General features: G+C 61.2%; 218 protein-coding genes and 1 riboswitch (1 of these 219 only partly in view). Of the genes, 123 read left to right on the forward strand and 95 right to left on the reverse strand.

The features are described 5' to 3' along the window. The first annotated feature begins 229 nt into the window (after positions 1-229). Complete coding sequence (gene yghX / locus ACR0NJ_RS10535; RefSeq protein ID WP_480817338.1) at positions 230-1135, forward strand: YghX family hydrolase; 906 nt, start codon at positions 230-232, stop codon at positions 1133-1135. A gap of 65 nt (positions 1136-1200) precedes the next feature. Here the strand turns inward: yghX and rpe are convergent, their stop codons facing one another. Together rpe and phnF are read right to left on the reverse strand one after the other, a co-directional pair. After that, entirely contained in the window at positions 1201-1890 is a 690-nt protein-coding gene (gene rpe / locus ACR0NJ_RS10540; RefSeq protein ID WP_480817085.1) for a ribulose-phosphate 3-epimerase, read from the reverse strand. 117 nt (positions 1891-2007) lie between these two features. After that, positions 2008-2718 carry a phosphonate metabolism transcriptional regulator PhnF gene (gene phnF / locus ACR0NJ_RS10545; protein ID WP_480817086.1) on the reverse strand — a complete coding sequence of 237 codons (711 nt, stop codon included), beginning with the start codon at positions 2716-2718 and terminating at the stop codon, positions 2008-2010. Between the two features lie 103 nt (positions 2719-2821). On the opposite strand from phnF, the gene phnG reads away from it, so the two are divergent. The 10 genes from phnG to phnN are packed head-to-tail and all read left to right on the forward strand — an operon-like array spanning position 2822 to position 9099. Further along, positions 2822-3280, forward strand: a complete 459-nt coding sequence (gene phnG, locus ACR0NJ_RS10550; RefSeq protein WP_480817087.1) for a phosphonate C-P lyase system protein PhnG — start codon at positions 2822-2824, stop codon at positions 3278-3280. Further along, positions 3280-3855 carry a phosphonate C-P lyase system protein PhnH gene (gene phnH, locus ACR0NJ_RS10555; protein WP_480817088.1) on the forward strand — a complete coding sequence of 192 codons (576 nt, stop codon included), beginning with the start codon at positions 3280-3282 and terminating at the stop codon, positions 3853-3855. Before phnG ends, phnH begins: the two co-directional genes overlap by 1 nt. Before the next feature lie 3 nt (positions 3856-3858). Next, the gene (locus ACR0NJ_RS10560) at positions 3859-4950 is read left to right on the forward strand and encodes a carbon-phosphorus lyase complex subunit (protein ID WP_480817089.1); all 1092 of its coding nucleotides are present in this window, start codon (positions 3859-3861) and stop codon (positions 4948-4950) included. Further along, complete coding sequence (locus ACR0NJ_RS10565; RefSeq protein ID WP_480817090.1) at positions 4947-5543, forward strand: HAD family hydrolase; 597 nt, start codon at positions 4947-4949, stop codon at positions 5541-5543. Before ACR0NJ_RS10560 ends, ACR0NJ_RS10565 begins: the two co-directional genes overlap by 4 nt. After that, a complete protein-coding gene (locus ACR0NJ_RS10570) occupies positions 5540-5809 on the forward strand; it encodes a hypothetical protein (RefSeq protein WP_480817091.1) in 270 nt (89 codons plus the stop codon). Before ACR0NJ_RS10565 ends, ACR0NJ_RS10570 begins: the two co-directional genes overlap by 4 nt. Next, positions 5806-6666 carry an alpha-D-ribose 1-methylphosphonate 5-phosphate C-P-lyase PhnJ gene (locus tag ACR0NJ_RS10575; RefSeq protein WP_480817092.1) on the forward strand — a complete coding sequence of 287 codons (861 nt, stop codon included), beginning with the start codon at positions 5806-5808 and terminating at the stop codon, positions 6664-6666. The genes ACR0NJ_RS10570 and ACR0NJ_RS10575 overlap by 4 nt, the downstream gene beginning before the upstream one ends. Further along, a complete protein-coding gene (locus ACR0NJ_RS10580) occupies positions 6663-7067 on the forward strand; it encodes a VOC family protein (protein ID WP_480817093.1) in 405 nt (134 codons plus the stop codon). The genes ACR0NJ_RS10575 and ACR0NJ_RS10580 overlap by 4 nt, the downstream gene beginning before the upstream one ends. 6 nt (positions 7068-7073) lie before the next feature. Then, positions 7074-7844 (forward strand): phosphonate C-P lyase system protein PhnK, encoded by a 771-nt coding sequence (gene phnK, locus ACR0NJ_RS10585; RefSeq protein ID WP_480817094.1) that lies wholly within the window; start codon positions 7074-7076, stop codon positions 7842-7844. Between the two features lie 26 nt (positions 7845-7870). After that, positions 7871-8554, forward strand: coding sequence for a phosphonate C-P lyase system protein PhnL (phnL, locus tag ACR0NJ_RS10590; RefSeq protein WP_480817095.1), 684 nt, complete (start codon positions 7871-7873; stop codon positions 8552-8554). Next, positions 8551-9099 (forward strand): phosphonate metabolism protein/1,5-bisphosphokinase (PRPP-forming) PhnN, encoded by a 549-nt coding sequence (gene phnN / locus ACR0NJ_RS10595; RefSeq protein ID WP_480817096.1) that lies wholly within the window; start codon positions 8551-8553, stop codon positions 9097-9099. Before phnL ends, phnN begins: the two co-directional genes overlap by 4 nt. Here the strand turns inward: phnN and ACR0NJ_RS10600 are convergent. After that, entirely contained in the window at positions 9081-9764 is a 684-nt protein-coding gene (locus ACR0NJ_RS10600) for a DUF1045 domain-containing protein (protein WP_480817097.1), read from the reverse strand. The genes phnN and ACR0NJ_RS10600 overlap by 19 nt on opposite strands. Positions 9765-9813: 49 nt before the next feature. Here ACR0NJ_RS10600 and ACR0NJ_RS10605 point away from each other — a divergent pair, with 49 nt between their 5' ends. Then, entirely contained in the window at positions 9814-10956 is a 1143-nt protein-coding gene (locus ACR0NJ_RS10605) for an alpha-D-ribose 1-methylphosphonate 5-triphosphate diphosphatase (RefSeq protein WP_480817098.1), read from the forward strand. Here the strand turns inward: ACR0NJ_RS10605 and ACR0NJ_RS10610 are convergent, their stop codons facing one another. Genes ACR0NJ_RS10610 through ACR0NJ_RS10640 form a run of 7 tightly spaced genes read right to left on the reverse strand, consistent with a single transcriptional unit; the run spans position 10957 to position 17448 of the window. Beyond that, positions 10957-11433, reverse strand: a complete 477-nt coding sequence (locus tag ACR0NJ_RS10610) for a class I SAM-dependent methyltransferase (RefSeq protein WP_480817099.1) — start codon at positions 11431-11433, stop codon at positions 10957-10959. Further along, complete coding sequence (locus ACR0NJ_RS10615) at positions 11430-12200, reverse strand: polysaccharide deacetylase family protein (protein WP_480817100.1); 771 nt, start codon at positions 12198-12200, stop codon at positions 11430-11432. Before ACR0NJ_RS10615 ends, ACR0NJ_RS10610 begins: the two co-directional genes overlap by 4 nt. Next, positions 12197-13339 (reverse strand): glycosyltransferase family protein, encoded by a 1143-nt coding sequence (locus ACR0NJ_RS10620; protein ID WP_480817101.1) that lies wholly within the window; start codon positions 13337-13339, stop codon positions 12197-12199. The genes ACR0NJ_RS10615 and ACR0NJ_RS10620 overlap by 4 nt, the downstream gene beginning before the upstream one ends. Continuing rightward, a complete protein-coding gene (locus ACR0NJ_RS10625; RefSeq protein WP_480817102.1) occupies positions 13336-13920 on the reverse strand; it encodes a histidine phosphatase family protein in 585 nt (194 codons plus the stop codon). The genes ACR0NJ_RS10620 and ACR0NJ_RS10625 overlap by 4 nt, the downstream gene beginning before the upstream one ends. Further along, positions 13917-14990 (reverse strand): glycosyltransferase family 4 protein, encoded by a 1074-nt coding sequence (locus tag ACR0NJ_RS10630; RefSeq protein ID WP_480817103.1) that lies wholly within the window; start codon positions 14988-14990, stop codon positions 13917-13919. Before ACR0NJ_RS10630 ends, ACR0NJ_RS10625 begins: the two co-directional genes overlap by 4 nt. Further along, positions 14990-16237, reverse strand: a complete 1248-nt coding sequence (locus ACR0NJ_RS10635; RefSeq protein ID WP_480817104.1) for a glycosyltransferase family 4 protein — start codon at positions 16235-16237, stop codon at positions 14990-14992. The genes ACR0NJ_RS10630 and ACR0NJ_RS10635 overlap by 1 nt, the downstream gene beginning before the upstream one ends. Then, positions 16234-17448 (reverse strand): glycosyltransferase family protein, encoded by a 1215-nt coding sequence (locus ACR0NJ_RS10640; RefSeq protein WP_480817105.1) that lies wholly within the window; start codon positions 17446-17448, stop codon positions 16234-16236. The genes ACR0NJ_RS10635 and ACR0NJ_RS10640 overlap by 4 nt, the downstream gene beginning before the upstream one ends. A 387-nt stretch (positions 17449-17835) precedes the next feature. Between ACR0NJ_RS10640 and ACR0NJ_RS10645 the strand changes: the two genes are divergently transcribed. After that, positions 17836-20211 (forward strand): mechanosensitive ion channel domain-containing protein, encoded by a 2376-nt coding sequence (locus ACR0NJ_RS10645; protein WP_480817106.1) that lies wholly within the window; start codon positions 17836-17838, stop codon positions 20209-20211. Between the two features lie 97 nt (positions 20212-20308). Here the strand turns inward: ACR0NJ_RS10645 and ACR0NJ_RS10650 are convergent, their stop codons facing one another. From ACR0NJ_RS10650 to ACR0NJ_RS10670, 5 genes are read right to left on the reverse strand one after another with little or no spacing between them, the layout of a single operon-like run. Continuing rightward, positions 20309-21652 (reverse strand): CoA transferase, encoded by a 1344-nt coding sequence (locus ACR0NJ_RS10650; protein ID WP_480817107.1) that lies wholly within the window; start codon positions 21650-21652, stop codon positions 20309-20311. Next, positions 21649-22803, reverse strand: coding sequence for an ABC transporter permease (locus ACR0NJ_RS10655; protein ID WP_480817108.1), 1155 nt, complete (start codon positions 22801-22803; stop codon positions 21649-21651). The genes ACR0NJ_RS10650 and ACR0NJ_RS10655 overlap by 4 nt, the downstream gene beginning before the upstream one ends. Further along, entirely contained in the window at positions 22800-23828 is a 1029-nt protein-coding gene (locus tag ACR0NJ_RS10660) for an ABC transporter permease (protein ID WP_480817109.1), read from the reverse strand. The genes ACR0NJ_RS10655 and ACR0NJ_RS10660 overlap by 4 nt, the downstream gene beginning before the upstream one ends. A gap of 13 nt (positions 23829-23841) precedes the next feature. Next, a complete protein-coding gene (locus tag ACR0NJ_RS10665) occupies positions 23842-25752 on the reverse strand; it encodes an ABC transporter substrate-binding protein (RefSeq protein WP_480817110.1) in 1911 nt (636 codons plus the stop codon). Then, entirely contained in the window at positions 25745-27517 is a 1773-nt protein-coding gene (locus ACR0NJ_RS10670; protein ID WP_480817111.1) for an ABC transporter ATP-binding protein, read from the reverse strand. The genes ACR0NJ_RS10665 and ACR0NJ_RS10670 overlap by 8 nt, the downstream gene beginning before the upstream one ends. A gap of 231 nt (positions 27518-27748) precedes the next feature. Here ACR0NJ_RS10670 and ACR0NJ_RS10675 point away from each other — a divergent pair, with 231 nt between their 5' ends. The 7 genes from ACR0NJ_RS10675 to ACR0NJ_RS10705 all read left to right on the forward strand — a co-directional run bounded on the left by ACR0NJ_RS10675 (position 27749) and on the right by ACR0NJ_RS10705 (position 35709). Further along, the gene (locus ACR0NJ_RS10675; protein WP_480817112.1) at positions 27749-28246 is read left to right on the forward strand and encodes a class I SAM-dependent methyltransferase; all 498 of its coding nucleotides are present in this window, start codon (positions 27749-27751) and stop codon (positions 28244-28246) included. 11 nt (positions 28247-28257) lie between these two features. Further along, positions 28258-28887 carry a glutathione S-transferase family protein gene (locus ACR0NJ_RS10680; protein ID WP_480817113.1) on the forward strand — a complete coding sequence of 210 codons (630 nt, stop codon included), beginning with the start codon at positions 28258-28260 and terminating at the stop codon, positions 28885-28887. A 111-nt stretch (positions 28888-28998) separates the two neighbouring features. Then, a complete protein-coding gene (locus tag ACR0NJ_RS10685) occupies positions 28999-31401 on the forward strand; it encodes a GcvT family protein (RefSeq protein WP_480817114.1) in 2403 nt (800 codons plus the stop codon). A gap of 2 nt (positions 31402-31403) precedes the next feature. Beyond that, positions 31404-32948 carry a trimethylamine methyltransferase family protein gene (locus ACR0NJ_RS10690; protein ID WP_480817115.1) on the forward strand — a complete coding sequence of 515 codons (1545 nt, stop codon included), beginning with the start codon at positions 31404-31406 and terminating at the stop codon, positions 32946-32948. After that, positions 32949-33623 carry a TetR/AcrR family transcriptional regulator gene (locus ACR0NJ_RS10695; RefSeq protein WP_480817116.1) on the forward strand — a complete coding sequence of 225 codons (675 nt, stop codon included), beginning with the start codon at positions 32949-32951 and terminating at the stop codon, positions 33621-33623. After that, positions 33620-34924, forward strand: coding sequence for an NAD(P)/FAD-dependent oxidoreductase (locus tag ACR0NJ_RS10700; protein WP_480817117.1), 1305 nt, complete (start codon positions 33620-33622; stop codon positions 34922-34924). The genes ACR0NJ_RS10695 and ACR0NJ_RS10700 overlap by 4 nt, the downstream gene beginning before the upstream one ends. Before the next feature lie 53 nt (positions 34925-34977). Continuing rightward, the gene (locus ACR0NJ_RS10705) at positions 34978-35709 is read left to right on the forward strand and encodes a hypothetical protein (protein WP_480817118.1); all 732 of its coding nucleotides are present in this window, start codon (positions 34978-34980) and stop codon (positions 35707-35709) included. A gap of 13 nt (positions 35710-35722) precedes the next feature. Here ACR0NJ_RS10705 and ACR0NJ_RS10710 read toward each other — a convergent pair whose 3' ends face one another. After that, positions 35723-36118: a DUF3307 domain-containing protein gene (locus ACR0NJ_RS10710; RefSeq protein WP_480817119.1), complete on the reverse strand. Its 396-nt coding sequence runs from the start codon at positions 36116-36118 to the stop codon at positions 35723-35725. A 207-nt stretch (positions 36119-36325) separates the two neighbouring features. Here ACR0NJ_RS10710 and ACR0NJ_RS10715 point away from each other — a divergent pair, with 207 nt between their 5' ends. Beyond that, the gene (locus ACR0NJ_RS10715) at positions 36326-39322 is read left to right on the forward strand and encodes a cyclic nucleotide-binding domain-containing protein (protein ID WP_480817339.1); all 2997 of its coding nucleotides are present in this window, start codon (positions 36326-36328) and stop codon (positions 39320-39322) included. 73 nt (positions 39323-39395) lie between these two features. Here ACR0NJ_RS10715 and ACR0NJ_RS10720 read toward each other — a convergent pair whose 3' ends face one another. The 8 genes from ACR0NJ_RS10720 to ACR0NJ_RS10755 form a co-directional block, all read right to left on the reverse strand. Continuing rightward, positions 39396-40628: a mandelate racemase/muconate lactonizing enzyme family protein gene (locus ACR0NJ_RS10720; RefSeq protein WP_480817120.1), complete on the reverse strand. Its 1233-nt coding sequence runs from the start codon at positions 40626-40628 to the stop codon at positions 39396-39398. A 23-nt stretch (positions 40629-40651) separates the two neighbouring features. Continuing rightward, positions 40652-41746, reverse strand: coding sequence for a Zn-dependent alcohol dehydrogenase (locus tag ACR0NJ_RS10725; protein ID WP_480817121.1), 1095 nt, complete (start codon positions 41744-41746; stop codon positions 40652-40654). Between the two features lie 82 nt (positions 41747-41828). After that, complete coding sequence (locus tag ACR0NJ_RS10730) at positions 41829-43028, reverse strand: TCR/Tet family MFS transporter (RefSeq protein WP_480817122.1); 1200 nt, start codon at positions 43026-43028, stop codon at positions 41829-41831. Positions 43029-43119: 91 nt separating this feature from the next. Then, on the reverse strand, positions 43120-43833 hold the full coding sequence (locus tag ACR0NJ_RS10735) for an alpha/beta fold hydrolase (protein ID WP_480817123.1): 714 nt from the start codon (positions 43831-43833) through the stop codon (positions 43120-43122). A 12-nt stretch (positions 43834-43845) separates the two neighbouring features. Further along, a complete protein-coding gene (gene pcaD, locus ACR0NJ_RS10740) occupies positions 43846-44634 on the reverse strand; it encodes a 3-oxoadipate enol-lactonase (RefSeq protein WP_480817124.1) in 789 nt (262 codons plus the stop codon). Positions 44635-44686: 52 nt separating this feature from the next. Then, the gene (locus tag ACR0NJ_RS10745) at positions 44687-45661 is read right to left on the reverse strand and encodes a threonine ammonia-lyase (protein WP_480817125.1); all 975 of its coding nucleotides are present in this window, start codon (positions 45659-45661) and stop codon (positions 44687-44689) included. Further along, positions 45658-46485, reverse strand: a complete 828-nt coding sequence (locus ACR0NJ_RS10750) for an alpha/beta fold hydrolase (protein ID WP_480817126.1) — start codon at positions 46483-46485, stop codon at positions 45658-45660. The genes ACR0NJ_RS10745 and ACR0NJ_RS10750 overlap by 4 nt, the downstream gene beginning before the upstream one ends. After that, entirely contained in the window at positions 46485-47171 is a 687-nt protein-coding gene (locus ACR0NJ_RS10755; protein WP_480817127.1) for a haloacid dehalogenase type II, read from the reverse strand. Before ACR0NJ_RS10755 ends, ACR0NJ_RS10750 begins: the two co-directional genes overlap by 1 nt. 127 nt (positions 47172-47298) lie before the next feature. On the opposite strand from ACR0NJ_RS10755, the gene ACR0NJ_RS10760 reads away from it, so the two are divergent. Next, a complete protein-coding gene (locus ACR0NJ_RS10760; RefSeq protein WP_480817128.1) occupies positions 47299-47727 on the forward strand; it encodes an FKBP-type peptidyl-prolyl cis-trans isomerase in 429 nt (142 codons plus the stop codon). Between the two features lie 33 nt (positions 47728-47760). Here ACR0NJ_RS10760 and ACR0NJ_RS10765 read toward each other — a convergent pair whose 3' ends face one another. Genes ACR0NJ_RS10765 through fabA form a run of 4 tightly spaced genes read right to left on the reverse strand, consistent with a single transcriptional unit; the run spans position 47761 to position 50568 of the window. Next, a complete protein-coding gene (locus ACR0NJ_RS10765; RefSeq protein WP_480817129.1) occupies positions 47761-47940 on the reverse strand; it encodes a hypothetical protein in 180 nt (59 codons plus the stop codon). Between the two features lie 59 nt (positions 47941-47999). Further along, on the reverse strand, positions 48000-48791 hold the full coding sequence (locus ACR0NJ_RS10770) for an enoyl-ACP reductase FabI (RefSeq protein WP_480817130.1): 792 nt from the start codon (positions 48789-48791) through the stop codon (positions 48000-48002). 5 nt (positions 48792-48796) lie between these two features. Next, a complete protein-coding gene (fabB, locus tag ACR0NJ_RS10775; RefSeq protein WP_480817131.1) occupies positions 48797-50026 on the reverse strand; it encodes a beta-ketoacyl-ACP synthase I in 1230 nt (409 codons plus the stop codon). A gap of 32 nt (positions 50027-50058) precedes the next feature. Beyond that, positions 50059-50568: a bifunctional 3-hydroxydecanoyl-ACP dehydratase/trans-2-decenoyl-ACP isomerase gene (gene fabA / locus ACR0NJ_RS10780; RefSeq protein ID WP_480817132.1), complete on the reverse strand. Its 510-nt coding sequence runs from the start codon at positions 50566-50568 to the stop codon at positions 50059-50061. 188 nt (positions 50569-50756) lie between these two features. Between fabA and irrA the strand changes: the two genes are divergently transcribed. Continuing rightward, complete coding sequence (gene irrA, locus ACR0NJ_RS10785) at positions 50757-51176, forward strand: iron response transcriptional regulator IrrA (protein WP_480817133.1); 420 nt, start codon at positions 50757-50759, stop codon at positions 51174-51176. Here the strand turns inward: irrA and ACR0NJ_RS10790 are convergent. Further along, positions 51151-52074 carry a LysR family transcriptional regulator gene (locus ACR0NJ_RS10790; RefSeq protein WP_480817134.1) on the reverse strand — a complete coding sequence of 308 codons (924 nt, stop codon included), beginning with the start codon at positions 52072-52074 and terminating at the stop codon, positions 51151-51153. The two genes, irrA and ACR0NJ_RS10790, sit on opposite strands and share 26 nt — an antisense overlap. 86 nt (positions 52075-52160) lie before the next feature. Here ACR0NJ_RS10790 and ACR0NJ_RS10795 point away from each other — a divergent pair, with 86 nt between their 5' ends. Beyond that, the gene (locus tag ACR0NJ_RS10795) at positions 52161-52958 is read left to right on the forward strand and encodes a phytanoyl-CoA dioxygenase family protein (protein ID WP_480817135.1); all 798 of its coding nucleotides are present in this window, start codon (positions 52161-52163) and stop codon (positions 52956-52958) included. A 72-nt stretch (positions 52959-53030) separates the two neighbouring features. Here ACR0NJ_RS10795 and ACR0NJ_RS10800 read toward each other — a convergent pair whose 3' ends face one another. Further along, complete coding sequence (locus tag ACR0NJ_RS10800; RefSeq protein WP_480817136.1) at positions 53031-53894, reverse strand: hypothetical protein; 864 nt, start codon at positions 53892-53894, stop codon at positions 53031-53033. A 122-nt stretch (positions 53895-54016) separates the two neighbouring features. On the opposite strand from ACR0NJ_RS10800, the gene miaB reads away from it, so the two are divergent. The 10 genes from miaB to ACR0NJ_RS10850 all read left to right on the forward strand — a co-directional run bounded on the left by miaB (position 54017) and on the right by ACR0NJ_RS10850 (position 64545). Then, entirely contained in the window at positions 54017-55336 is a 1320-nt protein-coding gene (miaB, locus tag ACR0NJ_RS10805; RefSeq protein ID WP_480817137.1) for a tRNA (N6-isopentenyl adenosine(37)-C2)-methylthiotransferase MiaB, read from the forward strand. A 179-nt stretch (positions 55337-55515) separates the two neighbouring features. Then, the gene (locus tag ACR0NJ_RS10810) at positions 55516-56280 is read left to right on the forward strand and encodes an outer membrane protein (protein ID WP_480817138.1); all 765 of its coding nucleotides are present in this window, start codon (positions 55516-55518) and stop codon (positions 56278-56280) included. A gap of 138 nt (positions 56281-56418) precedes the next feature. Next, positions 56419-57441 (forward strand): PhoH family protein, encoded by a 1023-nt coding sequence (locus ACR0NJ_RS10815; protein ID WP_480817139.1) that lies wholly within the window; start codon positions 56419-56421, stop codon positions 57439-57441. 36 nt (positions 57442-57477) lie between these two features. Next, the gene (gene ybeY, locus ACR0NJ_RS10820) at positions 57478-57972 is read left to right on the forward strand and encodes an rRNA maturation RNase YbeY (protein ID WP_480817140.1); all 495 of its coding nucleotides are present in this window, start codon (positions 57478-57480) and stop codon (positions 57970-57972) included. A gap of 36 nt (positions 57973-58008) precedes the next feature. After that, positions 58009-58896: a hemolysin family protein gene (locus ACR0NJ_RS10825; RefSeq protein ID WP_480817141.1), complete on the forward strand. Its 888-nt coding sequence runs from the start codon at positions 58009-58011 to the stop codon at positions 58894-58896. After that, complete coding sequence (gene lnt / locus ACR0NJ_RS10830; RefSeq protein ID WP_480817142.1) at positions 58893-60392, forward strand: apolipoprotein N-acyltransferase; 1500 nt, start codon at positions 58893-58895, stop codon at positions 60390-60392. Before ACR0NJ_RS10825 ends, lnt begins: the two co-directional genes overlap by 4 nt. A gap of 47 nt (positions 60393-60439) precedes the next feature. Beyond that, a riboswitch (SAM-SAH riboswitch) is annotated at positions 60440-60488 on the forward strand. 5 nt (positions 60489-60493) lie between these two features. Beyond that, a complete protein-coding gene (gene metK, locus ACR0NJ_RS10835; protein ID WP_480817143.1) occupies positions 60494-61675 on the forward strand; it encodes a methionine adenosyltransferase in 1182 nt (393 codons plus the stop codon). 130 nt (positions 61676-61805) lie between these two features. Next, positions 61806-62516: a tRNA (guanosine(46)-N7)-methyltransferase TrmB gene (gene trmB, locus ACR0NJ_RS10840; RefSeq protein ID WP_480817144.1), complete on the forward strand. Its 711-nt coding sequence runs from the start codon at positions 61806-61808 to the stop codon at positions 62514-62516. Positions 62517-62584: 68 nt separating this feature from the next. After that, positions 62585-63931, forward strand: a complete 1347-nt coding sequence (aroA, locus tag ACR0NJ_RS10845; RefSeq protein ID WP_480817145.1) for a 3-phosphoshikimate 1-carboxyvinyltransferase — start codon at positions 62585-62587, stop codon at positions 63929-63931. After that, complete coding sequence (locus ACR0NJ_RS10850) at positions 63928-64545, forward strand: (d)CMP kinase (protein WP_480817146.1); 618 nt, start codon at positions 63928-63930, stop codon at positions 64543-64545. The genes aroA and ACR0NJ_RS10850 overlap by 4 nt, the downstream gene beginning before the upstream one ends. Positions 64546-64569: 24 nt before the next feature. On the opposite strand, the gene ACR0NJ_RS10855 is transcribed toward ACR0NJ_RS10850, so the two are convergent. Beyond that, the gene (locus ACR0NJ_RS10855; RefSeq protein ID WP_480817147.1) at positions 64570-65049 is read right to left on the reverse strand and encodes a YHS domain-containing (seleno)protein; all 480 of its coding nucleotides are present in this window, start codon (positions 65047-65049) and stop codon (positions 64570-64572) included. A gap of 217 nt (positions 65050-65266) precedes the next feature. Here ACR0NJ_RS10855 and ACR0NJ_RS10860 point away from each other — a divergent pair, with 217 nt between their 5' ends. Next, on the forward strand, positions 65267-65791 hold the full coding sequence (locus ACR0NJ_RS10860) for a hypothetical protein (RefSeq protein ID WP_480817148.1): 525 nt from the start codon (positions 65267-65269) through the stop codon (positions 65789-65791). A 218-nt stretch (positions 65792-66009) separates the two neighbouring features. Continuing rightward, a complete protein-coding gene (locus ACR0NJ_RS10865; protein WP_480817149.1) occupies positions 66010-67695 on the forward strand; it encodes a tryptophan halogenase family protein in 1686 nt (561 codons plus the stop codon). Positions 67696-67776: 81 nt separating this feature from the next. On the opposite strand, the gene ACR0NJ_RS10870 is transcribed toward ACR0NJ_RS10865, so the two are convergent. Next, a complete protein-coding gene (locus tag ACR0NJ_RS10870; protein ID WP_480817150.1) occupies positions 67777-69336 on the reverse strand; it encodes an AMP-binding protein in 1560 nt (519 codons plus the stop codon). Positions 69337-69582: 246 nt separating this feature from the next. On the opposite strand from ACR0NJ_RS10870, the gene ACR0NJ_RS10875 reads away from it, so the two are divergent. The 8 genes from ACR0NJ_RS10875 to ACR0NJ_RS10910 all read left to right on the forward strand — a co-directional run bounded on the left by ACR0NJ_RS10875 (position 69583) and on the right by ACR0NJ_RS10910 (position 77190). Further along, positions 69583-69855 (forward strand): DUF6525 family protein, encoded by a 273-nt coding sequence (locus ACR0NJ_RS10875; RefSeq protein ID WP_480817151.1) that lies wholly within the window; start codon positions 69583-69585, stop codon positions 69853-69855. Between the two features lie 257 nt (positions 69856-70112). Beyond that, on the forward strand, positions 70113-71789 hold the full coding sequence (rpsA, locus tag ACR0NJ_RS10880) for a 30S ribosomal protein S1 (protein WP_480817152.1): 1677 nt from the start codon (positions 70113-70115) through the stop codon (positions 71787-71789). Between the two features lie 269 nt (positions 71790-72058). Continuing rightward, complete coding sequence (gene ihfB, locus ACR0NJ_RS10885; protein ID WP_050603110.1) at positions 72059-72343, forward strand: integration host factor subunit beta; 285 nt, start codon at positions 72059-72061, stop codon at positions 72341-72343. Between the two features lie 7 nt (positions 72344-72350). Continuing rightward, a complete protein-coding gene (locus ACR0NJ_RS10890; protein ID WP_480817153.1) occupies positions 72351-72701 on the forward strand; it encodes a lipopolysaccharide assembly protein LapA domain-containing protein in 351 nt (116 codons plus the stop codon). Between the two features lie 9 nt (positions 72702-72710). Next, positions 72711-73352 (forward strand): phosphoribosylanthranilate isomerase, encoded by a 642-nt coding sequence (locus tag ACR0NJ_RS10895; protein WP_480817154.1) that lies wholly within the window; start codon positions 72711-72713, stop codon positions 73350-73352. A 45-nt stretch (positions 73353-73397) separates the two neighbouring features. Beyond that, the gene (locus tag ACR0NJ_RS10900; RefSeq protein WP_480817155.1) at positions 73398-73733 is read left to right on the forward strand and encodes a hypothetical protein; all 336 of its coding nucleotides are present in this window, start codon (positions 73398-73400) and stop codon (positions 73731-73733) included. A gap of 67 nt (positions 73734-73800) precedes the next feature. Next, on the forward strand, positions 73801-75048 hold the full coding sequence (trpB, locus tag ACR0NJ_RS10905; protein ID WP_480817156.1) for a tryptophan synthase subunit beta: 1248 nt from the start codon (positions 73801-73803) through the stop codon (positions 75046-75048). Positions 75049-75537: 489 nt separating this feature from the next. Beyond that, positions 75538-77190, forward strand: a complete 1653-nt coding sequence (locus ACR0NJ_RS10910) for an autotransporter domain-containing protein (RefSeq protein WP_480817157.1) — start codon at positions 75538-75540, stop codon at positions 77188-77190. Between the two features lie 11 nt (positions 77191-77201). Here the strand turns inward: ACR0NJ_RS10910 and ACR0NJ_RS10915 are convergent, their stop codons facing one another. The 7 genes from ACR0NJ_RS10915 to ACR0NJ_RS10945 form a co-directional block, all read right to left on the reverse strand. Next, positions 77202-77576, reverse strand: coding sequence for a DUF2237 family protein (locus ACR0NJ_RS10915; protein WP_480817158.1), 375 nt, complete (start codon positions 77574-77576; stop codon positions 77202-77204). 9 nt (positions 77577-77585) lie between these two features. Then, complete coding sequence (locus ACR0NJ_RS10920) at positions 77586-78749, reverse strand: serine hydrolase domain-containing protein (RefSeq protein ID WP_480817159.1); 1164 nt, start codon at positions 78747-78749, stop codon at positions 77586-77588. A 78-nt stretch (positions 78750-78827) separates the two neighbouring features. Continuing rightward, positions 78828-79508, reverse strand: a complete 681-nt coding sequence (pth, locus tag ACR0NJ_RS10925; protein ID WP_480817160.1) for an aminoacyl-tRNA hydrolase — start codon at positions 79506-79508, stop codon at positions 78828-78830. 127 nt (positions 79509-79635) lie between these two features. Beyond that, complete coding sequence (locus tag ACR0NJ_RS10930; RefSeq protein WP_480817161.1) at positions 79636-80295, reverse strand: 50S ribosomal protein L25/general stress protein Ctc; 660 nt, start codon at positions 80293-80295, stop codon at positions 79636-79638. A 245-nt stretch (positions 80296-80540) separates the two neighbouring features. After that, positions 80541-81707: an alpha-hydroxy acid oxidase gene (locus ACR0NJ_RS10935; RefSeq protein ID WP_480817162.1), complete on the reverse strand. Its 1167-nt coding sequence runs from the start codon at positions 81705-81707 to the stop codon at positions 80541-80543. Between the two features lie 16 nt (positions 81708-81723). After that, positions 81724-82515 carry a tryptophan synthase subunit alpha gene (gene trpA, locus ACR0NJ_RS10940; RefSeq protein WP_480817163.1) on the reverse strand — a complete coding sequence of 264 codons (792 nt, stop codon included), beginning with the start codon at positions 82513-82515 and terminating at the stop codon, positions 81724-81726. 78 nt (positions 82516-82593) lie between these two features. Next, complete coding sequence (locus tag ACR0NJ_RS10945; protein WP_480817164.1) at positions 82594-83079, reverse strand: acyloxyacyl hydrolase; 486 nt, start codon at positions 83077-83079, stop codon at positions 82594-82596. A gap of 194 nt (positions 83080-83273) precedes the next feature. On the opposite strand from ACR0NJ_RS10945, the gene ychF reads away from it, so the two are divergent. Beyond that, positions 83274-84371, forward strand: a complete 1098-nt coding sequence (gene ychF, locus ACR0NJ_RS10950) for a redox-regulated ATPase YchF (RefSeq protein ID WP_480817165.1) — start codon at positions 83274-83276, stop codon at positions 84369-84371. 93 nt (positions 84372-84464) lie between these two features. Here ychF and ACR0NJ_RS10955 read toward each other — a convergent pair whose 3' ends face one another. Beyond that, the gene (locus ACR0NJ_RS10955) at positions 84465-84695 is read right to left on the reverse strand and encodes a tautomerase family protein (RefSeq protein ID WP_480817166.1); all 231 of its coding nucleotides are present in this window, start codon (positions 84693-84695) and stop codon (positions 84465-84467) included. Positions 84696-84840: 145 nt separating this feature from the next. After that, positions 84841-85113, reverse strand: coding sequence for a DUF3303 domain-containing protein (locus ACR0NJ_RS10960; protein WP_480817167.1), 273 nt, complete (start codon positions 85111-85113; stop codon positions 84841-84843). Positions 85114-85362: 249 nt separating this feature from the next. On the opposite strand from ACR0NJ_RS10960, the gene ACR0NJ_RS10965 reads away from it, so the two are divergent. From ACR0NJ_RS10965 to ACR0NJ_RS10985, 5 genes are all read left to right on the forward strand, one after another. Then, entirely contained in the window at positions 85363-86244 is an 882-nt protein-coding gene (locus ACR0NJ_RS10965; RefSeq protein WP_480817168.1) for a LysR family transcriptional regulator, read from the forward strand. Positions 86245-86329: 85 nt separating this feature from the next. Next, positions 86330-88033: an NAD(P)H-dependent oxidoreductase subunit E gene (locus ACR0NJ_RS10970; RefSeq protein ID WP_480817169.1), complete on the forward strand. Its 1704-nt coding sequence runs from the start codon at positions 86330-86332 to the stop codon at positions 88031-88033. Between the two features lie 14 nt (positions 88034-88047). Further along, on the forward strand, positions 88048-90831 hold the full coding sequence (gene fdhF, locus ACR0NJ_RS10975; protein WP_480817170.1) for a formate dehydrogenase subunit alpha: 2784 nt from the start codon (positions 88048-88050) through the stop codon (positions 90829-90831). 116 nt (positions 90832-90947) lie between these two features. Next, positions 90948-91736 (forward strand): cyclase family protein, encoded by a 789-nt coding sequence (locus ACR0NJ_RS10980; RefSeq protein ID WP_480817171.1) that lies wholly within the window; start codon positions 90948-90950, stop codon positions 91734-91736. Between the two features lie 4 nt (positions 91737-91740). After that, positions 91741-92262 (forward strand): thioesterase family protein, encoded by a 522-nt coding sequence (locus ACR0NJ_RS10985; RefSeq protein ID WP_480817172.1) that lies wholly within the window; start codon positions 91741-91743, stop codon positions 92260-92262. Here ACR0NJ_RS10985 and ACR0NJ_RS10990 read toward each other — a convergent pair. The 3 genes from ACR0NJ_RS10990 to ACR0NJ_RS11000 all read right to left on the reverse strand — a co-directional run bounded on the left by ACR0NJ_RS10990 (position 92256) and on the right by ACR0NJ_RS11000 (position 99510). Continuing rightward, on the reverse strand, positions 92256-96344 hold the full coding sequence (locus tag ACR0NJ_RS10990) for a translocation/assembly module TamB domain-containing protein (protein ID WP_480817173.1): 4089 nt from the start codon (positions 96342-96344) through the stop codon (positions 92256-92258). The two genes, ACR0NJ_RS10985 and ACR0NJ_RS10990, sit on opposite strands and share 7 nt — an antisense overlap. Next, entirely contained in the window at positions 96341-98146 is a 1806-nt protein-coding gene (locus ACR0NJ_RS10995) for an autotransporter assembly complex protein TamA (RefSeq protein ID WP_480817174.1), read from the reverse strand. Before ACR0NJ_RS10995 ends, ACR0NJ_RS10990 begins: the two co-directional genes overlap by 4 nt. Before the next feature lie 140 nt (positions 98147-98286). Next, positions 98287-99510 (reverse strand): urate hydroxylase PuuD, encoded by a 1224-nt coding sequence (locus tag ACR0NJ_RS11000; protein WP_480817175.1) that lies wholly within the window; start codon positions 99508-99510, stop codon positions 98287-98289. Positions 99511-99607: 97 nt separating this feature from the next. Here ACR0NJ_RS11000 and ACR0NJ_RS11005 point away from each other — a divergent pair, with 97 nt between their 5' ends. Continuing rightward, positions 99608-100522 carry a LysR family transcriptional regulator gene (locus ACR0NJ_RS11005; RefSeq protein ID WP_480817176.1) on the forward strand — a complete coding sequence of 305 codons (915 nt, stop codon included), beginning with the start codon at positions 99608-99610 and terminating at the stop codon, positions 100520-100522. 3 nt (positions 100523-100525) lie between these two features. On the opposite strand, the gene uraH is transcribed toward ACR0NJ_RS11005, so the two are convergent. Next, positions 100526-100882: a hydroxyisourate hydrolase gene (gene uraH / locus ACR0NJ_RS11010; protein ID WP_480817177.1), complete on the reverse strand. Its 357-nt coding sequence runs from the start codon at positions 100880-100882 to the stop codon at positions 100526-100528. A 163-nt stretch (positions 100883-101045) separates the two neighbouring features. Between uraH and puuE the strand changes: the two genes are divergently transcribed. Both puuE and ACR0NJ_RS11020 read left to right on the forward strand, forming a co-directional pair. Next, positions 101046-102464 (forward strand): allantoinase PuuE, encoded by a 1419-nt coding sequence (gene puuE, locus ACR0NJ_RS11015; RefSeq protein ID WP_480817178.1) that lies wholly within the window; start codon positions 101046-101048, stop codon positions 102462-102464. Then, complete coding sequence (locus ACR0NJ_RS11020; RefSeq protein WP_480817179.1) at positions 102461-102949, forward strand: ureidoglycolate lyase; 489 nt, start codon at positions 102461-102463, stop codon at positions 102947-102949. The genes puuE and ACR0NJ_RS11020 overlap by 4 nt, the downstream gene beginning before the upstream one ends. Positions 102950-103049: 100 nt before the next feature. Here the strand turns inward: ACR0NJ_RS11020 and ACR0NJ_RS11025 are convergent, their stop codons facing one another. The 3 genes from ACR0NJ_RS11025 to ACR0NJ_RS11035 form a co-directional block, all read right to left on the reverse strand. Continuing rightward, a complete protein-coding gene (locus ACR0NJ_RS11025) occupies positions 103050-104036 on the reverse strand; it encodes a type I glyceraldehyde-3-phosphate dehydrogenase (protein ID WP_480817180.1) in 987 nt (328 codons plus the stop codon). A gap of 54 nt (positions 104037-104090) precedes the next feature. Next, on the reverse strand, positions 104091-104414 hold the full coding sequence (locus tag ACR0NJ_RS11030; protein ID WP_480817181.1) for a hypothetical protein: 324 nt from the start codon (positions 104412-104414) through the stop codon (positions 104091-104093). A gap of 111 nt (positions 104415-104525) precedes the next feature. After that, a complete protein-coding gene (locus ACR0NJ_RS11035; protein WP_480817182.1) occupies positions 104526-105359 on the reverse strand; it encodes a bifunctional allantoicase/(S)-ureidoglycine aminohydrolase in 834 nt (277 codons plus the stop codon). Between the two features lie 177 nt (positions 105360-105536). Here ACR0NJ_RS11035 and ACR0NJ_RS11040 point away from each other — a divergent pair, with 177 nt between their 5' ends. Continuing rightward, complete coding sequence (locus ACR0NJ_RS11040) at positions 105537-105893, forward strand: hypothetical protein (protein ID WP_480817183.1); 357 nt, start codon at positions 105537-105539, stop codon at positions 105891-105893. 10 nt (positions 105894-105903) lie between these two features. Here ACR0NJ_RS11040 and ACR0NJ_RS11045 read toward each other — a convergent pair whose 3' ends face one another. Beyond that, positions 105904-106839 (reverse strand): 2-hydroxyacid dehydrogenase, encoded by a 936-nt coding sequence (locus tag ACR0NJ_RS11045; RefSeq protein WP_480817184.1) that lies wholly within the window; start codon positions 106837-106839, stop codon positions 105904-105906. Positions 106840-106980: 141 nt separating this feature from the next. Between ACR0NJ_RS11045 and ACR0NJ_RS11050 the strand changes: the two genes are divergently transcribed. The 3 genes from ACR0NJ_RS11050 (at position 106981) to ACR0NJ_RS11060 (ending at position 109408) form a co-directional block, all read left to right on the forward strand. Next, complete coding sequence (locus ACR0NJ_RS11050) at positions 106981-107781, forward strand: thioesterase family protein (RefSeq protein ID WP_480817185.1); 801 nt, start codon at positions 106981-106983, stop codon at positions 107779-107781. A gap of 74 nt (positions 107782-107855) precedes the next feature. After that, positions 107856-108503, forward strand: coding sequence for a DUF1007 family protein (locus ACR0NJ_RS11055; RefSeq protein WP_480817186.1), 648 nt, complete (start codon positions 107856-107858; stop codon positions 108501-108503). Then, positions 108488-109408 (forward strand): nickel/cobalt transporter, encoded by a 921-nt coding sequence (locus ACR0NJ_RS11060; protein WP_480817187.1) that lies wholly within the window; start codon positions 108488-108490, stop codon positions 109406-109408. Before ACR0NJ_RS11055 ends, ACR0NJ_RS11060 begins: the two co-directional genes overlap by 16 nt. A 1-nt stretch (position 109409) precedes the next feature. On the opposite strand, the gene truA is transcribed toward ACR0NJ_RS11060, so the two are convergent. Next, positions 109410-110177 carry a tRNA pseudouridine(38-40) synthase TruA gene (gene truA, locus ACR0NJ_RS11065; protein WP_480817188.1) on the reverse strand — a complete coding sequence of 256 codons (768 nt, stop codon included), beginning with the start codon at positions 110175-110177 and terminating at the stop codon, positions 109410-109412. A gap of 107 nt (positions 110178-110284) precedes the next feature. Between truA and ACR0NJ_RS11070 the strand changes: the two genes are divergently transcribed. The 6 genes from ACR0NJ_RS11070 to ileS all read left to right on the forward strand — a co-directional run bounded on the left by ACR0NJ_RS11070 (position 110285) and on the right by ileS (position 119888). Continuing rightward, complete coding sequence (locus ACR0NJ_RS11070) at positions 110285-111700, forward strand: YcjX family GTP-binding protein (protein ID WP_480817189.1); 1416 nt, start codon at positions 110285-110287, stop codon at positions 111698-111700. Next, positions 111697-112152, forward strand: coding sequence for an N-acetyltransferase family protein (locus ACR0NJ_RS11075; protein WP_480817190.1), 456 nt, complete (start codon positions 111697-111699; stop codon positions 112150-112152). The genes ACR0NJ_RS11070 and ACR0NJ_RS11075 overlap by 4 nt, the downstream gene beginning before the upstream one ends. Further along, positions 112145-113134: a YcjF family protein gene (locus ACR0NJ_RS11080; protein ID WP_480817191.1), complete on the forward strand. Its 990-nt coding sequence runs from the start codon at positions 112145-112147 to the stop codon at positions 113132-113134. The genes ACR0NJ_RS11075 and ACR0NJ_RS11080 overlap by 8 nt, the downstream gene beginning before the upstream one ends. 59 nt (positions 113135-113193) lie before the next feature. Further along, the gene (locus ACR0NJ_RS11085; RefSeq protein WP_480817192.1) at positions 113194-113904 is read left to right on the forward strand and encodes a VIT1/CCC1 transporter family protein; all 711 of its coding nucleotides are present in this window, start codon (positions 113194-113196) and stop codon (positions 113902-113904) included. Between the two features lie 206 nt (positions 113905-114110). Next, the gene (locus ACR0NJ_RS11090) at positions 114111-116813 is read left to right on the forward strand and encodes a DUF2339 domain-containing protein (RefSeq protein ID WP_480817193.1); all 2703 of its coding nucleotides are present in this window, start codon (positions 114111-114113) and stop codon (positions 116811-116813) included. A gap of 165 nt (positions 116814-116978) precedes the next feature. Beyond that, the gene (gene ileS / locus ACR0NJ_RS11095) at positions 116979-119888 is read left to right on the forward strand and encodes an isoleucine--tRNA ligase (protein WP_480817194.1); all 2910 of its coding nucleotides are present in this window, start codon (positions 116979-116981) and stop codon (positions 119886-119888) included. A gap of 30 nt (positions 119889-119918) precedes the next feature. Here ileS and ACR0NJ_RS11100 read toward each other — a convergent pair whose 3' ends face one another. Further along, entirely contained in the window at positions 119919-121901 is a 1983-nt protein-coding gene (locus ACR0NJ_RS11100) for an alpha/beta hydrolase family protein (protein ID WP_480817195.1), read from the reverse strand. Positions 121902-122014: 113 nt separating this feature from the next. On the opposite strand from ACR0NJ_RS11100, the gene ACR0NJ_RS11105 reads away from it, so the two are divergent. Together ACR0NJ_RS11105 and ACR0NJ_RS11110 are read left to right on the forward strand one after the other, a co-directional pair. Continuing rightward, on the forward strand, positions 122015-122470 hold the full coding sequence (locus ACR0NJ_RS11105; RefSeq protein WP_480817196.1) for a methylated-DNA--[protein]-cysteine S-methyltransferase: 456 nt from the start codon (positions 122015-122017) through the stop codon (positions 122468-122470). Positions 122471-122546: 76 nt separating this feature from the next. Further along, the gene (locus tag ACR0NJ_RS11110) at positions 122547-123014 is read left to right on the forward strand and encodes a hypothetical protein (protein WP_480817197.1); all 468 of its coding nucleotides are present in this window, start codon (positions 122547-122549) and stop codon (positions 123012-123014) included. Between the two features lie 10 nt (positions 123015-123024). Here ACR0NJ_RS11110 and ACR0NJ_RS11115 read toward each other — a convergent pair whose 3' ends face one another. From ACR0NJ_RS11115 to fsa, 4 genes are all read right to left on the reverse strand, one after another. Beyond that, entirely contained in the window at positions 123025-123717 is a 693-nt protein-coding gene (locus ACR0NJ_RS11115) for a CDP-alcohol phosphatidyltransferase family protein (RefSeq protein ID WP_480817198.1), read from the reverse strand. A gap of 65 nt (positions 123718-123782) precedes the next feature. Then, the gene (locus ACR0NJ_RS11120) at positions 123783-124703 is read right to left on the reverse strand and encodes a tyrosine recombinase XerC (protein WP_480817199.1); all 921 of its coding nucleotides are present in this window, start codon (positions 124701-124703) and stop codon (positions 123783-123785) included. Next, positions 124700-125407: a DUF484 family protein gene (locus tag ACR0NJ_RS11125; RefSeq protein ID WP_480817200.1), complete on the reverse strand. Its 708-nt coding sequence runs from the start codon at positions 125405-125407 to the stop codon at positions 124700-124702. Before ACR0NJ_RS11125 ends, ACR0NJ_RS11120 begins: the two co-directional genes overlap by 4 nt. 194 nt (positions 125408-125601) lie before the next feature. Beyond that, positions 125602-126255 (reverse strand): fructose-6-phosphate aldolase, encoded by a 654-nt coding sequence (gene fsa, locus ACR0NJ_RS11130; RefSeq protein ID WP_170404077.1) that lies wholly within the window; start codon positions 126253-126255, stop codon positions 125602-125604. A gap of 88 nt (positions 126256-126343) precedes the next feature. Here fsa and ACR0NJ_RS11135 point away from each other — a divergent pair, with 88 nt between their 5' ends. The 4 genes from ACR0NJ_RS11135 to ACR0NJ_RS11150 all read left to right on the forward strand — a co-directional run bounded on the left by ACR0NJ_RS11135 (position 126344) and on the right by ACR0NJ_RS11150 (position 131243). After that, positions 126344-128539, forward strand: a complete 2196-nt coding sequence (locus ACR0NJ_RS11135; RefSeq protein WP_480817201.1) for a primosomal protein N' — start codon at positions 126344-126346, stop codon at positions 128537-128539. 80 nt (positions 128540-128619) lie between these two features. Then, a complete protein-coding gene (locus tag ACR0NJ_RS11140; protein ID WP_480817202.1) occupies positions 128620-129852 on the forward strand; it encodes an MFS transporter in 1233 nt (410 codons plus the stop codon). Positions 129853-129918: 66 nt separating this feature from the next. Beyond that, positions 129919-130797: a 50S ribosomal protein L11 methyltransferase gene (locus ACR0NJ_RS11145; protein WP_480817203.1), complete on the forward strand. Its 879-nt coding sequence runs from the start codon at positions 129919-129921 to the stop codon at positions 130795-130797. Positions 130798-130898: 101 nt separating this feature from the next. Then, positions 130899-131243 carry a hypothetical protein gene (locus tag ACR0NJ_RS11150; protein WP_480817204.1) on the forward strand — a complete coding sequence of 115 codons (345 nt, stop codon included), beginning with the start codon at positions 130899-130901 and terminating at the stop codon, positions 131241-131243. Between the two features lie 103 nt (positions 131244-131346). Here ACR0NJ_RS11150 and ACR0NJ_RS11155 read toward each other — a convergent pair whose 3' ends face one another. After that, entirely contained in the window at positions 131347-131562 is a 216-nt protein-coding gene (locus tag ACR0NJ_RS11155; RefSeq protein ID WP_480817205.1) for a DUF1127 domain-containing protein, read from the reverse strand. Positions 131563-131894: 332 nt separating this feature from the next. Between ACR0NJ_RS11155 and ruvC the strand changes: the two genes are divergently transcribed. From ruvC to ACR0NJ_RS11245, 18 genes are all read left to right on the forward strand, one after another. Beyond that, the gene (ruvC, locus tag ACR0NJ_RS11160; RefSeq protein ID WP_480817206.1) at positions 131895-132392 is read left to right on the forward strand and encodes a crossover junction endodeoxyribonuclease RuvC; all 498 of its coding nucleotides are present in this window, start codon (positions 131895-131897) and stop codon (positions 132390-132392) included. Next, positions 132389-133063 carry a Holliday junction branch migration protein RuvA gene (ruvA, locus tag ACR0NJ_RS11165; RefSeq protein WP_480817207.1) on the forward strand — a complete coding sequence of 225 codons (675 nt, stop codon included), beginning with the start codon at positions 132389-132391 and terminating at the stop codon, positions 133061-133063. The genes ruvC and ruvA overlap by 4 nt, the downstream gene beginning before the upstream one ends. Positions 133064-133067: 4 nt before the next feature. Next, on the forward strand, positions 133068-134087 hold the full coding sequence (ruvB, locus tag ACR0NJ_RS11170; RefSeq protein ID WP_480817208.1) for a Holliday junction branch migration DNA helicase RuvB: 1020 nt from the start codon (positions 133068-133070) through the stop codon (positions 134085-134087). 64 nt (positions 134088-134151) lie between these two features. Beyond that, positions 134152-134775 (forward strand): hypothetical protein, encoded by a 624-nt coding sequence (locus ACR0NJ_RS11175; RefSeq protein ID WP_480817209.1) that lies wholly within the window; start codon positions 134152-134154, stop codon positions 134773-134775. After that, positions 134772-135155 (forward strand): tol-pal system-associated acyl-CoA thioesterase, encoded by a 384-nt coding sequence (gene ybgC / locus ACR0NJ_RS11180; protein WP_480817210.1) that lies wholly within the window; start codon positions 134772-134774, stop codon positions 135153-135155. The genes ACR0NJ_RS11175 and ybgC overlap by 4 nt, the downstream gene beginning before the upstream one ends. A 109-nt stretch (positions 135156-135264) precedes the next feature. Then, positions 135265-135960, forward strand: coding sequence for a protein TolQ (tolQ, locus tag ACR0NJ_RS11185; RefSeq protein WP_480817211.1), 696 nt, complete (start codon positions 135265-135267; stop codon positions 135958-135960). Between the two features lie 3 nt (positions 135961-135963). After that, the gene (tolR, locus tag ACR0NJ_RS11190; protein WP_480817212.1) at positions 135964-136434 is read left to right on the forward strand and encodes a protein TolR; all 471 of its coding nucleotides are present in this window, start codon (positions 135964-135966) and stop codon (positions 136432-136434) included. Between the two features lie 15 nt (positions 136435-136449). Continuing rightward, positions 136450-137562 (forward strand): energy transducer TonB, encoded by a 1113-nt coding sequence (locus ACR0NJ_RS11195; protein ID WP_480817213.1) that lies wholly within the window; start codon positions 136450-136452, stop codon positions 137560-137562. Further along, on the forward strand, positions 137559-138878 hold the full coding sequence (gene tolB, locus ACR0NJ_RS11200) for a Tol-Pal system beta propeller repeat protein TolB (RefSeq protein WP_480817214.1): 1320 nt from the start codon (positions 137559-137561) through the stop codon (positions 138876-138878). The genes ACR0NJ_RS11195 and tolB overlap by 4 nt, the downstream gene beginning before the upstream one ends. A gap of 84 nt (positions 138879-138962) precedes the next feature. Beyond that, positions 138963-139469 (forward strand): peptidoglycan-associated lipoprotein Pal, encoded by a 507-nt coding sequence (gene pal, locus ACR0NJ_RS11205; RefSeq protein ID WP_480817215.1) that lies wholly within the window; start codon positions 138963-138965, stop codon positions 139467-139469. Between the two features lie 4 nt (positions 139470-139473). After that, positions 139474-140298, forward strand: a complete 825-nt coding sequence (gene ybgF / locus ACR0NJ_RS11210; protein ID WP_480817216.1) for a tol-pal system protein YbgF — start codon at positions 139474-139476, stop codon at positions 140296-140298. Next, positions 140289-141548, forward strand: a complete 1260-nt coding sequence (gene tilS / locus ACR0NJ_RS11215) for a tRNA lysidine(34) synthetase TilS (protein WP_480817217.1) — start codon at positions 140289-140291, stop codon at positions 141546-141548. The genes ybgF and tilS overlap by 10 nt, the downstream gene beginning before the upstream one ends. Positions 141549-141623: 75 nt before the next feature. Continuing rightward, a complete protein-coding gene (ftsH, locus tag ACR0NJ_RS11220) occupies positions 141624-143540 on the forward strand; it encodes an ATP-dependent zinc metalloprotease FtsH (protein WP_480817218.1) in 1917 nt (638 codons plus the stop codon). A 93-nt stretch (positions 143541-143633) separates the two neighbouring features. After that, positions 143634-144209: an MOSC domain-containing protein gene (locus ACR0NJ_RS11225; protein WP_480817219.1), complete on the forward strand. Its 576-nt coding sequence runs from the start codon at positions 143634-143636 to the stop codon at positions 144207-144209. Positions 144210-144395: 186 nt separating this feature from the next. Then, positions 144396-146072 (forward strand): formate--tetrahydrofolate ligase, encoded by a 1677-nt coding sequence (locus ACR0NJ_RS11230; RefSeq protein ID WP_480817220.1) that lies wholly within the window; start codon positions 144396-144398, stop codon positions 146070-146072. 57 nt (positions 146073-146129) lie between these two features. Further along, the gene (locus tag ACR0NJ_RS11235; protein ID WP_480817221.1) at positions 146130-146435 is read left to right on the forward strand and encodes a chorismate mutase; all 306 of its coding nucleotides are present in this window, start codon (positions 146130-146132) and stop codon (positions 146433-146435) included. A gap of 52 nt (positions 146436-146487) precedes the next feature. Then, on the forward strand, positions 146488-147378 hold the full coding sequence (folD, locus tag ACR0NJ_RS11240; protein ID WP_480817222.1) for a bifunctional methylenetetrahydrofolate dehydrogenase/methenyltetrahydrofolate cyclohydrolase FolD: 891 nt from the start codon (positions 146488-146490) through the stop codon (positions 147376-147378). Between the two features lie 206 nt (positions 147379-147584). Next, positions 147585-148325, forward strand: coding sequence for a LytTR family DNA-binding domain-containing protein (locus ACR0NJ_RS11245; RefSeq protein ID WP_480817223.1), 741 nt, complete (start codon positions 147585-147587; stop codon positions 148323-148325). Positions 148326-148327: 2 nt separating this feature from the next. Here the strand turns inward: ACR0NJ_RS11245 and pdeM are convergent, their stop codons facing one another. From pdeM to ACR0NJ_RS11320, 15 genes are all read right to left on the reverse strand, one after another. Further along, the gene (gene pdeM / locus ACR0NJ_RS11250) at positions 148328-148990 is read right to left on the reverse strand and encodes a ligase-associated DNA damage response endonuclease PdeM (RefSeq protein WP_480817340.1); all 663 of its coding nucleotides are present in this window, start codon (positions 148988-148990) and stop codon (positions 148328-148330) included. A 41-nt stretch (positions 148991-149031) separates the two neighbouring features. Next, complete coding sequence (locus ACR0NJ_RS11255; protein WP_480817224.1) at positions 149032-151443, reverse strand: ligase-associated DNA damage response DEXH box helicase; 2412 nt, start codon at positions 151441-151443, stop codon at positions 149032-149034. A gap of 40 nt (positions 151444-151483) precedes the next feature. Then, a complete protein-coding gene (locus ACR0NJ_RS11260; RefSeq protein ID WP_480817225.1) occupies positions 151484-152791 on the reverse strand; it encodes an ATPase in 1308 nt (435 codons plus the stop codon). Between the two features lie 116 nt (positions 152792-152907). Continuing rightward, on the reverse strand, positions 152908-153453 hold the full coding sequence (locus tag ACR0NJ_RS11265) for a prepilin peptidase (RefSeq protein ID WP_480817226.1): 546 nt from the start codon (positions 153451-153453) through the stop codon (positions 152908-152910). Positions 153454-153456: 3 nt separating this feature from the next. After that, positions 153457-154308, reverse strand: coding sequence for a tetratricopeptide repeat protein (locus tag ACR0NJ_RS11270; protein ID WP_480817227.1), 852 nt, complete (start codon positions 154306-154308; stop codon positions 153457-153459). A gap of 29 nt (positions 154309-154337) precedes the next feature. Further along, positions 154338-154862, reverse strand: a complete 525-nt coding sequence (locus ACR0NJ_RS11275) for a tetratricopeptide repeat protein (protein ID WP_480817341.1) — start codon at positions 154860-154862, stop codon at positions 154338-154340. A 69-nt stretch (positions 154863-154931) separates the two neighbouring features. Beyond that, entirely contained in the window at positions 154932-155906 is a 975-nt protein-coding gene (locus ACR0NJ_RS11280; protein ID WP_480817228.1) for a type II secretion system F family protein, read from the reverse strand. Between the two features lie 10 nt (positions 155907-155916). Next, complete coding sequence (locus tag ACR0NJ_RS11285; protein WP_480817229.1) at positions 155917-156885, reverse strand: type II secretion system F family protein; 969 nt, start codon at positions 156883-156885, stop codon at positions 155917-155919. 11 nt (positions 156886-156896) lie between these two features. Continuing rightward, entirely contained in the window at positions 156897-158336 is a 1440-nt protein-coding gene (locus tag ACR0NJ_RS11290) for a TadA family conjugal transfer-associated ATPase (protein ID WP_480817230.1), read from the reverse strand. 24 nt (positions 158337-158360) lie between these two features. Next, the gene (locus ACR0NJ_RS11295) at positions 158361-159596 is read right to left on the reverse strand and encodes a CpaE/TadZ family protein (RefSeq protein WP_480817231.1); all 1236 of its coding nucleotides are present in this window, start codon (positions 159594-159596) and stop codon (positions 158361-158363) included. A 200-nt stretch (positions 159597-159796) separates the two neighbouring features. Beyond that, positions 159797-160426 carry an OmpA family protein gene (locus ACR0NJ_RS11300; RefSeq protein WP_480817232.1) on the reverse strand — a complete coding sequence of 210 codons (630 nt, stop codon included), beginning with the start codon at positions 160424-160426 and terminating at the stop codon, positions 159797-159799. A 17-nt stretch (positions 160427-160443) separates the two neighbouring features. Continuing rightward, positions 160444-161850 (reverse strand): type II and III secretion system protein family protein, encoded by a 1407-nt coding sequence (locus tag ACR0NJ_RS11305; RefSeq protein ID WP_480817233.1) that lies wholly within the window; start codon positions 161848-161850, stop codon positions 160444-160446. Positions 161851-162043: 193 nt separating this feature from the next. Next, positions 162044-162940 carry a Flp pilus assembly protein CpaB gene (gene cpaB, locus ACR0NJ_RS11310; protein WP_480817234.1) on the reverse strand — a complete coding sequence of 299 codons (897 nt, stop codon included), beginning with the start codon at positions 162938-162940 and terminating at the stop codon, positions 162044-162046. 252 nt (positions 162941-163192) lie between these two features. Further along, on the reverse strand, positions 163193-163429 hold the full coding sequence (locus ACR0NJ_RS11315; RefSeq protein ID WP_480817235.1) for a hypothetical protein: 237 nt from the start codon (positions 163427-163429) through the stop codon (positions 163193-163195). A 331-nt stretch (positions 163430-163760) separates the two neighbouring features. After that, positions 163761-163997, reverse strand: coding sequence for a Flp family type IVb pilin (locus tag ACR0NJ_RS11320; RefSeq protein WP_480817236.1), 237 nt, complete (start codon positions 163995-163997; stop codon positions 163761-163763). 353 nt (positions 163998-164350) lie between these two features. Here ACR0NJ_RS11320 and ACR0NJ_RS11325 point away from each other — a divergent pair, with 353 nt between their 5' ends. After that, positions 164351-165217 (forward strand): lytic transglycosylase domain-containing protein, encoded by an 867-nt coding sequence (locus ACR0NJ_RS11325; RefSeq protein WP_480817237.1) that lies wholly within the window; start codon positions 164351-164353, stop codon positions 165215-165217. Between the two features lie 34 nt (positions 165218-165251). Here ACR0NJ_RS11325 and ACR0NJ_RS11330 read toward each other — a convergent pair whose 3' ends face one another. The 5 genes from ACR0NJ_RS11330 to tldD form a co-directional block, all read right to left on the reverse strand. Next, positions 165252-165878, reverse strand: a complete 627-nt coding sequence (locus ACR0NJ_RS11330) for a 3-oxoacid CoA-transferase subunit B (protein WP_480817238.1) — start codon at positions 165876-165878, stop codon at positions 165252-165254. Beyond that, the gene (locus tag ACR0NJ_RS11335) at positions 165878-166582 is read right to left on the reverse strand and encodes a CoA transferase subunit A (protein ID WP_480817239.1); all 705 of its coding nucleotides are present in this window, start codon (positions 166580-166582) and stop codon (positions 165878-165880) included. Before ACR0NJ_RS11335 ends, ACR0NJ_RS11330 begins: the two co-directional genes overlap by 1 nt. Positions 166583-166684: 102 nt before the next feature. Next, positions 166685-169303: a type I DNA topoisomerase gene (gene topA / locus ACR0NJ_RS11340; RefSeq protein ID WP_480817240.1), complete on the reverse strand. Its 2619-nt coding sequence runs from the start codon at positions 169301-169303 to the stop codon at positions 166685-166687. Positions 169304-169429: 126 nt separating this feature from the next. Further along, on the reverse strand, positions 169430-170566 hold the full coding sequence (gene dprA, locus ACR0NJ_RS11345) for a DNA-processing protein DprA (RefSeq protein WP_480817241.1): 1137 nt from the start codon (positions 170564-170566) through the stop codon (positions 169430-169432). Between the two features lie 225 nt (positions 170567-170791). Next, on the reverse strand, positions 170792-172213 hold the full coding sequence (gene tldD / locus ACR0NJ_RS11350; RefSeq protein WP_480817242.1) for a metalloprotease TldD: 1422 nt from the start codon (positions 172211-172213) through the stop codon (positions 170792-170794). 176 nt (positions 172214-172389) lie between these two features. Between tldD and coxB the strand changes: the two genes are divergently transcribed. The 11 genes from coxB to ACR0NJ_RS11405 all read left to right on the forward strand — a co-directional run bounded on the left by coxB (position 172390) and on the right by ACR0NJ_RS11405 (position 182337). Then, positions 172390-173301: a cytochrome c oxidase subunit II gene (coxB, locus tag ACR0NJ_RS11355; protein ID WP_480817243.1), complete on the forward strand. Its 912-nt coding sequence runs from the start codon at positions 172390-172392 to the stop codon at positions 173299-173301. 71 nt (positions 173302-173372) lie between these two features. After that, positions 173373-174329: a heme o synthase gene (cyoE, locus tag ACR0NJ_RS11360; protein ID WP_480817244.1), complete on the forward strand. Its 957-nt coding sequence runs from the start codon at positions 173373-173375 to the stop codon at positions 174327-174329. Then, complete coding sequence (locus ACR0NJ_RS11365; protein WP_170721067.1) at positions 174326-174487, forward strand: hypothetical protein; 162 nt, start codon at positions 174326-174328, stop codon at positions 174485-174487. The genes cyoE and ACR0NJ_RS11365 overlap by 4 nt, the downstream gene beginning before the upstream one ends. Further along, a complete protein-coding gene (locus tag ACR0NJ_RS11370; protein WP_480817245.1) occupies positions 174487-175062 on the forward strand; it encodes a cytochrome c oxidase assembly protein in 576 nt (191 codons plus the stop codon). Before ACR0NJ_RS11365 ends, ACR0NJ_RS11370 begins: the two co-directional genes overlap by 1 nt. 22 nt (positions 175063-175084) lie before the next feature. Beyond that, entirely contained in the window at positions 175085-175900 is an 816-nt protein-coding gene (locus ACR0NJ_RS11375) for a cytochrome c oxidase subunit 3 (RefSeq protein ID WP_480817246.1), read from the forward strand. A gap of 156 nt (positions 175901-176056) precedes the next feature. After that, positions 176057-176734 carry an SURF1 family protein gene (locus ACR0NJ_RS11380; RefSeq protein ID WP_480817247.1) on the forward strand — a complete coding sequence of 226 codons (678 nt, stop codon included), beginning with the start codon at positions 176057-176059 and terminating at the stop codon, positions 176732-176734. Next, complete coding sequence (gene thrC, locus ACR0NJ_RS11385) at positions 176731-178119, forward strand: threonine synthase (protein WP_480817248.1); 1389 nt, start codon at positions 176731-176733, stop codon at positions 178117-178119. The genes ACR0NJ_RS11380 and thrC overlap by 4 nt, the downstream gene beginning before the upstream one ends. After that, positions 178116-179378, forward strand: coding sequence for a M16 family metallopeptidase (locus ACR0NJ_RS11390; protein ID WP_480817249.1), 1263 nt, complete (start codon positions 178116-178118; stop codon positions 179376-179378). Before thrC ends, ACR0NJ_RS11390 begins: the two co-directional genes overlap by 4 nt. Then, positions 179378-179962: a GNAT family N-acetyltransferase gene (locus ACR0NJ_RS11395; protein ID WP_480817342.1), complete on the forward strand. Its 585-nt coding sequence runs from the start codon at positions 179378-179380 to the stop codon at positions 179960-179962. The genes ACR0NJ_RS11390 and ACR0NJ_RS11395 overlap by 1 nt, the downstream gene beginning before the upstream one ends. Before the next feature lie 102 nt (positions 179963-180064). After that, positions 180065-180883 carry an MBL fold metallo-hydrolase gene (locus ACR0NJ_RS11400; RefSeq protein ID WP_480817343.1) on the forward strand — a complete coding sequence of 273 codons (819 nt, stop codon included), beginning with the start codon at positions 180065-180067 and terminating at the stop codon, positions 180881-180883. A 38-nt stretch (positions 180884-180921) separates the two neighbouring features. Next, positions 180922-182337, forward strand: coding sequence for an FAD-binding oxidoreductase (locus tag ACR0NJ_RS11405; RefSeq protein ID WP_480817250.1), 1416 nt, complete (start codon positions 180922-180924; stop codon positions 182335-182337). 34 nt (positions 182338-182371) lie between these two features. Here the strand turns inward: ACR0NJ_RS11405 and ACR0NJ_RS11410 are convergent, their stop codons facing one another. Both ACR0NJ_RS11410 and ACR0NJ_RS11415 read right to left on the reverse strand, forming a co-directional pair. Next, positions 182372-182854, reverse strand: a complete 483-nt coding sequence (locus ACR0NJ_RS11410) for a fasciclin domain-containing protein (RefSeq protein ID WP_480817251.1) — start codon at positions 182852-182854, stop codon at positions 182372-182374. A gap of 170 nt (positions 182855-183024) precedes the next feature. Then, the gene (locus ACR0NJ_RS11415; RefSeq protein WP_480817252.1) at positions 183025-183564 is read right to left on the reverse strand and encodes an adenine phosphoribosyltransferase; all 540 of its coding nucleotides are present in this window, start codon (positions 183562-183564) and stop codon (positions 183025-183027) included. 317 nt (positions 183565-183881) lie between these two features. On the opposite strand from ACR0NJ_RS11415, the gene ACR0NJ_RS11420 reads away from it, so the two are divergent. Next, positions 183882-184055 (forward strand): hypothetical protein, encoded by a 174-nt coding sequence (locus ACR0NJ_RS11420; RefSeq protein ID WP_480817253.1) that lies wholly within the window; start codon positions 183882-183884, stop codon positions 184053-184055. Between the two features lies 1 nt (position 184056). On the opposite strand, the gene ACR0NJ_RS11425 is transcribed toward ACR0NJ_RS11420, so the two are convergent. Further along, a complete protein-coding gene (locus ACR0NJ_RS11425) occupies positions 184057-184686 on the reverse strand; it encodes a LysE family translocator (RefSeq protein WP_480817254.1) in 630 nt (209 codons plus the stop codon). A gap of 168 nt (positions 184687-184854) precedes the next feature. Between ACR0NJ_RS11425 and ACR0NJ_RS11430 the strand changes: the two genes are divergently transcribed. Beyond that, the gene (locus tag ACR0NJ_RS11430; RefSeq protein ID WP_480817255.1) at positions 184855-185721 is read left to right on the forward strand and encodes an alpha/beta hydrolase; all 867 of its coding nucleotides are present in this window, start codon (positions 184855-184857) and stop codon (positions 185719-185721) included. A gap of 6 nt (positions 185722-185727) precedes the next feature. Here the strand turns inward: ACR0NJ_RS11430 and ACR0NJ_RS11435 are convergent, their stop codons facing one another. Then, on the reverse strand, positions 185728-186600 hold the full coding sequence (locus ACR0NJ_RS11435) for an S-methyl-5'-thioadenosine phosphorylase (RefSeq protein WP_480817256.1): 873 nt from the start codon (positions 186598-186600) through the stop codon (positions 185728-185730). 67 nt (positions 186601-186667) lie between these two features. After that, positions 186668-187228, reverse strand: coding sequence for an invasion associated locus B family protein (locus tag ACR0NJ_RS11440; protein WP_480817257.1), 561 nt, complete (start codon positions 187226-187228; stop codon positions 186668-186670). A 164-nt stretch (positions 187229-187392) separates the two neighbouring features. Between ACR0NJ_RS11440 and ACR0NJ_RS11445 the strand changes: the two genes are divergently transcribed. After that, on the forward strand, positions 187393-189027 hold the full coding sequence (locus tag ACR0NJ_RS11445; RefSeq protein WP_480817258.1) for a SulP family inorganic anion transporter: 1635 nt from the start codon (positions 187393-187395) through the stop codon (positions 189025-189027). Positions 189028-189167: 140 nt separating this feature from the next. Here the strand turns inward: ACR0NJ_RS11445 and ACR0NJ_RS11450 are convergent, their stop codons facing one another. Further along, on the reverse strand, positions 189168-189773 hold the full coding sequence (locus tag ACR0NJ_RS11450) for a flavin reductase family protein (protein WP_480817259.1): 606 nt from the start codon (positions 189771-189773) through the stop codon (positions 189168-189170). 90 nt (positions 189774-189863) lie between these two features. Here ACR0NJ_RS11450 and ACR0NJ_RS11455 point away from each other — a divergent pair, with 90 nt between their 5' ends. The 4 genes from ACR0NJ_RS11455 (at position 189864) to ACR0NJ_RS11470 (ending at position 192268) form a co-directional block, all read left to right on the forward strand. Continuing rightward, the gene (locus tag ACR0NJ_RS11455; RefSeq protein WP_480817344.1) at positions 189864-190340 is read left to right on the forward strand and encodes a GNAT family N-acetyltransferase; all 477 of its coding nucleotides are present in this window, start codon (positions 189864-189866) and stop codon (positions 190338-190340) included. 53 nt (positions 190341-190393) lie between these two features. Then, complete coding sequence (locus ACR0NJ_RS11460; RefSeq protein ID WP_480817260.1) at positions 190394-191137, forward strand: EcsC family protein; 744 nt, start codon at positions 190394-190396, stop codon at positions 191135-191137. 45 nt (positions 191138-191182) lie between these two features. Further along, positions 191183-191740 carry an NUDIX hydrolase gene (locus tag ACR0NJ_RS11465; protein ID WP_480817261.1) on the forward strand — a complete coding sequence of 186 codons (558 nt, stop codon included), beginning with the start codon at positions 191183-191185 and terminating at the stop codon, positions 191738-191740. 72 nt (positions 191741-191812) lie between these two features. After that, positions 191813-192268 (forward strand): DUF1178 family protein, encoded by a 456-nt coding sequence (locus ACR0NJ_RS11470; protein ID WP_480817262.1) that lies wholly within the window; start codon positions 191813-191815, stop codon positions 192266-192268. Between the two features lie 121 nt (positions 192269-192389). Here ACR0NJ_RS11470 and ACR0NJ_RS11475 read toward each other — a convergent pair whose 3' ends face one another. Next, the gene (locus ACR0NJ_RS11475; protein ID WP_480817263.1) at positions 192390-192746 is read right to left on the reverse strand and encodes a hypothetical protein; all 357 of its coding nucleotides are present in this window, start codon (positions 192744-192746) and stop codon (positions 192390-192392) included. A gap of 163 nt (positions 192747-192909) precedes the next feature. On the opposite strand from ACR0NJ_RS11475, the gene ACR0NJ_RS11480 reads away from it, so the two are divergent. From ACR0NJ_RS11480 to ACR0NJ_RS11505, 6 genes are all read left to right on the forward strand, one after another. Continuing rightward, positions 192910-194148 carry an aspartate kinase gene (locus ACR0NJ_RS11480; RefSeq protein ID WP_480817264.1) on the forward strand — a complete coding sequence of 413 codons (1239 nt, stop codon included), beginning with the start codon at positions 192910-192912 and terminating at the stop codon, positions 194146-194148. Positions 194149-194195: 47 nt separating this feature from the next. After that, entirely contained in the window at positions 194196-196439 is a 2244-nt protein-coding gene (gene ptsP / locus ACR0NJ_RS11485) for a phosphoenolpyruvate--protein phosphotransferase (RefSeq protein WP_480817265.1), read from the forward strand. Positions 196440-196650: 211 nt separating this feature from the next. Next, positions 196651-198096 (forward strand): glucose-6-phosphate dehydrogenase, encoded by a 1446-nt coding sequence (gene zwf, locus ACR0NJ_RS11490; RefSeq protein ID WP_480817266.1) that lies wholly within the window; start codon positions 196651-196653, stop codon positions 198094-198096. Between the two features lie 2 nt (positions 198097-198098). After that, on the forward strand, positions 198099-199904 hold the full coding sequence (gene edd, locus ACR0NJ_RS11495) for a phosphogluconate dehydratase (RefSeq protein WP_480817267.1): 1806 nt from the start codon (positions 198099-198101) through the stop codon (positions 199902-199904). Positions 199905-199906: 2 nt separating this feature from the next. Beyond that, positions 199907-200539 (forward strand): bifunctional 4-hydroxy-2-oxoglutarate aldolase/2-dehydro-3-deoxy-phosphogluconate aldolase, encoded by a 633-nt coding sequence (locus tag ACR0NJ_RS11500; protein ID WP_480817268.1) that lies wholly within the window; start codon positions 199907-199909, stop codon positions 200537-200539. Positions 200540-200590: 51 nt separating this feature from the next. Continuing rightward, positions 200591-201781: a pyridoxal-phosphate-dependent aminotransferase family protein gene (locus ACR0NJ_RS11505; protein WP_480817269.1), complete on the forward strand. Its 1191-nt coding sequence runs from the start codon at positions 200591-200593 to the stop codon at positions 201779-201781. 75 nt (positions 201782-201856) lie between these two features. Here ACR0NJ_RS11505 and ACR0NJ_RS11510 read toward each other — a convergent pair whose 3' ends face one another. Continuing rightward, entirely contained in the window at positions 201857-202966 is a 1110-nt protein-coding gene (locus tag ACR0NJ_RS11510) for a pyridoxal phosphate-dependent aminotransferase (RefSeq protein WP_480817270.1), read from the reverse strand. 168 nt (positions 202967-203134) lie between these two features. On the opposite strand from ACR0NJ_RS11510, the gene ACR0NJ_RS11515 reads away from it, so the two are divergent. Together ACR0NJ_RS11515 and ACR0NJ_RS11520 are read left to right on the forward strand one after the other, a co-directional pair. Then, entirely contained in the window at positions 203135-203917 is a 783-nt protein-coding gene (locus ACR0NJ_RS11515) for a crotonase/enoyl-CoA hydratase family protein (RefSeq protein WP_480817271.1), read from the forward strand. Next, positions 203917-204285, forward strand: coding sequence for a VOC family protein (locus tag ACR0NJ_RS11520; RefSeq protein ID WP_480817272.1), 369 nt, complete (start codon positions 203917-203919; stop codon positions 204283-204285). Before ACR0NJ_RS11515 ends, ACR0NJ_RS11520 begins: the two co-directional genes overlap by 1 nt. Here the strand turns inward: ACR0NJ_RS11520 and ACR0NJ_RS11525 are convergent. The 3 genes from ACR0NJ_RS11525 to ACR0NJ_RS11535 form a co-directional block, all read right to left on the reverse strand. Further along, on the reverse strand, positions 204282-204614 hold the full coding sequence (locus ACR0NJ_RS11525; protein WP_480817273.1) for a DnaJ family domain-containing protein: 333 nt from the start codon (positions 204612-204614) through the stop codon (positions 204282-204284). The two genes, ACR0NJ_RS11520 and ACR0NJ_RS11525, sit on opposite strands and share 4 nt — an antisense overlap. 39 nt (positions 204615-204653) lie before the next feature. Beyond that, on the reverse strand, positions 204654-205826 hold the full coding sequence (locus ACR0NJ_RS11530; RefSeq protein ID WP_480817274.1) for a benzoate/H(+) symporter BenE family transporter: 1173 nt from the start codon (positions 205824-205826) through the stop codon (positions 204654-204656). 122 nt (positions 205827-205948) lie between these two features. Beyond that, the gene (locus ACR0NJ_RS11535) at positions 205949-209110 is read right to left on the reverse strand and encodes a valine--tRNA ligase (protein WP_480817275.1); all 3162 of its coding nucleotides are present in this window, start codon (positions 209108-209110) and stop codon (positions 205949-205951) included. A 140-nt stretch (positions 209111-209250) separates the two neighbouring features. On the opposite strand from ACR0NJ_RS11535, the gene ACR0NJ_RS11540 reads away from it, so the two are divergent. Both ACR0NJ_RS11540 and ACR0NJ_RS11545 read left to right on the forward strand, forming a co-directional pair. Continuing rightward, positions 209251-211542, forward strand: a complete 2292-nt coding sequence (locus ACR0NJ_RS11540) for a xanthine dehydrogenase family protein molybdopterin-binding subunit (protein ID WP_480817276.1) — start codon at positions 209251-209253, stop codon at positions 211540-211542. Then, entirely contained in the window at positions 211520-212596 is a 1077-nt protein-coding gene (locus ACR0NJ_RS11545) for a DUF2235 domain-containing protein (protein WP_480817277.1), read from the forward strand. The genes ACR0NJ_RS11540 and ACR0NJ_RS11545 overlap by 23 nt, the downstream gene beginning before the upstream one ends. Before the next feature lie 7 nt (positions 212597-212603). Here the strand turns inward: ACR0NJ_RS11545 and ACR0NJ_RS11550 are convergent, their stop codons facing one another. Together ACR0NJ_RS11550 and ACR0NJ_RS11555 are read right to left on the reverse strand one after the other, a co-directional pair. Next, complete coding sequence (locus ACR0NJ_RS11550; RefSeq protein ID WP_480817278.1) at positions 212604-213227, reverse strand: NUDIX hydrolase; 624 nt, start codon at positions 213225-213227, stop codon at positions 212604-212606. Positions 213228-213253: 26 nt separating this feature from the next. After that, entirely contained in the window at positions 213254-213829 is a 576-nt protein-coding gene (locus ACR0NJ_RS11555; RefSeq protein ID WP_480817279.1) for a GcrA family cell cycle regulator, read from the reverse strand. 125 nt (positions 213830-213954) lie between these two features. Here ACR0NJ_RS11555 and ACR0NJ_RS11560 point away from each other — a divergent pair, with 125 nt between their 5' ends. Continuing rightward, positions 213955-214758: an ABC transporter permease gene (locus tag ACR0NJ_RS11560; RefSeq protein WP_480817280.1), complete on the forward strand. Its 804-nt coding sequence runs from the start codon at positions 213955-213957 to the stop codon at positions 214756-214758. On the opposite strand, the gene ACR0NJ_RS11565 is transcribed toward ACR0NJ_RS11560, so the two are convergent. After that, positions 214740-215633 carry a DMT family transporter gene (locus ACR0NJ_RS11565; RefSeq protein ID WP_480817345.1) on the reverse strand — a complete coding sequence of 298 codons (894 nt, stop codon included), beginning with the start codon at positions 215631-215633 and terminating at the stop codon, positions 214740-214742. The two genes, ACR0NJ_RS11560 and ACR0NJ_RS11565, sit on opposite strands and share 19 nt — an antisense overlap. 288 nt (positions 215634-215921) lie before the next feature. Between ACR0NJ_RS11565 and ACR0NJ_RS11570 the strand changes: the two genes are divergently transcribed. From ACR0NJ_RS11570 to ACR0NJ_RS11580, 3 genes are all read left to right on the forward strand, one after another. Continuing rightward, complete coding sequence (locus tag ACR0NJ_RS11570; RefSeq protein WP_480817281.1) at positions 215922-217109, forward strand: acetylornithine transaminase; 1188 nt, start codon at positions 215922-215924, stop codon at positions 217107-217109. Between the two features lie 75 nt (positions 217110-217184). Next, complete coding sequence (gene argF, locus ACR0NJ_RS11575) at positions 217185-218111, forward strand: ornithine carbamoyltransferase (RefSeq protein ID WP_480817282.1); 927 nt, start codon at positions 217185-217187, stop codon at positions 218109-218111. 12 nt (positions 218112-218123) lie between these two features. Further along, positions 218124-218471: a 5-carboxymethyl-2-hydroxymuconate Delta-isomerase gene (locus ACR0NJ_RS11580; protein ID WP_480817283.1), complete on the forward strand. Its 348-nt coding sequence runs from the start codon at positions 218124-218126 to the stop codon at positions 218469-218471. A gap of 24 nt (positions 218472-218495) precedes the next feature. On the opposite strand, the gene ACR0NJ_RS11585 is transcribed toward ACR0NJ_RS11580, so the two are convergent. Further along, complete coding sequence (locus ACR0NJ_RS11585; protein ID WP_480817346.1) at positions 218496-219089, reverse strand: ferric reductase-like transmembrane domain-containing protein; 594 nt, start codon at positions 219087-219089, stop codon at positions 218496-218498. A gap of 6 nt (positions 219090-219095) precedes the next feature. Beyond that, on the reverse strand, positions 219096-219575 hold the full coding sequence (locus ACR0NJ_RS11590; protein WP_480817284.1) for a twin-arginine translocation pathway signal: 480 nt from the start codon (positions 219573-219575) through the stop codon (positions 219096-219098). A 198-nt stretch (positions 219576-219773) separates the two neighbouring features. On the opposite strand from ACR0NJ_RS11590, the gene ACR0NJ_RS11595 reads away from it, so the two are divergent. The 3 genes from ACR0NJ_RS11595 to ACR0NJ_RS11605 all read left to right on the forward strand — a co-directional run bounded on the left by ACR0NJ_RS11595 (position 219774) and on the right by ACR0NJ_RS11605 (position 222744). After that, on the forward strand, positions 219774-220616 hold the full coding sequence (locus ACR0NJ_RS11595) for a phytanoyl-CoA dioxygenase family protein (RefSeq protein WP_480817285.1): 843 nt from the start codon (positions 219774-219776) through the stop codon (positions 220614-220616). 111 nt (positions 220617-220727) lie between these two features. Next, positions 220728-221711 carry a pirin family protein gene (locus ACR0NJ_RS11600; protein WP_480817286.1) on the forward strand — a complete coding sequence of 328 codons (984 nt, stop codon included), beginning with the start codon at positions 220728-220730 and terminating at the stop codon, positions 221709-221711. A gap of 58 nt (positions 221712-221769) precedes the next feature. Continuing rightward, the gene (locus ACR0NJ_RS11605) at positions 221770-222744 is read left to right on the forward strand and encodes a 2-dehydropantoate 2-reductase (protein WP_480817287.1); all 975 of its coding nucleotides are present in this window, start codon (positions 221770-221772) and stop codon (positions 222742-222744) included. A gap of 9 nt (positions 222745-222753) precedes the next feature. Here ACR0NJ_RS11605 and ACR0NJ_RS11610 read toward each other — a convergent pair whose 3' ends face one another. From ACR0NJ_RS11610 to hrpB, 3 genes are all read right to left on the reverse strand, one after another. Further along, complete coding sequence (locus ACR0NJ_RS11610) at positions 222754-224232, reverse strand: inorganic phosphate transporter (RefSeq protein WP_480817288.1); 1479 nt, start codon at positions 224230-224232, stop codon at positions 222754-222756. A gap of 90 nt (positions 224233-224322) precedes the next feature. Then, a complete protein-coding gene (locus ACR0NJ_RS11615; RefSeq protein WP_480817289.1) occupies positions 224323-224781 on the reverse strand; it encodes an NUDIX hydrolase in 459 nt (152 codons plus the stop codon). Positions 224782-224902: 121 nt separating this feature from the next. Beyond that, on the reverse strand, positions 224903-226146 hold the 3' portion of the coding sequence (hrpB, locus tag ACR0NJ_RS11620) for an ATP-dependent helicase HrpB (protein WP_480817290.1). The gene runs 1210 nt beyond the window's last position; the window shows 1244 of its 2454 coding nt (coding positions 1211-2454); its start codon lies beyond the right edge, outside the window; the stop codon is at positions 224903-224905.

Below are 226146 nucleotides of genomic sequence, written 5' to 3' on the forward strand. Positions count from 1 at the left end.
TTGGAAAGCGGTGGGCGGCAGTTGCTTCAAAGAAGCAATGAGAGCCCACACCGGCGAACTAAAGAAGGCCGTCCCAATGGGGCGGCCTTTTCGTTTCTCAGCCCCTGCGCACGCTTTGCAAGGTTCCCGCAGATTTGAACGCTCATATCCTTTCGCAGATCAAGACCGCTGGATTTGTGTTACGCTTCCTGAGCAAAAAGACACCGCATGTTTGAACAGGGAGAGCACTATGAACGACCAGAGTCCATCTCGCCGAATGACTGCCGCCGATTTCGATCAGGAGCTTTTGGATCTCTACGACTATTACGCGCATGGACGGATCACCAAGCGCGAGTTTCTGGACGGTGCCGCAAAGTTCGCGGTGGGCGGGCTGACGGCGGTTGCGCTTTTGCAGGCGTTGTCACCCAACTATGCGCTCGCTCAGCAGGTCAGTTTCACCGACCCCGACATCATGCCCGAATACATCACCTATCCCTCGCCAAACGGACATGGCGAGGTGCGTGGCTATCTGGTTCGGCCCGCAAATACAGAGGGACCAGTGCCAGCCGTCGTGGTTGTGCACGAAAATCGGGGCCTGAACCCTTATATCGAAGATGTGGCGCGGCGTGTTGCCAAGGCGGGTTTCATTGCCCTTGCACCGGACGGATTGACCTCGGTCGGGGGGTATCCGGGTAACGATGCGGACGGCAGGGAGCTTCAGCGCACGGTTGACCGCGAAAAGCTGATGAACGATTTCTTTGCCGCATACGAATTTCTTTCTGACAATCCGGACACAACGGGCCGCGTCGGTTGCGTAGGGTTCTGCTATGGCGGCGGTGTTTGCAACGCGATGGCGGTGGCATACCCCGAACTGGCGGCCTCGGTGCCGTTTTATGGGCGTCAGGCCAGCGCTGCAGATGTGCCGAAGATAAAAGCTCCTCTGCTTCTTCAATATGCCGAGCTTGACGAGCGTGTGAATGCCGGGTGGCCGGACTATGAAGCAGCTCTGAAGGAGCATGGCAAAAACTTCACCGCGCATGTCTATCCGGGTGTGAATCACGGGTTCCACAACGATTCAACGCCGCGCTATGACGAAGAAGCTGCTGAACTGGCCTGGTCGCGGACAATCGACTTCTTCAACGCAAACTTGCGCTGAAAGACGTTATGTCAAAGGTTCTGGTGTTGAGGTAGGCACCAGAGCCGCCGAACGAAATGCGGCGTTCAGGACAGCCCGGCCTCGGCCGCCGCCCGAACCGCCCGGATGTTCGCGCCATAGACCTCCGGCGCTGAAACCGACCCGCCCTTGAACACCGCCGACCCGGCCACCAGAACATCTGCCCCGGCTGCTGCGACCAGCGGTGCGGTCAGGGGATCAACGCCTCCGTCGATTTCAATATGCACGGGGCGGTCGCCGATCATCTGGCGCAGTTTGCGGACCTTGCTGGTCATATCGATGAATTTCTGACCGCCAAAGCCGGGGTTCACCGTCATCACGCAGACCAGATCGGTCAGATCCAGCAGGTGCTCGACAGCCTCAGCCGGTGTGCCGGGGTTCAGGGCGACGCCTGCTTTCATGCCAGCGGCGCGGATGGCCTGCAGGGTGCGATGGGTGTGAGGGCCGGCTTCGACATGGGCCGTCAGGATGTCGGCACCTGCGTCGGCATAGGCCTGAATATAGGGATCAACCGGAGTGATCATCAGATGCACATCCATCACCGTCTTCACATGCGGGCGGAAGGCTTTGACGGCGGGCGGGCCGAAGGTCAGGTTGGGAACGAAATGGCCATCCATCACATCGACATGGACCCAGTCCGCGCCCTGCGCCTCGATAGCCTGAATCTCTTGCCCGAAATTGGCGAAATCGGCGGACAGGATCGACGGGGCGATCTTGATAGTGCGGTCAAAGCTCATTGTGGCCTCGTGTCAGGTGAAGTTTGGGGAAGCGTATAGCGGTGCGACGCGTCGAAGGGTAGTCCCTGAAACTTTTGCGCTGGTGTTTTGCCTTTGCCTCTGGATCGGAGCGGATTTCTAGTCCCCGTTCAGCGTCAGGGTCACGCGTTCTCCGGCGAAAGCGGTCCTGCCATATTCAACCGGGATTCCGTCGGGATCCGCGTTGACGCCGGTGGAAAACAGGATGGGTGCCCCTTCGGGCAGACGCAGATGCAGGGCCTGCGTCGCGGTCGCTGCGCGTGCCGTCAAGCGGGTCGAGATGCGGGTGTAATCCGCGATCCCGCAGCTTTGCAGGGCTTTTGTGACCGATTGCGTTTCGGTCAGCGCGGTCAGCAGGTCGGGAAAGCGCCGGGCGGGAAAGATGCTTTGGAACAGGGCGATAGGTTGACCATCAGCCAGCGACAGGCCGTCATACACATGGACCGGGTCGCCGGTGGTCAGGTTCAGCGCATCGGCCTCGGCGGCGTCGGCGGCGCGGGTGGTCAGCGCCAGGATCTTCTTGCCGGGGATTTTGCCGCTGGCCGAGATGCTCTTGTGATAGCGCACGCGCTTGCCGATCGGATAATCAGTGGGCCGCGCCGCGACAAACACCCCGGCTCCGCGCCGGGCGTGAACAAGCCCCTGTTCGGCCATCTCGGACAGCGCCCGCCGAACCGTGTGGCGGTTGACGCCGTGGGTCGCCGCCAACTGCGCCTCGGTCGGCAAGCGGTCTCCGGTCTGATAGCGCCCTTCGGCGATGTCCGAGGTCAGCCCCAGCGCGATGCTCTTCCAGATGGGCGTTTTGCGCATGTTACCAATTCTTCACAGAGTTTGAGATTGCGGGGTGAGGCTCCGCAGGTTAATATTTGTCTAGTTGTATAGTTCATGTAGACAGCCCGGCCAAGAGGTTTTGATGACCGATCAGACAGAAGCCACCACCGTTGCGCGGAAGGAATGGATGGGCCTGCTGGCCCGCGCACCCGAGGATGCGGTGATGACCCTTTGGGACACCGTTGACGCCCGGCCAAGCTTCAACTGGCTGCGCGCACCCGAGGTTGGCGGCGTGATGGTGCGGGGGCGCACCGGGGCAACCGGCGCGCCGTTTAATCTGGGCGAAATGACCGTCACGCGCTGCTCGGTGGTGCTGGAGGACGGCACCGTTGGCCATGCCTATGTGCAGGGCCGTTCCAAACCCAAGGCCGAGGCGGCGGCGCTGATTGATGCGCTGATGCAGACCCCGGCGGCGGACACGGTGCGCCGCAAGGTTGTCGATCCGCTAAAGCGCCAGATGCAGGCTGAGAAAACAGCGCGCGCTGCAAAAGCGGCGGCCACGAAGGTCGAGTTTTTCACGGTTGCGCGGGGAGAGGACTGATGGCCGCTCAAACCCAGTATTCAGGCGGATTTCAGAATCCCCCGATCGACGCCGCCCACGCCTTTCGCGCCGCGATGACCGTCATGGCCCGCCCCGGTGAAATCCGCACCTTGTCGGGCAGCGAACCACCCGCGCCGTTGTCGGTGGCGGCGAGCACCTTGCTACTGACCCTGTGCGACCCCGAAACCAAGGTCTATCTGGCGGGCTCGGTCGATACCGAGGCGGTGCGGGAATGGCTGACCTTCCACACCGGCGCGCCGTTTGTCTCGGCCTCGGATGCGGATTTTGCCGTTGGCACGTGGGAAGCGCTTGGATCGCTTAGCATGTACCGGGTCGGGACGCCGGAATACCCGGATCGCTCGGCCACTCTGATCGTGGAATGCGGCGATCTGCAGCAAAGCGGCGCAGAACTGAGCGGGCCGGGTATCAAGGACGTCTCCCATCTGTCGCTGCCGGACGCCAAGGCGATGCAGGCGAATGCGGCGCTATATCCGTTGGGATGCGATTTCTTCCTGACCTGCGGTGGCAAGGTCGCGGCCCTGCCGCGCAGCACGCAGATCGGGGCGGAGGGTTAGGCGATGTATGTAGCTGTCAAAGGTGGCGAAAAGGCCATTGAGAACGCCCACGCCTGGCTGGCCGAGGAACGGCGCGGATCGACCGATGTGGCGGAACTCAGCCTTGCCCAGATTCGGGAGCAGTTGAGCCTCGCGGTGAACCGGGTCATGGCCGAGGGGTCCCTGTTCGACCCCGACCTTGCCGCGCTTGCCATCAAGCAGGCGCGGGGCGATCTGATCGAGGCGATCTTTCTGATCCGCGCCTATCGCACAACGCTGCCACGCTTTGGCTATTCGAATCCGGTTGAGACGGGGGGTATGACCTGCGACCGCCGAATCTCTGCCACGTTCAAGGATGCGCCGGGCGGGCAGGTTCTGGGGCCGACTTTTGACTACACGCACCGTCTGCTGGATTTCAAACTGGCCGCCGATGGCGAAGTCCCCGCCGCGCCCGACGGTATCGCGCGGCAAGAACCCACGCCCCATATCACCGAGTTCCTGCACGATGAGGGCATCATTCAGGACGAACCCGCCGGCGACGCCACGCCCGGCGACCTGACGCGCGAGCCGCTGGAATTTCCGGCGAACCGGCCGCTGCGCCTGCAATCCCTGACGCGCGGGGATGAGGGGTTTGTGCTCGGCATGGCCTATTCGACCCTGCGTGGCTATGCCCGCAACCATGCCTTTGTGGGCGAGCTGCGGATCGGCAAGGTCGCGGTCGAGATGGACATCCCCGAGCTTGGTTTTGCCATCGACATTGGTGAGGTCGAACTGACCGAATGCGAAACCGTGAACCAGTTCAAAGGCTCCAAGACCGAACCGCCGCAATTCACGCGCGGCTATGGGCTGGTCTTTGGCCAGTCCGAACGCAAAGCTATCGCGATGGCACTGGTGGATCGCGCGCTGCGCTGGGAGGAACTGGGCGAGGATAATCTGGGCGCACCGGCGCAGGATGAAGAATTTGTCCTGAGCCATGCGGATAACATTCAGGCCACCGGTTTCCTCGAACATATCAAGCTGCCCCATTACGTCGATTTCCAGTCCGAACTGGAATTGGTGCGCAAGCTGCGCCGCGAGGCCGAAGAACGGATCACCCTAAAGGAGGCTGCAGAATGAAGGCTGTGGTTTTTGACATCGGTGGCGTGCTGGTCGACTGGCAGCCGCATCTGGCCTGGGTCGAGGCGTTGGGCTCGGAAGAGGCCGCACACGCCTTCATCGAGCGTACAGGTTTTCGCGAACGTAATGCGCGGGGTGATAATGGGGAACTGTTTGCTGACATGGCGCGAGAGTTGGGCGACCCTGCGGACCAACGCCTGTTTGCCGCATATGTTGGCCTTTACACCAGGACCGTTGAAAACGCGCTTCATGGCACATGGGAGGTGCTGGACCGTCTCAAGGCAAAAGGAACACCTGTCCATGCCATCACCAATTGGTCAGCCGAGACATGGCCCGAGGGTCTGAAGGTTCATCCGCGTCTGGGTGAGGTTTTTGAAACACTTGTGGTTTCGGGGCAGGAGGGTGTGATGAAACCTGATGCGCGGATTTTCCAACTGTTGTGCGAGCGGGCAGGTGTTGCTGCGACGGATTGCGTGTTCATCGATGACGGGTTGCATAATGTCGAAGGCGCGCGCGCTGTGGGGATGGATGGCATCCACTTTACCTCACCTTCGGCGTTGGAAGCCGCGTTGACGGAAAGGGGCCTGCTATGAACCTGTGTCGCCGCTTTGCCGGTTCTGACTTAGTCACCTCCGCCGCCGCAATCGCCTCCTCCGAAATCACTGCTGCCGCCATACCAGGAGCCGCCCGAGCCGCTATCGACACCGTGACCCCGCTGACGGTGCCGGTTCCGTGTGGGCATTCGCCAAATGTAGATGATGAATACCAATACGCCGACGATAAGCGCGATTTCAAAAAATGTAATGCCGTTCAAAACCTGTTCTCCGTTCGATTTGTCACAAGGAACAAAACGTCATGAGCGAGTATAACTTCGCCTATCTGGATGAACAGACCAAGCGGATGATCCGGCGGGCAATTCTTAAGGGCCTCGCCGTGCCCGGCTATCAGGTGCCCTTCGCCAGCCGCGAGATGCCGATGCCTTATGGTTGGGGCACGGGCGGGGTTCAGGTCTCGGCGGCGACTTTGACGCCTGAAGATACATTGAAGGTGATTGATCAGGGGGCGGATGATACGACCAATGCGGTCTCGATCCGTAAATTCTTTGAAAACACTGCGGGTGTTGAAACCACGGAAGAGACGGAAAAGGCGACAGTGATCCAGACCCGTCACCGCATCCCCGAGGCGAAGCTTCGCGAGGATCAGATCATCGTCTATCAGGTGCCTATCCCGGAACCCCTTCGCTTTCTGGAGCCGCGCGAGACCGAGACGCGCAAGATGCACAGCCTAGAGGAATACGGGCTGATGCATGTGAAACTGTATGAGGACATCAGCCAGCACGGGGCGATTTCGACCTCTTACGCCTATCCGGTGAAAGTGTCAGGTCGCTACGTGATGGACCCGTCTCCGATCCCGAAATTCGACAACCCGAAGCTGGAGATGGACGCAATCCAACTGTTCGGCGCTGGGCGCGAACAGCGGATTTACGCGGTGCCGCCGTACACGAAAGTCGTGTCTCTGGATTTCGAAGATTACCCGTTCGAGGCCACCAAAGCCGACCATCCGTGCGATCTGTGCGGGGCCGAGGACAGCTATCTGGACGAGGTGATCATGGACGACGCGGGCAACCGGATGTTCGTTTGCTCGGACACCGACTATTGCCGATCCCGCCGCGCGGCGGGGCATGAAGGGCGTTTTGGCAAGGAGGATGCTTTATGATGCGTGAACACGTACTTGGAATTGATCATCTGGGCCTGACGGTTGCCGATCTTGACGTGACCAAAGGGTTCTTTGTCGATGCGCTGGGTTGGGAGGTGGTCGGCGGGCGACCCGAATACCCGTCGGTCCTTATCAGCAACGGGTCGGCGGTGTTGACCCTGTGGCAGCAGAAAGGCGAGGATCAGCGCGCCTTTGACCGACACGCCAATGTGGGCCTGCATCATGTCGCGTTCAAAATCCCGTCGGCCGAGTCGCTGGACAAGGTGTTCGAAACGGTCAGCACCTGGCCCGGCGTCGAGGTCGAATTCAGCCCTGAACCTTCGGGCGGAGGACCCAAAATCCACTTCATGATCCGCGAACCCGGCGGCAACCGGATCGAATTTGCCTATGATCCGAGGTAGAGAGACATGACCCCGCTGCTGAGTGTTCAGGGCCTCAAAAAGACCTATGGGCCGCGCATCGGATGTGCGGATGTCAGCTTTGATCTTTACCCCGGCGAGGTGATGGGGATCGTTGGCGAAAGCGGCTCTGGCAAGTCGACTTTGCTGAACTGTCTCGCGGGGCATCTGGAACCGGATGCGGGGCAGGTTGTCTTTGACACGCGCGCGGATGGGCCGGTGGACACGGTGACCATGCCCGAGCCTGAACGTCGGATTCTGGGCCGCACAGACTGGGCCTTTGTGCATCAGCACGCCCGCGACGGGCTGCGCATGTCGGTCAGCGCGGGCGGCAACATCGGCGAGCGGCTGATGGCTGTGGGCGACCGCCATTACGGTGCGATCCGCGACCAGGCGATTGACTGGCTGGGCCGGGTCGAGATCAACGAGACCCGCGTCGACGACCGCCCGACCACGTTTTCAGGCGGGATGCAGCAGCGGTTGCAGATCGCTCGAAATCTGGTCACAGGCCCCCGGCTGGTGTTCATGGACGAGCCGACCGGAGGGCTGGATGTCTCGGTTCAGGCGCGGCTGCTGGATCTGCTGCGCGGGTTGGTGCGCGAGATGGGGCTGAGCGCCATTATCGTCACCCATGATCTGGCTGTGGTGCGCCTGCTGGCGGACCGGCTGATGGTGATGAAGGACGGCCATGTGGTTGAGGCCGGGTTGACCGATCAGGTTCTGGACGATCCGCAACATGCCTATACGCAGTTGCTGGTGTCCAGCGTTCTACAGGTTTGATTCCGTATTTGGGACGAGAAGAAGCGATGATTGAACTCAAGGATGTCAGCAAGAGCTTTACTCTGCATAATCAGGGCGGCGCGGTGATTCCGGTGATGGAGGGCGCTTCGTTGAGGGTGTTGCCGGGCGAATGTGTGGCGCTGACCGGGGCCTCGGGTGTGGGCAAGTCGACGCTGATGCGGGTGATCTACGGCAACTATCTGGCCGCCTCGGGGCAGGTGCTGGTGGGTGGTCTGGACGTGGCGCGGGCCGAGCCGCGCGAGGTACTGACGCTGCGACGCCAAACGCTGGGCTATGTCAGCCAGTTCCTGAGGGTTGTGCCCCGCGTACCGACGCTTGAGGTGGTGGCGGAACCGCTATTGGCGGTGGGTTGTGACAAGCAGGCGGCGCTGGACAAGGCGGCCGGATTATTGGCGCGGCTGAACATCCCGGAACATCTGTGGATGCTCAGCCCCACGACCTTTTCGGGGGGCGAGCAGCAGCGCGTGAACATCGCGCGCGGTTTTGCGCATGATTACCCCGCAATGCTGCTGGACGAACCCACGGCCAGTCTGGACGTGCGCAACCGCGAAACCGTGCTGTCTCTGATCGAAGAGGCCAAAGCGCGCGGCGCGGCGATTGTCGGCATTTTCCACGATGTCGAGGCGCGCGCGCAGGTCTGTGACCGGGCGGTCGATGTCTCGGAGTTCACGCCGGGGCGGGCGGCATGAGCCTTGCTCCGGTCATAGCGGTCGTTGGCCCATCAGGGGTTGGCAAGGACAGCGTGATCAACGCGCTGGCAGCCCGCATGCCGGGCATTCAGCCCGTGCGCCGTGTCATAACCCGACCCGAGGGTGAAAGGGGTGAGGATTTCGACCGGGTGTCCGAGGCTGAGTTCCGTCAGATGGTGCAGGCGGGAGCGTTCGTTTTGCACTGGTCCGCGCATGGGCTGATGTATGGCGTGCCCGCCGGGATTGCGGCGCAGCGCGGACAGGCCGATGCGGTTCTGGTCAACCTTTCGCGGGGGGTGCTGCTGCATGCGCAGGCGGTGTTTGGCGACCTGATCGTGGTCTCTCTGACCGCCAATGCCGGGGTTCTGGCCGGGCGTCTGTCAGATCGCGGGCGAGAAAGCGTGGATGAACAGGCGCGGCGGTTGGAGCGGGCAGAAGCACGGTTGCCCGAAGGGCTAAAGCGCGTGATTGAGGTCGACAATTCCGGGCCGCTAGAGGCCACGGTCGACGAAATCCTGACCCGCCTTCAACCAGAGAGGGCGTAGCGATGGATCAGATGAAATCGCCCATCTTCGGCTTCACCCACCAGCGCCAGATCGGCGATGTGGAATGGCGCGGGCAGCAGCGGTCCGAGGTGAGCTTCAAGCGCCTTTTGCACCCAAGCCAGTGTCGGTTTTTCCAACCTGCCGCTGAGTGTGATGTGAAACCGGAAAGTATCCATGACATATGGATAGCCCCATTGGGTCAGGTTGGCCTCTTGCACCGGCGTCAGACCGGCAGCACGGCGGCGGGCCAGTTCGGCTTGGGACGCGGGCGCGCGGAAAGGGTCCAGATCGCGGACACAGGCGGCGGCCAGCGCGTTCAGCGCGCCTGTGTCGCCCAGTGGGCGCAACGCGAGAAAGCGGCCCAGCCGGGCGATTTCCAGGCCGTCCAGCACCACCGGCTGCTGCTGCGTGGCCAGTCGGGCACAGGCGTCCTGCAACGCGGCGAGCGTTTGGCCCTCTGCCAAACGAAAAGGCGGCTTCAGCGTGGCATGCAGGCCATACTTGCGCGGAACCTCGGTGACGGCAGAGACATCCACGCCCTCCACAACGGGATGCGCGGCAGACTGGCCGGTCTCCATGTCCCAGCCCAGCCAGTCTGTACCGAACCTCGCCCATTCCGCTCCGGCAGGCGGCGCAAAATAGATCGCGTATCGCTTGAACGTCACATTGGCCTCCTACCTGGCCGTTCCCTAACTCAAACTGCGTGAAGGTCAGATGACAGAAGAACTGATCCTTGCCAATGCCACGCTTGTTCTGCCGGATGAGACCGTTACCGGCAGTGTCCGGATCGCGGGCGAGACCATCGCCGGTATCGACACCGGTGCGGGCGTTCCCGCAGGTGCCGTGGATTGCGAGGGCGACTATGTCAGCCCCGGTCTGGTTGAGCTGCACACCGACAATCTGGAACGGCACATCCAGCCGCGCCCTCAGGTCGACTGGCCTCATGCCGCTGCCATCATCGCCCATGACGCGGAACTGGCCAGCACCGGTATCACCACTGTGTTCGACGCCATGCGCATCGGTTCGATTCCTACCGGCGCGGCGCGATATCTGAAATATGCGCGTGGTTTGTCGCGCGAGCTCTGGGAATTGCGCGAACAGGATGCGCTCAAGATCAGCCATTTCCTGCATTTGCGAGCCGAGGTGTGCTCGGAAACGCTGGTCGAGGAACTGGATGAATTCGGCCCCGAGGACCGCGTCGGGCTGCTGTCGATCATGGACCACACGCCGGGGCAGCGGCAGTTTCGGGATATGTCGAAGCTCGAGACCTATCTGAAGGTCAAATACGCGATGGACGATGACACGTTCCTGCAGCATGTGGCGCAACTGAAAGGTCTGCGCGACCGCAATGGCGACCGGCACGAGCTTGAAACGGTCAAGGCCGCCCGCCGCTTTGGCTCTGTGCTGGCCAGCCATGACGATACGACGGCTGAGCAGGTGCGCGTATCCGCCGATCACGGGATCCGGTTGGCCGAATTTCCCACCACGGTCGAGGCGGCGCGCGCCTGCCACGATCACGGCATCAAGGTGATGATGGGTGCGCCGAATGTGATCCGGGGCGGGTCGCATTCGGGCAATGTCTCGGCCCGAGAACTGGCCGAGCTGGACCATCTGGATATCGTGTCGTCCGACTATGTGCCCTCGGCACTGCTGCTTTCGGCGGTGATGCTTGGTGAGATGTGGGGCGATATGGCGCGCGGGATCAGGACGGTGACGCAAACCCCGGCATTGGCCGCCGGGCTGGATGATCGGGGCGCATTGCGGGTCGGTGCGCGGGCCGATCTGATCCGGTTCCGGATGCGTGCGGGTGCCCCGGCGCTGAATGCGGTCTGGTCGCGGGGCCGTCGGGTCGCCTGATCAGGCGGTGTAGAACAGGTAGCGGTCCGGCGCGATGGTGTCGGGCCCTACGATCTGATTGAACCCTACAAGCGGTTGGCCGGATATCAGCAGGCCGCCGGGCTGCATGACTTCGGCGATCAGAGGGCTGAGGCGCGCGGCCTCGGCCACGTCTTCCTCTTTGATGCCTCTGCCGAAATCGTAATGCGCCAGAGCAATCGTGCGGCCACGTTCGGCGAGTTTCTGCAACATGGGCTCGGCTTCGCCCTGCAGAAAATCCTCGGGTGGGGGGGTGCTGCTGGGGTGGCATTGCAGAACCCGGTCCATCACCCAGATGCGGCGGTCGGGCAGGATCTCGCGCAGGTGATCATAGGTGCGGCCATTGCCCAGCCCCATATCCAAAACGTCGCCCTGCTTGCCGTCGATCTGTGCGGCGGCCCAGTTCAGCCCGTCGCGCTGGGCGGTAAAGCGGCGCAGCATTGAATCCAGTCGGCTCATGGGGTCTTGGTCCTTTGGGTTTTGGGGGCGGTCCACGGAATGGCAGGGCCGTTCAGGAGTGTACCTAGCAACTCTTCGGTGAACGTCCAGATGTCTTGATCATGGACGAGGTGGTGGGTCAGCACGCCGAAGGGTTCGTTATTGTCGGCCCGTCCTTCGCGGCGATCCTGCAACAGATGGACGGTTTGCGCGATCAATGCATCCGGCGACATCAACCCGCGTGTGCCGCGCCAGTCGATGGGGTCCAGATGGGTGTTGATCTGCTCAAGGCCTGGGGCGGCCATCGCGGATTTGCGGGGGGTCGCGGTTGAGAGGATGCGAAACCCGATTTCGGGCAGTTGGGCCACGGCCTCGGGCGCGATACGGTTCCAGGGGGGCACAAACATGGGGCGCAGATCATCGCCGAACAGCGTGCGGAGCTTGGCAAGCCCGGCCTGCGCATCGGCGACTATCGCATCCAAGGGGCGATGCAGACGGAACTCCGACTTCTTCTCACTCGCTGGCGCGTGGTTCTGATGCGCCCAACCGTGGACAACCGAGATCAACGTCTCCCGCTTGCTCATGTATTCCGCCAGTTCCGGACTGGCGTCTTTTGGGATCACGGCCAAATGAACCGGCAGGTTCAACCGCGCGGACAGGTATGACAACTTGTCCAATTGAGGCGTGGGCGCAATGGCATCGTCGTCGCGCCACCACAAGGGCAGCGTCAAACCCTGATCGCGCCAGCGACCCAACTCCGTTTCAAGAGGGGCCCAGTTAACGCTCATTGACGGCGTTCCCAAAGCTCTTTGGCAATCTTCACCGACTTCTGCGCCCCGTCAAACCCAAGATCCTTCGCCTCGCGCGGCCCGTCGGAAAGCACGCGGCCTACGGCCTCGGCCAACGTGAAACCATTCAGGTTTCCACTGACCAGCACTTCAATTGCAGGCATCTGCGATAGGCTTTGTCCCCGCAGCCCCTGTTCGACTTCTTTGCCGTCGTCGAACGGAATGAACACTGCTGGAGCTCCGCTCTGCAGAATGTCCAGCGCGGTGTTATAGCCGCACATACTGACCGAGGCAGCGGCATGCGGCAGCATCTGGCGGAAATCCGGGCGCACTGGCTCGATGATCACGGGCGTGCCCTCGGCCAGTCGCGATAGTTCGGCAATTCGCGCTTGCGCATCCTGCCCGCCCACCAGCAGGCGCCAGCGCCTGTTGGTCATCTTTCGGGCAGCCTCGATGGCTGCGCGAAAGATCGGCTGGCCGACGGAGCCACCTCCGGCACTGACAAGAACCTCGTCCCGCCCCACCGCATCAGGATGCGGCTGCGGCGCTTTGGGTGCTACGAAACCGGTGTAGTGCAGGCGCTGCGCCAGTTCTGCCGAGACCGGCCAGCTAACGGATAGGGGAATGACCCTTTCGGTCGAGTGTACCAGAATACCATCGTAGTAATTCGCCACGATTTGATCTGTGCGCTCGGCCTTCGACGGTTTGGACGGCGGGGCCAAAATGTCCCGGATCGACCCCAGAATAAGGGGGCGGTGGGGCAGATTTCGGGCGGCGATCAGGGTGGCCTCGAACTCATCAGTCAGAGAGCGGCGGCCAAACGGAAAAAGCTCGGTGATCAGAACCTGCGGCTGGAAACTTTGAACTGCTTTGGTCAGCGCGGTGATCCGCGCCGCGCGGTAGGCGTCATCCGCGATCTCTCCGCTGTCAGTCAGCAGGCGGGTGAAGTTCGTGCCGTCCGACCGCAGCGGTGGCAGGCCCAGCAGGGTCAGGCCGGTGCTGTCCAACTGCGGCGCTGGCATGCCGCCCGAGACCACAAGAACTTCATGCCCGTCCGCGGCAAAGGCCCGGCCCAGCGTCAGCGCGCGGCTGAGATGTCCGGTGCCTAGCAAATGGGTGACGATGATCATGACTTTCATCGGGCAGCCTCTCGCGGGATCAGGCGAACGGGATCGGGGTCGGGGCTCAGAGTGTGCACATCAACGATATACAGACGATTGCGTTTGATCTTGAAGGGGGGCGGGCCATCGAAATTCCATCCCCAGGCGCGGGCCAGAATGGCGCGCATGATGCCGATATGGCAGACCGCAACCGTGTCGTTTCGCAGGCTGGTCAGCCATGGATGCAGCCGCGACCAGACCTCGGCCGGGGTTTCACCGCTTGGCGGGCGGTAGTCCCACCCCCAGTCTACGATATGGCGGTAGCCGCTGTTTTCATCCGCGATCAGATCGACCCCGCGCAGACCCTCCCAATCGCCCCAGTTCATCTCGGTCAGCGCCTCCGAGGTCTGAGGGTCACGGCCCGAGACCAGCCGCGCCGTTTCGCTGGCCCGCAGCAAGGGGCTGGACCAGATATCGGCCCCCTCCCACCCCGGCGGCAAGCTGTAACCCGCCAGTTCCGCGCGCGTGTCATCGTCCAGCGGAATGTCGCTGCGCCCCTGAATCCGCCCCGCGCGGTTCCAGTGGGTATGTCCGTGGCGGAGCAGGGCGAGCCGGGTCATGACGCCTCCAATATCGGGCGGATTGCCGCCCAGAACCGTTCGGTCGCTTTGGGCATCAGATGACGTTGCGCGACATGGGCGCGGGCTTTGGTCCCCAGAGAGTGGCGTGTCCGGTCATCCCCCAATAGCCGTTGAATGTGGTCCGCCAGCCCTTTTGCTCCGGCTTCAACCGCGGGGTAGCCCGCTGGTGCAAGAACATCGCGCACGCCGGGGCGGTCCTGTGCGGCCACGGGAAGGCCGGTCGCCTGCGCTTCGAGGTAAATCATGCCATAAGCCTCATTCACACCGGGCCAGACCAGCAACGAAGAGCTTTCATAGACCGCTCGCAGGGTTTCTCGGTCCAACTGACCCAGAAACGAAACCCTTCCGCCGAACCGGGCCATCTTTGCCTCGACCTCGGCGCGGGCGGGGCCGTCGCCTGCGATGCGCAGTTGCCAGTCGCCCTTTAGATGCGCCAGCGCCTGTGCAAGAGTGTCGTACGAAGCCAGCTTGTCGCCATACCGCATCATTCCGACCGTAAGCATCGGCCCCTGGCCCAAACTTTGCGGTGGCAGGTCGGTTTGCGGCAGAAAGGGCGGCAGTTCGACCAATTGCTGATCGGCGAAGCGGTCGCGCAGTAGCGTGATCAGGTCGTTTGCGGTGTGATAGAAAATCACCTTCGCCGCATCGCAGGCGTCGTGCGCGGACTGCGCGAACCCGGCCCATGGACCGTTCAGGCGGCTTGAAGCGCGGGTGCTTTCAAGCTGCACGTAAGGCAGGCCACGCGCGGCACAGACCCGCGGGCCTAACAGATCGGGGGCCTTGTAGTAGTTGTGATAGGTCACCCAGAGCGCAGTGTCGGGCGGCAAATCCGCGATCAGCTGGTCCGCCTCGGCCTGTGCCTTGTCACGCAGGGCTTGCTGCAACGCGGGATCGCCGGTTTTGTCGTAAATACGAAGGCGCGAGGCCAGATCAACCTGATCACCTTCGGCAGCAATCGCGCGCATCAGGTTCCGGGCCATTTCCCGGTCGCCCGAGGGCGTTGGGCTGTCAGGCGATTTCATCGGGGCGTAAAAGGCGACGCGGGCCATCACGCGGTATCCGAACACAAGGCGCTCAGCCGGGCGGAAAGGCGGGCGATGCCGGGGTCCATCCGGAATTCGGCAATCAGGCGGTCATAGGCGGCGATGGCCATGTCGGCGGTTTTGTCGGGGGCAGACGCCATCCCGACAATCGCCGCTGCCAATGAGGCCGGATCGTCCTCGGACAACACCCCATGGGTCCCAGTTTCGATGAATTCCGGGATCGCCGAGACCGGGGTCGACAGGATCGGCAGGTGTTGCGAGGCGGCCTCCATCAGCACATTGGGCAGCCCATCTCGGTCGCCATCTGCCGCGATGCGACTGGGTAGAACGAACAGGTCCGCGCGGCGCATGGCCTCGATCACTTCGGGTTGGTCGCAAGCGCCTTTCCACGTGATCCGGTCTGCGATGCCTACGGTCCGGGCGTGACCGCGCAGCGCGTCGCCGAGCGTGCCGCCGCCTATATGGGTCCAGTGCCAGTTCAGCGAGTTCGGTAGCTGGGCAAAGGCGTCGATCAGGCGGTCGAACCCCTTTTTTTCGACCAGCCGCCCGACCGACAGCATGTGAAACGGCCCGTCCACCGCGCGTGGCTCGCGCTCGGGCGGAGAAGGAAAACGGTCTAAATCCAGCCCGTGATAGATCAGCTCTACCCGCGCCGGATCATCCGCCAGCCCGCGCAGATGCTCTGCCCCAATGGCGGTGCATGTGGCCCCAAAGGCCGCGCCGTAAGTGCCAGCCTGCAGCTTTTCGCGCTTCTCCCAGTCCGGCGAGGTCCAGATGTCCTTGGCGTGGGCCGAAAAGCTCCACGGGATACCGCACATGATGGCGGCGTAGCGCGCCACCGACGAAGGCGTGTGCATGAAATGGGCATAAAGCGCCCGGGTCGCGTCGGGCAGCTCTGCGGCCAGAACGCAAGCCTGACCAAAGCGGCGAATGCGGTTATGGGTGGGATCACGGCGCAGGTCTGCGCGCCAGACCCGGTAGGCCTCGGGATATCCGGGCAAGCGTTGGGCGATGGTCCGCGCTGTCCAGACCCGTTGGGGTTCTTCGTACAGGTATTCGGGCAGATAATGCACTTGGCCACCGAACCGGTCATGCAGCGGGTGGCGCTTGGTGTCGGTGGGATGGCGCAGGGACCAGATGTCAAAGCGGTGCCCGGCGTCTTGCAGGGCCACAAGCTCTTGCGCGATGAACGTTTCCGACAGGCGCGGCCATCCTTTGACCAGCACCGCCAGTTTAGGATCGGGTGCGCTCATCCGGTTGCCAGTTCCTGTTCCCGGCTCAGCAGCGCATCGACACGGTCCGTCACGTAGTCCAGCCCGTCCAGCAACCCGCCGCGAATGGCCTGCGAGGGCAGCGGCTGATTGGGCAGGTCGCGAATGGCGCGGATCATCGCGTCAGCGGTCAGCCCGTCGCGCTGTTCATCCAGCATCCGCACCAGCCCGAGGTTTTCGGCGCGCGATGCCCGAATCCACTGCTCCAGTCGGGGCGTGGTACGCGGCACGATGACGGCGCGTTTGTCGAAGGACAGAACCTCGCAAAACGTGTTGTAGCCGCCCATGCAGACCACTCCGGCGGCGCCTGCGAACAGGGTTTCGATCTGAGATTCAAAGCCGACCGCAGTGACCCGCCCGTTCAGCGCGGCGACGCGGGTTTCAAACTCGTCCCGCAACTCACCGGATAGGAACGGCCCGTAAACCAGCACTGCACGCGGAGACAGGTTGGGGTCCTTTTCGTAGGCCGACAGCACAAGGTTCACCATCGCCTTGCCATCACCGCCGCCGCCCGGTGTGATCAGGATGTAAGGCTGCTCCGGCGGCTCGCCCACGGGCCCAAGGTCGCGACGCAGATAGCCCGTCCAATGAATGCGCGACTGCGCGGCGGGGCTGAGCGGCAGGCCTTTGGTCGGGTCATAGATTGACCGCAGCCCATAGACCCAGATTTCGTGATAGAAGCGTTCGGTGGCGGCGATGGCCTCTTTCCGAGCCCATTCGGCGGCCAGAACCTCGGGCTCGTCCAGAACATCACGCAGGCCAAGGATCAGCTTTGTGTCGCCGGAAAACTGCAACTGTTCCAGCGTTGGCAAAAGCTCCCCTCGGAAACCTGTCGGTTCCTTGTCAACAATCAAAACGTCCGGGTCGAACTGCTGGACTGCGGTCTGGATCAGGCCCGAGCGCAGTTCGGTCACCTCATCAATGCCCATCCCGATGGTGCGGGCGGCGTAGGAGCCATCCTCGCGCTTGGTAACGCCGGGCAGGCGCACATGATCAACGCGTCGGGGAAAGGTGAAGCGACCAGCCACCGGAGACCCCGTCAGGATCAGGGCCGAGGCCTGCGGGTCAGCCTCGGTCATCGCGGCGGCCAAAGCGCGCGACCGGCGCAGATGGCCCAGCCCAAACGTGTCGTGGCTGTAAAACAGGAGACGCGGCGCGCGGCCGGATTTTGTGGTCTGTTTGCCTAGGCTCATATTGTTGCCCGTTTTAGTGGTCTTGGTGCAATTCCCGCGCGTTTGCACCAGTTATCGTATATTGTCCGGCTTTGCTTGCCAAAGGCGGAGTTGCCTGCCGCAAATGTGCCATGCATGGCGATTTGGCAACAGGAATTTACGGGTTCTTCGGCATATCGCGTCAGTGTTTTGTGTTGGTGCCGGAATGACCGAAAACCCAGCGATCCGGGGCTGTACCCGAATGCCGGTCCGTTCATATTCAATTTTTGTCGGATTGAAAATACCAGCAAAGGACTGTGCGTTGAAAACACGCCTTTACACGATATAGAAACCGTCGTGCGGGAAAATTTGAACAGCCCGTGCCTGTTCTGTACTGTCTTCGGTGACAGGAAATGGATGCAAGACCTTATGAAATTTAAACATCTGGCCGGGTTACTGCTGACGTTCTGGACCCTTTTGCTGGCGTATCCGGCTGGGGTGATGGCGCAGACGTCGTTGATTCCGGGGTACACTACCGGGTCAAGCACCGACGCCGAAACATCGACCGACAGCGATCTGGCAGCGGCGATCCGCGCGGCAAGCGAGGCCGGTGCCAGCGTTATCGTGATCGACAGCGGGGGGCAGGTGGTGTCCGCGAACACCCAGGGCGGTGCCCAGTCGGAAGACGAGGCATCCGACAACCCGATGGGCGGTGGCTCGCAACTGATGAAGGCGCAGGAGAGGTTCACGAAGTTCCGGGAATCAATGGCCTCACGGATGGAGGCCCTGCCGTATTCGGTGTTCGAGGTGCAGTATGTCCTGCGCCAGACCAGCCCGGATGGCCGCATCCAGACCTATGTCGAGGTGTTGGGCTGGAACGTCCTGTTCCTGCTGCTGGGGCGGTGGCTGTCCACCGAAATCTACGGAAAACGGTTTGCAAAGCGCTGGGTCGTGGCCCGCAGCAAGGAAAATCCGCAGGGCTATCGCGAGAAGATGCCGTTTCTTGTGTTCCGCTTCCTGATGGGGATCGGCGGGACGATCTTTGCGATGTTGATGGCGCTAATCGTGGGATATGTGTTCTTTGGCGAGGCCGAGGATATCTCGATCCAGTTCACGGTGACGGCGATCTTCACCGCCTTTTTCCTGTCGCGCACGGTGTCGGACCTGTGGAGGATGGTGCTGTCGCCCTATCTGAGCCAATATCGCTTGCCGCCCTTTTCCGACCGAAACGCTAAACGGCTGTATATCTGGGCCTCGGCTCTGGCGACCTATGACATCTCGGTGGTGATGTTCTCGACCTGGGTGGCGGATTTCGGGCTGAACTACAATGTCTACGCCATGGTCTATGGTGGTCTGACCATGTTTGGCGCGTTGGGGAACGTCCTGATGATCCTGTTCAATGCCCGCGCCATTTCCAACGCCATCCGCGGAGGGCGGGCCCCGGATCAGGTGTCCTGGATTTCGCGCCTCATCTCCTACGCCTGGGCACCGGTTTTGATCGTCTACATCGTTTTCAGCTGGTTCAAGCTGGCGGTCGATCTGGTTCTGGAGAACGAGAACTCGATCCCGATCGTGGCCAGCAGCTATGCGATCTTCATGTCCGTCGTCGTGGCCTATGGGGCGATGAACTACCTGCTCGAGCGGTATTTTGACCGCAACCGGCAGATGGAAGAGATCAATGCCGAGGCTGAGCCCGACGGGGATGAACCCGTTGAGACGGAAACCCCGGAAGCCGAGAAGCGAAAGCACGCGATCCTGACATACGAGGATCTGGCACGGCGCGTGGCGGGCATTTTGGCCTTTGTCGTCGGGCTTTATGCGGTGGTGGTGATCTGGAACCCGAACGCAAGCTGGAGCGAGGATTTACCCGTCGAGCGTGCGCTGGACGTGATGGTGATCCTGTTCATCGGCTACATCCTGTTCCATTTCTTCCGCATCTGGATCGACAGCAAGATCGCCGAAGAGGTGGATGACGGAACCGATGCCGAACTGGGTGACGAAGGCGGCGAAGGCGGGCAGAGCCGGTTGGCGACCCTGCTGCCCTTGTTCCGAGGGGCGATTCTGGCGGTTGTTGTCGTGACCATTGTTCTGATCGTGTTGATGGAGATCGGAATCAACGTCAGCCCGCTGTTTGCCGGTGCCGGTGTCGTCGGTCTCGCCGTCGGGTTTGGCTCGCAAACGTTGGTGCGTGACATCTTCTCGGGCGCGTTCTTCTTGTTGGATGATGCGTTTAGGAAGGGGGAATACATCGACATTGGCGATGTGAAAGGGACGGTCGAAAAGATATCGGTCCGTTCCTTCCAGTTGCGCCACCATCTGGGTGCGCTCAACACCATTCCCTTTGGAGAGATCAAGGTGCTGACCAACTATTCCCGCGACTGGGTTATCATGAAACTGCCCCTGCGGGTGACTTATGACACGGATGTCGAGAAGGTGCGGAAGCTGATCAAGAAACTGGGCCAGCAATTGCTGACCGACCCGGTGATTGGCGAGAACTTTATCCAGCCGCTGAAATCGCAGGGCGTGATCGAGATGCAGGACTCGGCGATGATCATCCGGGTCAAGTTTATGACCAAACCGGGCGATCAGTGGCTGGTGCGCAAGAAGGTCTATCAGGAAATCCGTGAGCTGTTCGCCCGGGAAGGCATCCGCTTTGCCCACCGTGAAGTGACGGTACGGCTGGCTGATGACAAGGACCCCGAAGACCTGTCGCCGAAACAGCGCGAGGCGGTGACCGGCGCGGTTCAGGCTGCGATTGACGAGGATTATCTGGACGATATCGGCCCCGGAGGCGACGACCGCTAGGGGCCCCTCCCGCCCCTTTGAGGTGCGTCTCTGACGAGACGCAATCCAAAGCGTTGGGCCGCGCCGCGCGTGCCGCGCGGCGGGTGCGTCAGGAGGGCTAGGGCCACTCCGGTTTAGAAGCTCCGAGTTTCTGGGCGGGCAAATCCCAGCGCATTTTTGTTTCACCCACGGTAAGGGCGGGTTTCAGGCGCTGGCCGGGGCCCCAGCCCGATGCCTCGGAGGCGGGGGCGAAGTCGGTGGGTTCGGCCGCGCCGATCTCATCGCTGCCGCCGGACTTGCTGAGCCGGGCCAGAAGTTCCGCAGTGCGGGCCAGCGACAGATGGGCGTACATGACCGAATTGCCCGACGCGGCCTCGGCCAGAGCCGACAGGACGGCGGCGGCCATCAGGTAGCCGGTCGCGTGATCCAGCGCCTGAACGGGCAGGGGCGTTGGTTTGTCGGCCTGGGCCCAATCCATCCCTGCATGGGCTATTCCGGCGCTCATCTGGACCAGACTGTCAAAGCCGCGCCGAGTTGACCACGGGCCTTGCCAGCCATAGGCGTCTAGCGTGACCTCGATCCGGTTGGGGGCAAGCTCGTCGCGTTTGGCCTTGGTCAGTCCCAGCGCGTCCAGAGCACCGGGGCGGTAGCCGTGCACAAACACATCCGCCTGCGCCAGCAGGTCCTGCAGCCGCTCAAGCCCCTTTGATGATTTGAGGTCCAGATAGGTGCACCGCTTGCCCAGAGAGATATCGGGTATGACGCCGGGCTCATCCCAATCCGGGGGATCAACCCGCAGCACATCCGCGCCGAACCCGGCCAGCGTGCGGGTCGAAACAGGCCCGGCCAGCACGCGGGTCAGGTCGAGCACACGTAACCCGGCCAAGGGGCGTGCTGAGGTGGCCTGAGGCCGGTCCCGCAGCGAAACCGGGCGCGGCCCCTGCCAACTGATCAGCGGATCGCGCGAGACGGCGCGGCCCTGCGGATGCTCCAACCACTCGGTCCGGCTGCGCATGGCAGCGGCAACGCCACCCTGCGCCACAACCGCGTTTTCCAGATCGGTGATCTTCCACGACCGGACGGCTTGCGTCACCGCATCGCGATCCGCCTGCGTGGCAAGAACGTTCAGAGCTGCCGCGCGGTGATGCGGCAGGTTTGTGTGCAATCTGATCCATCCGTCTGAGGCCCGGTAATCCCCGGCAATCGCATCCCACAAGCTGGGCATATCCCACCCGTCGGGGCGGAATGAAAACCCATACCACAGCGAGGCCAGACGGTGATCGACAGAAACCTCGACCTCTGCGTCCGTCAGGTTCAGGGCTTTCATCAGGCGGGCCAGTTCCAGACCGACCGCCGCGAAGCTGGCGGTTGCCAGTTCCGATACGGCAAAGGCGCTGGGCAGGACACCCGAGCCGGTGGTCTTGTAGCTGTCCGTGGCGGGAAGGGACGCAAGCAGGCTCATTGCTGATAGGGGTCCAGACTGTCGCGCAGACCGTCGCCAAGGAAGTTGAACGCCAGCACCACCACGATGATCGGCAGCATCGGGATGGCCGTCCACGGGTAGATCTCGATCGAGGCCAGGTTCTGTGCATCGTTCAGCATCACGCCCCAGCTGACCGCGGGGGCCCGAAGCCCAAGGCCAAGGAAGCTGAGCGCCGTTTCCCCAAGGATCATCGCCGGGATCGACAGGGTGGCCGAGGCGATCAGGTGAGACATGAAGTTCGGCAGCAGGTGCTTGCGGATCACCCGTCCGGAACTTGCGCCCATCATCTCTGCCGCACGCACGTATTCCTCTTCACGCAGCGACAGGAACTTGGCACGCACGGATCGCGCCAGTCCGGGCCAGTCGAGGATGCCGAGGATGATCGAGATGATGAAGAATACAGCGACGGGGCTCCAGTTTGACGGCACAGCGGCGGACAGCGCCAGCCAGAGCGGCAGTTCGGGCAGCGAGCGCAGGATTTCGATGACCCGGTTGATGACCCAGTCGATGCGCCCGCCGAAATACCCGGCCATCGAGCCAAACAGGATGCCGAGGAAGAAGGACACCGAAATCCCGATCAGGCCCACGGTCAGCGACAATTGCGCCCCGTAAAGAATGCGGCTGAAGATATCGCGGCCCAGCCGGTCAGATCCCCACAGGAACAGCGTTGACCCCTCGGGCGCGCAGAACAGATGCTTGTCCGTCTTGATCAGGCCCGCCAGCTTGTATTCCGAGCTTGCACAGAAGAACCGGATGCGCTGAGGGTTGTCGGTGTCGGGGACAAACTTCCACTGGAAGGTCTCCAGATCGGCCTCGGCTATGATGGGATAGACATACGGTCCGACGAACTCACCCTCATGAAACCAGTTCACCGATTGGGGCGGGGCATAGAGGTGCTCTCCGTTACGGTCATTGGGGCCGTAGGGCGCGATGAAACCAGCGAAGGGCAGCATCAGATAGCAGAACAGCAGGAAGATGCCCGAGATCAGGCCCAGCTTGTGCGTCTTGAATTTGCGCCAGACCAGCACCCAGTTCGGTGCGTCCAGATCGGCGCGCTCCAGTTGCTGAACGGATGCCTCCGGGTCAAACGGGGCGTCATCGACATAGCGATCGTCGGGGCGGTCGGTCATGCTTCGCGCCCCTCATATCGAATGCGCGGGTCCAGCATGACCAGCAGGATGTCGGAAATCATCGTGCCGATCAGCGTCAGCAGGGCGACGAACATCAGGATGAAGGCCGACAAGAACTGGTCCTGTGTCTTGAGCGCGGTCAGCAGGGTCGGGCCGATGGTTTGCAGACCCAGAACGACCGAGACCAGAACCGAGCCGGACACCATCGACGGCAGCAGGTTGCCGATATCCGCCACGAAAGGGTTAAAGGCCACGCGCAAAGGGTACTTTGTCAGCATCCGCGATGGGGCCATGCCCTTGGCGATGGCGGTTTCCACGTAAGGTTTGCCAAGCTCGTCCAGCATATTGGCGCGCAGGCGCTGCATCATGGCCGACGCGCCTGAGGTGCCGATCACAAAGGTCGGCACAATCAGGTGAATGAGGATGGATTTGAGCTTGTCCCAACTCATCGGCTGGCCTTCGAACCGGGGGTCCATAAGGCCGCCGATGGGCAGGTTGAAATATTGGTGGCCATAGTAAAACAGGATCAGCGCGAGCAGAAAGTTCGGGGTCGCCAGACCCAGATAGCCCACAAAGGCCGAGGTGTAGTCAATCCATGTGCGCGAGCGGGCAGCGGCGATCACCCCGAGCGGCAGGGCAACCGCATAGACAAACAGGATCGCCGCCAGATTGACGACCACGGTCAGCCAAAGCGTGTCGCCGACGATTTCCGAGACCGGGCGGTCGAACTCAAAAGACCAGCCGTAGTTGCCCTGCAGCAGCCCGGCAAAGCCGTGCGGGCCGGGCCAGAAGCCCATCCAGATCAAATATTGCTCCCACATCGGGCGATCCAGCGCATATTCGGTGCGCAGGAACTCGGCCTTGGCCACACCAGCGGACTGGCCCGAGGCCTGCAGCTCGGCGATCTGGTTGCTCAGATAGTCGCCGGGCGGCAGGTTGATGATCACGAAGACAAGCACAGACACCACCAGCAGCGTCAGCAGCATCGTGAAAAAGCGGTACACCGCATAGCGCAGCATTATCATTTAGCTGCTCCTGTCAGTCGGCGAAGAAGAACTCGTCCGGTCGGTGTATGCCGAAATGCGCGCCGGGGTCCCAGGCCCACATGGCCTCTTCCGGCACGTTGCGCAGGCGGTTGGAGATGACAATGGGCTGTGGTGCGCCGTTCAGGATGCCGATGGCGTAAAGCTGATCGGCGTGGATGTTCAGCATCTCGGTCCAGGCGGCGGTACGCTCATCATCAGTTGTGGCGATTTCCCAGTCGTGGGCCAGGGTCATTAGGCGTTCGGCCTCGGGCATATCGGGGGCTTCGCCAACCTCGCCGCCGGTCTGGTAATACTGACCCCATTTGGGCCAGGCCAGAAACACCTGATCAGTCGGCGCCAGATAGGCGGGTGAGGTATGCGCCTGCGGGATGCCATCATCCCAGCCGAACCAGACCGAGGCCATCGTATTTCCCGCAAATACCCGGTTGCGCAGAATATCGCGGTCCAGCGGGCGCATCACCAGTTTGACGCCGACATCCCGCCAGTTATCCGTCACGATCTGCAGGGCGTTTTCGACCTCTTGCCGTTCGCCTGCGGTTTCGATCACCAACTCCATCGGGCGGCCATCGGCCAGCAACCGGATGCCATTCTTGTCGCGCTGATCCAGCCCTGCTTCATCCAGCAGAGCGTTGGCCTGTTCAACATCGAACTCCGCCCAGGCCTGCGCGTTTTCTTCGCTGTAGAAGGGTGAGGCGGGCAGGACCGACATCGCGCCCGGCTTGGCCAGTTTGAAATACAGTGCCTGATTGATCGTCTGACGGTCAATGGCCAGCGACAGCGCACGGCGCACGCGCACGTCCCGCAGCACATCCCGCCAGCCTTCATCCGAGAAGTTCAGGTTGGGATAAATCGCGATCTGCGAGGCTACGCCGGTTTTCCACAGCAACGTCTTGTAGTTGCCCTGCGCCTCGCCCTTTTTCAGGATCGAGGCATCGCGGAACGCTAGCCCACGGCCCTGCAGATCGCTTTCCCCTGCATTGGTCTTTGCAGCGACCAGACCGGGGGCGACGATCTCCATCTCGACAACGTCGATATAGGGCAGTTGCACCCCGTTGGTGTCGATGCGGTGGTAGTAGGGGTTGCGCACGAAGTTGTGGCGGATTTTCTTGCCCGAGCTTGCGTTCACCCAAGGCTGCAACGTGGGCAGTTCGTGGTTGTCGAACTTATACAGGTTGTCCAGCTTGTTGTGCAGCGCGGCCCAGCTTTTGACGCGGGCATCCTCGACCAGAAAGGCGATTTCTTCGGGGTCGGCGAATTTCTCATGATACTGTTTCAGGAAGGCAGCCGGGCGGTAGATGAAAGGCGGACGCGCCTGTGCCAAAGACTGCAGGAAATCGGGGTTGGGGTCGGCCCATTCAAAGATCACTGTGGTCTCATCAGGGAAAGACACGGTCGGCGCTTTGCCCTCGACAACAAGGAAGTCAGGCGGGCCGGAGGGGCTGAGCATTTCGTTGTTCGCCACATCCTCCCACCAGTACCGGAAATCTTCCGAGGTAAAGGGTGACCCGTCGGACCATTTATGCCCTTCGCGCAGGTTCAGGGTGAATTTCCGGTTGTCTTCGTTTTCGAACGACTCCAGCAGGTCGGGGACGATTTCATAGTTTTCGTCGAAGCCAACCAGCCGTGCATAGCCGTAAACGACCATCTGACGAATATCCTTGGACCGCGTAACCATCGTGCGCAGCGTCCCGCCGGGCGTTCCGAACTCGCGCCCTTTTGCGGCTAGATCGACGACCAGGGGCTCTTTCGGCAGGCGCTCTTCCACAGGGGGCAGATGCTTGGCCTGTACTTCAGACGCCCAAAAGGCGTTTTCCTGCGGGGTCGGTAGCTCTGCCGTGGCGGGCAGCATCCATGCTGCCGTCAGCGCAGCGGCAAGGATCAGGGGGTGAGTGGTCTTAAACATGGCAACGTACCTTATGGCCCGGTTCCAATTCCACCAGTGAGGGTAGCACGGTGTCAGAGAAACGAAAGGCTTCTTCCCAACTGTCCGGCGAACCGGCACCCAACGAGACCATCTTGAGGTCGATCGGGCGGTTGATGTCGGGTTCTGGTTGAGCGGCAATCAGCGCCTTGGTGTAGGGGTGGCGCGGATTGTAGAAAAGTGTTTCGGGTGGGGCCTGTTCCACGACAAGACCTCGGCGCATCACCGCAACTTCGTCAGCGATGCGGGCAACGACCGCAAGATCGTGCGAGATGAAAAAATACGACAGGTTCAGGCTGTCCTGCAGGTTTTCCAACAACGTTAGGATCTGTTCCTGAACCGAGACATCCAAGGCCGAGGTCGGTTCGTCACAGACAATCAACTGCGGGTCCAGCATCATTGCCCGCGCGATCGACAGGCGCTGGCGCTGCCCGCCGGAAAACGCGTGCGGATAACGTTTCAGCATGTCGGCGTTCAGACCGACGCGCTGCAGCATTTCGGCCGCCTTGTCCCGTTGATCTGCGGGGGAGCCGATGCGGTGAATCTCCAGCGGCTCGGTCATGGCGTCCTGAATGCGCATGCGTGGGCTGAGGGAACTGTAGGGGTCCTGAAACACCATCTGCGCCTTGCGCTGAAAGGCGGTGCGCTGCTCGCGGCTCATGCGGTGGACGGGGATCGGGTCCGCGCCGGGCTCGGTCCGAAACAGAATCTCTCCACCCGGATCGGGCAATTCGGCACCCAGCGCGATGCGGGCGGCGGTGGTCTTGCCCGAGCCGCTTTCGCCGACAATTGCCAGCGTCTTACCACGCGCAAGGTTCAGGTCAACGCCGCGACAGGCGTGGATCTCTTTGTCGGATTGCCAGCCCTTGCTGGACCGCATCGTATAGGTCTTGGATACGCCCTTCATCTGCAGGATCAGGTCTTCGTCGGGCATCGGCAGGCCGACCGCCTCCTGATCCGGAATCTCGGGCGCGGCGTCGAAAAGCTGCTTGGTATAGGGGTGCGCCGGGGCGGTCAGGATCGGCGCGGCGGGGCCGGCCTCCATCACCCGGCCCTTGTGCATGACCACCACCTGCTCGGCCATGTTGGCCACAACGCCCAGATCGTGGGTGACAAGGATCAGCGCCATTCCCGTCTCGCGCTGCAGGTCCTTGATCAGCCCGAGAACCTGCGCCTGTGTGGTCACATCCAGCGCCGTCGTGGGCTCGTCCGCGATCAGCAGCTCGGGCTTTGCCACCATTGCCATCGCGATCATGGCGCGCTGACGCATGCCGCCCGACAGTTCGAACGGATACGAGTCATAGGCGCGCTGCGGGTCGGGGAAACCGACGCGCTCGAACTGTATCAGCACCTCTTTGCGGGCCTGCGCCTCGGACATGCCGCGATGCAGCCACAAGACTTCGGACACCTGATTGCCGATCTTGTGCAGCGGCGACAGCGACCGCATCGGTTCCTGAAAGATCATTGAAATCCGGTTGCCGCGAATGCCGCGCATTTCCCGTTCGCTGATTTGTGTCAGATCAGCAAGACCCTTGGAATCGTTCAGAGTTATTGCACCGCTGCGAATCTGGGCTGTCCGGGGCAGAATGCGCAAAGCTGCCCGGCACGAGATGGTCTTGCCCGATCCCGATTCCCCCACAAGCGCAAGGGTCTGCCCGGCATCGACATCAAAATTCACGTCTTTGACCACAGGTTCCCCTGCGCCAAAGCCTATGCTGAGGTCTCTGACGGACAACAATGCGCTCATACGGGTCTTCCACCCGCCGGGCCGGTCGGTGACATCGGCTATCAACTCCCCGTGATTTTTTGCTCAGTGTCGCGCGGTTCTGCCTGTGTAGTCAAACCCGTTCTTTCGTTGAAACGTCGCGGGAATGTGAAACCTTGGCCTTCACGGCTACACAAAGTCTTGAGTTTTTGTCATCTAGGGCAACGACAGCCAGATCTATGCTGGCCATTGGTATCAAGGAGAGAATTCCCCGTGTCCGAGAATCAAAGCCGTCTGGATCTGTTCATCGACCGCATGGTGTCGCAGCGCGCCTGTCTGGATTATGCGATTGCGCAGACGTCCAGCATGACCGGACCGGTGTTCGAACTGGGTCTGGGCAATGGCCGGACCTATCATCACATGATGCAGCATATCCATGACCGCCCGGTCTTTGTGTTCGAACGCGCCGTCGCCTCACACCCCGATTCCACCCCGCCCGAGGACCGGGTCATTCTGGGTGACGTGCGCGAAACTTTGCCTGCATCGGTTGATCGGTTCGGGGCGACCGCCAGTCTGATCCATGCCGACCTGGGCGGGCATAACCGCGAAAAGAACGATGCGTTCGCGCGGTTTGTGTCCCCACTGATCGAACCGCTTTTGGCGGAAGGCGGGCTGATGGTGTCGAGTGACCGGATGTATTTTGACGCGTTGACCGAACTGCCCCTGCCTGAAGGCGCGGTCGACGGGCGCTGTTTCATCTATCGCCGTTAAGGAGGCCGCCGATGATCTTCTACGACTGCTCAACCGCCCCCAACCCGCGCCGCGCCCGAATGTTCATCGCAGAAAAAGGGCTACAGGTTGAGACCCGCGACATCTCCATCGCCAAGGGCGAGCATTTGAGCGCCGCGTTTCTGGCCGTGAACCCACGTGGCACGATCCCGGTTCTGGTGACGGATGAGGGCACGGCGCTGACCGAAAATCTGGGCATCGCGGCCTATCTGGAAGCGCGCTTTCCCGAGCCGCCCCTGATGGGCCGAACCCCGGATGAGAAGGGTCTGGTTCTGATGTGGAACACGATTGTCGAGCAACAGGGCGGCGTGCCAATCGGCGAGGCCCTGCGCAATTCGCATCCTGCCTTCGCAGACAGGGCGATTCCGGGGCCGATCAACTACGCGCAAATCCCCGATCTGGCCCAACGCGGTCTTGAGAGGACCAAGGCGTTCTTTGACCTGCTGGAAAGCCGGTTGCAGGACAGCTCTTTTGTTGCGGGTGACACCTTTACGCTGGCTGATATCTCGGCCTTTGTGTTTGTCGATTTCGCCCGGGTTATCAAAATGCGGATCCCCGAGGGCAACACTGCCACTCAGGCGTGGTTCGACAAGGTTAAGTCTCGCCCCAGCGCACAGCTATAAAACCTGCCGAAAGGGGTGCCGGGATTCCACGAACGGCACTGGACAGAAATGTCTAGACAGAAGTGAACAGTGCGTCTAGCGTTCCCGGCGAGTCATGCAGGGGAGTGCAGGATGAAATCTCAGTATCGCGTTGTGGTCATCGGGGGTGGCGTTGTCGGTGCCTCGGTTCTGTATCATCTGGCCAAGTTCGGCTGGTCCGATGTGGTCATGCTGGAACGGCGACGTCTGGCCTCGGGATCGTCTTGGCATGCGGCGGGCGGCATCCACGCGCTGAACGCCGATCCGAACATGGCGTCCCTTCAGGCCTATACCATCGACCTGCTCAGCGAGATCGAGAAGGAATCGGGCCAGAATATTGGCTTGCATATGACCGGAGGTTTGACACTGGCCGGAACGCCCGAACGGTGGGAGTGGCTGCAGGCGAACTATCGCATTTTTCAATCTATCGGCATTGACGATTGCGAATTGCTGTCCCCGGAAGAGGCGCAGAGACGCTGCCCGATCATGTCCACCGACGGCGTGCTGGGCGCGATGTGGGCGGATCGCGAAGGATACATCGATACCACTGGCACAGTGCAGGCCTATGCAACGGCAGCCAAGAAACGCGGCGCTGAGTACTATGAGGAAACCAAGGTCGAAAGCCTGACGCAAACGGCTGACGGTTGGGAGGTTGTAACCGACAAGGGTACGATCATCTGTGAGCATGTGGTGAATGCTGCGGGTCTCTGGGCCAAACAGGTCGGGCGCATGGCCGGGGTCGAACTGCCGGTCTCACCGTTGAAACATCACTATCTGATCACCGATACAGTGCCCGAGGTTGCGCAGGCGGATTTTGAGATGCCGATGACCGTGGACCTCGAAGGCTTCACCTATATGCGGCAGGACCAAAAGGGCGTTCTGGTTGGCATATACGAGGTCGACCACGAACACTGGGCCATGGACGGCGCGCCGTGGACCTATGGCGAGGAACTGTTTCAGGAACAACTCGACCGGATCGAGAACGAATTGACGCTGGGCTTTGAACGCTACCCGTCGATCCAGAATGTCGGCATCAAGACATGGGTGAACGGCGCATTTACCTTCTCGCCGGATGGCAACCCTCTGGTCGGTCCGGTGCCGGGCAAGCGCGGCTATTGGTCGGCCTGTGCGGTGATGGCCGGGTTCCTGCAGGGTGGCGGCGTTGGCAAGACGCTGGCCGAGTGGATGATCCATGGCGAGCCTGAGGCGGATGCCTGGCCGATGGATGTGGCCCGTTACGGGGATTTCGCGCAGAACAAGCGGTACATCCGTGAGACGACGGGGCAGTTCTATTCCCGTCGCTTCGTGATGACCTATCCGAACGAGCAACTGCCCGCAGGCCGTCCGCTGAAAATGGCCCCGGCGCATGACGCGATGACTGAGGCCGGGTGCAAATGGGGCGTCAGTTGGGACCTCGAAGTGCCGCTGTATTTTGCGCCGAAAGGGTTCGAAGAGACGCCGACGCTGAAACGGTCAAACGCGCATGACATTGTGGCCGAAGAATGCAAGGTGATCCGCGAGGGCGTCGGCCTGATGGATATCTCGGGCTTTTCGCGGTTCGAGGTCACCGGCCCGAATGCGCAAGCTTGGTTGGACAAGATCATGGCCTCGAAACTGCCTGCGCCGGGTCGGGCCAAGCTGGCTCCGATGCTGGGTGAGAACGGACGGCTCAAGGGCGATCTGACCGTGCTGAACTGGGGCGATGGCACCTGGTGGATCATGGGCAGCTACTACCTGCGTGCCTGGCATATGCGCTGGTTCGACGATCACATGATGGACGGTGTGACCGTGCGTGATCTGGGCGAAGAATACTGCGGGTTCGCCTTGGTTGGACCGAAGTCGCAGGCGGTGGTCGAGAATCTGGCGGAACAGGATATCTCGGGCCTGAAATTCATGGGCTGCGGCGATTTCGATATCGGCCTTGTTCGTGCCCGCGTTGCCCGCATGTCGGTGACGGGCGAGAAGGGCTATGAGATCAACTGCCGCTATGGTGACCACATCAAACTGCGCCGGATGCTGCTGGAGGCTGGGGTCGATGAGGGCATCCGGGAATGTGGCTTCAACGCGATGCTCTCGACCCGGTTGGAAAAGAGCTTTGGCATCTGGTCGGCGGAATTCACGCAGCTCTATACGCCCGGAATGACCGGCATGGACCGCTGGATCGACTGGGGCAAGGACTTCGTCGGCAAAGAGGCGGCACTGGCGGAACGTGACGGCAACGGACCGGCGCAGGTTCAAGTGACGCTCGAGGTGGATGCGCTGGATGCCGATGCCAGCGGCTATGAGCCCATCTGGGCCGAAGGCGAGCGTGTCGGGTTTGTGACCTCGGGCGGCTACGGGCATTACACTGGCAAATCACTGGCCATGGCGCTGGTCAACCGCGACAAGGCCGCCCCCGGAACCGAAGTCTCGGTTCATGTGGTGGGCGTTGAACGGCCCGCGCGTGTCATTGCGCCCTCGGCCTATGACCCGCAGGGCAAGGCGATGCGGGGCTGACGATGCTGTCGCAAACCTCAGAACGCGGACGGCGGCGACGCGGGCGCGAGGCCGCTCCGCCCGTCAGCCGCAATGTGAACTATCGCCATCTACGGAACCCCTTCCCGCAGATGGAAGTGTTTCCGGCCGATCAGATCGCGGACATGCACGAAACCGCCCTGCGCACCCTGCAAGAACTTGGGGTCAAAGTGCTGCTGCCCGAAGCCCGCCGCCTGTTCGAAAAGGCAGGCGCGAAGGTGGTGGAAGACAGCGAGATGGTCTTCATCGGGCGCGATCTGGTCGAGGCTGCGGTCGCCTCGGCCCCCAAATCCATTGAATGTCGCGCCGGTGCGCGCGATCGCGATTTCACGCTGGAACTGGGCAGTCTGGTGTTCCAGCCCGGCGCGGGTGCCCCGAATGCCACTGATCTGGAACGCGGACGGCGGCCCGCGACGGGGCAGGATTATCTGGAGTTTCTGAAACTCACCCATCATTTCGACGTGTTCCAGATGATCTCGCCGCAGGTCGAGCCTCAGGACGTGCCGACCAATCTGCGCCACTATTTCACGACCAAGGCGCAGATGGAGTTGACGGACAAGTTCCCGTTCTTCTTCTCGCGCGGAACGCCGCAGGTGATGGACTGCTTTGAGATGCTGTCGGTAGCGCGGGGCCTGTCCGACGATGAATTCCGCGCCAATCCGCATTCCTACACGATCATCAACACCAACAGCCCGCGCACGCTGGATATCCCGATGGCGCAGGGGCTGATCGACTTTGCCCGCCACGGCCAGATGTCGATCATCACCCCGTTTACGCTGATGGGCGCAATGGCTCCGATCACCGTGGCCGGGGCGATCACATTGTCCCATGCCGAGGCTTTGGCGGCGCTGACCCTGACGCAACTGGCAGGGCCGGGCGCGCCGGTGTGTTACGGGACCTTCACCAGCAATGTGGATATGAAATCGGGTGCGCCCGCGTTTGGGACGCCCTCGCATTTCCAAGCCTCTCTGGCGGCAGGGCAACTTGCCCGCCATCTAGGTTTGCCGTGGCGATCAGCGGCGGGGTCGGCGGCGAATATCAACGATGTGCAAGCCGCCAACGAAAACCAGTTTGGCCTCTGGGGCTGCCTGATGGCTGGCGCGACGGTGATTATCCACTCTGCGGGGTGGCTTGAAGGGGGGCTGACCGTGTCCTTCGAAAAGCTGGTCTGCGATGCCGAGGTGCTGAACATGGTCGCCGAGCTCTGCGCCGGGGCGCAGGCCGGAACTGCCGAGATCGGGTACGATACCGCGCTGCGCGAGGTTGAACCCAGCGGGCATTTCTTTGCCTCAAGCCAGACGATGGAGCGTTATAATACCGAGTTCTACGAACCGCACGTGCATGACTACGCCAATTTCGGCACATGGACCGAGCGGGGATCGGTTGACGCTAATCACCGGGCCACGGGCGTCTGGAAGGACATCGTGAACAACTTCAAAGCCCCGCCCGGCGACAGTGACCGCCTGGGTGCGCTGCATGACTTCATCGCGCGCCGGACCGCCGAGGGCGGCGCGCCGCCGGAGAGCTGAATGAACACCAAACCGATCCTGCACCGGGACGATCCCGAGGCCGAACCTCTGGTCGGCAACATCAAGGTCACGCGTGACGACTGGCTGAATGTGGCGATGGATGTTCTGATCTCGGACGGGGTGGACCAGATCAAAGTGCTGAACCTGGCCGAGCGGATGGCCGTGTCTCGGTCGTCTTTCTACTGGTATTTCAAGTCCCGGCAGGAGCTTCTGGACGCGCTTCTGGCCCGCTGGCAGGCAACCAATACGGCGGCCCTGATCGCGCAGGCCGAAGCTCCGGCAGGTACGATCACCGCTGCCGTCTGCAACGTGCACCGCTGCGTAGTGAATACCGATCTGTTCGACACAGCGCTGGACTTTGCCGTCCGCGACTGGGCGCGTAAATCGGGCAAGGTGCGGCGCGCGCTGGATCAATCCGACGCGCGGCGCTTGCAGGCGCTGCACGCCATGTTCGCGCGCTATGGCTACCCCGAAGTTGAGGCCGAAACCCGCGCCCGCGTCCTGTACTACATGCAGATCGGATACGATCTTGCGCAACTGAACGAGCCTATGGAAACGCGGCTGTCGATGGTGCCGCACTATCTTTACGTCTTCACCGGTGTCGAACCCCGACCCGAGGAAGTCGCGGAATTCAGCGCCTATTCAAAGCGCTATTGGGAAGGAGACACAGAATGAGCCAACCAGACGCCATCATCATCGGCACCGGGGTGATCGGGGCCGCCATTGCATTCGAAATGGCCAAGGCCGGATGGAAAACCCTGTCGCTGGATCGCAATGCGCAGGTCGGGCATGGCTCGACCGCCGGGTCCTGCGCGATCATCCGGATGCATTACTCGACCTTCGATGGCACGGCCTTCGCGTGGGAGGGCTATCACTACTGGCGCGACTGGGCCGATTACCTGGGCCTGCCTGCCGAGGCCAATCTTGCGCAGTTCCGCGAAACCGGGTGTCTGGTCATGAAGACCGAGGCCAACGGGCTGCTGGAAAAGCACATGCACAACAGCGCCGATTTGGATTGCCCGTTCGAGGAATGGTCGCCCGAGAAGATCACCGAACGCCTGCCGGTTTACTCTCTGGACAGTTTCACCCCGCCCAAACGTATGGATGATCCGGAGTTTGGCCAGACCAACGGTCGCAAAATGGCGGGCGGCGTGTTCTGGCCGCAGGCGGGTTATGTCACCGATCCGGCCCTGTCGGCGCAGAACCTGATGGATGCCGCGAAACAACACGGGGCCGAGGTGCGCACCGGGGCCGAAGTGGTTGAGATTCTGACGGATGGCGGCAGGGTTTCCGGGGTGAAACTGGCCTCGGGCGAGGAAATCCACGCCAAGGTGGTCGTCAACGTCGCGGGCCCCGGATCGGCGATCGTCAACAAGATGGCAGGTGTTCTGGATGACATGACCATCGAAACCCGCCCCCTGCGCCAAGAAGTCGTCCACGTGCCCGCGCCCGAGGGGTTCGACTTTGAGAACGACGGCACCATCGTTTCGGACAGCGACATCGCCTGTTATTGCCGACCCGAGCATGGCAACCACATCCTCGTCGGCTCGGAAGACCCGGAATGCGATCCGCATCAGTGGTGCGAGGACGATGTGAACTACAATCACGACTTCACCGATCAGTGGACCACTCAGGCGATGCGTTATGCGCAACGGGTGCCCAGCCTTGGGATTCCGTCCAAAACGCGCGGGGTAGTGGACCTGTATGACGCCTCGACCGACTGGATTCCGATCTATGACCAATCCAGCCTGCCGGGGTTCTACATGGCCTGCGGCACCAGCGGGAACCAGTACAAGAACGCGCCGATTGCGGGCAAGATGATGGCAGCCCTGATCGACTATTGCGAGGGCGGGGCGGATCACGACACCCAGCCGCTGCAATTCGAGTTGCCCTATATCAAACGGACCATTGATGTCGGCTTCTATTCGCGCAAACGGCCCATCAATGAGGAAAGCAGTTTCTCAGTGCTAGGCTAGCCGAGACCCGGAAATGCGCTAGGTGTCACGGGGTCTGAAACGACGGACCCGTGATGACCGACCCGCAGACCAAAGTTCTGATCCTTGGAAGCGCGCCTTCGGCACTCAAGGCGCGGGATTGGGCGCGGGCCCCTTTCACGCATATCGTCGCGATCAACAATGCCTGGCGTATCCGTGCGGATTGGGATGTTCTGATCCATCCCGAGGATTTTCCGGCGGCAAAGCGCCCCAAGACGCTGCTGAACGGGCAGCGGGTCGTTACTGCGGACGAGTATGTGCCGCGCCAGAACGAATATGGCGGCTTTGTCTATGCGGGCGGTACGATGGCCTTTACTGCAGGCTATTGGGCGCTGTCCGCGTTGCGGCCTGCGGTTCTGGCCTTCTTTGGCTGCGATATGGTCTATACGGCGACGGGGCGGACGCATTTCTACGGATCAGGCCGCGCGGACCCGTTGCGCGATGACATCACCCTGCGCTCGCTCGAGGCGAAATCGGCGCGGCTGGGCCTGTTTGGTGCCGCTCAGGGATGCCGCGTGGTGCGATTGTCTGAGGGGGAGAGCCGTCTGGTTTTCCCCTCGGTGCGCAGCGATGACCTGACAGCGCCTCTGCCAGTGGCCACGCAAAGAATGGAGGCTGCGCTAAAGATGGAAGCAGAACTTGGCTACTATGTTCCATCGGGCCGATATTGGGAGGTCGGGCACCACTTTAACCCCCGAAAAATCGACGCGTTGGACCGGTTGTGGTTGTCAATGTATCAGAAGAGCGCGCTGCGGCAGGTGGCCTGACGCAAGCCTGCAGTCAGGTCGCGAAAGTCACCCAAGCCCAGACCATGGCAACATAGGTCAGGTTGTGCATCAACTGGTCCAACCCGGCGGCCCGCCAGAACGCAGGCTGGTTCGGCTGCAGCTTGTTTTTGTCTGAATAGCTAGCCTTGGCGAAATCGATGTTGAAGTGAATGATCCATTCGAGTGCCGCGATGATCAGGATGAAGGACAGCGGCGCGCCAAAAATCAGGAAAACGATGACCGACCCCACAACGTGCACGGCGGCGTGTTGCGCACGGCCCACGTGAAAATACTCGCCACGCCCGGCGAGCATCTTTGGTGTCTGTAGGTAGAAGTCGGCAAACATATGTTTGATCTGCAAAAGGCAGAGCATAAGAAACACAGCGCCAATACTGGCCGTCAACAGCATTCTCCCGATATCGTCCTGCACAAACAGTATGCGTTAAAACACGGTCGCGCAAATGAACTAGTTCACACAAGGCAAAGTTTCTTTCAGGTTCAAAATAATTTGCGCATTTCGGTTGGATTACGGTAACTTCGGGCTGTTGACTTTGCGTGCATTACACCAAATTCGAACCATTGATCAGAAGCAGGGGCGGGTTCCATAGAACGCACGATTTTTCGGTTCATCTGGAAATACTCCAAACGCGACCAGTTGATCCTGCTGGCCGTGACGTCGACGTTGTTCCCTCTGCTCTACCTGACGCTGGAGCTGCCCAAACGCATCATCAACGACGCGATCGGTGCCACCAGCAGTATCGTCGATGTCTGGGGCTACAGCCTGCCGCAGACGACGTTTCTGATCATCCTGTGCTTTGCCTTTCTGGGCGCGGTGCTGGCCCACGGGCTGATGAAGATGCGCATCAACACCATGAAAGGTGTGCTGAGCGAACGGATGCTGCGCCGCTTCCGGTACCAGTTGATCAGCCGCGCGCTGCGCTTTCCGCAGCCGTATTTCGAACGGGTCAGTCAGGGCGAACTGGTCTCGATGATCACCGCCGAAAGCGAGCCGATGGGCGGCCTGATGGGCGATGCGATCAGTCAGCCGGTGCTGCAGGCGGGGCAGATGCTGACGATCCTGTCGTTTCTGTTTTTGCAAAGCGTATGGTTCGGCCTAGCCGCCGTCGCCCTGATCCCGGTTCAGGCCTGGCTGATCCCGCGCCTGCAGCGGCAGATCAACCTGCTGAACAAGAAACGCATTCAGGAGGTGCGGGTTCTGGCCGCCCAAATCGGCGAAAACGCCGCCGGGGCGGCGACCCTGCGGGGCAATGGCGGCTGGCGGTATCGGCGGGCGCTGATCTCGGACCAGTTGGGACGGCTGTTCGGTATCCGGTTCGAGATTTACCAGAAGAAGTTCTTTATGAAGTTTATCAACAACTTCATATCGCAATTGACGCCGTTCATGTTCTATCTGGTCGGCGGTCTGCTGGTGCTGCAGGGCTCGGTCTCGCTGGGGGCGCTGGTGGCGGCACTGGCGGCGTATAAGGACCTGAGTTCTCCGTGGAAGGAACTGCTGACCTACTACAACCAGACGCAGGACATGTCGCTGCGGTGGGATGTGGTGATTGAACGGTTTGCTCCGGCGGGTATGCAGGATGAAAACCTGTTTGAAGGCGAGCCCGAGGGTCGCCCCCGCCTGAATGGGGATATCGTGCTGGACGGTGTCTCGGTCCGGGATATGGACGGCAATCAGGTTCTGGACGATCTGAACCTGACCTTCCCGAGCGGTCAGACCATCGGCATCGCCGCGCCCAGCGAAGAAGACCGACGCGCCGTGGCGGAACTGCTGACCCGTGAGATTCTGCCAAGCGCGGGCCGGGTTGAAATCGGGGGGCATAATCTGGCGAGCCTGCATCAGGCGGTGGTTGCGTCCCGTATCGGATATGCCTCATCCCGACCGGTGATGTTTCAGGGCTCGCTGGGCGACAACGTCATGATGCCGATGCGGTTCAAACCGGTCGAAAGCGCCACAGATGATCCGGGCTTCCCCGAGACTCTGCGGGCCGGGAACAGCGCTGACCCGTATCGGACCGAGTGGCTGGACCCCAATCTTGTCGGCCTCGACAGTGCCAAGGCGCTGCGGGACTGGTGGGTGCAGCTGATCGACGGCATGGGCTCTGGTGCGGCCCTGTTCCAGCGCGGGGCGGAGCAGGTTTTTGACCCGGGCGAACACCCGGATCTGGCGCAGAAACTGGTCGAGCTGCGACCGCTGGTGCAGCAGGCCGTTCAAAAGGCGGGGCTGGAGCAACAGGCGCTTGTCTTTGATCGCGACGTTTATAACTCGGCTTTACCGGTGGCCGAAAACCTGCTGTTCGCCACCCCGCGCGTGCCGGTCACGCAAGAGGTTCTGGCCCAGCAAACCGTCTTCCTCGGGCAATTGCGCGAGTTGGGGCTGGACGAAACCCTGATTGCGCTGACCCGTGATGTGATCGACATGCTGCGCCAGATCTTCGGACTGGATGGCACCGATCATCCGCTGTTCCGCAAGCTGGGGCTAGAGGCGCGGGTTTATGAAACCGCCGTAGAACTGGTCGAGCGGACCCGCAAGGAAGGGGCTGCCGGGCTGGACGACGATCAGCTTGCCAATCTGCTGGCAGTGCCCTTGGCGATCTCGGCCGAACAGATCGGCCCGGCCTTCACGGACGAGTTGAAAGACCGAATTCTGCAATTGCGCCAAAGCCATTCGGAAAAGCTGTTGGAGCGGTTGCATGACCTCTATGAGCCGCTTGACCCTGATCGGTTCGCCCCCGGCCTGACGGTGATGGAAAACGCGCTGTTTGGGAAGATCAGCGATATCGGGGCCTCGCGGTCGGATGAGGCGCGCAAGCTGATCGTGGATGTGCTGGCCGAAAACGGCGCGCGCCCGCTGGTAGTGGAACTGATCTACGATATCCCGGTGGCCTTGGGCGGGCAGAACCTGCCCGCGGTTTTTGCCGAGCCTTTGGCCTTTACTCGCGCGACGGTCAAGAAGCCCGACATCCTGCTGCTGCAAAACGCGCTGGCCAGTTATGACATGCAAACGCAGGTCGCGGTGTACAAAAACCTGCGCGAACTGCTGCCCGAGACGACGGTGATCTATCTGAACGATCACTTCGACAGCCCCGAGGTATTCGACATGTTTGTCGAAATCCGGCAGGGTCGTGTGGTGTCGGATGATGGACCAAAAGACGTGGAGGAGGACAGCGCCGCCTCGGCAGACCTTGCGCGCAAGCTGCGGGCGCTGGAACAGACGCCGCTGTTTTCCGGGCTGGACCGCAGGCAGTTGCGCCTGCTGGCCTTTGGTGCCCGCTGGTTCGAGGCCAGCGCCGGGCAGGTCATTTTCCTGAAGGACGATCAACCCACGGACGGGGCCTACGTGGTTCTGGAAGGCGAAGCTGGTCTGTACCTGCCGCAAGCGGACGAGCCCGATCAGTTGATCATCAAAGTCGGCCCCGGTGCCTTGGTGGGCGAGTTGGGGCTGATCCGGAAAGAGCCGCGCGCACTGAGTATGGTGGCCGAAACCAACCTGTCATGCCTGCGAATAGGCGAGGAAGAATTCCTTGCGGTGGTCGAAAACGATGCGGCAACAGCTTTCAAACTGCTGCAGGTGATCGCCGGTTATGTGTCCAACTAGCCGAGGGTGAAACGGGTGCTTGTTGCAGGCCTCGGCGCTGGTCGTGCGGGCAGGGCATACCGCTCGGCTGGTTCTATTCTTCCGTCGCCGGGGCACCGCCCTGAAACGCGTTGCCGTTGACGTAGTCGCAGGGTTCCTCCTGCATCTGCAGGTGCAGCCCGTCGCCGGTATAGGGATGGGCGCGGGCCAGCGCCTCGTCCACATCAATACCCAGTCCGGGCGCGGACGGTGGGGTTACGAACCCATCCTCAACCCGGATCGCGCCCTTGATAAGTTGATCGTGGAACGGCGTCTCAATCGTCTCAAGCAGCAACAGGTTCGGGATCGAGGCCGCCAGATGGACATTGGCCGCCCATTCCATAGGTCCGGCATACAGGTGCGGGGCCATCTGGGCGTTGAATACCTCGGCCATCGCGGCGACCTTTTTCATCTCCCATATCCCGCCTGCGCGGCCCAGGGCCGGTTGCAAGATCTCGGCCGCCCCGGCGCGCAGCACTGCGCCAAACTCGGCCTTGGTGGTCATGCGCTCGCCGGTGGCGACCGGAATGCGAACACTGCGCGCGACGCGGGCCATGTCTTCGATCATATCCGGCGGCGTGGGCTCCTCGAACCAGAGCGGTGAATAGGGTTCCAGCGCCTGCCCCAACCGGATCGCGCCTGCGGTGTTGAACTGGCCATGGGTTCCGAACAGCAGATCGGCCCTGTCGCCCACAGCCTCGCGGATGGCTTTGCAGAAGGCTACGGACATCGAGATATCGGACATCGCAGGCATGTGCCCGCCCCGGATCGTATAAGGGCCAGCGGGGTCGAATTTGACCGCCGTGTACCCGCGCCGGACCAATTCGGCGGCGGTTTCGCCCGCCTGTTCCGGTGAGGTCCAGAAGTCGGTCAGGTTATGCTGGGGCAGGGGGTACAGGTAGGTATAGGCGCGGATGCGGTCATTCATCCTTCCGCCCAGCAGCGCATAGACCGGGCGGTCACGATCTTTGCCGAGGATGTCCCAGCACGCAATTTCCAGCCCCGAAAACGCACCCATCACCGTCAGGTCGGGGCGTTGCGTGAAGCCGCTGGAATAGGCGCGGCGGAACATCAGTTCGATATTTTCGGGGTTTTCGCCCAGCATGTGCCGTTCGAACACATCGCGGATCACGTGGCGCATGGCGTCGGGTCCTACTGAGGACGCGTAACACTCGCCCCAGCCGGTGATTCCGGTATCGGTCGTCACTTTGACCAGTATCCAATAGCGCCCGCCCCAGCCGGGGGCCGGAGGGGCGGTGACGATGATGTCGAGGTCCTGCAGTTTCATCTGATGCCCTCCTGCCAAGCGGCTTAGCGCTTGTCGAAAACGATGACGTTGCGTTTGGCCGATCCGGTCTTGGTGTCCGCAATCGCCTCGTTGATCTGATCCAGAGACCAGCGGCCCGAGATCAACTCGTCCAGCTTCAGCCGCCCCTGTTCATACAGGTCGATCATCCACGGAATATCGCGCTGAATGACCACATCGCCCATTTTCGATCCGACAAGGCCTTGCCCCATAAACGCCAGAACCACCGGTTCATAGGAGGCCTCGGCCCCCGAATGGGGCATTCCGATCATCACGGCCTTGCCACCGCGCCCAAGATAGCGTGGGGCTTGATCGTAGGCCGGAATCGCGCCGACGGTGATCAGAACGGCGTCTGCGCCGCGTCCGCCGAGGGCTTTGTAGGCGGCCTTCCATGGCTCTTTCTGGTTGGCAAGTACACCGTGGGTCGCGCCGAATTCCTTGGCGATCTCCAGCTTTTCTTCGGTCATGTCCACGGCGACAATCCGGCGGGCACCCGCGATGCGCGCGCCCTGAATGGCGTTCAGCCCAACACCGCCCGCGCCGATGACAACCACGTCCTGACCGGGCCGAAGGTTCGCTGCGTTCACGGCAGCCCCGACCCCGGTGATCACGCCGCAGGATAGCAGGCTGGCGACATCCTTGGGCATCGCATCGGGGATTTTGACGATCTGTCGATGGCTGACCACGACCTTTTCCGCAAAGGCCCCGCAGGCCATGGACTGTTCCAATGGTTCCCCGTCCCCGGTGCGCAGCGGCCCGTTGGTGGCGTCATAGGGCGTTTCGCAGATCGTCGGCTGACCGCCCGCGCAAGACGGACACGAGCCGCAGGCGCGGATCAGGGTCACCACAACCGCGTCGCCTACTTTGAAACCTCCGGCGGCCTCACCTACGGCACTGATTACACCGGCGGCTTCGTGGCCATAGACGGCGGGTAGAAACCCGCCCCACGCGCCATCGGCGTATGAGATATCCGAATGGCAGATGGCCACGGCGTCCAGCGTCACCTCGACCTCTCCGGTGCCGGGGTCGGCCAGTTGGACCTCTTCGATTACCAGCGGCTCGGCGAAGGCGCGGCACACTGCGGCTTTTATTCTTTGCATGTTGGTTTTAACTCCCGTTTGGCCCACGGTGGCGCGGGAAGTGCCGCCTCGCAAGGTGGAAAACGCCATTCATGTGTCGTTGTTACGCCACGACAGGCCGGGATCGCAGAAACAGCGCGAAACCCGCCAGCATCAGGACCAAAGCCAGCAGGAACGGCGCACCCGGCAGGTAGAGCGCCGTGTCTGGCCGGATGAACCACGCGAACGCGCTGGTCATCACGAGCGGTGAGATAACCATGGAGAGTGCATGAAGCGCGGTCAGAACGCCCTGCAACTCGCCTTGCTGAGAATCCGGGGTTGCACGTGACATCATCGCCTGCAGCGCGGGCGTGATCACCGCCCCAAGCGCGGTTATGGGGATCAGGAGCAAGGCGATTGTTCCGTTGGTCAGGAAGGCGAGCAGAGCAAAGCTGATGACCTCGAACACCATGCCGTAGATGATCGTGACCCGTTCGCCCAGATAGCGGGTGGCGGGACGGATCAGGCCACCCTGAACGGCGGCCATACCAATGCCGTAGACCCCTAGCGACAGACCGATCATCTGCGGTGACCAGCCGAAGCGCTCGGTCGTGAAATAGGACCAGATCGCCGGGTAGACGTAGATCGACACGGAATACAGGAAATAGACCCCCAGCAGCGGACGGATGCCGGGCAAGGCGGCCACCGCGCGCAGGGAATTCACCGGGTTGGCGCGCCGCAAGCTGAACGCACGCCGGGTTTTGTCGGTGACGGTTTCGGGCATGACAAGCAGACCGGCGGCGAAGGTCAGGGCTGACAGGGCGGCAGCGGCCCAGAACGGGGCGCGGGTTCCGTATTCGCTGAGCAGGCCGCCAATGACCGGGCCGAGGACGAAACCGATGCCAAACGCGGCCCCCAACAGGCCGAAATTCGCGGCCTTGTCCTCGGGCTTTGACACATCCGCCATGAATGCAGCAGCAGTTGAGTGCGTGGCCGCCGTAATGCCCCCGACGATCCGTCCGATCAGCAACAGCCAGATGCTACCGGCGAGTGCCATGACCACGTAATCCAGCGCCATGACAAAGAGCGAAACCAGCAGGACAGCGCGGCGGCCATAGGCGTCGGACAGGTTGCCCAATACGGGGCCAAAGACGAACTGCATGGCGGCAAAGGCGGTGCTGAGGACACCGCCCCAGATGGCGGCGCTGGCCAGCGTGCCGCCCTGAACCTCGACAATAAGCTGCGGCATGATCGGCATCACAAGGCCGATGCCCATCGCGTCGATCATGACCGTACAAAGAACAAAGGCGAAAGGCAGACGCATGGAAACCGCTGGATTGAACCGATGCGCCGACCCTAGCGATCGCGGCGGTTTTGGCAAAGAATTCCTGAGGCGCGCAGCGAGTGACGTCTGGTCACAGCGCAGTTTCGACCTCGGTCAGAATCTCCGCCAGTCGTTGCGGATGCGAAAAGAAGGCCGAGTGCGAGCTGTCGATGCTGTAGCGTAGCCTTGCCGGGATGTCTTTGCTCATCTCCTGCTGGTATTCGGGCGGCACGGTCCGGTCATCCGTGGTTTGGATGTAAGCCTTTGGCACGCGGTCGAACCGCTTGGTCAGGGGCAGAGGCGTCTCCTGCGGGCGGATCGCCTGCGGGCACAAGCGGGCAAAAGCGAAAGGTAAGATTTCGGGGGCGCAGTCGTGATAGAACAGCGCCTGCACGCAATCGGGCCGGACGGTATAGGACAGCCCGTCCGAGGATTTCTCGACCGCGTCCACGATGGTTTGTTGGGGTCCACGCCTGCGCATGTCGGCCATCGACAGGCCATCATGCGGGACATAGGCGCTGAGGTAGATCAGCCCGCGCATGGCTTTGGGCTGTGCTTCGGCGGCGGCGCTGATCGGGTAGCCGCCCCAGGAATGGCCGACAATGACCGTGTCTTTTGTCGATGCGGCCAGTATCGCATCGCGGCAACTGTCCAGCGTGACCTCAGGGATCGGTGTCGGGTCCGCACCGTGGCTGGGCAGGTCAATGGCGCGGGCGGTGTGGCCCAATGCCTGCAGCGCCGGGGTCAGATCACGCCAGCACCAGGCCCCGTGGCAAGAACCGTGGATCAAAAGGAAATCCGCCATCGTGATGCTCCTTCAGATATGTCCGATATCAACAAGAAAGCGCTGCAGCAGCGCCGCGTATTCGGCAGGTTTTTCGACGCAGGGCAGGTGGCCCGCCCGACGCATCAGTTCGAATCTGGAACCGGGGATAAGGTCGATGGTCTCTCGTACCAGATCGGGCGGGGTCGAGCCATCCTCGCTGCTCGCAATGCCCAGAACCGGCAGGCGCAGGCCGCTGGTCGGGGTGTAGAAATCGGTTCCCGAGATCGCTGCGCAACAGCCCAAGTAGCCTTCGACCGGCTGGCGTACCATCATGTTGCGCCACAGCAGATAGTCGGGGTTGGCGCGGAAATCGCGCGAGAACCAGCGCTCCATAGTGGCATCGGCCAGCGCCTCGATCCCGCCTTCGCGCACGGCGTCCATTCGCTGTTGCCAGATCGGCGGGGTGCCGATCTTGGCGGCCGTGTTGGACAGCACCAAGGCGCGGATCTGGTCCTTGCGTTTGACGGCCAGGCCTTGCGCGATCAGGCCGCCGATCGAGAGTCCGACAAAAACACAGTCGCGTACCTCAAAATAATCCAGCAGAGCCTCGGCATCCTTGATCAACGCGCCCATCGAATAAGGCCCGGGCGGGGCCGATGACAGGCCGTGGCCGCGTTTGTCGTAGCGGATGATGCGCAGACCGGCGGGCAGGTGTGGCAGGACCGCATCCCACAGCCGCAGATCGGTACCCAGAGAATTGGCGAACACAACCGGGGCACCGTCTGGGGTCCCGTCGATGCGGTAATGTAGCTGCACGTTGCCGAGGTCGGCGACTCTCATGACTTAAGTCCTTGTTGATGCGACGGAAACTTGCAGAGGTGCTTCCAGACTGTCAGGCCAGAAATTCCAACGCTTTGGCAAAGATTTCAGGGTCTGTATTGCCGCCCGAAGCGACTGCGATCACCGTATCCCCCGAGATGTCATTCTTGCGGAACAGAGCCGAGGCCAGCGCCACTGCGCCCCCCGGTTCCAGCACGATCTTCAAACGCAGAAAGGCCAGCGCCATCGCCCGCAGGGCTTCTTCTTCCGAAACCGACAGTCCCGAACCGCACAGTCGTTTCAGGATCGGAAAGGTTATGTTCCCCGGCTGCGGCGTCAGGATCGCGTCGCAGATATTGCCCGAGGTCGCATTGTTGTTCTCGATGTGGCCCGAAGCGAGTGAGCGTTTGACGTCGTCGAACCCCTCGGGCTCACAGGGGCGGGGGCGCAGACCGGGGGCATATTTTTCCAAGGCCAAGGCGATACCCGAGGTCAGACCGCCGCCACCGCAACAGATCAGAACGTCGGCCTCGCTCACGCCCAGTTCCGATGCCTGACGGGCGATTTCCAGCCCGGTGGTACCCTGTCCGGCGATCACCTGTGGCTCATCATAGGGGCGGATCAGGGTCAGGCCGCGTTGGGCTGCCAGCGTTTCACCAATCTCCTCACGACTTTCCGAGGCCCGGTCGTACAGCACCACCTCGCCGCCCAAAGCCTTGGTGTTGTCGATCTTAAGCGCAGGCGCGTCCGATGGCATGACGATGACCGACGGGATGCCGTGTTTCGCCGCCGCCAACGCCACGCCCTGCGCGTGGTTGCCCGAGGAATAGGCGATGACGCCGCGCTGACGTTCCGCATCGCTAAGGGCAGAAATGGCCGACCACGCGCCGCGGAACTTGAAACTTCCCGTGTGCTGCAGGCATTCCGGTTTGACCAGAACCCGGCGGCCCGCAATCTTGTCCAGAAACGGAGAGGACAGCAGTGGCATTTCCCTGACATGGCCCCGCAGCCGGTCGGCGGCGGCCTCAATCATTTTAATGCTGCTCATGTCGCGTTCAGGACCTTGTGAATGACGTTCAGTGACTGCGGTTCGTCCAGAAACGGGACATGTCCACGATCCGGCACCGCGGCTGATATAAGGCCGGGGTGGCGGGATTGCATCTGGGTCAGCGTTTCCTTGCTCAGGATGTCAGAATTTGCCCCCCTGATCACACCGGTCGGAATGTCATGCAGAGCGTCGAAGAGCGGCCACAAATCCGGCGTTTCCTGAGTGGCGGCCTGCTCGATCAATGCCGTGCGCAGGGCGGTGTCATACCGCAGGCGAAGGCCATCCTGATCGGTTTTGTTTTGGTGCTCCGCGAACGTGCGCCACACCTCCAAAGGCACGCCGGGGAATTGAGGTTCCATCACCTTTTTCAGGGTCTGTGCGGCCTCGTCATAAGATTTGGCAGTCGGTTGGATGCCGACATATTGCATGATCTTGGCGATGCCCGCAGGTTCGATCACGGGTCCCACATCGTTCAGAATGACGCCCGACAGCCGGTCCGGATGGCTGGCGGCCAACGCCATAGCGATGAGCCCTCCGCGTGAGGTTCCCAGAATGGTCGCGCGGTCAAGACCTAGGTGGTCCAGCAACTCGATCGCGTCCTGAGATTCCCGCAAGATGTTGTAGTTCATATAGTCGGGATCGTAGTCCGATAACCCGCGCCCCCGGTAATCCATCCGGATCAGCGTCACGTCGGTCAGGTGCGGCGCGACGAAATCGAAATCCCGGCTATTTCGCGTCAGCCCGGCAAGACAGAGGATCGGGCGTCCGTCTCCGGCAGCCTCAAAGTACAGGCGTATGCCGTCCGAGGTCGTGAACTCTGCCATTACAGCCCTGCCAGTTGGGGAATGGTGGTCAGGTCCGACAGGACATGCGCGGGCGTCCACGGCAGCCGGTCCATCGGTTCGCCCGCCCGATTGACCCACGTGGTGACAAACCCATACCCGCTGGCGCCGGCGGCGTCCCAACCGTTGGAACTGACGAAAAGAACCTCGTCCCTTGTTCCGCCAAATCTGCCCTGCACCAGATCGTAGACACGCGCATGCGGCTTGAAAACGCCGACGCTTTCGACCGACAGAACATCGTCCAGCACATCTCCGATGCCCGCCGATTGCACCGCGCCGTCCAGCATCGGGGGCGACCCGTTCGACAGGATGGCCGTCTGCAGCCCGCCGTCTTTCAGGGCTTTCAGCATGGCGGGGACCTCGGGGTAGGCCTGCAGCTCCCAGTAGAGGTCCAGCAATCGCTGACGCAAAGCGGCATCGCCCTGCAAGCCTGCCGCCTCAAGCGCCCAATCCAGCCCGTTCTGCGTCACGTCCCAAAAATCGCCATGCGCATCGGCCACCGCGCGCAGCCAAGTGTATTGCAGCTGTTTCAGACGCCAATGGCCTGCGACCTCGGGCCATTTGTCCCGCAGGGCTTCGAACCCCGGCTCGGTCGCCGCCTGCCGTGCGGCGGCGGCAACGTCGAAAAGCGTTCCATAGGCGTCGAATACACATGTTTTGATGGCCATCTACAGTCTCCCCATTTTCGCGCGCAGGTTTGCACAAGAAACAGGCGCATGAAAAGGCCGAGGGTTTACATAATGGCGTCACCCCTTAGGGTTGGCCGCTCATTTCTTTTTGAGGCCGGAGGCCAGCATGAGCGAAATCAAACAGGGCGACACCGTTCGCATCCACTACACCGGCACGCTGTTGGACGGGCAGGTCTTTGACAGTTCCGACGGGCGAGACCCGCTGGAGTTTGTGGTGGGCTCGGGCCAGATCATCCCCGGCCTCGACAGCGCGATGCCCGGTCTGGTGGCGGGCGACAAGAAACGGGTCGAGATCGCCTGTGTCGACGCTTATGGTCCGATCAATCCGGGAATGCGGCAGGAGATTCCCCGTGAAGGCATCCCGGACGACATCCCGCTCGAGCCCGGTACGCAGCTGCAGATGCAGACTCCGGACGGTCAGACGTTGCCGGTCATGGTGGTCGAGGTGAACGACGCAACAGTAATGCTGGACGCCAACCATCCTTTGGCCGGGCAGGACCTGATTTTCGATATCGAAGTGGTCTCGATCAACTGAGGATCTGCCGGGTCGTCGCAGACGGCCCGCGCCTTACCCCAGTAAAGTGTCGATTGCGGCCCGCACCTGCGGCTGCGTGTAGAACACAAACACCAGCAGCAGCGAAGTCAGCGTCAGCAAAAGGATGCGCGCGCGGTGGCTGAGGAAACCCTGTTTACGCCGGGCTTGCGGCGCGCGGGGGCTGTTGGCCATGATTTGGTCTAGCTTGCTCATGCCCGTATTCCTGCCGCCGAAAGATGGTTAAATCTGGGCGGCGGCAGGGAAAGATGGGGTCACATGAAATCGGGCTGTGGCATTCCCAGCACATGGAAGCCGCCATCGACGCGAATGATTTCGCCCGACGTAAATGCTCCGGCATCCGAGGCCAGATACACAGCGGTGCCGCCCACGGCCTCGAGCGTCGCGTTCGAGCGCATCGGCGCGTTCTGATCGCAGAACTTGTAGGTCCGGCGCGCGCCGCCGATGGCCGCACCGGCCAGCGTCTTCATCGGACCGGGCGAGATCGCGTTGACGCGGATGCCGTCCGGACCCAGATCGTTGGCCAGATAGCGGGTCGCCGATTCCAGCGCCGCCTTGGCCACGCCCATGACGTTGTAGTTGGGGACAACCCGGTTCGAGCCCGCATAGGTCAGCGTCAGCAGCGTGCCGCCATTGTCCTTCATCATCGGATAGGCACGGCGCGCCACCTCGATGAAGGAATAGGCCGAGACATCCAGCGAATGCTTGAAATTCGCGCGAGTGGTGTTCAGGAATCGGCCTGTCAGCTCGGATTTATCCGAATACGCAATCGCGTGTACGACAAAGTCGATGGTGGGCCAGCGTTCAGCCAATTCCCCAAACGCACGATCCAGCGAGGCGTCGTCGGTGACATCCGCATCCACCATGAAATCGCTGCCCAGGCTTTGTGCCAGCGGTTCCAGCCGCTTGCCAAACGCCTCACCCTGATAGGTAAAGGCCAGTTCCGCGCCCGCCTCGTGCATGGCTTTGGCAATACCCCAGGCAATCGAGCGGTCGTTGGCCACGCCCATGATGAGGCCGCGCTTACCCTTCATAACTTCCGACATCGTGTTCACCCGTTATATTTGGACAGGATCATGGATCCGTTGGTGCCACCAAAGCCGAAGCTGTTGGTCATCACGCTGTCCAGGCCTGCATTTTCAACCACCTGAGTGGCAATTTCACCGGGCAGGATGCCTTCGGCAAGTGTGTCGACATTGATCGACGGTGTAACGAAATCATTGTCCAGCATGAGCAGACAGAAGATCGCCTCAAGCGCGCCTGCTGCACCCTGCGCGTGGCCGGTCATCGACTTGGTCGACGAGATCGGAGGCACGTTGCCTTCGCCAAAGATGCGGCGGACGGCTTCAACCTCACCCACATCGCCAACCGGGGTCGAGGTGCCGTGGGCGTTGATATAGCCGACCTTGCGGCCTTCGGGCAGGGTGGATAGGGCCAAACGCATAGCGCGTTCGCCGCCTTCGCCGGACGGGGCCACCATGTCGTGACCGTCCGAGGTGGCGGCATAGCCGGTGACCTCGGCGTAGATCTTGGCCCCGCGCGCCAAGGCGTGGTCGAGGTCTTCCAGCACAACGATACCGCCGCCGCCGGAGATCACGAACCCATCGCGGTTTTCATCAAATGCGCGCGACGCTTTGTCGGGCGTGTCATTGTATTTCGACGACATCGCGCCCATCGCGTCGAAGAGGCACGAGAGCGTCCAGTCCAGTTCCTCTCCACCACCTGCGAACATCACGTCCTGTTTGCCCAGCATGATCTGTTCCGCCGCGTTGCCGATGCAGTGCAGCGAGGTCGAGCAGGCCGAGGTGATCGAATAGTTGATGCCCTTGATCTTGAAGGCAGTCGCGAGGTTGGCGGAAATCGTCGAGCACATGCATTTCGGCACCGCAAACGGCCCGATCCGCTTGGTCGCACCGCTTTTCAGAACGGTCTGATGCGCGGTCAGCATGGCGCTGGTCGACGGCCCGCCCGAGCCCGCGACCAGACCGGTGCGCGGGTTCACCACCTGATCCTCGGTCAAGCCGGAATCGGCGATCGCCTGATCCATCGCGATATGGGCATAGGCCGCACCGGGGCCCATGAAGCGCAGGGTGCGCTTGTCCACATGCTCTTTGACGTCAATCTTGAGCGTTCCGGCGATCTGGCTGCGAAAGCCGTGTTCGACCATTTGCTCGTTGGCCTCAATGCCGGACTTACCGGCTTTGAGCGAGGCCAGAACCTCTTGGGCATTGTTCCCGATGGAGGAGACGATCCCCAAACCGGTGACAACTACTCGACGCATATGCGTGCTCCTTCGTTTCGGGCCGGTCTGGCTCAGGCGTCAGACAGGACGACTTTCATGTCTTTGACGTCGTAAATCAATTCACCGTCCGCTTCGACAATACCATCTGCCACACCCATAGTCAGGCGGCGTGTCTGGATCGCCTTTTTGAAATCGATTTTATAAGTCAGCATCTTGCGGTCCGGGCGGACCATGCCGGTCAGTTTGACCTCGCCCACCCCAACGGCCATGCCGCGCCCCTGCCAGCCGCGCCAGCCCAGGTTAAAGCCGGTCAACTGCCACAGGCCATCAAGGCCCAGACAGCCGGGCATGATCGGGTTGCCGGGGAAGTGGCATTCGAAAAACCACAGGTCCGGGGTGATGTCGAACTCGGCCAGAATATGGCCTTTACCGTGTGCACCGCCATCGGCGGAAACTTGGGTGATCCGATCCATCATCAGCATCGGCGGGGCGGGTAACTGCGCGTTGCCGGGGCCGAATAATTCGCCGCGCGCGCATTTCAGCAGATCGTCCTTGTCAAAGCTGCTCGGGAATTGGGCCATTCTGCCGCCTCTCCTGCCAGGGGTCCGTTCGTTTAATCTGGCCTCGTCTAGCACCCGTTTGCAAGGGCCTGCAAGAGCAGCGCGCCACATCATGTTGTGCATACGACATTCTTTGCGAATGAATTTCATTTGAAATTCCCTGTTGGCCGCCCCTATATATATGGTCAGCAGCAACAGGTATCGGACCCATGACACCTCAGAGCCGGGACATCGCGACAGACTGGTTGGTCAATGCCGGATTACGCCCCACGCGTCAGCGGGTGGCCTTGGCCGAGCTTTTGGTGGGTGACGGTCGCCATCGGCACGTGACCGCAGAAAGCCTGTTCGACTCCGCCAAATCCAACGGCGACGCTGTTTCGCTGGCCACGGTCTATAACACCCTGCGCGCCTTTTGCGACGCCGGTGTGTTGCAGGAGATCACGGTGGATGGCTCCAAAAGCTATTTTGACACCAACACCCACGATCATCCGCATTTCTTCTGGGAAGATGAAGGTCGGTTGAGCGATGCTCCGTCCGAGGAGTTGGTGATCCAACGCCTGCCGGACGCGCCCGAAGGGGTCGAGATCGCATCGGTGGATGTGGTCATCCGTCTACGCCGGACGCAATAGCTCGTTCTGCAGTCAGGTTTACAATCAAAACACGCTCGGCCATGGCAAGCGTTGCGTCCGTTGGCCCTTTGCCGTGACGGGCGAGGACAATAGCTTCGGTCGCATCAGGATTGCTGATCGGCAATCGAACAAGTGGTTTGTTATCATAGCTGAGGTCGCCAGGCGGGTTGGCGTAGCTGATCCCAACCCCTTCGCCATGCGCGGCGAGACTGCGTTGAATCTCCAGTGAGGCGGCTCTGTGGGCCACGCGGGGGCTCAGCCCGTTTAGGCGGAACAGGGCCAGTATATGCTGCGCCGACAGGCCTTCGTTGGACAGGATCAGGGGGTAGTCTTCCAGTTCCGACAAAGTGACCTGTTTGCGCTTTGCCAGCGCATGGTCGGGCGAAAGTATCGCGCCTGCGCGGTTCTCGAACAGGGTTGTTCGGGAAAACCCGGCATCCATTCCAAGATCATAGGTGATTGCGATGTCGAGCTGACCGTTGATCAGGTCGCTCAGCAGGCTCTCGAACGGTCCGACAGTGTAGGCGGTTGTCACATTGGGCAGTGACGCCTGCAGATGCCGAAGGGCCGAGGCCAGATGAAACGGGGCCAGATCGGTGAAGCAGCCGAGCCGCAGTTGCGTTAAGCCCTGTTCGGCCGTGTCCGATGCCTCGATTCGCGCGGCGGATGTCAGAACGTCTTCGGCCCGTTCGATGAACCTGCGGCCTTGCGGGGTCAACGCCATCGCAGCCCCGCGCCGACGGATAAACAGCGGATAGCCCAGATGCGATTCGACCCGCGTCAGCGCGGTCGACAAGGCAGGCTGCGAGACGTTCAGATGGTGCGAGGCCGCCGACAGGCTGCCATACCGCCCGATGGCGCAGACATATTCATACTGGCGCAGGGAAATATATAACATGAAGTTAATTATAGCTTTGCGAGATATGATTTGAACAGAAGGTATGATCCGACGCAAACTGAGGCGGATACATCAAGGAGAGCCCAATGCCACATCCGCTCGTTTCCCCGGACATGATTGACACTTACCAGACCGACGGTGTCGTCTTGGTCAAAGGTCTGTTTGCGGATCACGTGGATCAGTTGCGTGACGGGGTAGCGGCGAATATGGCCGATCCCGGTCCGTATGCTTCGGAAAACAAGAAACAGGGCGAAACCGGCCGATTTTTTGACGACTACTGCAACTGGACTCGCATCCCCCAGTTTCGTGACGTGATTGAGGCGTCGCCCGCTGCCGAAGTTGCCGCGGATCTGATGCAGTCGCAGAGTGTGCAGATGTTTCACGACCATGTTCTGGTCAAGGAACCGGGCACATCCATGGCCACGCCCTGGCATCAGGATGGGCCGTATTACTTCGTCGAAGGCCAGCAAACGATCAGCTTCTGGTCCCCGCTGGACCCGGTGAAACAGGCCACTCTGCGCTGTGTCGCCGGATCGCATCGTTGGGAAAAAGAGGTTCTGCCGACCCGCTGGGTGTCCGAGGAGGGGTTCTTTCCGGATGAAGGTCAGTACATCCCTGTTCCCGACCCCGATGCTGAGGGCATGAAGGTTGTCGAGTTCGAAATGGAGCCCGGTGATGCGGTGGCGTTCAACTATCGCACCCTGCACGGCGCGCGCGGCAACCAGTCGGACAGCCGCCGGCGCGCGTTTTCTCTGCGTTTGGTCGGGGACGACGCGCGGTATGCCGAACGTCCGGGTCGGACCTCACCGCCGTTTCCGGGGCATGACATGGTGCCGGGCCAGCGTCTGCGCGAGGATTGGTTTCCGGTTTTGTTGCGGCGGTGATTAGGGGGCGCTGCCCCCGTCGCGACAGGCCGCGACTCCCCCAGGGATATTTTTGGACAGATGAAGTGCGGATCAGAACCACTGGCCGGATTCGATCAGCCCCAAATCCAGCAACTGACGCGAGTTCCAGTCGAAGGGGATCGAGTTGCGCCAGCGGAAGGTCGGGATGTCGAAGGTGGACCCTGCGTTTCGTTTCAATGCCTTGGCCGCGCGGAATGAGCATATGGCCGCAGTCATGTTGTTATGCCACGGGCATGAATAAGTGTTGTATTCGGGCTCACTAAACGTGTGATCCGGCAGCAGGGTAAGGCCCTTTTGCGTTTTGAAAACGGCGATCCTGTCGATGCGGCGACGTTCATACGGAATGTGGTTTTCAAACCGCCAGCGCAGACCGCCGGACATATCAAGCTGCCGATCCAGTGGCTGGCCCGAGGCATCGTGCCGCGTGTGGGCGTAATATCCGGTGCTGTCCAGCATGGCGTGATCGGGGGCCACGCCGTTCGGGAAGGTGGCCAGATCGTCTGCGTAGAGATCGACCACATGGCAGAGCATTGCGTTCCGCCGCTCCTCGCTATGAAACGCCAGAAATTCGCCGATACTGCGGGTCTCGCAAAACGGAAAGAACAGGTATTCGGCGTTGTAGCAGTAATACATCCAGAGGCCGGGGGCCGAGGCGATGATCCGGTTGATCGTCTCAAACACAACCGAACGCGGCACGCATTTCAGGGTGACGCGGTGGATCTGGCCTTCAAGTGCGGGGTCTAGGCCAAACTCTTCGGGCATAAACGCGATCACCGATTTGAAGCCGAGCTTCAGGTGGTGGCGCAGGGTGCCTTCGACCTCGGTCTCATCCTCGGCGAAAATCAGAGCGACCGGTCCCTTGGCCAGTGCGGCAAGGCCTGCGTTCAGAAAATGGTCGGGGGATTCGTACTGCATCGCCTGTTATCGGTGCCGCCTTGCTGGAAACTGCCGCCAAATTCGGGTAATTGCGCCACCATTGCAAGCGGCGTTCGTTGCATATAGATGACGCCGATCCAGCGAATGCAAAGGCCTGCCCAATGTCCGAACCGAAGAAGCTGTTTATCAAGACTTATGGCTGTCAGATGAATGTCTATGACAGCGAGCGGATGGCCGAAGCGCTGGGCGGGCAGGGCTATGTGGAAACCAAATCCGCCGATGAAGCGGACATGATTCTGTTGAACACCTGTCATATTCGGGAAAAGGCGGCGGAGAAGGTCTATTCCGAACTCGGCCGTTTCAAAGGTCTGAAAGCCGAAAAGCCCGATCTGAAGATCGGCGTTGCGGGCTGTGTGGCGCAGGCCGAGGGTGAAGAGATCATGCGCAGGCAGCCTCTGGTCGATTTGGTGGTGGGGCCGCAAAGCTATCATCGCCTGCCCGAGATGGAGGCCAAGACCCGTTCGGGTGAAAAGGCGCTGGATACCGATTTCCCGGAAGAGGATAAGTTCGAGAAGCTGAAGAACCGGCCCAAGGCCAAGCGCGGCCCGACCGCGTTCCTGACCGTGCAGGAAGGGTGTGACAAGTTCTGTGCCTTCTGTGTTGTGCCCTATACGCGAGGGGCCGAGGTCAGCCGCCCGGCGGATCGTATCATCCGCGAGGCACAGGATCTGGTCGAACGCGGCGTGCGCGAGATCACTCTGCTGGGCCAGAACGTAAACGCCTATCACGGGGCAGGGCCGAACGGTGACATGACGCTGGCTGGTCTGATCTGGGCGTTGAACAAGGTGGACGGGCTGGAACGTATCCGCTTTACCACCTCGCACCCCAACGACATGGCCGATGATCTGATCGAGGCGCACGGGACTTGCGAAAAGCTGATGCCTTACCTGCATTTGCCGGTTCAGTCGGGCTCGGACAAAATCCTGAAACGGATGAACCGCAGCCACACGGCGGAGAGCTATCTGCGCCTGATCGAACGCATTCGCGCGGCGCGCCCCGACATTGTTATGTCGGGCGATTTCATTGTCGGCTTTCCCGAGGAAACCGAAGAAGATTTTCAGGCCACGCTTGATTTGGTCGAGCAGGTCAAATACGGCTATGCCTACTCCTTCAAATACTCGACACGTCCGGGAACCCCGGCGGCCGAGCGGGCGCAGGTTGATCCCGCAGCGGCAGATGACCGCCTGCAGCGCCTGCAGGCTTTGATCACCCGACATCAAAGGGAAATTCAGGACGCGATGGTGGGCCGCACTGTCAAGGTTCTGTTTGAAAAACCGGGTCGTTTGCCAGGGCAAATGGTTGGGAAATCGGAATATCTGCACTCGGTCCATGTTGCGGGTCCGGACATCGCGACAGGTGACCTGAAACAGGTGCGGATAGTCGAGTCCGGAGCAAACTCCTTGGCAGGTGAACTGATTTAATCCGGCCTTTAGCTGCGCTTCAGATACCATCGTTGGTGTTGGTTTCTGAAATTTACCCTTGATTTATCCTTTGGAACTATGTTCCGAGGGGAGCCAGTCTTATTCCGGGTGTGGTTTTACGCCTTCGGGGTTTCAGTCTGCGCTGATCCGACTTGGGGTGAAAGCGATGGAGGGTGCGAGTGACAATTGTGGAAAGACTCAGTTTGTCGAAGTTCCGGCGCGCGGTGCCAGCGGCCTCGGTCGTGACTTTCTTTGCAAGCGCCACCATAGCCGGAGACCTGAAAGGCACTGTCGAGGACCCCGAAGTGGTCAGCCCCAACCGGATCGGCAGCGACGTGAGCGCCTTTTATCTTGGGGTAAGCGGGGCTTACGGCCTGGGTGGTGATGATCGTTTTGGACTGACCACACCGGGTGGAACTTTTGCGATTGGCGAACAGGACCTGACAGGGAACTACGGCGGCATTCGCGGCGGCTGGCGCGGGATTCTGCCGTTTTTTGGCGGGCGCGATTATGTTTATGGCGTTGAAATCGGGTATGATTTCGGATCGCTTGAGGACGACGTTTCAACTCAAGTCGGCGGCACCCCAGTGCAGGGCGGGTCTCGGGTCTCGGACGTGCTGTCGCTTCGGTTGCGCAGCGGCTTCACGAATCGCAGCAAGAGCATCCTTTACTTCGCGACCATCGGCTATGTGCACGGGGATGTAGAGACAACAAACAGCTTCGGGTCGGGTCCCACCTTTCAGGCGTTCCGCGATACCGACACCCGCAACGGATTTTCGGCCAGCATCGGAGCCGAACACCGGCTGAACGAAAACTGGTCGATCACGGGCGAATACGAGTACGTGCAATTCGAGTCCGAGGTAATTCAGTTCGAATCAGGCTTTTCGACCAAGTCCACGCCAAACTATCGGGGCTTGCGTTTCGGGCTGAACTACACGTTCTGATCAATCCCCGGAAAGGACAAGGGTTCCGGCACCTGTTGTCCGATTTGTCGTCTACACCAGATTTTTTAAAACTGTGGCTTGCGCCCACCAAGTTTTGTTGTCTACGCTCAAGATGAAACGCCAAGACAGGAGAACGGATTGGCCATCGGTGCCCTGACCCCACCGCAAGACGAGATGCCGCAACAAGAGGCATTTGTAGAGTTTCCCGACAACCGACTGTTGATTGATCTTTGCGGCGAATACGACCGCAATCTGGCTGAGATCGAACAAAAGCTTTCTGTTCAGATCATCCGCCGGGGCAATCAACTGGTGGTGATGGGGGAAGAACACGCCCAGAAACAGGCGATTGACGTTCTGCAGGCCCTTTACACCCGTCTGGAAGGCGGCCGCGAGGTCGAGGCCGCGGATGTCGACCGCGAACTTCGGATGGGTGATTCTGAGAAGGGAACCGGCAGCCGCGACGGCGACCAGCTTGAAATGTTCAAGGGCGGCACGGTCGAGATCAAGACCCGCAAGAAGCTTGTTGAGCCCCGCACGGATGCGCAAAAGGCCTATGTGCAGTCGCTGTTCAACAACGAACTGGCCTTTGGCATCGGCCCGGCTGGGACCGGCAAAACCTATCTGGCGGTGGCCGTGGGCGTCTCGATGTTCATCGGCGGGCATGTGGACCGGATCATCCTCAGCCGTCCGGCGGTCGAGGCTGGTGAGAAGCTGGGCTATCTGCCGGGCGACATGAAGGACAAGGTCGATCCTTACATGCAGCCGCTTTACGATGCGCTGAATGATTTTCTGCCGGGCAAGCAACTCGCCAAGCTGATTGAAGAAAAACGCATCGAAATTGCTCCGCTAGCCTTTATGCGGGGGCGGACATTGGCCAATGCCTTTGTGGTGTTGGACGAAGCGCAGAATGCCACGACCATGCAGATGAAGATGTTCCTGACCCGCCTGGGCGAGGGCAGTCGCATGGTGATCACCGGCGACCGGTCTCAGGTCGATCTGCCGCGTGGTGTTCAGTCGGGGCTGGCTGATGCTGAACGGTTGCTGAAAACCATCCCCAACATCAGTTTCAACTACTTCACGTCGAAAGATGTGGTACGCCACCCGCTTGTCGCCGCCATCATCGAAGCGTATGAGGCCGACTCGGGCCGCGAAACAGGTTGATTTCCGGGCCCGCACTTGGGGTTTTGGAATGGCGTCATGAATCTGGAGTTAACTGTCGACGACCCACGCTGGGCGGGGTTGGAACCCCTGTGCCAAAGGGCGATCAGCGCCGTGCTGCAGCATTGCGGGCTGGACCCGGACCTGTGTGAGGTCAGCGTTTTAGGCTGCGACGATGCCCGCATCGCAGACCTGAATTCTGAATTCCGCGCCAAACCGACCCCGACAAACGTGCTCAGTTGGCCTGCCGAGGACCTGACTCCGGAAATGGCCGGACACGTGCCGAAGCCACCGGAACCGGATTTCACCGGCGAAATTCCCTTGGGCGACATCGCGATTGCCTATGAAACCTGCGCGCGCGAGGCCGCGGAGGCAGGCAAGGACATGGACGATCATGTGACCCATTTGCTCGTTCACGGAACGTTGCATCTGTTGGGTTATGATCACATCCGCGACCCCGACGCCACGCTGATGGAGGCGGTCGAGGTCAAGATACTTGGCAAAATGGGTATTGATGACCCATATAGGTTATGAAGCGGGTTATCTCACCCGATCAATTGGAACAGGAAAATGGGCGATACAGACGGCAGTTCTAGGGCGGCGCACAGCGCGCAACCACAGGACGGCAATGACGACATAGAAGAGAAAAGCGGTTTCTTTTCCCGAATTTTTGATGCGTTCTCGGGCTCGGACGACGACCAGACCGGGCTGACCAATGGGCACGATGCCATAAGCGTACAACCGCGCGGCATGATCAACCTGCGCCGCATGCGGGTCGAGGATGTCGCGATCCCGACCGCGGAAATCGTATCGGTTCCGTCGACGGTCGCAAAGGATGAACTGGTCCAGCTGTTCCGTGAAAGCGGCCTGTCGCGTGTTCCGGTTTATGAGGGTACGCTGGATACGCCTCTGGGCTTTGTGCACCTCAAGGATTTTGCCCTGACACATGGGTTCAATGGTGGATCGACCGAGTTCGATCTGGTGCCGATGTTGCGCACCCTGCTGTTCGTGCCGCCCTCGATGCCGATTGGCGTGCTGCTGACCAAGATGCAGACCGAGCGTCGTCATATGGCTTTGGTGATCGACGAATACGGCGGTGTGGATGGCCTGCTGACCATCGAAGACCTGATTGAACAAGTCGTGGGCGAGATTGCCGACGAACACGATGCCGATGAAGATCAGCTTTGGGTGCAGGAAAAACCGGGATGCTACGTGGTTCAGGCCCGTGTCCCGCTCGAGGATTTCGAGGCCGAGATCGGGCGCTCTCTGACCAGCCATGAAGATGTAGACGAGGAAGAGATCGACACGCTGGGCGGTCTGGTCTTCATGCTGTCCGGCCGCGTGCCCGCGCGGGGTGAGGTTGTCTGCCATCCTGAAGGGGCCGAGTTCGAAGTGATCGACGCCGACCCGCGCCGGATCAAGCGGCTGCGCGTCATGCTACCGGATATCGCTGCATGAACCCTGCCCGGGGCTGGCCCTTTGGCCTGAGGATTGTCGTGGCGGCGCTGCTGGGCGCGCTCGGCGCGTTTGGTCTGGCCCCGTTCGGGTATTGGACGGCGACTCTGGTGGCCCTGATTCTGATCGCGCCTCTGTTCTTAGTCAGCGAAACGCGTGCGCGGGCGGCTTGGGTCGGGTGGTTCTTTGCGACCGGGTATTTTGCCCACGCGCTGAGCTGGATCATCGAACCGTTTCAGGTCGATGCTGAGCGGCACGCGTGGATGGCCCCTTTTGCGCTGGTGTTCATGGCAGGCGGGTTGGCTTTGTTCTGGGCATTGGCCTTCTGGCTGGCTCGGAGGCCGAAGGCGTCGCCAGTTCTTCAAGCCACGTTGTTGGCAGTAACGTTGTCCTTGGCCGAGTTCGCCCGGGGCTACGTTCTGACTGGCTTTCCGTGGGCCGGGCTGGCGCAGGTTTGGGTGAACTCGCCGGTCGCTCAGGTGCTGTCGCTGGTGGGGCCTTACGGGTTAGGCGCACTGACCCTAGGTGTGACCCTGCCTTTGGGCGCGGTTTTGTCCGAAAGCGCAGGTGCAAAAGCCACGATCGGCTCCATCGCTTTTTCTTTGGGCGTTGCGATTCTGGCCTTTGTCTACGCCGCATCCCGCCCGCCAGTTGTCGAGGGCGACCATATCGTCCGTCTGGTGCAACCCAACGCGCCGCAGCACCAGAAATGGCACCCGGATTATGCCCCGCTGTTTTTTGCGCGGCAGATCGAATTCACCGCTGCCCAGCCCAGACCCGATCTGATCGTCTGGCCCGAGACCTCTGTCCCCGCGTGGTTGGGAAGCGCCCAGCCATATCTCGAGGCCATTTCAGAAGCCGCGCAGGGCACGCCGGTGATGCTGGGTATCCAACGGGCCGAGGGGCCGCGCATTTATAACTCACTGGTCTATCTGGATCAGACGGGCCGACAGCAGGCCGTGTACGACAAGCACCATCTGGCCCCCTTTGGCGAATACGTGCCGCTGGGCAACCTGATGGCTCGGTTCGGAGTTTTCGGCCTGGCCGCGACCACCGGGAACGGGTTCAGCGCCGGGCCGGGGCCCGAGTTGATTGACGCAGGTGAATTGGGTCGGGCCTTGCCCCTGATCTGCTATGAGGCCGTGTTCACGCAGGACGTAAACGGCGCACCAGGGCGCGCCGATTTTCTGGTGCAGATCACCAATGATGCCTGGTTCGGAACCCGGTCGGGCCCGTATCAGCATCTGGCACAGGCGCAGATGCGGGCGATCGAACAGGGCGTGCCGATGATGCGCTCGGCCAATACCGGGGTTTCGGCCATGATCGACCCGCTGGGGCGGATTACAGCCCAATTGCCATTGGGGCAGGCGGGCTATGTGGATGCCACGCTCCCTCTGCCGCAGACCGCGACACTTTATTCGCGCACGGGGGACAGTCCGGTTTTCATAGTCCTACTGGCCCTGTTTGCGATGCTCTGGCGCACCACCCGACGGGCGTAGCGCAATTACCGATTGACCCTGCCCCACTCTGCGCGTATCCGGGCCTATGCCTGTCACAACGGCTTCCTGGCGTGGCAGAGAAATCTTAATGGAGCACATTTATGTCCCGACAGAACTACATTTTTACCTCGGAATCGGTTTCCGAGGGCCACCCGGATAAGGTTTGCGATCGTATTTCCGATGCCGTACTCGACGCGTTCCTAAGCGAGGAACCCGAAGCACGCGTGGCGTGCGAAACCTTTGCCACAACCGACCGGGTTGTGATCGGGGGCGAAGTTGGCCTGTCGGATCAGGAAAAGCTGCATGATTACATGGGGCGTATCGACGAGATTACGCGCGCCTGTATCAAGGATATCGGCTACGAGCAGGATAAATTTCACCACCAGACGGTCGAGGTGACGAACCTGCTGCACGAGCAATCCGCCCATATCGCGCAGGGTGTGGATGCGTCGGATGACAAGGACGAAGGCGCCGGTGATCAGGGTATCATGTTCGGCTACGCAACCACCGAAACGCCCGCGTTGATGCCCGCGCCGATCCAGTATTCTCACGCGATCCTGCGCCGTCTGGCCGAGGTCCGAAAGAACGGAACAGAACCGGCTTTGGGTCCGGACGCAAAGTCTCAGCTTTCGGTGATCTATCGCGATGGCAAGCCGGTTGGCGTCAGCTCGATCGTTCTGTCGACCCAGCATCTGGATGAGGCGCTGACATCAGACGACATCCGCGCCATTGTCGAGCCCTATATCTCTGAGACTCTGCCCGATGGCTGGTTGTCGGCGGAAACCGAATGGCACGTGAACCCAACCGGCAAATTCGTGATCGGCGGCCCTGATGGCGACGCAGGCCTCACGGGGCGCAAGATCATCGTCGACACCTATGGCGGTGCTGCGCCTCATGGCGGCGGCGCGTTCTCGGGCAAAGACCCGACCAAGGTGGACCGCTCGGCGGCCTATGCCGCGCGCTATCTGGCGAAGAACGTTGTTGCCGCGGGCATGGCGGAACGCTGCACCATCCAGTTGAGCTATGCGATTGGTGTCTCGAAGCCGCTTTCGATCTATGCTGAAACCCACGGCACCGGTCAGGTCGCGGATGCGTCCATCGAAAAGGCCGTTGGGCAGGTGATGGACCTGACCCCGCGCGGCATTCGCGAGCACCTGCAATTGAACAAGCCTATCTACCAGCGCACTGCCGCATATGGCCATTTTGGCCGAGAACCGGATGCGGACGGAGGCTTTAGCTGGGAACGCACCGATCTGACGGACGCGCTGAAAAAGGCCTTTTGACAGAGGTGATCCAAAGGTGCGCCCTGACGGGCGCGCTCTTCTTCTGTTGAAAAATACCTCGGGGGTGTGGGGACTGGCTCCCATCTCCGACCCCTTGCCACAGGCCCAGCGTCACAGTATGGGCACCGGCATGACCACCGAGACACCACAACGCCCGCGCAGAAACTTCTATGGCCGGTTCAAGGGCAAGACCCTCAAGCCCAGCCAGAAGGCCTATCTGAATGAAGACCTCGCCGCGTTGTCGCCCGGTGATGTCGACTGGGACAGCAACCCCGAACGCCTGCCGCTGGATTTGGATGGTCTGTTCGGTGGCAAGCCGGTGTGGCTTGAGATCGGCTTTGGCGGTGGCGAGCATCTGGTGCACCAGGCCGAAAACAACCCTGATATCGGTATTATCGGGGCCGAGCCTTACATTAACGGCGTTGCCATGCTGCTGGGCAAAATCCGCCGTGCAGCGGTTGAGAACCTGGCCGTACATCCCGGCGATGCGCGGGACCTGTTCGATGTTTTGCCCGATGCCAGCATCTCGCGCGCCTTCCTGCTCTATCCCGATCCGTGGCCCAAAAAGCGGCACCATCGTCGTCGGTTTGTGACGAAGGAACATCTGGAACCTCTGGCGCGGGTCCTGAAACCGGGGTCGATTTTCCGGGTGGCCACCGACATCCCCGACTACGTCCGCCAAACGCTGGAAGAAGTTCCGCGCGCGGGTTTCGAATGGCTGGCCGAGCGCCCGGCCGACTGGCGCGACCCGTGGGAGGATTGGATTTCCACCCGCTACGAACAAAAGGCGCTGCGGGAAGGGCGCGCACCGCATTACCTGACCTTCCGCCGCACCGGCTGATTGCGGCTGGACCAACCGGCCCCAATTCGCTAATCCGCCCTGAACTGATAGCGAAAACAGGAGCCCCCATGTCCGGACACGGCACGCCCATCCCGATGACCTCGCATCCTTGCGGCCCGCTGACCGGCACGGCCGAGGTGCCGGGCGACAAGTCGATCTCGCACCGGTCGCTGATTCTGGGCGCGATGGCGGTGGGTGAGACAAAAATTTCGGGCCTGCTGGAAGGTGAGGATGTGCTGGACACCGCCAAGGCTATGCGCGCCTTTGGCGCCGAGGTAACCGATCATGGTGGCGGAGAATGGACGGTGCACGGTGTCGGCGTTGGTGGCTTTGCCGAGCCTGATCAAGTGATCGACTGCGGCAATTCGGGGACCGGCGTGCGGTTGATCATGGGTGCGATGGCGACTTGCCCGATCACGGCGACCTTTACTGGCGATGCCAGTCTGAACAAGCGCCCGATGGCGCGTGTGACCGATCCGCTTGCTCTATTCGGGGCGCAGGCGGTGGGCCGCGAGGGCGGGCGGTTGCCGATGACCATCGTCGGCGCGGCGGACCCGGTTCCGGTGCGGTACGAGGTGCCCGTACCCTCGGCGCAGGTTAAATCTGCCGTGCTGCTGGCCGGTCTGAATGCCCCCGGCAAGACCGTTGTCATTGAGAAAGAAGCAACCCGCGATCATTCCGAACGGATGCTGGCCGGTTTCGGCGCGGAAATCACAGTTGAGGACACCGATGAGGGCCGCGTCATCACTCTGACCGGTCAACCCGAGTTGAAGCCGCAGGTCATCGCAGTTCCGCGCGACCCGTCCAGCGCGGCTTTCCCGGTTTGTGCGGCGCTGATCACGCCTGGATCGGATGTGCTGGTGCCCGGAATCGGTCTGAACCCGACCCGTGCGGGTCTGTTCACCACGCTGCGCGAGATGGGGGCCGACCTGACCTATGAGAACGAGCGCGAAGAGGGCGGTGAACCGGTGGCCGATCTGCGCGCGAAGTATTCGCCCAACATGAAGGGGATCACCGTGCCGCCGGACCGCGCCGCGTCGATGATCGACGAATATCCGGTTCTGTCCGTCGTTGCGGCCAATGCCACCGGCACCACGATGATGGGCGGGGTGAAAGAGCTGCGCGTCAAGGAAAGCGACCGGATCGACGCGATGGCGCGCGGGCTGCGCGCAAACGGCGTGACGGTGGACGAGGGCGAGGATTGGTGGTCGGTCGATGGCCTTGGTATCGGCGGTGTGCCCGGTGGTGGAACCTGCGAAAGCTTTCTGGACCACCGCATTGCCATGTCGTTCATGGTGATGGGGATGGGCGCGAAAACCCCGGTCTCGGTCGATGACGGTGGTCCGATTGCGACCTCTTTCCCGATCTTCGAGCCCCTGATGGCGTCACTGGGCGCAAAGGTCGAACGCACGTGAGCTTTACGGTTGCCATCGATGGCCCGGCTGCGGCGGGCAAGGGCACGATCTCAAAGGGCGTTGCCGCGCATTTTGGCTTTGCCCATCTGGACACCGGGCTGCTTTACCGGGCAGTCGGGCGACGTACGCTGAACGGAGCTGATGCGGTCGAGGCCGCGCAGTCCCTGACGGCGGAGGAATTGGAGCAAGGCGACCTGCGCACGGCTGAGATCGCTCAGGCGGCATCCCGGGTTGCCGTCGTCCCCGAGGTGCGCGCGGCACTGGTGGATTTTCAACGCAGCTTTGCCCGACGGGCAGGAGGGGCCGTTCTGGACGGTCGCGACATCGGCACCGTGATCTGCCCGGCGGCGGAGGTAAAGCTGTTCGTCACCGCCAGCGCCGAGGTGCGGGCGGAACGACGGTTTCTGGAACTCAGCGCGAAAGGCGGGGATGTCACGCGTGATCAGGTTCTGGCCGACGTGCGCGAGCGCGATGCGCGTGATGCCGAACGCAGTACCGCGCCGATGAAACCGGCGGAGGATGCCGTGTTGCTGGACACCTCGGACCTGAATATTGACGACGCGCTGGCCACGGCGATTTCGATCATCGAAAAAGCAATACCCGCGACGCCGTGACGCCGCGGGTCTTAGGTAGGGTAATTACAACTCGCCGACAGCGATGCTCTTGATATTGGCCCACTGGTCGTCTGCAGTTTTCGCGGTGCCGGTGACATCCTTCAGGAAGGCCGCGCGGGTTTCGCCGTTCAGGAACAAGTACAGCTTGCCGTCCGCGATCAGATACTGATCCGGGTCGCCGTCGAATTTCTTGCCAACCGACACGCCGAAAGAGCAGAACCCGCCATGCTGGGACAGATAGGCGGCGGGGTTGGCCTCGAACGCTTCGCGGTTCTCGGAGCTGGTGAAATAGTAGGATGCGCCATCATAGGTGGCAGAGTGGTTGGCAAAGCCTTCAACCGGGTTGCCGCTTGTAACCAGCGCCACCAGATCGACGCCATGCGCGGCAAGCGGCGCACCGCCCGCCGAGATACCGTTCGAGACGTTGATCTCATCCGCCGCAAAGGCCGGGGCGGCGATCAGGGGCAGGGTTGCGATCAGGGTGGTCAGGACCAGAGATTTCATTGCGTTTCCTTCCGTATTCAGGTTTGGGGCGGGCAGATTGCCAGCCGCTGAAACAAAGCTAGGGGGCCGGTTCTGAACGGACCATTCCAGATGCAACGGCAAACCTTGCAGATCGTTCAAGAACGCGTCTTTTCGGAGGATGCTCTTCACCAAGCTTTGTTTGGCCAGAGGGCAGCGCGACGCCTATGGTAAGCGGGCAACCTGCAGGAGCGACGCCATGATCCGACTAGCCCTTTCCCTGATTTTTCTGGCCGGCGGTCTGGCCGCGCAGGAGGCCCCGGAAGCTGAGCCTCCGATGACGTATGAGCGTCTGGGCAAGATCATCTTCGCCCTCGACCCCGAGGCCGAGCCAAGTGGTCCGGGGTTTTCGATGACGGTCGCGGATGTTCCCGTTCTGGTCATTGCTGACGCAAATGCGGATCGTATGCGGGCAATGGTACCGATCCGCAGTTCCGAGGAACTGACCGCCGACGAGATGCGGCGGATGATGCAGGCGAATTTCGACAGTACCCTGGACGCGCGTTATGCTATCGCCAACGGCACCCTTTGGGCCGCGTTCATTCACCCGCTGTCCCGGCTGGACAAGGAACAACTGATCTCGGGTCTGGCGCAGACGGTGAACATCACCAAGACCTACGGCACGCTCTATTCCGGTGGCGCGGCCGAGTTCGGAGGGGGTGACAGCACCGATCTTCAACGCGAACTGATCGAAGATCTTTTAAAGAAGGGCGAGGAAATCTGATCCTCGTCCCGAAGCCACGAAGGACCTGATGCCAGCCCGTTTTGCAGAGGTTTTGATGCCAAGCACGATGTGCGCGTCAGGGCGTCATAAGCTCTGGCTGGTCGCAGGAAAGCTGTTATAGTCTCCGGCAAGCAAAAAGGGAAAGCCGCGATACAAACCCCAAAATCAAAAGGGGACCGCAGCTATAAAATCCCGCAAGCCAACAGGGACAGAACCACATGAGTAATCGTTTGAACAAAATCACCATCGTTGGTGGCGGCACGGCTGGCTGGATGACCGCGCTGATCCTGGACATGGTGTTTTCCCGCACGTCAGGACCGAACGACCGCCCGCAGATTTGCCTGATCGAAAGCCCCAATATCTCGACCGTGGGCGTGGGTGAGGCCACGGTGCCGCGTATGCCGGTCACGCTGCGTCAGGCGGGCATTTCCGAACGGGACTTTTTCCGCGAAACCAACGCGTCGTTCAAACTGGGCGTGAAGTTCTGCAACTGGAACAAGGATGCCAAGGGTAAGCGCATCGACTATGTGAACCCCTTTGCCCACGGCCAGATGATCGAGGGGCTGGAGGCCGCCGAATATTTCCTGCGCTTTGGCAACGGGGATCGGGATTTCACTCAGTCGATCTCGCCGCATGATCATCTGGGCCGTATGTGCAAAGGCGCGCGGCAGTTGGGGCAGCCCGAGTTTGAGCAGCGCTTTGGCTATGCCTACCATCTGGATGCCGTGAAATTTGCCGGCATGCTGACCAAGGTCTGCACCGCGCGCGGCGTCGAGCATATCCGAGATGAGGTGCAGGCGGTTGAACTGGACGAACAGGGCAACGTCAGCCACCTGAAGCTAGAGCGTGCCGGTCGTCATGACATCGAGATGGTGGTGGATTGCACCGGTTTCCGCGGGCTGATCATCAATCAGGCTCTGGGTGAGCCGTTCATGGATTACTCGGACTATCTGCCCAACGATCGTGCGATGGCGCTGCAGGTCGAGCATCCCAATCCAAGGAAGATCGAAAGCCTCACGCGCTCCACGGCTCTTGGCGCGGGCTGGACTTGGCGGGTGCCGCTCTACAATCGGGTGGGCACGGGCTATGTGTTTTCATCCGCGCATCGTACCGATGATCAGGCGGCGGATGAATATCTTGAATGGCTGGGTGACAGCGGCAAGGGTTTGACACCGCGCGTGATCCCGATGCGCGTCGGGCGCGTGCGCAATGCCTGGGTCAAGAACTGTGTCGCAATCGGCCTGTCCGGCGGGTTTATCGAGCCGTTGGAAAGCACCGCGATCCACATGATCGACCACGCGGTGCGCTGGTTTGCGGAACATCTGCCCACGCAGGACATCGAGCCTGCGCTGCGGGCCAGATATAACCGCCAGATGGACAAGCTTTACAACGAGGTGCTCGAATTCATCTGTCTGCACTATCGTCTGGGCAACCGCACCGATGACCCATATTGGATCGACGCGCGTACCCAGATGAAGATTCCGGACAGGCTGGCCGAGAACCTGGAATTGTGGCAGCACCGCCTGCCGATGCAACACGATGTCGAGTTCGCTACCCTGTTCGACCATCGCGTTTATCAGACGGTTCTTTTGGGCAAGCAATCCTATGATACCGGCTATGGGACCGGCATCCGCGATCGCTTGCGGCCACTGAAGAAAGCGGTTTGGGCTCAGGGGATGAAGCACGCGAAGGCCGATCTTGCGCAGATCGTCAAAGCGATGCCGGATCACAAAACGCTGCTGCGCGACATCCGGGGTGAATTGAAGCAACCGGCCTTTGTCATGGCGAAGGCGGTGAAACCCACAGTGGCAATGCCGGGCGTGAAACCAGAGCCCGTAGAAGTTCAGAACATGCCAAACCTTGCCGAAATCCAAAGCGGCAAGAAGGACTTGCAGCTGTTCTAGACGTTCTTTTGCATTCTGCAGAACGCGCGGACCGAGGAAGCGGGCGCGTTGGTCCGGGCGACATACACCCAGACCCGACGCCTATGCCGATACTAGCCTGTCCCGCAGAAACCGTCTGAGGATTTTGCCCGACGGGGATTTGGGGATTTCATCGACGACCTCGACGACGTGGACCTGTTTGTAGTGGGCCAGGCGCTTGGCCAGATAGGCCTGCAGGTCCTCCAGTGGCGGCAGGGCCTGATCCGGGGCCGGGACGACAAAGGCCATCGGCAACTCTCCGGCCTCGGGGTCGGGTTTGCCGATCACGGCGGCGTCTGCAATGGCCGGGTGAGTGACAAGATGGGCTTCCAACTCGGCAGGGGCGACCTGAAAGGCCTTATACTTGATCAGTTCTTTCAGCCGGTCAGTGATGAACATAAAGCCATCCGCATCAATCCGGGCGATGTCGCCGGTGCGCAGCCATCCATCTGGCAGCAGGGTTTCCGCCGTGGCCGTCGGGTTGTTCAGATAGCCCTTCATGGTCTGCGGGCCGCGCACCCATAATTCACCTTCTTCCCCCACCGCGACATCTTCCAATGTTTCGGGGTCCACGATCCGGCATTCCGTGCTGGGCGCGGTTACGCCGGACGCCCCGCTTTTGTCGGCATCGGGTGGGGTCAGATGGCTGACCGGGGCAAGCTCGGTCATCCCGTAGCCTTGTACCGCGCGCAGGTTCAGCCGCTCGGCCACGGCATCCGAAATGTCGCCGCCCATAGGGGCCGCCCCGCTGAGCATTTGCGTTGTCGCGCTCAGGTCAAACTGATCCACCAGCGGATGTTTGGCGAGCGCCAGAGCCACCGGAGGCACGACCCACAGTTTGGGGGTTTTGTAGCGGCTGCACAGGTCCAGATACATCTCCAGATCAAAGCGCGGCAGGGTCACGACGCAGCCCCCCGCGGCCAGATACAGGTTCATCACGACCTGCAGCCCGAAGATGTGAAAGAATGGCAGAAACGCGACGGTGGTTTCATGCGGTTCCAACGCCGCGTATCCCATCACCTGATCCGTGTTCGCCACCAGATTGCGGTGGGTCAGCATGACGCCCTTGGGCAAGCCGGTTGTGCCCGACGAATAGGGCAGAATAGCGATGTGGTTTTCGATATCCACCGGCACCTGATCTTCCTGCGGCGGGCCCATGAAATCGGCCAGAGACGCCGCGCCTTCGGGCGCGTCGCCAATCACGACGATCTGCTGAACTTTGGTGCCCTGTACCGCCACCGTAGCCAGATCGTAAAACGGTGCGATGGTGATCAGCAGTTCCGCCTCGGCATCTGACAATTGCTGGGTGACTTCGGGCGCGGTGTAGGTGGGATTGATCGTGGTGATGGTGCCCCCGGCCCAGCAGACCCCGTGAAAAACAACCGCATATTCCGGCATGTTGGGGGCCATCAAAGCCACGCGGCAGTCCGACCCATACCCCTGCGCGGCCAACCCGCCTGCAAAACGCTTGACCGCCTCGACAAATTCCTCGCCCGTCATTTCTCGTCCCGTCGGGCCGTCGATCAGGACCGGCCTGTTCAGCGCGATCCCATCGAACACACGTTGGGTGATTGTCTGCGAGGTCAATTCAACAGGTGGTAATGGGCTTTGGTAAATTGTCATTTCGTGTCCCTCCAATTGAAGTGCAGCCTACACCATTTTTCCAAAGCGCGCCCGGGTTGGTGGGTTTTGATTGTAAGGCACTGCGATCTGACGGGCCCATCGGTGGATGTGCGGTCAAAAAGGGGTCTTGTGTCCAATTGTCATTTGTTATGAAATAACATACTATGAAATGCACGGCCCTGACCAAAACCCTTGCGCCTATCTGGCTGCGGACAATCATCAAGCCCATGCAGGCCCGAGGCCGCCATGCGTAGCAGCACATCCGGGCGGAACCTTAGAACATCGATGAAAACTCGCCGCCGCGGCGGGTCGCGGATGAGGGCCTTTGATGCGTTGCCTCGTGACTTGCGCATCTGGCTGGCCTCAGCCTGTTTGCCGTGGAGCCCGGAATCCGCCCTGAAAGTTTGGAGCCGGGCGGGTGGCCCCGACAACCCGGATGCCGCGATCTCGCGGCTCGATGAAATTGAACGCGCGATGCTGCGGAAGGATGCGCAGGTTTGGGTCGCGAAAGTGCGCTGAAACGGGGAAGGTGAGGCCAATCCCCTTGAAATACCGGCTTTCTGCTTGCACCGGTCAGGGAATCCGCCTATACGCGCGCTGTCTGAACAAGGGCGGCTAACGTCCGGATGACGTATCTGAGCAGGGCCGGGTCACCTCGGCCCTTTGTGTTTGTGTAGTTAGATGCGCCCCGGATCACGCCGGTGAAGACATGAAACAAGACCGGCGGAGACAACCGCTCGGCCAGCAAAAACGTATGTAAAGGAAAACAACGCCACATGGCCAACGCATCCATGGAGGAATTCGAAGCCCTCCTGAATGAAAGCTTCGAAATGGACACGCCCGAAGAGGGTTCTGTTGTCAAAGGCAAGGTTCTGGCGGTTGAAGCCGGCCAAGCCATCATCGACGTCGGCTACAAAATGGAAGGCCGCGTTGATCTGAAAGAATTCGCAAATCCCGGCGAAGCTCCTGAAATCGCTGTCGGTGACGAGGTTGAAGTTTACCTGCGTGCCGCAGAAAACGCCCGTGGCGAAGCCGTCATCTCACGCGAGATGGCCCGCCGTGAAGAGGCATGGGATCGTCTGGAAAAAGCATATGCCGACGACCAGCGCGTCGAAGGCGCAATCTTTGGCCGCGTCAAAGGTGGCTTCACCGTCGATCTGGGTGGCGCAGTTGCGTTCCTGCCCGGTTCGCAGGTTGACGTTCGCCCCGTGCGCGACGCTGGCCCGCTGATGGGTCTGAAGCAGCCGTTCCAGATTCTGAAAATGGACCGCCGCCGTGGCAACATCGTTGTTTCGCGCCGCGCCATCCTGGAAGAATCGCGTGCCGAACAACGCGCCGAAGTTATCGGCAACCTGTCCGAAGGTCAGACCGTCGAGGGTGTCGTCAAGAACATCACCGAATACGGTGCATTTGTTGACCTGGGCGGCGTTGACGGCCTGCTGCACGTCACCGACATGGCATGGCGCCGTGTGAACCATCCGTCCGAGATCCTGACGATCGGCGAAACCATCAAGGTTCAGGTCATCAAGATCAACAAAGAGACCCACCGCATCAGCCTGGGCATGAAGCAGCTGCAGGAAGATCCGTGGGATCTGGTTGCTGCCAAGTACCCGCTGGGCTCGGTCCATCAGGGTCGCGTCACCAACATCACTGACTACGGCGCTTTCGTCGAGCTGGAAGCCGGTGTCGAAGGTCTGGTGCACGTGTCCGAGATGTCCTGGACCAAGAAAAACGTCCACCCCGGCAAGATCGTTTCGACCAGCCAGGAAGTCGACGTCATGGTTCTGGAAATCGACGGTGCCAAGCGCCGCGTGTCTCTGGGCCTGAAACAGACCATGCGCAACCCGTGGGAAGTGTTTGCAGAAACACACCCCGAGGGCACCGAGGTCGAAGGCGAAGTCAAGAACATCACCGAATTCGGTCTGTTCATTGGCCTCGACGGCGACATCGACGGCATGGTTCACCTGTCCGACCTGTCGTGGGACGAACGTGGCGAAGATGCGATCCAGAACTACCGCAAGGGCGACGTCGTTCAGGCGGTTGTCTCGGAAGTGGACGTCGAGAAAGAGCGTATCTCGCTGTCGATCAAAGCCCTGGGCGGTGACAAGTTCGCCGAAGCCGTGGGCGGCGTGAAGCGTGGCTCGATCGTGACCGTTGAAGTGACCGCAATCGAAGATGGCGGCATCGAGGTCGAGTACGAAGGCATGAAGTCGTTCATCCGTCGTTCGGACCTGTCCCGTGACCGCGCCGAACAGCGCCCCGAGCGTTTCTCGGTCGGTGACAAGGTCGACGTCCGCGTCACCAATGTCGACAGCAAGACCCGCCGTCTGGGCCTGTCGATCAAGGCACGCGAAATCGCCGAAGAGAAAGAGGCCGTGGAACAGTACGGTTCCTCCGACTCGGGCGCATCGCTGGGCGACATTCTGGGTGCAGCGCTGAAGTCGGGCGACTAAACCCGGGCGCACCCAAGCCAAGATTTTCGGCCTCGCACGCAAGTGCGGGGCCGTTTTTGTTGCGAATCAATATGTTCCAAATACCCGGCTTAATCACGCTGTCGTTCGCGCATTAAGTGTGGAAATCCGGGATACAGGCAAAAATTCGCGTGAGATTGCCGTAAAATGAACCCTCGCGGCCCAGAACCTCCGTTCCCCCAATCCGGCTTTTTTCCTATACTGTCAGAACAGTAGACAAGTCACACCGGTCGCCTGGGAGGGTATCACGCATGATTCGTTCAGAACTGATTCAGAAAATCGCCGACGAAAATCCGCATCTCTATCAGCGCGATGTCGAGCGAATCGTGAATACCGTTTTTGAAGAAGTCACAGATGCCATGGCCCGTGGCGACCGGGTGGAACTGCGCGGGTTCGGGGCCTTTTCGGTGAAAAAGCGCGACGCCCGTGTTGGGCGCAATCCGCGCACCGGCGAGACCGTGCAGGTCGAAGAAAAATGTGTTCCGTTTTTCAAGACCGGTAAGTTGCTTAGGGACCGATTGAACGGTAAAGCCTGACGTCATGATGCGTTACATTCGATATGCTTTTCTGGCGGCCCTCGGGATCGTTCTTGTTTCAATCTCGCTGGCCAATCTGGAAGCGGTTGAGCTGAAGCTGATGCCGGACGCCCTGTCCGAGTTGCTGGGCTTTAACCTGAACACAACCCTGCCGCTGTTTCTGGTGGTTCTGGGCGGCGTTGTTGCCGGTTTGGTCATCGGCTTTCTTTGGGAATGGCTGCGCGAGCACAAGCATCGCCGCGACGCCACCGTCAACAAGGGCGAGGTTCGCAAGCTTGAGCGTGAGGTCAAGAAGCTCAAGAGAAAGCAGAACGAAGGTCAGGACGAAGTTCTCGCCATTCTGGACGAAGCCAGCTAAGGCACCAAAATGTCCGATGTAAGGTTCAAGATTTGCGGCCTGACCGCAGCAGAACATGTGCGCGCTGCTGCTGAGGCGGGGGCAGGTTATGTTGGTTTCGTATTCTTCCCGAAATCGCCCCGGCATCTGGAAATCGCAGCCGCATCGGAACTGGCGCATCTGGTGCCCGCAGGCATCGCCAAGGTGGCGCTGACCGTGAATGCCTCGGACGCGGAACTGGACCGCATCCTGTCCGTCGTCCCGCTGGACATGCTGCAGCTTCACGGCAAAGAAACCCCCGAGCGCGTGGCCGAGGTACGCGACAGGTTCGGTCTGCCGGTGATGAAGGCCATCGGCGTCGCCGAGGCCGAGGATCTGGCGGCCATCGATCTTTATTCGGAAGCCGCCGATCAGTTGCTGATCGACGCCAAACCGCCCCGCAATTCCGAATTGCCGGGTGGCAACGGGTTGGCCTTTGACTGGCGGCTGCTGGCCGGGCGGAAATACTGGCGCAAACCATGGATGCTGGCCGGTGGGCTTACGCCCGAGAACGTGGCCGAAGCTGTGCGCATGACCGGCGCGCAGCAAGTCGATGTCTCCTCGGGCGTGGAAAGCGCGCCGGGCGTCAAGGATGCCGCGCTGATCCGCGCATTTGCAGACGCGCTTCGGTGATCTGATCCGGCTTACTCAGCGTATCCCCGAAAAAGGGGATGGATCATGCTGGCGGCAATTGGCGGCGTTTCTCTGAAACACTGGTATTATGCGCCGGAATTTTTCTGGCGCGCCGGGCAGGCCTTGCGACAGGCCCGCGGCGATCCACTGTGCTTTCATGCCAGCGTCTTTCCGCATGAGGGCCTGTATTTCTCCCTGTCGGTTTGGCAGGACACCGAGGCGATGCTGACCTTTGCCCAATCCGGCCCGCACCGGCGCGTGGTGCAGGCCTCGTCGCGCTTGGCGCATATCAACCGGTTCTGCCACTTTTCCTGCGTTGGCATCCCGACCACGCAGCAGGCGCTGAATATGTGGAAGCTGCAAACTCAAGCTGCCGAGTGATGCGTTTTGCCATGGCAAATCCCCGCGCCACCTCCTATGAACGACGGGTACGACGATGGAGACACCCATGGCCAACGATCTTTTCAATTCCTTCATGTCCGGCCCCGACGAACAGGGCCGTTTCGGCATCTTCGGCGGACGGTTTGTCAGCGAAACGCTGATGCCGCTGATCCTGTCGCTGGAAGAGGAATATGAGAAGGCCAAGGATGATCCCACCTTCTGGGCCGAGATGGACGATCTGTGGGCGAACTACGTGGGCCGCCCCTCGCCTCTGTACTACGCTGAGCGCCTGACCGAACATCTGGGCGGGGCGAAGATTTACCTGAAACGCGATGAGCTGAACCACACCGGCGCGCATAAGATCAACAACGTGCTGGGTCAGATCATTCTGGCGCGGCGCATGGGCAAGACCCGGATCATTGCGGAAACCGGAGCCGGACAGCACGGCGTGGCCACCGCCACCGTCTGCGCCAAGTTCGGTCTGAAGTGTGTGGTCTACATGGGCGCGCATGACGTGCAGCGTCAGGCCCCGAACGTGTTCCGCATGCGGCTGCTGGGGGCTGAGGTGATCCCGGTGACCTCTGGCCGTGGCACCCTGAAAGACGCGATGAACGACGCGCTGCGCGATTGGGTGACCAATGTGCGCGACACGTTCTACTGCATTGGCACCGTGGCCGGCCCGCATCCGTATCCGGCGATGGTGCGCGACTTCCAGTCGATCATCGGCAAGGAAGCCAAAGAGCAGATGATGAAGGCCGAGGGCCGTTTGCCCGACACAATCATCGCCGCCATCGGCGGTGGCTCGAACGCGATGGGCCTGTTCTACCCGTTCCTCGACGACAAATCCGTCAACATCATCGGTGTCGAGGCCGGTGGCAAGGGCGTGAACGAAAAGATGGAGCATTGCGCCTCGCTGACCGGTGGCCGTCCGGGTGTGCTGCATGGCAACCGGACCTATCTGCTTCAGGATGATGACGGGCAAATTCTCGAAGGCTATTCGATTTCCGCCGGGCTGGATTATCCGGGCATTGGTCCCGAGCATTCCTGGCTGAACGACGTTGGTCGCGCCCAATATGTCTCAATCACTGACAAAGAGGCGCTAGAGGCGTTCCAGCTCTGCTGCGCCACCGAAGGCATCATCCCGGCGCTGGAACCCTGCCACGCACTGGCACATGTCATGAAAATCGCGCCGGACCTTCCGAAGGATCACCTGATCTGCATGAACATGTGCGGGCGGGGCGACAAGGATGTGCAGACGGTTGCAAAGTACCTGAACTTTGACATGTCCGATACCGAAGGTCGTGAGATCGACTGACGCGGGTCAACGGTTCTCAGGACTTACTACACTGCAGGCGGCAACCCGAGGAATCGGGTGCCGTCTTTTTACGTGTCAGGGCTCGGTTTCCGCTTGCTGCTTAGTCACGACTTTTTCTGCAAACTGTTGCTGGAATGTATGCAATCGCCGTCGAAACGTGGAGTTTCGAACAGCACAAACAGCCTTCCTTCAGAGGCCTGTCTGCACCCGTTTTGGCCCTCTGACCCATAAAAACTTGGCGGTATCGCGCTGGCCTGCACCTGTCTGGCCATCGCCGGTACTGCTGGGTCTGATCCACACCCTTTGGTTGAATCGCGCCCCCTTCTATACAGCGCTTTTGAATTTTATTAACGTTCCGTTAACCGGCTGTTCTCACCAGCCGGATTTGGGGAGTTTCCATTTTTGTGGAACGTTAACTTTTGCCGTTTGGGACCTTGTAGCCCGAGCGCCCCGGTGTGTCGCATCTGATCGGTGCAGTAGGAGGTATGAATGTTCTGGTCCGTCATCCGCAGGTTTCTGTACCTGATCTGTGTGGTTGCTGCTGGTCTGATCGGCAGCGGCAAAGAGGCTTCGGCCCTCGATGGCTTTATCCCCTTCACACCTATTTCGACGCCAGGTGGCGGACCTGCGGCGGTCAGCAACAACGCTGGCATCTCGACCGCGTTCATTTCCTTGGGTGCCCCCGGTGCGTTCCCGGGCGGGTCGTTCTATTTCAACAATGCGAGCACGCCGGGTGCTGCGATCACACCGGCGGTTCTGACCAGCCTTGGCTATCTGGATCCGACGATCATCAGCCAGAACGGGGCGGATTCGACCTATGCGGCGGACGATTACCTCGGGATTGTGTTCACCGCACGTGAAACCGTCGGCGGCCCGCTGTTCCAGTACGAATTCGCGCTGTCCGGGGTCACAAGTACGCAGTTCATCAACACCCGGGTCATCGTGGACAACACACAGCCCACGGCAACAATCGGGCCGCTCACCCCGACCGGAAGCGGGACATTCGAGGCGACGATCACCTTGAGCGAGCCAAGCACGGATTTCACTGCAAGCGATCTTTCGGTCACCAATGCCACCGCCATCCTGACCGGATCGGGTACGAACTATGTGGCGACGCTGACGCCGCAGAATAACGGCACCCTCGAACTCTTTGTCCCGGCGGGTGTTTTTACCGACGCCACTGGCAACACGAACCTCGCGTCCAACACGGTCAGCACGGTGCAGGCGGTAGTGAACACGCAGCAACTGATCCAGGCTTTTCAGAACGCCCGCGCGAACAGCCTTGTGACCAACCAGCCCGAACTGACCCGGTTCCTGCAGAACTCAGGCTCCGGTGCGTTTGACTCCACAGTGACGCAAGGCGCCGGGTATCTGAACTTTGCCAGCGATCCTTCATTCCCGGTGTGGTTCAACCTGACGGGCAACTGGAGCTCGCAGGACGATTTCGATACCTCTTATGCGCTTGCGGTTCTGGGCGCACATCGGCGGATCAATCAGAACCTGATGATCGGCGCTATGCTGCAGGTCGACTATGCCGAAACCGACAACGGCGCATCCAGCGTGGATGGAACGGGTTGGCTGGTCGGGCCTTACGTGGTGGCGAAACTTCCCAGCCAGCCGGTGTTCTTCGAAGGCCGCGTGCTCTATGGGCAAGCGGACAACGATATTTCACCCTTTGGCACGTATGAAGACAGTTTCGACAGCGACCGCTGGCTGGTTCAGTCGCGCGTGACCGGCGAACTGCAACGGGGCGATCTGACGCTGATGCCGCTGCTCGATGTCAGCTACGCCAGCGATGATCAGGAGGCTTACACGGATAGCCTCGGGAACCTGATCCCGCAGCAGGATTTCAGCCTGACCACCGCAAGGCTCGGCATGGATTTCAGCCATCCGATTGCAGTGAAGCGGGGGCAGATGCAGCTGACCGGCGGTCTCTCGGGGATCTGGAGCAGCACCTCGGGCACAGGCACTGCTCCGGGCGTCACCCCAATCGGAAATACCGCCCGTGGACGCGTCGATCTGGGCTTTGACTACCGGCTGGAAAACACCAGTTCGCTTGCGGCTGATCTGTTCTACGACGGCATCGGCGAAAGCGGGTTCGAAAGCTATTCGGTCAGCCTGACCTGGCAGATGGCCTTCTGATCGGCGTGGGCTCAGCCCTCGGCCGCGTGCTGTCGTAACAGCTTTAGCGGAACGATTTCCAGCGCCCGTTGATGCGTGGCCTCCAGATGCACCTGTGGGGCGCAGCCTTCGTCATGCGCCTGAAGGAACCGCGCGGCACACAAGCACCAACTGTCACCGGGTTTCAGGCCGGGAAAGTCGAACTCGGGGCGCGGGGTGCTCAGGTCATTGCCGACATATTTCGAGAACGCCAGAAACTCGGCTGTCATGACCGCGCAGACGGTGTGGCTGCCCTGATCTTCGGGGCAGGTGTTGCAAGCCCCATCCCGAAAGAACCCGGTCAGCGGATCGCGCGAGCAGGGGGCCAGAACGCCGCCCAGAACGTTTATGCTGTCTTGCTTTTGCATAAGGGCACTTTACAGGCTTTGTGCGATCTTGCGGAACATTTCGATGTTCAGGTCATTGATGCCCGGGTCGCGAAACTTGCGGTCCGCGCCGGTCGTCACGATCAAAACGCCGCGCGGCTGATCGAAATACATGTATTGGCCGTACACGCCCCGCGCAAGAAACTCACCCTCATGCGCGCCGAGGGGAATCCACCACTGATAGCCATAGCCGATCTTGCCCTGAGCGGTCGGGGCGCTGGGTTGCGTGGATTCGTGAATCCATTCCGCTGGGACCATTTGTTGCCCGTTATGCACCCCATTTTGCAGGATCATCTGACCAAATCTGGCAAAATCCCGCGTGGTGAAATTCAGCCCCCCCAACACAAAGGCAACACCAGCCCCGTCGGTGATGTAGTATCCATCGCGCTCCAGACCCAAAGGCTGCACAATCTTTTCGGTCATCAATTCGGATACACTGCGTCCGGTTGCGCCGCGTATCACCATGCCGATCACATGGGTGTCGATCGAGACGTACTGCCAAGTCTCTCCGGGCGTCGCGAAACTGTCCTGCAGTGATGCCGAGAAATCGTCCAACTCGCCCCCCAGCGCGACCACCCGGCCCATCCGGTTGATGTCGGATTTGGGGTCATGATAGTCCTCGTCGAAGACAACGCCGCTGGCCATGTTCAGAACATTGCGGATTGTGGCGCCCTCGTAGGCGCTGCCGGTCAGTTTAGGCGCATATTTGACGACCGGGTCGTCCAATGACTCGATTGCGCCTTCCTCCATCAGAATGCCGAAAAGGGCCGACAGATAGCTTTTGGCGACGGACCATGAAATCCGCCGGTCATCGGGGCTGGTGCCGAGGTAGTATTCCTCGAACCGAATCTCGCCGTCCTGCAGTACGAGCAGAGAGGTGACCGCCCTTTCGTCAATCCACAGGTCAGTGCGGTCCGGTAGTTCAAAGCCCGGTCCGTAGGGCAGTTCCCAGGTTGGGCCATCCCCGCGCGGCAGGGTGACGGTCAGGAAGGCGTCATCCATATGCGAGAAATTCTGGACGATTTTGTCGGGCGCAAACAGCGAGTTCACGGCCATCAGCCGCTGAATCTCCTCGCGTTTCCAGACGCCGACCACGACCGCCGCCAGGACCAGCGCCAGAACGATGCGCAGCAGCCACTTGAACACTGTTCTCATGCTTTACCTCTCTCAAGCAGAGATTGGCGCGCGTGCCCGCGAACCGCAATCGCAACGTTGCGGAAGTGTGGGATAAACCTATTTGAACTTGTCCAGAAGCTTCTGCATGGCCGATCTGTTGTCGGGGGCTGCTTCTTCCTTGGGGGCCGGGCCCCGCGTATCCGGCTTCGCGGGCGTCTTGGACGATCTCGGCGGGGCGGTGCGCAGGGCGACCGCGTTCATGAATTTACCGCCATCCCCGTCGGCCAGATACGCGGCTCCGTCCGAAACGCCGTGCAGCACATCCTCCAGCCAATCCGCATCGGCCTTGGCAAAATCGCTTAGCACATAGGGCGAGACCATTTCCTTGCGCCCCGGATGCCCGATCCCCAGCCGGACGCGATCATAGGCCGCGCTGATGTGCTCGTGGATCGACCGCAGCCCGTTATGGCCGGCATGGCCGCCCCCCGCCTTAACGCGCACTTTGCCGGGTGCGAGGTCCAACTCGTCGTGAAATACGGTAACGTCGGTGGAGTCCAGCTTGTAAAAGCGCATCGCCTCGCCCACGGACTGGCCGGATCGGTTCATGAAGGTCTGCGGCTTGATCAACAGGACCTTTTCACCGCCCAGACGACCCTCGGCAATCTCGGCCTGAAACTTGGATTTCCACGGGCCAAACCCGTGATCTTCGGCAATCCGGTCCAAGGCCATGAAACCGATATTGTGCCGGTTGCGGGCGTATTTTGATCCGGGATTTCCCAATCCGACAAACAGTTTCATCGTTCAGCCTTTGCGTCGCGTCGCGCCGTGATTGCACGGTTTCGCCAGAAAACTCCACCCCGAAGGCGGGAAAAGAAAAACGGGGCCCCGTTGGAGCCCCGTTTCAAAACCCGGATGTTGTCCGAATTTATTCTTCAGCTTCGTCCTGACCGATGACTTCAACTTCATCGGCAGCGACTTCACCCTCTTCACCGTCTTCATCGTCACTGGACGCCAGGCCGGTGGGGGCCGAAACGTTGGCGATCACGAAGTCACGATCAATGGTCGGCTTGGTGCCGCCGGGTAGGTCAACCGACGAGATGGTGACAACGTCGTTGATTTCCATGCCGGTCAGATCGACGGTGATCTTCTCGGGGATATCGCCGGCGGTGCAGACCAGTTCGACCTCGGGGCGGACAACGGTCAAAACGCCGCCCTTCTTGATGCCGGGGGCTGCTTCTTCGTTGATGAACTCAACAGGAATGAACAGCGCGATCTTGGTGGTCCGGCGCAGACGCATCAGGTCCAGATGGGTCGGCAGGTCTTTGACGACATCACGCTGAACGTCGCGGCAGATGACGCGAACGTCTTCGTGGCCGTCGACCTTCAGGTTCCAGAGGGTCGACTTGAAGCGACCGGCTTTCAGACGCTTGAACAGAACGTTGAATGGGATCTGGATCGGCAGCGGGTCTTTGTCGCCACCAAACACAATGCCCGGAACCATGCCATCGCGGCGTGCCTGACGAGCGGCGCCCTTGCCTGTCCCCGTCCGTTCCAGAGCTACGAGATCAGGAATCTCTCCAGCCATGATAATTCTCCAAAGTTAGGGCGGGCATCCTCCAAGGCTGTATGCCCGCGTGAAGCCGCGTCCTTAGCTTGTTTCATTGGGTTTGGAAAGGGCTTTTTGGCGGGGCGGGAATTTTGCGAGGCTCTGCCTCGCGCTCCGGGATATTTAGAGCCAGATGAATAAAGGATCCCCTGCTTCATCTGGCCGAAAATATCCCGGGGGAGTCGCCCGAAGGGCGGCGGGGGCAAAGCCCCCAATGCGACCGGTCAGTTCTGCCAGCGACCGCCGAAGTCTTCGGGCACCAGCAGGTTATGGCGCCCCAGATCGCTGACCGAGCGTTCGCCGCACAGGGCCATCGTGGTATCCAACTCTTTCTGAATCACCTCCAGCGCCGTTGTCACGCCCTTCTGGCCCATCGCACCCAGACCGTAGACAAAGGCGCGCCCGATATAGGTGCCCTTGGCCCCCAACGCCAAAGCTTTGAGAACGTCCTGACCCGAACGAATTCCGCTGTCCAAATGCACTTCGATATCGCCACCGACCGCATCCATAATTTCCGGCAGCATGCGAATCGAGCTGAGCGCCCCGTCCAGTTGCCGTCCGCCGTGGTTTGACACAACGATGGCGTCCGCGCCGAGCTTTACGGCCATTTTGGCGTCCTCGGCGTCAAGAATACCCTTCAGGATTACATTGCCGCCCCATTCCTCCATCAGCTTTTCGACTTTGTTCCAGTCGAGGCTGGGATCGAATTGTTCGGCCGTCCAGGCGCCCAGAGAGGACGCGTCCGAAATGCTATCGACATGGCCAACAATGTTTCCGAATTCCCGCCGTTGGGCCCGCAGCATCTCGATACCCCAGGCCCATTTGGTCATCAGGTTGGCGATGGTTTTGGGCGTTAGCTTGGGTGGGGCGGATAGGCCGTTTTTCAAGTCCTTGTGGCGTTGGCCCAGGATTTGCAGGTCCAGCGTGATCACAAGGGCCGAGCATTTCGCGTCCTTGGCACGCTGGATCAGGCGGCTGACATAGTCCGCATCCTTCATGGTGTAGAGTTGAAACCAGAAGGGTTTGTCGGTGTGTTCTGCGACATCCTCGATCGAGTTGATCGACATGGTGGACAGCGTAAACGGCACGCCAAAGTCCTCAGCCGCCTTCGCGGCCTTCATCTCACCATCCGCGTGCTGCATGCCAGTCAGGCCGACCGGGGCAAGCGCCACAGGCATTGAGACCTCTTCGCCGATCATCTGCGATGCGGTGGACCGCCCGGACATATCGACGGCGACGCGCTGGCGCAGGCGGATTTTTTCGAAATCCGAGCTGTTTTCGCGGAACGTCTGTTCGGTCCAACTGCCGCTTTCCGCGTAGTCATAGAACATCCGCGGCACGCGGCGTTCATATATCTGTCGGAGGTCCTCGATCGTGGTGATGACGGGCATTGTCAGCCTCCGCAGTTCAGGCCGAATGTGCCCCGTCGGCCAGGGTTTTTACGAAATCCAGAACCTCGGTCACAGGCTTGCCTGCGCCGATCTGGCTGACGATGGCCGAGCCCACGACTGACCCGTCCGCGACGCTGGCGATGGCGCGCGATTTCTCGGGCGTGTTGATGCCAAACCCCACGATGACCGGCAGGTCGGTCTTGGCTTTGATCCGCGCGACCTCGGGACCGACATTCGTGGCCTGCGCCTCGGCGGCTCCGGTGATGCCGGTGATCGAAACGTAATACACAAAGCCCGAGGTGTTCTGCAGCACGCGCGGCAGGCGGTTGTCATCTGTGGTTGGGGTGGCAAGGCGGATGAAGTTCAGACCAGCGGCCTGAGCGGGCAGGCAGAGTTCCGCGTCTTCCTCGGGCGGCAGGTCCACCACGATCAGCCCGTCGATGCCAGCGGCCTTGGCGTCTTCGAGAAACCGATCAACCCCTCGGCTGTAGATCGGGTTGTAATAGCCCATCAGAACAATCGGCGTGGTGTCGTCGGTCTGACGAAAGGCGCGGGCCAGATCAAGGGTGCGCTGCAGGGTCATGCCCCCGTTTAGCGCCCGTTGCCCGGCGGCCTGAATGGTGGGGCCATCGGCCATCGGATCGGTGAAGGGCAGGCCCAGTTCGATCACATCCACGCCCGCGCCGGGCAGACCTTGGACAACCTCAAGCGAGGTTTCATAGTCGGGATCTCCGGCCATGACATAGGCAACGAAAGCCTTTTTGCCCTCGGCTTTCAGGGCTGCGAATTTGGCGTCGATACGGGTCATCGGATGTCCTTGCAGTCAGGTTTGAACCTGATGTGCAGAAACTTTGACCGGAAATCAATCCCGCAGGGTCAGATTGCCTCAGAACCCGTAGTGATAGCGCAGGAACAACGCGTTCGCACCGGGGTTGAAGCTTTCTGTGCTGGCGTTAGAGACGTGGGTGACGGCCAGCGAGACGCTGTTGCCGCCGTTCAACGTATAGCCGACACCTAGAAGACTGCGTATCTGGAAATTGCCGCCCAGATCGTTGTCGTCATTCGAGGCGTTGTAGTATCCCGGCATAACGCTGACCTCGGCGAACCAGCGGTCCGAGAAGGAATAGATGCCGATCAAACCCGCGCCGATATGGGCGTCACCATCGGTATCCACTGTCAGCGCCGTGCCCCAGGTCGCATTGAAACGGTTTGCCTCGTAGAAGGGGCGGTGCTGGTACTCCAGCGAGAATACGGCTTGGTCGTCGCCATTGCTGTTGGAAAAATCCGCATAGCCCGCGCCAAATATGACGGACTGAGCCTGAGCGGATGTTGCGGCGAGGAAAAGAGCGACGGAAACGAATAGTGATTTCATTGGACTTCTTTGTCTTTACTTAAGCGGCACTTGTCACTTGGTAAGCATTGGGCAGCAAATACAACTCACGCAAGTGCAAATGTCATAACGGAACCGTGAAGTTGCAATTGCGACTCGGGCATTTTTGCGGGCCGGGTTGCGCATTTTCCCCGACCTGCATAGAAGACGCCGTCGTATCGCTTCAGGAGGCCGCAATGGGCTTTAAAATGGGAATCGTGGGTCTGCCGAATGTGGGCAAGTCGACCCTGTTCAATGCGCTGACCAAAACTGCGGCCGCACAGGCGGCGAATTTCCCGTTCTGCACCATCGAACCGAATGTGGGCGATGTGGCTGTTCCTGACGACCGGCTGGACAAGCTGGCGGCGATTGCAGCGTCTAAGCAGATTATCCCGACGCGCATGACCTTTGTGGATATCGCCGGTCTGGTGAAGGGAGCCTCTAAGGGCGAAGGCCTGGGCAACCAGTTTCTGGCCAACATTCGTGAAACCGACGCGATTGCCCATGTGCTGCGCTGTTTCGAAGACGGTGATGTGACACATGTAGATGGCCGCGTTGATCCGGTGGCCGATGCTGATACGATTGAAACCGAGCTGATGCTGGCCGATCTGGAAAGCATCGAAAAGCGCCGCGCCAATCTGGTGCGCAAGCTCAAGGGCAACGACAAAGAGGCCGCGCAGCAGGATCGTCTGCTGGCCGAGGCGCAGGCGATGCTGGAAAGCGGCAAGCCCGCGCGTCTGGTCGAGGTTTCGGACGAAGACGCCAAGGCCTGGAAGATGCTGCAACTGTTGACCACCAAACCGGTGCTCTATGTCTGCAATGTGGCCGAGGAAGAAGCCGCAGATGGCAACGAATATTCCGCCAAGGTCGCCGAAATGGCCGCCGCGCAGGGCAATTCCCACGTCATCATCAGCGCCAAGATCGAAGAAGAGATCAGCCTGCTGGAAGAGGATGAAGCGCAGATGTTCCTCGAAGAGATGGGTCTGGAAGAACCCGGACTAGATCGCCTGATCCGCGCGGGTTACGACCTGCTCAAACTGGAAACCTATTTCACCGTCGGCCCGAAAGAGGCCCGCGCCTGGACCATCCGCACCGGCACCGCCGCACCGCAAGCCGCCGGTGTGATCCACGGCGATTTCGAAAAGGGTTTCATCCGCGCCGAAACCATCGCCTATGACGACTATATCGCCGCGAATGGTGAACAGGGCGCGAAAGAGGCGGGCAAGATGCGGGCTGAGGGCAAGGGCTACATCGTCAAGGATGGCGATGTGATGCATTTCCTATTTAATACGTAAGTCGGCAAACTGTTTCTGGGGATTGCGGCCGGTTTCTTTCACTACTTTTAGGGAGTCAGCACACTGCGCGTTCACCTTGAACGGTACACCTGCTTAGCTTTTTGTACGCATCTTCAATGCGTCTTCTGTCGTCAGCACGTTCCCCGCATATCCCCAAGACCCACTGCCAACCTCCAGAATTCGGACAGAGGTTCCTGCTTTGATCGTTGGGCCGGCGACGTCGCCGAAAGCTTCAGTGACGTTCTGAATGATTCTTCCTTTCTCCTCTTTGGAAAACACCCCTTCCAGCACCTGAATCTCTATTGAAGGCATCGCAATCTCCACGCTCTATCTTTTGACAAAAGTCTATCGGCAATTGAGGTCCGTTGTATCAGGATGACACACATGCCCTGTTTTGCGTTAGTCTTTTGCCAAAGTGAAAAGAGCGTCGACACGACAGCCCGAAGGTCGTCCCACGCCAACTGGAGAGTTAAATACCCTCAAACTCACCAGTAAACTCTTCGAGCGATAGAACAGGAACGACGGTGTTGACATTCAGGTCGGTCCAATCGTGCAGGAGTTTCCCTAAAGCTGCTGCACTTTCAGCTTCAACGATCGTCCAACCTTCCAGTTGACTAACTGCAAACCAAATACCAAGAATCTTGGTCCCGGGAACATCTACAGCCCCTTCTTTTTTCTTAAGGCGCTTGTAATTGGCATCTCGGTTTTCTGGGTTTACGTTCACATGGACCATGAACTGCATTTGGATCTCCTAGAATCTAAATCTAATTTCGCAATATTGCGCGTATGTTACGCGGTTTTCGCGTATTGACAAAAAACCTAGAACCCGCGACTGCGCCTAGCTAAACGGCCATTCAATTCTTCCGCTTCGGACCATACAAATCCCGCTCGGGCATAGAATGGGACAGTGCGCGCCGATCGAAAGGTGCACAATTCGCGGACATAAAAAAGCGGCTAGCCTGGCTGTCGACCGCGGCGTAAGAAAATTCTGATGATCGAAATCCGCGACCTCCAACTGCTCAGCGCCCTGGCGCGGCATCGCCATTTTGCTAAGGCGGCCGAAGAATGCGGTATCTCACAGCCTGCCTTTTCCATGCGTATCCGCAACCTTGAGGATCGGTTAGGGGTGTCCATCGTCCGCCGCGCCAATCGGTTTCAGGGCCTGACCGAAGAGGGCGAGATGATTGTCTTGCGGGCGCGGCGTATCCTTGATGACACAAAGGCGCTGGAGCAGCAGGTTCTTGCCTCGAAGGGTGAGATCACCGGAACCCTGATCCTCGGCGTGATCCCGACGGCGATTGCCTTCACCGGGCGGTTAATCAAGCGTTTACAACAGGCGCATCCGCGCATTCTGTCGCGGATTGAGACCATGTCGGCCACCGCCATTCAACACCGGCTGGACGAAGGCAGCCTGGATGCGGGCATCACATATGGCGACAGCATCGGCACCGATCTGCGGCATGTTCAGCCGTTGTATGAAGAAACCTATGTCCTGCTGATCCCGTCCCATATGACCGAGGAAACCGGCCCGATCCCTTGGGCGCAGGTTGCCGAATTCCCGATCAGCCTGCTTGAGCCGCAGATGCAGAACCGGCGTATCCTGGACCGGATATTCGCCGAACAGGGCCTGCACCCGCATGTGGTGGCCGAAACCAGCGGCTTTACCGCCTCGATGGTCATGGCGCGCGAGGGGTTGGCCGCGACCGTTGTGCCTCGCGTTCTGGTCCGTGCGCTGGGCGATCTGAAAGGGACGAAGGTGCTGCCCTTGATCGATCCTGTTGTCAGCAAACCCATCTGTCTGGCCACGCTGACCCGGGACCCCGAGTTGCCAACGGTCGAGGCCCTGCGCGCCGTGGTGACGTCTTTGCGGTGATAAACTGTCGTTATCGTGCGATTGAAATATGCGATTTGACGATATGCTAGTCTGATGAGAGACCGAGCCTCAATCGGAGGGCATCATGGCACCATTAGACACCAAGCCATCAGGCGCACCCAAGGGCGTCTGGAAGTCAGGTAAAGGCAAGGGGCGGCACACGCCCAAAGGCCGTCAGTTCACGGATGAGGCGCAGGCTGAAATCGCACGTCTGCTGGGCGATCGCCCGCGCCGCCGTGACCTCCTGATCGAATTCCTGCATTTGGTTCAGGACGAACACGGCCATATCAGCGCCGATCACATTGCGGCTCTGGCCGTCGAGATGCGGATCGGGCAGGCCGAGATTTACGAAACGGCCACCTTCTACGCCCATTTCGATGTGGTGAAAGAAGGCGAGACGCCTCCGCCCGCGCTGACCATCCGGGTCTGTGATTCCCTGTCCTGCGAGATGGCGGGTGCCCAACAGTTGCAGAAAGCGCTGGAAGACGGTTTGGACCCGTCCGAGGTCCGCGTGGTGCGCGCGCCCTGCATGGGCCGCTGCGACACAGCTCCGGTGCTGGAGATCGGTCACAACCATATCGACCACGCGACCCCCGAAAAGGTGCAGGCCGCCATTGCCGCCGATGACACCCATGCCCATCTGCCCGACTATGAAACTTTCGCGGCCTATGAGGCTGAAGGTGGCTACGCCAAGCTGAAAGAGTTGCGCGACGGTGGAGATTGGGAGAAGGTTCAGGAAGACGTCCTGTCCTCGGGCCTGCGCGGTCTGGGCGGCGCTGGCTTCCCGTCCGGCAAGAAATGGGGCTTTGTTCGCATGAACGAAGGCCCGCGCTATCTGGCCGTGAACGGGGACGAAGGCGAACCCGGAACGTTCAAAGACCGTTACTATCTGGAACGCACGCCGCATGTTTTCCTCGAAGGGATGCTGATCGCAGCTTGGGCGGTCGAGGCCGAGACTTGCTTTATCTACATGCGCGACGAATACCCGGCGGTGCTTGAAATCCTGCGCCGTGAGATTGCCGCACTGGAAGAGGCCGGGATTGTCGAAGAAGGGTACATCGACCTGCGCCGGGGTGCTGGCGCTTACATCTGCGGTGAAGAGTCCGCGATGATCGAATCGATTGAGGGCAAAAAGGGCCTGCCGCGTCACCGTCCTCCGTTCGTGGCGCAGGTCGGGGTCTTTAAACGCCCGACGCTCGTGCACAATGTCGAGACTCTGTATTGGGTGACCAAAGTGTGTCGTGAGGGTCCAGAGTGCCTCAATAGCACCGAAAAGAATGGCCGCAAGGGCCTGCGCAGCTATTCGGTCTCGGGCCGGGTGGCGAAGCCGGGCGTCTATCTGCTGCCTGCAGGCTCGACCATTCTGGACGTAATCGAGGCCGCCGGAGGCATGACCGAAGGGCAGACCTTCAAGGCCTATCAGCCGGGTGGTCCGTCCTCGGGCCTGCTGCCGGCGTCTATGGACGATATCCCGCTGGATTTCGACACGCTGCAACCGCATGGCACCTTTATCGGGTCGGCCGCCGTGGTTGTCCTGTCCGATCAGGATACCGCCCGCGATGCGGCGCTGAACATGCTGCGGTTCTTCGAGGATGAAAGCTGTGGCCAATGCACCCCCTGCCGGGCAGGCTGCGAAAAGGCGGTCAAGCTGATGCAGGCTGACAAATGGGACACCGATCTGTTGGAAGACCTTTGTCAGGTGATGGGCGACGCCTCGATCTGCGGTCTGGGGCAGGCGGCCCCGAACCCGATCCGCCTGGTCATGAAACATTTCGCCGACGAAATCTGAGGGGACACAGAGCCATGCTTGACGCAAGCCCAAACAAGACCGTCACCTTCAACCTGAACGGCGAAGATGTCACCGTGCCCGAGGGCTGGACCATCTGGGAAGCCGCCAAGGGTCAGGGATTCACAATTCCGCACCTGTGCCACAAGCCGCAACCGGGCTACAAACCCGACGGCAACTGCCGCGCCTGTATGGTTGAGGTCGAGGGCGAGCGCACTCTGGTCGCCTCGTGCATCCGTCCGGCGGTGGACGGGATGGTGGTCAAGACCGACACCGAACGTGCCGAGAAATCGCGTGCGCTGGTCATGGAACTGCTGCTGGCCGATCAGCCCGAGCAGGCGCATGACACCTCGAGCCATTTCTGGGACATGGCCAAGCTGAATGACCTCAGCGACAGCCGCTTTCCGGCGAAAGAGCCCGAGAAGATTCCGCTGCTGGATGACAGCCACGTGGCGATGCGCGTCAATCTGGACGCCTGTATCAACTGCAATCTCTGCGTGCGCGCCTGCCGCGACGTGCAGGTGAATGACGTGATCGGCATGGCTGGCCGTGGCCACACTGCGCAGGTGGTATTTGACCAGAACGACCCGATGGGTGAATCGACTTGTGTGGCCTGCGGAGAATGCGTTCAGGCCTGCCCGACCGGGGCGCTGATGCCAGCAACGGTGCTGGATGATCAGCAGCGCGGCGACAGCAAGGATTACGACAGCGAGACCGAAAGCGTCTGCCCGTTCTGCGGCGTGGGCTGCAAGGTTTCGCTGAAGGTCAAGGACGGCAAGGTCAAATATGTCGAGGGCATCAATGGCCCCGCCAACGAAGGCCGTCTTTGCGTCAAGGGCCGGTTCGGGTTCGACTATATCCACCACCCGCACCGTCTGACCAAGCCGCTGATCCGGCGGGACGACGCGCCCGCCAAGGGTCTGAATGTCGATCCCGCGAACCTGTCGACCCATTTCCGCGAGGCGACTTGGGATGAGGCGATGGATCTGGCCGCCACCCGGCTGAAGACCCTGCGCGACGAAGATCCGCGCAGCGTGGCGGGGTTCGGTTCGGCCAAATGCACCAACGAAGAGGCCTATCTGTTCCAGAAGTTCATCCGTCAGGGCTTTGGCCACAACAATGTCGATCACTGCACACGTCTGTGTCACGCCTCATCAGTGGCAGCGTTGATCGAGAACGTGGGTTCGGGCGCGGTGACGGCGGCGTTCAACGATATCAAGGATGCGGATGTGGCGATCATCATCGGGGCCAACCCGATCGAAAACCACCCCGTTGCGGCGACCTATTTCAAACAATTCGCCAAGCGCGGCGGCAAGCTGATCGTGATGGACCCGCGCGGCGTCGGGATGCGCAAATTCGCCGATGAGATGCTGCAGTTCCGTCCCGGTGCCGATGTCTCGATGCTGAACGCGATCATGAATGTGATCGTCGAAGAAGAGCTTTATGATAGCCAATACATCCACCGCTGGACCGAGAACTGGGAGGCCGAGAAAGAGCATCTGCGCCAGTTCACGCCCGAAGCGATGGCCCCGATCTGCGGTATCGAACCCGATCAGCTGCGCCGTGTGGCGCGCACCTTTGCGCAAGCCAAGGCTGGTCTGATCTTCTGGGGCATGGGCGTCAGCCAGCATATCCACGGTACGGATAATTCGCGCTGCCTGATCTCGCTGGCTCTGATGACCGGCAATGTCGGCAAACCCGGCGCGGGTCTGCACCCGCTGCGGGGGCAGAACAACGTTCAGGGGGCCTCGGATGCGGGGCTGATCCCGATGTTCCTGCCGGACTATAAGACAGTCACCGATGACAGCATTCGCGCGCAGTTCACGAATGTCTGGGGGTCCGAGGATTTCTCGAACGAGAAAGGTTTGACCGTCACCGAGATCATCGACCAGATTTATGCGCGCAACATCAAGGGTATGTACATTCTGGGTGAAAACCCGGCCATGTCCGATCCGGATGTGAACCATGCCCGCGATGCGCTGGCCAAGCTGGACCTGATGATCGTGCAGGATATCTTCCTGACCGAAACGGCGAACTATGCCGACATCATCCTGCCGGCCTCGGCGCTTTACGAAAAGAACGGCACGGTGTCGAACACCAACCGTCAGGTGCAGCGGGTCCGCCCCGCCGTGACCCCTCCGGGTGAGGCGCGCGAGGATTGGGCGATCACGGTCGAACTGGCGCAACGTATCGGTCTGAGCTGGGATTACACTGATGTGTCTCAGGTCTTTGCCGAGATGAAGCTGACCATGGAGTCGCTCGACAACATCACGTGGGAACGTCTGGAAAACGAAACCATCACCTATCCGTCGCTCAGCGAGACCGATCCGGGCCAGTCCATCGTGTTCGGCGACGGTTTCCCGCGCGCCGATGGCAAGGCCCGCTTCACCCCGGCCAGCGTCATCCCGCCGGATGAAGCGCCGGACGACGAATATCCGATGATCGCGACGACTGGGCGGCAACTGGAACACTGGCACACCGGGTCAATGACCCGTCGCGCCAAGGTTCTGGACGCGGTCGAACCCGAGGCGAACTGTTCGATGAACCCCCGCACGCTAAAGCTGATGGACATTGAACCGGGCGAGACCATCCGCCTGACCACCCGGCGCGGATCTATCGAGATCATGGTGCGCGCCGACCGGGCTATTGCCGAGGACATGGTGTTCATCCCCTTCGCCTATGTCGAGGCGGCGGCGAATATCCTGACCAACTCGGCGATCGACCCCTATGGAAAAATCCCCGAGTTCAAGTTCTCGGCCATCCGCGTTGAAAAATTCGAAGACGCCATCGCGGCGGAATAAACCACCACCACTCACCAAGCTGAGACAGGCGGCCCTGACGGGGTCGCCTGTTTCGTATCTTGACAGCACAATGTGCGCGGCCAACCCTGTGGCGGCAATCAGCCCAGGGGGAATGCATGCCGCGCCGTTTTGTCGATCTGTCCGTTCCGCTGGAAACCGGCATCGTATCGGACCCGCCGATCATGGTGCCCGAGATCGAGTATATGACCCACGACCAGACCGCCGAACAGGTCATGGCCTTCTTTCCCGGGTTGCAGAAACAGGACCTGCCGGGCGGTGAAGGCTGGGCCATCGAACGCCTGCACATTGCCACCCATAACGGCACCCATCTGGATGCGCCGTATCACCACCACTCGACCATGAACAAAGGCGAGCGGGCCATAACCATTGATGAGGTGCCGCTGGAGTGGTGCATGAACCCCGGCGTGAAGCTGGATTTCCGGCATTTCGAGGATGGTTATGTCGCCACCGCCGCCGATGTCGAAGCCGAACTGAAGCGCATTGGGCACGATCTGCAGCCACTTGATATCGTCGTCGTCAACACCGCCGCCGGAACCCATTACGGCAAACCCGATTACCTTATGAAAGGCTGCGGCATCGGTCGCGAGGCGACGCTGTACCTGACCGAACGCGGGGTGCGCGTGACCGGCACCGATGCCTGGAGTTGGGATGCCCCCTTTCCTCTGACGGCGCAGGCCTATGCCGCAACTCAAGACCCCTCGATCATCTGGGAGGGGCACCGGGCCTCGATGGATATCGGCTATTGCCACATCGAGAAGCTGACCAATCTGGAAGCCCTGCCGCCGACGGGTTTCGAAATCTCGTGCTTTCCGTTCAAGATCAAAGGCGCGTCCGCCGGGTTTGTCCGGGCGGTTGCCATATTCGAAGATCAGGAAGGCGGGTAAACAGATGCAGTCAGACACCCCTTTTGGCGGGCATGATGGCCCTTACCCGGCCCCGGTTGAGGTGCGCGGGATCGAAGTGCAGCCTGAGTGGATCGACTATAACGGTCACATGAATGTCGGTTACTACGGCGTGGCCTTCGACATGGCGTTCGAGGTTCTGCTGGTCGAACATCTCGGGCTGGGTGAGTTGCAGGTTCAGGCCGCAGGGCAGGGGCCGTATGTGTTGCAATCGCATCTGAATTTTCTGCGTGAAGTGAAAGCGGATACCCCGTTTCACTTCCAGTTCCGCATGTTGGATTCGGACCAGAAGCGGGGGCATTATTTCGGGCAGATGATCTCGGACTCTGACGGCGGCATATGTGCCACGCAGGAGGCGTTGTTCATGAATGTCAGCCATGCGACGGGCCGGTCCGCACCCTACCCGGATTGGGCGGTCAAACGACTGGCCCGCATGGTTAAGGATCATCAGGGGTTGGAGCCTGCGCCACAGATTGGTCAGCCCATCGGCATTCGCCGCGCTCAGTAGTCGCGCTCGAAGAACAGACCGATGCCGGTTTCGCCGCGCCCGTCGACGGTGCCGCGCACGGTGAAATTGTCGGTGACGTCCAGGTTCAAATTGACCTCGGTATCGCCTTCGGTGTTGACGGTGAAATCGGTGTAGAGATTGTCGCTCAGATACGCGCCCGCGCCCAGACGACCGGCTCCGCCCTCTGTCGCGCCGATATCGACCGTGTCGAGCCCGGTGGATTTGCGCAGCCCCTTGGTTGCATCCCCGCCCGCGCCGCTGAGTTGCGCCAGTGACGCCGCCATTTGCGCGATCACAAATGGCGAAAGCTCGGAAAACCGGTTTCCGAACAGCAGCATGGCAAGCGCTTCCTCAGCCGGGCGTTCGGGGTCCGAGAACACGTTGACCTCGGGCGCATCCAGCGGCCCGGCGATTTCAATCGTGGCCGTCCCGTCCGAGGTGCTGGTCGAAGATTCGAACTCGATATAAGGCGTCAGGTCGCCCTGCAGCGTCACAATTCCTTTGGTCAGCGCCAGACGGCGGCCGAGGATATCGAAATTCCCCCGGATCAGTTCGATCTGGCCCGAGGGCACAACGGCGGTCGTTGTGCCACCAATGAACAGACGCCCCCCTAGTTCCGCGTTCACACCGCGCCCGCGGACAAAGACGGCCTTGGGGGCCAGCAGGCTGATATCCAGCGAAATCCGGGAATCGCCTTTCGCCTCGGTTTCGGACACCACCAGTTGCGCCCGTTCGCGGGTGACAAAGCTGGCGCGGCTTTCGTTCACATGCTCGATCTCGGGGATCGGGGCCGCTCCCACCGCGCCCGAGGCGGCGGCCAGATTGATATTGGTTTCGCCAAAATTGATCTGCCCCGAAAGCGCGCTGTTCCCGGCCAAAGCCCCGGTCATGGCGATCTGGCCGTTCAGCGTGGTCTCGTAAAGCAGTTGGTCAGTCAGCACCAGATTGTTGAGCGCGGTCGTGATCTGCGCATTGAAAGGTGGCGTCAGGTCCACCGGCCCGCTGACCGTGAAATTGCCCCCGGCACGCATACCGCCGTTCAGCGAGATCGTGGCCCGGCTTTGCGCCAGATCGACCGAGCCGCTGATGCCGGTAATGGTCTGCCCTGCGGTCGGAATCGCCAGCGAGGTGCCCGAGGTCGTGATCGAACCGCTTAAAGCTTCCAGCGCCGGTTTGCCCTTTAGCGAAAGGTTGTACCGGGCGGTGCCGTCGATTTTGTTGGGCGTGATGAAGAGGTTGGCGATGCCGATATTGACCCCGCCCTCTGCTGTCAGATCGGCGTCGCCCGAGGTTTCGTCGAACGTGCCCTTCACATTGCTGCTGATCTCAGCCGGTCCTTCGGCCTTGGCGTCGACGGTCCAGACGCCATTGGCGCGTTGCGCGCTGCCGGTGGCTGAAATGCTACCGGGGAAATCGGGGGCGAACCGCTCGATCCGGTTGAACTTGGCGTCGAAATCCACATCTGCGGAGCCGTCCGTGTCCACAGTGCCCACAAGGCTGGCGTAGGAGCTGTCGGGCCCTTGCAGCCGCGCGTTGCCCTCAAGCCCCGACCCGGTGGGGGCCACATTGCCGTCCAGTTGCAACGGGCCGGACAGGGTGTTTGACAAGCGCCCTACATCATCCAGCGTGGCCGAGAAATCCAGCCCGCCAGAGTCCTTCTCCAACTGTCCCGACGCGTTTGCCGACAGGGCCGAGCCCTTCAGAGAGAAGGTACGGATATTCAGCCCCTGATCATCATTCACCGCATCCACGTTCAGCGCCGTACGGCCCTGAATCAGTTTGTCGGCCAGGTCTATGCCGGTTTGAATGTCGTCTGCGGTCACGTTGCCCTGCAGGTCGAAATACTTGCTGCCCATGGCCCCCTGGCCCTGCAGATCGGCCTGAACCGAACCCGCCAGATCGCGCTGGGCCAGCCCCGAAAACAGCGACATGTCCGGCGCGTTGACCTGCGCTTGGCCGTCCACCGCCAGCTTGCCGGTCGGATCGTCAATGGTGGCAGCGACCTGCGCGGTCAGGGCGTTCCCGTTCACCTTGGCCTCGCGGATGACGATCTGATCCTGACTGATGGCCCCGTCGAACTCGACCGAGGTCTGACCGGTCAGCAGCGGGTCAATGTCATCCATTCCGGTCTGGATGTTGCGGCCCGAAACACTTGCCGTGCCGTCGAATTCCAGCGTCTGAATGGTGCCCTTGCCGTCCAGCTTTGCCTGCACCGACCCGCCCAGTTCGCGTTTCGCGAGGCCGGAAAAGACCGACAGATCGCGCGCATCGACGCTGGCCTGACCGTCGATGGAAACATTACCGTCAGGTGTCGTGACCGTGCCGCTCGCCTGCGCGCGCAGGGCGTTGTTTATCACCGAGAAATCCCGCAATGTCACGCCATCTTCGCCGCGCTTGGCATCGACCGTGATCGTGGTTTCGCCCTTGATCACCGGGTCGATGTCGTCGCGCCCGGTGGACAGATCATTGCCCTCGACGACAAGCTTGCCGTCGAAACTGCCCTCAAGCGGCGAACCGTTTCCCTCGACCCGGACAGAGGCGTTCCCGCCCAGTTCGAGCTTTGCCAATTCCGAGAACCGCGATAAGTCCGACGCCTCAAGCCGAGCCGAGCCGTCCACCTGCAACCCGCTGGTCAAGCCGCTGATCAGCGCGTCAACGCCAAGCGCATAATCTGATCCGACCAGTTCGAACCCCGACAGGTTCAGGGATTCGTCGCTGCCATAATCGAACAGACCGTCCAGCGTGATCCGGTCCCCAAGGGCTGCATTCAGCGCCTGGTCGGTCATGTCGATCCCGTCAAGCGCGGCTTGCAGATCGCCGTCGACTTTCAGGATATCGCCCTGTTCCAACGTACCTTGCGCCGTGATCTGCGCGCGATCCAGACTGATCTGGGGCGACTTGAACGTGTTTGCCGTCAGGCTCAGATCCCAAAGGTTGCCGGTCGTCCGATCAAACAGCGCCGAGAGCTGTGCTGCCTCAATCGAGGTCTCGCCACCCGAGACCGGCAACACGACCGAGGTCCCCTCGGGCGGTGTGATACGACCCTGCAGGGCGGCGAGTTGCAGGGTCCCGCCGGCGGCCAATTGCAATTCGCCTTTCAGGTTCAGCGCTTCGGTCGTCAGTTCCAGATCGCTGATATCCAGCGCACCGTCAGGCTTGGTCAGCCCGTCCACGAACAGGCGGGTCTGGGTGCCAAAGAACGTGTCCAGATCGTCTGCGATAAAGGGTGTCAGGTCACCGCCCAGATCGGCCGTAAAGGCAATCCCGTCTTCGGCACTTGCCGCGGCGGTCGGGGCTGCACGCAACCGCACCTGACCGGTGATGCGTAACTGGTTGTCGCTGCTTAGGCCGATATCGGCGGTGAAATCGGTGACCGGGCCCGAACCTTTGGCCGTCAACCCGATCGGCGGGCTGTCGGGTATTTTCAGCGCAGTCGAGATCAGCCCGCCAGAGGCCTCGATCACCTGCAAATCCAGATCGATCTGGCTGTTGGAATTCTGAAAGCCTGCGGCCAGTTTGATCTCATCCCCGGCCTGGTCCAGCCGGGTGATGTCAAGATTGGTGTCCAGTGTTCCATCCGCCAGCGACAGGTTGCCGTTCACGGCCAGATCAGCGGCAACGCCGATCAGCGGTTCGCGTAGCGACAGCTCGTCAATCCGAATCTCTCCGATCTCGATAGACACGGGCAGTTCGGGCAACTGAAAGGGCGTGGTTTCCGCCGAAGGTGGCGGCGTGTCCTTGGTGGTCGTCCCCGGCGCGCGGGCGACATCGATTTCCTGCGCGGTCAAGGCGTTGACGGAAAACCGACCCCGGATAAGGGCAAGGCGGTTCCAGTCCAGTTCGGCATCCTTGATGGTCAGCCAGACGCCTTCGTCATCGGAAACTGTGATCTCCTGAATCGTGGCGCGGGAACTGAGCGCCCCTTGCAGACCCCGGACGGTCACGTTCTGGTCGTCGCCCGACAAGGTATCCTGCAGGAAGCGTTCGATCATGCTGCCGCCGCCATCCTCTTGCGCCTGCACCGCCAGCGGGGCACAGGTCAGGGTGCCGATCAGCAGAGGATATGAAAGACGCTGTATCAAAATGCCTGACCGATACCGATATAGAACTGCAAACCATTGCCGGTTGTGCCCGACACCGGCCATGCCAGATCAAAGCGCAGCGGTCCGAACCCGCCAAGGTCATATCTGACCCCAAGCCCGGCCCCGCCGTGATCTGCCGCGCCGCTACCGACGAACGAGGACGTGTCGACCACACCGTAGTCATAAAACCCGACCAAAGACAGGGTGTCGGTGACCTTGCCGCGCAGCTCGCCCGACAGGCCCAGAAACGACTTGCCGCCCGCAACACCGGTGCCGACCGGGATGCCAAGGCTTTCAAACGGCTGGCCCCTGACCGTGCCCGCGCCGCCCGAGAAGAACAGGAAGTCCGGCGTGACCCCATCCAGCGACGGGCCAAGGACCGAGCCCAGCTGCACCCGCCCCGCCAGCACGATGCGCCCGTTTGTTCTGAGGCTGGTATAGGCGCGCCCGTCAAAGAACAGGCGAATGCCGGTGTCGGTGCCGGACAGCCCGACAAACGGCATCACCTGCGAGTCCAGATAAAACCCCCGCGTGGCGCTGACCCGGCTGTCGCGCCGATCCCATTCAGACCGGAAGGGCAGGATGAAATATCGGAATTTCCGCCCGTCGCCAAAGGCATCATCCGCATCCGACAATTGGAAACCTGCGGATGCTTCGGCATAGAGCCGGTCCGAAAACGTGCGCCGCGCACCATAGGACAGAGAGGCGACCGTGACATCGTAGTTGTCGGTGTTGCGCTGCTCCAGCAGGGCGCTCCAGAACGTGTTGTCGTCCGGGCCCAGACGGTCGGGTTGATCCAGACGCAGGCCCAGACGCCCGTCCAAGGCCTCGGACCCGCCGATATTGCGCAGCGCCGCCTCGAACCGCAGCCGTTCGGCGCGCCGGAACACGTTGCGGTGGGTCCAGGTGGCCGTCACGTCGATCCCATCGCGCGAGGCCAGTTCCACACCGAAGGTCAGGCGGCGTTTGGGCAAATCCTCGAACGTGGCATCGAAATCCAGCGTGCCGTCGGGATTGGGCGTTTCGCGCTCCTGAATCGAGACCACGTTGAAGGTGCCGGTTCGCCGCAGGCGCGTGCCGACTTTCTGGATTTGGGCGGGAGAGTAGACCTCGCCGCTGGGAAAGCCTGCGATCTTTTCAATCGACCGGTGGCGCACATCGGTGTCGCCTTGGATGAACATCTTGCCAAAGGTCAGCCGCCTGCCGGGGGCCAGATCGATCTCGGCATCCAGACGCCTTTGCGCATGCCGGGCTATGACCGTCTGACCGGCCACTTCGGCCTTGGCGTGGCCCGCATCCCGCCAGCCCTGAACACCGGCAGAGGCCGCCTGTTGAATGGCCCCGGTTGTTGCCCGTTTGCCGGTGGCGAATTCCTCGGGCAGGACGGTTTTGGGGGCCAGCGGCTGAACGACGGCCTCGCCAAACCTGAACGTTGGACCGGTTTCAACGGTAATGACCGCGCGATTGATTTGTGTTGGCACACTGAGCGAACTCAGGTCAGCCGCTTCCCGACCGTCCAGTTTGATGCTGACGACGGGGCTGAAATAGCCTTCGTCATAGAGGATCTGAACGATGGTGCGGTAATCCGACAGGGCACCGGACAGAATTTCCAGCGGCGTGTTCAACCCTCGGGAATCGGCGGTTGTGATCGAGGATGTTTCCTCGATCCGGTCAATCAGATCTTCGGATGCACCGGGTATGATCAGAGAGGTTTCAAGCGCCGCGACCGATGTCGGTATCAAAGCCGCCAGCGCGCCCAAAAGCCAGCGCCCAAGACTGCCCTGCGGCTTGTTCCCCTGCATCAGATGGCTCCAACTGCCCCTAGTCGAAATCATGTTTGCCGCATTGTTGTGCGGCTGGTTGATTTCCAGTTAGAGCATCTGAATCCCCTCGGGGAAAGGAAATTAACACGCAGCCCGGTAATTTGCGGGGAATAGTCGTGTCATAGCCCGGCGTTGCGCACCCAGCGGATGATCGCGTCGCGATCTTCGGGTTCCATATAGGTGACATTGGCGGGCGGCATGGCATGGGTGACACCGGCCTGCAGATAGATTTGTTCCGCATTGCGGGCGATATCGGCCTCGGTCTCAAGCAGCACGCCCTTGGGGGCCCAGAGAATGCCTTCCCAAACCGGCTCGCGCGCGTGGCACATCGAGCAGCGGCCCAGCACGATGTCATGCGCCTCTTCAAACCCGGCGGCAGAGGCGAAGCGTTCCTCGTAAGGCGTCAGCGGCTGCGCCTCGGCCTCTTCCAGCGGTTTGTACATCGGCGCGGTGGACAGCCACATGATGGCGATGAACAACAGGGCGGTGGCGAGCCATGTCCAGGTCGGATTGCCCGTGCGGGCGTGGCGGGTGTTGAAATAGTGCCGGATGGTGACGCCCATCAGGAACACCAGGGCGGCAATGATCCAGTTGTACTGCGTGGCGAAGGCCAGCGGGTAATGGTTCGACAGCATCAGGAACACGACCGGCAGCGTCAGATAATTGTTATGGGTCGAGCGCAGCTTGGCGATTTTTCCGTATTTCGGGTCCGGGGTTCGCCCGTTCTTCAGGTCATCCACCACGATGCGCTGGTTCGGCATGATGATGAAGAAAACATTCGCCGTCATGATCGTGGCGGTAAACGCGCCCAGATGCAGCATCATCGCGCGGCCGGTAAAAATCTGGTTATAGCCCCAGCCCATTACCACCAGCAGCGCGAACAGCAGCACCATCAGCAGCGTCGGGCGTTCGCCCAGACCGGACTTGCAAAGGAAATCATAGACCAGCCAGCCGACGGTCAGCGAAGCGGCTGAGATCAATATGCCCTGCCACAACGCCAGATCGGCTTTCTGCGCGTCGATCAGATACAGCTCTCCGCCCACCCAATAGACGATCATCAGCAGCGCCGCACCGCTTAGCCACGTCGCATAGCTTTCCCATTTGAACCAGGTCAGGTGCTCGGGCATCCGTTCGGGCGCGACCAGATATTTCTGGATGTGATAGAAGCCGCCGCCATGCACCTGCCATTCCTCGCCATCAGCCGGGCCGGGGATGTCGCGGTTCAGGCCCAGGTCCAGCGCGATGAAATAGAAAGAGGATCCGATCCAGGCGATGGCGGTGATCACGTGCAGCCAGCGCACGGCAAAAGCCATCCAGTCCCAGAACACGGCGAAGTCGTACATTTCAGAGGTCTCCGATTGCGTTGCCGTCACACTAGGCAAACGGGCTTTTCTTCGGTATTCCCGTATATTGTCAAACTGTATCAAAAAAAACGATAAGATGTCCTATCTCGACAATATCCGCACCTTTGTCCGCGTCTACGATCTGGGCAGCATGTCCGCCGCTGGCCGAGACCTGCGCATATCGCCTGCCGTGACCTCGGCCCGGATTTCTCAGCTAGAGGATCATCTGGGCGTGCGATTGTTTCAACGCACCACCCGCAACCTGTCCCCAACCGAGCAGGGCAAGGCGTTCTATCCCGGCGCGGTGGCGGTTCTGGATGCGGTGGACGACGCCGAGGCGCAGGTGACCCATCTGACCGAAGCGCCCCGCGGATCGCTTTTTGTGGCGGCCCCGCTGGGGGTGGGGCGACGGCTGCTTGCGCCGCATGTGCCTGATTTTCTGGCGGAATACCCCGAGATCGACGTGCGCCTGCGCCTGACGGACCGCTCCGTCGACCTGACGACCGAGGGGTTGGATCTGGCGTTTTTCATCGGCCAGCCCGAAGACAGCACCCTGCGCATCCGCAAGATCGCCGATTGCCAGCGCGTGCTTTGCGCCGCCCCGGATTATGTGAAACGTCGCGGGATGCCGCATACGGGGGCGGAACTGATCTCGGACAAACATGAATGCCTGAACCTGCGCTATCCCGGTGCGACCGAATTCCAGTGGATGCTGGAAACGCCCGACGGCCCTAAAAGGTTCGCGGTCTCGGGGCGGTTTGAGTGCGATGACGGGGATGTGCTGACGGATTGGGCGCTGTCGGGTCAGGGGATTGCGATGAAACCGGTTTTCGAAGTGGCCGATCATTTGAAAGCGGGGCGTCTGGTGCCGGTTGCCTCGGACACGCCGCCGGTTTCGGTACAGATGGCCTGTCTATACACCCACCGCCGCCATCAGGACCCTAAGGCGCGCCTGTTCATGGATTTCATGATCGAGCGGATCAGCGGGGTGGTGCGCAGTTCAGAACTATGACGCCTAGCTTCCCCGATAGGTCGAATAGCCGTAAGGCGACAGCAACAGCGGCACGTGGTAATGCGCGTTGGCGTCCGACAGGCCGAAGCGGATCGGAATCTCGTCCAGAAACAGAGGGTCTTCGCCTGCCTGATTGGTCGCGCGCAGGTAATCCCCGGCATGAAAGATCAACTCGTATGATCCGGTTTCGAACGCGTCCTGCGGCAGGATCGGGCCATCGGTGCGCCCGTCGGAATTGGTTTGCATCTCGGCGAGTTTTTCACGCCCATCCCCTGATGTTTTGTACAGAACAATGCGCAGCCCCTCGGCCGGGCAGCCGCGCGCCGTGTCCAGAACATGGGTCGTCAGATAACCAGCCACGGCGATCTCCTTTGATTTGCCTTTTTCGGTTTGCCACAGTGTGGAACAAACTTCAAAACAGTGGAAATGCCGAAAGAACCGGAAACAGCGTTCGGATTGATTTGATAATCCCGAACCGATTTCTGGGCTAAGCCTGTCGAAACGCCTAACTATGGAAGACGCCATGCAGCCCCCTCGTTACCCCCGCGACATGATCGGATACGGTGCCAACCCGCCAGATGCCCAATGGCCAGGCGGGGCGAAGCTGGCCGTGCAGATCGTGCTGAACTACGAAGAAGGGGGCGAGAACTGCATACTGCACGGCGATGACGCGTCCGAGGCATTTCTCTCCGAAGTCGTCGGGGTCGCCCCATGGCCGGGGCAGCGCCACTGGAACATGGAGTCGATCTATGAATACGGCGCGCGGGCCGGGTTCTGGCGGCTTCATCGATTGATGCAGGACCTGCCGATTACCGTCTATGGTGTCGCGACGGCGCTGGCCCGGTCCCCCGATCAGGTGGCCGCCATGAAATCCGCCGGGTGGGAGATCGCCAGCCACGGGCTGAAATGGATCGAACACAAGGACATGCCCGAGGACGAGGAACGCGCCCAGATCGCCGGGGCCATTCGTCTGCACACCGAGGTCGTCGGCACCCGCCCGCTCGGCTGGTACACCGGGCGTTGTTCCGAAAACACCGTCCGGTTGGTGGCCGAGGAGGGCGGGTTCGCCTACGTCGCCGACACCTACGCCGACGATCTTCCCTATTGGATGCAGACAGGCGGGCGGGATCAGTTGATCGTGCCTTACACGCTGGACTGCAACGACATGCGCTTTGCGACGCCGCAGGGGTTTAACTCGGGCGATCAGTTCTTTTCCTACCTCAAAGATAGCTTCGATGCGCTGTATGCCGAGGGTGAGGCGGGCGCGCCCAAGATGCTCTCGATCGGGTTGCATTGCCGCCTGATCGGGCGTCCCGGGCGGGTGATGGCCTTGAAGCGGTTTCTGGACTATGCGCGGGGCTTCTCAGATGTGTGGTTCGCGACGCGGCTGCAGGTTGCGCAGCATTGGGCGAAGACCCATCCGCCTGTGTCGGCCGCGAAACCTTCAGGCATGGCGCGGGAAGAATTTGTTGCGGCCTATGGCGGCATTTTCGAACATTCCGCCTGGATCGCCGATCGCGCGTTTGATCTGGAACTTGGCCCCGCCCATAATACAGCAGGTGGCTTGCACATCGCGCTGACGCGCATGTTTCGCGCGGCCTCGGACGCGGAACGACTGGGTGTCCTGACCGCCCACCCCGATCTTGCCGGAAAGCTGGCGCAGGCCATGCGGTTGACGCAGGAAAGCACGTCCGAGCAAGCCTCGGCCGGACTCGATGCGCTGACGGATGAAGAACGCGCGGCGTTCACCGATCTAAACCAGCGCTATACGGAAAAGTTCGGCTTTCCCTTCATCATAGCGGTACGCGATCACGACAAGGCCTCGATCCTGCAGGCGTTCCAGCGCCGGATCGATCAGGACCGCGACACCGAGTTTGCCGAGGCCTGTCGGCAGGTCGAACGGATCGCCGAATTCCGCCTGAGGGACCTTTTGCCGTCATGAGCCGCCGGGTCGTGATCGAACCGCTGACAGCCGCCGTGTTTGCGCCTTTCGGTGATGTGATTGAGGTCTCCGGTGCGCCGGATAAGATCATCAATCAGGGTCAATGTGGACGGTTCCACGACCGGGCGCGTCTGGACTTTGCGCATGGACGCGCCGGGATCAGCCTGTTCGACGCCAATCCGCGCGGCCTGCCTTATCGGCTGGACATGGTCGAGCGGCACCCCGAAGGCAGTCAGGCCTTTATCCCGATGACCCACCAACCGTTCCTTGTAGTCGTTGCCACGGACAACAGCGGCCAACCCGGCGAACCCCGCGCCTTTGTCACGGTGCCGGGGCAGGCGGTGAACTATCATCGCGGCACCTGGCATGGGGTTCTGACCCCGTTGCACGGGCCCGGCCTGTTTGCCGTCGTCGACCGGATTGGAGACGGGGCGAACCTTGAGGAGTTCTGGTTCGAAGAGCCGTTCGAGGTGGTTGAAAGCTGAAACCATGCGCTCCCGCCCGATCAGCGCGCATCAAAGATGCACCATGATTGGTTGGGCCGGGCAGCGCGCGGGTAAGCCCGCCCGCTGCGGCATCGTCAGATCAGCCGTCGGCCATCAGGCGGGCGACGTCGAGCATGCGGGCCGAGAAGCCCCATTCATTGTCGTACCATCCGAAGACCCGGATCTGGTTGTCGCCGACCATGCGGGTTTCGGGGCCTGCGATGACCAGCGACTCCGGCCGGGACCGCAGGTCCGAGGACACAAGCGGAAGGTCCGTCCACCCCAGAACAGGCGAGGCGTCGACCGCCTGACGCAGGGCGGTTTCGAAGGCATCGGTTCCCATGCCGCGCTCCAGCGTCACCACAAGATCAACCGCAGAGACACTGGCCGTCGGGACGCGCACGGCGGCACCCGAGATGCGCCCAGCCAGATGCGGCAGCACCACGTCGATCAAATGCGTCGCGCTCGAGGTCGTGGGCACCATAGACAGCGCCCCGGCACGGGACCGCGCGAGGTCGCCGCGAGGTGCATCAACCATCGGCTGGCTGTTTGTGTAGCAGTGAATGGTGGTCATATGCCCCGAGGCAACGCCTCCGATCCCGTCCAGCACCTTGACCAGCGGCACCAGCCCATTTGTGGTGCAGGACGCGTTCGAGACGACGCGGGCAACGCCCAGCTGATCCTCGTTGGCTCCCAGAACAACCGTCACCTCGGCGGCAGGCGAAGGGCCCGAGATCAGCACTTTGCCTGCCCCAGCAGTCAGCCCTCGGCGCGCGAAGTCAGAACTGCGGGCAACCCCGGTGCAGTCAAGTACCACGTCCACACCCGACAGATCGACCTGCGCCAGATCGGCGTTGTGCGTCATGGCAATCGCATGACCATCCACCACCAACGCGCCGTTGCCTTCGGTCACGTGACCGGGGTAGGGGCCAAAGGTGCTGTCGTATTTGAACAGGTAGGCGCAGGTCTCAAGCGGTGCGATGTCGTTGATCAGCACAAGCTCGATATCCGACCCCTGCGGTAGGGCCAGCACCTGCCGCAGGATCGTGCGGCCAATGCGGCCGAATCCGTTGATCGCGAGTTTCATGCGCAAGCTATGGCAGGCAGATCAGGCGACCTCAACGAAAGTATTGTACCAATTTCACGGGCAACTGACCTGCGAAAAGAACTGCCCCGAGATGTTCTGATACATGCTCGGCACGATCGGTCTGCAGCCTGTTGCGGCCTGAATCGCGGCGATAGCCTGAATGGTGCGCAGGCGCGGCGGAGGGCCGAACGGGTTGAGGTTGTTGTTGTCGCGCGTGGCGCGGTAAATCACCGGCGCGTCCGAGACCTGTGTCACCGCCCAGGTACGGCTCATCACGAAGACGGATTTGGTTTCTTCCTTGGCGGCAACCGGGGCGGGTTGGGCAATCGCCAGCGCGGCAAAGGCCGCAGCAGCCATCAGGGGAATATGCAGTTTCATGGATCAATCTCCGGTACTCGAAAAAGGAATTTGCTTGGATTTCAGCAAATTCCGGGGCGTGTGTGAAGCCCCGACCGGGGAGAATCCATAAAACTGTCGGTAATTTACCCATTAGCCGGTTGGCGAAGTCAGCGGCATGTGGCGATTGACGTCCTTATAGAGCAGATAGCGGAATCGCCCGGGTCCTCCGGCGTAACAGGCCTGTGGGCAGAAGGCGCGCAGCCACATGTAGTCTCCGGCCTCGACCTCGACCCAGTCCTGATTGAGCCGGTAGACGGCTTTGCCCTCAAGCACGTACAGGCCATGTTCCATCACATGGGTTTCAGCAAAGGGGATCACGCCGCCGGGTTCGAACGTCACGATGTTCACATGCATGTCGTGGCGCAGATCCTGCGGGTCGGCAAAGCGGGTGGTGGCCCAGCGACCCTCGGTGCCCGGCATTGGGGTGGTGGCGACGTCACGCTCGTTGGTGATGATCGGGTCCGGGGCGGGCAGGCCAGGGACGGCCTGATAGGCCTTGCGGACCCAGTGAAAACGCGCTGTCTGATCGCTGTTGTTGTGTAGCGTCCAGTCCGACCCTGGTGGGATATAGGCGTAGCCCCCTGTTTCCAAATGGTGAATCGTGCCCTGCAAGGTCAGCGTGACCGCCCCTTCGACAACAAACAGAACGGCTTGCGCGGGGCTGTCGGTTTCGGGGTGGTCGCTGCCGCCGCCGGGTTGGACCTCCATGATGTATTGCGAAAACGTCTCGGCAAAACCGCTGAGCGGGCGGGAGAGGACCCAAAGCCGCGTGCCCTCCCAGAAGGGAAGGGAGCTGGTGGTGATGTCGCGCATGGTGCCTTTGGGGATCACCGCATAGGCCTCGGTGAACATTGCGCGGTCGGTCAGAAGCTGGTCTTGACCGGGGTGCCCTCCGGTGGGTGCATAATAGGTTGGATGTGTCATCGCGGGCCTTTGGATCGTTTCGCCCGGCACTATGCGGGCAATGGCGTCGCGCCTCTAGCTGTGGCCTTCCGATAGGTTTGTTCGGGATATTTTGAAGGTGGCCGCCGCGGGGGTTGGCCCCATCCGCGCCAAGGTATATCCTTGAAGGCGAACCGATTTTAGCCAAGCGAGGCCGTCATGAAAGCCCGGATTTCTTTTGCAGTTGTTGTTCTGAGCGTCGCGGGCTTTGCGATTGCCGCGCAAGCCAAGCCGATATCGCGAATCATTGCGGAAATGGGCCTGAGCCCCGCCGATTTCGAAGTGCTGAACGCGGCGTCGGATTCCCTTTTTGCAAGCGGTGTGCCCAGCAATGGGGCCGAGCGGTCGTGGGTGAATGAAGACACCGGCTCAAAAGGCACGATCCGGGTGAACGGAGTCGACGGCAATTGCGTCCGCCTGCAGCACTTCATTCAGCCGGAAGGGGGCGATCAGACGCGTGAGGTGCGGACGCGTCGGTGCAAGGATGCCGAGGGCAACTGGGTGCTGGCCCCCTGAGGCGTCGGGCCTAGTATCCCCGATCCCTGTCCACCTCATGCATAAGTGGCGCGCCCGTCGTTAGTCGCTGGAAGTTCTCGGCCACGTCGGACAGCGCATCTCCCAGATGCCAGCCCGACACATGCGGTGTGATCGTAACGCCCGGATGCTGCCACAGCGGGCTATCTTGCGGCAGCGGTTCTCGGCGCGTCACATCCAGAACCGCATGGCCGGGTGTGCCGTTGTCCAGCGCAGCGATCAGCGCGTCTTCGTCGATCAGGTCTCCGCGCCCCGCGTTCAGCAACTGGCTGCCGGGTTTCATTGCGGCCAGCAGGCCTGCATCGAACAGCCCTTTGGTTTGCGGGGTTGAAGGCAGAATGGCGCAGACGTGATCGCAGCGACCCAGCATGTCGGGCAGGGCGTCTTGCCCGTGCAGGCATTCTATCCCGTCTATTTGTTTGGCCGAACGGCTCCAACCGATGACCGGAAAGCCCACGGCGTGCAGCATGCGGGCGGTACGATCGCCGATATGGCCCAGCCCCAGAACGCCCACCACGGTTTCGGGCGAGATGATCGGTTCTTTCGGAAGCCACTCGGTACGCCTCTGCGCCGCTTCGTGAAACCCCATATGGCGCTGCGTGCGCAGGATATAGGCCAGAAACCACTCGGCAATCTCGCGCGCCGGGGCGTCCGGTTTCAGCCGTGCCACGCGGATATGAGGCGGCAGGTTTGGGTTGCCCACGATGGTCTCAACCCCGGCCCCCAGTTTCTGCACCAGCTTAAGGTTGGGGAACTGGTGAAGGTGGTTGTCGGTCAGGCCGACGACCGCGATCATCGAAATCTCGTCCGGGTTTCCGAGTGTCTCAGGCGTGCGCACATCGGCGCTGGGCGACAGTCGCAGAATCGTCTCGGCGATTTCGGCGTTGCTCATCCAGTCGGACAGTCCGGTATCTATCAATAAGGCCAAGGTCTGCTCCTTCCGGGACACCGCGTCACCCTATCCGGGCGGCGGTTTTGGGTGGCGTTTGTCGTGACTATGCCGTTTGGTGTGCAAAAGAAAACCCCGATGCCTGCGCCCACGAGGCGCAGAGACAGGATGACAGCCCCGATGACAGCGGATCGCAACGCGCAGCCCTTTTTCCACCTTGCCGAAGATGGCGCGTTCATCGGCCTTGACCCGGCGCGTGGCCCCTGGTCCGCCGATCATTGCCACGCCGGGCCTGTGACTGGGCTGATCGCGCGGGCGGCTGAAACCGAGGTCGGCCCCGACAAGATGCTGACCCGCCTGACCGTGGATTTGCTACGCCCCTTGCCGCTCGCCGGGCTGCGCGTGGCGGCTGAAACCACGCGACATACCAAGACGCTGGCGACGACGAAGGTCACGGTGCATGACCTTGACGACACGCTGTGTGCGACGGCAACGACGATGCACCTGATCCGGAAATCAATGGCCGATGTGCCCAACGTCAAAACCGCCCCCTTATCGCTGGAAGCAACGGTAAACGGGCCTTTCCCAATCGGCGAACTGCGCCACGACCTGCCGGGATTCGCCCATTTTGTCGATGTGCTGTACCCCGAAGGCGGCAATCAGGGACCCGGTCCCAAGGCTGTATGGATGCGCACGCCCGCCTTGCTGGAAGGTGAGAGACCGTCGCCGATTCAATCGCTCTGCCCCCTGGCTGATTGCGGCAACGGTATCTCGTGGAATGCGCCCACCTCTGAGATGGGGTTCATGAACACCGACCTGACCGTGCAAATCCACCGAGAGCCTGTTTCGGACTGGCTGGCCTCGGACTCAGTCTCGCATTGGCAGGACACCGGAATCGGGATGTCGCAATCGGTGCTCTATGACACGCAAGGACCGGTCGGAACCGCGCTGCAGACGCTAGTCTTGTTCCCGCCCGCGTGATCTCGTCGGCTGAATTCTGCAGTGTGATCGCGATACGCGTTGCCGCCGGACCCCGCGCACCCTATCTTGCGGGCATGCGTTGGCTGACCGCCCTTCTGACCTGCTGCCTGCCGATCCCGGCTTTGGCCCACCCGCACGTCTTCATCGACACGGGGCTTGAGTTCATTGTCGACGAATCCGGCCAGTTGACCCATGTGCGCGTGACCTGGGCCTATGACGAATTCTACTCGCTGCTGCTGCTTGAGGATATGAAGCTGGATCAGGATGCGGATGGCGTTCTGACTGCGGCCGAGGAACAGTTTCTGAACGGCTTCGACGCGCAATGGATCGACGGCTACAACGGCGATCTGGTGATCACCGCAAACGACGCGCCCGTCGCCCTGTCTGGCCCGCTTGAGGCGGTTGCGACCACCGAAGATGGACGCATCGTCTCATCCCACCTTCGCGCGGTCGAAGGCGGCGCGGTTCCGGCCAATGCCCTGTCCGCCAAGGCCTTTGATGAGACGTTTTACACCGCCTACGAACTAAACCGGCCCGTCACCGTCTCCGGCCCCGCCACCTGTCAGCTTGAGCGGGTCGATCCCGATATCGACGCGGAACTGGCGCAGATGCAGGCGTTTCTGCGGACGCTGGATGTGGATGTCGATCTGGAGGAAAACGATATCCCGCTGGTGGGCGAGAAATTTGCCACCGAGATCCGCCTTTCATGTCCAAATACCTGATTTTCCCGGTCGCGATCGCCATAGCCTTGCTGCTGTGGTTCTGGGGCAGCGGCGGCTTTGACAGCCTCGCTGCCTGGGCCGCAGGTGAGCAGCGAGAGTTTCAGAACCAGATCGCCCGATCCCTGCGGGCCGCCCGTGCCGAGCAGCTCGAGGCCGTCGCAACCCTGCTGACGGTCTGTTTCGCCTACGGGTTCTTTCATGCCATCGGGCCCGGCCACGGCAAGGTTCTGATCGGAGGCTACGGGCTGGGCCGTCGCGTCGCCTTTTGGCGCTTGTCCGCGATCAGTGTGCTGTCCAGCCTGGGGCAGGCGGTGACCGCTGTTGTTTTGGTCTATGCCGGGGTGCTGATCTTCCAGATGTCGCGCGAAAGCCTTGTGGGCACGACCGAACAGGTCATGGCCCCGATCAGCTACGCCGCGATTGCAGTGATTGGCCTGTGGCTGGTGTTCCGATCCGTGCGCAGCTTCGCGCGGCGGCACCGCAGTCAAACTACCCATGCCCATCACGAACATGATCACCATCATCATTCAGGCGAGGCCTGCTCAGACTGCGGCCACCGCCATGGCCCCAGCGCGGAAGAGGTCGCTCAGGTCGGAACCCTACGCGAGGCGCTGGTCCTGATCGCCGGCATCGCCGCACGCCCCTGCACGGGCGCTTTGTTCGTGTTGATCCTGACATGGCAAATGGGCATCGCGATGGTCGGTATTGCCGGGGCCTTTGCGATGGCCCTTGGCACGGCGACAGTCACAACGCTGGTAGGCTGGACCTCATTCGGTTTACGCGGGGGGCTGCTGGCGTCGGCCTCGGCCACGCGGTTTGCGTCCGTTTTGGCTCCGACCATCGAACTGGTCGCTGGTTTGCTGATCGTGGTGATCGCCAGCGGCTTGCTGCTACGGGCGATCTGACTTAGCCGAACACCGGTTCGGGATAGCCAACCCGCGCCAGATACAGACCCTGCGGCGGGCAAACCGGCCCGCAGGCCGCACGGTCGGCGGCTTCCAATGCGCCCCGCACATCCTCGGGCGACCACGCCCCAGCACCGACTCGTTCCAGCGTGCCCACAAAGCTGCGCACCTGATTGTGCAGGAACGAGCGGGCGCGGACGTGGAATTGCACCTCGGGGCCCGAGAATCCTTCAACCTGTTCCACCCGCAACTCGTCCAGCGTTTTGACCGGGCTGGCTGCCTGACAGATCGAGGAGCGGAAGGTGGTGAAGTCATGCCGCCCGATCAGCATATCTGCGCCTGCCTGCATCGCACCCACGTCCAGCCGGTGATTGATCCGCCAGACCTGACCCCGGTCATGGGTCGCAGGCGCGCGGCGCATCAGGATGCGGAACAGATATTGACGCTCGATGGCCGAGAACCGGGCGTGCCAGTCATCCTCGACCCGCGCCGCCGCGACGATGGCGACGGGCTGCGGCTTGAGATGATAGTTCAGCGCCTCGGACAGGCGGAACGGGTCCCAGTCCTTGGCCATGTCGCAATGCGCGACCTGCCCCAGCGCGTGAACGCCCGCATCGGTGCGCCCGGCGGCGGCAATCGTATGCTCTCCGGGCTGGAGGCGGGACAGGGCCTGTTCGATGGCACCCTGCACCGACGGCAACTCCTTTTGCCGCTGCCATCCGGCAAACGGCTCTCCCTGGTATTCGACTTTCAACGCGTATCTGGGCATGAGGCGCTGGTACAGCGCGGCGCGGGAACGGGCAAGGGGGCGAAAGCGCTGGTATGTCGTGCACCCGCTACCTATCTTGGGCAAAACGATAATTGCGGGGCGACAGCTTGGTCATATCCTCACTGGCAGACAGTCTTGTGCGTGGCGTCGAATCCATCGGCGACAGCGTGTCCGAGACGTTTTTCGAGCCGGTCATCCGTCTTGGTGTCACCGGGCTGGCGCGGTCGGGCAAGACCGTCTTCATCACGTCGCTGGTGGCGAACCTGCTGGACCGGGGCCGTATGACCGGTCTTGCCGCGCAACAAGAGGGGCGGATCAACGCCGCTTACCTGCAACCGCAGCCCGACGATACGGTGCCCCGGTTCGACTACGAATCTCACCTGTCCGACCTGACCGGCCCCAACCCGCACTGGCCCGACAGCACCCGCGCGGTGTCCGAGCTGCGCCTGTCGTTCAAAGCTCGCCCAGCCGGATTGCTGGCCGGGTTGCAGGGGCCGCGCACGGTTCATCTGGATATCGTGGATTATCCGGGCGAATGGCTGCTGGATCTGGCGCTGCTGGACAAGTCTTATCAGGACTGGTCACAGGAAACGCTGACCCGCATTGAACAGCGCGCCGAGGCGGGATCGTTCCTGTCGGCCCTGGATTCCGCCGACCCAACCAGCGCACATGATGAACCGATAGCGCAGGCCCTAGCCGCGGCCTTCGCCGCCTACCTCAACAGCGCACGAGATGCGGGGTTCTATGACTGCACCCCGGGGCGGTTCCTGCTGCCCGGCGATCTGGCCGGGTCGCCTGTTCTGACCTTCGCACCGCTGCGCCTGTCCGGCCCCTCGCGCCGTAACACACTGCAGCGCGAGATGGAGCGGCGGTACGAGGCCTATAAGTCTCAGGTCGTCAAACCGTTCTTTCGCGACCACTTCGCCCGGATCGACCGGCAGGTGGTTCTGGTCGACGCGCTGGGCGCGATCCACCGGGGGCCGCAGGCGGTCGAGGATATGCGCCGCGCGATGGGCGATATCCTGTCGGCCTTCCGTCCGGGCCGGAACGCGTGGCTCAGCCAGTTGCTGCTGGGCAAACGGGTCGAGCGCATCCTGTTTGCCGCCACCAAGGCCGATCACCTGCATCACCTGCAGCACCCCCGTCTGACCGCGATCATGGAGGCGCTGACGCGTGAGGCCCGCGACCGGGCCAAGTTCGCAGGGGCCGATACGGCGGCGCTGTCGTTGGCGTCGCTACGCGCCACCACCGAGGAGATGCGCAGCCACAACGGCGCAGACCTGCCCTGCGTCCGCGGTACCTTGCTGGACAGCAGCAAACAGGCGGCCTTTTACCCCGGAGACCTGCCGGATGACCCCGCGCATCTGCTGGGTCCGGCGCGAAACGGAGCGGATGCGTGGCTGGGCGAGGATTACGGTTTCATGGCCTTCGCCCCCGCGCACCTGACCCTGCGCCCCGGCGACGGCCCGCCGCATATAAGGCTGGATCGCGCGGCGCAATTCCTGATCGGAGATCGGCTGTGACTGTGACCCTCCGCCCCGCGCGCAGCACCGATGCGGGTGCAACCGGTACAATCCTGCATGGTTTTGCGCGGGAAAACGACTGGATGCCGGAACTGCACACCTGCGCTGAAACCATCGCCTTTTGCGGTCGCATGATCGATCAAGACTGGGTGACCGTGGCTGAAACCGAAGATGGCGTTGTTGGCTTTCTGGCGCTGAACGGCGCGGAAATCCACTCGCTCTATCTGGCGGCCCCGGCGCGCGGGCAGGGGATCGGGCGGCAATTGCTGGATCATGCCAAATCGGGGCATTCTCACCTGAGCCTCTTTGCCTTTCAACACAACGCCCCGGCCTGCCGGTTCTACGAACGCAACGGCTTTGCCGAGGTTGCCCGCAGCGATGGTGCGGACAATGACGAAAACCTGCCCGACATCAGATATGTCTGGGGCAGCAAGGGGTTGAGCGATGGCTAAAGGCCCGGTTCTGATTGATCTCGAAGCGGATGAGCCTGCCGCCGACGTCGCGCAGGCCCCTCCGGTGCCGGATATCGCCCAGCCGCAGGGACAGGCGATGCAGAGCGTTGCGCGATTTGCGGCGCGCAAACCCTCGATGCTGTCGCGGTGGTTCTGGGGGCTGGCGCTGGCCGTTGTCGGGGCGGCGATCTCAGTCGCGGCCTGGGATTTTGCGACATCGCTGGTCCAACGCGCGCCGGTTCTAGGGTGGATTGTCACCGGACTGCTCGCAGCATTGGTGCTGGTCGCCCTGATCATCGCGATCCGCGAATTGGCGGCGATTGGCCGCCTGTCGCGGGTCGACGGTATGCGCCGCGCAGCAGATGCAGCGCTGGCCGAGGCGGATTTGACGCAGGCCCGCGCAGTTACGACCCGGTTGATCGCCTTCTACAAATCCCGCGAAGAAACCCGATGGGGTCGGGATCGTCTGGCTGAACGGATGGCAGATCAGTTCGACGCCTCGGGCCTGTTGCAACTGGCCGAGGATGAGTTGCTGGCCCCGCTCGACGCCGCCGCCAGCCGCGAGGTCGAGGCCGCCGCGCGTCAGGTCGCGACGGTGACGGCGCTGGTGCCTCTGGCGTTAGCGGATGTGGTAACGGCGTTGGCCGCGTCGCTGCGGATGATCCGGCGGGTGGCCGAAATCTACGGCGGACGGGCCGGGTTTCTGGGCAGTTGGCGTCTGACCCGCGCCGTCTTTGTGCATCTGGTTGCTACCGGGGCCGTGGCCGTGGGCGACGACCTGCTGGAGCCGGTTCTGGGCGGATCAGTCCTCAGCAAACTGTCGCGGCGGTTCGGCGAGGGGTTGGTGAACGGCGCGCTCAGCGCCCGCGTTGGCGTGGCCGCGATGGAGGTCTGCCGCCCCCTGCCATTCTCGGACCGCCACAAACCGTCCACGCGCGGCATCATCAAACGCGCGCTTCAGGGCCTGTTCTCGAAGGGTTGATCCAACGCAAGGTCAGGGCGCGCGCCCTCCGGCACAGTTGATGTGACGGAGGGCAAGCCATGACGGAGCACGGTCACAGCCAGCAGGAAATCGCCGCCCGGATCAACGCGCCGCCGGGTCGGGGCGTGTTGCGCGACGTGGTCTATGGCGGGATCGACGGGTCGGTGACGACCTTTGCGATTGTCGCCGGTGTCGCCGGGGCGGGCCTGTCGCCTTTCGTGATCGTCGCGCTGGGGCTGGCCAATGTGCTGGCTGACGGGTTCTCGATGGCGGCGGGAAACTACTCGGGCACCAAGGCCGAGTTGGACAATATTCGCCGCATCCGCGCGATCGAGGAACGGCACATTGCGCTCTACCCTGAGGGGGAGCGGAGTGAGGTGCGCGAAATTCTGGCGCAAAAGGGCCTGTCTGGGCCCGTTTTGGATGACGCGACGCTGGCAATCACCGCAAACCACGAAAACTGGATCAACCTGATGATCGAGGGCGAATACGGGCTGGGCAGTGTCGATCCGCATCCGATGAAAGCCGCGCTAGCGACATTCTTTGCCTTCCTCGTGGCCGGGATGATCCCCTTGCTGCCATTTCTGCTGTCGTTCGACCGCGCCTTTCCCATGTCCGCATGGATGACAATGGGCGTGTTTTTCGCCATCGGCGCGCTGAAAAGCCGTTGGTCGCTGGCCCCGTGGTGGCGGTCGGGGCTTGAGACCTTGCTGATCGGCGGGTTGGCCGCGTCGATTGCCTATCTGGTCGGGTCCCTGTTCCATCCTTAATCAGCAATACCCGGCACGTCGGTGACGTCGCTGAACTATGCCGGAGCCAGTTTGCTCTGAATGCTCTCCGGCGTACTGGGTCTGAGCCAGCCAGGTTGCATTCTGACCGGCGTGACGCAACGGTCTGAATCTTTGCGGGTTTTCGACCTGTTACCCCCGGCATGTCCGCGTTAGCCTTTGCAACAGGTTTCACCCGGAGGTTGCCTTTGGAATCGCTGCTTGCCCTTTTAGGTCTGATCGTTCTGGCCATCCCGGTGACGATAATCGTGCTGCTGGTTGGGCAGACGCGCTTGCGCCGCCGTATCGAGCAGTTGGAGCGGGAACTGCGCACTCTGTCCGCGGATCGCGATACATCAAAGCCCGTCGAGCGCAGAAAACCAGTCGAAACGCCCGAGGAAAAACCTAAGAAAGCGCCTTGGGCCCCGGCCAAAACGCCGCAGCCTGATCCGCAAACGCAGGCACCGCCAGAATCGCCCGAACCGCAGGGCCCGGTTGTTTTCCGCGAGGATCGCTTCGCTGCGCTGACCGCATGGATGCGCGAGAACTGGTTCTATGCCGTCTCGGCCCTATCGCTGGCCTTGGCCGGTATCTTCCTTGTCCAATACGGAGTTGAAAACGGCCTTCTGCCCCCCACCGCACGCGTGGCTGCGGCGCTGGCCTTTGGCGTCGCCCTGATCGGGGCCGGGGAATACCTGCGCCGCAGGTTCGGCGATGATGAGGCCTCGGCCACCGCCTATCTTCCTTCGGTCTTTTCCGGCGCGGGCCTCGTGACGTTATTCGGTGGCATTCTGGCCGCCCGCCAACTGTATGATCTAATCGGGCCCGAGGCCGCCTTGGCAGGCATGGTTCTGGTGGCCTTTGCAGGGCTGGTTCTTGGTTGGTTCCACGGCCCGCTGCTGGCGGCGGTCGGGCTGATCGGAGCCTTTGCCGCGCCATTCTTAGTCGGCGGGTCTTCGGATGATCCCACATGGCTTTATGGTTACATCTTAGTCATCGCGGTTCTGGGTCTGGGCATCGACACGGTACGGCGATGGGCTTGGATTTCGGTTCTGACCCTATTCGGAGCGTATTCGGCCAGCCTGTTAGTGATCCTCGGTGCGCCCATGACCGAGCCCGGCTACCTGGTTTTCGCAACCGCAATGGCACTGATCGCCATCGCCATTCCCGCGCGTCGAATCTGGCCCAACCATTCCGGGCCAATGGTCACAGAAATGCTGGTACGGGCCAAATGGCGACCGTGGCCAGAATTCCCCACAACGCTCGCCTTTGGTGCGGTGGCCGCCAGTTCCGCCATCCTTTCGTTGCATTGGGCCGACACGCCGGATGAGTTCTGGCTGGCTGTTGGCCTCATGTCGACCCTGCTGGCCGCCCTGATCCTGTGGGCCAAAGACGCGCGCGCCCTGCAGGATATGACCGTGCTGCCCGCCATCGGGCTGATCTGGGTCGTGCTGGTGCACGGTCTGGATCACGGTGTCGTTCAGCGCAGCTTTGCCGAGACCTATCTGGAAACGGCTGAGGCGGATTATCCTTGGGTCGTGAGCGTGCTCGTCATGCTCGGGGCGCTGATCACCCTGCTTGCGGCGCGCCGGTCCTTTGCCGCCGGGCGATACGCGGTCGTCTGGGCCGGAGCGGCGGCTCTGTTTGCGCCGCTCATGGCCATCGCGCTTGAGGTCGGCTGGCACCCGGCGGAGGTCATCGGCGCTTACCCATGGGCCCTGCATGCCATCGCCTTAGGCGCGCTGATGGTTATCCTTGCGGAACGGTTCGCCCGAGCGGACGGCGAGAACCGGATGCGTGCCGCGCTGGCCACCTTGTCCGCCTTGTCCTGCCTGGCCTTTGCCTGCGTCATCGTGCTCAGCTCTGCCGCGCTGACGATTGCTTTGGTTGCGACGGTCGTGGTCGCCGCCGCGCTGGATCGGAAGTTCACTCTGCCACCGATGAGCTGGTTCATCTGGGCGGGCGTGTTCACGGTCACGGTTCGACTGGTTCTGAACCCGGGGCTGGACTGGGCCGACGCTGCGCCGGTATGGGAAATGACGCTGGTTTATGCAGCGGCGACACTCGGGTTTCTGGCGGGCTGGCGGATTTTGACCCCGCTGCAGCGCCCCGTTGCCAAACTGTTGCTGGAAAGCGCGGCCTGGGCAACCGGAGGCATTCTGCTGTCCCTCCTGCTGCTGCGCTGGCTGGAAGGGTTTGGCGAGGGCGGTGCCAAAGACAGCCATTGGGGCCTGGGGCTGCTCTCAGTCATCTGGCTGTTGCTGGCTTATGCGCAGGTTCAAAGGTTCGAACTGGGCGGCAAGCTGAATTATGCGCGATACGCGCTGGCCGCTTTCTTCGCGGCGCACGGTCTGTTTCGGTTGTTCCAGGCGTTGGCCGAGCACAACCCGCTGATCACCCCAAATGCCGATCCGGTGCTGGGGCCGCCCATCCTGAACACGCTGGCCGTGGCCTATCTGCTGCCCGCGCTAGCGATTGGGTTCTCCGCATGGCGGATCAAGGCAATGCCCACCCTGCTGCGACAGGCGAGTTTCGCCGCCGCCAGCGCCTTGGTCGCGTTCTGGCTGGGCCTGACCATCCGTCATGTCTGGCAGGGGGCCGAGGGCATGTATCAGGGCAACGGCGTCACTCAGCCCGAGCTTTACACCTATACCATGATACTGTTGCTGATCGGTGCGGTGCTGTTCTACCAGTCCCTCGCGCGCCGGTCGGACCTGATGCGCAAGGCTGGGCTGGCCGTGATCGGGCTGGCGGTGGCCAAGGTGTTTCTGATCGACATCTCGGGCCTTGGCGGGCTGATCCGGGTGTTCTCGCTGCTGGCTTTGGGGCTGGCATTGGCGGGGCTCGCATGGCTCAACCGTTGGGCCAAGCTGCGCCATTTGCCGCAAGGGTCGGAACCTCTGGACCATTAGGCGTGGCCGCCTTATAAGCGCGGCCATGCATGACCGTTTGGCCATCATTATTCGAATTATATCCCCGGCGCTCTGATACCACGAGACGCCGGGCAAAGGTGCTTGAGATATCGCACTGACCGCTTCGATCCACATGACGACAAGACCATCCTGAGGACGCCCCCAATGTGCGCCGAGACACCTGACTACAAAGACACGCTGAACCTGCCTAAAACCGATTTCCCCATGCGCGCGGGCCTGCCCAAGCGCGAGCCCGCATGGCTGGAGCGTTGGGAGAAGATCGGCGTCTATGACCGCCTGCGCGAGAAACAGGGCCGGACGCCGTTTACCCTGCACGATGGCCCCCCGTATGCGAACGGTCACCTGCATATCGGCCACGCGCTGAACAAGACCATCAAGGACATGATCGTGCGGTCCCATCAAATGATGGGTCATGACGCGCGTTACGTGCCCGGCTGGGACTGCCATGGCCTGCCGATCGAGTGGAAGATCGAGGAACAGTACCGCAAGAAGGGCAAGAACAAGGACGAGGTGAACATCGTCGACTTCCGTCAGGAATGCCGCAAGTTCGCCGAAGGCTGGATCGACATCCAGCGCGAAGAGTTCAAGCGTCTGGGCATAACCGGCAACTGGCCCGATCCCTACATCACCATGGACTATCACGCCGAAGCCGTGATTGCTGACGAGTTCATGAAGTTCCTGATGAACGGCACGCTTTATCAGGGGTCCAAGCCTGTGATGTGGTCGCCCATCGAAAAGACGGCTCTGGCCGAGGCCGAGGTCGAGTATCACGACAAGGAAAGCTTCACCATTTGGGTGAAGTTCAAGGTCGTGAACACCGGGGATGTCACGCTGGACAATGCCTATGTGGTGATCTGGACGACGACGCCGTGGACCATGCCGTCGAACAAGGCGGTGGTGTATGGCGAGGATATCTCTTACGGCCTCTATGAAGTTACGGGCCGTCCCGAGGAATGCTGGGCACGGATCGGCGAACGCTATCTGCTGGCCGATGACCGCGCCGCGGATGTGTTTGCGCGCGCGCGTCTGGACGATTCCATGTATCGACGCCTGTGTGATGTCACGCAGGAGGATCTGGCTAAGATTCAGCTGACGCACCCGCTGGCCGGGGCCGAGGGTGGCAATGGCGAATGGGACGACATCCGTGATTTCCGTGCAGCCGATTTCGTGACCGATACCGAAGGCACCGGCTTTGTCCACTGTGCGCCGTCGCACGGGATGGAGGAATTCGAGCTTTATCGCGATCTGGGCATGTTGGAACAGGTCATCACCTATAACGTGATGGACGATGGCTCTTTCCGCGCTGATCTGCCGTTCTTTGGCGGCAAGTATATCCTCTCCCGCAAAGGGGGCGAGGGCGACGCAAACAAAGCCGTCATCGACAAGCTGGCCGAGGTCGGCGGGTTGCTGGCGCGCGGCAAGATCAAGCACAGCTATCCGCATTCTTGGCGCTCCAAGGCTCCGATCATCTACCGCAACACGCCGCAGTGGTTTGCATCCGTTGACCGCAAGCTTGACGACTGCATGGGCGAGATGGGCGACACCATCCGCGAACGCGCCCTGCGATCCATTGACGAGCTGGTCAAGTGGACGCCGCAGACCGGTCGCAACCGTCTGTATTCAATGATCGAGGCCCGCCCGGATTGGGTTCTGTCCCGCCAGCGCGCATGGGGTGTGCCGCTGACGTGTTTCACCAAGAAAGGCGCTCTGCCCACCGACGCGGACTACCTGCTGCGCAACGAAGACCTGAACGCGCGCATCAAGGCGGCGTTCGAGAAGGACGGTGCGGATATCTGGTACACCGATGGGTTCAAAGAGAAGATCCTCGACGGCATCGCCAACCCCGACGATTACGATCAGGTCTTCGACGTACTGGACGTGTGGTTCGACTCAGGGTCCACCCATGCTTTCGTGCTGCGGGACCGTGAAGACGGCACCGAGGACGGTATCGCCGATGTTTACATGGAGGGCACTGACCAGCACCGTGGGTGGTTCCATTCGTCCATGTTGCAAGCCTGTGGCACCAAGGGGCGGGCACCGTATCGCAACGTAGTGACCCACGGCTTCACGCTGGATGCCAAAGGCAACAAGATGTCCAAATCGCTGGGCAACACCATCGTGCCGGAAGAGGTCGTCAAGCAATACGGCGCCGATATCCTACGCCTGTGGGTTGCTCAGACCGACTACACCGCTGACCAGCGGATCGGGCCGGAGATCCTGAAAGGCACCGCCGACAGCTATCGCCGGTTGCGCAACACGATGCGGTTCATGCTGGGCTCGCTGGCGGATTTCACCGAGGCTGACCGGGTCGCGCCCGAAGACATGCCGCGCTTGGAACGCTGGGTGCTCAGCCGTCTGGCCGAGTTGGATGAGCAGGTGCGCAAGGGCTATGCCGCGTTCGATTTCCAGGGCGTGTTCAGCGCCGTGTTCACCTTTGCCACCGTCGATCTGTCGTCCTTCTATTTCGACGTCCGCAAGGATGCTCTGTATTGCGACGGCGACAGCCTGCGCCGCCGCGCGGCGCGCACCGTTCTGGATACCCTGTTCCACCGCCTGACCACATGGCTGGCCCCGGTTCTGGTCTTCACCATGGAAGAGGTCTGGCTGGAACGATTTGGCGGTGACGACAGCTCGGTCCATCTGGTGGACTTCCCGGAAACGCCCGCCGATTGGCGCGATACGGAACTGGAAACCAGCATGGCCAAAATCCGCCGCGTCCGCCGCGCTGTAACTGCCGCGCTCGAAGTACAGCGGCAAGACAAGGTGATCGGGTCCAGCCTCGAAGCAGCACCGATTGTGCATGTCGAAGACGCTGGCACCCGCGACTTGCTGGCCACCTTCGACGTGGACGATCTGTGCATCACCTCGGGCCTGACCGTGAGCGGCGATCCGGCTCCGGCCGAGGCGTTCCGCGTGCCCGAAATCGAAGGCATCGCGGTTCTGTTCGAGAAAGCCGACGGCGACAAATGCCAGCGCTGCTGGAAAATCCTGCCCGATGTGGGCCGCCACACCCATGAGGGCGTCTGTGGCCGCTGCGACGAGGCGCTAAGCTAAGCCGCCCGCCCCCTCGGCCACCCGAGGGGGCTATTTCGGCGCCTCATGCGCCTTGGGGTGGAACAGGTCGAACCCGATCTCGTCGCCTGTCAGCACGCGCCAGACCTCATGATCGGTGAAATACCCCGTATGCCCGCCGGGCGGGACGGGGATGTTGCGTGTTTTGGGGATCAGCTTGCCCTCGATCCTTGTGCCGACAAAGTCGTCCTCGCGGAATATGTTGAACCAAGCGGCTTTCAGGCCCTTGGGGTCGACCGTGAACATCTCGGGGAAATAGCGCTGATAGATATGCGTCACCGGAGAGCCCATGGTGATCAGCGTCACCGGTCGGCCCTTGATGCGGCGCTGCACCCGCTTGTCGGCCAGCATCTGGGTCGCGATCACTGTGCCCTGCGAATGCGAGATCACAGTGATCTGATCCGCCGGAAAGACATCCAACGCGTAGTAGAGCGTTCTGTAGAACCGCTCATCAATTAACCGGCGCGCCGGGTAGTTCCGGCATCTGGCGGCCAGATCCCAGCGCAGCGCACATTTGTCCCGGATCGCGTAGGTCACGATATCGCGGGCAACGCCCAGCCCCGCAGCGACGAAATCCGAAAACCGATACAGCATCGCCGTCGCCCCCAGCACAGCGATCCCGATCATCCCCTGCGCGTCCGCCAGTCGGTTCAGCGCCCTGCCGGTTAAGCTGCAATCGGGTCCGGACCCCTCTGACCCAGAGGTGGCGTCGCAGTGTAGATCAAGGCCCAGAACCTGCAGGGTCAGCTCTCGCAGAGCAACCAAACCCAGCACCACCGCCGCGATCAGAAACACGCCTTGCGCCAGCCTGTTGATGATTGCGCGGCTCAGGAAGCTGTGTTTCTTGTACAGTTTCTCTTTGCCCAGCTTTCGCCCCACGAACAGGCCGATGCCGACGACAACCAGCAAAACGACCGCGCCAAAGGCCACCCCCAGCGTGTCGAGAGAGCCGCGCAAGTTGTTGTCGAACAGGTTGATCAGCGTTTGGCTGGACAGGCTGGGCACGCTTTTGACCAGTTGCTCGAATGTCAGCCAGAGACCGGCGATGAAGAACATCCAGAAGACCAGCATGCCCGCGCAGATGCTGGGGTAGAGCCGCCGGTGCCCTGGTAAGGCAGTTTTGACTTGCAGCGGGGTGAGCGCGACCAGATACAGCGCAATCGTGATGAAAATCAGCGCGGTCCAGAAGGCGGCGAGCACCAGAATCTGAAACACGACAAACTGCTCCAACCCGCTGGCGCAGTTGACGTTGGCCGGGTCGCAGACATGCCCCCACATCCCTGCGCCAAGCGGCCCGGTCACAAGCGCCAGCGCCAGAACCGCGCCCATCGGGGCCGCGCCGCGCCAGAAGACGCGCCTCAGGTAGGTTGGGGCGGTTTTCTGCCGCTTGGACCCGAAACCGGCCATGCCCAGGTAGATCAGCAGTAACAGACTGAACAGCGCGGTTGGGGTTTGTGCAAAGTCCAAGGGCAGCAGTTCGATCATCACGGCTGCGGCTCCGACTAGCAAAAAGGCGTTTAATGGCGCAACCGCACCGAAGAAAATCCAGGTGAACAGATGCACGATCTGGGCGGCGAAAGTGTTCCGACCGTTGGCGTCCGACGGATCGACCCCTTTGCGCGCATGGGTCTGTTCGACATTGTCCATCGCCAGATAGCCCAGCGCCAAAACCACCCAGATCAGGTCGATCAGCGTTTTGATGGCCCCCTTGGGTTTGGGGGACCGGTCGGCCCAATATACCTCGGCAAACAGCGCCTGATCGGTGCTGTCCTGCGGCTTGGTCACCTTGCGCAGGTGCACCTTGTACAGGCTGGCATTGCGGCTGCGGCCATCAAAGGGCGTCTCGGCGAGTTCGATCATCTGGCGGTCGATCTCGACCGGCGGCTGAGGGTGCCCGTCCAGCCAGGTCGTGGCCGCGCCTGCCACCTGATCGACGGTCTCGCCGGGCTTTTGCTCACCAATCCCATGAACGGTAAGGATTAAATGCCGCCCCATTCCAGCCTCCGAATTTCTCAATCTATGTGAGGAGATTAGCATAGAGGTCATCCAGCGCCTAACGGTGGCTTTCCGCGCTTGCGCCGAGGCGGGTGATCTGGAACTCTTGGCGCATGGCGATGATTGCAGTGGATACGCAGTTCGGGCGGCTCGGGATTGAAGAAAGTGATGGCGCGATCACGCGGCTTGTCTGGAACGGCAGAGATGAGGGCGAGGCGACCCCTCTGCTGCACGAGGCTGCGGCTCAGATGCGAGCGTATGATACCGGGCAACTGCAGCGGTTTGATCTGCCTTATCACGTCGAAGGCTCGGAGTTTCAGAGACAGGTCTGTGATCTGATGTTTGCCATCCCGCTGGGGGAAACGCGTACCTACGGCGACATCGCGAAAGAGCTGGGCCAGCCCGCGCAGCCGGTGGGGCAGGCCTGCGGGGCCAATCCCATTCCGGTCATCATTGCCTGCCACCGGGTGCTGGCCGCCAGCGGTCTGGGTGGGTTTTCGGGCGACGGCGGGATTGAGACCAAGGTGGCCCTGTTGCGCCACGAACGGGCTGCCGGGCTGTTGATCTGAGTGTCGGAAATCTGTTGCAATCCCGGGGCCTCGGGCACAACTTATGTCTCATAGTGAATGTGAAGGACCGGATTGAATGACTACCGAAGCAGACCGCGCCGCCCGTAAGAAGGCCATCATTGATCACCTGATGTCGCTGGAAGAACAGGAACTGGCGACCGCGCAGGCACATTACGACGCGTTCATGAAGGACGCCCAACTGGATGACCGCGAAGGGCATGACAAGGATGACATTGCCGCCTCGCGCGAGAATGCGGATCTGGCGGCGGCCTTTGATGCTCCGGTCCATGCCCATCACGCCAAGATCGACGTCATTGAGAACACCGATTTCGGCCTGACCGACACGGTTCAGCCAGGCGCGGTGATCAAGTTCAACAACCGGCGTTTTGTGGTCTGCGTGTCCACCACCCGGTTCGATGTGGACGGCAAGACCTATATGGGTATTTCAACCCAAAGCCCGATTTATCTGGCCATGGTCGGCCTGCAAGAGGGCGATCTGTTCACCCATAACGGGACCGAGTTCGAGGTGCAGGAGGTCCTGTGACCCGCCCCCGCTAGCCGCGTTGCGGGATGATCTGCTGTGCGATCCCGGCAAAGACCAGATACAGGCTGGTGATGACCAGCCCCCAATGCGCCCAGCTTTCGGGGTGGAAATCGACCCATGCGGCCCAGCCCGCGAAAAAGGTCCAGGCGAAAGCCATCGGCAGCGTGATGCTGCGCCAGCGTTCGGTGCGCACCGGGTGGACGAATTTCAGTGGTAGGAACATCGCCAGTGACAGCAGCGACACCATCAGCAGGATCAACCAGAAATTCGGCTCGAGCGCGAAGATCACGATTACGAACATGTTCCAGCATCCGGGAAAGCCGGAAAAGGAGTTGTCCTTGGTCTTCATGCGAGTGTCGGCAAAGTACATCGCGCTGGCAAAGGTGATGACGATGATCGCGAACCAGCCGGTCCAGCCGTCCATCAGCCCGGATTTGAACAGAGCGAAGGCGGGAATAAACACATAGGTCAGGTAGTCGATGATCAGATCCAGCAGCACGCCGTCAAACTCCGGAGCGTTGTGTTTGACCTGATAGTGCCGCGCCAGCGGGCCGTCGATGCCATCCACGATGAACGAGACGACCAGCCACAGATACATCAGGCTCCACTTCTCTTCGACGGCTGCCAGCATGGCCAGCATGGCGAAAACGGCTCCGGTTGCGGTGAAAAGATGAACGGCTAATGCTTTGAATCTAAGTGTCATGGTCGTGTCATGTACGAACCAGCCCTGAGATGCAAACCAAAAGCCCCGTCAGGTGGACCTGATCGTCAGGCTTTGGGATGGGCGCGGTTGTAGACTTCCATCAGACGGGCCGTATCGACAGCGGTATAGGCCTGTGTTGTCGATAGCGAGGCGTGGCCCAGCAGTTCCTGAATCGCGCGCAGGTCGCCGCCTGCGGACAGCAGGTGCGTGGCAAAGCTGTGGCGCATCGCGTGCGGCGTCGCGGTGGCGGGCAGCCCCAGTTGCATGCGCGCCTTGGCCATGACGCCTTGTATGGCGCCGGGGTTCAGCGGGCCCCCGCGAACGCCGCGAAACAGGGCAGCTTCCGGTGTCTGAGGGTGCGGGCAGAGGCGGGCATAGCGATCCACCGCCTCGCGCGCCGCAGGCAGAACCGGAACCACACGTTCCTTGTTGCCTTTCCCGACAATGCGGAGGGTTGGCGGCAAGGGCGCGTCAGCGCCGGTCAGCGACAGCGCCTCGGAGATGCGCAGTCCGCAGCCATACAGCAGGGTAACAACGGCCACATCCCGGGCGGCGACCCAGTCCGAGCCGGACTGCAACTCGACCGTGTCGATCATGGCGCGGGCGGCGTCCTCGGCCAGTGGGCGGGGGAGTTTCTTGGTGAACTTGGGTGCGCGGATGGACAGGACGGCGGTTGGTTCAAAGCCTTCCCGCTCAGCCAGCCACCGATAGAAGCTTTTCACGGCGGAAAGCTTGCGCGCCAGCGACCGCGCACCGACGCCCGAGCCCCGCTGATCGGCCATCCAGGCCCGCATATCCGCGATCGTTATTCGCTCCAGCGCGGCTAGCCCCTGACGCTCGGCATGGTGCAGGGTCATGAAGGACAGAAACTCGGTCACATCGCCGCGATAAGCGGTCTGCGTGTTTTGGGACCGTCCTGCCAGCGCCCCCAGACTGTCCAGCCAGTGCTGCAACGCATCGCGGCAGGCTGGAGAGATCAGGCTCACGACAGCCAGTGGCGCATCGAGCGTTCGAACACGCCGGCAAAAAAGGTCAGAAGATCGGTTCCAAGCTGGGGCGTAAAGTGCCGTGCGTCCTTGGCCCCCATGACAATCATGCCCGGCAGGCGGCCTGTGCCCAGATCAAGTTTCAAACAGGCCTCGGACCGCAACAGATCGCTTTGCGTGCCGTATATCCGCCGGTTGGGTTGGTGTACCTCGCGCAGCGTTACCTCGCGCGCGGGGCTGCTGCGGTCATAGGTCAGGTAGTTTTCGATGAAACCCGGCTCAACAATGGTCAGAACACCGCCCAGCTTGTCGATGGCAGGGTCGTCCTGCACCACGGTGGTTTCCAAAACCAACGTGATCTTGTCGACCCGCAGGATCTCGGCCACTTCGGTGCCAAGCGTGCGCAGGAAGTCTTCGAACTCGACCGGTTCCAGCAGGCGCAGGATGGCGCGGTGCACCTGATTGGTGCCCGCCAAATTCTCGTAAGCCGCCGCGATGACCGAGCGATGCGTATCCTCAAGCCGGTCCAGCCGTTCTTCGAGCCGCTGCATGGCGATGCCGCGCAGGTCGATCACATTGTCCCCGCGGGCCTGTTCGTTGGCCGAGACCAGCGCCTGCATCAGGTCCTTGTCGTCCAGCAAGGCGTCCGGCTCAGCCAGAATCGCCGCGCGGAGGTTATCCTCGAGTTTTGGGTTGCTGCTCATGTCCTGCCCGGTCTTTTTTTGATTGAGGGGCTTATAACATAGCCTACCGGGTTTGACTCGGGAAAAATGCACGTTTTGCGCGATTATACAGGGTGTGTGTCGGGGGCTCCCGCCGCCCATGCGCTGATCAAAGATCAGCTTTGGCCGTTGGGTCGGGCGCGGTGCCTATCGGCACCGCGCGGTCGTGCAGATGATCAGAGGATTTTCTGACCGGTCTTGGCCCAGTCGGCCAGGAAGGTCTCGAGCCCTTTGTCGGTCAGCGGGTGATCGGCCAGTTTCTTGATCACGGCAGGGGGTGCGGTGATCACGTCTGCACCGATGCGGGCGCTGTCGGTCACGTGGTTCACCGAACGGATCGAGGCGGCGAGGATCTCGGTTTCGAACCCATAGTTGTCATAGACCTGACGGATATCGGCAATCAGGTCCATGCCATCGAGGTTGATATCGTCCAGACGTCCGATGAAGGGCGAGATGAAGGTCGCGCCGGCTTTGGCGGCCAGAATCGCCTGATTGGTCGAGAAGCACAGGGTCACGTTGACCATTTGGCCTTCGTCGCTGAGCGTTTTGCAGGTTTTCAGGCCAGCCCATGTCAGCGGCACTTTCACGGCGATGTTCGGTGCGATCTTGGCCAGCTTGCGGCCTTCGGCGATCATGTCGTCGGCCTCGGTCGCGACAACCTCGGCGGACACAGGGCCGTCGACCAGATCGCAGATCTCTTTGGTGACTTCCAGAATGTCGCGGCCCGACTTCAGGATCAGCGAGGGGTTGGTGGTGACGCCGTCCACCATGCCCAGATCGTTCAGTTCGGCGATGGCGTCGATCTCTGCGGTGTCTACGAAGAATTTCATGAGGGCAGTCCTTTGATGGGTTGGCCTTGGTCGCGGATGGCTTTACCTCAAAGAGACCCACGCTGGAACCCCCTGCATAGGATATGCTGTGAGCGCTAACGGATTTTTCGACGAAGGAGAGCTGGTTGCGGTGCTGACAACCCAGCCGCTGGACCGGACGCTGGATTACAAAGCGCCCGAAGGTGGGTGTTTTCTGGGTGCATTCGTTGAAGTCCCGCTGGGGCCACGTAAAGTTCTGGGTGTGGTCTGGGGGCCGGGGCAGGGTGGCTTTGATCTGGCCAAGGCGCGATCGGTGATCCGGGTGCTTGAGGTCGCGCCGATGCGCGAGGAAATGCGGTTGTTTCTTGGGAAAGTCGCGGATTACACGCTGACGCCGATGCCTGCGATGCTGCGTTTGGCGACCCGCGCGCCGGGGCTGGGCGACCCGCCGTCGATGCGCAAGGTTTACCGGCTGGGTGATGCTCAGCCGGATCGCATGACCGACGCGCGGACGCGGGTGCTGGAGGTTTTGCGGGATTATGGTGGCTTGGCTTTCACGCTGAAAGAACTGGCCGAGCAGGCCGGGGTGACCTCCTCGGTGGTCAAAGGCTTGGTCAAGCAAGGCGCGGTGCGGGAAGAGGACAGCCCGCGCGATTTGCCCTATCCGCGTCTGGACCCCGATCTGCCCGGGAAAGCGCTGACCGAGGATCAGGCGGCTGCGGTTGCGCGGCTACAGGCGGGGCAGCGGACGGGGGATTATGGCACGACGCTGCTGAAGGGTGTGACGGGTTCGGGCAAGACCGAGGTTTATCTTGAGGCGGTGGCTGAGGCGCTGCGCATGGGGCGGCAGGCGCTGGTTCTGCTGCCCGAGATTGCTCTGACCGCCGAATTCTTGACGCGGGTCGAGGCGAGGTTTGGCGCGCGGCCTGCCGAGTGGCACTCGGGCGCGACCATGACCGAACGCCGCCGGGTCTGGCGTATGGTCGGGCAGGGCGAGGCGCAACTGGTCGTGGGGGCCCGGTCGGCGCTGTTCCTGCCGTTCCGCGATCTGGGGCTTGTGGTGGTCGATGAGGAACACGACACCTCTTACAAACAAGAGGATGGCGTGCATTACAGCGCCAGAGATATGGCTGTGCTGCGGTCCTCGATCTGCGGGGCGCGGGTGATTCTGGCCAGCGCAACGCCCTCGCTGGAAAGCTGGGCGAATGCGGAGGCGGGGAAGTATGAGCGGCTCGACCTGACCGCGCGATTTGGCGCGGCGGTGCTGCCCGAGATGAAGCCCATCGACATGCGCGCCGAGCAGATGCAGCCGGGGACGTGGATTTCTCCCTCGCTGCGGCAGGCGGTGCGGCAGCGGATCGAACGCGGTGAACAATCGCTGTTGTTTATCAACCGTCGTGGCTATGCGCCGGTGACTTTGTGCCGGGCCTGCGGCGAACAGATCGCTTGTGATCATTGCGACGCGCGTATGGTCGAACACCGTTTCCTCAAACGCCTGATGTGCCATCAATGTGGTGAGACCAAGCCGATGCCCGAAGCCTGTCCGTCCTGCGGGGTCGAAGGCAAGCTGGCTCCGGTCGGGCCGGGGATCGAACGGCTGGCGGAAGAGGCCGAGGCGACCTTCCCTGAGGCCAAGATCGCCATGCTCAGTTCCGATCTGTTCGGCTCGGCCCGCGCGCTGAAGGCGAAGATCGAGGAGATTGCCGAAGGGGACGCCGATATCGTCATCGGCACGCAGCTTGTTGCCAAGGGACATAACTTTCCCAAGTTGACGCTGGTGGGCGTGATCGACGCTGATCTCTCCTTGCACGGGGCAGACCTGCGTGCGGCGGAACGGACGTTCCAGCTGATGCGGCAGGTTGCGGGTCGTGCGGGCCGAGCGGACAAGCCGGGTCAGGCTTTGCTGCAGACCTTTCAGCCTGAACACCCGGTGATCCGGGCCATTCTGTCGAGCGACGAAGAAGGGTTCTGGAAAGCCGAAGCGGCGGGGCGGCAGGCTGCGGGCGTCCCTCCCTATGGGCGCATGGCCGGGATCGTCTTGTCCGGGCCAGAGGTCGGTCCGGTCTTCGATATCGGCAACGCGATGGCACGGAACGATGCGCCTCTGCGCGCCGTCGATGCGCAGGTCTTTGGCCCCGCGCCTGCGCAGATTGCCCGCATCCGTGGCAGGCACCGCGTACGCCTGTTGGTCAAGGCCCCCAAGGGCGCGCCGATTCAGGACGCCATCGCCCGCTGGATCGCGCCATTGCGGCTGAAAGGCGACATCCGTCTGACCGTCGATATCGACCCGCAGAGTTTTTACTGATCTCTGCATTACCGCAGAGCTGATGTGCACCGCCTGCTTCCCCCTCGCCAAATCACGAAAATAGGCGTAGAGGGAGTCCCATGCTGAAACCCATGCCCCTGTCTGAGGCGCAGAGCCTTCCGTTCTGGCGCCGCCCGATCACGCTCTTGTTCGTGATGGCGCTGACGATGCCCATTGCGTTCAATGGGTGGAGCGCGCTGCTGAACAATTTCGTTATCGAAGTGGCGAATTTCGACGGAGCTGACATCGGTCTTTTGCACACGGTACGCGAGATTCCGGGGTTCCTAGCAGTGGGCGTGATCGCCGTAATCCTGTTCATCCGCGAGCAGGTTCTGGCAATGATCTCGCTTATGATGCTGGGCGTTGCAACGGCGGTGACCGCATGGTTCCCCAGCCTTGGCGGCTTGTTGTTCGTGACCCTGTTCAGTTCGATCGGGTTTCACTACTACGAGACCGTGAACCAGTCGCTGCAACTGCAATGGCTGCCGAAAGACCGCGCGCCGCAGGTGCTGGGCTGGCTGGTGGCCATGGGCTCAGCCGCGACGGCGGTTGTTTACGGCCTGATCGTGCTGACATGGGAGCGGTTCGATCTGTCCTACAACACGGTGTTCATGGCGACCGGAGGGGTCACGGCCCTGCTGGCGCTGTTCTGCCTGCTGGCCTATCCGCAATTCGACGCGCCCACGCCGCAGACCAAGAAACTGGTCCTGCGCAAACGCTATTGGCTGTACTACGCGCTGCAATTCATGGCAGGCGCGCGACGGCAGATTTTCATCGTGTTCGCAGGCTTCATGATGGTCGAGAAGTTTGGGTTTGAGGTCCATGAACTCACCAGCCTCTATCTGATCAACCTGATGATCAACATGATGGCCGCCCCGTTGCTGGGGAAAGCCGTGGCGAAGTTCGGCGAGCGCCGCACCCTGATCTTCGAATACACTGGCCTCGCCATCGTTTTCGCGGCCTATGGTGGCATCTACTGGTTCGGCTGGGGTGTGGTGCTGGCGGCGATCCTTTATGTGATCGACCATGTGTTGTTCGCGCTGGCGCTGGCGTTGAAGACCTATTTCCAGAAAATCGCCGATCCGGCGGATATCGCGCCCACCGCCGCGGTGGCCTTTACCATCAACCATATCGCAGCCGTGTTCCTGCCTGCGCTTCTTGGGTTGCTCTGGGTTGTGTCTCCGGGGGCGGTATTTGGCACGGCGGCGGCGATGGCCCTGATCTCACTGGCGCTGTCTCTGCTGATCCCGCGCCATCCGGAGCAAGGGAATGAGACCATCCTGACGAAATACGCCCCGGCCCCTGCGGAATAAGCGCAAACGCTTGACCTTGCCGCCCCGCCGCCCTAGGCGCAGGTACAGTTTTGACAGGAGACCCCCATGCCCACATTCACCGCGCTCACCACCCTGACCGGCAAGACCGCCGCCGAAGGTCTGGGCGAAGCGATGGAGCGTCTGGACCCCGAACCAACCGGAGTTGGGGTGTTCGAGGTCGAGGATGGTTCTGGCCTGTGGGAAGTAGGCGGCTATTTCACCGAAGCCCCGGACGAAACCGCGCTGGCGGTTCTGGCCGCCGCGTTCGAAGCCAAGCCCTTTGTTGTTTCGGAGCTGCCCGAAACCGACTGGGTCGCTCATGTGCGCCGCGAACTCGCCCCAGTCGAGGCAGGGCGCTTTTTCGTCTACGGCAGCCACGACGCCGACAAGCTGCCCGAGGGGCGAATCCCCCTGCTGATCGAGGCCGCGATGGCGTTTGGCACCGGGCATCACGGTACCACTCTGGGCTGCCTCAAGGCGCTGGACCGGCTGTTGGACGACGGGTTCACGGCCAAAAAAGTCGCCGATATCGGCTGCGGCACGGCAGTTCTGGCGATGGCCGCCGCGCGGGTCTGGGAGGGCGAGATTCTGGCCAGTGACATCGACCAGGTCGCTGTCGATGTGGCCGAGGCCAACCTGAAAGCAAACGGCATGTCCGGCGCTGTGCGCTGCGTCGAGGTGGCTGGATTCGATCATCCCGAACTGCAATCCGCAGCGCCCTTTGATCTGATTTTTGCCAATATTCTCAAGGGCCCGCTGGTTGCCCTGTCACCGGAAATCGCAGCGAATCTGCGGGTTGGGGGGCATGCGATTCTGTCGGGAATCCTCAATGAACAGGCCGATGACGTGGTCTCGGTTTATTCCCAAAACGGCTTCAATCTGGCCGCCAGGGATGAGATTGGTGAATGGACGACGCTAATCTTAACGAAACAGGGCTTAAATTAGGCCATTTGCTGGAGTTTTATGGATTTTCGCCACGCTTTTGTCGCAATCTCTTTCTAGCCTTTTTTGACTAAGTCGAGGGGGGCGGTTTGTTGGAGGCTGCCATGACTGGAAAGCAACTGGAGTTTAATCAGCGCGTTCATCGCCTGAACAAAAAGCATCAGAAACTAAGCCACGGCTATCGTGCGACCATGCGCAAGGATGGGCTGGTGGTGATGAAGCCACAACGCGTGCGCTCGGGCGTTCCGGCCAGGGTGCTGCTTTTCAGCCTGTTGGGGTTCTTCGCCTTCAAAACCTTCCTGCTGTCCAGCCTCGGGCCAACCGGATATGAATACAGGGTCGACGCCTTGAAAGAAGGCACCTCGGTCGAACAGGCCGGGGCCTGGGTGATGCAGATCGACCCGCTGTCACAGTTTCTCTCGGTCCAGTTGAACAAAGTCCTGTACTGAGTTCTTGCTGATCCAAACAAAAACACCGCGTGCCATCCGGGCGCGCGGTGTTTTCTGTTTTGCCCCATAGGGAGGAGGAAAGGGCAAGTTTAAGGGATGGGTCTTACCGACGGCCTTCGGCGATGGTGTCGATGTCGCCGCGGCACAGGCCGATATCGTCCAGTTCGCGGTCGCTCAGACCGCCCAGCGCGTTGCGGGTGACGCGGGCGTCGTTCCAGTCCACAGCGGCCATCACGGCCGATGCGAAATAGGCGCCGATACGGCCAACGAGGCCGAACGAGCCAGTGGTGGCAAAGCGGTTGGTGTCCAGTGCAGCCATATCCTGTTTCCTTCTGGTTTGTGTTTACGTTCAGTGTTTCGATCTTCGCGGCATCTAGTGGTGTCATTTCACCGGTGCAAGATCAGTTTTTGCATGTGTCCTATGCATTTCTTGCAATGCTTCACGACGCTGTAATGCCCTTAAATAATTGGTGAATTTGCGCTTATAAACACGTCGAATTCAGGCCATGTGATGTCGCGATCTGTCCTTTCTGTCGCGGCTGGGATAGGCCTGTCGTTTTCCGGCTTCTGGTCAATTCGCTTGGAAAATGTTCACGCTTCGTGCTAGGCGTTGGAAAAAGATCACATAACCCGAGCAGGCCGAGGCAAAACATGCGAATTCTGGGCATTGATCCGGGGCTGAGAACCCTGGGATGGGGCGTCATCGAATCGAATGGCTCCCGTCTGAGCCATATCGCCAATGGTCTGTGCAAATCGGATGGGGACGATCTGGGCGAACGGCTTTTGTCGCTGCATAACCAGATTGTCGAAGTGATTGCCGACCATCAGCCGGATCAGGCGGCGATCGAGCAGACCTTTGTGAACAAAGACGGGGCCGGGACGCTAAAACTGGGCCAGGCGCGGGGCGTGGCCTTGTTGACGTTGGCGCAGGCCGGGCTGCCGGTGGGGGAATATGCGCCCAACCGGGTCAAGAAAACGGTCGTGGGCGTCGGTCATGCCGAGAAAGAGCAGGTTCTGCACATGGTCAAGCTGCAACTGCCGGGATGCCAGCCCAAAGGCGCGGACGCGGCGGATGCGCTGGCGATTGCGATTTGTCATTCTTATTATGGGGCCGCTCCGCAGGCGTGGATGAAAGAGGTGCGCGCATGATTGGCAAACTCACCGGACGGCTGGATTACCGCGCGGCGGATCACGTTCTGATCGACGTGCGCGGGGTGGGCTACATCGTCTATTGCTCGGACCGGACCATGGCGGCGCTGCCGGGTGTGGGTGAAGCGGTCTCGATCTACACGGACATGGTCGTGCGCGAGGATCTGATGCAGCTTTACGGGTTCCTGTCGCTGGTCGAGAAGGAATGGCATCGCCTTCTGTGTTCGGTGCAGGGCGTCGGGGCCAAGGTGTCGCTGGCCATTCTCAGCGCGTTGGGACCGGACGGCGTGAGCCGCGCGATTGCCTTGGGCGATTGGGGCGCGGTGAAGGCCGCCAAAGGGGTCGGGCCCAAGACGGCGCAGCGCATTGTGCTGGACCTCAAGGACAAGGCCCCCGGCGTGATGGCCATGGGCGGCACCGTGACCGAGGCGATGGATGGACCAGCGCTGGAGGTGGTTGAGGCCGAACCCGCACCTGTGCCGCAGCGCGCTCCGAAACCGGCCTCGGGTGCGGCGGCGGCTTCGGCCGGAGCATTGTCGGCGCTGGGCAATCTGGGCTATGGACCGTCGGATGCGGCCTCGGCGGTGGCTGAGGCGGCGGCCAGCCTGCCCGACGCGGGCGAGGCGGAACTGATCCGCGCCGCGTTGAAACTACTGGCTCCGAAAGGCTGAGTGAATGGTAGACGCCGATCCCACCCTGCGCCCCGAGCCAATGCCCGAGGACAATGACCGCGCCCTGCGCCCGCAGGGGCTGGATGAGTTCATTGGTCAGGCCGAAGCGCGTGCCAATTTGCGCATCTTCATCCAATCGGCCCGGCAGCGGGGTGAGGCGATGGATCATACGCTGTTCCATGGCCCTCCGGGGTTGGGGAAGACGACGCTGGCGCAGATCATGGCGCGCGAGTTGGGGGTGAATTTCCGCATGACCTCGGGGCCGGTTTTGGCCAAGGCGGGGGATTTGGCGGCGATCCTGACCAATCTGGAATCGCGGGATGTGCTGTTCATCGACGAAATTCATCGTCTGAACCCGGCGGTGGAAGAGGTGCTGTATCCGGCGATGGAGGATTTCGAGCTGGATCTGGTGATCGGCGAAGGCCCGGCGGCGCGGACGGTGCGGATTGAGTTGCAGCCCTTTACGCTGGTCGGGGCGACCACGCGCATGGGTCTGCTGACCACTCCTCTGCGTGACCGGTTCGGTATTCCGACGCGGTTGCAGTTTTATACGGTCGATGAGTTGCACGAGATCGTCACCCGCAACGCCCGCAAGCTGGGCGCGCCTTCCGACGATGCCGGTGCGCGTGAGATCGCGCGGCGGTCGCGCGGGACGCCGCGGATCGCGGGGCGGTTGCTGCGCCGGGTCGTGGACTTTGCGATCGTCGAGGGCGACGGGCGGATCACCCGAGAACTGGCCGATGGCGCGTTGACCCGGTTGGGGGTCGACAATCTGGGGCTGGACGGGGCCGACCGGCGGTATCTGAAGCTGATCGCCGAGAATTATGCGGGCGGACCTGTGGGGATTGAGACACTCTCGGCGGCTTTGTCGGAAAGCCGGGACTCGCTGGAAGAGGTGATCGAGCCCTATCTGTTGCAGCAGGGGCTGATCCAGCGCACGCCGCGCGGGCGGATGCTGGCGCAGAAGGCGTGGACGCATCTGGGGATGGCGGCCCCCAAGGGGCAGAGCGATCTGTTTGGTTGATGCGGTGCGCTTTAGATTTTATGCCTCCGGCGGCCGTATTTGAAACAAGAAGAAGGGACGGGGCGTGACACCCGATGAAATCGAGGCGCTGTTCACCCGCGAAAGCGGTGAGTTTCTGTTTGCGCGTTGGGGGCGGCCAATTGCGCCGATTGTGTTTGGCGTTGAGGATGAGACACTGGCCACCGTCAAAGGCGCGTTTGAAGCGGTGGTGGCGCTGGCTGGTCACAAGATGGCCGAGACCGATCCGGAGTTGGGGGCCAATTGCATGGTCTTCTTCTTCCGCGACTGGCAGGAATTGCTTGAGGTGCCCGATCTGGATCGGCTGATCCCCGATCTGGCCCCTCTGGTCGAGCGGCTGGTGGCGGCGGATGCCAATCAGTATCGCATCTTTCGGTTCGAAGAAGATGGCGCGATCCGCGCGGCCTTTGTGTTTTTGCGGATGGATCGGGAGATGTCCAAGGTTCCGGCAGAAACCCTTGCGCTGAGCCAGGTGGTGCAGACGATCTTGCTGTGGTCGGATGCTGCCTTTCGCAGTAAATCCCCGCTGGCGATTGCGGGCGAGGCGACGATCCTGCGTCCCGAGATTGCGGCTCTGATCCGCGCGGCCTATGATCCGGTTTTGCCCAGAGCGGCGCGTGACCCGTCCCACGCGTTGCGATTGTTTGCCCGGCTGGAGGCCCCGCAATGAAGCACTTGTACCCGGTTCGTGTGTATTACGAAGACACCGATATGGGTGGGGTGGTCTATCACGCGAACTATCTGAAATTCATCGAACGCGCCCGGTCAGATTGGGTGCGCAAGCTGGGCAATGATCAGAACGCGATGCGCGATTCAGGCATTGTCTGGGTCGTTCGGCGGATTGAGGCGGACTATCTGGCCGCCGCCCGTTTCGAGGATGAGTTGGTGGTAGAAACCGAGATGGTTTCGCTGTCTGGGGCGCGGCTGACGATGTCGCAACTGGTCAAACGCGGTGAGAAAGAAATCTTCCGTGCCGAGGTGACGGCTGTCTGCATGAATGCGGATGGCAAGCCAGTGCGCCTTCCGGCAGAGATTCGCGCATTGATGTAACAATTTGCAGGGCCGGGGTGGTTCTGTTGGCTTTTCGCCCCCAACTGCGTTAGCGTTTGGCAAAACAAGGCCAAACGAATGGCTGTCAGGCAAAACAAAGAGCAGGTTCATGGAAGCTGAAACGCTGGTTCTGGCGCAGGAGATCGATTTCTCTCTGTGGGGGCTTTATGCCCGTGCGACCTTTATCGTCAAACTGGTGATGCTGATGCTGGTTGCTGCATCCTTCTGGTCCTGGGCGATTATAATTCAGAAACTCATCAACTACCGGGCGGCGCGGCGCGAGGCGCAGGTGTTTGACGAAAGCTTCTGGTCGGGCAACCCTTTGGACGAGTTGTTCGAGCAGATCGGAACCCAGCCCGACGGCAGTTCTGAGAAGATTTTTGCCGCCGGGATGATCGAATGGCGCAGGTCGCATCGCAATGATGGGGGGCTGATCGCCGGGGCGACCGCGCGGATCGACAGATCGATGGATGTAGCCATCGCTAAAGAATCTGAGACGCTGCAAAAGGGGCTGCCGGTTTTGGCGACTGTCGGCTCGACCGCCCCGTTTATTGGTCTGTTCGGCACCGTCTGGGGCATCATGAACGCGTTCATCGAGATTGCCGAGCAGCAGAACACCAACCTTGCCGTTGTCGCTCCGGGCATTGCCGAGGCGCTGCTGGCCACGGGTCTGGGGCTGCTGGCCGCGATCCCGGCGGTGATTTTCTACAACAAGCTCAGCGCGGATAGCGACCGTATCGTCGGCGGGTATGAGGCATTTGCCGATGAATTCGCCACCATCCTGTCGCGCCAGTTGGATAGCTGAGCGATGGGGGCGGCGGTTCAGCAACCCTCGGCCGGGAACGGGCGTAGGCGTGGGCGGCGGCGTGGCCGCGCGCAACCAATGGCCGAGATCAACGTGACGCCCTTTGTGGACGTGATGCTGGTACTGCTGATCATCTTCATGGTGGCCGCGCCTTTGTTGACGGTTGGCGTGCCGGTGGACCTGCCGAAGACGGCAGCCAGTGCGCTGCCGGGGGATAGCGAAGAACCGCTGACCGTGACCCTGACGGCGGATGGCCGGGTACAAATCCAGACCACGGATGTTGTGCGCGAAGAATTGATCGGCAAGCTGCGCGCCATCGCGGCTGAGCGCAGCAGTGATCGTGTATTCCTGCGTGCGGATGGGGCGATTCCTTACGCTCAGGTCATGCAGGTCATGGGTGCGCTGAATGCGGGCGGTTTTTCCAATGTGGGTCTTGTGACGGATACCGGCGGGCCAACGCTGGATGATGGGTAAAGGTGAGGTGGCGCGGTGGATACCGGCACCAGGATTTCGGCGATTGCGCATGTCGGCCTGATCGGCTGGGCGCTGTTTGGCGGCGCGTTCCGGTCCGAACCGCTGCCGATGGCCGTGCAGGATGTGTCCGTGATTTCCGCTGAGCAATTTACCGCTATGACCGCGCAAACTAACGCGCCCGAGGTGCCGGTGACGCCCTCGGCTTTGCAGCAGCCGCCGGAGCCGGAAACCGAATCCGGTAGGCCCGAGCAATCACAAGAGGTCGAGCCTCAGCCCGAGCCCGTGACCCCGGCAGAACCCGAGCCCGAAGTCGTGCCGGAAACGGTTGAAGCCCCGCCTGAACCGGAATTGCCCGAGGAACCTCCGGTTCTGACCGAGCCCGAGCCAGAGATTGCCGCCTTGCCGGTCCCGCCCGGACCCGAGGCGCAGCCAAGCCCTTCGGACCGGGTCGCGCCCGAGCCGATTGCACCCCCGCCGCCCGAGGCCAAGCCGGATGAGGTGGAAACGCCGCCGGTGTCCCTGGACGAAGGGGCCGAGGTTCAGCAGGAACAGCAGGATCAGACTGCGCCCGAGGAAGCCGCGCCCGAGATCGTGACAGAGGCGGAGGAAACTGATGAGCAATCCCCCCTGACCTCGCCCCGCCCGCGCGTGCGGCCAAATCGGCCTAACCCGCCGCCCGTACAAGAGGCGGAGGTAACCCCTGAGCCTGAGGCGCAAGAGCCGGAGACCCCTGCGCCAACCGACGAGGCCGCTATCAACGATGCGCTGGCCGAGGCATTGGGCGGCAACAGCGAACCCTCGGGTCCGCCGCTGACCAGCGGCGAAAAGGACGCAATGCGGCTGGCGGTTTCGCAGTGTTGGAACGTAGGGTCGCTGTCAACTGATGCGCTGAACGTTGTGGTGGTTGTCGGGTTTTCCCTGACGCCCGAAGGCAAGGTTGTTGGCGGCAGCCTGCGTATGATCGACAGCTCTGGCGGGTCTGCCGGTGCCGCAAAACAAGCCTATGAGGCCGCCCGCCGCGCAATCCTGCGTTGTGGCGCGAAAGGATACGATCTGCCTGCTGACAAATACGCGCAATGGCAGGATATTGAGATTACATTCAATCCCGAGAGGATGCGGATCAAATGATGAAACTTCTGACCAGCCTCTTTGTTGGCCTGACCCTGATGGCCGCACCGGTCTACGCGCAAAGCGGACCACTGCGTCTGGAACTGGACCAGGGGATTATCGAGCCTTTGCCCTTTGCGGTGCCGAACTTCGTGCCCGACGGCCCGGCTGCGGCGCAATATGCCATCGATATCTCGCGTGTGGTTGCGTCGGACCTGACCGGGACGGGACTGTTCCGCGAAATCTCATCGGAGGCGTTTATCAGCCGGGTCAGCAGTTTCGACGCTCCGGTGCAGTTTGCCGACTGGAAAGCGATCAATGCCGAGGCGCTTGTGACCGGGGCCGTCAATGTCTCGGGCAATCGCCTGACGGTGCGGTTCCGGGTGTGGGATGTGTTCTCGGGTCAGGAACTGGGCAATGGTCTGCAATTTGCGGGCACGACCGAGGGTTGGCGGCGCATGGCGCATAAGGTAGCCGATCAGGTCTACAGCCGGGTAACGGGTGAGGGCGGGTATTTTGACAGCCGGGTCGCTTTTGTCTCGGAAAGCGGGCCGAAGAACCAGCGGCTTAAGCGGCTGGCGATCATGGATTATGACGGCGCAAATGTGCAATATCTGACTGACAGTGCCGCAATCGTGCTTGCGCCGCGCTTTTCCCCCACCGGCGACCGGCTGCTGTATACCAGCTATGAAACCGGCAGCCCGCGTATCTATGTTCTGGACGTGGACCGCGTGAAACGGCAGGTGCTGAACACGCCCGATGGCACGATGAGCTTTTCGCCGCGCTTTTCGCCGGATGGCCGGTCGATTGTCTATTCGCTGATTCAGGGCGGAAACACGGACCTTTGGAAGATGGACCTGGCCTCGGGCCAGAGCACGCGGCTGACTAACACGCCCGCGATCGAGACCGCGCCCAGCTATTCGCCGGATGGCAGCCAGATCGTGTTCGAAAGCGACCGCTCGGGCACGCCGCAGTTGTACATCATGCCTTCAAACGGGGGCGAGGCTACACGGATCAGCTTTGGACAGGGCCGCTATGGCACGCCGGTCTGGTCGCCACGCGGCGATCTGGTGGCGTTCACCAAGCAGAACAAGGGCCGGTTCCACATCGGCGTGATGCGTACCGACGGCAGCGAAGAACGGCTGTTGACCTCATCCTTCCTGGACGAAGGCCCGACATGGTCTCCGAACGGGCGGGTCATCATGTTCACCCGCGAAACGCAGGGCGCAAGCGGTCGGGCGACGCTCTATTCTGTGGATATCTCAGGCCGGAACCTGCGGCCTGTGCGCACGCCCGATGGCGGCAGCGATCCGTCCTGGGGGCCGTTGCAGAATTGATCGCCGCGCGAGCGCGGCAAAGTTCACAAGAAACCGCCCTTGTGATAGACAGGCGGCAATAAAACAAAACACGAGGCACATGAGATGAACGTATTGGGCAGAATTCTTGCAGTGGGCGCGCTGGGTGCGATGGCCGCCTGCACAAGCAACGATCCTTCGGCATTGGGCGGCGGGGGCGCGGGCGGCAGTGGCTCGATCCTGCCGGGTTCGCCCAGTGATCCACGCTCGCCTGCGTATTTCCAACAGACGGTCGGGGATCGGGTGCTGTTCGCGGTGGATCAGTCGACCATTTCTCCGCAGGCGCAGACGATCCTGCAGGGGCAGGCGGACTGGCTGCTGGCGAACCCGGATTATGTAGCCACCATAGAAGGCCACGCGGATGAGCAAGGCACACGGGAATACAACCTTGCGCTGGGCGCGCGCCGGGCCAATGCGGCGAAGGAGTTCCTAATCTCGCGCGGGGTTGCGGGTAACCGCCTGACCACGGTCAGCTATGGCAAGGAACGCCCGATCGAGATTTGCAGCACCGAGGAATGCTATTCCAAGAACCGCCGCGCGGTGACGGTGCTGACCGGTTCAACCTTGGGGTAAGACGATGAGACTTGTTGGATGGGTTCTGGCAGCAGTTGTCGCAACCGCTGGCGTGGCAAAGGCGCAGGATCAGCAGACGCTGGCGGATATTCGTCAGGAACTGACGGTATTGCATGTGGAAATCCAGCGCCTGAAGCGTGAGTTTTCCACCACCGGCTCTCCCGCGCCGAACCTGTCCGGCAGTTCCATTCTGGAACGCGTCGATGCTATTGAGGCCGAACTGCAGCGCCTGACCAGCCAGACCGAGCAGTTGAATCAGCGGGTGCAGAACATTGTCTCCGATGGGACCAACCGGATTGGCGATCTGGAGTTTCGGTTGGTCGAGCTTGAGGGTGGCGATTTATCGACGTTGGGCGAAACATCGACTCTGGGGGGTGAAGAACAGACGGCGACCGCCGTTCTTCCGACGCCAACCGAACCGTCAACCTCGGATCAGGGTGAGTTGGCCGTCGGCGAACAAGCTGATTTCGACACAGCCTCGCAGGCATTGGCGGATGGTGACTTCCAGAACGCGGCGGCTCTGTTCGCGCAGTTCGATACCTCCTATCCCGGCAGCCCGCTTGCGCCCGAGGCACATCTGAAACGCGGGCAGGCGTTGGAGGGTTTGGGCGACACCCGCGAGGCCGCGCGCGCGTTTTTGGCCAGCTTCACCGGCGATTCCGAAGGGGCGTTTGCGCCCGAGGCGCTCTATGAATTGGGGGCCGCGCTGGGCCGGTTGGGGCAGACGGATCAGGCCTGCATCACTCTGGGCGAGGTCGGGGTGCGCTTCCCTGCTTCGGCCACCGTATCTCAGGCCACGCAGGAAATGACGTCGCTGGGGTGTACTTGAGCGAACAGGCCGCCAGCTTACGGTCCGAACTGCGCGCACGGCTGCCTGACCGGCTGCCGAAGCATCTGGGCGTCGCTGTGTCGGGCGGGGGCGATTCCGTCGCGTTAATGCACTTGCTGCACGAGGTTGCGCAGAGCGAACGGGTAGAGGTTTTCGCCGCCACCGTAGATCACGGCCTACGGTCGGAATCCGAGAGAGAGGCGGAAATCGTCGCGGAACAGGCCGCACGTTTGGGCATTCCGCACGAAACCCTGCGCTGGCAGGGGTGGACCGGCGCAGGCAACCTGCAGGATCAGGCGCGGCAGGCTCGGTATGCTTTGTTAACGCAATGGGCTCGGGGCAACGGGGTTGACGCGATCGCGCTGGGCCACACGGCGGATGATCAGGCTGAGACGGTTCTGATGCGGCTGAGCCGGGCCGCAGGTGTGACCGGGCTGTCGGCCATGCCGGTCTCACATAACCGGGACGGGATCGAGATACTGCGCCCGATGCTGGGCATCACCCGCCAGCAATTGCGGGACTATCTTGTCAATATCGGCGTCAGTTGGGTCGAGGACCCCTCGAATCACGACACCCGCTTTGATCGTATCAAGGCGCGTCAGGCACTGGATGGGTTGAAACCTCTGGGAATTTCGGCCGAGACCCTTTCGCGGGTTGCTGAAAATTTAGCACAAGCCCGTGATGCTTTGGCTATTTATACGCAGGAATCCGCCCGCCAGGTCGGCATGGTCGAGGCCGGGGACGTGCTGGTAGACCGCGCCGGCTTCACGGCTCTGCCTGCCGAGATCCGCCGCCGGTTGATGCTGGGTTTTATCGGGTGGGTCGCAGGGCCGGGCTACCCGCCCCGACAGTCCGCGGTCGATCAGGCGATATCCGCGCTGGAAAGCGGGCAGGCAGGGTCCATTGGGGGCTGCTTGTTGGTTCCAGAGGCCGAAAAAACGCGGATTTGCAGGGAGTTTAAGGCGGTCGAGGGGATTAAAGCCACCATCGGGCAGCATTGGGACGGACGGTGGCTATTGACCGGCCCTGAAATCGAAGGGGCTGAAATTCGCGCCCTTGGTGAAAAGGGGCTGCTGTTGTTGCCGGATTGGCGCGCAACGAGGCGGCCGCGCCTTGCGCTGCAATCCACTCCGGCGCTTTGGCAGGGGGATACGCTGCTTTCCGCCCCTCTGGCCGGGTTTGAAAACGGCTGGCGTGCTAAATTGACCCCTAAGTGGCCCGAGTTCCACGCTTCGTTTTTATCGCATTGAACCTGCCACAATCATCTCTATTTTAAGAGACAAGCGGCAGGTCCCCATCTGCCGAAATCTTTTGGGAGATTTTCCTTGGGCAACGCTCGTAACATCGCCTTCTGGGTCGTTCTGTTTCTGCTGATCCTTGCACTGTTCAATCTGTTCAGCGGACCGGGCGGAACGCTGCAGAGCAATGAAAGAACCTATTCCGACTTTGTCAGCGCCGTGCAGGGCGGTGAAGTCAAGAATGTGACCCTGGATGGTGAGCAGATCCGCTACACCACACAAAGCGGCGGTACTTACGTCACCATTAAGCCGGGCGATGCCGAGGTCACGAAGCTGCTGATCGACGAAAACATCCCGGTGCGGGCTGAGAAACAACAGCAGTCGGGATTCCAGTCGTTCCTGATCACGCTGCTGCCTTTCCTGCTGCTGATCGGTGTCTGGGTCTATTTCATGAACCGGATGCAGGGCGGTGGCAAAGGCGGTGCGATGGGCTTTGGCAAGTCCAAGGCCAAGATGCTGACCGAAAAACATGGCCGCGTGACCTTTGACGATGTCGCGGGCATCGACGAGGCCAAGGAAGAGCTGGAAGAGATCGTGGAATTCCTGCGCAACCCGCAGAAATTCTCGCGTCTGGGCGGCAAGATTCCCAAAGGCGCGCTGCTGGTTGGTCCTCCGGGCACCGGTAAGACGCTGCTGGCGCGCGCGATTGCGGGTGAGGCGGGTGTGCCGTTCTTCACCATTTCGGGTTCTGACTTCGTGGAAATGTTCGTGGGTGTCGGGGCCTCTCGTGTGCGCGACATGTTCGAACAGGCCAAGAAGAACGCGCCCTGTATTGTCTTCATCGACGAGATCGATGCCGTCGGTCGCCATCGTGGTGCCGGTTATGGCGGCGGCAATGATGAACGCGAGCAAACGCTCAACCAGTTGCTGGTCGAGATGGACGGGTTCGAGGCCAATGAAGGTGTGATCATCCTTGCGGCCACCAACCGTAAGGATGTTCTGGACCCTGCGCTGCTACGTCCGGGCCGGTTTGACCGCAACGTGACCGTCGGCAACCCTGACATCAAAGGGCGCGAGAAGATTTTGGGCGTGCACGCGCGCAAGACGCCTCTGGGTCCCGATGTCGATCTGCGCATCATTGCGCGCGGAACACCGGGTTTCTCAGGTGCCGATCTGGCGAACCTCGTGAACGAGGCCGCGCTGATGGCTGCCCGCGTGGGCCGTCGCTTTGTCACCATGGAAGATTTTGAGAACGCCAAGGACAAGGTGATGATGGGGGCCGAGCGCCGCTCGATGGTGTTGACGCAGGACCAGAAGGAAAAGACCGCCTATCACGAGGCTGGCCATGCCGTTGTCGGCATGACGCTGCCGCTGTGCGATCCGGTTTACAAGGCGACGATCATCCCGCGCGGTGGTGCCTTGGGCATGGTGGTCAGCCTGCCCGAGATGGATCAGTTGAACTATCACCGTGATGAGTGTGAGCAGAAACTGGCGATGACCATGGCCGGTAAGGCCGCAGAAGTCATCAAATACGGTGAGGATCATGTGTCCAACGGCCCCGCCGGTGACATCATGCAGGCCAGCCAATTGTCGCGCGCGATGGTGATGCGTTGGGGCATGTCGGACAAGGTCGGCAATATTGACTATGCCGAAGCGCATGAGGGGTATTCCGGCAACACCGCAGGCTTCTCGGTCTCGGCCCACACCAAGGAACTGATCGAGGAAGAGGTGAAGCGCCTGATCCAGCAGGGATATGAGCGCGCGCACCAGATTCTGACGGAAAAGAACGAGGAATGGGAGCGTCTGGCGCAAGGTCTGCTGGAGTACGAAACCCTGACAGGCGACGAGATCAAGCGCGTCATGAACGGCGAATCTCCGACCGAGGGCGATGACGAAGGCGACAACCCCGATCAGGGCAGCGCGCCCAGCGTGACCGCCATTCCCAAGACCAAGGTCAAGAAGTCTCCGCCGGATGGCGGGATGGAGCCGGAACCAACGGCATAACCAAACCAGACCCGGGCCTTGTCCCGGGTCTTTTCTTTTCGCCCGGTTTGAATTCTAGTGGCCGCTTGAAAAGGGCTTCGGAAAGGGACGATCATGCCGGTTTTGCGCGAAACGGAATTTACGGGCGAGGTCGTCTGGCTGGGCCATGTCCCGGCGGGAAAAAGCATACGGGCTGATGCTGTCAATTCCTTGTCCCTTGATTTTTCCGGCAGCCGGGGAGAGCGGCACGAAGGCGTCAACCGCGCCTCCTGCGTGCGGATGCAGAACATCTACCCCAAGGGCACCGAAATCCGCAACGTGCGGCAACTATCGGTGCTGTCCGAAGAAGAGATGCAGGCGACGGCGGCCGAGATGGGGCTGGACGGGCTGGACCCGTCCTATCTGGGGGTCAGCATCCTGTTGCGCGGCATTCCGGATTTTACCCACGTCCCGCCCTCGTCACGGCTGCAGGGACCCGACGGCGTGACGATCACGGTAGATATGGAGAACCGCCCCTGCGTGATTCCCGGTCGCGAGGTCGAAGCTGATCTGCCCGGCCACGGTGCCGCGTTCAAACCGGCGGCGAAGGGGCGGCGTGGTGTGACGGCGTGGGTCGAACGGCCCGGAGAGTTAGAACTGGGTGACCGGATGAAGCTGTTCGTTCCCGATCAGCGCGCCTGGGCAACTTAAGACACAGGTTTTCCGATCAGAAACGATCAAAGTTGCGTGACGCCACCCTGTAATTGACGCTACGCCGTTTCACGGCATGAATATGTCGGAATCTATATCCACTGCGATTGTGCACAACGGTATGGATTTCTCAGCGCTGACGCTTTGCGTCGGTTTCGCACGGCATTCAATCAGGGACCCTGCCCAATGAGCTATAAATCCGACATCGAAATCGCCCGCGAGGCGAACAAGAAGCCGATCCAGGAAATCGGTGCCAAGCTGGGCATCTCCAGCGACGATCTGCTGCCTTACGGCCATGACAAGGCGAAGGTCAGTCAGGACTTCATCAATTCGGTGCAGGATCGCGAAGACGGCAAGCTGATCCTTGTGACCGCGATCAACCCGACCCCGGCGGGTGAGGGCAAAACCACCACCACCGTGGGTCTGGGGGACGGTCTGAACCGCATCGGCAAAAACGCGATGATTTGTATCCGCGAAGCCTCGCTGGGCCCGAACTTCGGTATGAAAGGCGGCGCTGCGGGGGGCGGTTACGCGCAGGTTGTCCCGATGGAGGAAATGAACCTGCACTTCACCGGGGACTTCCACGCCATCACAAGCGCCCACTCGCTGCTGTCGGCGATGATCGACAACCACATCTATTGGGGCAACGAGCAGGAAATCGACACACGCCGCGTTGCATGGCGTCGCGTGGTCGACATGAACGACCGCGCGCTGCGTCAGATCACGGCGTCCTTGGGCGGTGTGTCGAACGGCTACCCGCGTGAGGCTGGTTTCGACATCACCGTGGCGTCCGAGGTTATGGCGATCCTGTGCCTGGCCAATGACCTGAAGGACCTGGAAAAGCGTCTGGGCGATATCATCGTGGCTTACCGCCGTGACAAGACCCCGGTCTATTGCCGCGACATCAAGGCCGAAGGTGCTATGACCGTTCTGCTGAAAGACGCGATGCAGCCGAACCTGGTGCAGACGCTGGAAAACAACCCGGCCTTTGTTCACGGTGGCCCGTTCGCGAACATCGCGCATGGCTGTAACTCGGTCATCGCAACCAAGACCGCGCTGAAAGTGGCTGATTATGTCGTCACCGAAGCGGGTTTCGGGGCCGATCTGGGGGCCGAGAAATTCATGAACATCAAGTGCCGCAAGGCGGGGATTGCTCCGTCGGCTGTGGTGCTGGTTGCCACCGTTCGCGCGATGAAGATGAACGGCGGCGTCGCCAAGGCCGATCTGGGCGCGGAGAACGTCGACGCGGTTCAATCCGGCTGCGCCAACCTTGGTCGCCACATCGAAAACGTCAAATCGTTCGGCGTGCCCGTCGTTGTCGCCATCAACCACTTCGTCACCGATACCGATGACGAGGTGGAAGCGGTCAGAAACTATTGCGCCGATCATGGCGTCGAAGCCGTTCTGTCGCGTCACTGGGAACTGGGCTCGGACGGCTCGGCTCCGCTGGCGGAAAAGGTTGTCGAAATCGTCGAAGGTGGCTCTGCGAACTTTGCGCCGATCTACCCCGATGATATGCCTTTGTTCGAGAAGATCGAAACCATCGCCAAGCGCATCTACCGTGCTGACGAAGTGCTGGCCGACAACAAGATCCGCAACCAACTGCGCGAGTGGGAAGATGCGGGCTATGGCAACCTTCCGGTCTGCATGGCGAAAACCCAATACTCGTTCTCGACCGATCCGACCCTGCGCGGTGCGCCGACCGGCCACTCGGTTCCCGTGCGCGAGGTTCGCCTGTCCGCAGGTGCTGGTTTCATCGTGGTTGTCTGCGGAGAGATCATGACCATGCCCGGTCTGCCGCGCAAACCGGCTGCGGAAACCATCTGCCTTAACGACGCAGGTGAGATCGAGGGCTTGTTCTAAGCCGCCGAATAGGACATCTCGTGGTCCGGGGAATCCCCGGGCCATGAGGAGATCACGATGCCCACTCTGACACCGCCGCAAGACTGCCGATCTATGCAGGAGTTGCGGGTTCAGATCGACAAGCTGGACCGCCAACTGATCGAGTTGTTGGTGACGCGGGCGGGGTATATCGACCGCGCGTCCGAGCTGAAACCGGGCGAGGGCCTTCCGGCCCGCATACTGGAACGGGTCGAAGAGGTGGTGCAAAACGTACGCGCCCATTCGGATGATCTGGGACTGGATCCGGATCTGGCCGAACAGCTGTGGCGCATATTGATTGACTGGTCGATCGCACGGGAAGAGCGCGTGCTCGGACCTGACTGAATGATCGGGTGCCCATGCGCCCGAGACGTTATTGGGAAGAAGGGATCACAGGATGGTAGCTCAAGTCATCGACGGTAAGGCTTTTGCGGCCAAAGTGCGTGCGCAGGTGGCCGATCAGGTCGCAAAGCTGAAGGAAGAAAACGGCCTCACCCCCGGTCTGGCCGTGGTTTTGGTGGGCGAAGACCCGGCCAGTCAGGTCTATGTCCGCTCGAAAGGCAAGATGACCGTCGAGGTTGGCATGAACTCGTATGAGCACAAGCTAGACGCCGATACATCCGAAGCGGACCTGCTGGCGCTGATCGATAAGCTGAACAACGATCCGGCTGTGCATGGTATTCTGGTACAACTGCCTCTGCCCAAGCATCTGAACGAAGATCTGGTTATCAACTCGATTGATCCGGCCAAGGATGTGGATGGCTTCCACATCTCGAACGTGGGTCTGCTGGGTACCGGTCAGAAATCGATGGTGCCCTGCACGCCGCTGGGCTGTCTGATGATGCTGCGCGACCATCATGGCTCACTGTCGGGCATGGATGCGGTTGTCGTTGGCCGCTCGAACATCGTGGGCAAGCCGATGGCACAGCTTTTGCTGGGCGACAGCTGCACCGTCACCATCGCGCATTCGCGCACCAAGGACCTGCAGGATGTTGTGCGCCGCGCTGATATCGTTGTGGCCGCCGTTGGCCGTCCCGAGATGGTGCCCGGCGATTGGATCAAGGAAGGCGCGACCGTGATCGACGTGGGCATCAACCGGATTGAACGCGACGGCAAGAACAAGCTGGTCGGAGATGTCGACTATGCCAGCGCGGCCGAGCGTGCGGGCGCGATCACCCCGGTTCCGGGCGGCGTGGGACCTATGACAATCGCATGCCTGCTGGCCAACACTCTGACCGCGTGCTGCCGCTCCAACGGCCTGCCCGAGCCCGAAGGGCTGACGGTCTGATATCCAACGGTCGGGCCGTTCAATTCGGTCCGACCGGCATTTTCCTGCGATGCTCAAACTGATGCGCGCGCCGGATTATTCCCAGTGAATTAACTTTTAACACGTCTAGGATCGTGATATTTCTGCGTTCCCAGTCAGTTACAAGGTGAAGGCGCTTGCCGCTCTGCACCGGCTGATCGGGATAGGGAGTGGATCGTTTAGTTGGTATGACGTCGAAGTTAGTTCTGGTTCGCAGCCTGTGTACGCCCCAGCGGGTGGTTGCTGCAGCAATATTCCTTCCAGTGTTGGCCTATGCGTTTCCGCCGTTTCTGGTGGCAGACCTGCCATTCATCTTGCGGCTGCTGTTTTGGACCGGAGTGATGGCGCTGGCGCTGGCGGCGACTTGGGTGGCGCGCAGGCTGGTGGGGGACAAACTGGCCGAGGCCAATCTTCACCTGCGTGACCTCGCATTTGCGGCGCTGGTGCTTGCCTTGCTGACACCGTCGCTATGGCTTCTGGCCTGGGTTCTGTTCACCTTCGGCGGTCATATGACCCCCGCGCTGACCACAGTCGCGAACTATGGAATTCTGTTTTCCGCCGGGTTGTTTCTGGTACGCCGAAATGAACGGGATGTGGCGGAGCCGGTTTTGCCCGCTACGCCGCGCCTGATACGCCGGCTTCCGGCCTCTTTCACCGGGCGGATTTTTCATCTGACCGTACGCGACCACTATGTTGATGTCGTCACATCCGAGGGCACCTTTACCATCCGGTCCCGCCTGACCGACGCCATCGCCGAGATGGAACCTGTGCCCGGACATTGTGCGCACCGGTCCCACTGGGTGAGCGATGACGCCATCATTGGTGCCAAGAGAACGGATGGCAAAATCTGGCTGCGGCTGGTGAATGGCGATCTGGTTCCGGTCAGCCGGAAGTACCGACCGAGGCTTGAGCAGGATGGCCTGATCTGAGCCTATCGCGGCATCGGGATCATCTGCGGGGTAGGTCCGGTTAGGATGGCCCGCGCATCCATGCCCATAAGACGCGACAATGCCTGATCTGTGCTGCGCAACCCGCCGGTATAGGCCCCGTAGGCGGGCAAGATGAGGCGGTTGCTGTCCAGCAAAAAGGCCGGACGGGTGATTGCCCGCCCCCTCGCTCGCAATGTCGCCTTGGGGTGATAGTGGCCCGAGACCTCACCCTGCGCGCCGGGTTCGGCGATATGCCGAAAGAGCAGTGATTGACAAGACCAGTTGGCCCGATGCGTGCCGCCCAACTCAATGGGGCCGGGGTCGTGGTTGCCCTCGATCCAGATCCAGTCCCGGCCCGCCTGCATCGCGGCGATCCGAAGCGTCTCGGATGCTGCCAGCGAGGTCGAGGCGAGCAGATCGTCAAAACTGTCACCGAGGCACAGCACCGTTTCGGCCCCGGTCCGGTCCAAATCTGCGGCCAGCCGATCCAGCGTGTCTCGGCTATCATAAGGCGGCAGAGCGGGGCCGCCGAGCCGGGCCAGCCGCTCGGACTTGCCCAGATGCAGGTCCGAGACGCACAGCAAGCGCTGATCCGGCCACCACAGCGCACCCGAGGCAAGGGCGGACAGGCGCTGACCGGCAAATGAAAACTCTAACCCGTTCATGATACGTTCTTTGCCGGTTTCACCCCGCAACGCAAGGTGAATCACGAGGGCTTTAATCCGGCCTTCTGCAACAACCGCGCGCTTTCTTCGGCCAGCAACCGTTCCTCGGCAGCGCCTTTGACCGGAACCTTGCCGACCTCCAGAAACAGCGGCGCGGCCAGCGGGGATACGCGGTCCAGGCGCAACAGGTCGATCCGGTCGCCGATGCGGGCGACCATGGCTTCGATCCGCCCGAAATCGACCAAGCCGCGCATGGCCTCCTCGCGGGTGATCTGCATCAGCAAGTGATCGGGGTCATATTTCAGCAGCGTGTCATACAGGATATCCGAGGAAAACGTCGCCTGCCGCCCGCTTTTACGCTGACCGCCGGTGTTGCGCTCGATCAGCCCCGCGATGGTGGCCGAGGCGCGAAAGGTGCGCTTCATCACGGCGTTTCCGGCCAGCCAGGTGTCCAGCCCCTCGCGCAGGGCATCCAACTGGAACAGGGGGCGCGGGTCGGTTACGGCGTCCAACCCCCAGATCAAGGTCGCGTAGTCCGTTGCCACAAATCCCAGCGGGGCCAGACCGGTTTCCTCCATCCGTTTGGTCAGCAGCAGCCCCAGCGTTTGCTGCGCGTTGCGCCCGGCGAAGCCGTAGACGCACAGGTTTTCACGCCCGTCATTGGGAAAGCTTTCGATCAGCAGACGGTCGCGTTGGGGTAGGCGGGAAATCTCGCGTTGCAGGGTCAGCCAGTCGGCGGTGTGGTTCGGCAGTTGCGGCCAGTTGTCCTGCGAAAACATGCGCAGGATGCGGTCGCTCAGTTGCGTTGAGGTCGCGAATTTCGTGCCCGAAAACACGGCGACCTTGGGCTTTTTGTCCGCGCGGCGGCTGACCTCGACCACCATTTCGCGCAGGCCTTCGTAGCGCACGATCTGACCGCCGATCAGGAAAGTGTCACCGGGGGTGAGCGAGGCCGCGAAGCCTTCCTCGACCTCACCCAAGGGTTTGCCGCCCCGGTTGCGTTTCAGCCGAACTTTCAACGTGTCAGTATCCTGAATTGTCCCCAGATTCCTGCGGATACGCTGCGCCGCGCGGGGATCGCGCAACTGCCACAGCCCGTCAGGGCGCTGCTGCAGCCGTTGCCAGCGGTCATAAGCGCGCAGGGCGTAGCCGCCGGTTGCGCAGAAATCGAGACAAGCATCGAATTCGGCGCGCGTCAGCCGCGCATATGGCCCGGCTGAGGTCATCTCCTGAAACAACGCATCCACCTCAAAAGGGCCGGCAGCGGCGGCGATCAGGAGGTGCTGGCACAGCACGTCGCGCGGGCCGGGACCGCGCGGTTCGCCGTCAAGCTCATGCGCCTTGGCAGCCTCAAGTGCTGCGACGCATTCCACCACTTCAAAGCGGTTTGCGGGCACCAGCAAGGCCTTGGACGGGGCGTTGTAGCGGTGGTTCGCACGCCCGATCCGCTGCACCAGACGTTTGACATTCTTGGGCGCGCCGATCTGGATCACCAGATCCACATCACCCCAGTCGATCCCCAGATCCAGAGAGCCGGTGCAGACGATGGCGCGCAGATCGCCGCGCACCATTGCGGCCTCGACCCGTTCGCGTTGTTGCCGGTCAAGGCTGCCGTGGTGGATGCCGATGGGCAGGCCTTCGTCATTGGCAAGCCACAGATTGTGAAAGAAAATCTCGGCCTGCGCGCGGGTGTTGTGGAAGATCAGCGTCGTCTTGTGCTGCCGGATTTGCTCCAGCACCGCCGGGATCGCGTAAGCCGCGCCGCCGCCGGACCAAGGGGGCATTGCTTCGGTCTCAAGCATTCGGATATCCGGATCGGGGCCGGGGTCGGCCTGTATGATCCGGCAGGGATCCGGGTGGCGGGCCAGAAAGCGGGCAATAGCGTCGGGGTCCTCGACCGTGGCCGACAGGCCGACGCGGCGCATGTCGGGGCAGAGGCGCTGCAGACGGGCCAGCGCCAGCATCAACTGATCCCCGCGCTTGCTTTCGGCCAGAGCGTGAATTTCATCCACGACAACGCGCTGAACTCCTTGGAACATATGCGGCGCGTCTTCGTACGACGTCAGCAAAGCGAGGCTTTCCGGCGTGGTCAGCAGGATATGGGGCGGGTCGACGCGCTGGCGTTTCTTTTGCGTGGCCGATGTGTCGCCGGTGCGGTCCTCGATACGGATGGGCAGGCCGATCTCATCCACGGGCGTGCGCAGGTTGCGCTTGATATCTGCCGCCAGCGCCTTGAGTGGCGAGACATAAATCGTGTGCAACCCCGCATGCGCGCCGTCCGAAAGTTCAGCCAGAGAAGGCAGAAACCCCGCCATCGTCTTGCCGCCGCCGGTCGGGGCAATCAGCAGATTGGCCGGGTCATTGGCCCGGTCAAACATCTGTTGCTGATGGGGGTGGATGGACCAGCCTTTGGCTGTGAACCAGGCCTCAATCCGTGCGGGAATCTGCGTCATGGACGCAGACTACCCGTCTCAGCGTGAGAATGGCACGGCGTTATTTGACGATTGTTTCGTCTTTGACGAACATGTTCGCCCAGGCGCGGTCAATCAAATCGGGGCTCATCTGATAGGGAATGCCCTCGAACTCGCAGATCGAGATCATCTGGTCGATCAGGAAGATCGGCTGATAGTTCGCGTAGATATTGTTGATGGTCGGGTATTTGACCTTCAGCAAATGCACCAGTGCGGCTTCGTCCAGCGGCATACCGCGTTTGCGGGCGACCATGGCGAAGATTTTCAGGAAGTTCTCCTGATTTGGGCCGTCGATCTTGATCTTGAAGAAGATCCGGCGCAGGGCGGCTTGGTCGAAGATTTCGTTCGGGTGGAAGTTGGTCGAGAAGATGACCAGCGTGTCAAACGGCACCTCGAACTTCTCACCCGATTGGAGGCCAAGGATATCCTTGCTTTCCTCCAGCGGAACGATCCAGCGGTTGATCAGGGCCTGAGGGGGTTCGGCCTGACGCCCAAGGTCGTCCACAATGAAGATGCCGCCGGTCGATTTCAGCTGCAGCGGCGCCTGATAGGTCCGCGCGGTGGGGTTATAGACCAGATCCAGCATGCTCAGCGACAGTTCACCACCTGTCACAACGGTCGGGCGTTCGCATTGAACGTAGCGCGTGTCGAACCGCTTACGGCGGCGCAGGCTGTTTGGGTCGTCTTCTTCCTGTTCAATCGCGGTATGCACGATCGGGTCGTAAACGGTGATCACCTGACCGGCATATTCGATGGCGCGCGGGACATAGACGTTGTCTCCCAGGGCATCCCTGATCCCGTTCGAGATCGAGGATTTACCGTTGCCCGGAGGGCCATACATCAGAACCGACCGCCCCGCGCTGACCGCAGGGCCAAGCTGATCCAGCAGCATGTCGGGCAGAACCAGATGGCCCATGGCACCCGTCAACTGCTCGCGCGTGACCTGAATGTTACGGATCGATTGCCGCTTGACCTGCTCGCGGTAGACATCCAGCGGCACCGGCATTGCGCCGAAGTATTCCGACTGGCTCAGCGCGTCCAGCGCGCGGGCTTTTCCGGCGTCGGTCAGTTGGTATCCCATCTCATTGCCGCTGTTGGCGTTCAGCGTCCCGGTCGCCTCGAGCAGTTTTTGCTCGCGCGCGATGTCGATGAGTTCCTGTGTGACCGAACCGGGCAGGCAGATGGCGGCGGCGACCTCGGAAACCGTGTCAACGTTTTTGCGGAAAACGGTTTTCAGCATAATGTCCCGCATCATCACCAGCGGAAGCTTCATTTCGCCCAACCCCTTGGGGGCAGGGGGGGCCATAACGGATGAGGTCTGCATATTCATAAGCGTTGCCCGTTTATTCAAATGTCACGCAAAAGCCCTTTACCGGGCAACCACGGTGAAATCTGGCCCAGCTTTGTGGCGGGACCAAGGCAGCGAAAAGGCGCGCTGATGATAGTTTACGATCCGAGAACAGTGCCCAATATCAAATACATGGCAAGTGAGCCCGCAAGGGCGAGGCCCATCGGGAATTTCTTGCCTGTGTCCCAACTGTCCCAATGGGGCGCGATGGTGCGCAAACGGCTGTGTTTCGCAATGCGATGGGTCGCGACAGCCGCCAGCAGGCAGGCGATCATGACGGGCAAAAACACAAGGATATCCCCCGTCCAGACAAAGGGCGAGGCCGCCGCCAGAAACTTCGCATCCCCCGCGCCCATCGTCCCTGCGGCGTTCAGGATTATGCCGACAATCAGGACAATGACGATGTGCAAAAGCTGCCAGAAATAGATCGGCAGCGTCAGGGAAAGTGGCCCGATGTTGCCGCTGACCAGCCCGCTGGACCAGGGTGGAAGCGCTATCAAACCGACAACGACAAACACCAAGGCCAGCGTCACAACCGCGTGGTTCTTGATCCGCATCTCACGCATGTCAGTGAAGGCGACATAAAAGCAGATCGGCAACACGAAAGGCAGGAACCAGAGCGCGCCAGCAGCTGGAATTTGCATGGATCAGCTTGCCTCGAGCGCGCGAAGCGACCGGACCGCCTCGTCAAAATGCTGCGGGTGGGTGGCAATCGCCTCGCGGAACAGGTTCTTGGCCGTGTTCACATCCCCTTGTTTGACCGCCGATATTCCCATTGTGTTCAACAACCTGGCGCGTTCGACCTGCGACATGGGGACAACCGGCATGCTGTAATTGCCCTGCGCCGCGCGTGCCAGAACAAGGTTGTTCTTGGCGGTAAACAGCGAATTGTCCTGACGGATCGCGTCGTTAAACAGCCGCTCGGCCTCGTCGTATTGACCGCGGCTCAGTTTCGAGTAGCCCCAGTTGTTCATGACACTGCCTGGGCGAGTCGTCAGCCCGACGGCGGTTTCATAGAAGTGATCCGCGCGCTTCCAGTCTTTCTGGGAATCCGCTACCAGCGCCTCGAGCCGATACCGCTTGAAAGTCTCATAGGTAGGAGGGACCGAGTCCAGAACGGTTTTGGCCTTTTTCCAGTCCCCGTTACGTACCAATGCGTCGGCATATTCAACCTTGTCGGCACTATTGGTGCCTTTCATGGTCGTCACCCGCTTCCATGCGGCAGCGGCTTCGGTGGTGCGCTTCGCGCGGGCCAGCGATATGGCCAGCCCCCGTTGCAGGTCGATCCGGTCAGGGTTCTTGCTGGCCGCACCATGGAAATAGGTCACGGCCTCGTTGGGGTCGGCCGCGCTGAGCAGAACGTCATTCAGGTTGGTTTCGTCAATGACGTTCACTTCCTGAAATGTGCGTTCGACTTTTTCCTCTTCAGTCTCTTTCGCGCAGCCAGCCAGAACCAGCCCGCCAAGAATGATGGATGGAATCAAGAATTGTTGGCGCATTTTTGCGTCCTTTACTGCTCTTGCCTCGGTTACTGGATTTTGCGCAGCGAAAATTGCCCGTCGCCAAGCTGTTCCAGCGTATATTCTTGTTCTTGTGCGGTATTATTAACAGGATTTTCCATTTTTGCGAGTGCTAAGCGCAGATTGTCACGGATTGCGTCACTTTCGCCATTGTCCAGCGCAAAGGCGCGGCGAAAGACCTGCGCGGCCTCGGGGTATTCTCCGGTTTCCATCAGAAGAACGCCGAGATTGTTCCAGGCTACAGGCCAATCCGTGTCCTCCTCAACCGCGCGGCGCAGCAGGGTTTCGGCTTGTCCCAACCGGCGCAGGCCAAGGTTGGCGGTGCCCATGGATGTGAGGATCTGAGTGGTCAGTCCCTCCTCGAGCGCTGCGCGGGTAAAGGTTTCCAGCGCCAGTTCATATTCCCCTGCCGCCATCAGGCGATTTCCGACGGTGATGTTGTCCGCAGCTTGTCCTTTGGGGTCCACCCCCGGCGCATCCAGCCCGTTGGACTGGGTGCTTTCAGTGCAAGAGGCCATCACGGTAAACACCATGATGGCCTTAAGCACTTGGCGAAACCCTGAAAGGTCACACCGGCGGAGTGGTCTCATTTGGTTGCAACCTCAGCGTCCGAAGGTCGAGATGACGTTGAAAGATGGTCCGACCAGAATAACAAGAAGCGGCGGAACGGTCAGGCCCATTGTGACCAGTGTCATCTTGGTGGGCAACTTGTTTGCGGCCTCTTCTGCGCGCATAACCCGCTTGTCCCGCATTTCCGAGGCGTAAACCCGCAGAGCTTCGGCAATGGATGTACCGAAAGTTGCCGACTGGATCATCACGGTCACAAAAGCGTTGACGTCCTGAACGCCGCATCTGGTTCCGAAATCCCGCAGAACGGTGTCTTTGTCCTTACCGGCCTTCATCTCATAGGCGACGACTTCGAATTCCTGAGAAATCTCGGGGTACGAGCTTTTCATTTCCGCGGCCACACGGACGATGGCCTGATCCAGCGACTGCCCGGCTTCAACACAGACAAGCATAAGGTCCAGCGTGTCGGGGAAGGCGGCGATGATTGCCTCTTTGCGTTCTTCCACGCGGCGGGTGATCCAGTATCTGGGCAGCATATAGCCAATGCCGCCGGGGACGAGGACGCGGATCAGGATTTGTTGCCCGGTGAATTCCTGGTCACCGGCAAAGACGGTGACCATCAAAACGCCGACGACGATGCCGATGATCCCGAGGGCAAACTGAGCGAAGTGGTAAAACCGGACCGAGTCCTTGGACTGGTATCCCGCCTGCCGCATCTTGAGCTGAATGGCTGAAAGCTCTTCTTCGTTCTTCGGCTCAAGAAAGGTCGCGAACTTTTCAAGCTGCTCGTTGCGGCCAGCATTGCGAAGCTGCTCTTTCTTGTCCTTCTTGCTCTTCTTCGGCTGCGTGTTCGAGCGTTGTAGTTTTTTCAGGGGGTCTTCGGGCTGATTCATCATCAGCGAAACGGCCACAAGGACCATGACCATTCCCAGAACGCCGACAACGATCAGGGGGCCGAACTCTCCCAGGTGTTGGGTCAACAGGTCATTGATGCTGGTCAGGAATTCCATCGTGCTGCCCTCAGACCTTGATGTTGGTGATGATCTTCATGACGATCAGGTTCAGGGTCAGCATAATGCCGACAAAGAAGCACATCGGAATGAAGTAGGGGTGGTCCAGAACCTCGTCATAGTAGCCGGGGTCCTTCACCAGAATGAACGCAAGACAGGCCAGCGGGAAGCCGGACAGGAATTTGCCGGACCACTGCGCCTCGGCGGTGATGGCTTTCACGCGGCGGAACAGGCGGAACCGGGCGCGGATAACCTGCGCCAGACCAGCCAGAATCTCGGCCAGGTTACCACCGGATTGCTGCTGTATGCCCACGGCCACGGCCAGAAAACGCAAATCTTGCATATCCAGGCGCTCTGCCATGTCTTTCAGCGCCTCACCCACGTCGCGGCCATAGGCGCATTCGTCGGCGATGACGCCAAACTCGGTGGCCAGCGGGTCCTGCACCTCATTCGCGACGATCTGAACAGACGACACGAACGGGTTACCAACACGCAGCGACCGCACCATCAGTTCAACCGCGTCAGGCAGTTGTTCCTCGATCATCGACATGCGCTTTTTGGCCTTGTGGTTGACCCACGCATAGACCGCACCAACGCCAATCGCGACCGAGATTGCAATCCGCAGCGGCAGGTCGGTCGGGGTGCCGATGCTGAGCCCCATAAAGGCGACCGCAGACACAAGACCCATGATCATGATCAACTGGCGGGGCGTGAAAGCAATCGCCGCCTTTTGCGCCTTGTCTGCCAGCAATGAATACAGAGGGATGCTCTGCGTTTTCATATGCTGCTGCATTTCCTTGCGCAGTTGTTCCAGAACCTGTTCGCGCCCGACGCCTTTGTCGAGCATGTCCAGACGGCGGTTGACCCGGCTGTTCAGGCTGATGGATTTGCCGAATGCGACCAGATAGATACCTTCGACCAGGGCCAGGACCCCCACGAAGATGGCGATATAGATAAGGGCCTCCATAGGAAGTTGCATACCCAGATCTCCTACATTGTGGTGGGGTCGTAGATCGACGCAGGCAGGTCAAAGCCCCACAGGCGGAAGCGTTCCGAATAGTGGCTGCGCACGCCCGTTGCGGTGAAGTGACCGATGATCTTGTTGTCCGGCGTAAGGCCAACACGTTGAAAACGAAAGATTTCCTGCATCGATATCACGTCGCCTTCCATGCCCGTAATCTCGGTGATCGAGGTCATGCGGCGCGAGCCGTCCTGCAAGCGGCTGGCCTGAACCAGCAGGTTCACAGCCGAGGAAATCTGGCTGCGGACCGCCTTGATCGGCATCTCGATCCCGGCCATTGCAATCATGTTTTCCAGACGCGAAATACCATCCCGGGCCGAGTTGGCGTGAATCGTGGTCATCGAGCCGTCGTGGCCGGTGTTCATGGCCTGCAGCATGTCGATAACCTCGGCGCCACGCGTCTCGCCGACGATGATGCGGTCGGGGCGCATACGTAGGGCGTTTTTCAGACAGTCGCGGGGGCTAACCTCACCCTTGCCTTCAACGTTGGGCGGGCGGCTTTCCATCCGGCCTACGTGAGTCTGCTGGAGTTGTAGTTCCGCCGTATCCTCGATGGTCAGGATGCGCTCGGCGTCGTCGATGAAACTGGACAGGGCGTTGAGCGTGGTCGTTTTACCCGAACCGGTACCGCCCGAGACGATGATGTTCAGACGGGTCGAGACGGCGGCCTGCAGATAGGCGGCCATTTCCTCGGTGAACGCGCCGAAATTGACCAGATCGTCGATGCCCAGCTTGTCTTTCTTGAATTTACGAATCGAAACCAGCGAACCGTCCACCGCGATCGGCGGCACCATGGCGTTGAAACGCGACCCATCTGCCAGACGGGCGTCAACGTAAGGGTTTGATTCATCAACACGACGACCCACGGCTGACACGATCTTGTCGATGATCCGCATCAGGTGCTTTTCGTCTTTGAACGTAATGTCGCTGAGTTCCAGCTTACCGGCGCGTTCCACGAAAATCTGTTGCGGGCCGTTTACCAGAATATCGTTAACCGATTCGTCCTGCAGCAGCGTTTCCAGCGGACCAAGGCCGGTGACCTCGTCATAGAGTTCCTTGTTCAACTGAGACCGGTCGTCCCGGTTCAGAACGATATTCTTGGCCTCAAGCACCTCGCTGGCGATGGCGCTGATTTCCGAGCGCAATTCAGCCTCACCTGCGTTTTCCAGCGCGGCAAGGTTCAGGTTTTCCAGCAATTCCCGGTGCAGTTCGATCTTGATCTCGCCCAACCGTTCTTTGCGCTTGCGCTCACGATCGGACCCGACGACTTCGGCCGTTTTTTTCTGGATGGGCTTGCGCACAATCGCGGTGGCGGCAGAGGCTGCCGCCGGGGCTGATGCGGCCTCGGGGGTTTTGTCGGGCGTTTGTACCGGCTGAGCGGCAGGTTGCTTCTTGTATCTTGAAAACACGGCGGCTCCCCCCTTGGGATGATGTTACGCGGCTTCTGCGTCGTTGCTGCCAAGGCTGTGCAGAGACTTCGCCAGCTTCGCGATTTCCCGGCGCAGCGGGTTTTTCGCGGCCGAGTTGGCAAGCGGCAGACCATGATCGCCACTTTGCATGACGGGTTTGCCGCCATCAGGTAGTTGCAGGTCAATCGAAATGCCCAGGCTTTCGCCCATGCGTTTCACGCGGCTTTTGCCGTTCAGGTCGGTGAACTTGGGCGCACGGTTCAGGGCGAAACGAAGCTTGTTGAATGGCAGTTCTTCGGCTTGCAGCGCGCGTTTCAGACGCAGGGCGTTCTGTGCCGACCGCATATCCAGTTCGATCACGGCGAAATACACATGCGCAGCCTGCAGAATCGTTTCCGACCACAGAACCAGCGTTTTGGGCATGTCCACGATCACGTAATCGAAGTGCTTCCGCGCCAAATCGATCACCCGTTGGATGTCTTCGGGGGTGATCAGATCCAGCGGCACCATGTCGGACGGCGCGGTGAGAACCTGCAGCTTTTCTTCATAGGTTTGAAGCGCTTGCGAGAAAACCTCATCATCCATCGAATCGGTGTCTGACAGCATCTCGAACACCGTCTCGCGCCGCGGCAGGTCGAGGTAAGTCGAAACCGTGCCATATTGCAGGTCCAGATCGATCAGGCAGACCGAGGGGGCCTCTTTGTCGGATACGCTGGCAAGTTCCCAGGCCAAATTGACGGCCAACGTGGTCGATCCCACGCCGCCGGCAAGCCCGTGGGCCACGAACAACGCGCCTTCTTTCGATGCGCCATCCGTCAGAGTGGCTGCTGCTGTAGGGGCAACGGCAACCGGGTCGGGCTGGTTCATCCGCTCAATGGCTTCCGCCAGTTCGCCTTCGGGAAGAGGGTAGGGGACAAATTCATCCGCGCCCTTGCGCAGCAACTGATGCAACGAGGCGGGGGTCACGTCCTCGGCAATCAGCACAACTTTGATTTTCTTATCTTTGGCCTGAGCGATGATTTCCCCCATCAGCGTCAGGTTATCTTCATCTTCGCCATCAATGGCCAGGGCAACGAATTGCAGCGAATCGGCTTCGGGCTGGGTGAAGAACGCGAGCGCTTCGGCGAAACCAAGGTCTCCCCAACGCTCGCCCAGAACCGCCTCCATGTCTTCGATCAGCAGGTCAAAATTCTGCACGTCCCTGCTGATCGTGCAGGCCAGAATGGCGGTATTGTCATCTTGCGGCGTAGCGCTGGTCATAAACACAATCCTCGTCGTGAGGGCCCAGCATCTCGTGCGAACGTCGGTCGTTCAGGTTGATTTGCTGTCGCCCCGATGCGGTCAATTCAAGCCGCAGGTCACCCTATTGTTCACAATGTCACTTTGAAGTTGGGCGAGAATTTGGCGCAAAAGAACCAATTGTAGGGAAATGGGCGACGATGTCGCCCATTCCACAAGTATTATCCACCTTCGGCACCCTCGGTGGCTTTGACTTCCTGGATCGCGCTGACGGTCGTCGCGCTGTCGATGTACTCGCGGTAGATGACCTCGGCATATTTGCCGTCCAGAGTCTGCGACCGGCTGTCAACAAAGCCTGCGACCTCGGTCACGGTGCGGCGATTCCGGCGGTCCCGATTCGGCGTCGCCACCAACGGCTGTGTTTTGCCGAACGAGACGACCGCTTCAAGCCGTGAGCGCGAGATACCCTGCTGCGAGAAGAAATTCACGACAGCTTGAGCGCGTCTCAGACCCAGACTTTTGTTGTACCCGTCCGAGCCGACCGCATCCGTATGCCCGTAGACCCGGAACCGTGCTTCGGGGAACTGTTTGATCCAGTCCGCCTGCTGCAAGAGTATCCGCTGGGCGGACGCATCCAACTGAGAGCTGTTGAAGGCAAAGTTCACCTGGCTCGGCACCTCAGAGGCAAAGCGCCGTCCCAGAATTTGTGCATAGGTCAGTTCTCCGGTCATGACCTGGGTGTTGTTCAGGGCGGCATTTCCGAAGGTGCCCTGGTCGATCTCGTATCCGGCCTCTCGCGTACATGCGGCGACAGCGACCGTCAGACCGAGTGTGATGATCCACTTCTGCATTGGTCCGATCCTCCTGATCAATCTAGGACGTAGCCGTAAGAGTTGCCGAAGTCCTGTCTTGCGACTTCCGATGCGCCACCTGCGCCGGAACGTGCCGTGCGCGAGACCCGGCCATTCACGAACAGATCAAATTCGCTGGGCGGTTTGACCCGGTCGGTCGGCAGGGCTAGGGCCTCGCCACGGACGGGGGACACAAGATGGGCGGTGATGATGATGATCAACTCGCTTTGCTCACGCTGATATTCCGCGCTACGGAACAGCGCGCCCAGAACTGGGACATCACCCAACCACGGCACTTGGCTGCTCAGGTCAGCGAAATCGTCCTGCAGCAATCCGGCGATAGCAAAGCTTTCCCCGTCCCGCAGTTCGACCGTCGTCTTGGCGCGGCGGGTGATGAAGCTTGGAACCGTGTCACCGTTGATGGTGAAGTCCGAGCTTGAGTCGATTGCCGACACAGCTGTTGCCATTTCAAGGTTGATCAGGTCGCCGTCCACCACGCGGGGAACAAAGGCCATCTCAACGCCGAACGCTTTGTATTCGATGGCCACGACGCCGTCATCTTGCGGAACCGGGATCGGAACCTCGCCACCAGCCAGGAAGGTTGCTTCCTGTCCGGACAGGGCCGACAGGTTCGGCTCGGCCAGATTGCGCGCCAGCCCCTTTGTTTCAAGGGCTTCCAGCAACAGGCGAATCTGCGTCGATCCAGCGCCGAACCCGAACAGGATGGCACCGTTGTTCTCTTGAACAAACGGAATGCCGCCGTTCAGCGCATTGGAAAGAGCACCCTGGTTGTTCAGAGTGTTGAAGCCCGCAGTTACATCGGTTCCGGCAAAGCCAAGTGACGCGGACAGGCTTTTGGCCACCGACCGGTTCATCTCGGCAAAGCGGACTTTCAGCATCACCTGCTGAACGCCGCCCACCGACATCAGATTCGATACACGCTCGGGCGCGTAGCGTTCCGCCAGTTCAAGCGCACGGGCCAACTTGGCCGAGCTTGAAATGGTGCCCGACAGCACGATGCCATCATTTGCCGTGCGAACCTCGACCGGTTCGTTGGGCAGAATCTGACGCAGCCGCTCTTTGAACTCGGTCACATCCGGTGCAACGCGCACGCGCACGTTGGCGATCAGGTTGCCGACACCGTCAAACAGGGTCAGGGTTGTCAGGCCAGGGGCCTTACCCAGAATGTAGATGGTGCGATCAGAAAGCGATGAGATGTCAGCGATACCGGCATTGGCAATGCTGAGTTCCGCGAAGGGTTCTTCGCTTTCCACGACGATCGCGCGATTCATGGGCACATCCAGTGTTTCCACCGTGCCCTTTTTCACCACGCGAAGGGTTTCAGCCCAGGCGGCATCGCCGACCGGGCCCATAACAAGCGACAACCCCAGCAGGGTTGCGCTGATCCAGGAACGTATTGTCATGTGACCTGCCTCTCCGATCACGCCTCGTTTTTGGGTCTTTTGCCCTATGATGAGAAAGACTGCGCGAAAACCGAATTTATTGCAATAATCAATGGTTTCTGGAATTTTCCTTATGTGGATAATGCGCAACAATGCCATAAGAAAGGGCCGCGCTGTTCGCGCGGCCCTGTGCCTGTAACGAATTGAAATCCCGTCAGTTTGTGCAAGGAATCGGGGCTTCGATAATGTCGGCCCCTTTTCTGATTCGCGTAGTGCAGATCTGCTTGGGGGCGGCCTGAGGTGCCGGTGCGACCTCTTCGATGCCCAGCAGGGTTCTCTGGTCCACTTCGATGACCTCGACCGCCGCTGCAATTTCTTCGTCTTGCTGGATGCCGACCAAGGCAAGCGACAGTCGACCGGTGTTTTGCGCCTGCGCCAGGGCTGCGACTTGTTCCGGGGTTGCCGCGACTGTCACGGTCCGGGCGATTGTGGTCCCGGTGACGTCCGAGCCGGTGGTCTGATCGACAGCGATCAGTTCGATGCTCGTTTGAATCAGACGCGTAATACCTCCGCTCGCACCTTCGGTGGTTCCGCTGGACCCGGTCCAATAGATATCAACATTGTCTCCCGGTCGCAGAAAACCCGAAACGCCCGAGGCGACATCGACGCTGATCGCAAAGGCCCGCATTCCTTTTTCAAGACGCGAGGTCAGGCCAGCCTTCCCGCCCGGTTCGGTGACTTTCACTGCCATCAGGGCTTCGTCTTTTTCCATCGTCCGCAGGACGAAACGATCCCGGTTGCCGGTTTCCGGGAACAAGGCAGTCATTTCGGTAAAGGTCCCTTCGGGGATTGCGGTTTCAGGCCACTCGACAATGCGAACATCTTCTTCGGCCAGTTTTTCACCGTACTTTAGCGTCCGGTTCGAAACGAGGACGCCAACGGTGGGGATGACCTCAACCTGTTTGTTGGCATTTGCCAAGGCTTCCGCCGCTGCTTGCTTTTGACGGGCAAGCTCTTGCTGGTAAGCCGAGATGTAGTTGCGCGCCATATAGACGGCCCCCCCGGCCAGAGCCACCCCGACAATCAGGACAAGTCCGAATACCGCTCGCATGCATACACCTCTTATTTGGATTGGCCGACGGCTCGACAGCCAATGAACCACTTTGAAACAGCATATTTCCTAAATCTGAATTGTGTCGAAATGTGGGACAAATCTGTTTTTTGCAAAGATTTGTCAGGCTCTATTGCGTTTGTGCCCAATTGATCCGGGCAGCTTCAGTTGAGCGAACGAAAAATCGCCGCAACCTGGCGTTGCGGCGATCCTTGTCTTTGTCCGTTGGCTGAATTGTTGCCCGCTGGCCCGTTAGTTGCTGACCGTTCCGGCTGCGGTAATCCCGCCGGCATCCCCAGTGGTTGTACCCGTGCTGATCGTCGCCGAGCTGAGCGTCGTGTTCACATTGCCACCAACATTGTCGGTTGCGGATTGGATTGCGGCGACCAAAGCTGCACCCAGTGCAAGTATCAAAGCGACCAGGACAACCCAGTCGACGGTGATCGCCCCGTCTTCCTTTTGCCTAAAGTCCCTAAAGAACCTGATCATTCGTCACCCCTTCAACCGCAATTTATCTGGCGGGCCGGTTTCTTCCGATCTTCCGCAACTAATATCTGTTGCAATGAATTTGACCTGTTTGCATGGCGGAAATTAGGCCAAACATAGATTATCACGCCAAAATCACTAATTTTTTTTGTTGAATATTGGTCGCTGGGTCTGTCGGGCAAAGATTTGCCCGAGCTAAGCTGGGGGCATTGTGCGCAGGATAGGACCCGGCTGGAGAAAGCGATTAACCCCAAAATTTTCTGGTTTGCTTCTCGTAACCAAAAAAAGCCGCGCCAAACCTGGCGCGGCTTCGCTTCCGAATGGAAGTGGTAACTTAGTTGCTGGTGCCAGCAGTGGTGATACCGCCTGCAGTGGTGCCGTCGCTGGTGCCGGTGCTCAGAGTTGCCGAGGACAGAGCGGTGTTCACGTCTGCCGCCAGGCCCGATGCGCCGTCTGCGATCTGCTGGTATGCCACGGTGCCCAGGCCGATGACTGCTGCGGTCAGAACAACCCAGTCAACTGTTACGGCGCCGTCTTCGTCTTTGCGGAAGTTCTTGATGAACTTGATCATGTTACGTCCCTCCTAAAGGATCTAAAAGTCAATTAAACCTTGGCGTCTTCCAGAGCTTTCTCTCTCAGTCCGCTCCCGACCGTCTCGGTATGACCTAATGTTTGACGGTTACGCGTGGCAGGAATTGGGCCAAACGCAGATTTTTTTCCGGATCGCTTAACTTTTTGGTGATATTTTACGTAACCCTTTGAAAATTAATGGTAAAAAAATCAATCAATGTGTTTGCAACGATCCGGGGCGATGTAAAATTGCGCCAAATGAGGCGAAATTGCCCCATTTCGCTTTGTTTTTCTGGCTTTGCGGGAAGATTCGAGGTTCAAATCACCTAAAAAGAAAGCATGAGGCAGGCAAAAATGAATCTCCGGAACGCACTTAAATGCGCCGGTGTGTTGGCATTTCTGACGTCAGGCGTCGCGCCCGCCGTCGCCACCGAGGTTGAGCCACGCGGCGTTTACAAGAGAATCAAGCCCCCAAAACCGGGCGAGCGCCCGCGCGTGACCATTCAGATCACGCCCGAAGAGCATGCAACCCGTCCCTCGGCCCCCAGCACGGGGACGGCGATTGTTGTGCCGGAAATCATCGCTCGCACCAAAGTCGCGCCACCGCTCGCGCCCGATAACAACGGTAAGACTAAGCCCAAAGGAGCCTACAAAGCCTTTTGGGAGAAGATATCACCCGAACTTGCACAAGCCGGGGCGTGGCGGCTGGATGATGCGATCAAGGCTCTGGCCGCAACCAGCGTAAGGTCGCCGCGCCTGCAGACGCTGCAGACCATCGCGCAGGAACAGGGGGTCGAGATTTTGCGCTCGACCGTCGGCACCAATGTGTCGCCCGCACTGGTTCTGGCTGTGATCTCGGTGGAATCGGCTGGTCGCGCAGATGCGGTCAGTTCTGCGGGCGCGCAGGGGCTGATGCAGTTGATGCCCGCCACAGCCGCCCGGTTTGGGGTCCAGGACAGTTTCAAACCGTCGCAGAACATCGCGGGCGGCGTGAAATACCTGAACTGGCTGATGGGAGAGTTCGGCAACGACCCGATTCTGGTTCTGGCCGGGTACAACGCGGGCGAGGGGGCCGTGCGCAAACATAGTGGCGTGCCGCCTTATGCCGAGACCCGTGACTATGTCCCCAAAGTGCTGGCGGCCTTTCAGGTGGCGCGAGCGCTGTGCACCACGCCACCCGATCTTGTCTCGGATGGATGCGTGTTTCAGGCCCTGAACTGAAAAAGCCCGCCGATTTGGCGGGCTTGTCGATGGATCAGTTGACGATATTGGCTTCGGTCGCGCCGCGGATTTCGTCTTCGGTCACGCCCTCGGCGATCTCGACGATCTTCAGGCCACCCTCGACCACGTCCAGCACCCCCAGATTGGTGATGATGCGATTCACGACCTGCTTGCCGGTCAGCGGCAGAGTGCATTTCTTCAGCAGCTTGGACTTGCCGTGCTTGTTGGTGTGATCCATCACCACGATCACGCGGCCCACACCGGCCACCAGATCCATCGCGCCGCCCATGCCTTTGACCAGCACACCGGGGATCATCCAGTTGGCCAGATCGCCCTCTTCATCCACTTCCATCGCGCCCAGCACGGCGGCAGCGATCTTGCCGCCCCGGATCATCGCGAACGAGGTTGCGCTGTCAAAATACGACGTGCGGGACAATTCGGTGATCGTCTGCTTGCCTGCGTTGATCAGGTCGGCATCTTCTTCACCCTCGAAAGGAAAGGGGCCCATGCCGAGCATGCCGTTTTCCGATTGCAGAGTGATGTCCTTGTCGCCCACATAGTTCGCCACCAGCGTCGGAATACCGATGCCGAGGTTCACATACATGCCGTCTTCCAGTTCCTGCGCCGCGCGTGCGGCCATCTGATTGCGGTCCCAGGGCATTATGCGGTCTCCTTCTGGCGGGTGGTGCGCTGTTCGATGCGCTTTTCGTGGTCGCCCTGAATGATGCGGTGCACATAGATGCCCGGCAGGTGAATGCCATCAGGGTCCAGCGAGCCGCGCGGGACGATCTCTTCAACCTCGGCGATGCAGATCTTACCGCAGGTCGCGGCAGGCACGTTGAAGTTGCGTGCGGTCTTGCGGAAGATCAGGTTGCCGGTGTCATCAGCCTTCCACGCCTTGACGATGGAGAGATCGGCAAAGATGCCTTCCTCCATGATGTAGGTCTCGCCGTTGAAGTCTTTGTGCTCTTTGCCCTCGGCGATCACGGTGCCTACACCGGTTTTGGTGTAGAAGCCGGGGATGCCCGCGCCACCGGCGCGCATCCGTTCGGCCAGAGTGCCTTGCGGGTTGAATTCCAATTCCAGCTCTCCGGCCAGATACTGGCGCATAAACTCGGCGTTTTCGCCGACATATGAGCTGATCATCTTCTTGACCTGTTTGGTCTGCAGCAGGATGCCGATGCCGAAATCATCAACGCCCGCGTTGTTCGAGGCGAAGGTAAGGTCCTGCGCGCCAGCCTCTCTGATCGCTTCCAGCAGCAGTTCGGGAATGCCGCACAAGCCGAACCCGCCCGCAGCAATCAGCATGCCATCCGACAGCACCCCATCCAGTGCTTCGGTGGCATTGGCATAGATTTTCTTCATGGAAAACTCTCCCAATGACATGGTGACAGGCAGGTTGTGCCGCTACGTCATTGGGAAGTCAATGAAACTGGGGGGCAGGTAGTATTTCTACCTAGCCCTACCTTAGGTTGCCGCCTTTTTGGCGGTTTTCTTCGGGGCCGCCTTCTTTTTTGGCGCGGCCTTCTTTTTGGTGCCCTTCTTGGCGGCGCGTTCGTTGACCAGTTCGATGGCCATTTCCTGCGTCACATCCTCGGGTTTGATGTCTTTGGGGATGGTCGCGTTGACCTTTTCCCACTTCACATACGGCCCATAGCGCCCATCCAGCACCTGCATCGCGCCGCCATCCGGGTGTTCGCCCAGCTCTTTCAGCGGCTTGGCCGCAGCCCGCCGCCCGCGCCCCGGATTGGCGCGCTTTTCGGCCAGCAGTTCCACGGCGCGGTTCATGCCGATCTCGAACACATCGTTGGGGTCTTTGAGGTTGGCATAGACCGGTTTGGCCTCGTCAGCCAGTTGGTGCATCAGATAGGGGCCGAACCGCCCGAAGTTCGAGCTGATCATGCCGCCCTCGGGGTGTTCACCGATCTGGCGGGGCAGCGACAAAAGCGTCAGCGCCTTGTCCAGATCCATGTCATCCTTGCTCCACCCACGGGGCAGGGACGCGCGTGGGGGTTTTTTGTTTTCCGGCGTGGGCTCGCCACGCTGGACATATGGCCCGAAACGGCCGGACTTCAGCCAGATCTCGTCGCCCGAATCTTCGCCCAGCAACCGTTCATCACCTTCGGCCCCTTCGCCCGCGATGGGGCGGGTATAGGTGCATTCCGGGTAATTGCCGCAGCCGACAAACCCGCCTGTGCGCGAGGTCTTAAGGTGCAATTGTCCCACGCCGCATTTCGGACAGATGCGCGGATCGCTTCCATCCTCGCGCGGCGGATACAACTGAGGGGCCAGCGCCTCATCCAGTTTGTCCAGCACTTCCGAGATACGCAGTTCGGACGTCTCGCCAATCGCGGCCGAGAAATCACGCCAGAACTTGCCCAACAGGTCCTTATAGTCGCGGTCGCCCGCGCTGACATCGTCAAGCTCTTCTTCCAAGTTGGCGGTGAACTCATAGCCCACATACTGACGGAAGAAGTTCAAAAGGAATATCGTGACGATCCGGCCCTTTTCCTCGGGGATCAGCCGGTTCTTGTCCTTGCGTACATATTCCCGGTCCTGAATCGTGGTCACGATTGAGGCATAGGTTGACGGCCGTCCGATCCCCAACTCTTCCATCCGCTTGACCAAAGTGGCCTCGGTATAGCGTGGCGGTGGCTGGGTGTGGTGCTGCAGCGCCAGAACAGCCTCATTTTCGGACAGAACTGCGGCCTTGTCCTCGGCTTTCGCAAATTGATCCTTCAGCGAGGTTTTGGCAAACCGCGCCGGATCGCCCTGCATGATCTGCGGCAGACGTTTTTCATCGTCATCCGCCACGTCGTCGCGGCCTTCTTCATAGACGCGCATGAACCCGTCGAACAGCACCACCTGACCGGTGGCGCGCAGGCCGACCTGACCATCTTCGCTGCCGATCTCAACCGTCGTACGCTCCAAACGCGCGGCGGCCATCTGACACGCGATGGTGCGTTTCCAGATCAGATCATACAGCTTGCGCTGATCTTCATCCGTGACCTTTAGCGCCTTGGCATCGCGCGTCATATCCGTTGGGCGGATACATTCGTGGGCTTCCTGCGCGTTCTTGGCTTTGTTCTTATAGATACGCGGGCTGTCGGGTACATATTCCGCCCCATATCGGTCCGCAATTGCATCGCGTGTGGCGGCGACGGCCTCGGGGGCCATGTCGATGCCGTCGGTTCGCATATAGGTAATGTAGCCCGCCTCATACAGCCGCTGCGCCACTTGCATCGCATGGCGCGCGCCCATGCCGAACTTGCGGCTGGCCTCTTGCTGCAGGGTCGAGGTCATGAATGGCGCGCTGGGGTTGCGGGCGGCGGGCTTGGCCTCGACTGAGGTGACGCTCAGCGCGCGGCTGGTGATCGCCTGCACCGCCAACTCGGCCTGCGTGGCGTCTTTCAGATCGTGCTTGTCCAGCTTTTTGCCAGCATAAGTGACAAGACGCGCCTCATAGGTCTGGCCGCGCGGGGTTTCGAACAGCGCCTTGACCGACCAGTATTCGACCGGTTTGAACGCCTCGATCTCCATCTCGCGCTCGACGATCAGGCGCAGGCAAACAGACTGCACCCGGCCCGCTGACCGGGCACCGGGCAGCTTGCGCCACAGAACCGGCGACAGGTTGAAACCCACCAGATAGTCCAGCGCCCGGCGGGCCAGATAGGCCTCGACCAGCGGCATGTCGACCTCACGCGGGTTCTGCATCGCCTCGGTCACCGCATCCTTGGTGATGGCGTTGAAGGTTACGCGGCTGACCGGCGTGTCCTTCTTGATCGAACGCCGCTTGGTCAGTGCCTCCTGCAGGTGCCAGCTGATCGCCTCACCCTCGCGATCGGGGTCGGTGGCGAGGATCAGGGCGTTGTCCTTTTTCAGAGCATCAGCGATCGCTTTGACATGCTTGCGGCTGTCATTCCCGACCTCCCATTTCATCGAGAATTCGTGGTCCGGATCAACCGATCCGTCCTTGGGCGGCAGGTCCCGCACGTGGCCGTACGAGGCCAAAACAGTGTAGTCGGGGCCGAGATACTTATTGATCGTTTTTGCTTTGGCCGGAGATTCTACAACAACTACGGGCATTTAAGAGGAATCCTCGCTCGACAGGCTTTGCGCTTTGTATGGCCGTGCAAAATGTGTGCGGCAAGATCGAATTGTCAATGCGTTCCTTTTGACCCTGAAAATATGGCGTCTTTATGAACCGCTGCGCTAGCTGGCCAGCGACAGCAACCCGCCAGGTTGGCGCTGAATCCGCCCGTCGAGCTCAAGATCCACCAGCGCCGGACCAACAGCACCCGCCGGTGCGGCGATGTCGCGGATCAGTTGATCCTCGGCAATCGGGGATGGGCCAAGCCTGGTCAGGATTTCGGTATGCAGCGATCCGCTTGTCATGGTTTGGTTGTCCTTGCGGCAGGGTGCGTCGGTGTCTTCAGGTGGCAAAAGAACCGATTGCTGCGGCGGCAGGGTGTCGATCACGTCCTCGGCGTTGCGCACCAGTGTTGCACCGTCGCGGATCAACAGATTGCACCCAGCGGCGCGGGCGTCGAACGGGTGGCCGGGCACGGCCAGAACCTCTCGCCCCTGATCAAGCGCATCGCGGGCCGTGATCAGGCTGCCTGATTTCGCCGCCGCTTCGACAACGATGACCGTTTGCGATAGGCCCGAGATGATCCGATTGCGGCGCGGAAAGTGCCGGGCCTGGGGCGTTACGCCCATGGGTTGTTCCGAGAGGCGCAGGCCCTTGTCGGCGATGTTCCGCGCCAGATCCGTGTTTTCCGCTGGGTAGATCACGTCGACTCCACCCGCCATCACGGCAATGGTTCCGGTTTCTAAAGCAGACATATGCGCCGAGGTGTCGATCCCCCGGGCCAGACCCGACACGACAATAAACCCCTTTTCGCCTAACTCTTTCGCCAGCCCGCGTGCCATCCGGGCCCCGAGGGAGGAACAATTTCGCGCCCCAACCATCGCAATCGCCGATCTTTGCAAAAGGGACGTATCGCCAATCGCCCAAAGGATCGGAGGAGCATCAGAGATGTCATTCAAAGCGGCAGGGAAATAGGCAGACCCAAGGCACAAAAGCCGCGCATTGGCGGCTTTTGCGGCCTTGAGTTCCGCCTCGATCACACCGGGGGGACAGATTTCATACCCGTCGATCCCGGCAGCGCGTGCCATTTCGGGCAGCGCGGCCAGCGCGTTCTGCGCCGAGCCATGTTCGCGCAGCAGCCGGCGAAACGTCGCCGGACCAACCTTGCGCGAGCGCAACAGACGAAGCCAGGAAAACCGATCCTCTTCCGTGGTGGGTGGGAGTGTGGGGTGATTGGAAGAAAGCTGCTCTTCGGTCATCCGATGCTCCGCCTGATTGCAGAACTGGTTTACGGGGTATGGGGTTAACAGCTTGTGAATCGAAGAAAATTAGATGCGTTTTTTCAGAACGCGTTTCTGGATATCTGTATATATGTTTGAAAAGGCGGAGAAATTTCTTGCGAATTTTCTTGGGCAGACAGGAGCGGGCGCGTTGCGAAAGGCCCACAGCGTTAACCGAGCGCCCCCCTTTAAGCTGATTCCGACTCAGGTGGCCGAGCCGCCCACCGTTAGCCCGTCCATCAGAACCGTCGGCTGCCCGACGCCCACCGGCACCCACTGGCCATCTTTGCCGCAGGTGCCCATGCCTGGGTCCAGCGCCATGTCATTGCCCAGACCGCGGATGCGTTTCAGCGCCGACGGCCCGTCACCGATCAGGGTCGCGCCTTTGACCGGCGCGCCGATCTTGCCGTTTTCGACCCGGTAGGCCTCGGTGCACGAGAACACGAATTTGCCATTGGTGATATCCACCTGTCCGCCGCCGAATCCAACGGCCCAGATGCCATCCTTGATATCTGCCACCAGCGCAGCCGGGTCCGCGTCGCCGCCCAACATCACCGTATTCGTCATGCGCGGCATGGGTTTGTGGGCATAGCTCTGCCGCCGTCCGTTGCCGGTTGGCGCAACGCCCATCAGACGGGCGTTCTGCCGGTCCTGCATGTAGCCGGTCAGGATGCCATCCTCGATCAGTACCGTCCGTGAACTGGGCGTGCCCTCGTCGTCCACAGTGATCGAGCCGCGCCGGTCAGTCATCGTGCCGTCGTCTACCACGGTTACGCCTTTCGACGCGATTTGCTGCCCCATCAGGCCCGCAAAGGCTGAACTTCCCTTGCGGTTGAAATCACCTTCAAGCCCGTGCCCGATGGCCTCATGCAGCAGAATTCCGGGCCAGCCGGGGCCAAGCGCGACCTCCATGACACCCGCCGGGGCAGGGACCGCGTCGAGGTTGACCAAAGCGATCCGCAGAGCCTCGCGCGCTTTGCCTTGCCAGTCAGAGGGATCAATGAGCCCGTCCAGCCCCACGCGACCGCCGCCCCCGGCCGAGCCGCTTTCGCGCCGTCCGTTCTGTTCCACGATGACCGAGACATTCAGGCGCGTCATCGGGCGCACATCGCGCACCAACACGCCGTCGGGGCGCAGAATCTCGACCTCTTGCACGGCGGCGGCGATGGTGGCGCTGACTTGCACCACGCGCGGGTCCAGATCGCGGGTAAAAGCGTCGATGGCGCGCAGGGTCTCGATCTTGACCGGGAAGTCAGCGGATTCGATCGGGTCTTCGTCGGTATAAAGCCGTTTGTTGGTGGCCATCGGGGCATCAGCCAGCGTTCCGCCGCCGTCCCCCACCGCCAGCCGCGCAGTTTCCGAGGCGCGTTTCAGCGCCGGGATCGACACGTCGGTCGAATGGGCATAACCCGCGACCTCGCCCTGAACGGCGCGCAGGCCGAACCCTTCGGAGGCGTCATAAGACGCGGTGCGCAGTCGCCCATCGTCAAACACCAGAGACTCGGATTTTCGCCGCTCGACAAACAGCTCTCCATCCTCGGCACCAGCCGTGGCTGAGCGCAAAATGGCCAAGGCCTCATCCTGCGGTAAAGCGCTGTCAAAGGGGCGGAACGGGGCCTGAGTCATCGGTTGCGACCTTTCGGGTTTGATCCAGATCAAAAATAGCGTCTGTTTGACGCAAGCATTTTGCTTTATCTACCCGCTGGAATATGGTTTTTAACGCGTCCAAAGACAACGGGAGAGGTGCGACTGATTCACACCTTTTCGCCAGGGACGTAAAGATCAAACGATCAGGACAGAATATGAAGAATGCTTTGATGCTTTCGGGGTTGATGACAGCCCTCTCCAGCCTCCCCGCCATGGCTCAGGAGCTTGAGATTATTGGCAAACCGGTCGATGGCGGCCTGGGGTTCCAGCCCGCAGCCACAAGCCTGGCCGAGGGAATTCACAAGCTGGACAACATGATTCTGGTGATCATCACCGTGATCTGCCTGTTCGTCGCGGCACTGCTGGTTTACTGCATTGTGCGCTACAACAGTCGTGTTAACCCGACCCCGGCGCGGTTCTCGCACTATACGCCGGTTGAGATCGCCTGGACCCTTGGACCGATCCTGATTCTGGTTTTCATCGGGGCTTTTTCGCTGCCGGTGCTGTTCAAGCAGCAGGAAATTCCGGAAGGCGACGTGGTGATCAAGGTAGTGGGCAACCAGTGGTACTGGACCTACGAATATGTCGATCACGATTTCGCCTTTGACAGCTATCTGCTGGGTCATCCGGCGACACTGGACGAGGGTGCGCGCCCTGCCGACGCAGACGTGACGCCGTTTGTTCTTGATGACGCCATGCGCGCCAAGCTGGCCGATGCAGGCTACAGCGATGATGAATGGCTTCTGGCCACCGACACCGCCGTTGTCGTGCCGGTTGGCAAGATCGTCGTGATGCAGGTAACGGCGTCGGACGTGATCCATTCGTGGACCATTCCGTCCTTCGGTGTGAAGCAGGACGGCGTTCCGGGGCGTCTGGCCGAACTGTGGTTCCAGGCCGACAAAGAGGGCGTCTATTTCGGACAGTGTTCAGAACTGTGCGGCAAGGACCACGCGTATATGCCGATCACCGTCAAAGTGGTCAGCGAAGAAGCGTATGAGGAATGGCTGCAGGGTGCTCTGGAAGAGTATGCGGGCCAGCCTGCGGCGTATCAGGTTGCCTCGAACTAAGCCGCTTTTGGCCTAGGTAAGACTGCAGGCTGCGCGGGGATCGCGCAGCTTTTGCCCCAGAAGGACCGGACATGAGCGACGCAAGCATCAATGCCAGCCAAGTGACCGCCAAGGCGCACGCGGATGAGGCCAGCTTTGGCGATTACTTCGCCCTGCTGAAGCCGCGCGTAATGTCTTTGGTCGTGTTCACGGCTTTGGTGGGGCTGCTGGCGGCACCTGTTCCGGTGCATCCGTTTGTGGGCTTCTGCGCGATTCTGTTCATCGCCATTGGCGGAGGTGCCTCGGGCGCGCTGAACATGTGGTGGGACGCGGATATCGACCGGGTGATGAAACGCACCAAAGGCCGTCCGATCCCCTCGGGCAAGGTCGAAGAGGGCGAGGCGCTGGCCTTGGGTCTGGCACTGTCTGGCCTGTCGGTGATCATGCTGGGGCTGGCGACCAACTGGTTCGCAGGGGCGTTTCTGGCCTTTACCATTTTTTTCTACGTCGTCGTTTATACGATGTGGCTGAAACGCTCGACGCCGCAGAACATCGTGATCGGCGGCGCGGCGGGGGCCTTCCCGCCGGTGATCGGCTGGGTGGCGGCGACCGGCTCCATGTCTGTCGAGCCATGGCTGATGTTCGCCCTGACTTTCATGTGGACACCACCGCATTTCTGGGCGCTGGCGCTGTTCATGCGCTCGGATTATGACGATGCAGGCGTTCCGATGCTGACCGTAACCCATGGCCGCCGCGCGACGCGCTGGCATATTCTGGTCTACACTGCGCTGCTGGCCACGCTGGCCGTGGGCACCGCGTTCTCGGGCATTGGCGGCCCGATCTACCTGACCGTTGCCGTTGTGATGAACGCCCTTTTCCTCCGTGGCGCGTGGCAGATTTCGCGTCGGACCGAGGACGACTCGGAGGTGGACAATTTCAAGGTGGAACGCAGCTTCTTCAAACTTTCGCTGCTGTATCTCTCCCTGCATTTCGGCGCGATTCTGGTTGAGGCGCTGTTGAAGCCTTACGGCTTGGGAGGCTGGTCATGAGTCTGCGCAAAAGCCATGAACTGCATCAGCGCAGGTTCAGCCGCAATCTGGGCGTAGGCCTGACATTGGCGGCGTTCATCGTGATCATCTTTGGCCTGACGGTCGTCAAGGTCTCGGGCACCGATTTCAACATGGCGACGCAAGAGGTGCAGAACTGATGGCGCTGTCGGGTCCGCAAAAAACGGTTGCACAGACCGTAGGGGTGGTTGTCCTGATGGGTAGCCTCGCCTGGGCGGCAGTGCCGTTTTATGACTGGTTCTGCCGGGTCACCGGGTTTGGCGGCACCACCGGCGTGGCCGCCTCCGCGCCCGAGGACATTCTGGACCGCACTGTCACCGTCCGCTTTGACGCCTCCAAAGCCAAGGATATGGCGTGGGAGTTCAAGCCGGTCGAGCGCGAGATGGAAGTGCGCATCGGCGAAACCGGTCTGGCCTTTTACGAGGCTTACAACCCGACCGACCGGCCCATCGCCGGTCAGGCGTCCTATAACGTCGCGCCCTATTCGGCGGGTGGGTATTTCCAGAAAATCGCCTGTTTCTGCTTTGAAGAACAGGTGCTGGAGCCCGGCGAGCGGGTTCAGATGCCGGTCACATTCTTCGTCGATCCTGAAATGGTTGACGATCTTGAAGCCAAGTATGTGCATACGATCACTCTGTCGTATACATTCTACGAAATTGACCTGCCCGAGGGCTATGCCGCCCTTGATGTGCAGGCAGATACAAACACGAACTAACGCCTTTAGGTGAGGGACTTTGATGGCACACGCTAAAAATCACGACTACCACATTCTGAACCCCTCGATCTGGCCGCTGATCGGCGCGATCGGCGGCTTCGTGATGCTGTTCGGAGCCGTCCTCTGGATGCACGGCATCACCCCGTGGATGTTCTGGGCTGGTCTGATTGCCGTTTTGTACACCATGTTCGCTTGGTGGTCCGAGGTGGTGGTCGAAAGCCGTCAGGGCGACCATACGCCGGTTGTCCGCATCGGCCTGCGCTATGGTTTCATCCTGTTCGTGATGTCCGAGGTGATGTTCTTCTTCGCCTGGTTCTGGTCGTTCTTCAAACATCGCATGTACCCGATGTACGACTATGCAGGTACCGAGTACATCCAGCCGGATATCCACGCGGTTGACCCGTTCCACCTGCCGCTGATCAACACGCTGGTGCTGCTGCTGTCGGGCTGTGCGATCACCTGGGCGCACCATGCGCTGGTGCATGACAATGACCGCAAAGCGCTGATAAACGGTCTGGCCATCGGTATCGTTCTGGGCATCGCCTTTACCGCGCTGCAGGGCTATGAATACTATGAATTGCTGGCCCACGAGGGGTGGAAGTTCGGCGATGATCAGTTCTATTCGAACTTCTTCATGGCGACCGGTTTCCATGGCGCGCACGTGATCATCGGGACGATCTTCCTGTCGGTCTGTCTGATCCGGGCGTTGAAAGGGGACTTTACCCCCGAGAAACACGTCGGGTTCGAGGCTGCCGCCTGGTACTGGCACTTTGTTGACGTGGTTTGGCTGTTCCTGTTCTTCGCCGTCTACATCTGGGGCCAAGCCCCGCTGATGTAAGCCGCGTCAGGTGATCCAATTGCAAAAGCCGCCCTTTGGGGCGGCTTTTTCTCTATTCCCGGGCGCAAAATTGCGCCCCATACAATTGGGCGGTTGCAAACCCCGTGACCTGCCCCTTAACAAGACGCCGGTTCCTGCAACGAGGTATGATCGTCCATGCGCCGCACTCTGTTCCTGCTGATCTTCGGCCTTGCCGGTCTGGGCGTGCTGTTGTCGCTGGGCGTGTGGCAAGTGCAGCGGCTTGGGTGGAAACAGGCTGTGCTGGCCGAGATCGATAGTCGGATTTCTGCTGACCCGATCGCCCTGCCATCAGCGGTGTCCGAGGGCGCGGACAAATACCTTCCGGTCATCGTTTCGGGCGAGATGGAGCCCGGGGAGATTCACGTTCTGGTGTCGGTCAAACAGGTCGGTGCGGGGTACCGGATCATTCAATCCTTCAGCACCGAAGACCGGAGCATTCTGGTGGATCGTGGCTTTGTGCCGACGACCGCGAAGCAGGCCGAGCGGCAGACCGGTCCGATGGAGGTCACCGGCAACCTGCACTGGCCCGACGAGATCGACAGCTACACGCCTGAGCCGGACATCGACAGCAACATCTGGTTCGCCCGCGACGTGCCCAATCTGGCCGCTGCGTTGGGGGCCGAGCCCATTCTGCTGATCGCCCGGTCTGAAACCGATCCGGGCGTGACCCCTCTGCCTGTGGATACGGCAGGCATCCCGAACGATCACCTGCAATACGCAATCACATGGTTTGGTCTGGCCTTGGTCTGGGCCGCGATGACCGCATATTTCCTGTGGCGCAGCCGCGCCCCGTCTGAGAGTGAAGCGACATGAAATATATCTCGACCCGAGGCCAAGCGCCCGAACTGACCTTTGAAGAAGCGATGCTGACCGGGCTGGCCCGCGACGGCGGTCTGTACCTGCCTGCCGAGATCCCGGTGATGAGCCATGACGAGATCGCCGCTTTGGCCGGTCTGCCCTATGAAGAGATCGCGTTTCGGGTGATGTGGCCCTATGTCAGCGGCTCGTTCACCGAAGATGAGTTCAAGGACATCATCACCCGCGCTTATTCTGGGTTCGGCCACGACGCCCGCGCGCCGCTGAAGCAGCTGAACGAGAACCACTTCCTGCTGGAGTTGTTCCACGGGCCGACGCTGGCCTTCAAGGATTTCGCCATGCAGCTGATCGGTCAGCTGTTTCAGGTGGCCCTGAAACGGCGCAATGACCGTGTGACTATTGTGGGCGCGACCAGTGGTGACACAGGATCAGCTGCGATCGAGGCGTTCCGCGGGCTGGACGCGGTGGATGTGTTTATCCTGTTCCCGCATGGTCGTGTCTCCGAGGTGCAGCGCCGTCAGATGACGACGCCCGCCGACAGTAACGTGCACGCGCTGGCCGTGGATGGGGATTTCGACGATTGTCAGGCTGCGTTGAAGGATATGTTCAACGATTTCGACTTCCGCGATGGGGTGAAGCTGGCCGGTGTGAACTCGATCAACTTCGCGCGGGTGCTGGCGCAGATCGTGTATTACTTCTCGGCGGCCGTCAGCCTCGGCGCGCCGCACCGCAAGGTCAGCTTTACGGTGCCGACCGGCAACTTTGGCGACATCTTCGCGGGCTATCTGGCCAAACGTATGGGCCTGCCCATCGACCGTCTGGTCGTGGCGACCAACCAGAACGACATTCTGCACCGGTGCTTGTCGGGTGAGGGGTATTTCAAGGGCGAAACCATCCCCTCGATCAGCCCGTCGATGGATATTCAGGTCAGTTCGAACTTTGAACGCGCACTGTACTATGTCTATGGCGAGGATGGTTCAGCCGTGGCGCAGCTAATGGATGAGCTCAAGACCGGCGGCTTCAACGTCAGCCAAGGCGCGATGGATGCCCTGCGCGAAAGCTTCGACTCGGGGCGCGTGTCCGAGGATGAAACGTTGGAGACGATCAAGCACACGCTGGCGCACAGCGCTGAACTGGTCTGCCCGCACTCGGCCATTGGGATCAAGGTTGGTGAGGATCACCGCACGGCAGAGGTGCCGATGGTCACTCTGGCCACCGCGCACCCGGCGAAATTCCCGGCGGCGGTCGAGAAGGCAAGCGGTGAACATGCCCCCCTTCCATCCCGCATGTCTGATCTGTATGAACGTCCCGAACGGGTGACCCGCATTGCCAACGATCTGGGGGCCCTTGAGGATCATATCAGAAGGCACATCGCTGAGTGACAGTCAGACAAGACCAGCTGAAGAACGGATTTCGTATCGTCAGTGAACACATGCCGGGGCTGCAATCGGCGGCCATCGGCATCTGGGTGACCGCCGGTGCGCGGAACGAGCGGATCGAACAGAACGGCATTGCGCATTTCCTTGAGCATATGGCGTTCAAGGGAACCGAGCGGAGGACAGCGCTGCAAATCGCCGAGGCGATCGAGGATGTGGGCGGCTATATCAACGCCTATACCTCGCGCGAGGTGACGGCCTATTACGCGCGCGTTCTGAAGGACGACGTGGCGCTGGCGATGGATGTGATCGGCGACATCGTTCTGAACCCGATCTTCGATCCGCGCGAGATCGAAGTTGAGCGCGGCGTGATCCTGCAGGAAATCGGTCAGGCCTATGACACGCCCGATGATGTGATCTTTGACTGGCTGCAAGAGCAGAGCTATCACGACCAACCCCTTGGTCGCACCATTCTGGGCCCGACCGAGCGGGTCAGCGCGTTCTCGCGCGAAGACCTGTCGGGCTTTGTGGCCGAGCATTATGGCCCCGACCAGATGATCCTGTCTGCGGCCGGTGCCGTGGATCATGACGCGCTGATGAAGATGGCCGAAGAGATGTTTGGCCATCTGCAACCGCGCAAAGGTCTGATCCCGGAAACCGCCCGTTTCACCGGTGGCGAAGCGCGGCAGGAGAAAGAGCTGGAACAGGCGCATTTTGCGCTGGCGCTGGAAAGCCCCGGTTATCGCGACGATGCGATCTATACGGCGCAGATTTATTCCACCGCTTTGGGTGGTGGCATGTCCTCGCGCCTGTTTCAGGAAGTGCGCGAGTCGCGCGGGTTGTGCTATACGATCTTTGCGCAGACCGGGGCTTATGCCGATACCGGGACGACCACGATCTATGCGGGTACGTCCGCCGATCAGGTCGGCGAATTGGCGACCATCACCATCGATGAGATGAAGCGCGCCGCCGAAGACATGAGCGCCGAAGAGGTCGCCCGCGCGCGTGCGCAGATGAAAGCGGGGATGCTGATGGGGCTGGAAAGCCCCTCGAACCGGGCGGAACGGCTGGCGCGGCTGGTGCAGATCTGGGGACGTGTGCCCTCGCTTGAGGATACGGTGGCCAAGATCGACGCTGTTACCACCAGGGATGTTCTGGCCTTTGCTGAAACCATGGCGGTACAGGCCCCGGCGGCGCTGGCACTTTATGGCCCGGTGTCGGGCGCGCCCTCACTGGCGGAATTGCAGGAGAGGCGCGCGGCGTGATGCTTCTGGGCCGACGCAAGCTGAAACTCGAAACCGAGCGCCTGAGCTTGCGCCCGCCCATCCATTCCGACTTCAATGAATGGGCGGCGCTGCGGCGGGCGTCCAAAGACTACCTCACCCCGTGGGAGCCGATCTGGGCCAAGGATCACCTGAGCCGGAAGTCATTCACCAACCGGGTCTACTGGGCGCAACGCTCGGTCGCCGGGGGCACAGCAATCCCGCTGTTCCTGTTCCGCCGCTCGGACGATGTGTTGGTGGGTGCGATAACGCTGGACAATGTTCGTCGCGGACCTGCACAGGCGGGGACGCTGGGGTATTGGACCGGTCAGGCCTTTGCCCGTCAGGGTTACATGCGCGAGGCCATCGGAGCCGTGGTTCACCACGCCTTCACCCGTCTGGACCTGAGCCGGATCGAGGCCGCTTGCCTGCCGGAAAACGCGGCCTCGCGGGGGTTGCTCGAAAGCTCTGGCTTCAAATACGAGGGCGTCGCGCAGTCTTATCTGCAAATCAACGGGCGGTGGCGGACACACGTGTTATACGCCAGCTTGCGGTCGGATCGGCGGGGTAAAACGGACGCGGGGTAGGGGGCTCTGCCCCCGTCGCGGCAAGCCGCGACTCCCCCGGGATATTTTTGGCCAGATGAACAAGGGGCATGACTTGGCGGCGGGATGCGCTACACTCTGGTCATGCGCTGGTTGGTTGCGGCATTGATGGTGATCTCGGGCGGGGCTGCGGCGCAGGAGCGGCGGCCGAGCCATTGTATCGCCATCGCGGATGCCGCACCGGGGATCGAATACCTGCATAAGGCGGCGTGGCAGGACCCGGTGCCGGAGTTTTCGGTGCGGATCAGTTACATCGCTCATGCCTCTTTCATGATCCAGACGCAAGGCGGGTTAAATGCGGTCACCGATTTCACCGGGTTCATCGGCAGCGCCGATCTGATTCCGGATGTGGTGACGATGAACCACGCCCATTCCACCCATTGGACGGCTCATCCCGATCCAGCCATCCCGCATGTGTTGCCGGGGTGGGGCGAGTTTGGGCAGGGGATCGATCATTACCTCGATCTGGGTGAGATGCTGGTACGCAACGTCTCGACCGATATCCGCTCGGTCTATGGCGGGGTCGAGGAGCGTGGGAATTCGATCTTCGTGTTCGAGGTTGAGGGCCTTTGCATCGGCCATTTGGGCCATCTGCATCATGTTCCGTCAGACGAGCAATTCGCCGCACTGGGACGGCTGGATGTGGTGATGGCAGCGGTGGATGGTGGTACGACAATGCCTCTGCCCGAGATGATCTCGGTTCTCAGGCGGCTCAAAAGCTCGGTTATCATCCCGATGCACTGGTTTTCCGGTTTTTCGCTGGACCGGTTTCTGGTCGATATCCGGAACGATTTTCCGGTGGAACGTGAGGGCGTGTCGGAAATCACCGTCTCGCTACGTACCTTGCCCGACCGGCCAACGGTGGTCGTGCTGGAGCCGCGCTATCTGATTGATCTGGAATAGGGCTTGTCGGCGTCCGTTGCGTTGGGCCATGAAGGGGTATGAGCCTGAACCCCGCCGATGACAGTTTCGCCGATTTGATCCGCTCGCAGCTGGGGGGTGATGTTCTGCGCCCGGTTGCCGAGCGGTATTTGACCGAGCCGCGCAACCGGTTTGCGGGTCATGTGGGCGTGCTGGCCTCGCCACGCACGGTCGAGGAGGTTGCGGCGCTTGTCCGGCTGGCTTCGGATGCTCGCGTGCCGGTCGTGCCTTACGGCGGTGGCACTGGTCTGGTGGGCGGGCAGGTGATGACCGATGGCCCGGCACCGTCGTTGATATCGCTGGAACGGATGACGGCCATCCGCGCCGTCTACCCGACCGAGAACGTTCTGGTCGCCGAGGCAGGTGCGATTCTATCCGACGTTCAGTCTGCGGCAGAGGCGGCGGATCGCTTGTTCCCCCTGTCGCTGGCGGCGCAGGGCTCGTGCCGGATTGGTGGCAACCTTGCGACCAATGCCGGTGGGGTCAACGTTCTGCGTTACGGCAATGCGCGGGATTTGTGTCTGGGGCTTGAGGCGGTGCTGCCGAATGGCGAAATCTGGCACGGTCTCAGCCGGTTGCGGAAGGACAATACGGGCTACGATCTGCGCAATCTGCTGATCGGGTCCGAAGGGACGTTGGGGATTATCACAGCCGCCGCGCTGAAACTGTACCCGCGCCCTGCGGCGGTTGGGACGGCGATGTTTCGAGTGACCTCGGCTGAGGCGGCCATCGACCTGCTGGCTCTGGCCCGCGATCTTGTGGGCGAGACTGTCAGTTCGTTCGAACTGATCAATCGGCAGGGGTTGGAATTTCTGACCGAGGTTTTGCCGGATGTTCGGCAGCCTTTCGACGTGCAACCCGACTGGTGCGTTCTGGTCGAGCTTGGCCTGTCTGTCGGTCAGTCGCCTGCGGATGCTCTGGAGGCGATCTATGCCGCCGCCGATGCGAAGGGTTTGATCAACGACGGTGTCATTGCCCAGAGCGAGGCGCAGCGCGCTGACCTGTGGGCGGTGCGCGAGCGTATCCCCGAGGCGAACCGCCTGATTGGGTCGGTTTCAAGCCACGATATCTCAGTCCCGATCTCAGCAATCCCCGAGTTCATCCGGTGCGGGGCGGAGGCCGTCCGCGCGATCGGCCCGTTTCGGATCAACTGTTTCGGGCATGTTGGCGATGGGAATCTGCACTACAATGTGTTTCCGCCGCGCGGTTTCAACAGGGCGGAATTCGATGATAAACGCGCCGCGATCCAGCATGCCGTCTATGATCTGGTGCATGAGTTCAAGGGCTCTGTCAGCGCCGAGCACGGGGTGGGGCGTCTGAAAACCGAGGATCTGGAGAAATACGGTGACCCGACCAAGCTGAGCGCCATGCGTGCGATAAAGGCCGCGCTTGATCCGAAGGGAATCATGAATCCCGGAGCCGTATTGAAGGGGTGAACACGGCCCGGACGGGCCGTGTTCCGGTGGCGCCTTAAGACGCAGGCAGGATCACCTTGTCGATCACGTGGATCACGCCATTCTTGGTTTCGATATCGGCCTGAACCACATTGGCGTCGTTGATCATGACGCCCGAATCCAGATCGACGGTGATGTCGCCGCCCTGAACGGTGGCTGCGGTCATGTCGTCAGACAGGTCCCCGGACATCACTTTGCCCGGAACAACGTGATAGGTCAGGATCGCGACCAACTGGTCCTTGTTTTCAGGTTTCAGCAGGTTTTCAACCGTGCCCTCGGGCAGGGCGGCAAAGGCTGCGTCGGTTGGGGCAAACACGGTGAACGGGCCTTCGCCCTTCAGCGTGTCGACCAGTTCAGCCGCCTGGACCGCTGCGACGAGGGTTTCAAAATCTCCGGCCGCGACAGCCGTATCGACGATGTCCTTGCCGTGACCGTCGGCCATGACAGAGGTGCTGAGAAGAAGGGTCGCGACACTGGCGGCGGCGAATTTGCGGAACATGTGGTATCTCCCATAAGTTGAAATGCTTTATGCAGCATCTCTTGGGGTACGGAGGGTTATCGCAAAAAGATCACTGGCCGTGTGGGGGAATTCAGTTTGAAAGCGGGTCGCGCAGCGCTAAGCCGCCGGAGCGGTAGATTTCCAATCACGAATTTGTGAACGCGATGCGGTCAGAGCCCCTCGAATTCGCACAGGACGTGAACATCCATGCCCATATCCTCCAGCACTTTGCGGCCCCCAAGCTCGGGCAGGTCGATGATGAAAGAGCATGACATGATCTCGCCGCCCAGACGTTCGATCAGTTTGATCCCGGCTTCGGCGGTGCCGCCGGTGGCGAGCAGATCGTCGACCACAAGGATTTTCTCGCCGGGCATGATGGCGTCATCGTGGATTTCCACGATGGCCTCGCCGTATTCCAGCTTGTAGTCCTGACTGATCGTGGTGCCGGGCAGCTTGCCTTTCTTGCGGATGGGCACGAAACCCACGCTCAGCTGATGCGCGATGGCACCGCCCAGAATGAAGCCACGAGCCTCGAGCCCGACCACCTTGTCGATCCGCTCGCCCGCGTAAGGATGCAGCATCTGGTCGATGGCCATGCGAAACCCGCGCGGGTCGGCGAACAGGGTGGTGACGTCCCGGAACATGATCCCCTCGTGCGGGAAATCAACGATGGTGCGGATGTAATCCTTGACCGACTTGTTTCTGGACATGGCCAACCCCTCTGGCGTCACAACACGCAGGTGTGTGGCCCATCGGGGTCAGTCATGCAAGGATTGATTGTCGGCGATTACTTGCGACGTTTCGGAATAGCGTTTGGCAGACCGTAGTAACGATACAGCGTGGCGGGCAGCCACGACAGGTGCGGTTTGCGCCAATTGCGTTGATCTCGCAAAAGAAATGCCTGAGCGACATGAAGATTCATTGCCTTGTTCCTTATTATTTGTTAGGGCCCGATAATTACAACCTCTATGCTATGTATATACAAAGCATAGAGGTGAGAAACAAGGGCTGAATGGGATCAAAGCGCGTGGCAAAGAAAGACGGCAAGGGGTCTACCAAGAAAAACAGTCAGTTAGTCCTGCGGTTGGACAAAGACGAACGTGATGCGTTTGTCGATCTGTGCCGAGAGATGGATACCTCAGCCGCGCGGGAAATCCGCCGCTTTATCCGCGGTTTCATGAAAGAAAACGCCGAAGACTAAGTCAGGCCGGGCGGCGCAGAACAGCCGTGGCCACACCCATTCCGATCAGAGTCAACCCGCCGAAGCGGGTTATTGCGGTGATTAAGCCGGCGCGCCCGATCATGCGGCGCAGACGGTCCGCCAGCAGTGCATAGGCCAGGGCGTTCAGCCAGGCCAGGCCGACAAATGTTGCGATCAGGATGGCGAATTGCGGGCCAAGGGGATCAGCCGGACGCAGAAATTGCGGCACGAAGGCGATGAAAAAGGCGATGGATTTCGGGTTTAGCGCGGTCACTGCCGCTGCGTGCCCGAAAACGCTGCGCGCCGACACGTCGCGGCCTGTGTCGACAGCGCTCAGCCCGCTTGATGGCGCGCTGCGTAGAAGTTTGATCCCCAGCCAGACCAGATAAGCCGCGCCGACCCATTTTAGCACGGAAAACAGGGTGGCCGAGGCCAGAACCAGCGCGCCCAACCCTAGCAATGATGCGGTCATCGCCACCAGATCTCCCACCGCGACCCCGGTGGCCGAGGCGACCGCAACGCTGCGGCCCTTGGACAGCGCATAGCTGAGAACCAGCAACACCGTGGGACCCGGAATCAGCAGCAATGCGGTCGATGCAGCCACAAAGGCCAGCCAGAGTTCGAAAGACATGGGTCATCCTCGGTTGTGCGCCCCGCAGCAAGCACCGAAGTCATCGCTGCGTCAAGCCGTTTGCGTTTGCCCGGAAATCCTGAAGGTCGGATTAAGCTTGCTGCATAATCCTTGAATCTGCGCCGATGGTCCCCAGTCTGATAAGAGCCACCTGTTGCGGAGGATTCGATGACACAGACCCGAGACGTTTATCCAAACGCGCTTTCCCGGCCCGGCGCGTCCGGTGCGCGGCGCTTTCTGCGGGTCATCTACACCCTGACGGCCCTGATCGTTTTGGCTTACGTGGCCGCCGTTGGGTACATGTACGTGAACCAGCGCGATTTGCTGTTCAAAGCGTCAGGCGAATTGCCCGAGCCCGGCGCGGTGGGGCTGTCGGATGTCGACGTGCTTTCACTACCCATGTCCGACGGGGTGGTGCTGACCGCATGGTCCGCGCCTGCGGTGGCCGAAGGCGCGCCCACGGTTTTGTTCTTTCACGGCCAAAGCGGCAATCTGGGCGACCGCGCGGACCGGATGCGGGAAATCCTTAACAGCGGTTACGGGTTGCTCGCCCCCAGCTATCGCGGGTTTCCGGGAAGTGAGGGCCAACCGTCCGAGGTCGCCTTGGTGTCGGACGGTCTGGAACTGTTCGACCGGTTGACCGAGCAGGGCAAGCCGGTTGTGCTGCATGGTCAGAGCCTTGGAACGGGTGTGGCTGCTGCCGTCGCTGCGCAGCGCCCGTCAGCAGAACTTCTGGTGCTTGAGGCTCCGTTCACTGCGACCGTTGACGTTGCGGGCGAACGCTATCCCTGGCTGCCGGTGAACATGCTGATGCAGGATAAATTCGCCACGCGCGACGTCATTGACCAGGTCGAAGTGCCCACGCTGATCTTCCACGGCACCGGCGATATCGTGGTCCCGGTTCAGCATAGCGAGGCTTTAGCCGCGATGGCCGATGACAACGTGCAACTGTTCCTGATCCCGGACGGCACCCATAACGACCTGTGGTCGCACGGGTTGTGGCGGCAGGTTCAGGCCAGCCTGCCACAGCACTGATGTCGATCAGAGGATACGCCCCGCCACCGCATCCAGCTTGGCCAACAAGGCCGGGTCTCGCTTTTCAGGCGCGGTGAGGATCGCGTATTCCAGCGCCCGGTCGCAACCATGCGGGCACGGGGCCCGCTCAGCCCCCAACAGCGCGGGCAGGCCTTTGACCAACGTACGGGCTTTCTCGGCATTGCCGGTCAGCGTGGCGATGATGGCGGTCACATCGACCTCGCCGTGATCTGGGTGCCAACTGTCGTAATCCGTGACCATCGCGACCGAGGCGTAGCAAAGCTCAGCCTCGCGGGCGAGTTTCGCCTCGGGCATATTGGTCATGCCGATCACGTCGCAACCCCAGTGCTCGCGGTACATTTTCGATTCCGCCAATGACGAAAACTGCGGCCCCTCCATCGCCAGATAGGTGCCGCCGCGATGGATGTTGATCCCCGCCGCCTTGCCAGCCGTCTCGCACGCGTCGCTCAGGTGGGGGCAGGTAGGGTGGGCCACGCTGACATGCGCCACGCAGCCGGTGCCAAAGAAGCTCTTCTCGCGCGCAAAGGTCCGGTCGATGAACTGATCCACGATCACGAAATCCCCCGGCGCCATGTGCTCGCGAAACGATCCGCAGGCCGAGACCGAGATCACATCCGTCACGCCCAGCCGTTTCAGCGCGTCAATGTTGGCGCGATAGGGCACCTCGGTCGGCGAATGCACATGCCCGCGCCCGTGACGCGGCAGGAATGCCATTTCGACACCCTCCAGCGACCCGGTCAGGATCTGGTCCGAAGGTGCGCCCCAAGGCGTTTCGACCGTAACCCATTCCGCATTTTCCAACCCGTCAATGTCGTAGATGCCCGAGCCGCCGATAACGGCAATTTTGGTCTGAGTCACTGTTTCGCCTCCGCGTGGATATGTGGTGACAGATTTGTGTGGTCTGGGCCCTGCTTTGGCAAGGGGGCTATTCGGTCTGGTCCGGCAGATTGCGCGCCTGTGCTTGCGCGTTGAAATCTGCCCAGGCTTTGTCAAACCCGTCCAGCGGCCAAGTTAAATCTCGGGACTGACCGTGACGATCTCTGAACACAAAGCGATAAGCGTCGCCGGTCTGCATGGCATCAATGATGTCCTCCGCTCTTTCGCCCTCGAACACGCAACTCAAACCGGTCAGACACCCCGGTCGCCGGGTGCGCCAGATGACCTGATCCCCCTGATCAATGCGAAACCCGGATGGAGAGAACAGGGTGCCCGGCTCCATCCCGAATTCAATCCTCGTGCCTTCGGGTTCGGGCGTGATGAACATGAACTGCGCTGCGAATTCTGGCCGCCCCGAAAAAACATCGACCCGTCGGATGTAACAACGCTGCCGTAATGCGCCGTCCTCTTCGCGCTCATCGCAGATCGAGGTCCAGATGCCGAAGACCTGATGATGGGTCACGCGCCAGTTTCCAGGCGTGTCATTGCCTTGTAAATCCTGCGCAAATGCGGGCAGGGCGGTTAGCAAAAACAGGAGCATCCAGCGCATGCACCACAATTGCCGTGTGCGCGACGACCGACAAGTCACGATGTTGCGAGGGCCGGCTATGCGCCTGCCGCATGGCTGCATCCCGCTTGGTGCGGTGGCTCAACTGCAGGCGTGTCGCTACAAGGACCCCTTCGCGCGAACACACCGACCTATAGGACTGTCCAATGCCCCGAGCCTTGCTGGCAAGCTTTGCCAATCGCCTTGCCATTCCCGATCTGCGCTGGTCGCCGGACGAGGGGCTGACCCTGTCCCGCCTGCGGATCGAGCTTTTGTCAGGGCTGACCGTCGCCCTTGCGCTGGTGCCCGAGGCCGTGGCCTTTGCCTTTGTGGCTGGCGTGCACCCGCTGGTTGGTCTTTACGCGGCGTTTCTGGTCGGTCTCATCACCGCACTGATCGGCGGGCGTCCGGGCATGATCTCGGGTGCGACCGGGGCGCTGGCGGTTGTGATGGTGGCGCTGGTGGCGCAGCACGGGGTCGAGTACCTTTTCGCAACCGTTGTTCTGATGGGCATCCTGCAGGTGATCGCCGGGGCGATGCACTGGGGCCGGTTCATCCGCCTTGTGCCGCACCCGGTCATGCTGGGCTTTGTGAACGGTCTGGCCATCGTGATTTTCCTGGCCCAAATGGGCCAGTTCAAAGTCCCCGGCACAATGGAAAACACCGGCCACGGAATGGGTGGCGGAGAGTGGCTGTCGGGCATGCAGCTTTATACTATGCTGGGCCTTGTCGCCCTGACCATGGCGGTGATCTGGATCATGCCGCGCATCACCCGCGTCATCCCCGCACCGCTGGCAGGTATCGTTGTGGTGGCGGCGCTGGTGATTGGGTTCGGGCTGGACGTGCCTCGGGTTGGTGACTTGGCGTCGATCGAAGGCGGGCTCCCTGCGTTCCACATTCCGATGGTGCCGCTGGATTGGGAAACGTTTGAAATCATCTTGCCATACGCTGTCATTCTGGCCGCCATCGGCCTCATTGAATCGCTGCTGACCCTGAACCTTGTGGGCGAAATGACTGGAAAGCGGGGCGGTGCGTCTCAGGAATGCATCGCGCAGGGCGCAGCCAACGTCGTGACAGGGTTCTTCGGAGGTATGGGCGGCTGCGCTATGATCGGTCAGTCGATGATCAACGTGAAATCCGGCGGGCGCACCCGGATTGCCGGGATCGCGGCGGCGCTGTTCCTGCTGGTCTTCATCCTGTTCGCCTCGCCGCTGATCGAACAAATCCCGCTGGCCGCGCTGGTTGGTGTGATGTTCATGGTGGTGATCGGGACCTTCGCCTGGAACTCGTTCAAGATCATGCGCAAGGTGCCGTTGACCGATGCTTTCGTCATCGTTCTGGTGACGGTCGTGACCGTGATGGAAGACCTTGCGGTTGCGGTGGTTGTGGGTGTCATCGTCTCGGCCCTGGCTTATGCCTGGAACAACGCCAAGCGCATCCATGCGGTTACACGGGAGTCCGAGACTGAAAAGGGCGCGAAGGTCTACGAAATTCAGGGGCCGCTGTTCTTTGGCTCCTCCGAAGGGTTTGTTGAACTGTTCGATGTGGCCAATGATCCGGAAACGGTCATTGTGGATTTCGTCGAAAGCCGGGTTGTGGATCAGTCGGCCCTGCAGGCGATCGAGAGCATTGCCGCAAAATACGAGGCCGCGGGCAAGCGCGTGATGCTGCGCCACCTCAGCCGGGATTGCCACAAGCTGCTGAACAAGGCCGGGCACCTGATGGTCGATAGTGACGACGACCCGGACTACGAAATCGCCGTGGACTACTCGGTCCGCACCGGCATTCTGGGCGGGCACTGAGGATTTGCGAGGCTCTGCCTCGCGCTCCGGGATATTTTTAGACAGATGAAGAAAGGATCCCCTGCTTCTTCTGTTCAAAAATACTTCGGGGGAGTCGCGGCTTGCCGCGGCGGGGGCAGCGCCCCCAGTGTGCGGCGTACTCAGTCGTCCGGACGGCTGAGGCTGAACAGATCGTTCACAACCGAATAGTCCCGATACCCCAGCCGCGCCAACGGTCGGAACGAGGTGACGTCGAACTTACCGTCTCGCAGGTGATCATCGTGCAGATGTACGCCGGTGACCTCGCCAAAGACCACTCTGTTGTGCTCACCGGGTAGGGTCACGATTTGGGTCAGTTTGCATTCCAGTGACGCGGGAGCCCCCTTAATCCGGGCGCAGGGTATGGTTTCGCAATCCACGGGGATCAGGCCAGCATGGGCGAACTCGTCGATATGTTTGGGCAGGCCTTCGGAGCTGGCGTTCATCGCGTCGCGATGGGCGTGGGCGACGACGTTGACGCAGAACACGCCCGTAGCCTCGATATTGGCGATGCTGTCTTTGCCGCCGTCCTGGTCGTGTTTCGTGCCCGTTGAGGCGAACATGACCTGCGGGGGCGTGTAGGCGACCCCATTGAAGAAGGAATAGGGTGCCAGATTGTTGATTCCCTCTGCATCGCGGGTTGAAATCCATCCGATGGGGCGCGGTGTGATGATGGCGTTGAACGGGTTGTGCGGCAATCCATGGCCGTCTTCGGGGCGATAGAACATCTGAACTCCAAGCGTTTGCCCAAGGCGTATCGAAGTGCTAGGGCGAATTCCAGCAAGGAAAAGAGGGCGGGCGTGCAGCAGTTCGGGATCATGCCGGAAAAGCCGGACGATTGGTGGGAGGTCGAAGCGCTTTACGACCTGTGTTTTGCGCCGGGGCGCGAGGCACTGTCCTCGTACCGCTTGCGCGATGATGTGCCGCCCGTTGCCGATCTGTCGCTGGTGGCGCGGGATGGGCAGGGTATTCTGGCGGGCGCGATCCGGTTCTGGCCGGTCCATGTCGGAGATCATGATGCGTTGTTGCTGGGGCCAGTTGCCGTCCACCCGACCCATCAGGGCGAAGGCTTGGGCGGATATCTGATCCACGAAGGGGTCGAGGCCGGTCGGGGATTAGGCTGGGAACGGGTCATGCTGGTCGGTGATGCGCCTTATTACAAAAGATTCGGGTTTTATCCGTTAACGGGGGTTGAGATGCCTCCGCCCACCAACCCGGATCGGGTTCTGGGGTTGGAACTGAAGCCTGGTGTATGGGCCGGAATCCGGGGTCCGGTCACGCGCTGGGGCGGCTGACCTATTGAAACCGCGACGCGCAGCGCCGATGTCTTTAGGGCAGGAGGATGCGTATGCAGGACGTTGTTCTGGTCGACAAAGTGGATGCCGAAGCCGAATTGGACCGGCTGGCTGAACATTACCGAACCGCCGGTGGGGCGGGGGTGAAATTGCTGAACCGGCTGGGCGGGTCGGCAGAATCTCTGTTAGAACAATTGCCGGAACCAGTGCGAAATGGCCTGACCGGCGCGACCGAGCAGGCGCTGTGGTTTGCCGTTCATGCGGCGCAAGGGTCCCGTCGGGCCGTGCCTGACCAGCAACCTTGGGTGAATACCGCCGTCACAACCGCCATGGGCGCTGCCGGAGGGTTGGGGGGTGTTTCAACCGCGCTGGTTGAGCTTCCGGCGACAACCACAATGCTATTGCGCTCTATTCAGGGGGCGGCGGCACGGGAAGGCTTTGATCCAGAAGAAGAAAATGTGAAATTCGATTGCGTTCAGGTGCTGTCAGCCGCTGGGCCACTGTCTTATGATGACGGGGCTGATCTGGGGTTCTTTTCCGTGCGCCTCACGCTTACCGGACCGGCGATGCAGCGGTTGATCGCGGCCGTTGCGCCGCGTCTGTCGATTGTTCTTGGGCAGAAACTGGCGGCGCAGTCGGTTCCCGTTTTGGGCGCGCTTGCTGGCGGTGGGACAAATTATATCTACACCAAGTATTACCAACAGATTGCGCGCGTGCATTTTGGCCTGCGCCGTCTGGCGATGGATGCCGATATTCCGCATGACGATCTGGTAAGGAAACTGGCCGCTCGTATGTGAATCGGAACCGCCCGCGCAATCGTTCGCCTTGGCCGATTCCGCATCATGTGGTATGCTTTGCTTAGCCAACCGCAAAATAGCTCAAAAAAACAGCGGTTTGGTGGACAGGCATTGATCCCATTCGAAAGGCGTCTTGGCGGTATGAACGCAAGGCTTTCGCCCAACCAATTGCTCAAATCCGGGAGTCTGCCGGTTTTGCCGCAATCGGGTGCCTTGTGTTATCGCATTAAACAAGGGCGGCCCGAGGTTCTTTTGGTCACAACACGGCGGTCGGGACACTGGATTGTTCCCAAGGGCTGGTTGATCGAGGGGCTAAGCCGGGCGCAGACCGCTGTGCAGGAAGCTTGGGAAGAAGCGGGTGCCGTAGGGCAGTGCGGCGCAGGCGCTTTTGGCCAATACGCCTATCTCAAACAACGCACCAATAAGGGTGCGGCGCTGTGTCTGGTAGATGTGTTTCCCCTGTATGTGCAGTCTCTGGTTATGAATTTCCCGGAACGAGGCGAGAGAAAACGCAAGTGGTTTTCGCCTAAAAAGGCTGCGCAAAAGGTCAGATCGCCGGAACTTGCTGAAATTTTGCGCGGTTTTCGGCCATATACGAACTAGTGCGCCATCAGGCAGGCTTGATATTGGTGACCCGGTCGGTATCTATTCGGCAACCGACATTTTGGACGGAACATGATTCAGTACGCATTGAAATGCAGCGAAGGCCACACTTTCGACAGTTGGTTCCAATCTGCTGAAGCCTACGACAAGCTGGCTGCTGCGGGCATGGTGACATGTGCGGTCTGCGGCTGTGCGCATGTCGAAAAGGCAATCATGACTCCGCGCGTGCGTCCGGCCCGAAACGCGAAGGTGAAGCCCGAGGCGGCACAGCCCGCGGCGGATGAAATCAGCGTGGCAACCCCGTCGCCCGAGGTGCAGAAAGTTCTGGAAGAATTGCGCCGCAAGGTCGAGGAGAACTCGGATTACGTCGGCAAGGATTTTGCCAGCGAGGCGCGCAAGATTCATCTGGGCGAGGCCCCGGATCGCATGATCTATGGCGAAGCCAAACCCGATGAGGCCAAGGCCCTGATCGACGATGGCGTCCCGGTTGCACCGCTACCGTTCATTCCCAGCAGAAAGACAAACTGAACTCCGTGTATCTTGAGCACCGAAGCTGATCGCGGATTCGGATGGTCTCAGGCGTGGGCGAACGGTTTGACGCGTCGCCGCTGGACAACTCGGATTGCTTGAAAACCCGGAGCGGGCGCGCCTACTGAGGGTTCAGCGCTGCTTTGGGCAGTTCATAGACCTCACCCGGTTCGACGAAGATGACGATCAGATCGCCGCGGGTCTCGTGGGTGAGTTGCGATGCCGAACTGCTGGATTCCGGCACGCCATCCTTGAAATAAATGTTGCGGACGTTTCCAGCCCCGATCGCCACAGCCAGAGTTGCGGTGCCATCGTCATGACGGCGCAGTTCCGCGTTGCAGCTTTGCAGGGGATCGCCCGCATTTGCGGCGCAAGGAACAGTCCCAAGCGCGTTCTGGCCATCAGTTGCGGTCAGGCTGGCGACCTGCGCCAAAGCGGAGGATGACATAAGGGCAAGTGCGGCGGCAAAACGGAGCATGAACAACCTCTTGGATGAATTTCGCGGGTAAGCTGACATCACGCCCGCGTATTGTAAAGCCACGCCGTCGCTCGGGCGGGGTTTCATTGCGCCTTGCTCTTGCGGCCCCCCTCGCATAAGAGGCTCAGAACCAGAAATCCAAGGCGCGGAGACACTTGCCCCCATGCCCGTACTCGTGATGAAATTCGGTGGCACATCGGTTGCCAATCTTGACCGCATCCGCCGCGCGGCGAAACGCGTAGGTGTTGAGGTGGCCAAGGGATACGACGTTATCGTCATCGTCTCGGCCATGTCGGGTAAGACCAATGAGTTGGTCGGTTGGGTCGATGAAACCTCACCTTTGTATGACGCGCGCGAATATGATGCGGTTGTGTCCTCGGGCGAGAACGTCACCGCCGGTCTGATGGCGCTGACCCTGCAGGAAATGGACGTTCCCGCGCGCAGTTGGCAGGGTTGGCAGGTGCCATTGATGACCACCAGCGCCCATTCTCAGGCCCGGATCGAGGAAATCCCGACCGACAACATCAGCCAGAAATTCGACGAGGGCATGAAGGTCGCCGTGGTCGCGGGCTTTCAGGGCATCAGCCCCGAAGGTCGCATCACCACGCTGGGCCGGGGCGGTTCGGACACCACTGCTGTGGCTTTTGCCGCCGCGTTCGGGGCCGAGCGATGCGATATCTATACGGATGTGGACGGCGTCTATACCACCGACCCGCGCGTTTGCGACAAGGCGCGCAAGCTGGACCGCATCTCGTTTGAAGAGATGCTTGAACTGGCCTCGCTGGGGGCCAAGGTGCTGCAGACCCGCTCGGTCGAGCTGGCGATGCGGTACAAGGTGAAACTGCGCGTGCTCTCAAGTTTCGAAGAACAATCCGACGAGGCCGGTACGCTGGTCGTCGATGAGGAGGATATCATGGAATCCAATGTAGTAGCCGGTGTGGCCTATTCCCGCGACGAGGCCAAGATGACCGTCGTATCCGTGGCCGACCGCCCCGGCATCGCGTCGACCATCTTTACCGCACTCAGCGATGAGGGTGTCAATGTCGATATGATCATCCAGAACATCTCGGACGAAGGGCGCACGGATATGACCTTTTCCTGCCCGACGGATCAGGTGACGCGCGCCGAAAAAGCGCTGCTGGCGATCAAGGAAAAGGGCGAGCTGAACTATGCGGAACTGGTCGCCGACGAAGACGTCTGTAAGGTGTCCGTCGTAGGGATCGGCATGCGATCGCAATCCGGTGTGGCGGCGAAGATGTTCAGGATTCTCTCGGATGAGGGGATCAACATCAAGGTCATTACAACCTCCGAGATCAAAATTTCCGTTCTTGTTGATCGGAAATACATGGAACTTGCGGTTCAGGCGCTGCATGATGCCTTTGAACTGGACAAGGCGGCCTGAGCATTTTCTGCCAAAGGTCTCGTCTGACGCACTAATTTGGGTGGGCCATGGCGGACGGCACCGAAACTGAATCCCGCAAGCTGCTGGGGCGGCTGCGCGAAGAGATGGCCAGCGAGGCCGCCGGTCAGGAACGTCTTGACCGGATCACCCATCTGATTGCCGACAGCATCCGGGCCGAGGTCTGCTCGATCTACCTGTTCCGCGACGAAGACACGCTGGAGCTTTGCGCAACTGAAGGTCTATCACCTGAGGCGGTGCACAAGACGCGGATGCGTCTGGGCGAGGGGCTTGTGGGCCGTGTCGCCCAATCCGGGAAAGTGGTGAACACCGCCGACGCGCCCTCGGCCAAGGGCTTCCGCTATATGCCCGAAACGGGGGAGGAGCGGTTTTCCTCATTCCTTGGCGTGCCGGTTCAGCGCTTGGGCGAAAAGCTGGGCGTTCTGGTGGTGCAGTCCCGCGAGGCGCGCCAATTCTCAGCCGATGAGATATACGCGCTGGAAGTTGTTGCCATGGTTCTGGCCGAGATGGCCGAACTGGGCGCGTTTGTCGGCGAAGGCGCGGCCCTGTCGCCGTTGCACCAGCAGTCGGTCCAGCTTAGCGGCGGCCCGGCGCAGGAGGGCTCGGCCGAGGGTCATGTCTGGCTGCACGAACCCCGCGTCGTTGTCACCAACCCGATTGCCGAAGACCCGCATCGCGAGCGCGAACGCCTGACCGAGGCGGTTGAGGAACTGCGTGTCGGTGTCGACAAAATGCTCGAAATCTCGCAGGGCGGCGACAAGGAACAACTGCAGGTTCTGGAAGCCTATCGGATGTTCGCTAATTCCAAAGGCTGGATGCGTCGGATGGAAGAGGACATCGCCCTGGGCCTGAGCGCCGAGGCGGCGGTGGAAAAAGAACAATCCCAAGCGCGCGCGCGTATGGGGCAGGTGACGGACCCCTATCTGCGGGAACGTCTGGCCGACTTGGATGACCTCTCCAACCGGCTTTTGCGCATTCTGACCGGGCAGGGCAACACGAACGGGGCCGATCTGCCGCCGGACCCGATCCTGATCGCGCGCAATATCGGCCCCGGCGATTTGCTGGAATATGGCCGGTCGCTGAAAGGCATCGTGCTCGAAGAAGGCTCGGTCGGTAGCCATGCGACCATTGTGGCCCGTGCGCTGGCCATTCCGCTGGTGGTGCATGTGGGCCGGATCACGACCGAGGCGCTGAATGGCGACCATATTCTGGTCGATGGCGATCAGGGTATTGTCCACCTGCGCCCCGAAGACACCGTGGTCAACGCCTTCCGCGACAAGATCGCGATGCAGGCCAAGGCGCAGGAACGCTATGCCTCAATCCGGGAAACGCCCTGCGTGACGCGCGACGGGGCGCGGATCAAACTTGTGATGAACGCGGGTCTGATGGCCGATCTGCCCTCGTTGGAACATTCCGGAGCCGAGGGCGTTGGCCTGTTCCGGACTGAACTGCAATTTCTGATCCGCAACCAGATGCCCAAACGGTCCGAGCTTGTGACGCAATATCAGCGCGTGCTGGATGCCGCAGGCGGTAAGCGGGTGGTATTCCGCACGCTCGATATCGGGTCGGACAAGGTTTTGCCCTATATGAAACATGTGGCCGAACCGAACCCGGCGCTGGGCTGGCGCGCGATCCGAGTCGGTCTGGACAAACGCGGTGTCATGCGGATGCAACTGCAGGCGCTGCTCCGTGCCGCAAATGGCCGTCCGCTGACCATCATGTTCCCCTTCGTTGCCCAAGCCGATGAATTCCGCGAGGCGCGGTGGGAGGTCAAGAAGACCATCGAGCGTGAACGGCGACTGGGCCACGTCCTGCCCGAAACGCTTGAGGTCGGGGCGATGCTGGAAACTCCCTCACTGGGCTTCGCACCGCAGAAGTTTTTTGACGAGGTGGGCTTTATCTCGATCGGCGGCAACGACCTGAAACAGTTCTTCTTCGCCGCCGACCGGGAAAACGAACTGGTGCGTCGCCGGTATGATACGCTGAATGTCAGTTTCCTGAGCTTCATCGAACGGATCGTGGAACGCTGCGATATCTCGGACACGCCGCTCAGCTTCTGCGGCGAAGACGCGGGCCGCCCGGTCGAGGCGTTGTGTCTGGCCGCGATGGGCATTCGAACCCTGTCGATGCGCCCGGCGTCCATTGGGCCGGTTAAAAGCCTTTTGCTACGTTCGAACCTGCAGGATGTGCGCAAGATCATCGCCGGCGCCCGCCATCGCGGGGAACAATCTGTACGTCCGGCGGTGATGGACTGGTTGCGCACCCAGTCCTGACTTGCGATGCCTGAAACTTTCAAAGTTTCAGGCCCGGTTTCTTTTGAAGAAACCGACAGCACCAGGTTTCAACGCCGCGCGCAAATCCGGGCTTGATTTTCGGGCTGGGGTTTCTTATTCAAGCGTTGAATGTTAGCGATAACATATCAATTTTGCACATCCGGGCCGCCTGCTGATAAACAGGCGTCAAACCCCGAGAAGGAGCCCAGCCATGGTTTCACGCGTCATACCGGTTGATCCGTTCGACCTCGTGCTGTTCGGTGCGACCGGCGATCTGGCGCAGCGGAAAATCCTGCCGGGACTGTATCACCGGTTCGAGGTCGGCCAGATGCCCGAAGGGGCACGCATCATCGGCACCGCGCGATCCGAGATGGACAGCGACGGCTTCCGCGACCAACTGCGCGCGTCGATGGACGAATTCGCGCCGAAATACGACAAGGCCACTCTGAACCGTTTCCTGTCCTGCGTTGAATACGTGCCGGTCGATGCGTTGGGCGATGCGGGTTGGCCTGATCTGGCGAAGACCCTGCGACCCGACGCCGTGCGCGCCTTTTACTTGTCTGTCGGGCCGAGCCTGTTTTCGGGCATCGCACAACGGCTGAACGATCACGGGATGGCCACGCCTGACAGCCGCATCGTGGTCGAGAAACCCTTCGGCCATGACCTCGCCTCGGCCAAAGCCCTGAACGGGGGACTGCGCGCCTGTTTTGAAGAACATCAGATCTATCGGATCGATCACTATCTGGGCAAGGAAACTGTGCAGAACCTGATGGCTCTGCGCTTTGCCAATTCGCTGTTTGAACCGCTCTGGAATGCCACCCATATCGACCATGTCCAGATCACCGTGGCCGAGACGGTTGGGGTCGAAGGCCGCGGGGCCTATTACGATCAATCCGGCGCGATGCGCGACATGATCCAGAACCATCTGGTGCAATTGCTGTGCCTGACCGCGATGGAGCCGCCCTCGAAGTTCTCCCCCAACGCGGTGCGCGATGAAAAGGTCAAGGTGATCGAGGCTCTGGAGCCGGTCGAGCCCAAAGATATCGCCCGCGGCCAGTATCGCACGGATAAGGGGGGCGACGGCTATCTCGATCACGTCGGAAGCCCCGCCAGCCGTACCGAAAGCTTCATTGCGTTGAAGGCCCATATCGGCAACTGGCGCTGGGCCGGGGTTCCGTTCTACCTGCGCACCGGTAAACGTCTGCGCGCCCGCGAATCCGAGATTGCGGTGTTCTTCCGTGACCCACCGCATACGATTTTCCCGAACGTGGGTCCTCTGCGCGGCAACGTGCTGGTGATCCGTCTGCAACCCGACGAGGGCATCACGCTGCGCACAACCATCAAGGAACCGGGGCAGGGCGGGTTCCGCCTGTCCGATGTCGCGCTGGACATGAGCTTTGCCGACGCGCTGGGCGATGACGGGCAGTCCCCGGACGCCTATGAACGCCTGATCATGGACGTGATCCGCGGCGATCAGACCCTGTTCATGCGCGGGGACGAGGCTGAGGCCGCCTGGGCCTGGGTCGATCCCATCATTCACGGCTGGGAACAGCGCGGCGACAAGCCCGCGAAATACGACCAGGGCAGTTCCGGCCCCGAGGAAGCCCTGATGCTGATGCATCGCGATGGCCGCCGCTGGCGGCAGATCGGAGGATAATCATGGTCAATACAGTCATATCCGACGTCACCAAACGCATCATAGACCGCAGCGCCGATCTGCGCGGCCCGCATCTTGAGCGGATGGAGCAGGCCAAATCCAAAGGCCCCGCCCGCGCGCATCTGTCTTGTAGTGGTCAGGCGCATGCCTATGCCGGTGCGGGCGAGGACCAGACCTCGATGGCCACCGGCACCGCCGGGAATCTGGGCATCGTCACCGCCTATAACGACATGCTCTCGGCACACCAGCCGTTCGAACGTTACCCCGCCCTGATCCGCGATGCGATCCGCGCCGCAGGTGGCACCGCGCAAGTCGCTGGTGGTGTGCCTGCCATGTGCGACGGCGTCACGCAGGGCGAAGCGGGGATGGAACTTTCGCTGTTCTCTCGGGATGTGATCGCGCTGGCGACCGGAGTGGCGCTCAGCCACAACACTTATGACGCGGCGGTCTTCCTTGGCGTCTGCGACAAGATCGTGCCGGGCCTGATCATCGGCGCGCAGGCCTTCGGCCATCTGCCCGCTGTCTTTCTGCCCGCCGGTCCGATGACCAGCGGCCTGCCCAACGACGAAAAGGCCAAAATCCGCCAGCAATTTGCCGCCGGAGAAGTGGGCCGCGACGCCCTGATGAAGGCCGAAATGGCCGCCTATCACGGCCCCGGCACCTGCACCTTCTACGGCACTGCCAACACCAACCAGATGTTGATGGAGTTCATGGGCCTGCACCTGCCGGGCTCCAGCTTTGTCAACCCCAACACCCCCCTGCGCGATGCGCTGACCGAGGAAGGCGCCCGCCGCGCCCTGTCTCTCAGCGCGCTGGGCAATCACTACACCCCGGTCTGCCAGATCCTTGACGAGCGTGCTTTCGTCAACGGCATCGTCGGCCTGATGGCAACCGGTGGCTCGACCAACCTACTGATCCACCTGATCGCCATGGCGCGCGCAGGCGGTATCGTGCTGGATTGGCAGGATTTCTCGGACATCTCCGCCGTGGTCCCGCTGGTCGCGCGGGTCTATCCAAACGGTCTGGCCGATGTGAACCACTTCCACGCCGCAGGCGGCTTGGGCTTTGCCATCGGCACGCTTTTGAACGAAGGCCTGCTGCACCCCGACACGCTGACCGTCGCGGGGCAGGGCCTGCACAACTACACCAAGGAACCCAAGCTGAAAGACGGCGAACTGGTCTGGGAAGACGGCGCAGGCCACAGCCTGAACGACAAGATCGTCCGCCCCGCCAGCGATCCGTTCCAGCCGACCGGAGGCCTCTCGCGCCTTACCGGCAATCTGGGCACCGGCGTCATGAAGGTCTCAGCCGTCGCGCCCGAACATCAGGTGGTGGAAGCCCCGGTGCGTGTGTTCCACGACCAAAACGCCGTCAAAGATGCCTTCAAGGCCGGGGAATTCACCGGCGATACCATCGTCGTCGTCCGCTTTCAGGGCCCCAAGGCCAACGGCATGCCCGAACTGCACTCGCTGACCCCGATGCTGTCGATCCTGCAGGGCCGAGGGCACAAGGTCGCGCTCGTCACCGATGGCCGCATGTCCGGGGCCTCGGGCAAGGTCCCCGCCGCCATCCATGTCTGCCCCGAGGCGCTGGATCAGGGCCCAATCGCCTATCTGCAAGACGGCGACCTGCTGCGCGTGGATGCGGAGAAGGGCGAGTTGGAAATCCTCACCCCCGGCGTCCTCGACCGCGTCCCTGCCACTGCCGACCTGACCGCGAACCAGCACGGCGTTGGGCGCGACCTCTTCGGCGCGTTCCGCCAGAATGTCGGCTCCGCCGACACCGGTGCCAGCATTTTCGGAGTGTAAGCATGTCCAAAACCCAACGCACCCGCGAGATCTGCGCGCTGGCTCCCATCGTCCCGGTGCTGGTCGTTGATGACGCCACCCACGCCCGCCCGCTGGCCCAAGCGCTGGTTGCCGGAGGTCTCCCCGCGCTTGAAGTCACCCTGCGCACGCCCGCAGCCCTCGACGCCATCCGCGCCATGGCGGACGTCCCCGGCGGCGTTGTTGGCGCAGGCACGTTGATCACCCCCGAAGACGTCCGCGCCGCCAAGGCCGCAGGCGCGCAATTCGGCGTCTCGCCGGGCGCAACCGATGCCCTGATCGCCGCCTGCGAAGCCGAAGACCTGCCCCTGCTGCCCGGTGCCGCCACCGCGACCGAGGCGATGGCCCTGCTGGAAAAGGGTTATGACATGCTGAAATTCTTCCCCGCCGAAGCCTCGGGCGGTGCCCCCGCCCTGAAAGCCATCGGCGCGCCGCTGCCGCAGATCACCTTCTGCCCCACAGGCGGCGTCTCGCCCGCAAATGCCCGCGATTACCTGTCGCTGTCCAATGTCATCTGCGCCGGTGGCAGCTGGGTCGCGCCCAAGCAGATGGTCCAAAATGGCGACTGGTCGGGGATCGAAACACTGGCGCGCGAGGCCGCCCGCCTGACGGATTGACGCGCCGCCACCCGGCGCTAGGGTAGACCGCAAGTCAAACAGGTTGCCCTCATGACAAACAATACCTCCCTCGCGCAAGGGCGCGAGTATCTGGCCATCCCCGGCCCCTCGGTCATGCCCGACGCGGTGCTGCAGGCCATGCACCGCCCGTCGCCCAATATCTACGACGGCGAACTGGTCGAGATGATGCCCGCCCTGCTGCAGGACCTGCGCCGTGTCGCCCGCACCGACCATGACGTCGCCATCTACATCGCCAACGGCCACGGCACGTGGGAGGCGGCGCTGTCAAACGTCATCGCCCCCGGCGAAACCGTGCTGGCCCCGGCCTCGGGCCGCTTTGCCGAAGGCTGGGCCGAGATGGCCGAAGGCCTCGGCGCACAGGCGCAGGTGATCGACTTCGGCATGTCCGCGCCATGGGACTTCAACCGCATCGCCGAGGCGTTGCGCGCCGACACAGACCACAAGATCAAGGCGGTGCTGGCCGTCCATGTGGACACCTCCACCTCGATCCGCAACAACATCCCCGCCCTGCGCGCCCTGCTGGACGACCTGCAGCACCCGGCGCTGCTGATGGCCGACTGCATCGCGTCGCTGGGCTGCGACCGGTTCGAGATGGACGCTTGGGGCGTCGATGTTACCGTTACCGCCTGCCAGAAGGGCCTGATGACCCCTGCAGGCATGGGCTTTGTCTATTTCAACGACAAGGCACAGGCCAAACGCGCCACGATGCCCCGCGTGTCTAACTACTGGGACTGGCAGCCGCGCGCCAACCCTGACCTGTTCTACCAGCATTTCAACGGCACCGCGCCGACCCACCACCTCTACGGCCTACGCGCCGCGCTCGACCTGATCCATGCCGAAGGCCTCGAACAGGTCTGGGCCCGCCACACCCGCCTCGCCCATGCCATCTGGACCGCGTGCGAGGTCTGGTCCGACGGCGGCACGCTGCAGTTCAACGTCGCCGACCCGGCCCACCGCAGCCACGCCGTCACCGCCCTGCGCCTGACCGAAGGCCGCGGCACGCCGCTGCGCAACTACACCGAAACCCAACTAGGCCTGACCCTCGGCATAGGTCTGGGGATGCAGGATTGGGACGGCTGCTTCCGCCTCGGCCATATGGGCCACGTCAACGCCCAGATGGTGATGGCCATGCTGGGCGGCATGGAAACGGCTATGGCCGCGCTCAACATCCCCCGCGGCACCGGCGCCCTCGAAGCCGCCGCCGCCACTCTGGCCAACTGATCCACTCTTCATCTGGCTAAAAATATCCTCGGGGGGGATCGCGCCAAAAGGCGCGATGGGGGGCAGACAGCCCCCCTACACGGCCCGGGCCCGCTCCAACGCCCGGGGCAGCGCGGCCTCAAAAGCCGCCATCTCCGCATCGCCACCACAGCTCACCCGGACGCACCGGTTCTGCGGGGCCGCAAACGGCATCCGCACAAACACCCCCTGATCGACCAGAGCGTCCAGCACGGCCTTTGCAAACACCCCATCCCGCCCACAATCAATCGCCACGAAATTGGTGGCCGAGGGCAAAGGCTCCAACCCGTTCGCCCGCGCAATCCGCCCGATCCGGTCACGCGCCGCGGCGATCTTCGCCTGAACCTCGGCCAGCCAGGCCTGATCCTGCAACGCCGCCAACGCTCCGGCCTGCGCGGCGCGGTTCATGCCGAAATGATTGCGCACCTTGTTGAACGCGGACATCAACCCGGCCGCCCCCATCGCATAACCAACCCGGGCCCCCGCCATCCCATACACCTTGGAAAAGGTCCGCATCCTGATGACGCGCGGATCGTCCACTGCAACTGGCGCAGCCGTCCCCTCGGGCGCGCATTCCACATAGGCCTCATCCAGAACCAGCAGGCAACCAGCGGGCAAAGCCTCCATCGCCGCAACAATCGCAGCCCCTGAATGCCAGCTTCCCATCGGGTTGTCCGGGTTGGCCAGATAAACCAACTTGGCCTCCACCTCTGCCGCCTTGGTGAACAAGGTCACCGGGTCCTCATGATCCCCGGCATAGGGGACCTTGTGCAAAACCCCACCGAACCCGGCGACATGATAATTGAACGTGGGATAAGCCCCGTCCGAGGTCACGACCGCATCGCCCGGCCCAACCAGCAGCCGCACCAGATAGCCCAACAACCCGTCAATCCCTTCGCCCACCACGATATTTTCGGGCGCGACCCCATGATGCGCCGCCAGCGCATGGCGCAGGTCAAAATTCTCGGGATCGCCATACATCCAGACCTCAGCCGCCGCCCGCTGCATCGCCTCAACCGCACGGGGCGAGGGGCCAAAGACGCTTTCGTTCGCGCCCACTCGGGCCGCAAACGACGCGCCGCGCTGGCGCTCTTGCGTTTCGGGGCCGACAAAGGGCACGGTGGCGGGCAGCGATTGCGCAAGCGGAGTGTAACGAGGGCCGGTCATGGCCGCAGATAAGCGCAACCTCCCGGGCGGGGCAAGCCTTGCCCTTGCAGCCAGCCCGCGCCGCCGGGCTTCGGGCGCATCCCAACAACCGATCTGCCCTGACGTCGCGGTGGCGCTTGGGCCAAGGGTCTGGCAGGGTTGACGCAACAGTGCAGTCCGGAGGTCCCCATGTCCCGCGTTTCCATCGACTACAAAGACCACATCGCCCATGTCACCCTGACTCGCGGCGACAAGATGAACGCGCTGGATGATGCGATGATCAAGGCGATCCTGTCCGCGGGGCAAGAGGTCGCCGCCGCCGACATCCGCGCCGTGGTGCTGTCGGGCGAGGGCAAAAGCTTCTGCGCCGGGCTGGATATGGCCAGCTTTGCCAGCATGGCCCACAAAGACCCGACCGAATGGCTGATGACCCGCAGCCACGAGGACGCCAATGAGATGCAAGAACTCGCCCTGATCTGGCGGCGCGTCCCGGTCCCGGTGATCTGCGCCATTCAGGGCGTGGCCTATGGCGGCGGGCTGCAGATCGCGCTGGGCGCCGATATCCGCATCGCCCACCCCGAGGCCAAGCTGGCGGTGATGGAGATGAAATGGGGCATCATCCCCGACATGGGCGGCATGGTACTGCTGCCGGAGCTCGTCCGCTCGGATGTGTTGCGCCTGCTGACCTACACGGCCCGTCCCATCGGCGCGCAGCAGGCCGCCGATTGGGGGCTGGTGACGAAGCTGTCCGATGACCCGCTGACCGAGGCCCTTGCACTGGCCGAGGATATCGCAGGCAAAAGCCCCTCGGCCATCCGCGCCGCCAAACGCCTGATCGACGTGGCCGAAACCCGGGGTCGGGCCGATGTGCTGCTGGCCGAGTCGTCGGAACAGGTGGACCTGATCGGCAAGCCGGACCAGATGGAGGTCGTCATGGCGCAGATGCAGGGCCGCAAGCCCGAGTTCAAATGATGCACTGCGCGATCACCCGAATAATCCTGTATACGAAACGCGTGGACGATCTGGTGTGGTTCTATGAAACACATTTCGGATTTACCGCCCAAAGAAGGGCGAGTGACCGCATTGTGGAGCTTGTCCCAGCAACAGGCGGAGCGCATCTTTTGCTGCATCCGGCGGGTAACGCCACGCGCGAAGGTCAGGTTACTGTCAAACTCGTTTTCGATGTTGCTGACGTACCGGCCTTTAGCGCCCTCGCACGCCAGAATGGATTGGAGTTTGGACCAATTCATCAAGCAGACGGGTACCAGTTTGCAAACACAAAAGACCCGTCGAAGAACTCAATTTCGGTTTCTAGTCGGGCCTTTGTGGAGCGTCCTTAACGCATGAACGCCCGCCGCGCATCGCGGGCCATGTTGTACTGCATCTCAAGGTCCGCGATCTTGGCCATCGCGGCCTTGCGGGCCTCGGCGTTGGTCAGCGTGGCATAGTCCTTGCGCGCCGCGTCCAGCTGTTTCTTGATGTCGAACTCTTCGGGCAGCACGCCCGCCTGCGCCATGATCCGGTGACCGGCGGCGATAGCGGGATCGCTTTGCGCCTCGGATGACCGGTCGGGCAGGGGCGCGCCTTCGCCGTCAAGGCCTTCCAACTGACCTTCGGCCTGCGCCTTCTTGATCTGGCGTTCCACCAGTTTTCCCAACGATCCGAACATGGCCCCATTCTACCGCCTGTCACGGCAGGGGAAAAGCGATTAGCGCACCCTGTTCGAGACAAGATAGACGATGCCACCCGCCACCAGCCCCCAGACCGCCGCACCCAGTCCAAACACCGTGATGCCGGATGCGGTGATGGCCAGTGTCAGAATGGCCGCCTCCCGCTCGGCGGGCACGTCCAGCGCGGAGTGGATGGCGTTGGCCATCACGCCGATCAGCGCGACACCGGCCAAGGTTCCCATCAACAGCGGATCGGCATGGGCGGCAAAGCTGGTGATTGCCACCGCGAAGACACCGAACAGGCAGTAGAACACGCCGCCCATGATCGCCGACCAATAGCGCAAGGCCTTGTCGGGATGGCTATCCTCGTTCGAACACATCGCGGCGGTGATGGCGGCAAGGCAGGTCGCCGGTGCGCCGAACGGGGCCGACAGCAGGCTTGCGCCGCCAACGGCCGAGAACAGAGGCCCGGGGACTGGCGCAAAGCCAAAGCTGCGCAGCACCGCGACGCCGGGGATGTTCTGCGTCGCCATGGTGACGATGAACAATGGCACCCCGATGCCGATGACCGAGGCGAAGGTGAACGTGGGCATGGTCCAGACCGGGGCGGCGATCAGCCGGTCAGGCATCACCTGCGCCTCTCCGGCATTCAGGGTCACGACGATGGCGGCGGCGACCACAGCTGCCGGAACGGCGAACAATCGGTTGAACCGCCCCGCGATGAACCATGTCAGGATCACCGGCAACGCCTGCCACGGGATCTCGACCGCCGCCCTGAAGGGCACGAGGCACAGCGGCAACAGCACGCCCGCCAGCATCGCTTGGGCTAGTGTCGTGGGGATCGCAGCCGCCAACCGCCCCAGCGGTTTCCACAAACCCGCCAGCACGGTCAGCGCCCCGGCGCACAGGAAGGCTCCGATGGCCGCGGAATAGCCCTCGACCGGGGCGGCGGACACCGCCAGCAGCGCGGCCCCCGGTGTGGACCACGCAACGCTGATCGGCAGCTTGTGCCGCAGGCTGAGGATGATCGCTGCCAGCCCCATGGCAATCGCCGCGCTCATTAGGCCTGAGGCTGCCTGCGCGGGTGATGCGCCCATCGCACCCAGCCCTTGCAGTACGATGGGGAAAGAACTGAAGAACCCGACAATGGCCACCACCAGCCCGGTAGAGACGGTCTGCATTGGCGGAAGCGGGGTTGCGGGCTGGGTCATGTATCCGTGCTAGCAACCGTCCCGGCGTGTGAACAGGGTAAAACTCTGGCGCGGCACGAAAAACCCCGCCGACAGCTTGTGCGGCAGGGTTCGGGATTTCCGTATTTGGAACGAGAAGAAGATCAGGCGATTTCAGCCAGACGGGCCAGCGCCTCGTTCAGTTTCGCCTCTTCTTCCTCGCGGGCGGCGAGGTTGGCTTTGGCTTCCTCAACCACCTCTTCCGGGGCCGAGGTCACGAATTTGGGGTTGTTCAGGCGTCCGCGCAGCCCGCCCAGTTCCTTGGCTAGCTTGCCCTTGGCTTTCTCCAGCCGTTCCTTTTCCGCGCCGATGTCGATGATATCCGCCAGCGGCAGGCCAAAGGACGCGCCCGGGGCGGCGATCGAGATGGTGCCTTTGGGCAGTTCATCGGCCTTGGTCAGGCTGTCGATCCGCGCCAGACGCTTGATCAGCGCCTCGTTGCGATCCCATGCGGCCTGACCGTTGGCGTCGATTTCCGTCACCAGCATCGGCACGTAGAGGCCCGCCGGAACACGCATCTGCGCGCGCGCCGAGCGGGTGTTTTCGATCACCGAGATCACCCAGTTCATCTCGCGATCGGCCTCGGCATCGACCAGTTCGGTGCCATAGGTCGGCCAGTCGGCGTGGACGACCATTTTCGCGCGGGTGCCGGTCAGGCTCCAGAGTTCTTCGGTGATGAAGGGCATGATCGGGTGCAGCAGGACCATGCACTGATCCAGAACCCAACGCATGGTGGCGCGGGTCTCGGCCTGTGCTTCGATGTCGTCGCCTTGCAGCAGGGGTTTCGACAGTTCCACGTACCAGTCGCAGACCTTGCCCCAGACAAAGGCATAAAGCCCGTTGGCGGCGTCGTTGAAGCGATAGCTTTCCAGCGCCGCGTCAACCTCGGTCCGCACGCGGGCGGTTTCGCCGATGATCCAGCGGTTCACGGCGGCTTTGGGTTTCAGGTCGGCCACATCCAGTTGCGGGACGGCATCCGTGAAGACCTCGTTCATCTCGGCAAAGCGGACGGCGTTCCACAGCTTGGTGCCGAAGTTGCGATAGCCGGTGATGCGGTCGCGCGACAGTTTCAGCACGCCACCAATCGCCGCCATCGAGGCGTTAGTGAACCGCAGCGCGTCGGCACCGAATTCGTCCACGATCTCGAGCGGATCAATGACGTTGCCGGTGGTCTTGGACATCTTCTTGCCCTTCTCGTCGCGGACGAGCTGGTGCAGGTAGACGGTGTGGAACGGGATTTCGTTCACCACGGCCAGTTGCATCATCATCATCCGGGCAACCCAGAAGAACAGGATATCCGCGCCGGTGATAAGAACGTCGGTGGGGAAGTAGCGTTCCAGTTCCTCGGTCTGCTCGGGCCAGCCCAGCGTGCCGATGGGCCAGAGGCCGGAGGAGAACCAGGTGTCGAGGACGTCGGGGTCGCGGTAGAGAACGACGACTTCGTGTTTGGGGAAGGCGTTTTGATCGTGCAAGTCACCCGCGAACTCTTCCGCCAAATCCGGCAGGCTCATTGCCTCTGGGAAAGGATTTTTAGGCCAACCCTTTTCATTGCGCCGTTTTTCCCAATCTGTGCGGTATTCGTCCCGGTTCAGTTCAACATACGCAAACGGATGGCCTTCCTCACTACCTGCGTAGTATTCTGCTGCGCGTTGTTTGGCGTCCTCGAACGAAACGCCACAGAAGGCTACCTGGACGCTGTAGTCCAGCGATCCGCTGTCGTTCCGCTTTGGCCCATACCAAACCGGAATCTGATGCCCCCACCACAGCTGGCGCGAGATGCACCAGGGCTCGATGTTTTCCAGCCAGTGGTAATAGGTCTTCTCGCCCGACTCGGGGATGATCTTGACCGTGCCGTCCTTGACCGCGTCCAGCGCGGGGCCGACGACCTTGGCGGCGTCGACGAACCACTGGTCGGTGAACATCGGTTCAATCACGACTTTCGAGCGGTCGCCGAAGGGCTGCATGATCGGTTTGCTCTCGACCAGCGGGACCAGCTTGTCCGCGCCTTCGTGGTCGGGCTTGAGCGCAGTAGACCCCAGACGCGGATCATCCGCGCGGGTCATGACGGCCAGACCGTCGGCTGTGATTTCTTCGACGACCTTGGCGCGTGCCTCGAACCGGTCGAGGCCTCGCAGGTGGTCGGGGATCAGGTTGATCGCGTCGATCTCGTTCTCGGTGAATTCCTTGCCGCGCGCGTATTCCTGCGCCTTGTCGGCCTCTTCGGCATAAGGGGCACCATCATCCCGCATCGCACCTTTGGTATCCATCAGGCGGTACATCGGGATGCCGCCGCGCTTGGCCACCATGTTGTCGTTGAAATCATGCGCGCCGGTGATCTTCACCGCGCCCGAGCCGAACTCGGGATCGGGATAGTCATCGGTGATGATCGGAATCTGGCGGCGATGTTCTTTCGGTCCAACCGGAATTTCGCAGAGTTTCCCGACGATTGGCGCATAGCGTTCATCCGATGGATGAACCGCAACCGCACCGTCGCCCAGCATGGTTTCGGGGCGCGTCGTGGCGATCGAGATGTAATCGCGCTCCTCGCGGAAGATAACATTCCCATCTTCATCTTTTTCTAAATACTCATATGTCTCACCGCCCGCCAAGGGGTACTTGAAATGCCACATATGGCCCGGCGTTTCGATATTCTCGACCTCAAGGTCCGAGATCGCGGTCTCGAAATGCGGGTCCCAGTTGACCAACCGCTTGCCGCGATAGATCAGACCTTTCTCGTACATATCGACGAAAACCTTGATCACCGCGTCGTGAAAATTCGCAGAATTTTCGTGCCCCGTGCGCGGATCACCCGCCGCACCGGCCATGGTGAAGGCGTTACGCGACCAGTCGCAGGACGATCCCAGACGTTTCAACTGCTCAATGATCGTGCCGCCGTATTCGCCCTTCCATTCCCAGACCTTCTCAAGGAACTTCTCGCGCCCCAACTCGCGCCGACCCGGCTGTTGGGTCAGCATCAGCATCTTTTCCACCTGCATCTGCGTGGCGATGCCTGCGTGGTCCTGACCGGGCTGCCACAGCGTGTCGAACCCGCGCATCCGGTGCCAGCGGGTCAGGATGTCTTGCAGCGTGTTGTTGAACGCATGGCCCACATGCAAAGCACCCGTCACGTTGGGCGGCGGGATCATGATGGTAAAGCTTTCCTCGCGCGAACGGTTCGCGCCTGCCTTGAAGGCTCCGGCCTCTTCCCAGGCCTTATAAATGCGGGCCTCGGCCTCGGCCGCGTTGAATGTCTTTTCCATCGCCATGGGGTGCGTCCTGCGTCATCAATCCTTGGTCAGCGATTGCAATAGCGAATGCGCGCGGCAAGGGAAAGGGCCTGCGCGTGCTCTGGACAACGAACCTGCACAGCCTACTCTCGCGATGACGCAGCCTAAAGGATCGCCCCATGGAAAAGTTCGGTAAAAGCCAGCCCGTCAAACGGACCGAGGATCAACGGTTTCTGACCGGGCAGGGCCAGTACATGGATGATGCGGTGCCCGAAGATGCTCTGTTCGCCGCCTTTTTTCGCAGCCCCGTTGCGCATGGAGAGATTGCGTCGCTGGAGCTTGACGACGCGCGCGCAGCAGAGGGCGTGCATCTGGTGATGGCGCTGGATGATCTGACCGAAGCCGGGATCGACACCGTGATGTCTGCGGCAACGGTCCCGAACCGGGACGGATCAAAAACTGCGGCACCGGACCGGCATATGCTGGCGAAAGACCGGGTGCGTTTCGTTGGCGAGCCTGTCGCGGTCGTTATCGCTGAAACATTGGCCCAGGCCCGCGATGCGGTTGAGTTGATCTGGATGGAGACCAACGATCTGCCCGCAAAGATTGATGTCGCTGCAGGCGGTGAACCCTTGCACGCCGAAGCCCCGGACAATCGCGCTTTTGACTGGGGTCTGGGCGATGAGGCCGCGACCGAGGCGGCGTTTCAGGCGGCGGCCCACACTGTCTCGCTCGATGTTCTGGACAACCGGGTGATCGTGACCTCGATTGAGCCGCGCGGCTGTCAGGCAAGCTGGACCGATGGCCGGCTGCATTTCGCCTATGGCGGGCAGGGCGTTTGGGGCATGCGGGCGCAGTTGGCGCAGAAGCTGAAGCTCAAGCCCAATACGATCCGGGTCACCACGCCCGATGTCGGGGGCGGGTTCGGGATGAAGGCGATGCCGTACCCCGAGTATTTCTCGGTCGCTGTTGCCGCAATGAAGCTGGGACGCCCGGTTCACTGGATGTCGGATCGGTCTGAGGCGATGTTGTCCGACCATCACGGGCGCGACCTGACCTCACTGGCGGAACTGGCCTTTGATGCCAATCACCGCATCACCGCCTATCGCGTGCACTCCAAGGTAAACCTTGGGGCCTATAGCAGCCATTTCGGGCAGGCGATTCAGACCAACCTGTTCAGCAAGGTGCTGATGGGGGCTTACGACGTACAGACCACCTATTTGCGGGTCGAAGGGTTATATACTAACACCACGCAGGTCGACGCCTATCGCGGTGCGGGGCGACCCGAGGCGATCTATGTGCTGGAACGCGTCATGGACCGCGCCGCGCGCGAACTGGGCGTCGATCCGTGGGAGTTGCGGCGCAAGAACTTCATCCGGCCCGAGAGCTTCCCCTATGTCTCGGCCACGGGCGAGACCTATGACGTTGGCGATTTCGACATGGTTTTGTCGCGTGCCGGCGACCAGACGCAGGGCTTTGCCGCCCGCAAGGCCGCTGATGCGGAACGCGGCCTGATCCGGGGGCAGGGACTTTGTTACTATATCGAAAGCATTCTGGGTGACCCTTCCGAGAACGCGAAGGTTGAGTTTTGCGAGGACGGATCTGTGAACCTTTATGTCGGAACTCAGTCCAACGGACAGGGTCACGAGACGGTCTATGCTCAATTCCTGTCGGATCAAACGGGGATAACGATGGACCGTATCACCGTGGTGCAGGGCGACAGCGATCAGATGATGCATGGGGGCGGCACGGGCGGGTCCCGGTCGGTCACGGTGCAAAGCGCCGCGACGCTGGCCACAATTGACGTCATGATTGCCGCATTCACGCCCTATCTGGCCGATAAAATGGGTGTCGAGGAAGATGATGTGACCTTTGACCACGAAACCTTTCGCGCGCCGGGATCGAACCTGACGCCGACCCTGACCGAGGCCGCAGCGATGGCCCGCGCGGATGGGCGCACTGACCTGCTGCGGCACGAGGGTCACGCCCGGCTTGAGGCGCGCAGCTATCCCAACGGCGCGCATGTTGCCGAGGTCGTGATCGATTCTTACACTGGTGAAACGCGCGTCGACCGCTACACCGTGGTTGACGATTTCGGAAATCTTATCAACCCGATGCTGGCCGAAGGTCAGGTGCATGGCGGCGTGGTTCAGGGCATCGGTCAGGCTTTGAATGAACACGTGGTGCATGATGCGCAGGGGCAACTGCTCACGGCTTCGTTGATGGACTATGCCTTGCCCCGTGCGGCTGAGATACCCATGATTAAGTTTACCTCGGCACCGGTTCCGTCAACGGCCAACCCGATGGGGATGAAAGGCTGTGGCGAGGCTGGGACCGTAGGCGCGCTGGCCGCGGTGGCAAACGCGGTGCAGGATGCGCTCTGGGATCACGGGGTGCGGCAGGCGGATATGCCTTTCACACCTCACAAAGTATGGGAATTGCTGAACGATGGTTCTGTCGCGGCTGAGTAGAAAGGTACTGGGATGGCTCGGACGGCCCTTACGGTCCGAGCACTCGGCCGAGTCGCGCCATCGCGAACCGATCAGCCATGTCATTATTCTCGACGGCACCATGTCGACGTTGGAACCCGGCCGGGAAACCCACGCAGGCCAGACCCTGCGCCTGTGCTGCGAGATGGGCAGCAAGGTCTCAGTGTTCTACGAGGCGGGTGTGCAATGGGAAAGCTGGAAATCCTCGCTGGACGTGATGATGGGGCGGGGGATCAACCGACAGATCCGTCGCGCTTATGGCTATCTGGCCTCGCGCTACAAACCCGGCGACCGCATCTATTTCGTCGGCTATTCGCGCGGGGCCTATGGCGTGCGCAGCCTTGCGGGCGTAATCGACATGATCGGTTTGCTCAAGGCCGAACACGCGACCGAGCGTAATATCAAGCAGGCCTACCGCCATTATGAATGCAATCCCAGCGGCACGGCGGCCCGCGATTTTCGCCGCAATTTCTGCCATGAAGATGTGGCGATTGAGATGATCGGTGTCTGGGACACGGTCAAGGCGCTGGGCCTGCGGCTGCCACTGCTCTGGCGCTGGGCCGAGGACCGGCATGCCTTCCACAACCATCAGCTTGGCCCCGCCACCCGTCACGGCTATCACGCGATGGCGCTGGACGAAACGCGCGAAGTGTTCGAGCCGGTCCTGTGGAAATGCACTCCGGAATTCAAGGGCCATGTGGAACAGGTCTGGTTCCGTGGCACCCATGGCGATGTCGGAGGGCAACTGAACGGGTTTGAACAGGCCCGCCCCCTGAGCAACATTTCCCTGATCTGGATGCTGGACAAAGCCGAGATGCACGGCCTGCCGCTGCCCGAAGGCTGGCGCGACCGCTTCCCGACTTCAACCGCCGGGCCTTCGGTCGGCACATGGCGGGGCTGGGGCAAGATTTTCCTGCTGCGCAAGCACCGGAAGGTCGGGCGGGATCAATCCGAACGGCTACATGTTTCGGTGTCACCGGATGAGTTGCCCCGTTGGGTGCCTATGCCGGATTTGCCGTCGCACCCGGCGCAGTGAGGCCGGTTCAATCGAAAATTGCGGGTCGTGTGTGCTGCCTGCGGGCCGCAAACGCCTCCGAGATATCGGCCGGAATAACCCGGGTCAGTGACAGATCAGGCAAGGCATCCGACGCAAAGAATCCCACATCGTCGGTCTCGAGGCCGGGGGTAGGATCAGCACCGTCCGTCTGAGCGCACAGAAAGAAAATCTTGTAGAAGTCTTTCGGATTGGGCGGGTAGGGATGACGCGCCTTGTGGCGCAACGCAAACAACCGTTCTGTCCGTACACGCAGACCGGCCTCTTCCAAAACCTCGCGCTCGATATTCTCAGCCGGAGAACTGCCGACATCCGCAAAACCGCCCGGCATTGTCCAGCGTCCGTCGCTGCGTTCACGCACCAGCAGGATGCGATCATTGCGGAAGACCGCGCCCCGAATATCGATGCTGGGCGTCGCATAGCCTGCCGCATGTTCGGAAACCAGCCCCTCGATCCGCGTCAGCGGGACACGGCCCAGATCCGCCAGCAATGCGCGGGCCATATCGGCGATCTCGTCATAGCGTTCGCGATCAAAAGGGTCTTTGGTGAAATGCTGGCCGGTTTCGGCCAGCGCCAGTAAGCGTTTCGCACGGGCTAGCCAAGTATCCTCCATCGCGGTTGGATCCTGGCGCACCGTCCTTACCGCCGCCGGTCGCGGCGTGAACTCATCGGCTGGAAGGCCACGCCCACATGTGCCTCGCAATAGGGCTTGCCTGCCTCAACGGGCAGGCCGCAAAACCAGAAATCCTCGGTCGCGGGGTCGCCCACGGGCCATTTGCAGGTTTTCTCGGTCAGTTCCATCAGCGTCAGCTTCTTGGCCTTCTTCTCGACCTCATTGACCTTGGCCAGCGCCTCGGGGCTGATTTCGTTGGCCGAGGGTTGTGGCGGCAGAGGCTGACCGGCAGGAATGATCTGGCGGCGGGCCGGAATGGCAGGTTTCGCCTCAGCCGCCGGGGCGGGCGCGGGGCGCGCGGGTTCGGTCTTGGGCGCCGGTTTCGGCTTGGCCTCGGCCTTGGGCGCGGGGGCCGGTTTTTCCTTGGGCTCGGCCTTGGCCGGTGCGGCTCCGGTTGCGCGGTTCGACAGGCCCAGACGGTGCACCTTGCCGATCACCGCGTTGCGGGTCACGCCGCCCAGTTCCTTGGCGATCTGGCTGGCCGACTGGCCCTCGCCCCACATCTTTTTCAGCAGCTCTACACGCTCGTCAGTCCAGGACATCATTTGCCTTTCAAAAGCGGAAAGCGGCCCCGGATTCGGGCCGCCTTGGGAATTCGTCTCAGCCTCCTATTTTAATCACTGCGCCCCGAGTTACAAGCGGCTTCGAATCAGGTATGGGGCAGATCATGCAGAATTTCACGGATCAGGATGCGCGCCGTTTCGGTGTGGTCAACTGGATGGGCCTCTACACGTTGGCGCAGCGCGAAACGCAACGTTTCATGGCGGTCTGGACGCAAACCTTGCTGGCCCCGCTGGTGACGGCGGGCCTGTTCCTGTTGATCTTCAACATCGCCATCGGTCCCAGCCGGTCCGACGTGATGGGCGTGCCATTTCTGACATTCCTGGCTCCGGGCATCATGATGATGACCGTGATCCAGAACGCTTTTGCCAATACGTCCTCGTCGATGGTGATCGCCAAGGTGCAAGGCAACATCGTCGATACGCTGATGCCGCCGCTCTCGCCGTTAGAGATTTTGCTGGGGTATCTGGCCGGAGGAATCGCCCGCGGGGTTCTGATCGCATTTGTCGTGGCCATCGCGCTGGCACTGGTGCTGGGCATTGTACCGCAGAACCCCATGATCGCACTGATCTTCGTGATACTGGGCGGAGCGTTCATGGGCGCGCTGGGCCTGTTCGCCGGGATATTTGCCAACAAGTTCGACCAGATGGCCGCGATCACCAATTTCATCGTCACGCCATTGGCGTTCCTGTCGGGCACCTTTTACTCGGTGCAGGCGCTGCCGCCGGTGCTGAACCGGCTGAGTCATGTGAACCCGGTCTTCTACCTGATCGACGGGTTGAGAAACGGGATGATCGGCGTTTCCGATAGCTCTCCATGGCTGGGTATGATGATCTGTACCGGGGCAACCCTGCTGGTCGGCGCGCTGACATGGCAGATGTTGCGCACAGGCTACCGACTCAAGGCCTGACGCTGCCGAGCCTCGCGCCAGACAAGGATTAGACCGCCGGTCAGGATGATGGCTGATCCGATCATGCTGATCCTGTCCGGGATCACGTGGAACACCGCAAAATCGTAGAAAGCGGCGAAGATCAGCGTCGCGTAGCTGATCGGGGCCACAAAGGACGCATCCGCCCGCGCAATGCCGTTGACGAAACAGGCCTGCGCGCAGGCCATCAGCACCCCGATCCCCGCCAGTGCCGCCCATTGCGCGGGCGTCGGCCACTGAAACACAAAACTCACCGCGACCGAGGCGATGGTCAGCCCCATCGCATTGTTGATCAGCAGAATCTGGATCGGAATCTCTCGGCCCGAGAGTTTCTTGATGAAAATCAGCTCCATCCCGATCACCGCAGCCGCGGTCAGTGCCAGCAAGGCGGCGGGCTGGAAACTTGCGGGTGTCGGGCGTAGCAGCACCAGCGCCCCGGCCAGCGCCACACCAGCCGCAAGCCAGCGCCACGGGCCAACGCCCTCTTTCAGAAGCGGGATGGCCAGCACCATGGCAAAGACCGGGTTCAGGAACGAGATCGCCGTGGCATCCGCAATCGGGATAAACGCAACCGAGGCGAACATCAGCGTAATCCCCAGCCAGCCAAAGCTTGTCCGCCCCACATGCAGCCCCCAATGCGGGCGGCTGAGGCGCGGGCGCAGGATGCCAACGGCAGTGACAATCACCAGAAAGGCAAACAGAAACCGCCCATGGCTGATCTGCATCGGATGCAGCGCCGGTCCCAGCGTATCGGTCCCCAGCGCCTTGGCCAGCAGCGTTGTGCCCGCAATCAGCGCGCTGGCCGCAACGATCAGTAGCGCCGCAAGCGGCGGGTTATGGGCCTTGGCAACGAACATGGCCCAGCGGTGGGGCAGGGCGCGGCAAATGGCAAGCGGGAAATGCGCCCGGCCCTTGAAATTTCCCGCAAGCCGATTTTCCGGCTTCCCAGACGGCGTCCGGCCCGCTATACGGCCCGCATGATCAAACGTGCACATATCCTCCGACGCCGACGCCTGACCGCGTAACCGGCCCCGTTTGATCCCTTTGCGCCCGACAAACCGGCGCATTCCCTGCCAAATCAGTTGACGAACCCGGCCCCGGTGTATCACTCACTTGGGCTCAAGCTACGTAAAAAGGATGATCCGATGATCCCGTCCGTTCTGCCGACCTATAACCGCGCGCCCCTGACCTTCGTGAAGGGCGAAGGCGCCTGGCTGACCGAGGCGGATGGCCGACGTTTCCTTGACCTCGGCGCCGGGATCGCAGTGAACGCGCTGGGCCACGCGCACCCGGCGCTGGTCGCGGCGCTGACCGAACAGGCGCATGCGCTGTGGCATGTCTCGAACCTCTACCACATCCCTCAGCAACAGGCGCTGGCTGACAAGCTGGTGGAACACACCTTCGCCGACACGGTGTTCTTCACCAATTCCGGCACGGAATCCTGCGAACTGGCCGTGAAAATGGCCCGCAAATACTTCTATGACAAAGGCCAACCCGAACGGGCCGAGATCATCACCTTCGACGGCTCCTTCCACGGCCGCTCCTCCGCAGGCATCGCCGCCGCCGGGTCCGAGAAGATGACCAAAGGCTTCGGCCCCCTGCTGCCCGGTTTCGTGCACCTGACATTCGGAGACCTCGACGGCGTCACCAACGCCATCACCGACGAAACGGCAGCAATCCTGATCGAACCGGTGCAGGGCGAAGGCGGCATCCGCCCCGTCCCAGATGCCGAACTCAAGGCCCTGCGGCAGATTTGCGACGACAACGGCCTGCTGCTGATCCTGGACGAGGTGCAATGCGGCGTCGGCCGCACCGGCAAGCTGTTTGCGCATGAATGGGCCGGCATCACACCCGACATCATGATGGTCGCCAAAGGCATCGGAGGGGGTTTCCCGCTGGGCGCAGTGCTGGCCACCGCAGAGGCCGCCAGCGGCATGACCGCAGGCACCCACGGCTCGACCTATGGCGGCAACCCGCTCGGCTGCGCCGTCGGCTGCGCGGTGATCGATCAGGTCGCAACGCCTGCCTTCCTCGAAGGCGTCAACCGCAAGGCGGGCCTGCTGCGTCAGAAACTCGAAGGCCTCATCGCCGACCACCCGGAGGTCTTCGAAGAGGTCCGCGGCACCGGCCTCATGCTGGGCCTCAAATGCAAGCCCACCAATATCGACGTGGTCAACGCAGGCTACGACAATCAGGTCATAACGGTCCCCGCTGCCGACAACGTCATCCGCCTGCTCCCCCCGCTCACGATCACCGAGGATGACATCGCCCAAGCCCTGATCCGCCTCGACAAGGCCGCAACGCAGATCGAGTCCGATCTCGAAACCGCCTGACCCTTCTTCTGTTCAAAAATACCTCGGGGGTGTGGGGGCTGGCCCCCACGCGACCCCAGCTAAAAGCGAAACGATATGAACCACTTCCTCGACATCCACAAAACCGACGCCACCGCCCTGCGGTCCATGATCGATCAGGCTGCCGCGATGAAGCAGGCCCGTCAGGGCCGCCCCAAAGCTGCCCCCGACGACGAACAACCGCTGGCAGGGCGCATGGTGGCGCTGATCTTCGAAAAACCCTCGACCCGGACCCGTGTGTCCTTTGACGTCGGCGTCCGGCAAATGGGCGGCGAGACCATGGTGCTCTCGGGCAAGGACATGCAGCTTGGCCATGGCGAAACCATCGCCGACACCGCCCGGGTGCTGTCGCGCTATGTCGACATGATCATGATCCGCACTTTTGACGAAACCATCCTGACCGAGATGGCCGAATACTCGGACGTCCCCGTGATCAACGGCCTGACCGACCGCACCCATCCCTGCCAGATCATGGCCGACATCCAAACCTTCGAGGAACACCGCGGCCCCATCGCAGGCAAAAAGGTGGTCTGGACCGGCGACGGCAACAATGTTTGCGCCTCGTTCCTGCACGCCGCAGGCCAGTTCGGGTTCGACCTCACCTTCACCGGCCCGGCCCAACTGGACCCCGAGGACGAATTCTTGGGCTTCGCCCGCCAAAAGGGTTCGACCATCGCCATCGAGCGCGACCCCTTCAAAGCAGTCGAAGGGGCCGATCTGGTGGTTGCCGACACCTGGGTCTCGATGCATGACAGCCAATCCGCCAAGGAACGCCGCCACAATATGCTGCGCCCCTATCAGGTCAATGCCGAGCTCATGTCCCACGCCAAACCGGATGCTTTGTTCATGCACTGCCTGCCCGCCCACCGCGAGGAAGAGGCCACATCCGAGGTCATGGACGGCCCCAACTCGGTTATCTTCGATGAGGCCGAAAACCGCCTGCATGTGCAAAAGGCGGTGATGCGCTGGTGTCTGGACGTCTGAGCGGACCGCACCATGCCCCATGTGACACTAGAATTCTCGAAAGAGATCGAACAGACCCATGATGTTCAGGCCCTCTGCGACCGGCTGTTCTCGGTCTTGGCCGATCATCCCGAGTTCGACGCCGATACGATCAAAATCCGCGCCACCCCGGTCGCGTATTCCCGCACCGGGTCCGAGCCCCAAAGCTTTGTCCACGCCACGCTCCTGCTGATGCAGGGGCGTGACGAGGCCACGCGCACGGCGCTCAACGCTCTTGTTCTGGAGGTTCTGGCCAACGCCCTGCCGCAGGTCGGCAGCATCACGGTGCAGGACGTTCAGATGAACCGCGCGTCTTATGCCAAAAGGCTGGCCAGAGCATAGCCAGCCCCGGCGGCGCATCCGTAGTCAGCTGCGCCGCCCCGTCTCCCAGATGCGAAGCCTGACCACCGTCGCGACGCTGGCCAACACAACCAGCCCGCACAGTGCCACCTTGGTCATAACCTCCATCGTGCCCTCGATCAGCAGCGCATGCACAACACTGCCCGATATGGTGACAACCGCCAGCCCGGCATGACCCAGACGCCACAAACGAAACCGCACGCCGAACCGCTGCCGGTAAACCCCCAGCAACACGGCGGCAAACGCGGCCCACATCGCGCTCACACCCCAGACGGAAAACGGCGTGGGGGACACAAACAGCAACGCATCCATAACATCCGGCGGGCTGGTCAGCCACAGCCCGACCACATGGGTCACAATCGCCGCGATCAACGCCAGCCCGCAGACCCGATGCCAGCGGCGGCTAACCATCGCAGACAGCGGCAACCAACGCCCCGCCAGCAAGGGCTGCATCAGCAACAGCCCCATCGCAATGATCCCGGCAAACCCGGCCACGATATAAACCGGCTGCCGCCACGCCAGCAAAGGGCTGAACGCCGCCGCGATGACCGGCACTAAGACGGCCACGACCACCGCACCCCAGATCAGGCCATTGCGCAGCACCAATCAGACAGGCTGCAACACGAAATGCGCGGCCAGCGTCGTGTCTTTCGAACTGGCCATAACAGGCCGCAGAAACACCGTCTCGAAATCGCCGCTGTCATAGGCCAGATGCCCATGCGCCTGCCCAAAGGCGGGCACAATCTGCGGCATCTCCAACCGGAAGGCGCCATTGGCATCGGTCAGCGTCGCCCCATGGCTGCGTTGATCGCGTTCATGCCCTTCGGTGGTGTGCGCCCAGATCTGGATGCGCTGACCGGGCAGGGGGGCTCCGTCACCCGCGCGCCGCACCGTGCCCGTCATCCAGAACCCGCCGCCGCCGATCCGTTCGACAATCGGCGCGCCGGGGCGATAGTTGTTGGCCCCGCCCCGCATTGTCGGCGTTGGCTCAAGCCCCGCCGCGCGCGCCGGAACCCAAAGGCCGGTGGCCACTGCTGCAGTTCCCGCGGCAATCGCGGAACGGCGGGAGAAAAGCGATCCAGTCATCGGGCGACCTCCTGCAATAGGTAATCCATTCGGGTCAGTCTGCGGCGTCCACTGTCCAAGATAGCACGCTTTCCGCGGATTCCGAGATCGCACCGGCAGAGAATTGCGACCCCGCGCCCACCCGTGCAATCCGACCGAAATTCTTTGACGCCGCGCGGGCCGGGATGCCATCCTTTGGATCATGCCAAAGGTCAGCCCATGACAATGCAAAACCACATCGCCCCCGAAGACATCGCCGCATTTCAGCGGGACGGGGCGGTTGTCCTCAGATCGAAATTCTCGGCCGAGTGGCTGGACCTGCTGCGCAAGGGCATCGACGCCGATCTCGCGCACCCCACGGATAACTTCACCCGTCACACCAAAGACCCGCGCGCCCCGGCTTATTTCGAGGATTACTGGGCATGGGACAAAATCCCGCAATTCACCAGCTTTGTTCGCCACTCCCCCTGCGCGCCGCTGGCCGCCGAACTGCTGGGTGCCCCGTCGATCAACCTCGTCATGGATAACTGGTTTCTGCGCGAGGCCGGATCGACCTCGCGCCCGCCCTTCCATCAGGACCTGTCCTATTTCGATTTCGAAGGCACGATGTGCGTGCTCTGGCTGCCGCTGGAGCCCGTGAGCAAAGAAAACGGCATCGCGTTCGTGAAGGGCTCGCATCTGTGGGACAAGCTGTTCATGCGCGTGCGGTTTGCCGATGGGCATCCCAGCTATGAACCGACCGAGGTTGCAGGGCAGACCTATCACCCGCCCCCCGATGTCAACGCCGATCCCGGTGCCTATGATCTGCTGCAATGGGATATGGAACCCGGCGATTGCATTTTCTTCGACATGCGCACCCTGCATGGAGGGCTGTCTTCGACCACGCCGACCGAGACGGTGCGCCGGTTCACCCTCAGAATGACCGCGCCGGACGGCGTGATCCGCTATCGCGGGGACTGGGCCAAAGACGAGCGCGCCCAGTTTGAGGCCGCAGGGTATCGCGAGGGCGACCGGATTTCGGGGCCGTTTTTCCCGCAGCTCTGGCCGCGTGAGCAGGCATAGCGCCTGCACCTGATGTGTGCGGTGGCGCACTTTTCAATCAAATAACATGCTCTACATTTGCAATCATGAACAGGGACCGGCTACGGCCCCACAGGATTTTGGAGAACAGGCATGAGTTGGAACCCCACCCACAGCCCCGAATGCGTGTCCGAAAACCCGGCGCTGGACACGCTGATCATCCCGCGCGCCCGCGATCTGGGCGGGTTCGAGGTGCGCCGCGCTTTGCCCTCGGTCAAGCGCCAGCTTGTGGGGCCGTTCATCTTCTTCGATCAGATGGGCCCGGCCGAGTTCATCACCGAAGGCGGTATCGACGTCCGCCCGCACCCCCATATCGGGCTGGGCACCGTCACCTACCTGTATCAGGGCGAGTTTGAACACCGCGACAGTCTCGGCACTCATCAGATGATCTATCCGGGTGAGGTGAACTGGATGGTCGCCGGGCGTGGCGTCACCCATTCCGAACGTACCAGCGACGAAACCCGAGGCAAAAAGCACAGCCTGTTCGGTATCCAAACCTGGATCGCGCTGCCCGAAGCGCATGAGGATATGGCCCCCGATTTCGAACACCACAAACAGGGCGCGCTGCCCCATATTCAAGACACAGGCGTCAGCGCGCGGTTAATCCTTGGCTCGGCCTATGGCGAGAACAGCCCGGTGACCATGCTGTCGGAAACCTTCTATCTGGACGTTCAACTGGACCCCGGCGCATCGTTTCCACTGCCCGACGATCACGAGGATCGCGGCGTCTATGTCACCGAAGGCTCGATTGAAATCGCCGGGGATACTTTCGAAACGGGCCGCATGATGGTGTTTCGCCCCGGCGATCGGCTCTCGGCCAAAGCGGGGCCTTTGGGGGCTCGGCTGATGCTTCTGGGCGGGGCGACGCTGAACGAAGATCGCTATATCTGGTGGAATTTCGTCTCATCCTCGAAGGAGAAGATCGAAACTGCCACACGTGAATGGCAAGGGGCAGATTGGGCCAACGGGGCCTTCCATTTGCCGCCCGGCGACGATCAGGAGTTCATTCCCATCTCGGATGAGCTGGCGCGCACCAAGCCCCGGCTGGCAAAAACCGCACTGTCAGGTCAGGGTTAACCTTACTTGCGCGATAGTGAATTCCCGGCGATCCTTCCATCAGGTGAGGAGGGTCGCCATGAAGATCGTGTTTGCGGGCGCAGGCAGCATTGGCTGCTACTGCGGGGGCTTGCTGGCGCATGCGGGTCATGATGTGACTTTGCTGGGCCGCGCCCATGTGCTGGACCCGATCCGGGTGCACGGGCTAACGCTGACGGATTTCTCGGGTCTGAGCCGCTCAGTGCCTGCTGACAATCTGACCCTTGATGAAGAACCCACTAGCCTTGGCGCTGCCGAACTGGTCATCGTGACGGTTAAATCCGTCGCGACGCCGGGTATGGCCGAGCTGATCGCCGCCAACGCGCCGGACACAGCGCCGGTGCTGTCTTGGCAAAACGGCATGGAGAACGCGCGTATCTTGCTTGCTGCCCTGCCGGGGCGTGACGTGCGCGCGGGGATGGTGCCCTTCAATGTGGTGCCGACCGAGGCGGCGACCTATCACCGGGCCACGTCGGGGGATATCGTTATCCAGTCGGGTCCCGGTGGTTTGGCAAAACAACTCGACAACCCCGACCTGCCGGTGACGGAAAGCGATGAGATCGAGGCGGTGCAATGGGGCAAGCTTGTCATCAACCTCAACAACGCGCTCAATGCCCTGTCAGGGCTGACGCTGGTTGAGCAGTTGCTCAACCGCACATGGCGGCACCTTATGGCAGATCAGATGGCCGAGGCTTTGACCGTTCTGAAAGCCGCCGAACACCCCGTCGCGTCGACCACGCCGCTGCCTGCCTGGATGACGCCTCATATCCTGCGTCTGCCGACGCCGTTGTTCACCCGCGTTGCCGCGCGCATGCTGACCATTGATCCAACTGCCCGCACGTCGATGGCGTACGATCTTTCGGCAGGCCGTCCCACAGAAATCGACTGCTTGCAGGGTGAGGTCATACGTCTCGGGCAGTCAACCGGGACGCCGACGCCACTTTGTGTCCGGGTGTCGGACCTGATCAAACACGCGCCCGAGACGTCTCTGACGCCGGATCAGATCAGGCCGTGAGCACCGAAGTCAGGCAAAGGCGGTTAGCATCCAGAAGATCACCGCCGACATGGTCGCCGTGGCGGGCACGGTGACAATCCAGGCCGCCACAATGGTCATAAAATGCGACCGCCGCACCAGCTTGCGCCGTTGATGCTCTTCCCGCGCCAGCCTGTGACCCGGAGGGCGCTGATGGTGGGTCAGTTTCCAGCGCCGTTCCAGATGCCATTCGCGGTAGAACCCGACGCCGAACACGGCCCCGACGGCGATATGGGTGGAACTGACCGGCAGCCCCAGCCAACTGGCGACAATCACGGTGATCGCCGCCGACAGCGCCACGCAAAAGGCGCGCATCGGGTTCAGCCGTGTAATCTGGCTGCCCACCATGCGGATCAGCTTGGGCCCGAACAGGAACAGGCCAAACGAGATGCCGAACGCGCCGATGATCATCACCCATGTCGGAATGGCGACCTGCGCCGCAAAGCCGCCGGATTTCGCCGCATAGACAATGCCAGCCAAAGGTCCGACCGCATTGGCCACGTCATTGGCCCCGTGCGCAAAACTCAGCAGCGTGGCCGAGACCGCCAGCGGCAGGCCGAACAGGGTTTTCAGGGACCGGGTGCGGTTCTCCAACCCTTCGGATTTTCGTCGAACCCAGGGGCCGGTGACGGCCCAGGTGATCAGACCGGCGACCAGCCCGATCAGAGCCGCCGTTGCAAGCTCGACCGACACAATCCGCGACAGTCCCTTGACGGCCAGATAGGTGGTGAATGTCCCCGCCATCAGGGCAACAAGCAGAGGCACCCAGAACCGGGCGGCAGCAATCTTGTCGTTCTGATACTGAATTCTGGACTTGATCAGCGCCAGAAAACCCGCCGCGATCACACCGCCGAGAATGGGCGAGATCACCCAACTGGCGGTAATCGTGCCCATCGTGCTCCAGTTCACCGCGCCCAGGCCTGCGGCGGCGATGCCCGCGCCCATGACGCCGCCCACAACCGAGTGCGTGGTCGAAACCGGAGCGCCGACCCACGTCGCCAGATTGACCCACAGGGCCGAGGAGATCAGCGCTGCCATCATCGCCCAGATGAAGACCGAGCTGTTCTGCACCGAGGCGGGATCAATGATGTCCTGCGAGATCGTCGCAACCACGTCGCCGCCCGCCAGCAACGCGCCCGCGCTTTCCGCAACGGCGGCGATTACTATCGCGGCGCCCATGGACATTGCATTGGCGCCGACCGCCGGGCCCATGTTGTTGGCAACGTCATTGGCACCGATATTGATCGCCATATAGGCCCCAAAGGCCGCCGCGGCGATCACGATCAGGCTGCCATGCGCCTGGCCGAACAGCACCGCAGCCATCAGCCCGGCCAGCGCCATGAAGACCATTGCCATCCCGGGCGCCAACAAAGGGCGCGAGACATGCGAGTTCGCCGACTCGACCCGCGAGATGCGGTTCAAGTCATTGTCCAGCGCCTGCCAGCGGGATTTCAAACGGGTATCCGGCATCTTTCCTGCGATCTTTCAGATTGACATCTGGCGCTATCGGTTTCCACGCCCGGAGGCAACCGCAATGGCGCTTAATCGCGACCCGGATGGCTATATTTGATGCAGCAGCGCGCGCAGTTCCGGCTCGTCCACGCGTTCGGCGGCGATCTGGGGTGACACCCAGCACCGCTCGCGCTCATGCACTTCGGGGAAGGTGTCGGACAGTTCGCGGACATGGATACGGTAGACGCTGGTAAGGACCGGCTGCGCCGAGCCGTCCTTGAGGATCTTGTCGTAAGTGTACTGACCCAGAGGCTCTTTTTCGACTTCCGCCGCCTGCACGCCTGCCTCTTCCCAGGCCTCCTGCCGGGCCGCTTCGGCCCCGTCCAGCCCGTCAATGGGCCAGCCTTTGGGAATAACCCAGCGCTTGGTTTCCCGGCTGGTGACCAGCAACACCTCCTGCTCCGGCCCGTTTTCCCGGGTACACAGGGCTGCAAACTGCACCCGTCTGGGGCGCAGAAACAGAGGTCTGCCGACCTCATGCCAGATTTTTTTCAGCGCAGACATCATGTATCTTGTGTTCAGGCCGGTGTGTTATTTCATGTAAGTAAGAAATAACTATGAAATGCAGTTTTTACAATGAAACCGTTAGTAATTAACAAGTTACGTCCAGATTTTCGGCAATTTTACGTCAGTCGCGCCGGCGCTTGGCCCGCAGCGTGGGATCGGCCTGTGTGGGATCTTCGGGCCAGGGGTGTTTGGGGTATTGTGCCCGCATGTCCTTGCGAACATCCGCATAAGATCCGGCCCAGAATCCGGGCAGGTCGCGGGTGATCTGGATCGGGCGCTGCGCAGGGGACAGCAGCGTGATTTTCAGCGGTGCGCCACCGACAGTCGGATGGCGGGTGACGCCGAACATTTCCTGCAGGCGCACGGAAATCTCGGGGGCAGCGCTGCTGTAGTCAATCGGCACCTTGCGCCCCAGAGGCGTTTCAAATGCGCCCGGCGCGAGGCGGTTCAACTCCTGCGTCTGGGCCCAGTCCAGCCGTGCCCGCAGCGCAGGGATCAGATCGAACCGCTTCCAGTCCTCGGCGTTGCGCACTCCGGTCAGCATTGGAAGCAGCCAGTCTTCCAGATCGGCCATCAGCCCGACTTCCGAAAAATCCGGCAGGTCCACCCCATCGGCGCGCACCAGTTCTACACGGGCTGCCAGCCGCGCCGCTGCCCCGTCCAGCCGCAGCCCCAGATCGCGCACGCCGTCCAACATGGCCTGCGCAACCATCTGGTCGGGCACATCTTTCCAGATGCGGTCCGCCAAGGTGATCGCGCCCAGCCGCTCTTGCTGCCGGGCAATCACGCGCCGCTCCCGTTTGGACCAGTCGCAGGTATCAACCCATTCGATCTGATCGGCGAACAGATCCCTGATCTCACGCTCCGAGATGTGGGCGGCCATCCGAACCCGCGCCTCGCGCGGATTGCCATCCGTATCCGCCACCACCATATAAGGCGCGGCAGCCAACGTATCCCCGCTGTCAAGTACAACGCCCTTGCCGCCCGACAGCACGTAACGCGGTTCATCCCCCTTGCGCCGCTGCCCGATGCGGTCGGGATAGGCCAGTGCCGCCATTGCCGCAACGCTCAGGTCGCTGGACGCGCCCCCGGCCTGTGTGCGTAACCGTTTGGTCTCGGCCTTGATCCGGTCGATCGCGCCTGCGTTGACCTGCCAGACCCGATTGCGCTGAAACGCGCGGAGGTCGCGCAGGGCCTCCATCCGCAGCGACAGATCGGCAGGAGCACCTTTCAACGGGTCCCGCTCGGCCATCAGCGCGGCGAGGGGGGCGGCCTGTGCGCCCGCCGTCACGAGCATATGCCCCAAACGCGGATGTAGCGGCAGCGCGGCCAAGGCCCGCCCGTGATCGGTGATCCGGGCGTGTT

The organism is Ruegeria sp. F11 (genome assembly GCF_056533855.1).

Excerpts from the sequence above, each read along its gene's own strand:
- ACR0NJ_RS11315 (WP_480817235.1), bottom strand. The coding sequence starts at position 163,429 with ATGATCAGGTTCTTTAGGGACTTTAGGCAAAAGGAAGACGGGGCGATC.
- ACR0NJ_RS10730 (WP_480817122.1), bottom strand. The coding sequence starts at position 43,028 with ATGCGTCTGCCTTTCGCCTTTGTTCTTTGTACGGTCATGATCGACGCG.
- ACR0NJ_RS11505 (WP_480817269.1), top strand. The coding sequence starts at position 200,591 with ATGACAAACAATACCTCCCTCGCGCAAGGGCGCGAGTATCTGGCCATC.
- ACR0NJ_RS11085 (WP_480817192.1), top strand. The coding sequence starts at position 113,194 with ATGACGGAGCACGGTCACAGCCAGCAGGAAATCGCCGCCCGGATCAAC.
- rpe (WP_480817085.1), bottom strand. The coding sequence starts at position 1,890 with ATGAGCTTTGACCGCACTATCAAGATCGCCCCGTCGATCCTGTCCGCC.
- ACR0NJ_RS11140 (WP_480817202.1), top strand. The coding sequence starts at position 128,620 with ATGCTGAAACCCATGCCCCTGTCTGAGGCGCAGAGCCTTCCGTTCTGG.
- ACR0NJ_RS10945 (WP_480817164.1), bottom strand. The coding sequence starts at position 83,079 with ATGAAATCACTATTCGTTTCCGTCGCTCTTTTCCTCGCCGCAACATCC.
- ACR0NJ_RS10860 (WP_480817148.1), top strand. The coding sequence starts at position 65,267 with ATGATCCGACTAGCCCTTTCCCTGATTTTTCTGGCCGGCGGTCTGGCC.
- ACR0NJ_RS11415 (WP_480817252.1), bottom strand. The coding sequence starts at position 183,564 with ATGTCCAGAAACAAGTCGGTCAAGGATTACATCCGCACCATCGTTGAT.
- ACR0NJ_RS10640 (WP_480817105.1), bottom strand. The coding sequence starts at position 17,448 with ATGAGCCTAGGCAAACAGACCACAAAATCCGGCCGCGCGCCGCGTCTC.
- ACR0NJ_RS11535 (WP_480817275.1), bottom strand. The coding sequence starts at position 209,110 with ATGGCGATGGAAAAGACATTCAACGCGGCCGAGGCCGAGGCCCGCATT.
- ACR0NJ_RS11570 (WP_480817281.1), top strand. The coding sequence starts at position 215,922 with ATGATCCCGTCCGTTCTGCCGACCTATAACCGCGCGCCCCTGACCTTC.
- dprA (WP_480817241.1), bottom strand. The coding sequence starts at position 170,566 with ATGACCGAAGAGCAGCTTTCTTCCAATCACCCCACACTCCCACCCACC.
- ACR0NJ_RS11615 (WP_480817289.1), bottom strand. The coding sequence starts at position 224,781 with ATGATGTCTGCGCTGAAAAAAATCTGGCATGAGGTCGGCAGACCTCTG.
- ACR0NJ_RS11255 (WP_480817224.1), bottom strand. The coding sequence starts at position 151,443 with ATGACGCAGATTCCCGCACGGATTGAGGCCTGGTTCACAGCCAAAGGC.
- ACR0NJ_RS10705 (WP_480817118.1), top strand. The coding sequence starts at position 34,978 with ATGACCGACCCGCAGACCAAAGTTCTGATCCTTGGAAGCGCGCCTTCG.
- ACR0NJ_RS10645 (WP_480817106.1), top strand. The coding sequence starts at position 17,836 with ATGAAATTTAAACATCTGGCCGGGTTACTGCTGACGTTCTGGACCCTT.
- folD (WP_480817222.1), top strand. The coding sequence starts at position 146,488 with ATGGTAGCTCAAGTCATCGACGGTAAGGCTTTTGCGGCCAAAGTGCGT.
- ACR0NJ_RS11370 (WP_480817245.1), top strand. The coding sequence starts at position 174,487 with ATGGCGCTGTCGGGTCCGCAAAAAACGGTTGCACAGACCGTAGGGGTG.
- ACR0NJ_RS11465 (WP_480817261.1), top strand. The coding sequence starts at position 191,183 with ATGTGGTATGCTTTGCTTAGCCAACCGCAAAATAGCTCAAAAAAACAG.
- ACR0NJ_RS10935 (WP_480817162.1), bottom strand. The coding sequence starts at position 81,707 with ATGCCCGTCATCACCACGATCGAGGACCTCCGACAGATATATGAACGC.
- ACR0NJ_RS10865 (WP_480817149.1), top strand. The coding sequence starts at position 66,010 with ATGAGTAATCGTTTGAACAAAATCACCATCGTTGGTGGCGGCACGGCT.
- ACR0NJ_RS10825 (WP_480817141.1), top strand. The coding sequence starts at position 58,009 with ATGGGCGATACAGACGGCAGTTCTAGGGCGGCGCACAGCGCGCAACCA.
- cpaB (WP_480817234.1), bottom strand. The coding sequence starts at position 162,940 with ATGCGAGCGGTATTCGGACTTGTCCTGATTGTCGGGGTGGCTCTGGCC.
- ruvC (WP_480817206.1), top strand. The coding sequence starts at position 131,895 with ATGCGAATTCTGGGCATTGATCCGGGGCTGAGAACCCTGGGATGGGGC.
- ACR0NJ_RS10635 (WP_480817104.1), bottom strand. The coding sequence starts at position 16,237 with ATGAGCGCACCCGATCCTAAACTGGCGGTGCTGGTCAAAGGATGGCCG.
- fsa (WP_170404077.1), bottom strand. The coding sequence starts at position 126,255 with ATGAAATTCTTCGTAGACACCGCAGAGATCGACGCCATCGCCGAACTG.
- ACR0NJ_RS11300 (WP_480817232.1), bottom strand. The coding sequence starts at position 160,426 with ATGCAGAAGTGGATCATCACACTCGGTCTGACGGTCGCTGTCGCCGCA.
- ACR0NJ_RS10605 (WP_480817098.1), top strand. The coding sequence starts at position 9,814 with ATGACAGAAGAACTGATCCTTGCCAATGCCACGCTTGTTCTGCCGGAT.
- ACR0NJ_RS11260 (WP_480817225.1), bottom strand. The coding sequence starts at position 152,791 with ATGAATATGCAGACCTCATCCGTTATGGCCCCCCCTGCCCCCAAGGGG.
- ileS (WP_480817194.1), top strand. The coding sequence starts at position 116,979 with ATGTGCGCCGAGACACCTGACTACAAAGACACGCTGAACCTGCCTAAA.
- ACR0NJ_RS11580 (WP_480817283.1), top strand. The coding sequence starts at position 218,124 with ATGCCCCATGTGACACTAGAATTCTCGAAAGAGATCGAACAGACCCAT.
- ACR0NJ_RS11530 (WP_480817274.1), bottom strand. The coding sequence starts at position 205,826 with ATGACCCAGCCCGCAACCCCGCTTCCGCCAATGCAGACCGTCTCTACC.
- ACR0NJ_RS11230 (WP_480817220.1), top strand. The coding sequence starts at position 144,396 with ATGAGCTATAAATCCGACATCGAAATCGCCCGCGAGGCGAACAAGAAG.
- phnF (WP_480817086.1), bottom strand. The coding sequence starts at position 2,718 with ATGCGCAAAACGCCCATCTGGAAGAGCATCGCGCTGGGGCTGACCTCG.
- tolR (WP_480817212.1), top strand. The coding sequence starts at position 135,964 with ATGGGGGCGGCGGTTCAGCAACCCTCGGCCGGGAACGGGCGTAGGCGT.
- ACR0NJ_RS11265 (WP_480817226.1), bottom strand. The coding sequence starts at position 153,453 with ATGCAAATTCCAGCTGCTGGCGCGCTCTGGTTCCTGCCTTTCGTGTTG.
- ACR0NJ_RS11005 (WP_480817176.1), top strand. The coding sequence starts at position 99,608 with ATGTCCTATCTCGACAATATCCGCACCTTTGTCCGCGTCTACGATCTG.
- ACR0NJ_RS10685 (WP_480817114.1), top strand. The coding sequence starts at position 28,999 with ATGAAATCTCAGTATCGCGTTGTGGTCATCGGGGGTGGCGTTGTCGGT.
- ACR0NJ_RS10965 (WP_480817168.1), top strand. The coding sequence starts at position 85,363 with ATGATCGAAATCCGCGACCTCCAACTGCTCAGCGCCCTGGCGCGGCAT.
- ACR0NJ_RS10890 (WP_480817153.1), top strand. The coding sequence starts at position 72,351 with ATGCGTTACATTCGATATGCTTTTCTGGCGGCCCTCGGGATCGTTCTT.
- ACR0NJ_RS11055 (WP_480817186.1), top strand. The coding sequence starts at position 107,856 with ATGCGTTGGCTGACCGCCCTTCTGACCTGCTGCCTGCCGATCCCGGCT.
- ACR0NJ_RS10690 (WP_480817115.1), top strand. The coding sequence starts at position 31,404 with ATGCTGTCGCAAACCTCAGAACGCGGACGGCGGCGACGCGGGCGCGAG.
- pdeM (WP_480817340.1), bottom strand. The coding sequence starts at position 148,990 with ATGAACGGGTTAGAGTTTTCATTTGCCGGTCAGCGCCTGTCCGCCCTT.
- ACR0NJ_RS11320 (WP_480817236.1), bottom strand. The coding sequence starts at position 163,997 with ATGATCAAGTTCATCAAGAACTTCCGCAAAGACGAAGACGGCGCCGTA.
- ACR0NJ_RS11280 (WP_480817228.1), bottom strand. The coding sequence starts at position 155,906 with ATGGAATTCCTGACCAGCATCAATGACCTGTTGACCCAACACCTGGGA.
- ACR0NJ_RS10575 (WP_480817092.1), top strand. The coding sequence starts at position 5,806 with ATGAGCGAGTATAACTTCGCCTATCTGGATGAACAGACCAAGCGGATG.
- ACR0NJ_RS10665 (WP_480817110.1), bottom strand. The coding sequence starts at position 25,752 with ATGTTTAAGACCACTCACCCCCTGATCCTTGCCGCTGCGCTGACGGCA.
- ACR0NJ_RS10980 (WP_480817171.1), top strand. The coding sequence starts at position 90,948 with ATGCCGCGCCGTTTTGTCGATCTGTCCGTTCCGCTGGAAACCGGCATC.
- ACR0NJ_RS10750 (WP_480817126.1), bottom strand. The coding sequence starts at position 46,485 with ATGGCAGAGTTCACGACCTCGGACGGCATACGCCTGTACTTTGAGGCT.
- ACR0NJ_RS11515 (WP_480817271.1), top strand. The coding sequence starts at position 203,135 with ATGTCCCGCGTTTCCATCGACTACAAAGACCACATCGCCCATGTCACC.
- ACR0NJ_RS10720 (WP_480817120.1), bottom strand. The coding sequence starts at position 40,628 with ATGAAACTGCAGGACCTCGACATCATCGTCACCGCCCCTCCGGCCCCC.
- ACR0NJ_RS10790 (WP_480817134.1), bottom strand. The coding sequence starts at position 52,074 with ATGTTATATATTTCCCTGCGCCAGTATGAATATGTCTGCGCCATCGGG.
- ACR0NJ_RS11235 (WP_480817221.1), top strand. The coding sequence starts at position 146,130 with ATGCCCACTCTGACACCGCCGCAAGACTGCCGATCTATGCAGGAGTTG.
- ACR0NJ_RS10760 (WP_480817128.1), top strand. The coding sequence starts at position 47,299 with ATGAGCGAAATCAAACAGGGCGACACCGTTCGCATCCACTACACCGGC.
- ACR0NJ_RS11335 (WP_480817239.1), bottom strand. The coding sequence starts at position 166,582 with ATGAAGAAAATCTATGCCAATGCCACCGAAGCACTGGATGGGGTGCTG.
- ACR0NJ_RS11325 (WP_480817237.1), top strand. The coding sequence starts at position 164,351 with ATGAATCTCCGGAACGCACTTAAATGCGCCGGTGTGTTGGCATTTCTG.
- lnt (WP_480817142.1), top strand. The coding sequence starts at position 58,893 with ATGAACCCTGCCCGGGGCTGGCCCTTTGGCCTGAGGATTGTCGTGGCG.
- ACR0NJ_RS11285 (WP_480817229.1), bottom strand. The coding sequence starts at position 156,885 with ATGCAACTTCCTATGGAGGCCCTTATCTATATCGCCATCTTCGTGGGG.
- cyoE (WP_480817244.1), top strand. The coding sequence starts at position 173,373 with ATGAGCGACGCAAGCATCAATGCCAGCCAAGTGACCGCCAAGGCGCAC.
- ACR0NJ_RS11020 (WP_480817179.1), top strand. The coding sequence starts at position 102,461 with ATGAGCCGCCGGGTCGTGATCGAACCGCTGACAGCCGCCGTGTTTGCG.
- ACR0NJ_RS11150 (WP_480817204.1), top strand. The coding sequence starts at position 130,899 with ATGACTGGAAAGCAACTGGAGTTTAATCAGCGCGTTCATCGCCTGAAC.
- ACR0NJ_RS10625 (WP_480817102.1), bottom strand. The coding sequence starts at position 13,920 with ATGACCCGGCTCGCCCTGCTCCGCCACGGACATACCCACTGGAACCGC.
- fabA (WP_480817132.1), bottom strand. The coding sequence starts at position 50,568 with ATGGCCCAATTCCCGAGCAGCTTTGACAAGGACGATCTGCTGAAATGC.
- ACR0NJ_RS11560 (WP_480817280.1), top strand. The coding sequence starts at position 213,955 with ATGCAGAATTTCACGGATCAGGATGCGCGCCGTTTCGGTGTGGTCAAC.
- ACR0NJ_RS11080 (WP_480817191.1), top strand. The coding sequence starts at position 112,145 with ATGGCTAAAGGCCCGGTTCTGATTGATCTCGAAGCGGATGAGCCTGCC.
- ACR0NJ_RS11425 (WP_480817254.1), bottom strand. The coding sequence starts at position 184,686 with ATGTCTTTCGAACTCTGGCTGGCCTTTGTGGCTGCATCGACCGCATTG.
- tolQ (WP_480817211.1), top strand. The coding sequence starts at position 135,265 with ATGGAAGCTGAAACGCTGGTTCTGGCGCAGGAGATCGATTTCTCTCTG.
- ACR0NJ_RS11060 (WP_480817187.1), top strand. The coding sequence starts at position 108,488 with ATGTCCAAATACCTGATTTTCCCGGTCGCGATCGCCATAGCCTTGCTG.
- ACR0NJ_RS10875 (WP_480817151.1), top strand. The coding sequence starts at position 69,583 with ATGCGTAGCAGCACATCCGGGCGGAACCTTAGAACATCGATGAAAACT.
- puuE (WP_480817178.1), top strand. The coding sequence starts at position 101,046 with ATGCAGCCCCCTCGTTACCCCCGCGACATGATCGGATACGGTGCCAAC.
- ACR0NJ_RS10620 (WP_480817101.1), bottom strand. The coding sequence starts at position 13,339 with ATGAAAGTCATGATCATCGTCACCCATTTGCTAGGCACCGGACATCTC.
- ybgC (WP_480817210.1), top strand. The coding sequence starts at position 134,772 with ATGAAGCACTTGTACCCGGTTCGTGTGTATTACGAAGACACCGATATG.
- ACR0NJ_RS11405 (WP_480817250.1), top strand. The coding sequence starts at position 180,922 with ATGAGCCTGAACCCCGCCGATGACAGTTTCGCCGATTTGATCCGCTCG.
- ACR0NJ_RS11550 (WP_480817278.1), bottom strand. The coding sequence starts at position 213,227 with ATGGAGGATACTTGGCTAGCCCGTGCGAAACGCTTACTGGCGCTGGCC.
- ACR0NJ_RS11600 (WP_480817286.1), top strand. The coding sequence starts at position 220,728 with ATGAGTTGGAACCCCACCCACAGCCCCGAATGCGTGTCCGAAAACCCG.
- ACR0NJ_RS11525 (WP_480817273.1), bottom strand. The coding sequence starts at position 204,614 with ATGTTCGGATCGTTGGGAAAACTGGTGGAACGCCAGATCAAGAAGGCG.
- ruvB (WP_480817208.1), top strand. The coding sequence starts at position 133,068 with ATGGTAGACGCCGATCCCACCCTGCGCCCCGAGCCAATGCCCGAGGAC.
- ACR0NJ_RS11605 (WP_480817287.1), top strand. The coding sequence starts at position 221,770 with ATGAAGATCGTGTTTGCGGGCGCAGGCAGCATTGGCTGCTACTGCGGG.
- ACR0NJ_RS10770 (WP_480817130.1), bottom strand. The coding sequence starts at position 48,791 with ATGTCGGAAGTTATGAAGGGTAAGCGCGGCCTCATCATGGGCGTGGCC.
- ACR0NJ_RS10855 (WP_480817147.1), bottom strand. The coding sequence starts at position 65,049 with ATGAAATCTCTGGTCCTGACCACCCTGATCGCAACCCTGCCCCTGATC.
- ACR0NJ_RS11225 (WP_480817219.1), top strand. The coding sequence starts at position 143,634 with ATGCCGGTTTTGCGCGAAACGGAATTTACGGGCGAGGTCGTCTGGCTG.
- ACR0NJ_RS11040 (WP_480817183.1), top strand. The coding sequence starts at position 105,537 with ATGAAAGCCCGGATTTCTTTTGCAGTTGTTGTTCTGAGCGTCGCGGGC.
- phnG (WP_480817087.1), top strand. The coding sequence starts at position 2,822 with ATGACCGATCAGACAGAAGCCACCACCGTTGCGCGGAAGGAATGGATG.
- ACR0NJ_RS10580 (WP_480817093.1), top strand. The coding sequence starts at position 6,663 with ATGATGCGTGAACACGTACTTGGAATTGATCATCTGGGCCTGACGGTT.
- ACR0NJ_RS11445 (WP_480817258.1), top strand. The coding sequence starts at position 187,393 with ATGCCCCGAGCCTTGCTGGCAAGCTTTGCCAATCGCCTTGCCATTCCC.
- ACR0NJ_RS10900 (WP_480817155.1), top strand. The coding sequence starts at position 73,398 with ATGCTGGCGGCAATTGGCGGCGTTTCTCTGAAACACTGGTATTATGCG.
- tolB (WP_480817214.1), top strand. The coding sequence starts at position 137,559 with ATGATGAAACTTCTGACCAGCCTCTTTGTTGGCCTGACCCTGATGGCC.
- ACR0NJ_RS10655 (WP_480817108.1), bottom strand. The coding sequence starts at position 22,803 with ATGACCGACCGCCCCGACGATCGCTATGTCGATGACGCCCCGTTTGAC.
- ACR0NJ_RS10795 (WP_480817135.1), top strand. The coding sequence starts at position 52,161 with ATGCCACATCCGCTCGTTTCCCCGGACATGATTGACACTTACCAGACC.
- ACR0NJ_RS10915 (WP_480817158.1), bottom strand. The coding sequence starts at position 77,576 with ATGCAAAAGCAAGACAGCATAAACGTTCTGGGCGGCGTTCTGGCCCCC.
- ACR0NJ_RS11105 (WP_480817196.1), top strand. The coding sequence starts at position 122,015 with ATGGCGATGATTGCAGTGGATACGCAGTTCGGGCGGCTCGGGATTGAA.
- ybeY (WP_480817140.1), top strand. The coding sequence starts at position 57,478 with ATGAATCTGGAGTTAACTGTCGACGACCCACGCTGGGCGGGGTTGGAA.
- ACR0NJ_RS11545 (WP_480817277.1), top strand. The coding sequence starts at position 211,520 with ATGGTTCTGTCGCGGCTGAGTAGAAAGGTACTGGGATGGCTCGGACGG.
- ACR0NJ_RS10745 (WP_480817125.1), bottom strand. The coding sequence starts at position 45,661 with ATGAGCAGCATTAAAATGATTGAGGCCGCCGCCGACCGGCTGCGGGGC.
- ACR0NJ_RS10615 (WP_480817100.1), bottom strand. The coding sequence starts at position 12,200 with ATGAGCGTTAACTGGGCCCCTCTTGAAACGGAGTTGGGTCGCTGGCGC.
- pth (WP_480817160.1), bottom strand. The coding sequence starts at position 79,508 with ATGAAACTGTTTGTCGGATTGGGAAATCCCGGATCAAAATACGCCCGC.
- ACR0NJ_RS10920 (WP_480817159.1), bottom strand. The coding sequence starts at position 78,749 with ATGAGAACAGTGTTCAAGTGGCTGCTGCGCATCGTTCTGGCGCTGGTC.
- ACR0NJ_RS11460 (WP_480817260.1), top strand. The coding sequence starts at position 190,394 with ATGCAGGACGTTGTTCTGGTCGACAAAGTGGATGCCGAAGCCGAATTG.
- ACR0NJ_RS11270 (WP_480817227.1), bottom strand. The coding sequence starts at position 154,308 with ATGCGCCAACAATTCTTGATTCCATCCATCATTCTTGGCGGGCTGGTT.
- ACR0NJ_RS10930 (WP_480817161.1), bottom strand. The coding sequence starts at position 80,295 with ATGGCTGGAGAGATTCCTGATCTCGTAGCTCTGGAACGGACGGGGACA.
- ACR0NJ_RS11050 (WP_480817185.1), top strand. The coding sequence starts at position 106,981 with ATGACAGCGGATCGCAACGCGCAGCCCTTTTTCCACCTTGCCGAAGAT.
- miaB (WP_480817137.1), top strand. The coding sequence starts at position 54,017 with ATGTCCGAACCGAAGAAGCTGTTTATCAAGACTTATGGCTGTCAGATG.
- ACR0NJ_RS11275 (WP_480817341.1), bottom strand. The coding sequence starts at position 154,862 with ATGGTGTTTACCGTGATGGCCTCTTGCACTGAAAGCACCCAGTCCAAC.
- ACR0NJ_RS11035 (WP_480817182.1), bottom strand. The coding sequence starts at position 105,359 with ATGACACATCCAACCTATTATGCACCCACCGGAGGGCACCCCGGTCAA.
- rpsA (WP_480817152.1), top strand. The coding sequence starts at position 70,113 with ATGGCCAACGCATCCATGGAGGAATTCGAAGCCCTCCTGAATGAAAGC.
- ACR0NJ_RS11455 (WP_480817344.1), top strand. The coding sequence starts at position 189,864 with ATGCCGGAAAAGCCGGACGATTGGTGGGAGGTCGAAGCGCTTTACGAC.
- ACR0NJ_RS10695 (WP_480817116.1), top strand. The coding sequence starts at position 32,949 with ATGAACACCAAACCGATCCTGCACCGGGACGATCCCGAGGCCGAACCT.
- argF (WP_480817282.1), top strand. The coding sequence starts at position 217,185 with ATGAACCACTTCCTCGACATCCACAAAACCGACGCCACCGCCCTGCGG.
- ACR0NJ_RS11590 (WP_480817284.1), bottom strand. The coding sequence starts at position 219,575 with ATGACTGGATCGCTTTTCTCCCGCCGTTCCGCGATTGCCGCGGGAACT.
- ACR0NJ_RS10650 (WP_480817107.1), bottom strand. The coding sequence starts at position 21,652 with ATGAGCCTGCTTGCGTCCCTTCCCGCCACGGACAGCTACAAGACCACC.
- ACR0NJ_RS11610 (WP_480817288.1), bottom strand. The coding sequence starts at position 224,232 with ATGCCGGATACCCGTTTGAAATCCCGCTGGCAGGCGCTGGACAATGAC.
- ACR0NJ_RS10630 (WP_480817103.1), bottom strand. The coding sequence starts at position 14,990 with ATGGCCCGCGTCGCCTTTTACGCCCCGATGAAATCGCCTGACAGCCCA.
- pal (WP_480817215.1), top strand. The coding sequence starts at position 138,963 with ATGAACGTATTGGGCAGAATTCTTGCAGTGGGCGCGCTGGGTGCGATG.
- ACR0NJ_RS11380 (WP_480817247.1), top strand. The coding sequence starts at position 176,057 with ATGCGCCGCACTCTGTTCCTGCTGATCTTCGGCCTTGCCGGTCTGGGC.
- ACR0NJ_RS10735 (WP_480817123.1), bottom strand. The coding sequence starts at position 43,833 with ATGGCGGATTTCCTTTTGATCCACGGTTCTTGCCACGGGGCCTGGTGC.
- ybgF (WP_480817216.1), top strand. The coding sequence starts at position 139,474 with ATGAGACTTGTTGGATGGGTTCTGGCAGCAGTTGTCGCAACCGCTGGC.
- trpA (WP_480817163.1), bottom strand. The coding sequence starts at position 82,515 with ATGACCCGTATCGACGCCAAATTCGCAGCCCTGAAAGCCGAGGGCAAA.
- ACR0NJ_RS11510 (WP_480817270.1), bottom strand. The coding sequence starts at position 202,966 with ATGACCGGCCCTCGTTACACTCCGCTTGCGCAATCGCTGCCCGCCACC.
- ACR0NJ_RS11305 (WP_480817233.1), bottom strand. The coding sequence starts at position 161,850 with ATGACAATACGTTCCTGGATCAGCGCAACCCTGCTGGGGTTGTCGCTT.
- ACR0NJ_RS10680 (WP_480817113.1), top strand. The coding sequence starts at position 28,258 with ATGATCTTCTACGACTGCTCAACCGCCCCCAACCCGCGCCGCGCCCGA.
- ACR0NJ_RS11540 (WP_480817276.1), top strand. The coding sequence starts at position 209,251 with ATGGAAAAGTTCGGTAAAAGCCAGCCCGTCAAACGGACCGAGGATCAA.
- phnH (WP_480817088.1), top strand. The coding sequence starts at position 3,280 with ATGGCCGCTCAAACCCAGTATTCAGGCGGATTTCAGAATCCCCCGATC.
- phnN (WP_480817096.1), top strand. The coding sequence starts at position 8,551 with ATGAGCCTTGCTCCGGTCATAGCGGTCGTTGGCCCATCAGGGGTTGGC.
- phnK (WP_480817094.1), top strand. The coding sequence starts at position 7,074 with ATGACCCCGCTGCTGAGTGTTCAGGGCCTCAAAAAGACCTATGGGCCG.
- ACR0NJ_RS10910 (WP_480817157.1), top strand. The coding sequence starts at position 75,538 with ATGTTCTGGTCCGTCATCCGCAGGTTTCTGTACCTGATCTGTGTGGTT.
- ACR0NJ_RS11145 (WP_480817203.1), top strand. The coding sequence starts at position 129,919 with ATGCCCACATTCACCGCGCTCACCACCCTGACCGGCAAGACCGCCGCC.
- ACR0NJ_RS10870 (WP_480817150.1), bottom strand. The coding sequence starts at position 69,336 with ATGACAATTTACCAAAGCCCATTACCACCTGTTGAATTGACCTCGCAG.
- ACR0NJ_RS10710 (WP_480817119.1), bottom strand. The coding sequence starts at position 36,118 with ATGCTGTTGACGGCCAGTATTGGCGCTGTGTTTCTTATGCTCTGCCTT.
- ruvA (WP_480817207.1), top strand. The coding sequence starts at position 132,389 with ATGATTGGCAAACTCACCGGACGGCTGGATTACCGCGCGGCGGATCAC.
- fdhF (WP_480817170.1), top strand. The coding sequence starts at position 88,048 with ATGCTTGACGCAAGCCCAAACAAGACCGTCACCTTCAACCTGAACGGC.
- ACR0NJ_RS11000 (WP_480817175.1), bottom strand. The coding sequence starts at position 99,510 with ATGTACGACTTCGCCGTGTTCTGGGACTGGATGGCTTTTGCCGTGCGC.
- ACR0NJ_RS11400 (WP_480817343.1), top strand. The coding sequence starts at position 180,065 with ATGCGCTGGTTGGTTGCGGCATTGATGGTGATCTCGGGCGGGGCTGCG.
- topA (WP_480817240.1), bottom strand. The coding sequence starts at position 169,303 with ATGCCCGTAGTTGTTGTAGAATCTCCGGCCAAAGCAAAAACGATCAAT.
- ACR0NJ_RS11110 (WP_480817197.1), top strand. The coding sequence starts at position 122,547 with ATGACTACCGAAGCAGACCGCGCCGCCCGTAAGAAGGCCATCATTGAT.
- ACR0NJ_RS10560 (WP_480817089.1), top strand. The coding sequence starts at position 3,859 with ATGTATGTAGCTGTCAAAGGTGGCGAAAAGGCCATTGAGAACGCCCAC.
- ACR0NJ_RS11520 (WP_480817272.1), top strand. The coding sequence starts at position 203,917 with ATGCACTGCGCGATCACCCGAATAATCCTGTATACGAAACGCGTGGAC.
- irrA (WP_480817133.1), top strand. The coding sequence starts at position 50,757 with ATGACACCTCAGAGCCGGGACATCGCGACAGACTGGTTGGTCAATGCC.
- ptsP (WP_480817265.1), top strand. The coding sequence starts at position 194,196 with ATGGCGGACGGCACCGAAACTGAATCCCGCAAGCTGCTGGGGCGGCTG.
- truA (WP_480817188.1), bottom strand. The coding sequence starts at position 110,177 with ATGCCCAGATACGCGTTGAAAGTCGAATACCAGGGAGAGCCGTTTGCC.
- ACR0NJ_RS11500 (WP_480817268.1), top strand. The coding sequence starts at position 199,907 with ATGTCCAAAACCCAACGCACCCGCGAGATCTGCGCGCTGGCTCCCATC.
- ihfB (WP_050603110.1), top strand. The coding sequence starts at position 72,059 with ATGATTCGTTCAGAACTGATTCAGAAAATCGCCGACGAAAATCCGCAT.
- ACR0NJ_RS11295 (WP_480817231.1), bottom strand. The coding sequence starts at position 159,596 with ATGACCAGCGCTACGCCGCAAGATGACAATACCGCCATTCTGGCCTGC.
- ychF (WP_480817165.1), top strand. The coding sequence starts at position 83,274 with ATGGGCTTTAAAATGGGAATCGTGGGTCTGCCGAATGTGGGCAAGTCG.
- ACR0NJ_RS11480 (WP_480817264.1), top strand. The coding sequence starts at position 192,910 with ATGCCCGTACTCGTGATGAAATTCGGTGGCACATCGGTTGCCAATCTT.
- ACR0NJ_RS11125 (WP_480817200.1), bottom strand. The coding sequence starts at position 125,407 with ATGAGCAGCAACCCAAAACTCGAGGATAACCTCCGCGCGGCGATTCTG.
- trpB (WP_480817156.1), top strand. The coding sequence starts at position 73,801 with ATGGCCAACGATCTTTTCAATTCCTTCATGTCCGGCCCCGACGAACAG.
- ACR0NJ_RS11565 (WP_480817345.1), bottom strand. The coding sequence starts at position 215,633 with ATGTTCGTTGCCAAGGCCCATAACCCGCCGCTTGCGGCGCTACTGATC.
- ACR0NJ_RS10725 (WP_480817121.1), bottom strand. The coding sequence starts at position 41,746 with ATGCAAAGAATAAAAGCCGCAGTGTGCCGCGCCTTCGCCGAGCCGCTG.
- ACR0NJ_RS10800 (WP_480817136.1), bottom strand. The coding sequence starts at position 53,894 with ATGCAGTACGAATCCCCCGACCATTTTCTGAACGCAGGCCTTGCCGCA.
- ACR0NJ_RS11115 (WP_480817198.1), bottom strand. The coding sequence starts at position 123,717 with ATGACACTTAGATTCAAAGCATTAGCCGTTCATCTTTTCACCGCAACC.
- ACR0NJ_RS10895 (WP_480817154.1), top strand. The coding sequence starts at position 72,711 with ATGTCCGATGTAAGGTTCAAGATTTGCGGCCTGACCGCAGCAGAACAT.
- ACR0NJ_RS11410 (WP_480817251.1), bottom strand. The coding sequence starts at position 182,854 with ATGTTCCGCAAATTCGCCGCCGCCAGTGTCGCGACCCTTCTTCTCAGC.
- ACR0NJ_RS11450 (WP_480817259.1), bottom strand. The coding sequence starts at position 189,773 with ATGTTCTATCGCCCCGAAGACGGCCATGGATTGCCGCACAACCCGTTC.
- ACR0NJ_RS11375 (WP_480817246.1), top strand. The coding sequence starts at position 175,085 with ATGGCACACGCTAAAAATCACGACTACCACATTCTGAACCCCTCGATC.
- ACR0NJ_RS11395 (WP_480817342.1), top strand. The coding sequence starts at position 179,378 with ATGCTTCTGGGCCGACGCAAGCTGAAACTCGAAACCGAGCGCCTGAGC.
- yghX (WP_480817338.1), top strand. The coding sequence starts at position 230 with ATGAACGACCAGAGTCCATCTCGCCGAATGACTGCCGCCGATTTCGAT.
- ACR0NJ_RS10570 (WP_480817091.1), top strand. The coding sequence starts at position 5,540 with ATGAACCTGTGTCGCCGCTTTGCCGGTTCTGACTTAGTCACCTCCGCC.
- ACR0NJ_RS11555 (WP_480817279.1), bottom strand. The coding sequence starts at position 213,829 with ATGTCCTGGACTGACGAGCGTGTAGAGCTGCTGAAAAAGATGTGGGGC.
- ACR0NJ_RS11025 (WP_480817180.1), bottom strand. The coding sequence starts at position 104,036 with ATGAAACTCGCGATCAACGGATTCGGCCGCATTGGCCGCACGATCCTG.
- ACR0NJ_RS11365 (WP_170721067.1), top strand. The coding sequence starts at position 174,326 with ATGAGTCTGCGCAAAAGCCATGAACTGCATCAGCGCAGGTTCAGCCGC.
- ACR0NJ_RS11430 (WP_480817255.1), top strand. The coding sequence starts at position 184,855 with ATGACACAGACCCGAGACGTTTATCCAAACGCGCTTTCCCGGCCCGGC.
- ACR0NJ_RS10700 (WP_480817117.1), top strand. The coding sequence starts at position 33,620 with ATGAGCCAACCAGACGCCATCATCATCGGCACCGGGGTGATCGGGGCC.
- ACR0NJ_RS11030 (WP_480817181.1), bottom strand. The coding sequence starts at position 104,414 with ATGAAACTGCATATTCCCCTGATGGCTGCTGCGGCCTTTGCCGCGCTG.
- ACR0NJ_RS10755 (WP_480817127.1), bottom strand. The coding sequence starts at position 47,171 with ATGGCCATCAAAACATGTGTATTCGACGCCTATGGAACGCTTTTCGAC.
- thrC (WP_480817248.1), top strand. The coding sequence starts at position 176,731 with ATGAAATATATCTCGACCCGAGGCCAAGCGCCCGAACTGACCTTTGAA.
- ACR0NJ_RS11155 (WP_480817205.1), bottom strand. The coding sequence starts at position 131,562 with ATGGCTGCACTGGACACCAACCGCTTTGCCACCACTGGCTCGTTCGGC.
- ACR0NJ_RS10985 (WP_480817172.1), top strand. The coding sequence starts at position 91,741 with ATGCAGTCAGACACCCCTTTTGGCGGGCATGATGGCCCTTACCCGGCC.
- trmB (WP_480817144.1), top strand. The coding sequence starts at position 61,806 with ATGACCACCGAGACACCACAACGCCCGCGCAGAAACTTCTATGGCCGG.
- ACR0NJ_RS10970 (WP_480817169.1), top strand. The coding sequence starts at position 86,330 with ATGGCACCATTAGACACCAAGCCATCAGGCGCACCCAAGGGCGTCTGG.
- zwf (WP_480817266.1), top strand. The coding sequence starts at position 196,651 with ATGGTTTCACGCGTCATACCGGTTGATCCGTTCGACCTCGTGCTGTTC.
- metK (WP_480817143.1), top strand. The coding sequence starts at position 60,494 with ATGTCCCGACAGAACTACATTTTTACCTCGGAATCGGTTTCCGAGGGC.
- ACR0NJ_RS11470 (WP_480817262.1), top strand. The coding sequence starts at position 191,813 with ATGATTCAGTACGCATTGAAATGCAGCGAAGGCCACACTTTCGACAGT.
- ACR0NJ_RS10610 (WP_480817099.1), bottom strand. The coding sequence starts at position 11,433 with ATGAGCCGACTGGATTCAATGCTGCGCCGCTTTACCGCCCAGCGCGAC.
- ACR0NJ_RS11475 (WP_480817263.1), bottom strand. The coding sequence starts at position 192,746 with ATGCTCCGTTTTGCCGCCGCACTTGCCCTTATGTCATCCTCCGCTTTG.
- ACR0NJ_RS11595 (WP_480817285.1), top strand. The coding sequence starts at position 219,774 with ATGACAATGCAAAACCACATCGCCCCCGAAGACATCGCCGCATTTCAG.
- edd (WP_480817267.1), top strand. The coding sequence starts at position 198,099 with ATGGTCAATACAGTCATATCCGACGTCACCAAACGCATCATAGACCGC.
- ACR0NJ_RS11440 (WP_480817257.1), bottom strand. The coding sequence starts at position 187,228 with ATGCGCTGGATGCTCCTGTTTTTGCTAACCGCCCTGCCCGCATTTGCG.
- fabB (WP_480817131.1), bottom strand. The coding sequence starts at position 50,026 with ATGCGTCGAGTAGTTGTCACCGGTTTGGGGATCGTCTCCTCCATCGGG.
- ACR0NJ_RS10660 (WP_480817109.1), bottom strand. The coding sequence starts at position 23,828 with ATGATAATGCTGCGCTATGCGGTGTACCGCTTTTTCACGATGCTGCTG.
- ACR0NJ_RS11330 (WP_480817238.1), bottom strand. The coding sequence starts at position 165,878 with ATGCCCTGGGACCGCAATCAGATGGCCGCACGCGCGGCGCAGGAACTG.
- tldD (WP_480817242.1), bottom strand. The coding sequence starts at position 172,213 with ATGACTCAGGCCCCGTTCCGCCCCTTTGACAGCGCTTTACCGCAGGAT.
- phnL (WP_480817095.1), top strand. The coding sequence starts at position 7,871 with ATGATTGAACTCAAGGATGTCAGCAAGAGCTTTACTCTGCATAATCAG.
- ACR0NJ_RS10565 (WP_480817090.1), top strand. The coding sequence starts at position 4,947 with ATGAAGGCTGTGGTTTTTGACATCGGTGGCGTGCTGGTCGACTGGCAG.
- ACR0NJ_RS11100 (WP_480817195.1), bottom strand. The coding sequence starts at position 121,901 with ATGGGGCGGCATTTAATCCTTACCGTTCATGGGATTGGTGAGCAAAAG.
- aroA (WP_480817145.1), top strand. The coding sequence starts at position 62,585 with ATGTCCGGACACGGCACGCCCATCCCGATGACCTCGCATCCTTGCGGC.
- ACR0NJ_RS10960 (WP_480817167.1), bottom strand. The coding sequence starts at position 85,113 with ATGCAGTTCATGGTCCATGTGAACGTAAACCCAGAAAACCGAGATGCC.
- ACR0NJ_RS10670 (WP_480817111.1), bottom strand. The coding sequence starts at position 27,517 with ATGAGCGCATTGTTGTCCGTCAGAGACCTCAGCATAGGCTTTGGCGCA.
- ACR0NJ_RS10765 (WP_480817129.1), bottom strand. The coding sequence starts at position 47,940 with ATGAGCAAGCTAGACCAAATCATGGCCAACAGCCCCCGCGCGCCGCAA.
- coxB (WP_480817243.1), top strand. The coding sequence starts at position 172,390 with ATGAAGAATGCTTTGATGCTTTCGGGGTTGATGACAGCCCTCTCCAGC.
- ACR0NJ_RS10995 (WP_480817174.1), bottom strand. The coding sequence starts at position 98,146 with ATGCAGGGGAACAAGCCGCAGGGCAGTCTTGGGCGCTGGCTTTTGGGC.
- ACR0NJ_RS11245 (WP_480817223.1), top strand. The coding sequence starts at position 147,585 with ATGACGTCGAAGTTAGTTCTGGTTCGCAGCCTGTGTACGCCCCAGCGG.
- pcaD (WP_480817124.1), bottom strand. The coding sequence starts at position 44,634 with ATGAGAGTCGCCGACCTCGGCAACGTGCAGCTACATTACCGCATCGAC.